We start from the raw sequence: 229,825 nt of genomic DNA, 5'->3' as shown, positions 1-229,825 counted from the left end.
CGGCGTCGAAGTGGTACCGGGCCGGGTCCTTGACGTAGACGAGCACGTTGTCGTGCTTCGTGGGCCACCGGCGCTTGGTCCGGGCGCCGTAGTCGTAGGCCCAGATGATCTCGTTGAGGAAGCAGTCCCGGCCGAAGATCGCATCCAGCATGACCTTGGCGTAGTGCGCCTCGCGGTAGTCGAGGTGCAGGTACAGCGTGCCGTCCGGCGCGAGCAGCCGCCAGGCCTCGACGAGCCGCGGCTCGAGGAACGCCCAGTAGTCGCTGAAGGCGTCGTCGTAGCGGTGCAGCGCGCCCTTGATGGTCTCGTAGCGCTGCCCCGAAAACCCGATGCGGTCCCCGGACGCGCTGCGCACCATGCTCAGTTCCTGCCGCTTCTGCGGGCGGCCAGTGTTGAACGGCGGGTCGATGTAGACCATCGTGAAGGAGCCCTCGGGCAGGCCCGGGAGCACTGCGGCGTTGTCGCCGTGGACCACGAGGTCCGGGCCGTCCGGGGACCACAGGTCCCCGGACGGCCCGGCAGGGGCGGCAGCCGCCACGGGGCCTACTCGGCCTCGGTGCGGGCGACCACCTCGCCGTTGCGGCGGCGCGTGCGGCGGCGGCGGGCTGCCGCGACGCCGCGGTCCACAGACGCGCCGTCGCCGGAGTCCGTGAGGTGGACCGCGAGGGCGGGCGACTCGCGGCGGGGCCGCGCCGACTCCGCAGACTTGGCGTTCCTGCCCTCGGCACGGCCTTCGGCGCGGGCGCCGGTGGTCGGGGCGCCGGCGGTCTGGGCGCCGGCAGCCTCGGGCGCGCCCTCGGCCACGCCGCGGCGACGGCGGCGGCCGCCCTCGCTGCCGGCGTCGCCGTTGCTGCTGGCCTCGGTGGCCTTCTCGGCCTTCTCTGCGCCGTGGCCCCTGCCGCCGCGGCGGCCGCGGCCCTCGGCGTCCTCGTGCCTGTCCTTGCCGCCGCGGGAGCGCTTCTTCCCGCCCGGCTCGCCCAGGTCCTCGAGCTTCTCGGCCGCGAGGCCCTCGAGCACGCGCTTGTTGCGCGGGAGGCGGCCCTTGGTCCCCGCGGGGATGTCCAGGTCCGTGTAGAGGTGCGGCGAGGACGAGTACGTCTCCACCGGTTCCGGCACATCGAGGCCGAGCGCCTTGTTGATGAGCGTCCAGCGGGGGACGTCGTCCCAGTCGACGAACGTGACGGCGGTGCCCTTGTGGCCGGCGCGGCCGGTGCGGCCCACGCGGTGGAGGTAGGCCTTCTCGTCCTCGGGGCACTGGAAGTTGATCACGTGCGTGACGTCCTCGACGTCGATGCCGCGGGCGGCGACGTCGGTCGCGACGAGGACGTCCACCTTGCCGTGGCGGAAGGCCCGCAGGGCCTGCTCGCGGGCGCCCTGGCCGAGGTCACCGTGGATTGCCGCGGCCGCGAAGCCGCGGTCGATGAGCTCCTCGGAGAGCTTCGCGGCGGTGCGCTTGGTCTTCGTGAAGATGATGGTCCGCCCGCGGCCCTGGGCCTGCAGGATCCGGGCCACGACCTCGTCCTTGTCCAGCTGGTGCGCGCGGTAGATGACCTGGCGGATGTCCTTCTTGGTCACCGAGTCGTCGTTCGGGTCGGAGGCGCGGATGTGCGTGGGCTGGGTCATGTAGCGGCGTGCCATCGCGACGACCGGGCCGGGCATCGTGGCCGAGAACAGGAGCGTCTGGCGGACCGCGGGGACGGCGCCCATGAGCGTCTCGACGTCCGGGAGGAAGCCGAGGTCGAGCATCTCGTCGGCCTCGTCGAGGACGATCATCCGGACGTTCTTGAGGTTGAGGTGGCGCTGGCGGTGCAGGTCGATGAGGCGGCCCGGGGTGCCGACCACCACCTCGACGCCCCGCTGGAGGGCCTCGATCTGCGGCTCGTAGGCGCGGCCGCCGTAGATGACCTCGACGCGCAGCGTGGTGCGCTTGCTGGCCGTCTGGAGGTCCTTGCTCACCTGCACCGCGAGCTCACGGGTCGGGACCACCACGAGGGCCTGGGGCGCGCCCGGAACCGGGAGCTTCGCGTAGTCCGGGTGCTCGACCGGGAGCGTGCGCTGGAGCGCGGGGATGCCGAAGCCGAGCGTCTTGCCGGTGCCGGTCTTGGCCTGGCCGATGATGTCGTGGCCGGCGAGGGCCACCCCGAGGGTCATCGACTGGATCGGGAACGGGTTGAGGATGCCGGCATCCGCGAGGGACTGGGCGATCTCGGGGGCCACTCCGTAGTCGGAGAACGTCTTCTGGCTCTCCTGGCGGACGGGGGCGTCGTTGGTGATGGTCTCCTCGGTCTCGATCGTCTCGGTTCCCGAGTCGTCGGTCAGGAGTTCATGCGTGTGGACTTCGTTCATAGGGAAGGGGTCCCTCTCCATCGGGGCCCGAGCGGGTCTCGCTCAACAGAGCGCCACAGCCATGACTGCGTGGGGCATCTGGAGCAGGAGCGCGCGCCGGCCATCCTGCGGAAGCCGATCGCGGGCTATCAAGGTGCCGGCACCGGCCGGCGGGTGAAGAGAGGATCGCATCAGGACGATCGGGCATCCAATAACTGTCCAAGGGTACCGCGCCGGAGGCCCCATCCGTGAATCGGAGGCCTCGACGCGGGGTGGGCGCCGTCCCGAATGGTTGAGCGAGCGCGGCACGGGTACCGGCGGGAGCGTGAGCCGGAGAGATGCGACTCACGCTTATGTGATGTACCAGTCAATCAACTCCACCGATTTCCAGGAGCAGTAGACATGAGAACACGCATCCTTGCCCCGCTCGTCACGGCCGCCATGGCCGGCGGGCTCCTCGTCTCGGTTGCCGGGCCCGCGACAGCCGCGGCCCCCCGCCCCCAGACGCTGGCGGCCGCTCCGGCGGCCGCGGGACCGACAGCCGCGCAGGCACCGTCGGCGTCGCTGGTCACCCAGACGGTGACCGACGCGGCCGGCAACGCCGTCGGCACGCTGACGGGCACCTTCACCCCGACTCAGTTCGTGAACCAGAATGGGCAGCTGGCGGTCCAAGGTCTGGTCACGGGCACGCTGACGAATGCCGCCACAGGCGCCACCACGCCCGTGAGCACCACGGCCACGGCCCTCGTGACCAACGCTGCCCCGGGCGGAACCTGCAGCGTCCTCAGCCTGACGCTGGGGCCGCTGCACCTGGACCTGCTGGGCCTCGTGGTCGACCTCAACCAGGTCAACCTGAACATCACCGCCCAGCGCGGCCCCGGCAACCTGCTCGGCAACCTGCTCTGCAGCGTCGCCGGCCTGCTGGACAACGGCACCGGGCTCCAGGGCGTGGTGAACATCCTCAACAACCTCCTCGGGAGTGTCGGAGGCGTGTAAGCGGACTGCGCGCGCGCAAGGAAGGGACGGCCGGTACTTCTCGGGTGCCGGCCTCCCTGGTGCAGGCCCAGCGCGCTCACGCCAGCTCGAACAGCACCTTCCGCGCTCTCACGTCGGCCAGGACCAGCCGCACCCGCACGGTCGTCCCCGACTCCATCTCGCCCTCGCACCGCGCCGTCACGGGCGGGTCGGCGAGCTGGACGGTGCCGAACGGCCGGGCCTGGGCGGGCTCCTGCCCGTTCTGGGAGCTCGCGATCCGGTCGAGCGGCTGGTCGGGCCGGCCGTTGCGCGGGACGGCCGGGCTCCCGGAAGCAGGCTTGGAGCCCGAGACCACGACGGCGTCGAACTCCTGCCCCACCGCCGTGACGAGCAGGGCCGCCTCGACGAGGTCGAGCGAAGCCCGCTCCACCCGCGCCGCGAGCTGGTCCGAGGCCGCCATGAGGGCAGGCAGCCGGGGGAGGGCCGCGCGCACCCACTCCGGCACGTCGCGCCCGTTCGCGAGCGCTTCGCAGAGGACGAGCACGAACCGGTCCACGAGCCTGCGCAGCGGCGCGGTCGTGTGCGTGTAGGGCGCCGCGATGGCGGCCTGCAGGTGCTCGGCGGGCACGTCGCCGTCGAACGGGGTGTAGGTCGCGCCGCGGAAGAGGGCCGCTGCGGCGTGCAGGATCGCGAGGTGGCGGGGCTGGGCGGCGTCGAGCGTGCGCAGGTACTCGCCGTAGGGCACGGAGCCGTCCCAGGCAGCCCCGAGCGCCTGGGTCTGGCGGCGGAAGTGCCGCAGCGACTTCTCGTCCGGTCCGGGCATGGTGCGCAGGATCCCGATCCGGCCCTCGATCATCAGGCTCGCCGCGGCCATGCCGGTCATGAGGGAGATCTGGGCGTTCCAGTCCTCGACCGGCCGCGGCCCCCGCGTGTCGATCCGGTAGCCGCCGTCCTCCGCCGGGACGATCTCCTGCTCCGGCAGGTTCAGGCTTGCACCCCCGCGGCGGCGTTCGAGCTCGACCCGCTTCAGGCCCACCTCCCGCAGCAGCAGGAGCGGCTCGGCGGCGGTCCCGGCGTCGATCTGCTCCTGCACCTCCGCGTAGCTGAGCTTCGCCCGGCTGCGCACCGTGGCACGGGCGAGGCCGACGCCGGCCACGTCGCCGTCCGCGTCCAGGCTGAAGTCCCACACGAACGCGCCGCGGACCTCGTCCGCGAGGAGGCTGCCGGCGTCGTCCGAGATGTCGTGGGGATGCAGCGGCACCTTCGCGTCGGCGGCGTAGATCGTCTGGCCACGGCGGCGCGTCTCGGCGTCGAGCGGACCGTCCGGCCGGACGAACGCGGGGACATCCGCGATCGCGTAGCGCACCCGGTACCCCGCGCCGTCGCGCTCGATGTGGACGGCCTGGTCCAGGTCGGTGGACGTGGGCGGATCGATCGTGACGAACTCGATCCCGGTCGCGTCCTCGGCCGGCAGCGTGAGGGCGGCGATGGCCGCCTCGGCGTCGGCGAGCGCCTCGGCGGGATAGGCGTCGGCGAGCTTGAACTCTTCCCGCAGGGCGGCGAACGCCGCTGCGAGCGCGGTGCCACTGGCCTCTGCCTTCTCCCAGGCCGAGGGGCCGGCCGGCTTCGGGGTCAGCGAGTGGTGCGCCATGGCCGCCAGCCTAGTCCCGACTGTCCCTGCTCGTCCCGACTAGCCCTCGTGGAGCCCGAAGCGCCGCGGGTGGGCCGGGAAGACGCCGAGGATGCGCAGCTGCGTCGAGAAGAATTCGAGCTCCTCGAGCGCCCGGGCGAGCGCCGGCTCGTCGGGGTGGCCCTCGACGTCCACCATGAACATGGTCGCCGCGAACCTGCCCTCGACCATGTAGCTCTCGAGCCGGGTCATGTTGACCCCGTTGGTCGCGAACCCGCCGAGTGCCTTGTAGAGGGCCGCCGGGATGTTGCGGACCCGGAATACGAAGCTGGTCACGTACTGGGAGCCGTCGGCCTGCGGGTAGTCGCGTGGTGGGGCGAGGACCACGAAGCGCGTCGTGTTGTGCTGCTGGTCCTCGATGTCGCTCGCGAGGACGGTGAGCCCGTACCGCTCGGCCGCGAGCGGCGGGGCGATGGACAGCTTGGCCGGGTCAGCCCATTCGGCGACCTCGCGCGCCGAGCCGGCCGTGTCTCCGGCCACGACGGGTGTGAGGCCGTGCTCCCGGATGAACCCGCGGCACTGCGCCAGCGCGTGCACGTGGGAGTGCACCTCCCGGGCGCCCCCGATCGTCGCCCCGGGGATGCCCAGGAGGCTGAAGCGGATGCGGAGGAAGTGCTCGCCGACGATCTGCAGGGGGGTGTCCGGCAGGAGCAGGTGGATGTCCGCGACGCGTCCGGCGACGGTGTTGTCGATCGGGATCATCGCGAGGTCGGCCTCGCCGCCGGTGACCGCCGCAAACGCGTCCTCGAACGTCGCGCACGCCAGCGTGGCGGCGTCAGGATAGGCCTCGAGGGCTGCCATGTGGGAGTTGGCACCGGGCTCGCCCTGGTACGCGATCGTCGTCATGCGAGGGGTGCGGCGGGGGCGAGGCTGGGGAGTTCGGCGCGGAGGCGGGCCGCCGCGCCGGCGGGGTCGTCGGCGTCGGTGATCGCGCGGACGACGACGACGCGGCTCGCGCCCGCCTCGACGACCTGCGCCACGTTCTGGTGGTCGATGCCGCCGATGGCGAACCACGGCAGTGCCGTGCGGCCGGACTCGACCGCTTCGCGGGTGCGGCGCGCCGCGTGCTCGACGATCCCGAGGCCGACGGCGGCCCGGCCCGGCTTGGTGGGGGTGGCCCACAGCGGGCCCGTGCAGAAGTAGTCGAGGCGCGCCCCGGCGGACGCTTCGGGGCTCTGCGCATGGGCGAGGGCTGCGTCGACGAGTTCGGGGGAGTTGGTGGACAGGCCCACGAGCACGGACGGGTCCACGACCTGGCGGATCGCGGGGAGGGGGAGGTCCTTCTGGCCGACGTGGAACACCGGCGCTCCGGAGAGCAGGGCGATGTCCGCCCGGTCGTTCACGGCCCACAGCTTCCCGTGCCGCTCGGCGACGGCGCGCAGGACCTCGAGGTGCTCGAGCTCCTCGGCGGCCTCGATCTGCTTGTCGCGCAGCTGGATGATGTCAACGCCGCCGGAGAAGGCGGCGTCCAGGAAGGACTCGAAGTCGCCGCGGTCCCTGCGGGCGTCGGTGCACACGTACAGCTGGGCGTCGGCGAGGAGCATGGAACTAGACTAGTGCCCAGTACTGCGGGAGCCCGCCAGTGTGAACTGCGCCAGGGCTGAGAGGGCCAGAGCCGACCGCTGCACCTGATCCGGGTCATGCCGGCGGAGGGAAGGAACCATGGAGAGCACGGACGCGCCCGCGGCGGCGCGCATCCCGGGCGCGGTGGCCGACGTCATCGTCGTCGGGGCCGGGGTGGTCGGCCTGGGCATCGCCTGGGAGGCCGCGCGCTCCGGCCGGCGGGTCGTCGTCGTGGACCCCGCGCCCGGCACCGGCGCGAGCTACGCGGCCGCCGGCATGCTCGCCGCAGTCAGCGAGTACCACTACCAGGAGGAGGACCTCCTCGCCCTCACACTCGACTCCGCCCAGCGGTGGCAGCAGTTCGCCGCCTCCGCCGGCCCCGACTGCGGCTATCTGGCCACCCCCACGCTGTGCCTCGCTGCCGACGCCGCCGACCGACAGGCCTTCGCCGACCTCAGGGCCGCCCAGGAGGCGCACGGCCTGGCCGTCCAGGCGCTCACCGTCCGCGAGGCGCGGAAGGCCGAGCCGCTCCTGGCGCCCGGGGTGGCCGGAGCCTTCACGATCGAGGCCGACCACCAGGTCGATCCCCGGCGGCTCGTCGCGGCCCTGCTCCGCCGCCTCGGCGAGGACGCCCTCGTGCCGGACCGCGCGGCCTCGCTCGCGTGGGACGACGGGCGGGTGGCCGGCGTGGTGCTAGAGGACGGCCGCGAGCTGCGCGCCGCCGAGACGATCGTGGCCAACGGGCTGGGCGCGCGCGACCTCGGCGGCCTGCCGGTGCCGCTGCCGCTGCGGCCCGTCTATGGGGACATCCTGCGCCTGCGGGTGCCCGAGGCCCTCCGCCCGCTCGTCACGGCGACCGTCCGCGGGCTCGTGCGCGGGCGTCCCGTCTACGTGGTCCCGCGCGAGGATGGGACCGTGGTGGTCGGGGCGACCCAGCGCGAGGACGGCTCCGATGCCGTCTCCGCCGGCGGGGTCTACGAGCTGCTGCGCGACGCCCAGGCCCTCGTGCCCGCCGTCGCCGAGCTCGAGCTGACCGAGATCACCGCCCGCGCGCGCCCGGGCACGCCGGACAACGCGCCGTTGCTCGGGCGGGTCGGGAATGTGCCCGGACTCATCGTGGCCACCGGGTTCTTCCGCCACGGCGTGCTCCTCACGCCCGCCGCGGCCGCGGTGTGCCGCGGCCTCCTCGAGGGGCGCGCCGACCCCCGCTGGGATGCGTTCCGGCCCGACAGATTCGCCTCGCAGCCCGCGAGGATCCCGGCCGCCTCGGCGGCAGAGAGAGGAGGCAGCTGATGCAGGCGACAGACCGCATCACCGTCAACGGCGAACCGCGGGAGCTCCCGCAGCCCTCCACCGTGCTGGCCCTCGTGTCCGCCACGACGGGCCGGGCCCTGGGGGACAACGGCAGGCCGTCCGACGGCGGCCGCCTCGGCGTCGCCGTCGCCCTCAATTCCGAGGTGGTGCCCCGCGGAAGCTGGGCGACCACCGCGCTCGCGGCGGGCGACGCCGTCGAGCTCGTCACAGCGATGCAGGGAGGCTGAGATGACACAGGCACACATCGAGCAGGAGAGCACGGCGCTCGCCGACGACCCGTTCGTGGTGGACGGGGTGCCCCTGGGCTCGCGGCTCATCATGGGCACCGGCGGGGCCCCCAGCCTCGACGGGCTGGGAGAGGCGCTGGAGGCGTCCGGCACCCAGCTGACCACCGTGGCGATGCGCCGCTACTCGCCCGCCGAGCAGGGGTCCCTCTTCCAGCTGCTCGTGGAGCGGGGGATCCGCGTCCTGCCGAACACCGCTGGGTGCTTCACGGCGCGCGACGCCGTGCTCACGGCCGAGCTCGCCCGCGAGGCGCTCGAGACCGACTGGGTCAAGCTCGAGGTCATTGCGGACGAGACCACGCTCCTTCCCGATCCGATCGAGCTCGCCGATGCGACCGAGCAGCTCGTGGGCCGCGGCTTCAAGGTGTTCGCGTACACCAACGACGATCCCGTGCTCGCTCGACGGCTCGAGCAGCTGGGTGCGGTGGCCGTGATGCCGCTCGGGGCCCCGATCGGGACCGGATTGGGCATCCTCAATCCCCACAACATCGAGCTCATCGTGGCCCGTGCCGGGGTGCCCGTGGTCCTCGATGCGGGCATCGGGACCGCCTCCGACGCCGCGCTCGCCATGGAACTCGGGTGCGACGCCGTGCTCCTGGCCACCGCGGTGACCCGGGCGCAGGACCCCGTCCGCATGGCTATGGCCTTCCGCCACGCAGTGGCGGCCGGGCGCCTCGCCTCGAAGGCCGGCCGCATCCCCAGGCGGGAGCACGCCCTGGCCTCGAGCCCGATGGAGGGGCGCGCGCAGTTCCTCTGAGCAGTTCCGCCGGACGGCTGCCGGGCCTACCCTGACTTCCATGGCACGCGAGCCGTTGACCGAAGAACAGATCCGGGACGAGCTGGGGCGCCTCACCGACTGGCGCCATGTGGACGGTGCTCTGGCCACCGTGTACAGGCTGCCGAGCGCCGCGGAGGCGCTCGCGCTCATCGCCGCGGTCGGTGAGGTCGCCGAGGAACTCAACCACCACCCGGACCTGGACTGGCGCTACAACCGCGTCATCCTGCGCTTCAGCAGTCACGACGCCGGCTCGGTGGTCACCGCGCGGGACGTCGAGGCCGCGCACCGCTGCACCCTCCGCGCTGCGGCCCTCGACGCCGTCGCCCAGCCCGAACGGCTCCCACAGGACCCCGCGGGCTCGTAGGCGTAGCGCAGTTCGGCGCTCAAAACGGCGGAGGTGATTCCTCCCGCACCGCAACATCCGCGCTGTAGACCGGAGTGCCCGGTGGTTCCCCGCCCGTTGCTGGCTCGCCCCATGATCCCCGTGGTGGGTGGTCGGTGGCCCTGGGGGCAAGGACGTGGTCGCCGTCGAGGGGCTCGGCGGGGAGAGCCCGGCCGAGGAACGTGGTCCAGATTAGCGGGGGCGCGGGCGTGCCTGTGCCGTCTGTGCCATCGGCGTCCCCGGTGGTCCGCTCGCGGGTGAGACGGTGGAGGGCGAGGGATTTGAGGGCATGGTGCCGGGAACACAGGAGGGCGAGGTTGGCCGCATCGGTGGCGCCGCCGTCCTGCCACTCCGTCGTGTGGTCGGCCTCAGCGGTGCGGGCGGGGCGGGTGCAGCCGGGGACGCGGCAGGCACCGTCGCGGTATTCGAGGAAGCGCCGCAGCCCTGCTGGCGGCCGGTAGGCAGTGCGGCCGAGGGCGAGGGGTGTGCCCTCGGCGTCGGTGAAGAGGCGCTGCCACGTAGGCGCGGCGGCGGCGAGCGCGCGGGCGGTGGCCGGGTCGATCGGTCCCTGGCCGTCCAGGAACGCGGGGGCGTCCGAGGCGCCGAGGGCGACCGCGGCCGGGATGTGGACGACGATCTCAGCCTTGACCCCGGCGAGCAGCTCCTCTGGGAACGGCACGGTGGCCGGCGACTTTGCGGCCAGCCACTGCCGGTCGGTGCGGACGCCGTCCGTGAGCACGAGGTGGGCCAGTGCGTCCGCGCGGAGCTGGGCAAGGGTCCGTCCATCCTGGCGGTCGCGGTGGTCGCCGGCGCGGGCCCGGGTGGTGCGGGCGAGTGCGTCGAGGCGCCCGTACATCTCGGCGGCGGTCTCGGCGGGGAGGAGCGCGGACAAGGTGCACAGGCCGTCGTCTTCGGTCTGCAGCCAGACCCTGCGGTCCTCGCGGGCCGCGGCGCGGCGGTGGGTCATGGAGTCGGGGTGGAGGCGCTCGCGCAGGTCGCGGGCGACGGCGCGGAACTCGCCCGGGGTGCGAAGGCGGCCCTTGCGGGTGCGGACACGGGCGAGGGCCTCGAGGGCGTAGGGCTCGGCGGCGTGCTGGGGCAGGGTGGCGGCCTGGTCGATGACGGCGCGGGCGTGGGCCTCGGTGATGTCTCCGGAGGCGAGGGCCTCGTGCACGGCCGGGTGGGTGTTGACCAGCGCGGTGGAGAAGTTCAGCGCCCGCGCAGCAGTGTGCTCGGACGTGCCCTGCAGGGCTGCGAGCTCGGAGACTGCGACGGCGTGGGCGATGTTCCCGCCGAGGCGCGTGGGCTGGCCGTGGCGGCCCTCGAGGGGCTCCTCGGCGATCTCGGCGGCGAGCCGATCGACCAGCACCGCGCGGAGGGCCGCGCTGTAGGCATCGAAGTCGGCCAGTGCCTGCAGCGCCCGGGCGGTCCCTCCCGGCTGGTCCAGGGCCTTGGCGGCCAGTTCCAGGCCACCCGCGAGGACATCGGGGAACCGCGACGCGAAACCCAGCTCCACCACCGCACCCACCGCGCCACCCCCCCCGCTCGGCCGACCGCCTTCATTCGAAGATATGTTCTATTCTAGGCGACTGACTCCCTCAGGTCCATGGCCTTGCGCACGCGGCGTGGGCTGTCCTCCCGCCCGGACCCAGCATCGGCTGGCCCCGGGACAGAGAGAAGGCGCGGACGACGGCGGATGGCGACCACCCGCCGTCGTCCGCGCCTTTGCGCGGCCGGTTCAGCCCCGCCGGAGGATCTCCGTGAGGGTCACGATGTCGCGCCTCGTGCGGCGACGGCCAAGGATCAGCGGCACGCAGACCGCCGCGGCGATCCCGACCGCCATGGGAAGCACCCACGGCATCCACGTCAGGCCCGCGATGTAGCCCGTCCCCGCGAGGATGAGGATGATCCACACCAGGCAGGCAGCGGCAACAGCGGCGCCGACCGGGAGCATGATCCCGTAGGCCTCGTGGTGGCGGTCGACGGCCCAGGCGATGAAGCCCGCGGCAGCCACCACGAGGATCACGATGACGAGCGACCAGACCGTCTCCACGGGGTCAGAGGGCGCCGAAGCCCACGCGGCGCGGCTCCTGCGCGCCAAGCTCCACGTAGCCGATCACAGCGGACGGCACGATCACCTGGCGGCCCTTCTCGTCTTCGAGCCGCAGCTGCTTGCCGTCAGCGAGGGCCTCGGCGACGAGCTTTGCGACCTCGTCCGCGTCCTTGGTCGACTCGAGGACGATCTCGCGGCCGATGTTCTGGATGCCGATCTTGATTTCCACGTGACTCCTTGTGTCGGTGAAGGCTGAAACGGAACCGGACCGGCACAGCGGTCCGGCGACGGTTCCCTATGAGTACCTTAGGCCTCTTTGGGGAAGCGCGAGATCCCCTTCCACACGAGCCGCGACACGAGGTCGGCCGCCACGTCGATGTCGAGGGAGGACGACTTCTCGAGCCAGTACCTCGCGCTCACCTGGGCCAGCCCCGCGAGGCCGCGGCCGAGGAGCTGGGCCTCGAGCAGCGGGAGCTTGGTGTCCGAGGCGATGACCTCGGCGATGGCCTCCGAGAATCCCCGGTTGAACGTCTCGAGGCGTGAGGCCACGTCCGGGTCGTTGACGAGGTCCGACTGGAAGACGAGGCGGTGGGCCTGGTCGTCGGCGGCGATGAAGTCGAAGTAGGCGCGGATCACCGCGTTGACGCGTTCGCGGTTGTCGGTGGTGGAATCCAGCGCGGCCCGCATGAGCTCGGTGAGCGTGCCCAGATGGCTGTCCAGCAGGGCGATGTACAGGTCCCGCTTCGACGGGAAGTGCTGGTACAGGACGGGCTTGCTGACCTGCGCGGTCTCGGCGATCTCGTCCATGGCGGCTCCGTGGTAGCCGTTGGCCGCGAAGACCTCGAGGGCGGCTGACAGGAGCTGGGCACGCCGCTCGTCGCGTGGCATTCGGGGCGAGCGCGGGGTCGTGGCTCGCGGTTCGGTACTCACTTCAGACGCCTTTCCGGGGGCTCGGGCCTGTGGAGCGTGGCCCAAACGGTAGTCCCACTCTACCCGGCGGTCATCACCCAGCGCCGAATCCATGGCCGTTCCACCGCCCGGGCGCGGCTGGGTGCGCACCCGGGATCGGGCCTAGATTGGAGCCATGGCCATCTCGCAGTCACCGATCCTTCCACCGCTCGTCGAGCCGGCCGCGGAGCTCACCCCCGAGGAAGTGCAGCGCTACTCGCGCCACGTCATCATCCCGGAGATCGGCGAGATCGGGCAGCGGCGCCTCAAGAACGCCAAGGTCCTCGTGATGGGGGCCGGGGGCCTGGGCTCGCCCGCGCTGCTCTACCTCGCCGCCGCCGGTGTGGGGACCCTCGGGATCGTCGACGACGACACCGTCGAGCTGTCCAACCTGCAGCGCCAGGTCATCCACGGCGTCTCCGGGGTGGGCCGTCCGAAGGCCGAGTCGGCGCGGGACGCCATCCTCGAGCTAAACCCCCACGTGGACGTGCGCCTCCACGAGGTCCACCTCGACTCCTCGAACGCCCTCGAGGTCTTCGCCGATTATGACCTCATCCTCGACGGCACCGACAACTTCGCGACGCGCTACCTCGTGAACGACGCCGCCGCGATCCTCGGCAAGCCCTATGTCTGGGGCTCGATCTTCCGCTTCGACGGACAGGTGAGCGTGTTCTGGGCCGAGTACGGGCCGACCTACCGCGACGTCTTCCCCGAGCCTCCGCCTGCCGGCTCGGTGCCCTCCTGCGGCGAGGGCGGCGTGTTCGGCATGCTGTGCGCCGCGATCGGCGCCTCCATGGTCACCGAGGCCGTCAAGCTCATCACCGGGGTCGGCACGACGCTCCTCGGGCGCGTCCAGCTCTACGACGCGCTCACCGCGACATGGCGCGAGATCCGGGTCGCGAAGGATCCTGACGCCGCACCGGTCACCGAGCTGACGGACTATGAGGCCTTCTGCGGGGTCGCCCCCGCCGCCGACCCCGGAACTGAGCGCACCGTGACCGCGGGGCAGCTGGCGACGATGCTGGCGGCCCGCGAGGCGGGGCTGCGGGACTTCGAGCTCATCGACGTCCGCGAGCCGGGCGAGGCGTCCATCGTGTCCATTCCCGGCGCCCGGCTCATCCCGCAGGGGCGGCTGCTCTCCGGCGAGGCCTGGGGCGAGGTGCCGCGGGACCGTGAGGTCGTCTTCCACTGCAAGGGCGGGGTGCGGTCGGCGAGCGTTCTGGCCGCCGCCGTCGACGCGGGATTCTCCCAGGTCCGCCATCTCGACGGCGGAGTGCTCGCCTGGGTGCGCGAGATCGAGCCGGAGAAGCCGGTCTACTGAGGGAGGGGGCTGGCCCGCTGGGGGCGCGGGCCGGTGTCCCGGGGGAGGCGGATCAGACGGCGCGCGTGTGGTCCACGGGGCAGTCGGCGTCGGCGGACACGCCACCCGCAGTCCGGCCGGCCCCCTGGGCCGGGGCCACCATGCCCGGGATGGCCACGCTGATGCCGTAGAGCGCCTCGAGCGCCGCGAGGTACTCGCTCTCGCGGCCCTCGGCGGCGAGCTGCTTGGCCCGGACGGTCGGGGTATGGAGGAGCTGCTTGACCATGCGGCGCATCGCGAACTCGACTTCCTCTGCGGCCGCCGTGCAGCCGTGGCGCGCGCGCACCTTCTCGATCTCGGCGTCGAGCACCGCCATCGTGTGACGGCGCAGGGCCACGATCGCTGCGTCGGCCTGCCGGGCTTGGCGCTCGGCCTCGAAGTCCGAGGCTGCAGCGGAGACGATCGCGCTGGCCTGGGCCAGGGACTCGGCCTGCTCCTCGGGTGCCGCGAGACGGACGGACTCGAGCGTGATCAGCTCCACGCTGTCGAGCGTGCCCACGCCCGGGTCGAAGTCGTGGGTGAGCGCGAGGTCGATCACGATGAGCTGCTGCGGCGAGTCGTCGCGGATGGCAGCGAGCTCGACCGCTTCCATGGGGTTGTCCGAGCCGCTGCAGCCGATGAGCACATCCGCCTCCGCAATGGCCTGCGGGAGGCCGCTCGCGCTCACGGCGACGCCGCCGCGGGCCGCCGCGAACTCGCGGGCGCGGCCCGACGAGGAGTAGACCGACACCTGGGCGACGCCGCGCTCCTTCAGCAGGGCCATGGTGGCCCCGGCGTAGGCGCCGGTGCCGAAGAGCACCGCCTTCTTTCCGTCCCAGGCGCGCTCCTCGGCGAGGTCCTCGGCGAGGTCGAGCGCGACGGAGACGATGGACAGGCCACGGCTGCCGAGGGCCGTCTGGGTGCCGACCTCCTTGGCCGTCTTGGAGGCATTCTGGAACAGGCGCACGAGGGCCGGGCTGGCGGTTCCCTGCTCCTGGGCCGAGATGAGGGCCCGGCGGACCTGGCCGGCGATCTCGCGCTCGCCCACCACCGCGGAATCGAGGCCGGAGCTGACGGAGAAGAGGTGGCGGGTCACGTCCCGCCCCTGGGCGAGGGCGAACGCCCGGGACACGCGGTCCTCGGCGATGCCGCTGCGCGCGCTGATCTCGGAGATGATCGCCGAGCGCGCGGCCTCGACGTCGTCATGGCTCGCCGCCTCCGCGTAGATCTCGTAGCGGTTGCAGGTGGCCAGCACCACGGCGCCCTCGAGGGCGGGGGAGGAGGCAGCGCCTGCGGCCACGGCGGTAGCGCCGGTGCTCAATTGGGCAACGGTCTCAAGGTCGGTGTCGGCGTGAGTCGCCGTGAGGGAGAAAACAACCACAGCCCTGCCATCATAGCTTTTCGCTCGGATGTAGAAAACGTAGCCTGCAGCACACTCCTGTGACAGCGTGTCGCCAAGGGGCTTGGAGGCGTTTGAGAGAATCGGCCCATGACACTCAGCCCAGACCACCCGCTCAAGGACGGACGGACGGCGCAGTCGCCGCTCATCACGGCATACCGCGGGGGCCGGCCGAGCCGGAAGCCCGTCTGGTTCATGCGCCAGGCCGGCCGCTCGCTGCCCGAGTACCGCAAGGCCCGCGAGGGCGTGGGCATGCTCGAGTCCTGCCTGCGGCCCGAGCTCGCTGCCGAGATCACGCTCCAGCCCGTGCGCCGGCACGACGTCGACGCCGGGATCTTCTTCTCGGACATCGTCATCCCGCTCAAGCTCGCCGGCGTGGACGTGGACATCGTCCCCGGTGTGGGCCCCGTCCTGGCACACCCCGTCCGCACCGAGGCGGACGTCGCCGCCCTCCCGCGGCTCACCGACGCGGCGCTCGAGCCGATCCGCGAGGCCGTCCGCCTCACCGTGGACGAGCTCGGGACCACGCCGCTCATCGGCTTCGCGGGTGCACCGTTCACCGTCGCGGCCTACATGGTCGAGGGGCGCCCGTCGCGGGACCACCTCGGGCCCCGCACCATGATGCACGGCGATCCGGGAACGTGGGCCGCGCTCATGGCGTGGACCGCGGACGCTTCCGGACGCTTCCTGCGGGCCCAGATCGAGGCCGGCGCCTCGGCGGGGCAGCTGTTCGACTCCTGGGCGGGCTCGCTCGGACTCGAGGACTACCGCCGCTTCGTCGCGCCGTACTCCTCCCAGGCGCTCGACCAGGTGCGCGACCTCGGTGCGCCCCTGGTCCACTTCGGCACCGGCACGTCCGAGCTGCTGGGCGCGATGTACGAGGTGGGCGTCGACGTGGTCGGCGTCGACTACCGGCTGCCGCTGCACGAGGCCAACCGCCGGCTCGGCGGCCGCGTGGTGCTCCAGGGCAACATCGACCCCGCGCTGCTGGCCGCGCCCTGGAACACCCTCGAGGCACACGTGCGCGAGGTCGTGAAGGGAGGGGCCTCGGCCCCCGGCCACGTGGTCAACCTCGGCCACGGCGTCCCCCCGGAGACGGACCCCGACGTCCTGACCCGCGTGGTCGAGCTCGTCCACTCGATCACCTACTGATGTCCGGCAGCGGCGGTCCCGGCGGCAGCACCACACCCTGGGCCCGGGCCCTCGTGGCCGGGGGCGGCATCTCCGGCCTCGTGGCCGCGCTCGAGCTGCGGCGCGCGGGGCTCGAGGTGACCGTGCTCGAGGCGAGCGGCCGCTGGGGAGGCTGCATCGGGGCGCACGAGGTGGCCGGCCTGACGCTGGACAGCGGGGCGGAGTCCTTCGCCACGCGCACCGATGCGGTCCGCACCCTCGTCCAGGAGATCGGGCTCGGCGACGACATCGTGCCGCCGCACCCTGCCGGCGCATGGGTCCTGCTGCCGGACGGTCCGAGCGAACTGCCCAAGACCGGGGTCCTCGGCATCCCCGCGAACCCCTGGGACCCGGAGGTCCGCCGGGCGCTGGGGCTTCCGGGGTCCGTGCGTGCCTCGCTGGACCGCTGGCTGCCTGTAGGCGGGCAGGCCCGGCAGGTGAGCGTGGCCGACCTCGTGCGGGCCAGAATGGGCCGTCGCGTCCTCGACCGGCTCGTGGCCCCCGTCGTGGGCGGCGTCCACTCCGCGGATCCGGCGATGCTCGACGCCGACATGGTCGCCCCGGGCCTCCGCCGACTCATGGCCGAGAAGGGTTCCCTCGCCGCGGCCGTCGCGGCCCAGCGCGGGGCATCGCGCGGGCAGAAGGCCGGCTCCGCGGTCGCGGGGGTCAGCGGAGGCCTCCACCGGGTGGTCCAGGCACTGGTGCAGAGGCTCGAGGCCGACGGCGTGCGCCTCGTCCTCGGCCAGCGCGTGGACCGGCTGGAGCGCTCCGCGGGCGACGACGGCGCGCCGCGGTGGCGCGTGGGCGCTGTCGCCCCGGCGTCCGAGGGCCCGGAGGACGTCCCCGCACGTCCCGAGCAGCTCTACGAGGCGGACGTCGTGGTGGTCGCGCTCGGTGGCCCCGCCGCCGTCGAGCTCCTCTCCGACGCCGTCCCGGCGCTCGCGGGGCACGAGCCGGTGCCCGGGCCCGAGGTCAAGCTCGTGACGCTCGTCCTCGACTGCCCGGCGCTCGACGCTCGGCCGCGCGGCACCGGGGTGCTCGTGGCGCCGCAGGTGCCGGGCATCGGAGCCAAGGCCCTGACCCACGCGACCGCCAAGTGGGACTGGCTGTCGGCGCGGGCGGGGGAGGGGACGCACGTGGTGCGCCTCTCCTACGGCCGCGCCGGGGACCCGCCGGCGCAGATCGCCGAGGCGGGGGCCGATCCCGAGACCGACGACGAGCTGTTCGCCGCGGCCGTGCAGGACGCATCGGCGCTCCTGGGCGTAGCGATCTCCCCGGACGACGTCCTCGGCTGGGACGTGGTGCGGTGGGAGGGTGCGCTCCCGTTCGCCACGGTCGGCCACCGGGACCGGGTGGCGGCCATCCGGAGCCTCGTCGCCGCCCAGCCCGGGCTCGCGGTGGTGGGCGGATGGGCCGCGGGGAACGGCCTCGCCGCGGTCGTCCCCGACGCGCGGGCCCAGGCCACCGCGATCGCGGCCGCCGTGGGATCCCCTGATCCGGAACAACGCCCGTCCGCGTGACGTTCATCACTTCTACACCCTGTAGAACATCTGAATTCGATTTGGTCCGCCCGAAGGAGCACACTGGTCACCATGAGCCACACATCCGTCGAATCTGTCACCAAAGCCGCCGGCGAGGGTGACGCTGCAGTGCAGCAGTTCTTCACCCTCTGGACCGTGTTCCGCCGCGTCCCGGGCGCTGCCGCGCCCGCCGGAAGCGCCGTGACCGAGTTCGAGTCGCTCGTGGCGCGCCTCGCGTCCGCCGGCGTGACCGTCCGCGGCACCTACGACGTGTCCGCGATGCGCGCCGACGCCGACATCATGGTGTGGCTCCACGGCCCCCAGCCCGAGGCGCTCCAGCAGGGCGTCCGCGACATCCGCCGCAGCGAGCTCTTCGACGGCACAGAGATCGCATGGTCCGCGATGGGCGTGCACCGCGAGGCCGAGTTCGCCAAGGGGCACACCCCCGCGTTCTCCCGCGGGGTCGAGCCGAGCACGTGGCTGACCGTGTACCCGTTCGTCCGCTCCTACGAGTGGTACCTGCTCCCCGCCGACGAGCGCGCCCGCATGCTCCGCGACCACGGCATGCTCGGCCGCGACTTCCCGCAGGTCCTGTCCAACACCGTCTCCGCCTTCGCGCTCGGCGACTGGGAGTGGCTGCTCGCCCTCGAGGCCCCCGAGCTCGTGGACCTCGTCGACATGATGCGCCACCTGCGCTACACCGACGCCCGCAACCACGTCCGCGAAGAGGTCCCGTTCTACACGGGCCGCCGCATTTCCGCGGCCGAGATCGCGGAGGTGCTCGCGTGAGCACCGAGCCCGCCGCGACGCTCGAGATCGCGGTCGACGGCGCCGCCGCACCGCTCGTTGCCAGCACCGCTGTCAACCCCGTCACCGAGGCCGGCCGCGCCGCCCCGGCCGAGTACGACGCCATCCTGCTGGCCTCCTTCGGCGGCCCCGAGGGCCAGGACGACGTCATCCCGTTCCTGCGCAACGTCACGCGCGGGCGCGGGATCCCTGACGAGCGCCTCGAGGAGGTCAGCCACCACTACCGCGCCTTCGGCGGCATCAGCCCGATCAACGCCCAGAACCGCGAGCTCAAGGCCGCGCTCGAGGCTGAGCTGGCCGCCCAGGGGATCGGCGTGCCGGTGTACTGGGGCAACCGCAACTGGGACCCGTACATTCCGCAGACGCTCCAGGAGATCTACGACGCCGGGCACCGCAAGGTCCTCATGCTCACCACGAGCGTCTACTCGTGCTACTCGAGCTGCCGGCAGTACCGCGAGGACATCGGCGTGGCGCTGACCGAGACCGGCCTCGCCGGCCGCCTCCGGGTCGACAAGATCCGCCAGTACTTCGACCACCCCGGCTTCGTGGCCCCGTTCGTCGAGGGCACCGCGGCCGGGCTCCAGCAGGTGCGCGAGGCCCTCGGCGCCCCCGACGGCTCGCGCGACGGCGAGATCCGCGTCCTGTTCTCCACGCATTCCATTCCGACCCGCGACGCCGAGGCGGCCGGCCGGTCCGGGGGCGAGCCGCGCACGTTCGAGGGGGGCTCGGCGTACGTGGCCCAGCACCTCGCCAACGCCCGGGCGGTCATGGCCGCCGTCGGTGCCGCGGACGTGAAGTGGGACCTCGTCTACCAGTCCCGCTCGGGAGCGCCGCACATCCCGTGGCTCGAGCCGGACATCAACGACCACATCAACGCGATCGCCGGCGGCGAGGACGGCGCGGCCGGGGTCAAGGGCATCGTGATCGTCCCCCTCGGGTTCGTGAGCGACCACATGGAGGTGGCCTGGGACCTCGACACCGAGGCCCTCGAGACCTGCACCGAGCTCGGCATCGAGGCCGTCCGCGTCCCGACCCCGGGCGTGCACCGGGACTTCGTGGCCGGGCTCGTGGAACTCCTCCGCGAGCGGATGGCCCAGGGAACCGTGGCCGACCGTCCGCACGTGAGCGACCTCGGCCCCTGGTACGACGTCTGCCGGCCCGGCTGCTGCGCGAACTTCCGCGCGGACAAGCCGGTCATCGCCGAAGAGGGCGCGGGAATCTGACATGCCAGTCCGCATCGGAACCCGCGGGAGCGCGCTGGCCCTGACCCAGTCGCAGCAGACCGCGGACCTGCTCGCTGCGGTGGGCGGCTTCTCCACCGAGCTCGTGCGCATCCGCACCGAGGGCGACGTCAAGACCGGCTCGCTCGCCTCGCTCGGCGGGACGGGAGTGTTCGTGACGGCCCTGCGCGAGGCGCTCCTGGGTGACCGCTGCGACGTGGCCATCCACTCGCTCAAGGACCTGCCGACCACGGGCGAGCCCGGGCTCTCCGTCGCAGCGATCCCCGTCCGCGCCGACGTACGCGACGTGCTGTGCGCGCGCGACGGCCTCACCCTCGACCGGCTCCCGGCCGGGTCGAAGGTCGGCACCGGGTCGCCGCGGCGCGCCGCCCAGCTGCGCGCGCTGCGCCCGGACCTCGAGGTCCTCGACATCCGCGGCAACGTGGACACGCGCCTCGGCCGCGTCCCGGGCCTCCCCGGGAATGCGCCCGATGCGCCGGGCGACCTCGACGCGGTCGTCCTCGCCGCGGCCGGCCTCGCACGGCTCGGCCGCACGGAGGTGGTGACGGAGTACTTCGAGCCCGACACCATGCTCCCCGCGCCCGGCCAGGGCGCCCTCGCGGTCGAGTGCCGGACCACGGATGCTCCCGAGAGACCCGCCCACGGGGGCGCCGCGACCGCCCAAGGGGTGCTCGCCCAGGCGCTCGCCGCGATCGACGACGCCGACACCCGCCTCGCCGTGACCGCGGAACGCGCGCTCCTGGCCCGCCTCGAGGCCGGCTGCGCGGCCCCGGTCGGGGCGTTCGCGCGCCGCAAGGGCAGCATGCTGCACCTCGAGGCGATCGTCTGCGCGGTGGACGGCACCAAGTCCCTGCGGCTGGCCCGCGCCACGGACGGACTCACCGAGGTCGGGGCGACGCTGCTCGGAGTCGAGCTCGCGGAACAGCTGCTCGAGCAGGGCGCCGCGGAGTTCGCGGACCTGGGCGCCTGATGGCGCCGGAGGGAGCGGCCGGCCCGGCGCTCGCCGGCCGGCGGGTGCTGCTGACCCGCAGCCCCGACCGGGCCGGGGCCATGGCGCGCGCGCTGGCCCGGGCCGGCGCCGAGCCGCTCCTGCTCCCCGTCATCGACTTCGAGCGCGCCGACGATCCAGCGGCCCTCGCCTCGGCCCTCGACCGGCTCGGGGCGGGGGAGTACGGCTGGCTCGCCATCTCGAGCATCACCACGGTGCGGGCGCTCAAGGAGGCCGCGGCCCTCCGCGGCACCACGCTCGCGCAGCTCGTCCCGGGCGCGGTGCGGGTCGCGACCATCGGGCCCAGCTCCCGCCGCGTCCTCGAGGCCGAGGGGCTCCGCGTGGACCTCGCTCCCACCGGGAAGCAGTCCGCCGAAGGGCTCGTGGAGCTCTGGCCACCGCACGGCGACGGCGCAGGCGCCGGGCGGGTCCTCATTCCGCAGAGCAACCTCGCCGCGCCCACGCTCGCCGAGGGCGTCGCCGCGCGGGGCTGGCCGGTGGAGACCGTCATCGCCTACCGGACCGTCGACTATCCCGCCGACCCGGCCCGGCGCCTCACCGCGGTGCTGGCGGCGGCCGCCAGCGAAGGCGACGGGCCCGCCGAGGAGGCGCCCGGCGTCGTCCTCACCCCCCACGAAGCCAACGGCGAGCTCGCCGCGGGCCGGATCGACGCCGTCGTCGCCGCCTCGCCGAGCGCCGCCAGGAGGATCCACGAGACGCTGCGCCCGCTCGATGCGGTCCAGCTCATCGCGATCGGCGAGCCGACCGCCGCAGAACTGCGCGCCCTCGGCCTCGCCGTCGGCGCAACCGCCGCGACCCCCACCCCGGAGGGGATCGCGGAGGCGGTGGCGCGCTCGCTGTACCGCTGACCCACGAAGGAGACACCATGGGCTTCCCGACCCACCGCCCGCGCCGACTGCGCCAGACCCCGGCCCTGCGCCGGCTCGTCGCGGAGACGCGCCTGCACCCCGCCGAGCTCATCCTCCCCGCCTTCGTCCGCGAGGGGCTCTCCGAACCGTCGCCGATCCAGGCGATGCCCGGCGTCGTCCAGCACACCATGGACTCGCTGCGGCGCGCCGCCGCCGAGGCGGCCGAGCTCGGCCTCGGCGGCATCATGCTCTTCGGCGTGCCCGAGGAGCGCGACGCCGAGGGCTCCGCGTCCCTCGACCCCGACGGCGTGCTCAACGCCGGGATCCGCGCCGTCCGCGAGGAGGTGGGCGACTCGCTCGTGGTGATGAGCGACGTCTGCCTCGACGAGTTCACCGACCACGGCCACTGCGGCGTCCTCGACTCCGAGGGCCGGGTGGACAACGACGCGACGCTCGAGATCTACGGCCGCATGGCCGTGGCCCAGGCCGAGGCCGGAGCCCACGTCCTCGGCCCCTCCGGCATGATGGACGGCCAGGTCGGCGTGATCCGGCAGGCGCTCGACGCCGCCGGCCGGCAGGACGTGGCGATCCTCGCCTACGCCGCCAAGTACGCCTCCCCGTTCTACGGACCCTTCCGCGAGGCTGTGGACTCCCAGCTCAAGGGCGACCGCCGCACCTACCAGATGGACGCCGCGAACCGCCGCGAGGCGCTCCTCGAGGTCGAACTGGACCTCGAGGAGGGCGCCGACATGCTCATGGTCAAGCCCGCCATGAGCTACCTCGACATCCTGGCCGATGTCGCGGCCATGAGCCCCGTGCCCGTGGCCGCGTACCAGATCTCGGGGGAGTACTCCATGATCGAGGCGGCCGCCGCCAACGGGTGGATCGACCGGCGCTCCTCGATCCTCGAGTCCGTCCTCGGCATCCGCCGCGCCGGCGCGAACATGGTCCTCACCTACTGGGCCCCCGAGATCGCCGGCTGGCTCAAGGACTCCTGAGCCGGGAATGGACGGGGCACCCGCGGAGTTTGAATGCATATGCATGGAACCAGTGAGAAGCCTCCTGTCCTCCTCGGCCTGAACACCTTCGGCGACGTGGGCCTCGGGCCCGACGGCGCCCCGAAGTCCGAGGCCCAGGTGATCCGGGAGGTCGTCGAGGAGGGAGTCCTCGCCGACCAGGTCGGCCTGCACTCCTTCGACGTCGGCGAGCACCACCGCAAGGACTTCGCAGTCTCCGCGCCCGAGGTGGTCCTCTCCGCGATCGCGGCGAAGACCGAGAACGTGCGCCTCGGCTCCGCCGTCACGGTGCTCTCCTCCGACGACCCCGTCCGTGTCTTCCAGCGCTTCGCCACACTCGACGCCGTCTCCTCAGGCCGCGCCGAGGCGATCCTCGGCCGCGGCTCCTTCATCGAGTCCTTCCCGCTTTTCGGGTTCGACCTCGAGGACTACGAGACGCTCTTCGAGGAGAAGCTCGAGCTCTTCGACCGGGTCCGCTCGCAGAAGCCCGTCCGGTGGGAGGGCCGCCACCGCGGGCCCATCAACGGGCTCACGGCCTACCCGCACGTCGAGGAGGGCCTCCTGCCCGTGTGGATCGGGGTGGGCGGCACCCCGCAGTCCGTGGTGCGCGCCGCGCACTACGGCTACCCCGTGAGCTTCGCGATCATCGGCGGCGAGCCGGCACGGTTCGCCCCGTACGTGGAGCTCTACAAGCGATCCCTCGAGAAGTTCGGCAAGCCGTACACGATGCTCGCCACCCATTCGCCGGGCCACATCGCGGACACCGACGAGCAGGCCCGCGAGGAGCTCTTCCCCCACTGGCTCGCGATGCGCAACCGGCTGGGTGAGGAGCGCGGCTGGGGCCCCGGGAGCCGCACCGAGTTCAATGCCCAGGCCTCCCGCCCCGGCGCGCTCTACGTCGGCTCTCCCGAGACGGTGGCCCGCAAGATCGCCGACACCCACCGCGCCCTCGGCACCGAGCGCTTCGACCTCAAGTACTCCAACGGCACCCTCCCGCACGCCGCCATGATGAAGAGCATCGAGCTCTACGGCACCAAGGTGGCCCCCCTCGTGGCCGACATGCTCGCCTAGGTGCCGCACCCCACTCCGGCGGGCGGCCGGCGTCGGGCGGGACGGGGTCCGCGGATGGAAGAATAGGGGCATGACCACCTCCGAGGACCTCTTCGCCCGTGCCCGCTCGCTCATGCCCGGAGGGGTGAACTCGCCCGTGCGCGCGTTCGGCTCCGTGGGCGGCACGCCCCGGTTCCTCGTCTCCGCCCAGGGCGCGTACGTGCACGACGCCGAGGGGCGCGACTACGTGGACCTCGTGTGCTCATGGGGTCCCGCGCTCCTCGGCCACGCCGTGCCCGAGGTCCTCGCGGCGGTGCACGCCGCCGTCGACCGCGGCCTGTCCTTCGGCGCCTCGACGCCGGACGAGGCCGCGCTCGCCGAGCTCGTGATCGGGCGCGTCCCGGCGGTCGAGCGCCTGCGCATGGTCTCGACCGGCACCGAGGCGACGATGACCGCCATCCGCCTCGCCCGCGGCTTCACGCACCGGGACCTCATCGTGAAGTTCGCCGGCTGCTACCACGGCCACGTCGACTCGCTGCTCGCCGCCGCCGGGTCGGGCCTGGCCACGCTCGCCCTTCCCGGCTCCGCCGGCGTCACCGCCGCGACCGCTGCCGAGACGCTCGTCCTGCCGTACAACGACCTCGCCGCCGTGGAGGCCGCGTTCGCCGAGCACGGGCCCCGGATCGCCGCCGTCATCACCGAGTCCGCCCCGGCCAACATGGGCGTCGTCACGCCCGGGGAGGGCTTCAACGAGGGCCTGCGCCGCATCACTGCCGAGCACGGCGCCCTGCTCATCGTGGACGAGGTGCTCACCGGGTTCCGCGTCGGGCCCGCCGGCTACTGGGGCCTCACGGGGCAGCGCGAGGGCTGGGCGCCGGACCTCTTCACGTTCGGCAAGGTGATCGGCGGCGGCATGCCGGTCGCGGCCCTCGGCGGCCGCGCCGAGATCATGGAGTACCTCGCACCGCTCGGTCCCGTCTACCAGGCAGGGACCCTGTCCGGGAACCCGGTGGCCATGGCCGCCGGCGTGGCGACGCTCTCCCTGGCCACCGACGCCGTCTACGCCCACGTCGACGCCCGTTCGGCCGAGCTGTCCGCGGCCCTCACCTCGGCCCTGTCCGCCGAGGGCGTGGACCACTCGATCCAGCGGGCGGGCAGCCTGTTCTCGGTCGCCTTCGGGACGTCCGAGCGGGGCGTGCGCAACTACGCCGACGCCCAGACGCAGGAGGCGTTCCGCTACGGGCCGTTCTTCCACTCGATGCTGGACTCCGGGGTGTACCTGCCCCCGAGCGTCTTCGAGGCGTGGTTCCTCTCCGCCGCCCACGACGACGCCGCGATGAACCGCATCTACGACGCCCTCCCGGCCGCCGCCAAGGCAGCGGCGGCCGCCCTGCCCGGCGCGTAGCCACGCGCCGGGCGCTAGGCGAGCGCGGGGCGCTAGGCGAGCGCCGGGCCCACGAGTGCCATAGCCTGCTCCGCCAGCAGGACGCCGCCGATGCCGAGCATGAGCACCCCGCTGACGAGGGTGACGGCCTGGGCACGGCGCGGCTTGGCCGCGAGGAGGCGCCGCGCCGCCACGGCGACGAGGCTGTAGACCACCACCGTGAACGCGAGGTGGGTCAGCCCCATCGCCGTGGTCTGCGCGACCACCGGCAGGGCCGAATCCGTCCGGATGAACTGGGGCATGATCGCCGCGAACAGCAGCAGGGCCTTGGGGTTGATCCCGCTCGTCCCCAGCCCCTTGAGGAAGTCGAGTGCGGGCCGGCCCGGCTGCACGGCCCCCTCGAGGCTCTCCCCGGAGGGCAGGACCGTCCCGGCGGCCGCGGTGAAGCCGGCACGGCGCCATCCGCGCGCGGTGGCTGCGCCGAGCCACAGGAGGTAGACGGCACCCGCCGCGGAGAGCCAGGCGACCAGGTCGGGCCGTGCGGCGAGCAGCACGCCGAGGCCGGTCGCGACGAGGGCCGTGTGCACCACGTAGCCCGCGCAGAGCCCGGCGATCGAGGGCACCGCCGAGCGCGCGCGGAGGCCGGCCGCGATCGTGTAGGCCCAGTCGGCGCCGGGCGTGAGGGCCAGCGTGAGGGAGATGCCGGCGAAGCCGAGGAGGGGGCTCAAGTCCATGGCGCAAGACTACGGAGATCCCTGCGCGAAGTGCTCACCGCTTCGTGGCCTCCGAGGGGCCTTTCGGGATAGATTCTTACGGTGATCGACGCACTCGACAGAAGTATTTTGCGCACGCTCCAGCGAGACGGGCGCATGACCGCCACGGCGCTCGCCGCCGAGGTAGGCCTCACGGTCGCTCCGTGCCATCGCCGCCTCAAGGACCTCGAGCAGTCCGGCGTGATCCGCGGGTACCGCGCGGAGGTGGATCCGGCCAAGGTCGGGCTCGGATTCGGCGCCATGGTGTTCGTGACGCTGCGGGAGACCTCGCGGGAAGCGATCCGGGCGTTCGAGGATGCCGTGGTCGCCGAACCGCAGATCATCGAGGGCTACCGCCTCTTCGGGGACCCCGACTTCCTCCTCCGGTGCGTCGCCGAGGACCTCCCGGCGTACCAGCGACTCTACGACGAGCATCTGGCCGCGCTGCCGGGGGTCGCGAAGCTCACCTCGACCATCGTGATGCGCGACCTCAAGGGCGCCGGCGGCCTGCCGCTCTAGGCCCGCCGCGGCTGGCAGGCTGCCGCCACCACGCGCGACGGCGGGGTCCCCACCCGAGTGGGGACCCCGCCGTCGTGCGCGGTGCTGCTGTACCCAGCCGTCAGAGGACGTCGCTGAGGAAGCGCTTGAGCCGGTCGGTCTGCGGATCGTCGAAGATCTTCTCCGGTGCGCCGGACTCGACCGCGACGCCGCCGTCCATGAACATCACGGTGTCCGAGACGTTGCGCGAGAAGCCCATCTCGTGGGTCACCACGACCATGGTCATCCCGCCTTGGGCGAGGTCGGCCATGAGGGCGAGGATGCCCTTGACGAGCTCCGGGTCGAGGGCCGAGGTCGCCTCGTCGAAGAACATGACCTCGGGCTTCATCGCGAGCGCGCGGGCGATCGCGACGCGCTGCTGCTGGCCGCCCGAGAGCGTCCCCGGCCGGACATCGGCCTTGTGCCTGAGCCCGACGAGGTCGAGCTGCGTCAGCGCCTCCTCGCGGGCCTGGTCCTTCGGCAGCCCGCGGAGCTTCCGCAGGGCGAAGGCCACGTTCTCGCCCACGCTCTTGTGCGGGAAGAGATTGAACTGCTGGAAGACCATGCCGATGCGGCGGCGGAGCTCGTCCGGGTTGTCCTTCAGGACGGAGCGGCCGTCGAGGAGGATGTCCCCGGCGTCCGGCTCAATGAGCCGGTTCATGACCCGCAGGAGGGTCGACTTGCCGGATCCGGAGGGGCCGATGACCGACGCCGTGGTCCCGGCCGGGACGTCGAGGTCGATGCCGCGGAGCACCCGGTTGCTGCCGAAGGCGAGGTGGATGCCCTTCGCCTCGAGCGATCCTGAGGAGAACGTGCTCATGCCTGGGCTCCCTTCCCGACGACGGCGGCGGCCTCGTCCGGCTCGGCGCGCTCGGCGCGGCTCTTCGCCCGGCCCGTGCGCAGGCGGGCATCGATCCAGTTCACGAGGTGCGTGAGGGGGATCGTCATGACGAGGTAGAAGATTCCGGCCGCGACGTAGCCGGAGAGGTTGCCCGTGCGGGCCGCCTCGTCCTGGCCGATCTGGAACAGCTCGCGCTCGGAGGAGAGCAGCCCGAGGGTGAACACGAGCGAGGAGTCCTTGATGAGCGCGATGAACTGGTTCACGAGGGCAGGCAGCACCCGGCGCACGCCCTGCGGGACGACGATGAGGCGCATCGACGGCCCGTACGCGAAGCCGAGCGCCCGGGCCGCCTCGAGCTGGCCCTTCTCGACGCTCTGGATGCCCGAGCGGAAGATCTCGCCGATGTAGGCGGCGGAGATGAGCGACAGCGCCGCGACGCCCATGGGATACGGGCTCGTGATGCCCGTGAGCTCGCGGACGATCGGGCCGAACCCGAGGCCGATCGCAAGGATGGTGAGGATCGCCGGGAGTCCACGGAACACGTCCGTGTACACCCGGGCGATCCACCGCGCCACCGGATTGCGGGCGATGCCCATCAGGGCGAGCAGCATCCCGAGAACTGTGCCGATGATCCCCGACGAGAGGGCCAGCACGAGCGTGTTCGGCAGGCCCACAGTGAAGAGCGAGGGCAGGACCTCGCCGATGACTGTCCAGTTGAAGAAGGTGTCGCCGAGATTGGCCAGGTAATCCATGTGGCTCCTGTCTGCGCGCTAGGTGGCGCTACTTGGCCGCGCCGACCTGGACGGCCTTGCTGCCCGGCTTCCAGCCCTCGGGGGTCTGGTCCTTGAGCGTCTTGCGGTCCGGGTACCACTGGGCCGTGAGCTTCGACCACGTGCCATCGGCGACCACGGCATCGAGGGCCGAGTTGAGCGCGTCGGTGAGCGGCTGGTTGTCCTTCGCCACGGCGTACGCGGTGAAGTTCTGGGTGTTGACCTTCTTCTGCGCGATCGTGGTGCCGTCGCCGGGCTTGACCTGGCCCTCCGCCTGCTGGGACGGCGCGACCCACGCGTCGACCTGGCCGCTCTTCACGCTCGCGTAGACCGTGTTGTAGTCCGGGAAGCGGACCGGGTCGAGCTTGAGTGTGTTGGTGACGAAGTCGTCCTGGACGGTGCCCTGGACCACGCCGATGCGCACGCCCTGCTTGAGGTCATCGAAGGACTTCACCTTCGCGCCGTCCTTCGTGACGATCGCCATGTAGCCGAAGTCGTACCCGTTGGTGAATCCGACCGTCTGGCGGCGGGAATCGGTGGTCGAGATCGAGGACGAGCCCATGTCGAACTGCTTCGTCTTGACCTGGGCCAGCAGGCTCTGGAACTTCGTGGAGACGAACTCGACCTTCAGCCCCAGCTTGGCCGCCATGGCCTTGAGGAGCTCGTTGTCGTAGCCGGTGAAGTTGCCGCTCTTGTCGATGAAGATGTTCGGCGGCGCGTCGGAGAGCGTGCCCACCTTGATCGTGCCGGGGGTGATGAGCCCGAGCTTGGACTTGTCGATCTTGTCCAGCGGGGTGACCGAGGCGGTGGTGTACTTGTCCGTCGACTGCTGGTCGCTGCCCTTGAGCGCGTCCGACGGCGTGCCGGAGGCGGAGCTTCCGCCGCCGCCGCACGCGGCGAGCGAGAGGGCGAGGACTGCCGCGACGGGCGCGGCGGCAAGCCACTTGGGTGCCTTGAGCTTCATGGAGCCTTCGCTTTCTGAGGTGAACGCAGGACGCGCAGCATCGACGTGCGGTCGGCACGTCGAGGCGTCTGGGCTGCATACCATTATGAACCACGGCCCTTCCCGGCCCGGTTCCAGAACACATTCCGAAATATTCGGCTGCCGGTCGAAGGATGTTCGGTCCGGCGTGGTAGCGGGCGTCGCGGCGGCGGCGCAGCCAGCGTGCCGCGTGAATTACGCGCGGCGGTACAGTTCCGCTCCGGGGAGCGTGGGGAGCTGTGACTTCCCTCTCAGGAGGCGCTAGAAGCCGGCCTGCCCGGCATCGTGCGGTGTGAGCACCGGCCAGTCGCCCTCGACCACGGCAGCGGGCTTGGTCCGGCGCAGGTAGGCCTGGAAGTCGGCGGCCTGGGCTGCGGACCAGTCCACCTGGCTGCGGTGGAGGTGGGCCGCGGGGCGGTCCAGCTCCGGGAAGCGCCCGGCCATGGCGTCGAGCAGCTGGGCCGCGGCGAGGGCGTCTGCGGCCGAGCTGTGGGCGTCGGTGAGGATGACTCCATACTGCTCACAGAGTGCCCCGAGGGTTCGCTTGCCCTTGCGGTACCGCTCCACCTGCTTGTTGATGACGTAGGGGTCCAGGACGGGGAACCGGCTGAGCTGGGGGAGGCCATGGCGCGCGCACTCGGCCGCCATGACCGTGAAGTCGTACGCCGCGTTGAAGGCGACGACCGGCACGCCGCGGTCGAAGAGCGCCTGGAGCGTCGTCGCGACCTCCGCCACGACCTCCCGGGCGGGGCGGCCGTCCGCGCGGGCCTTCTCCGTCGTGACCCCGTGCACCTCGGCCGCCTCAGCCGGGATCTCGACCCCCGGGTCCGCAAGCCACTCGTGCTCGGCCTCGATGCTCCCGTCCGGCCCGAGCACCACGATGCTGGCGGTGACGATGCGCGCGGCACGTGAGTTGCGTCCGGTCGTCTCGAGATCGAACGCTGCCCTGGTCTGCGTGCTCCACGTCATGGGGAACACGCTATGCGGCGGGTCCGACACTTCTCGTGCAGGCACGCCGGACGCGCGGGGGAGCGGGAGCCGGCGCCCGCCGGCCGCTAGGGTGGGACCATGCGGGAGGAGTTCGTCGAGGCGGTTCTGGCCGTCGTCGAACTCGTGCCGCCGGGAACGGTGCTGGCCTATGGCGATGTCGCAGAGCTCCTCGGCGCCGGTGGTCCCCGGCAGGTCGGCTCGGTCATGGCGCGCTACAGCGGCGACGTGGGCTGGTGGCGGATCCTCAGGGCCAGCGGCGCTGCCCCCGAATGCCACGAGCAGCGGGCACTGGGGCACTACCTCGCCGAAGGCACGCCCCTGAGGGGCGACCCGCACCGAGGCCCGTGGCGGGTCGACATCGCCCGGGCACGCTGGGCGCCCACGGACGACGAGCTCGACGCGGTCGAGGAGATCGCCGACGCGCTCCAGCAGCGCCTGCACCGTCCCGCCGCCCCAGAACTGTCGGACCCCGACGGTGGAATGGAACCATGACAGCGATCGCCACCTCGGCTGCATCTCCCGCTGCCCGGCCCGCACCGGCAGGACCCGCGCCGCAGCTGACGCTCCTCGCCCCGAAGGGCCGCGCGGACGCCGCTCCCTTCTCACCCTCGGCCGACCAGGAGGCCGTGCTCGCCCTGCGCCCCGGAAGCGGTCCAGTGCTCGTATGGGGGGGCCCGGGCACCGGCAAGAGCCGCCTCCTCGTGGAGGCGGCCGCGATCCGGGTGGAGCGCGACGGCCTCGACCCGGCAGGCGTCCTCCTCCTGGCCCCTGCACGCGCAGCCTCGGCACGGCTGCGCGACGCCTTCACCGCACGCCTCGGCCGCAGCCTGAGTGCCCCGCCGGCCCGCACATGGCAGTCCTACGCGTTCGACCTCATCCGTCGGGCGCGGGCCGAGGGCCGGCTCGACTGGCTCAGCCGGCCGCCCCGGCTGCTGTCCGGGGCGGAGCAGGACCTCATCGTCAAGGAGCTCCTCGAAGGACACCGGACCTCTGGCCGCGGGCCGTCGTGGCCCGAGGGGTTCGAGGCGGCGCTGCCCACGCGGGGATTCCGCCACGAAGTCCGCGAGCTGTTCGACCGGGTCACCGAGTACGGGACGACGGCGGACGAGCTCGCCGAGCTCGGCACGCGCGCCGGGCGCCCCGAGTGGGTCGCCGCCGCCCAGCTGTACACGGAGTACCGCGACGTCCTCGAGCTGCGGATGCCGGAGGCCTTCGACCCCGCGGGCATCATCACCGCCGCCCGCACGATCCTGCTCGAGGACCCCGAGCTGCTCGCCCAGGAGCGGGCCCGGCTCGGGCTGATCTGCGTCGACGACGTCCAGGAGTCCAGCCCCTCGGTCCTCGAACTCCTCGCCGTCCTCGCCCAGGGCCGCGACCTCCTTGCGACGGCGGCCCCCGACGTCGTGGTGCAGGGCTTCCGTGGAGCGAGGCCCGGCCTCGTACCGAGCCTGCGTGCCCTCCTCGACCCGATCACCGAGCTGTCGCTGAGCGCCTCCCACCGGCTGCCGGCCGGAATCGCCGAAGCGTGGCAGGGAGTCGCCCAACGGATCTCCGCGGTGCCCGGAGGCCAGGCCGCCCGCAGGCTCGTTCCGGCGCCCACGGGCGGCCGGGAGCAGCCTGCGCCCCCCGCCGCCGAGGCGCATGTCCTGCACTCCGGCCTCCACGAGCTGCGCTACCTCGCCCATCGGATCCAGGACGCCCGCCTGCTCGGCGGAATCGAGTATGGGCAGATGGCCGTGATCGTCAGGTCCGGTGGCCGGCTCGAGCAGATCCAGCGCTTCCTCTCCGGCCAGGGCATCCCGGTCAAGGTCCCTGTGGCAGAGACTGCCGTGCGCGACGAAGCGGCAGTGCGGCCGCTGCTCACGGCCTTCCGCGTCGCGCTGCGCCCCGACGAGCTCACCGCCCAGACGGCGGTCGAGCTGCTGACCTCGCGCGTCGGCGGCGCGACCGCGCTCGAGCTGCGGCGCCTGCGCCAGTCGCTCCGCCAGGTCGAGCTCGCCGCCGGCGGGGGACGCGCCAGCGACGCACTCCTCGTCGAGGCACTCGAGGTGCCGGGGGCGCTCAGCGCGCTGGGCGTCGAGGCCAGTGCAGCACGCCGGATCGCCCGCATGATCGCGAAGGGCCGGGCGGCGGCAGAGGAGCCCGGCGCGACCGCCGAGACCGTCCTGTGGGCGCTCTGGGACTCGGCCGCCCTCTCCAAGAGGTGGTACGGCCTCGCGGTCTCGGGCGGCCCCCTCGGCCTGCGCGCGGACCGGGACCTCGATGCCCTCATGGCCCTGTTCCACACGGCCGAGCGGTACGTCGACAGGCTCCCCGGAGCATCCCCCGCGCAGTTCCTCGACTACCTGACGGAGCAGGAGCTGCCCATGGACACCCTCGCGCCGCGCGCCCAGGCGGAGGACGCCGTCGAACTGCTCACCCCGGCGAGCGCGGCCGGCCGCGAATGGAGGCTGGTCTTCGTGGCGGGCCTGCAGGACGGGGTCTGGCCCAACACGCGCCTGCGGGGGGAGCTCCTGGGCAGCACGCTCTTCGCGGACTGCCTCGACCTCGGGGTGGTCTCGGCCCTGCTCGTGCCCACGCGCTCGAGGCTCCAGGACATCCGCTACGACGAGCTGCGCTCCTTCTCCGCCGCGATCTCGCGCGCCTCCGAGCGGCTCGTCTGCACTGCGGCATCCACGGAGGACGAGATCCCGTCCCCCTTCCTGGACTACGTCGACCCGCTCCCCGACGGCGTCACGGTGCGCCCCTATACCGAGGTGCCCCGCACCCTGGGACTGAGGCCACTGGTCGCCGAGCTCCGGCAGTCCGTCGAGGCCGACGACGCGGACGCGTCCTACGCCGCAGCGCTCCTCGCCGCACTGGCCGCGGCCGGCGCCCCCGGTGCCCACCCCGCCCAGTGGTACGGGCTCGCGCCCCTGAGCAGCAGCGGCCCCGTGGTGCCTGAGGACGGCACCGTCTACGTCTCCCCCTCCAAGGTCGAGACCGCCACGAAGAATCCCCTGGACTGGTTCGTCTCCGCGGCAGGGGGCGAAGCTGCCACCGACTTCGCCAGGAGCCTCGGGACGCTCGTGCACGCGATCGCCCAGGACCTTCCCGACGGGACGTCGGCCGATTACCTCGCTGAGCTGAAGCTGCGCTGGGCCAGCCTCGGCCTCGCCGACACCTGGGAGGGCGAGCTCGACTTCGAGCGCGCGCAGGCGATGGTCCGCAAGCTCGCCGAATACGTCCGGGTGAACGGGCGTGAGCTCCTCGGCGTCGAAGTCGACTTCGAGGCGCCCCTCGGGAACGTCGGCACCGCCGAGATCACGGCCCGCACCGTCCTGCGGGGCCAGGTGGACCGGCTCGAGCTCGACGAGACGGGCCGGCTGGTCGTCGTCGACCTCAAGACGGGACGCCGCAAGCCGAAGGCCGCGGAGCTCGAACAGCATGCCCAGTTGGCCGCCTACCAGGTCGCCGTGGCCGCCGGCGCGTTCGGCGCGGACGCGGCCCTCGCGCGGGAGCCCGTCCCCGGCGGGGCCGAGCTCGTCCAGCTGGGGGACGGGACCGTCAAGCTCACCGTCCAGCAGCAGACCGCGCTCAAGGATGCCGCGTGGGCCGTCCAGCTGGTCGAGCGGGCCGCGGAGGTCATGGCCGGGGACCACTTCGAGGCCCGGCACGAGCCCGGCGCAGGGTTCACGGGCGGCTGCCGGCTGCCCGACATCTGTCCCCTGTGCGCCCGGGGGCGGCAGGTGACCGAATGAGCGAGACGACGCACGCGCAGAGCCCCGTCGAGCTGCCCGAGCCACGGTTCACCCCGGAGGAGCTCGCGGACCTGCTGGGCCAGCATCGCCCCACGGCCCAGCAGTCGGAGATCATCTCCTCGCCCCTCGCACCGCGCCTCGTCGTGGCCGGGGCAGGGTCGGGCAAGACCGCGACCATGGCCGACCGCGTGGTCTGGCTCGTCGCGAATGGGTGGGTCCGCCCCGACGAGGTCCTCGGGGTGACCTTCACCCGGAAGGCGGCCGGAGAGCTCTCCGCGCGGATCCGGGCCCAGCTCGCCCGGCTCGCGAGGCTGGCACGCCGCGGCGCCGAAGGGGTCGCGCCGGGGGCGGCCGACCAGCAGGCTCTCGACCCGACGGTGTCGACCTACCACTCGTTCGCCAATACCGTCGTGCAGGACCACGGGCTCCGGCTGGGGGTCGAGCGCGACGCGGTGCTGCTCGGACCCGCCCAGTCCTTCCAGCTGGCCGCCCGCGTGGTCGAGGCGTACGACGGCGGCACCTGGGACGGGTTCCCCGCCAAGAGCAGCCTCATCGCCGCGGTGCTGCAGCTGGCCGGCGACTGCGCCGAACACCTGCGCGAGCCCGGCGACGTCGCCGCGTGGCTCGAGGAGGACGCCGCCCGGCTCCAGGGGCTCCCTCCGGGCGGCCGGGGAGGCAGGCAGCCCGCCGGCGCCGCGGCGCTCCTGACCACGCTGCGCACCCGAGCCATGGTCGCGGGGCTCGTTGAACGCTACGCCGCCGCGAAGCGCGAGCGCGGCGTCCTGGACTACGGCGATCTCGTGGCCCTCGCCGCCCGCATCGCGGCCACGGTGCCCGAGGCGGGCAGGCTCCTGCGCAGCCAGTACCGCACCGTCCTCCTCGACGAATTCCAGGACACGTCCCACGCGCAGCTCGTGCTGTTCTCCTCGCTCTTCGGCGACGGCCACTCGGTCACCGCCGTCGGCGATCCCAACCAGTCGATCTACGGCTTCCGGGGCGCCTCCGCGGGACAGCTCGAGAGCTTCCCGCGCGTGTTCCCGCGGCGGGAGGGAACCGGCCTCGCCCCGGCCTGGACCAGCCACCTGACCACGGCCTGGCGCAACTCGACCACGGTCCTCGCGACCGCGAACACGGTGGCCGCCCCGCTCGCGGCGCCCCCGGCGTACCTCGCCGGAACCGCGCCCATCGAGGTCCAGCCGCTCGAGCCCCGCCCCGGGGCAGGGCCCGGCCGCGTCCGGCTCGGCCGTTTCGTCGACGAACTGGACGAGGCCAAGGCCGTCGCCGGCGAGCTGCAGGACTTCGCGCGCGCCTGGGCCGCCCAGGCGGGGCCCGCATCCGGCGCAGGCCCGACGATGGCGGTCCTGTGCCGGAAGCGCTCCCAGTTCGCGGCCCTCCGCGGCGAGTTCGAGCGCCGCGGGATGCCGTTCGAGATCGTCGGCCTCGGCGGCCTGCTCGACACCCCGGAAGTCATCGACATTGTCTCGACACTGCGGGTCATCGCGGATCCGGGCCGCTCCGACGCCCTCATGCGGCTCCTCGCCGGGGCACGCTGGCGGATCGGACCAGCCGACCTCATGGCGCTCGCCGACTGGTCCCGCCACCTTGCGGCCCTCCGCACCGCCGCCGCCCGCCCCGAGGAGCAGGACCTCGATGCCCCGGGCACGGCGGAGGAGGTCCTCGTCGAGGGGGACCTCGCCGAGGCCTCGAGCCTCGTCGAGGCCGTCGACCGCTTGCCCCGGCCCGGCTGGACCTCCGGCGCAGGCCGGCAGCTGAGCCCCGAGGCCCTGTCGCGCCTGACGCGGCTGCGCGACGAGCTGCGGATGCTGCGCACCGTCTCGGGGGACGACCTCGGCACCGTCATCTCCCACGTCGAGCGCGCGCTCCTGCTGGACATCGAGCTGGCCGCCAGACCGGGTTCCTCGGTGCACAGCGCCCGCCGCAACCTCGATGCCTTCGCCGAAGCAGCGGCATCGTTCCTCGCCCAGTCGTCCGAGCCCGGGCTGCTCGCGTTCCTCGCCTGGCTCGAAGTCGCAGCCCGGGAGGAGTCCGGGCTCGACATGGCCCCCAGCGAGCCCTCTCCCGGCGCAGTCCAGCTGCTCACGGTCCACGCCTCCAAGGGGCTCGAGTGGGATGCGGTCGCCGTGACGGGGCTCAACCGCGGAATGTTCCCCTCGGGCGGCAACGACCGGTGGACGGTGGGGCAGTCCGCCCTGCCCTGGCCGCTGCGCGGCGACCGGGCAGACCTCCCCGCCTGGGACACCGACCAGCCCCACCAGAAGGGCTGGGTCGAGGCCGAGAAGCAGCTCGCGGAGGATGCGACCGAGCACGCCGAGCGCGAGGACCGGAGGCTGGCTTACGTCGCCTTCACCCGCGCCCGGTCCCTGCTCGTGGCCACCGGGTTCGCCTGGAGCAGCACCCGCTCCAAGCCGATGGCGGCGTCACCGTTCCTCGAGGAGCTGCGCGGCGCGGACGGCCACGGCTTCGAGGTCGTCGCGTGGGCCGAGGACGCCGACCTGCCCGAGGAGAACCCCCTCCAGGCGCAGGCCCAGCGCTCGCTGTGGCCGTACGACCCGCTCGAGGGGCCCGTCGACGCCGCCACGGGGGCGCGCCGCAGCCTCTCTCCCGGCCGCCGCGAGGCCGTCGAGGCGGCGGCGCAGCGCGTCCTCGAGGAGATCCACGACGTCGGTGCGGGGCCCCACCTCCCGCCCCCGGCTGCGCCCCGGCAGGCCGAGTGGGCGCGCGAGGCCGAGCTGCTCCTCGCCGAGCAGGCGCGGGCCCAGGAGACCTCGGGCGTGCGCCTGCCCGAGCACGTCTCGGCATCCACGCTGGTGGCGCTCGGCGAAGACCGCGATGCGGTGGTGCGCCAGCTGCGCCGGCCCGTTCCGCGCCGGCCGGGGATGGCGGCGCGCCGCGGGACGGCGTTCCACGCCTGGGTCGAGGAGCACTTCGGCACGAGCGCCATGCTGGACCTCGAGGGCTTCGACAGCTCGGACGAGTACGTCGACGAGGCCTACGAGCTCGGAACGCTCGTCGAGGCGTTCAAGCGCACCGAGTGGGCGAACCGGAGCCCGGCCCACGTCGAGGTGCCGATCGAGACCAGGGTGGGCCCCGTCGTCGTGCGCGGCCGCATCGACGCCGTCTTCCGCGACGCGGACGGCCGCTGGGACCTCGTGGACTGGAAGACCGGGAGGGCGCTGAGGGGTGCCGAGGCGAGGGCGCGGTCCGTCCAGCTGGCCGTGTACCGCCTCGCCTGGTCGCGCCTCACGGACACACCGGTGGAGGAGATCAGGGCGGCGTTCTGCTATCTGGCCGACGGCGAGGTCGTGCGCCCGGAGGGGTTGGCCACCGAGGCGGAGCTGGAGGCCATCGTCGCCGCCGCGCTCCGGTGAGCCGCGCTGGGGTGACCGGCCTGCCATCCCATCGGGGCGGAGTCAGCCCTCGCCGCGGCCGTCCGTGATGAGCGGGATCGCATCGGTCGCCGGGGCCGGGTCCACCGCGCGGGCGCCCTCGGCTGCCGGCCGCCGCTCCTCCGGGGCCCGGCCCTCCGGGGCCCGGCCCTCCGGGGCCCGGCCGTCCGAGTCCTGACCGGTCGGGGCCGGGGCCCTCGGGGCCGGGACGTCCGAGTCTGGGGCCGTGAGGGCGTCGCCGCTCCCGCCGTCTCGGAGCGGCACGGCGGCCGACTCGGCGGCATCTGCCGCCTCGCTGGCCTCGATGTCGGCAGCCAGTTCGGCGAGCATCGCCTCGGCGTCCCGCGCGACCTCCCGGTCGTCGAGGGCGAGGGCCTTCACTAGGTACTGGGCGAGCGCGAATTCGGCCGCCAAGGCCGCGCGGCGTGCGAGCTGCGGATCCACAGGCTCCTTGCGGGCCTCGTGGTAGGCGGCGAGCACCGCGTCGATGAACCGCGGCTCGTTCGATCCGACGAGCCAGGCGATGTCATCGGCCGGATCGCCGATCCGGAGGTCGGTCCAGCCGGTCACGGCCGTGACGCGGTCATCGTCGATGAGGAGGTTGTCCTCGTGGAGGTCGCCGTGGACCACCGTCGGGTTGAACCGCCACAGGGTCACGTCCTCCATGGCCTGCTCCCACCGGCGCAGGAGCACCGCGGGGATCTTGCCCGTCGTGGCCGCCTGGTCGAGCTCGTTGAGGCGCCGCTGCCGGAACCCATTGGCGGTGTAGGAGGGCAGGTCGGCGCTGTCGACGAGTTCCTGCGGCAGGCCGTGGATGGCGGCAAGCGTCGTCCCGATCTCGCGTGCGAGCCGGTCGCTGCCCGAGGCGAGGGAGTCGAGGTCCCGGACCGCCCCGGTGAGGTTGGTGTAGACGCACGTCGTGAGCCCGTCCATGCGCACCGTGCCGGCGACCGCCGGCATCTGGAATGGCAGCTCGGCGCGCACGGCAGGGTCGAAGGCGCGCAGCACCGTCATCTCGGTCTCGAGCCGCGCACTGGCCTCCGTGCCCCGCGGGCAGCGGATGCGCCAGGCACGCCCGTCGGCGGTCTCCAGGAGCGCCGCGTCGAAGTCGGTGGCGTCGTCCGGGGACGCCGCCACGGCGGTCGGCTGCAGTCCGGGGACGGCAGCGGTAGCGATGGCAGCCAGCTCGAGCGGAGTGCGTTTCACCCTTTCCACGCTAGCCCGCTGCGCCCCCGCGGGCGCGGACCCACGCCGAACCGGCGCCCCGCCGGTTGTGCGAGTGTCGGAACGGCTCAGTACCGTAGTGGATATGACTTCCGGCCCGTTCCCCCTTCCCCAGCCTCCTGGCACCGCCGGCGCCGCGCTCTCGGCGTTCGACGAGCCGGGGCCGGCCGCCGGACTGCTCGCCGACCGACTCCTGCCCGCAGCCGCAGAAGCCCTCGACCGCAGGTCCGCGGACCGCGCCGACCCCGAGTTCCTCGGCCAGCTCGTGCGCCAGCCGGGCACCCTTGCGGTGCTCTACTCGCAGCGGCGGGCTGCGCACGACGGCGGGCACCTCGCCTTCGTTCCGGCGCGGTCCCTGCCCGCAGATTGGCTCGAAGGCCTGGTCGTCTACCTCGGCCGGCTGCCGCAGGAGCGGACCACCGCGCACGTGGCCCCGGGCTCCGACATCGTCCTCGTGGTCCTCGACGAGCCGGTCGAGCCGGTCTCCGCAGTCATGTCCGAGCCGGCGCAGGAGGGGGCAGGGCTGCTGCCGGAGGAGACGAACTGGGCCGGCTTCCGCGAGTCCGGGCCCGGGCTGGACATCGTGGAGGCGGGCATCCTGCTCGAGGCGACGGCCATCGCCAACTGGCATGCCTCCCACCCGCGGTGCCCGCGCTGCGGCGCACACACCCAAGTCATCCAGAGCGGCTGGGTGCGCCAGTGCCCCGAGGACGGTTCGGAGCACTTCCCCCGCACCGACCCCGCGATCATCGTCACCGTGGTCGGCCCGGGCGACCGTGTACTCCTGGCCACCGGGGCGCGCATGCGCTCGAGCATGTTCTCGACCCTCGCGGGCTTCGTCGAACCCGGCGAATCCCTCGAGCAGGCCGTGGCCCGCGAGGTCCTCGAGGAAGTCGGTGTCCGGGTGACCGAGTGCCAGTACCTCGGGTCCCAGCCCTGGCCGTTCCCCGCCTCCCTGATGCTCGGCTTCACCGCCCGCACGCTCGACGAGGTCGCCGAGCCGGACGGCGTCGAGGTGCTCCGCGCCCGCTGGTTCAGCCGCGACGCGCTGGCCGCCGCGGCAGGCTCAGGGGAGATCGATCTGCCGAGCAGGCTGTCCATCTCGCGGGCCCTCATCGAGCGGTGGTTCGGCGGTCCCATCACCGAACCGGAGGCGGCGGCCCAGTGAGCGCGGCCGAGACCGCCCAGGCCGCGGGCGGGACCCTCGAGGAGCGGCTCCTCGGCGGCCTCGACGAGGAGCAGCGCGAGGTCGCGACCACCCTGCAGGGGCCGGTCTGCGTCCTCGCCGGGGCGGGCACGGGCAAGACGCGCGCGATCACCCACCGCATCGCCTACGGCGTCCACTCGGGCGTCTACTCGCCCCAGCGCCTCCTCGCCGTCACCTTCACCGCGCGGGCCGCCGCCGAGATGCGCAGCCGCCTGCGCGACCTCGGCGTGGGGGGCGTCCAGGCCCGCACGTTCCACGCCGCCGCCCTGCGCCAGCTGCAGTACTTCTGGCCGCAGGCCGTCGGGGGCTCGCTCCCGAGCCTCCTCGAGCACAAGGCCCAGGCCATCGCCGAGGGCGCACGCCGCCTGCGACTCACCGTGGACAGGGCCGCGATCCGGGACCTGGCCTCGGAGATCGAGTGGGCCAAGGTCTCGATGCTCACCCCGTCGACCTACCTCGAGGGCGCCGCGGGCCGCGGCGAGCCCGGCGGCCTCCAGCCGGCCACCGTGGCGAGGCTCTTCGAGGCGTACGAGGACGTCAAGGTGGACCGGAACCTCATCGACTTCGAGGACGTCCTCCTGATCACGGTCGGCATCCTGCAGGAGGACCCCAAGGTCGCCGCGACGGTGCGCGAGCAGTACCGCCACTTCGTCGTCGACGAGTACCAGGACGTCTCCCCGCTGCAGCAGCGACTCCTCGAGCTGTGGCTGGGCGGCCGCGAGGAACTCTGCGTGGTGGGCGACGCGAGCCAGACGATCTACTCGTTCACCGGTGCCACGAGCACCCACCTGCTCGAATTCGGCAAGCGCCACCCGGACGCCGCCATGATCCGCCTCGTGCGGGACTACCGGTCCACGCCCCAGGTCGTGCGCCTGGCCAACGACCTGCTCGCGTCCCGTCGCCCCGCGGGACCCGCCGCGGACGCCCGGTGGGCGAAGCCGCTGAACCTCATCGCGCAGCGGCCCAGCGGGCCCGAGCCCGAATTCGCCGAGTGTGCCGACGACGAGGCAGAGGCGAGTGCCGTCGCCCGACGGATCGCCGCCCTCGTCGAGGCCGGGACCGAGCCCAAGGACATCGCGGTGCTGTTCCGCACCAACGGCCAGTCCGAGGCGTTCGAGCAGGCCCTCGCCGCGGCCGGGATCGGCTACCAGCTGCGCGGCGGCGAGCGGTTCTTCAACCGTCGCGAGGTCCGCGACGGGCTCCTGCAGCTCCGCGGCGCCGCCCGCGCCCAGGCGGACGACGGCGTGCCGATGGCGCAGCGGGTGCGCGACGTGCTCTCCTCGCTGGGCTACTCCGAACAGGCGCCCACGGGCGGAGGCGCCACGCGCGAGAGGTGGGAGTCGCTCGCCGCGCTCGTGGCCCTCGCCGACGAGCTTGCGGCCGCGCGGGGGGAGGGGTTCGGGCTGCCCGAGTTCGTGGCCGAGCTGCAGGAGCGGGCCACGGCCCAGCATGCGCCGGCCGTCCAGGGCGTGACGCTCGCGTCGCTGCACGCCGCGAAGGGCCTCGAGTGGGACGCCGTGTTCCTCGTGGGGCTGAGCGAGGGCCTCGTGCCGATCTCCTTCGCCGACACGCCCGTGACCGTGGACGAGGAGCGGCGCCTGCTCTACGTCGGGATCACCCGGGCCCGGGAGTTCCTGCACTTGTCCTGGTCGCTGTCCCGCACCCCCGGCGGCCGGGCCCACCGGCGCCCCTCGCGCTTCCTCGACGGGCTGCGGCCCGCGGGCTCGACGTCCTCGCACGCCGAGCGCAGCCCCCGCAGGCGCCGCGAGCTCAAGGGGCCCACCACCTGCCGCGTCTGCGGCACGATCCTCTCCACGGGGGCAGAGCGGAAGGTCGGCCGCTGCTCCGGCTGCCCGCCCACCTACGAGGAGGCGACCTTCGAGGCGCTCCGCGCGTGGCGCCTCGAGCAGGCCCGCGAGGCGGATGTGCCGGCCTTCGTCGTGTTCACCGACGCGACCCTGACCGCCATCGCGGAGGCGAAGCCCTCGAGCCTGGACGAGCTGTCCCAGGTGGCCGGCGTGGGCCGGGCCAAGCTCGAGCGCTACGGCGAGGCGGTCCTGGAGCTGATCCGTGGCGCGTGAGGCACGGCGTGCCCCCGGCCAGGGGGCGCTGCCGCTGACCGAGGACGGGCCGCCGGTCGAGGTGCGCCGCTCGGGGCGGCGCCGGAAGACCGTCTCCGCGTTCTGGGAGGGCAGCACGGCCGTCGTGGCGATCCCTGCCAGCTTCACCCGCGCGCAGGAGGCGCACTGGGTCGAGCGCATGGTCGAGCGGCTCCAGCAGGACACCGCGCGCCGCCGCGGGGCGCACTCGGACGAGGCGCTCATGGAGCGCGCCGCCGCGCTGTCCCAGCAGTACTTCGGCGGCCGGACCGAGCCCGCGTCGATCCGCTGGGTCACCAACCAGCGCCGGCGCTGGGGCTCGTGCACCCCGAGCCAGCGGACCATCCGCCTCTCCCACGAGCTCCAGGGCATGCCGGAGTGGGTGGTGGACTACGTGATCGTCCACGAGCTCGCGCATCTGCTCGTCTCCGGCCACGGGCCCCAGTTCTGGGAGCTTGTCGGGGCCTACCCGAGGCTCGCCGAGGCGAAGGCGTTCCTGGCCGGGGTGGCCTTCGCCGGTTCCGGACGCGGAGACGCCGGGGACGGCGGAGCTGGCGACGGCGGGGGCTGGGACCTTATCGACGACGACGAAGACGCCTAGAATCGCGCCATGAGCCAGCTTCCAGCCAGCTACGTCAAGTACCTCGAGGGCCGCAGCGCCGAGTTCATCGACACGGTGCGCCCCGTGCTGCTCCAGTCGGCCGCCGACGCCGCGTGCGGGGTCCACGTGGTCCTCAACGAGCCGCACGAGCTCCAGGCCCATCTGGACGAGTCCGTCCCCTTCGGCCAGATCACCGAAGGCGTGGACTGATACGCCGGGAGCCGGCCGCGTGGTGCGGCCGGCTCCCGGCGTGTGCCTGCGGCACGTCCGTCCCGGCCCCCCGTCGGCGCATCCGGTCCGGGCGTCGGGCACAGCGCTAGGCGCGCGGCGCGCCCGGGGGAGCGCCGCCGTCGTCCGTCCCATCCTCGGGACCGTCGCCCGGCTCCGGCTCCTGCTCTCCGGCGCCCGCGGTGTCGGGAGACTCCGAGGGTGCGTCGAAGCCGCCGGCGAGGAGCTTCTCGAGGGCCTCGTCGACCTCCGAGTCCTGGGCCTCCGCCCGGGAGCGCCGCGCGGAGAAGCCCTGCGGGTCGTCGAGGTCCTCGGGAGTGGGGAGCAGGTCCGGGTGCTTCCAGATGGCGTCCCGGCCGGCGATCCCGCGTTCGTCGCCGACCGACTTCCACAGCGTGGCGGCATCGCGCAGCCGGCGCGGCCGCAGCTCGAGGCCCACGAGCGAGGCGAAGGCGTGCTCGGCCGGGCCGCCCGTGGCGCGGCGGCGCCGCACGGCCTCGCGGAGCGCCGCCGCGGACGGCAGCACGCCCTCGGTCGCGGTGGCCGTGAGCTCGTCCACCCAGCCCTCGACGAGGGCGAGTGCCGTCTCGAGCTTGACCAGGGCAGCGTCCTGCTGGGGCGTGCGCTGCGGCATGAACACTCCGCCCTGGAGGGCCTCCTGGACCGACTCCGGGTTGCTCGGGTCGATGCTGTGGGCGAGCTCCTCGATCTTGGAGACGTCGATGTGGACGCCGCGCGCGTAGTCCTCGATGGCGCCGAGCAGATGGGCCCGCAGCCACGGCACGTGCATGAACAGGCGCGCGTGGGCGGCCTCGCGGACGGCGAGGTAGAGCCGGACGTCGCCCTCCGGCAGGCCCAGCCCCTCGCCGAACTTGGCGACATTGGCGGGCAGGAGCGCCATCTCGAGGTCGACGAGCGGGACGCCGATGTCGGAGGAGCTCACGACCTCGCCCGAGAGCGCGCCGATCGCCGCGCCGAGCTGCATGCCGAAGATGGCCCCGCCCATGTTGGTGAGCATGGAGGACGCGCCGCCGAGCATGCCCTTCATCTCCTCGGGCATCTGCTCGTTCAGCGCGGTCGAGAGCGCGGTGGCGATGCTGTTAGCCACGGGCTCGGTCAGCCGCCGCCACGTGCCCATAGTGGCCTCGATCCACTCGGCCCTCGACCAGCCGCGGCCGATGATGCCCGTGCCGGGAAGGTCGGTGGCCTTGTCCAGCCAGAGCTCGGCGAGGCGCAGGGCCTCGTCCACGTCCCGGTTCTGGGCCGCGGAGACGGAGGGATCCGACGTTGCGGCCGCGGTCCGGCGCGCGTGGTCGTGGGCGAGCTGCCAGTTGACGGGGCCCTCGCCGCCGGGGGCCGACATCATGGCCTGCACCTGCTCGAACATCTGGCGCAGGAGGTTGGGGTCGCTCGGGAGGCCTGCCGCCTTGGCGATCTCCGTGGGGTCGAACCCCTCGGCGCCCGCACCGCCCATGAGCCGTCCGAAGAGCTCGGACAGCGGGTCCTGGGGCTCGTCGTCGTGGCCCGAGGGCTTCTCTGGTGTGGTCATCGTGCCGCCGATCAATGCTGGTGGAAGGGGACATCCTCACGGTACCGCGGCGCTCGCGGACGTGTCTTCGGCGCGGGGGTCCCTTTCGCTGTCGGCACACCGGTCCCTGCGCCGCCCGCGCGCGGGAGCGTCGTAGGCTGGGGCGTGCCGCCGCGGACGCCCGCGGCGGCCGCGGCGTCCGGTCCCGGGCGGCGCGAGGCGGTGCGAGCATCCGGAAGGCGGCGCGAGACGTGGTCACTCCTCCCGCAGTTCCCGACGAGGACGGCGGGCAGCCGGACGGGGGCCCCTCGGACGACGGCGGGGGAGCGCCCCCCGCGGGCCGCCCACCGAAGGCCGCGGGCAGCGGCCGCACCTTCGCAGCGGTGACCTCTGGCCTCGCCGCGCTCATCCTGGGCGCCACGGTGGTCTCCGTCCCCGTCCCCTACGTCGTGGAGTCGCCGGGGCCCGCCTACAACACACTGGGCCAGACGGGCGGCAAGGACGTCATCTCGATCAGCGGCCATCCTTCCTACCCTGCCCGCGGCTCCCTCGACCTCACCACGGTGTACGTCAACGGGGGCCCCAACAGCGACGTCGGCCTGATCGACCTCGCGCGCTCGTGGTTCGACCACTCGCAGGGCATCCTGCCGGAACGGGTCGTCTACCCGCCGGGGACTACCCGCCAGCAGGTCTCGGACGAGAACGCCTCCCTCATGCAGGACTCGGAGCAGACCTCGGTCGCCGCCGCCCTGGGCGCGCTCGGCATCCACTACGAGCAGCAGCTCAACGTCGCCTCGATCGCCGACGGGTCGCCCTCGTCCGGGAAGCTGAAGGTGGGCGACCGGCTCGTCAGCGTCGGCGGCCAGAAGGCATCGTCCCTCGCGACGGTGCAGCAGACCCTCGCCGCGGGCAAAGGTGCCCCCGTGGAGGTCGCAGTAGACCGGGGCGGCTCGCCCGTGACCGCCACGGTGACGCCCACGCAGAACCAAGGCCGGTGGATCCTGGGCGTGGGCATCCGCTACACCTACAGCTTCCCCTTCGAGGTGCAGATCGAGCTGGACCGGGTGGGCGGCCCCAGCGCGGGCATGATGTTCGCGCTCGGGATCATCGACAAGCTGACCCCCGGAGACCTGACCGGCGGCAAGGACATCGCCGGGACCGGCACGATCGATCCCGACGGCACGGTCGGGGCGATCGGCGGGATCGACCAGAAGCTGTTCGGCGCCCGCGCCGCCGGCGCCACCCTCTTCCTGGCGCCCGCCTCCAACTGCGGCGACGTGGTCGGGCACATCCCCGACGGCCTCGCGGTCGTGAAGGTCTCCACCCTCGCCGAGGCCCGCTCTGCGGTGGAGGCCTATGCCCAGGGCAAGGACCCTGCCTCCCTGCCCCAGTGCACGGCCGGCTGACGGAGCCCGCAGCGGGGCGGCCGAGGCCGAATCGTTATCGCGGATCCGCGCGGCACGGGGAACTGTGGCCAGGCGCCGCGCGTGCTTGACTAGGAGCAGCGCTGTGCTCCGCATGCGTGTCCGCGGAGCCGAGCGCCGACGAATCGAGCCCAGAGCAACGAGGTACGCCGTGACATCCCGCCCCGAAGGCAGACCGACCGCACTCCGCCGCCGTCGGGGGGCCCTGATCCCGACGATCGTGATCGTGGTCGTCCTCGCGATCGGGTTCGTCATCTTCTCCGGGGTGTACACGGACGTCCTGTGGTACCAGCAGCTGGGCTACCTGCAGGTCTTCCTGCGGCAGAACGCCATCCGGGCCGCTGTCTTCCTCGTCGCCGGGCTCGTGATGGCCGGGGCGGTCTACGGCGTGATGCGCGCCGCGTACCGGGCGCGCCCCGTGTACGCCCCCGACCCCTCGAGCCACGACACGATGGCCCGGTACCAGGAGCAGCTCGAGCCCGTCCGGCGCATCGTCATGGCTGCGGTGCCGATCGTGTTCGGCCTCTTTGCCGGGGCCGCCGCGGGAAGCCAGTGGCAGAAGGCCGCGCTCTTCTTCAACCAGGTGCCGTTCGGCGTCCAGGACCCCCAGTTCCACCTCGACATCAGCTTCTACACGATGACCCTGCCCTTCCTCGGCACGGTGGTGGGCTTCCTCCTCGGCGTCGTCGTGATCGCCGGGATCGCGGGCGTCCTGACCCACTACCTCTACGGGTCGATCCGCATCAGCGAGAGCGGCGTCTACATGGCCCGTGCGGCGCAGCTGCACCTCGCGATCTCCGGGGCGGCGCTGCTGCTGCTCATCGCGGTCAACTTCTGGCTCGACCGCTACAGCGCGGTCTTCGACTCCTCCGGCCGCGTCTCCGGCGCGCTCTTCACCGATGTCAACGCCGTCATCCCGACCAAGGCCATCCTCGCGGTGGCCGCGGCCATCGTCGCGGTCCTGTTCATCGTCGCCGCGGTCATCGGGCGGTGGCGCCTGCCGCTCATCGGCACCGCCATGCTCGTGATCACCGGCATCCTCGCCGGCGGCGTGTACCCCTGGGTGATCCAGCAGGTCCAGGTCCGCCCGTCGGAGCAGAGCGCCGAGGCGCCCTACCTCGAGCGGAACATCAACTCGACGCGGTCCGCCTACGGCCTCGACAAGGTGCAGGTGCAGGACTACAAGGCCACGACCGATGCGACTCCCGGGGCGCTGCGCCAGGACGCCCAGACGACCGCCAGCATCCGTCTCCTCGATCCGACCCTCGTGTCCCCGACGTTCCAGCAGCTCGAGCAGTACCGGCCGTACTACCAGTTCGCGCCCTCGCTCAACGTGGACCGCTACTCGGTGAACGGCAAGACCCAGGACACCGTGATCGCCGTGCGCGAGCTCAACTCGCAGGGCCTCTCGCCCAGCCAGCAGTCCTGGTACAACAACCACATCGTCTACACGCATGGCTACGGGGTCGTGGCGGCCTACGGCAATACGGCCACCGTGGACGGCAAACCGGTGTTCATGGAGTCGAGCATCCCCTCGACCGGGGTGCTGGGGAATGACTCGACGTACCAGCCGCGCATCTACTTCGGCGAGTACTCGCCCGACTACTCGATCGTGGGCGGCCCGGCCGGCACGCAGCCGCGGGAGCAGGACAAGCCGCAGGGCAGCGCGGGGAACACGCAGTACACGTTCTCGGGCAACGGCGGCCCGAACGTGGGCAACGTCTTCAACAAGCTCATGTACGCCATGAAGTTCCAGAGCACCGACCTGCTCTTCTCGGACGGCGTGAACCAGGATTCCCAGATCCTCTACGACCGGAACCCGCGCGACCGCGTCCAGAAGGTCGCCCCGTACCTGACCATCGACGGGAACGCCTACCCGGCCGTGATCGACGGGCGCGTGAAGTGGATCGTGGACGGGTACACGACGAGCCAGTACTACCCCTACTCCCAGCAGCAGCAGCTCCAGCAGATCACTGCCGACTCCCAGACGGCGGCGGGGCGGGCAAGCCAGCTGCCCCAGGCCACGGTGAACTACATCCGCAACTCGGTCAAGGCCACCGTGGACGCCTACGACGGCTCGGTGACGCTGTACGCCTGGGACAACCAGGACCCGATGCTCAAGGCCTGGCAGAAGGTCTTCCCGAGCACGGTCAAGCCGATCTCCGACATGTCCGCCGGCCTCATCAGCCACGTGCGCTACCCGGAGGACCTCTTCAAGGTCCAGCGCGAGCTCCTGACCCGCTACCACGTGACCGACCCGGGCGACTTCTACAAGAACAACGACGTCTGGAGCGTGCCGAACGATCCGACCGTGAAGTCCGGCGGGGTCAAGCAGCCGCCGTACTACATGACGCTGCAGATGCCCGGCCAGCAGACGCCGTCCTTCCAGTTGACCTCGAGCTTCATCCCGCAGACCGTCGAAGGCGGATCCTCGCGGGAAGTCATGTACGGCTACCTCGCCGCGGATTCGAATGCCGGAGGCAAGGCCGGTGTGAAGGGCAACGACTACGGGAAGCTGACGCTGCTCAAGCTGCCGACCGACACCTCGGTTCCCGGACCCGGGCAGGTGCAGAACACCTTCAACTCGGATACGAACGTTTCCCAGGCGCTGAACCTCCTGCGCCAGGGCGCCTCCGAGGTGCTCAACGGCAACCTCCTGACCCTCCCCGTGGGCGGCGGCCTGCTCTACGTCCAGCCCGTGTACGTGAAGTCCACCGGCTCGACCTCGTACCCGACCCTCCAGCGGGTGCTCGTGGCCTTCGGCGACAAGATCGGCTTTGCGCCGACACTGGACAAGGCGCTGGACGACCTCTTCGGCGGCAACTCGGGCGCCAAGGCCGGCGATTCGGGCAACAACGGCCAGGCCGGCGCCACCCCGAGCCCGCAGCCCTCCGGGGGGACGGGGACGTCCCAGACGGCCAAGGCAGACCTCCAGGCAGCCCTGCAGGACGCCAGCCAGGCCATCAAGGACGGCCAGGCCGCGCTCGCCGCGGGCAACTTCGCCGCCTACGGCGACGCGCAGCAGAAGCTGAGCGCGGCGGTGCAGCGGGCCATGGACGCAGAGGCCAGGCTCGCCGGGCCGGGGGGCGGGACGTCCGGCTCGTCGACGGCCAGCCCGGCGCCGAGTCCGACGCCGAGCAAGTAGGCCCCCGGGGCGGCAGCCCCGGGCCGGATTTGGCCACCGTCCGCCCCACTGCTAGAGTTGAAGGCACGCCGCGGGGTGGAGCAGTTCGGTAGCTCGCTGGGCTCATAACCCAGAGGTCGTAGGTTCAAATCCTGCCCCCGCAACCACGAAGAGAGGCCCCGGACCATCAGGTCCGGGGCCTCTCTGCATGTCCTCGAAGCCGGTACGCCCGGCGCCGCCAGTCGTCAGAGCTTGTCGAAGTCCGACTCCTCGACGGCGGGTGCCGCGGCAGGCTGGCCTGCACCGGTCCCCAGGGCTGCGGGGGAACCGCCCTGCTTGAGGGCGGCGAGGCGGGCCTCGATCTCCGTCTGCTCGCCCAGGTCCTCGAGCTGGTTGAACTGGGCGTCGAGGCTAGAGGCTGCGAGCTCCTGCTGGCCGCGCACCCTCGCCTCTTCACGCCGGACCTTCTCCTCGAAGCGCGAGACCTCGCTCGTCGGGTCCATGATGTCGATGCTCTTGAGCGCATCGTTGACCTGGGTCTGGGCCTGCGCCGTCTTGGCCCTGGCCACGAGCTCGTTGCGCTTGGCGGTGAGCTCGTTGAGCTTGCCCTTCATCTGGTCGAGGCCGGTCTTGAGGCGGTCGACCACCTCGTTCTGGGTCGCGATGGTCGGCTCTGCCGCCTTCGCCTCGTTCTCCGAGGACATCTGGCGCTGGATGGCGACTTTGGCGAGGTTGTCGAACTTCTGGGCGTCGGCCGTGTTCCCGGCCGCGCGGAACTCGTCGGCCTTCCGGGACGCGGCGAGCGCCTTGCTGCCCCAGTCCTGAGCGGCCTTGATGTCCTCGGCGTGGTCGTCCTCGAGCATCCGGAGGTTCCCGATAGTCTGGGCGATGGCCGCCTCGGCCTCCGCAATGTTGTTCGTGTAGTCCCGGACCATCTGGTCCAGCATCTTCTGCGGGTCCTCCGCCTGGTCCAGCAGCGCGTTGATGTTCGCCTTGGCCAGCTGTGCGATGCGCCCGAAGATGGACTGCTTTGCCATGGTGTTCCCTCTCGTCTCGTTGAAAGTCACGGGTGGAAGGCATCTGCGTTCCCCCGTGCGGCCTAGAAGCTGCCGCCGTCGCCGCCGAAGTCGCCTCCGCCGCCGAATCCTCCACCTCCTCCGCCGCCGCCCCAGCCGCCGCCGAAGTCGCCGCCGCCCCAGCCACCGCCGCCGTGGTGGCCGGCGTTGAGGATCGAGTTGATGATGATGCCCCCCAGGATCGCGCCCCCGATGCCGCCGCCGTCACGGCGACCCCCAGGACCGCCGCCCCAGCCGGAGAACTGGTCGACGTCCTGCTCGGCTATCTGGGCTGCCTGGGAGGCGAGCAGGCTGGCCTGCTGGGCATACGCGAGGGCCGTCGTCGGATCGCTCGCCGTGATCGAGAGGGCGTAGTCGAGATTGCGCTGTGCCTCGGCGAGCCGCGTCCGTGCCTGCGTGCCGACCCCGCCTCGCCGCGCCGCGATGTAGTCGCCCGCGGCGCTGATCTGTGCCTGGGCGGACTGGATCGCCTGCTGGAGTGCCGCCGCAGCCCGCTGCGCCTGCTGCTGCCGGTCGCGGACTCCCGTGAGCGCCGTGTCGAGCTGCGTGTGGGCCGCCTCGATGCGCTGCAGGAGGGCGAGCGGGTCCGGCTTCTCCGCCGCAGCCTCGCGCTCGGCCGTGTCGAGCGCGGCCCCGACGGCGGCGATCGGACCGGCGAGCTCGGGGTGCTGTCCCTGCCCGGCCACGGCGCGCGCCTGGGCCAGGTCGCCCCGGGTGTCCGCGAGGGCGGCCTCGACCTTGGCCCGCGCATCATCGAGCGCCGTGGCAGCCTTGCCGATCGCCTCGAGCAGGACCCGCGCCTGGTGGAGGGCCTCTTCCGCGGCCCGTACGGCAACGGCCGCTGGGCTCGTCTGCCCTGCGCCGAGCTTCTCCCGCGCCGTGGCGGACGCGTTCTCGACGAAGGCGAGGCGCTCCTGCGCCTGCGTGACGTTGTCGGCCACGTGCTTGACCGCGGACTCCGCATAGGCGCCCTGCAGCCTCGCGAGCGTCTCCTTCTCGGCCGCGAGGCGCGCCTCGGCCTCGGCGGCCCCCCTGGCCACCCCTTCGAGGGCCGCCGGTGCGTTCCGCTCGAGCTCGCGGAGGGCGTCGAAGTCCGCCTTCTGCTCCGCCAACGAGGCGATGGCGGCCTCCGAGCGGTGGATGATGTCGCCGAGCCACTGCCGCTGCTGCGCCTCCGTGTCGGGCACATGGTCGTCGAGCTGCTGCTGGAGCTTGAAGGACTCGGCCAGATGGGCCTTGGCCTCCGCGAGGGCCCGGGTGAAGTTGCCCACGGCATCTGTGCCGTAGGAGGCCTCGGCGAAGCCGAGCTCCTGTTCGCTCGAGCGGACCGCGTCGTCCGCCCGGACGAGGAGCCCGGCTGCCCGGGTGCGCAGCTCGCCCACACTGAGCGAGGCCAGCGGATCGGGCTCGCCCCGGCCGGACTCCTGCTGGCCCTGCGCCTGCGCCCACGGGCGCTTGCGCCGGCGCGAGACCAGATAGGCCGCACCGGCCCCGACGAGCACCACCCCGCCGCCGACGAGCCACGGGGCCGCCGCGCCGGAGGAGACGATCCCACTGCCTCCGCCGGCGGCGTCCCCGGTGGCCTTGGCGGTGTCGATGGCCGCCTGGGCGTAGTCCTTCTTGCCGCCGGCCAGGTTCGGGGTGACGGCATTCTGGGCGATGGCCGAGACCTTCGGGTACACGGCGGCGTTCTGGGTGTTGGCGAGAAGCTGGTACTGGCCGGATGTGGCGATGGCCAGGAGCACATCCGAGCCGCCCATGCCGGTGTTCTTCGCCACCGCCTGGGCCCAGGCCGTCCGGTCGCTCGGGTTCGTGAAGGAGTCCACGATGACCACGTACAGGTTCACGCGGTGCTGCGAGAGCAAGTCGGAGATGGCCTTCTGGACCTCGCCCTTCCGTGGCCCGAGCGCACCCTGGGGGTCCACGATGTTCGTGCCCGACGGGATCGTCACCGGATCGGTGGCCCACGCCGGCGCCGTGGCCGGAACCAGCAGGAGGAAGGCCGCCACGAGGCCAGCAAGGAGGGTCTTCGCCGTCGAGCGCATGCGCTGTTCCTTCGCCACATTCGGGGGCGCGGGCCCCGGTCCGGCAGCCTCCCGCAGCACCTCGCGCCGCCAGCGGCTGTCTCACGTACCTCGATTCTAGGGGCGCCCGCAGTGGGCCGCACGGGCGGCCTCGAGCCCCGGCGTTGCGCCCGGAGTGAAACGGATGACTTTCGGCGGCCTCCCAGCAAGCTTCCAGAGAACAGAAGCGTCCAGCACAGCTTGGGGGACCATAGTGGTAAGGAGTTCAGGGAAAGGACATCAGTGATGAACGAGAGCGATCCCCGTCCGGCGCAGTCCGGTTCGGGAGCCCCCGACCCCCGCGAGCCCGCCGGCGCTCCCGGGCAGCAGCCGGCAGTGCCCCCGGCGGCCGGTCCCGGGGCGGAGCGAGGCGGACAGCCCGCGGAGGGCCCGACGGCCCAGCAGCCGTCGCAGCAGCGCCCGCAGCATCAGGATCAGCCGACCCAGCCCATTCCCCCGTACGGCCAGCAGGGCCAGCAGGCGCCGCAGTACGGCCAGCAGGCACCCCAGTACGGCCAGCGCGGGCCGCAGCAGGGGCCGCAGTACGGCCAGCAGGGACCGCAGCAGGGGCCGCAGTACGGCCAGCAGGGCCAGCAGTCGCCGCAGTACGGCCAGCAGGCACCGCAGTACGGCCAGCGCGCGCCGCTCTACGGGCCTCCGCAGGGGCCGGCCCCCTACGGCCAGTCCCAGTACGGCCAGTCCCAGTACGGCCAGCAGGGCCACCCCGGGAACACAGGGAACTCGTTCTTCCGTCCCGCGAATCAGCGTCAGGGGCAGAAGGCCCGCTGGGGGACCGGAGTGCTGGTGGGCGGCATGCTCGTGGCGGGCCTGGTCGGCGGCGGAGTCGCGGCCGGAACGGCCGGCCTCTGGGCCCCGCGCCTCACCAGCTCCGCGTCCCAGCAGCAGGGCTCGAGCCCGGTGATCGTGAACAACCAGGACAGCGTGAACGCGGTGACCGCCGCTGCCGCGAAGGCGTCCCCGAGCGTCGTGACCATCGGCGTCTCCTCGGGCAACTCCTCGGGCACCGGGTCCGGCGTGGTGCTGGACAACCAGGGCCACATCCTCACGAACACGCACGTTGTGACCCTCGACGGACAGGTCTCCAATCCCACCATCGAGGTCCGCGCGAACAACGGCTCGGTCTACAGGGCCTCGGTGGTCGGGACGGATCCGCTCAGCGACCTCGCCGTCGTGAAGGTCGACGGCGCGAACCTCACCCCGGTGACCTTCGGCGACTCGGGCAAGCTCAACGTCGGCGACATCGCCGTAGCCATCGGCGCCCCGCTGGGCCTCGACAGCACCGTCACCGACGGCATCGTCTCGAACCTCAACCGGACGATCTCCGTCCAGTCCTCGGCCGCGCCCAACGGCGGCGACAACTCGCAGGACAACGGCGGCCAGGGCTTCCAGTTCGCACCTCCCGGCGGTGGCCAGACCCAGCGCCAGTCGCCCCAGAGCACCGTGAGCCTGAACGTCATCCAGACCGACGCGGCCATCAACCCGGGCAACTCCGGCGGCGCGCTCGTCAACAGCCAGGGCCAGCTGATCGGCATCAACGTGGCGATCGCTTCCACGGGGTCGAGCTCCGGGTCCGGCTCGGAGTCGGGCAACATCGGGGTCGGCTTCAGCATCCCGGCGAACTACGCGCACCGCATCGCCAATGAGCTGATCGCCAACGGCAAGGCGACCCACGGCCAGCTCGGCGTCTCGGTCCAGTCCCAGTCCGCCAGCGGCACCAGCTCGGCCTTCTCGACCGGGGCGCAGGTGGTGTCGGTGACCTCCGGCTCCGCGGCCGACAAGGCGGGCATCCACCAGGGCGACGTGATCACGAAGTTCGCCGGCCGCGCCATCGGCGACGCCTCGGAGCTCACGGCGGCGGTCCACGAGCAGGCGCCCGGTTCGACCGCAAAGGTGACGGTCCTCCGCAACGGCCAGTCCCAGGACCTCGACGTCACGGTGGGCGCGGCCCAGTAGCTCCATCCCCGGCGTCCCTTTCCCGAACCCCCACGACGGCGCGTCCCGGCACTGAGCCGGGACGCGCCGTCGGCCGTCGGGGGAGGACGGTTCCCCCGGCTGCGGGGGGACACAGACCCGGGCGGGGGCAGCGGATTCGGCGGCGCGTGTGATTAGCTAGGGCGTGCCCGGCATGCACGCCGCGCGCGGCGCGCTCGCGCCCGCGGGCGCTCCGGGCGCACCTGCCGCGGACGGTCCCCGCCCGCGGCACGTACGCGAGCATGGAAGGCCTTGGACCGTGGGAGACACCCTCAAGATCGTCGTGCTGGTCAAGCACGTCCCTGATGCGCAATTCGACCGTCACATCGGCCCTGGGCGCACCCTCGACCGCTCCGAGAGCATCCTCTCCGAGCTGGACGAGTACGCCCTCGAGGCCGCGCTGCAGCTCACGGACGCCCGCGGCGGCGACAAGGGCGGCAACGAGGTTGTCGCGCTGACCATGGGCGGCCCGGATGCCGCCAACGCGCTCAAGAAGGCCCTGCAGATCGGCGCCAGCTCGGGGGTGCACCTCAGCGACGAGGCGCTCGCGGGCTCGGACGCGTGGGCCACCTCCCTCGCCCTGGCTGCCGCGGTCCGCACCCTCGGTGACGTGGACCTCGTCATCACGGGCATGGCCTCGACCGACGGCGAGACGTCCCTCGTGCCCGCCCAGCTCGCCGAGCGCCTGGGCCTGCCCCAGCTGACCTTCGCGTCCTCGCTCGAGGTCTCGGGGAGCACCGTGACGATCCAGCGCGACGGCGACGGCGTGACTGAGACCGTCGAGGCCGAGCTGCCAGCCCTCGTCTCCGTCACCGACCAGGCCAACGAGCCGCGCTACCCCAACTTCAAGGGGATCCTCGCGGCCAAGAAGAAGAAGATCGCCACGCTCTCGCTCGCCGAGGTCGGGCTCGACGCCGGCCAGGTCGGCGCCGCGGGGTCCCTCACCGCCGTGGAGTCGGCCCAGCCGCGCCCGCCGCGCGCCGCCGGCACGATCATCACGGACGAGGGCGACGCGGGCGTCAAGCTCGTCGACTTCCTGGCCGCGCAGAAGCTCATCTGAGGGAGAACGCACATGACTGAATCGAATGTCCTGGTGGTCCTCGACGGCGTCGGGGAGTCCCTGAAGAAGTCCCAGCTCGAGCTCCTCTCCGCCGGGCGCCTCCTCGGCACGGTGTCCGTGGCCGCGACCGCCGCCGCCGGGGAGGCCCTCCTCGCCGAGCTGCGCGAGAACGGTGCGGCCGCCGCGTACGTCCCCGAGGGGGCCGACCTGTCCGGGTACCTCGTCGGGCCCACCGCCGCGTGGCTCTCCGAGGTCGTCTCGGCCTCGGAGGCGCAGGGCCGGCCGGTGGGCACCGTGCTGCTCGACAACTCGCCGGCCGGCCGGGAGACCGCGGCCCGGCTGGGCGTCCGGCTCGGCGCCGGCGTGATCACCGACGTCGTGGGCCTCGAGCCCGACGGCACGGCCCACAAGTCCGTCCTCGCGGGCTCCTACGAGGACCGCGCCCGGGCCACCAGCCCCGTCTCGGTCCTGACGCTCAAGGCCAACCTCGACCTCGGGGCCCCCGGCACGCCGTCCCCCGGTGAGGCCGCCGTCACCCCGGTGGCCGTGCCCGCGGACGCGCTCGCGCGCTCCGCGCGCGTCACGGCCCGGGCCGCGAAGGCCAGCTCGGGCCGCCCGGACCTCACCGAGGCCCGCGTCGTCGTGGCCGGCGGCCGCGGGACCGACGGCGACTTCGGGCCCGTGGAGGAGCTGGCCGACGCCCTCGGCGGCGCGGTCGGCGCCTCGCGTGCCGCCGCCGACGCAGGGTGGGTGAGCCACGACCTGCAGGTCGGCCAGACGGGCAAGACCGTCTCGCCGCAGCTGTACATCTCCGCAGGCATCTCCGGGGCCGTGCAGCAGAAGGCGGGCATGCAGACCGCCAAGGTCATCGTGGCCGTCAACTCCGACCCCGAGTCGCCCGTCTTCGAGATCGCCGACTTCGGCGTGGTCGGCGACCTGTTCGAGGTGCTGCCGCAGGCGACCGCCGAGATCAAGCGGCGCCGCGGCTGATGGCCCCTGTCGAGACGACCGGGGCCGCGCGCGGCGGCGCAGGGAAGGCGGGGCCGTTCGACCCGTCGCGCCACCGGGTGCGCCGGGTCGTCGCGTTCGGCGCCCACCCGGACGACCTCGACTTCGGCGTCTCCGGCACCGTCGCGGCCTGGACGGCGGCGGGGGTCGAGGTGCACTACTGCATCATGACCGACGGCGACGCGGGCGGCTTCGAGCCCGAGCACCGCGCGGGCATCGTGGCGATGCGCCACGAGGAGCAGCGCGGCGCGGCCGCCCTCGTCGGCGTCACCGACGTGCACTTCCTCGGCTACCGGGACGGCTACCTCGAGCCCACGCACGAGGTGATGCGGGACGTCGTCGAGCTCGTGCGGCGGGTGCGCCCCGACGTCGTGCTCGCGATGCATCCCGAGCGGAACTGGGACCGGATCCAGAAGTCCCACCCGGACCACCTGGCGTGCGGCGAGGCGGTCACGCGCGCGGTGTACCCGGCGCTCGAGAACCCCTACGCGTACCCCGAGCTCGCCGAGGCGGGACTTGACGCCTACCGGCTGCCCTGGCTGTGGCTGTACGCGGGGCCCGCGGAGCGCACCAACCACTGCACGGACGTGAGCGGCTTCGTGGACACGAAGATCGCCGCCCTCCAGATCCACATCAGCCAGCATCCCGACGTGGCGGCGATGGAGGAGTCGGTCCGCTCGCGCATGCGCGCGTCGGCGCTCGAGGCCGGCCTGCCCGCGGGCGCGTCGGCCGAGGAGTTCCACGTGGTCTCCGTCAACAACCCGGAGACGATCGCGGGCTTCTGAGGCTCAGAGCTGGGCGCCCGCGAACCCGTTCTGCCGCCACGCCTCGTAGACGGCGATCGACGCGGAGTTGGCGAGGTTGAGCGAGCGCCGCGACGGGAGCATCGGCAGCCGGACGCGGGCCGTCACCCGGGGATCGTCGAGCACCTCCTGGGGCAGGCCCACGGACTCGGGGCCGAAGAAGAGCACGTCGCCCGGAGCGTAGGCCACGTCCGCGAATGGGGTGTCCCCGTGCGAGGTGAACGCGAAGACCCGCGCGGGCAGCACCGCCGCGAACGCGTCCTCGAGCGTCGCATGGACGGTGACGTGGGCGAGGTCGTGGTAGTCGAGGCCCGCGCGGCGCAGGTTCGCGTCCTCGAAGTTGAACCCGAGCGGCTCGACGAGGTGCAGGTGCGAGCCGGTCACGGCGGAGAGCCGGATGGCGTTGCCGGTGTTGCCCGGGATCTCGGGGGTGTAGAAGAGGATGCGGAACACGCCCTCCATCCTAGGCGCGCCCGGGGCGCGGCCCGTCCAGGGACGGTCAGTGCAGGCCCGTGAGCAGCCGGGCGAGGGCCGGGACGAGGACCACGTTGGGCTGCGGGCCGGATGAGAGGAAGAACGTGAGCTCGCGGACGAACTTGGAGGCATTCAGCGGCTCGACGAGCCCGCCGGCGCCGCGGCGGACGTCGATGACGGGCTCGTGGGGGTTCTCGTCGGGGGTCTGGACGAGGATGAAGCCCTGGACGTTGAGCTCGCCGAACACCTCCTGGAAGTCGCGCACCTGCTCGGCGAGCCGCGGCGGGGCGACGGCCCTGGCGCCGTGGACCAGGTGCGCGCCGTCCCATGCGTAGTTCCCCCGCGGCACGAGCATCGAGTCGACGAGGGCGAGCCGGTAGCCGGCGAGGACGGCGTGCGCCACGTGGGAGGCGTCCCGGGGGGAGCGCAGCCCGTTGAGCAGCCGTGCCGAGGGGATCGTTCCCAGCATGCGGCGGCGGATGAGGGCCGCCGTGCGCTCCTCGCGCTGGATCCGCGCCTCAGCGCCGAACAGGCCGCGCCGGCGCGGCGCGCCGTGCTCCGGCCGCGCGGCGACCGCCGCCGGAAGGAGCGGTGCCGTGCCCGGCTCGAACGGCGGGACGTAGACCGCCGGCTCGGCGGCGGGGTTGCGCTGGCCCGACGTCCTCGGCGCGGGCCGCGCAGTGAAGCCGCTGGCAGGGGACCCGGCCGGGGCGGACGACGCCGTGCCGGCACCTGCCGCTGCGCGGCCGGCCTCGCGCTGGGGCGAGGACGTGAAGTAGCTGCGGTCGTAGGCCTCGCGGGCGCGGGGGTCCGAGAGGACCTCGAAGGCGAGGGTGACCCGGCGGAACTCGCCGACGTCGCCGCCGTGGTCGGGGTGGTGGGCGCGCGCGGCGCGGCGGTAGGCGCGCCGGATCTCGGCTTCGCCCGCGGTGACCGGCACGCCGAGTACCTCGTAGTGGGACGGCACGTGCGCGGGCATGGGTCCATCGTAGGGGCGCGGGCTGCGCACGCCGTCCCGGCCCGCGCCGGGAGCCCTGCGATAATCGCGCACATGCCCCTCCCCGAGGACTCTCCCGCCAGGATCACCCTCGCCGTGAACCCGGCGGCGCACGCCGGGCTGGGGGACCGCCGCGGCCGCGAGGCGGCGGCCGCCCTGCGCTCCCGCGGGGTGGCGGTGACCGAACTGCGCCGGGGGAGCGCCTCCGAGCTCGCGGCGGCCGTCGCGGAGGCGCTGCCGGACTCCGACGCGGTAGTTGCGGTGGGCGGCGACGGTGTGGTCAACCTCGTCGCGAATGTGCTCGCGGGCACGGGTGTGCCCCTCGGGGTGGTCCCGGCGGGGACCGGGAACGACGTCGCGCGCCTGCTGGGAGTGCCGCTCGACTCGGTGGCAGGCGCCGTCGAGGCGCTGCTCGCGGCCCTCGAGGCGGGCCCGCGCCACCTCGACCTCGGGCGCATCGAGTGGCCGGGCGGCCAGCGGCACTATGTCGCGGTGGCCTCGGCGGGCTTCGACGCGCGGGTCAACGAGCGCGCCAATGCCTGGCGCTGGCCGCGCGGCCGGGCCAGGTACGTCCTTGCCGTGCTGCGCGAACTCGTCTCGTTCCGGCCCATCCTGTTCGAGCTGGCCGCCGACGGCGCGGCCGGCAGCCGGCGGGCCATGCTCGTCTCGGTGGCCAACGGGCCCTCGCTCGGCGGCGGGATGCTCGTGGCCCCGGCGGCCCGGGCGGACGACGGCGCGCTCGACCTCCTGGTGGTCGGTCCCCTGTCCGTGCCCGCCTTCCTCGAGGTCTTTCCGAAGGTCTTCCGGGGAGCACACGTGGGGCACCCGGCGGTCGAGCTGAGCACGGTGCGGAACGTGCGGCTGGGCGCGCCGGGGATGGTGGTGTACGCGGACGGGGAGCGGGTCGCCGCCGGGGCCGTGGACATCAGTGTGGTCCCACGGGCACTGGCTGTCCTCGCGGCCCCGACGGCGGACCCGGCGGTCAGGCCCGGCGGGCGAGCCGGCTGAGGGCCAGCGCCCCGACGAGCAGTCCGAAGTCCCGCAGGGCCACGTCGAAGCCGTGCCCGAGCAGGAGGAGGTTGACGATGATGCCGGCGAGCCAGAGGGCGACGACCAGCGAACCCCAGCGCGGGGACCAGGCCACGAGCAGGCCCGCGACGATCTCGACCACGCCCACGATGTGCATGAAGGTCTGGGCGCTGAGGGGGACGATCGCGGTGGCGGCCGGGGCGAGATAGCCCGGCCAGTAGGTGAGGACGTTGAAGAACTTGTCGAGCCCGAACAGGATCGGGGCGACGACGTAGAGGGTGCGGAGCATGAGGTACGCCTGGTCCGCGCGGGCGAGCGATCGCACGCGGCTCCTGCTGCCGAATCCGCGCAGGTGGCCGTGGTGCGGGGCTGAGGTGGCTGACATGGCCTTCTCCTTCGTTATAAATGGTGATTCGAATTTTAGAACCGGGCGCGTTCTAAAACAATGGATCTCCTTTTTGGATGTAGGATGGCCGTATGGCAGGACCCACGTGGCGCCAGCGGCTCGGCGCCCTGGCAGCGCTCGGCGAGGACCGGCGTCGTGCGCTCTACCTCTACGTGCGCGGTGCGGGCCGCCCCGTGGGCCGGGACGAGGCCGCCGACGCCCTGGGCCTCTCCCGCGCGGCGGCGGCGGCGCACCTGGACCGGCTCGTGGACGACGGCGTCCTGTCCGCCACGTTCGCCAAGCCGTCCGAGCGCCGCGGCCCCGGGTCCGGACGTCCCTCCAAGTTCTACGTGGCGACCCTCACCGAGATCGTCGCCGCGGTGCCCGAGCGCTCGTACGAGCTGGCCGGTGACCTCCTCGCCGCGGCGGCCGAGAGGTCGATGGCCGCCGGCACCCCGATGGCCCAGGCGCTCGCGGCCGTGGGGCGGGAGGCAGGGGAGGCGCTCGGGGCCGAGCACGGCAGCATCGGTGCCGTCCTCGATGCCACGGGCTACGACCCCGTTCCGGGCGCTGCGGGATCCATCGAGCTGGGCAACTGCCCCTTCCACCGGCTCTCCCGCGGCCACCGCGACGTGGTGTGCAGCCTCAATGGCGCGCTGCTCTCCGGTGCGCTCGACGGGTGCGGGGACGCCGACCACTCGGTCGAGGCGGTCGAGCCGGCAGAGCCCGGAGCGGGCGGGCACGCGTGCTGCGCCCGGATCGTCCCCCGCACCCCATGACGCCGCGCTGACGCCCGGCGCCGGCTGGCGTGGGAAGGCCCCTGCTCAGGCGGCGCACCGCGCAGGCGGCGCCTACAGTGGAGAGGTGCCTGTCTACCTCGACCACGCGGCCACCACGCCCGTGACTCCCGCAGCGCTGGCGGCCTACACGGGCCAGATCGCCCGCGGCGGCAACCCATCCTCCCTCCACGCCGTGGGGCAGGCCGCCCGCCGCGTGCTCGAGGACGCCCGCGAGTCGCTGGCCGGCTCCCTCGGGGCCCACCCGACCGAGATCGTCTTCACCTCCGGAGGGACCGAGTCGGACAACCTCGCGCTCAAGGGCCTGTACTGGGCCCGGCGCGCCGAGGACCCGCGGCGTCGGCGGATCCTGTGTTCGAGCGTGGAGCACCACGCCGTGGCGGACACCGTCGAATGGCTCGAGGCGCATGAGGGCGCGGAGGCCGTGTGGCTGCCGTGCGACCGGGACGGCGTCACGAGCCTCGACGCGCTCCGCACCGAGCTCGAGAGGGATCCCGGGTCCGTGGCGCTCGTGGCGCTCATGTGGGCCAACAACGAGGTGGGCACCGTCCAGCCGGTCCAGGAGGCCGCCCGCCTCGCCGCGGCCCACGGCGTGCCCGTCCACTCCGACGCCGTCCAGGCGTTCGGGCACCTGCCCGTGGACTTCGCTGCCTCCGGGCTGGCCACCGTCGCGGTGAGCGGCCACAAGCTCGGCGCCCCCGTGGGGATCGGAGCGCTCGCGGTCCGCCGTGACGCCGCTCCCACGCCGCTCCTGCACGGCGGCGGCCAGCAGCGCGGCCTCCGCTCGGGCACGCTTGACGCCGCCGGCGCCGCCGCATTCGCGGTTGCCGCGCACGAGGCCGTCGCCCGCCTCCCCGAGGAGGCCCGCCGCCTCGCGGGGCTGCGCGACAGGCTGCTGGCGGGAATCGCGCGCGAGGTGCCCGGCGCCGTCGTGAGCGGGCCCCCGACCGGGAGCCGCCCCGACGGAGACGGCCTCCGCACGAGGCTCCCCGGAATCGCGCACCTGACCTTCCCCGGGTGCGAGGGCGACTCGCTGCTGTTCCTGCTCGACATGGCGGGGATCGCCACGTCCACGGGCTCTGCCTGCACGGCCGGGGTCCCGCGGCCCTCCCACGTCCTGCTCGCCATGGGGCGCCCGGAGGAGGAGGCCCGCGGATCGCAGCGGTTCAGCCTCGGCTGGAACTCGACAGAGGCCGATGTCGACGCCCTCCTCAAGGCCATCGGTCCCGCCGTGGAGCAGGCCCGGGCCGCGGGCATGGCCGGGCACGAGAGCCGCATCGAGACGGCAAGCACCCGCGCCCGCCGCTGACCCTCCTTCTGGGAGTCACCTCCTGAAAACCACCTTCTGGGGGTCACCTCCTGAAGGTCATCCTCTGGGGGTCATCTTCTGGGGGTCATCTTCTGGGGGTCACCTCCGGCGAGCGCTCGCCGTGGCGAGCCGGGCGGCCGACGGCGAGTGGCGGCGTCGTGCGCGTTCCCCACCGTCCGCTGGCCCGCCACCGCCGGCAACGATCGCCCTCGGGGGCCGGAACTGCCCTGCCTTCAGGCCCCCGCGGGCCGACACGCCGTCAGCAGAGCCGACACGCCGGACCGGGCGGCAGAAAGCCGGTCGGATTCGTCCGACCCGCAAGAGGCGACTCCCAGGAGGTGACCCCCAGGAGGTGACCCCCAGAGCGAAGGGGGCTAGGTCGCGGCGAGTTCGGCGAGCGGGACGGACGGGTCCGCGAGGCGGCGCGGATCGAGGCGGGCCCGCGAGGCGATGAGGGCCTTGATGGCCTTCTGCTGCCGCGGGACGTTGACGTTCATCCCGCCCACGAGGGCCCCGTCGCGCACCCACAGGGCCACGAAGCCCTCCTTGGCCGCCTCCGCGGTCGCGATCGAGCCCCGCAGCACAAGCTGGGCGCCGTGCACGAGCTGCCAGTAGCCCGAGTACTCCATGCTGAGCCCCGCCTGGTCCGTGTAGAAGTACGGGGCGAGGTCCAGCGCGGCCTCCTGGCCCAGCATCGCCCGCGCCGCGACCTTCCCGCCGTTGAGCGCATTGGACCAGTGCTCGCTGCGCACATGCTCGCCCGTGAACGGCTGGAGCGAGCTCGCCACGTCGCCCGCGGCGTAGACGTCCGGTGTTCGGGTGCGCAGCGACGCGTCGGTGAGGATGCCGTTGCGCACCGGGATGCGGGCCTCCTCGGCCAAATGGGTTTCCGGCTCCACGCCGACGGCCACCACCACTGTCTCCGCCGCGATCCGCTCGCCGGTGTTCAGCACCACCGCGGCCACCCCCTCGCCGTGGGGGGAGCGGATGAACTCCACCGGATGGCAGCCGAGCCGGAAGGCCACGCCCTCGGCCTCGAGGGCACGCCGGAACACGTCCCCGAGGGCCGGCTCGAGCTGCCGGAGCACGGTGGTGTGGCGGCCCAGCACGGTGACCTCGTTCCCGTACTCCCGCGCCGCCGCCGCGACCTCGAGGCCGATCCACCCCGTGCCGACCACGGCCACGCGCCGGTCCCCGCCGGAGAGGGCGCTGCGCAGCGCGAGCGAGTCCTCGAACCGGCGCAGGCTGTGGACGCCCTCGAGCTCAGCCCCCGGGACGTCGAGCCGGCGCGGCTGGGCGCCGGTGGCGATGAGCAGCTTCGAATACGGCAGGAGGGCGTCGCTCTCGAGCCGGACCATGCGGGCTGCCGGGATGATCTGGACGGCCCGTTCACCCAGCAGCAGCTCGACGTCGTTCTCGTCGTACCACTGCCGCGGATTGACCTCGAGCTCTGCCTCGGTCCCGCTGCCCTTGAGGAACTCCTTCGACAGCGGGGGACGCAGGTAGGGGGCGCGCCGCTCCCCGGCCACAATCCGCACGGGGCCGCCGTAGCCTTCCTGGCGCAGCGTCTTCGCCGCGCTCCCCGCCGCGAGGCCCCCGCCGGCGATGACGATCGGATGCTCCATGTGCCCTCCCTGCCGCCGAGGATCGGGGCGGCCGGGCCGCCCCCGACGCTAGAATAGACCGGTGCGAGTTCTGGCAGCCATGAGCGGGGGAGTGGATTCGGCCGTCGCCGCCGCCCGCGCCGTCGAGGCGGGGCACGACGTCGTCGGGGTCCATCTGGCCCTCAACCGCATGCCGGGGACCCTGCGCACCGGCTCCCGCGGCTGCTGCACGATCGAGGACTCCAACGACGCGTGGCGGGCCTGCGACAGGCTCGGCATCCCGTTCTACGTCTGGGACTTCTCCGAGCGGTTCAAGGCAGACGTCGTGGACGACTTCGTGGCCGAGTACGCCGCGGGCCGCACCCCGAATCCCTGCATGCGCTGCAACGAGCGGATCAAGTTCGCCGCCCTGCTCGAGAAGGCCCTGGCCCTCGGCTTCGACGCCGTCTGCACGGGCCACTACGCCAAGGTCGTCCGGACCGCGGACGGCAGCCCGGAGCTGCATCGGGCCGCCGACTGGGCCAAGGACCAGTCCTACGTGCTCGGGGTCCTCACCGCCGAGCAGCTGGAGCACTGCCTCTTCCCGCTCGCGGACACCCCGAGCAAGGCCGAGGTCCGCGAGGAGGCGGCCCGGCGCGGCCTCTCCGTCGCGAAGAAGCCGGACAGCCACGACATCTGCTTCATCTCCGACGGCGACACGCGCGGCTGGCTCGCGGAGCAGATCGAGATGGAGCCCGGCGACATCGTCGACGAGACTGGCGCCAAGGTCGGCGAGCACACCGGTGCGAACGCCTTCACCGTGGGGCAGCGCCGGGGACTGCGGCTGGGCCGCCCGGCACCGGACGGGAAGCCGCGCTTCGTCCTCGAGATCCGGCCCAAGGACGCCACGGTCGTGGTGGGGCCCGAGAAGCTCCTCGCGGTCGAGCGGATCCGCGGGATCCGCCTCTCGTGGGCGGGCCTGCCGCCGGCCGGCGCCGAGGCCGGCGAGGAGTTCGTCTGCGAGGCCCAGGTCCGGGCGCACGGCGATCCGGTGCCGGCCCGCGCCCGGCTCGAACCGGCCGATGCGGCCGGGGAGGCGGCCGACGGCATGCCGGGCCCGGTCCTCCAGGTCACCCTCGACGCACCCCTCCGCGGGGTGGCACCCGGGCAGACGGTGGTCCTGTACCAGGGCACCCGCGTCCTCGGCCAGGCCACCATCGACACCGCGTGCGCGCTGGACCGCGTGGGCTGACGCCCCTCGGCGGCGCCCTGCGCTGCCTCGGCGGCGTCTGGGCCGAGGTGCCGGCGCTGTTCGCCCGCCGTACACCTGCGCGACGCCCCTCCTGCACCTGGGCCGGCTAGCCTGCCGCTGTCCGGCCACCCCGCAGAGGAAGAAGCGCCATGCCCGCCCAGAATGACCGTCCGCGCGCTGCCCAGCCCCACGCTGCCCGTCCTGAGGCTGCCCGTCCGCAGACCCGCCGGCGCGGCCGCCTCGCAGGAGCAGCGGCAGCCGTCGCCCTGGCAGCCGTCGCCGCGGCGGCCCTGCCCTCGGCAGCCCTCGCCGCACCGGGCCTCGCCCCCGTGGCCTCGGCCGTCCCGACGTCCGCCCCCGTGGCCTCGGCCGCCTCGGCCGGCGACGCCACGCCGATCGCCGGAACCAAGCCCGCGTTCAGCTTCGCCGTCATCGGCGACACCCCCTACGGCGCGGCCGCGGCAGCGCACTTCCCCTCCCAGGTCGCCCAGCTGAACGCCGACACCTCGCTCGACTTCGTGATCCACGTCGGCGACATCAAGAACGGCTCCACGGTGTGCTCGGACGAGTACTTCGCCCAGATCCGGGCTGACTTCGACGCGTTCACGCATCCGCTCGTGTACACGCCCGGCGACAACGAGTGGACCGACTGCCACCGGGCCAACAACGGCGCCTACAACCCGTTCGAGCGACTCGCGAAGATCCGCGAGGTGTTCTTCAGCACCCCGGGCAAGACCCTCGGCGCGACCATGCCGGTGACGAGCCAGGCCGCCCTCGGCGTGCCCGAGAACGTGTCCTTCACGAAGAACCGGGTGTCCTTCGCGGCGATCAACGTCCCCGGCAGCAACAACTCCTCCCAGCCGTGGACCGGCCTCGGCAAGACCGCCGAGACTCCGGAGCAGGCCGCGGAGGTGCGCTCCCGCACGGCGGCGGACATCGCCGAGGTCAGGCAGACCTTCGCCCAGGCGAAGCAGCGCCACGACCGCACGGTGGTGATCTCCCAGCAGGCGGACATGTTCGACCCGACCTACACGCCGACGCCCCAGGACATCAGCGCCTTCACGCCGCTCGTGCAGGCCCTCGTGGACGAGGCCTCGGCCTTCGACGGCGAGGTGTATCTGTTCAACGGCGACAGCCACGTCTACAACAGCGACCGACCGCTCGCCTCCGGCTCCACCTGGCTTGCGCGCTACGGGGTCAAGGGCTCGGCCGACAACCTGACCCGCATCACGGTCGACGGCTCCTCGCACGCGACCGACTACCTCAAGGTGGACGTCGCCGCCGACGGCGACGCCGGGAAGGGCCGCCCCGTGCTCAGCTGGCAGCGCGTCCCCTTCACGCAGTAGGGGGAGGCACCCGACCGCGGACGACGGCGCGCGGCGAGTTCCGCCGTCGTCCGCGGCGCGCCGGAGGAGCCACGGGCGGCAAAGGTCACTGTTAGGTCTCGATTGATTCAAACAAGTCCTTCACTTCACGGAATTAGTGATTGAATCGATGGCATCAGGACTGTGCCTTGGGTCACGCCCGCGCGTGCCCGCGTGGGGAGGGCACGGCCACTTTCGACAAGAAAAGGTCATTGATGTCTCAGACCAGATTTGCCGTGCGGAGCGCGATCGCGCTCGCCGGCGTCACCCTGCTCACGCTCACGGCGTGCACCGGGCCTTCCGGAGGATCCTCCTCGAACAGCTCAGCCTCGAGTGGGCCCATCACGGTCGGCACCACCGACAAGGTCACCTTCCTCGATCCGGCAGGGTCCTACGACAACGGGTCGTTCATGGTCATGAACCAGATCTACCCCTTCCTGCTCAACTCCAAGCCGGGCAGCGCCGAGCCGCAGCCGGACATCGCGGAGTCGGCCTCGTTCACCTCGCCGACCGAGTACACGGTCAAGCTCAAGAGCGGGCTCAAGTGGGCCAATGGCGACACGCTTGATTCCGCCGACGTGAAGTTCTCCTTCGACCGGCAGGTCAAGATCAACGACCCCAACGGCCCCGCCTCGCTCCTCGACAACCTCGCGAGCGTGGACGCCAAGGACGCCACGACGGTCGTGTTCCACCTCAAGAAGGGCAACGACCAGACCTTCCCGCAGGTGCTCACCGGCCCCGTCGGGCCGATCGTCGACCACAACGTCTTCCCGGCCGACAAGGTCATGAACGACGAGGACATCATCTCGAAGAAGGCCTTCGCCGGCCCGTACACGATCTCCTCGTACCAGAAGAACCAGCTTGTGTCCTTCAAGGCGAACCCTGACTACAAGGGCCTCCTCGGCAAGCCGGCCACGGACACGGTCAACCTCAAGTACTACTCGGACTCGAACAACCTCAAGCTCGATGTCCAGCAGGGCAACATCGACGTGGCCTGGCGCTCCCTCGCCGCGACGGACGTCGACAGCCTCGCCAAGGACAACAAGGTCGCCATCCACAAGGGCCCCGGCGGCGAGATCCGCTACATCGTGTTCAACTTCGACACGATGCCCTTCGGCGCCAAGACTCCCCAGGCCGACCCCGCCAAGTCCCTGGCCGTCCGCCAGGCCATGGCGGACCTCGTGGACCGCGACGCGATCGCGTCCCAGGTCTACAAGGGCACCTACAGCCCGCTGTACTCCTACGTCCCGGACGGCTTCCTCGGGGCCACGACCCCGCTCAAGTCGATGTACGGCGACGGCAACGGCAAGCCCAGCGCGGACAAGGCCAAGAAGGCCCTCACCGACGCCGGCATCACGAGCCCGGTGACGCTGAACCTGCAGTACAACCCGGACCACTACGGCAAGTCCTCGGGCGACGAGTACGCGTTGGTCAAGCAGCAGCTCGAGGCCGGCGGCCTGTTCAAGGTCAACCTCCAGTCCACCGAGTGGGTCACCTACTCCAAGGACCGCACCAAGGACGTGTACCCGATGTACCAGCTCGGGTGGTTCCCGGACTTCTCCGACCCGGACAACTACCTCACGCCGTTCTTCACCGAGAACAACTTCCTGAAGAACCACTACAGCAACACGACCGTCCAGGACCTCATCTCCAAGGAGGCCACCAACCCGGACAAGAGCTCGCGCTCGCAGCAGCTCGGGCAGATCCAGGACGACGTCGCCAAGGACCTCTCGACCCTGCCGCTGCTGCAGGGCTCGCAGGTCGCCGTGTCCGGGACGAGCGTCAAGGGCGTCGACTCGACGCTCGACCCGTCCTTCAAGTTCCGCCTCGGCGTCCTGAGCAAGTAGCCGGCACGGACCACAGCTAGACCAACGCGGCGGCGGGATGCACAACCGGCATCCCGCCGCCGCGGTGCGGAGGAACCCCCACCATGACTGCATTCACCGAGGCGCCCCCAGAAGCCGCGGGTGTCCCAGAGCCCGTCGCCAAAACCAAGGGCGGCGGCCTCCTGACCTACCTGATGATCCGCTTCCTGCTGATCATCCCGACCATCCTCATCCTCGTGACCATGGTCTTCTTCCTCATGAGGATCACAGGAGACCCCATCACCGCCGCGCTCGGCGGCCGCCTCCCGGCGGACCAGCTCCAGCAGCGCATCCACGAGGCCGGCTACGACCGGCCGATCATGGTCCAGTACTTCGAGTACCTGGGCCAGATCTTCACCGGCAACTTCGGCCGCACGATCTCCGACAACCGCGCCGTGACGGACATGCTCGCGACGTTCGGCTCCGCGACGCTCGAGCTGGCGATCAACGCCGTCGTCGTCGCCCTCATCGTCGGCATCCCCCTGGGCATGGTTGCCGCGCACCGGCGGGACAAGGGCTCCGACGCCGTGCTCCGGGTCCTCGCGATCCTGTTCTACGCCACGCCGGTCTTCTTCGCCGGGCTCCTGCTCAAGCTCGTCTTCGGCGTCTGGCTCGGCTGGACGCCCATCGCCGGGCGGGCGACGACGACGACCGAGCTCGCGCTCACCCAGCTGTCGGCCCCCACCGGCATCTACTGGCTCGACGCGCTCCGGAGCGGCAACATGGCCGCCTTCTGGGACGTCGAGCAGCACGCGATCCTCCCGGGCCTCGCCCTCGGGCTCCTCACGGCCGGCGTGTTCCTGCGGCTCGTGCGGACCAACCTCATCGGCACCCTCGGCAAGGACTACGTCGAGGCCGGCCGCTCGCGGGGCGTGAGCGAGTTCCGGCTCGTCACCAAGCACGCCTACAAGCCGGCGCTCATCCCCATCATCACCGTGATGGGCCTGCAGATCGCCCTCCTGCTCGGCGGCGCGGTCCTCACCGAGACGACCTTCGAGTGGAAGGGCCTCGGCTTCCAGCTGGCGCAGTACCTGACCGCCCGTGACTTCGTCGCGGTGCAGGGCATCGTCGTGCTCCTGGCGGTGATCGTCGCGGTGACCAACTTCATCGTGGACGTCATCGCTGCCCTCATCGACCCGAGAGTGAGGTACTGATGACGGCCCCCACCCCGACCCCTTCCTCCGCCGCAGAGGCACCGCAGATCGAGCGCAAGGACCCGCTCTGGACCAGGATCCCCGTTCTGGCCCAGGTGCGGATGAGCGTGGGCGTCCAGCGCACCATGCTCATCGCGGGCCTGGTCCTCACCGGCATCTTCCTCCTCTGCGCGGCCTTCGCGCCGCTCATCGCCCCCTACGGCTACTCGCAGCTGGCCGATGCCGGCGGCAACTTCCCCACCCAGGACCCGCCCAGTGCCAAGCACCTCTGGGGCACCACGGTCGGCGGCTTCGACGTGTTCTCGCGCGTGGTGTGGGGCACCCAGACCGCGATCCTCGTGATCATCGTCGCCGTCATCCTCTCGATCTTCCTCGGCGTCGCCCTCGGCCTCGTGTCCGGGTACATCGGCGGGTGGCTCGACAGGATCCTCGTGGTCGTCGCCGACGCCGTGTACGCGTTCCCCTCGCTGCTCGTGGCGATCGTCATGTCGATCGTCATCAGCCACGGCCAGTCCAGCCTGTGGGGCGGCATCATGGCAGCCGCGATCTCGATCACGGTCGTGTTCATCCCGCAGTACTTCCGCGTGGTGCGCGCCGAGGCGATCCGCCTCAAGGCCGAGCCGTTCGTGGAGTCCGCCAAGGTGATCGGCGCCTCGAGCACGAGGATCATGGCGCGGCATGTGTTCCGGAACGCGACCCGCAGCATCCCGCTGATCTTCACGCTCAACGCCTCGGAGGCCATCCTGACCCTCGCGGGCCTGGGCTTCCTCGGGTTCGGCATCGAGCCCACGAGCGCCGCCGAGTGGGGCTACGACCTGAGCAAGGCGACGTCCGACGTGACGGCGGGGATCTGGTGGACCGGAGTCTTCCCCGGCCTCGCCATCGTCCTGACGGTCCTCGGCCTGACCCTCGTCGGCGAGAGCATGAACGACCTCGCCGACGCGCGGATCCGCACCCGCGGAAAGAAGAAGAGCGCGGCCAAGGGCGCCAAGAGCGCCGCTCCCGCCGTCTCGGAAGGAAGCCCAGCATGAGTGAGCAGCTCGACGTGGCACCCGCGGCCACGGTCCTGGACATCGACGACCTCGAGGTGACGTTCGCCACCGACGCAGGGGCCGTCAACGCGGTGCGCGGCGTCAGCCTCGACGTCCGCGCCGGCGAGGTCGTCGCCGTCGTCGGCGAATCCGGCTCGGGCAAGACCGTCACGGCCAAGACCATCCTCGGCCTCCTCCCCGAGACCGCGACGAGCTCCGGCGCGGTCGTGATCAACGGGCACAACGTGGTCAGCCTCAGCGCGGGCAAGCTCCGCGAACTGCGGGGCCGCGACGTGGCGATGGTGTTCCAGGAGCCCTCCACGGCGCTCAACCCCGTCTTCACGGTCGGCTGGCAGATCGCCGAGGGCATCCGCGCGCACCACGGCCGCGACGGGAAGAAGGTCACGAGGAAGGAGGCCAAGGAGCGGGCGGTCGAGGCCCTGCGCAAGGTCGGCATCCCCGACCCGGAGAAGCGGGTCGACTACTACCCGCACCAGTTCTCGGGCGGCCAGAAGCAGCGGGTGGTCATCGCGGCAGCGCTCGCGCTCGACCCCGAGCTCATCGTGGCCGACGAGCCGACGACGGCGCTCGACGTCACCGTCCAGGCCGAGATCCTCGAGCTCCTGCGCGACCTGCGGGACCTCTACGGGACCTCGATCGTGCTCATCACCCACAATATGGGCGTCGTGGCCGACCTGGCGGACCGCGTCGTGGTGATGTACCAGGGCGAGGTGGTCGAGGAGGCGCCGGTGCGCACGCTCTTCGCCAGCCCGCGCGAGGACTACACGCGCCGCCTGCTCGACGCCGTGCCGCACCTCGGGCGGGAATCGGCCTCCGAGGGCGCGACCGAGCGCCTGCGGCAGGACGGAGAGGTCCTCGTCGAGGCCAAGGGGCTCGACATCACCTATCCCGGCCGCCTCGGCACCCCGCCGTTCCGCGCCGTCCAGGACGTGTCCTTCACGGTGCGCGCCGGCGAGGTGTTCGGGCTCGTCGGGGAGTCCGGGTCGGGCAAGACGACGATCGGCCGGGCGATCGCCGGGCTCAACCGGGCCACGGGCGGGAGCCTGAAGGTCCTCGGGCACGAGATGGTCGGGTTCAAGGAGCGGGCCTTCAAGCCCGTCCGCAAGGACATCGGCTTCGTGTTCCAGGACCCGGCGGCCTCCTTCAACCCGCAGCTCACCATCGGCGAGTGCATCGCGGAACCGCTGATCGTCCATCTGGACCTCGATTCCGCGCAGGTGCGGCGCCGCGTGGGCGAGCTGCTCGAGTCAGTGCAGCTGCCGGCGGCCTACGCCGCCCGCTACCCGCACGAGCTCTCCGGCGGCCAGCGCCAGCGGGCCTCCCTCGCCCGAGCCCTCGCCCTCGAGCCGAAGCTGCTGGTCGCGGACGAGCCCACCTCGGCCCTCGACGTGTCGGTGCAGGCGAAGGTCCTCGAGCTGTTCCGCGAGATCCAGGCCGAACTGGGCTTCGCGGCGCTGTTCATCAGCCACGACCTCGCCGTGGTGGACCAGCTCAGCCACTGGGTCGGCGTGCTGTACAAGGGGCGCATGGTCGAGCAGGGGATCGGCAGCCAGGTCATGGGTGCCCCCCAGCACGACTACACGAAGCGGCTCATCGCCTCGCTCCCGGTTCCGGACCCCGTGGAGCAGGCCGAGCGGCGCCGCGTGCACCGGGCCCTCCTCGAGAGCTGAACCGGCCGGAGCGACCTCCGGCACGGCCTGCGGCCCCCCACCCGGACACGGGCGGGGGGCCGCTCCCGTCACGGGAACGGGCCGTCGGCGCCGCCCCATAGACTGGGCAGCATGACCGAGCAGCGACCTGACACCGACGTCGAGATGACAGCGACCCCGCCGAAGTACGACCCGAGCGCCAGTTCGCTGACGGGCCACGTCGACCCCGCCGTGATGGCAGAGCTCCTCTCGATCCGGTCGAGCATCGACAACTTCGATGCGACCCTCGTGTACCTGCTGGCCGAGCGCTTCAAGGTGACCCAGCGGGTCGGGTTCCTCAAGGCCCAGCACCACCTGCCGCCGGCAGACCCGGACCGCGAGGCCGCCCAGATCGCCCGCCTCCGCCGCCTGGCCGAGGAGGCACAGCTCGACCCGGCCTTCGCCGAGAAGTTCCTGAACTTCATCATCAGCGAGGTCATCCGGCACCATCAGGCGATCGCCGAGGACCACGGCCAGGGCACCCCGGGCCAGGCGCCCGCGGACGCGTGACCGGCCAGGTCACCGCCACGGCCCTCGGCGACTGGCCGGGCACCGATCCGCTCGAGGCAGCGAAAGCGATCCGCGGCGAACTCGGTGCGCCCCACCTGCCCGTCCTGGCCGAACTTCCGGACCGCGGCGTCGGCTCCGACCCGGTCGGCCGGACGGCGTCGATCCTCGCCGACCTGCACGCCGACGTCCAGCCCCACGGCTGGCGCCTCGTGCCCCAGCCCGGGCTCGATGCGGCCCGCGCGGCCTCCGCCCTGTCCACGGACCTGAACGTCCTCGCGGACGTGGCGGGGGACGAGGAGAGCAGCGCGGATGCACTCCACGTGCGCGTGCTGGGCCCGCTGAGCCTCATGGCGGGCCTCTACCTGCCCTCCGGCGAACGCGTCCTCGTCGACCACGGCGCCCGGCGGGACGTCGCGCAGTCCCTCGCCGCAGGGCTCGCCCCGTTCCTCGACCGCGTCGGACGCGCGGTTCCCGGGGCGCGCCTCACCGTGCAGCTGGACGAGCCGGACGCAGCCCGCGTCCTGGCTGGGCTCCTGCCGACGGCCAGCGGCTACCGGACACTGCGGTCGGTGCCCGCGGAGGAGGCCCGCCTCGCCTGGGGCTGGGCCGCCGAGGCGCTGCACGCGGCGGGCGCGGAGGCCGTCGTCGTGAATCTCGCGGCGTGGGAGGCGCCGATCGGGCGGGTGCTGGACGCCGGCGCCGACGCCGTGTCGCTGCCGGTCGCGGACCTGACGGTGCCGCAGTGGGAGGAGCTGGCCGGCGCCGTCGAGGCGGGCGCGGGAGTGTGGCTCGGAGCCGTCCCGCACGACGCCGCGGCCCGGCCCCGCACCCGCGAGCTCGCCGAGCGCGTCCTGCGGCCGTGGCGCCAGCTCGGCCTCCCGCTCTCCGCGCTCGACGCGGTCCGGCTCACCCCCGTGGCCGGCCTCGCAGCCCTCAGGCCCGCCGAGGCGACCGCGCTCCTGACCGCCACGGTCAAGGCCGCCGACGCGGTGAACCAGATCGCCCTCGGCTGAGCCCTCCGGGAGCCGCTCAGCCGTTCCCGCGGCGCAGGTGCTCCTCGGCGAGGGCGTCCATCTCCTCGTCGGTGAGCTGGTCGAAGGACCTCGCCTCCCGGCGGTCGCTGCGCGAGAAGCGCACGAACATGAGGATGATGACCGGGATGTCGACCGCCTCGGCGATGAACCACAGGAGGTCGCCGGCGAGCTGCTGGTCCCGCAGCGGGGTCGGGAACCAGGCGGGCGCGCCGGCCGGCCACGCCGAGACGCCGTCGAGCACGGCGGGTGCCAGGCGGAGGAAGATCCCCGGGATCGCGTCCGCGAGGAGCTCGATGAAGACGTAGACGAACTCCAGGACGATGAACGCGCTGGAGCGCTCGAACGACTCGGCCTCGGTCAGCGGCAGCGCGAGGACGAGGCCGACGAGGGGCACGAGGACGCTCAGGGCCCCGCTCACCACCGGCTGCGAACGGTAGATCGCCAGCAGCGGGGTGAGGAACGTGCCGAAGAGCACCATCCCGATGATCGGGGCGACGAAGGCGTTGCCGAGGATCCTCACGGCCCGGCTCTGCATGAGGCTGCCGAGCCGTGCCCGCCCCGACTCGCCGAGCGCAGCCTGTGCGAGGCCCACGGGGCGTCCGAGCCCCGCGAAGAGCGGGACGACGAAGAACATGAGCGCGATCTTCAGCGTGAACGCCCAGCGCAGCGAGGACCCGTACGCGCCGGTGAACCCGCACGCGAGCACGAGGTACGCCCCGAGGCCGAGCACGTAGAAGCACAGTGCGCGCCACAGCGGCCACGCGATCCCGCGGCGCCGTGCCCTGGCCATGCCGACCCCGTACAGCGCCCCGGCTGCGAGCGCCAGGAGGGCCGCCGCGGGATCGAGCACGAACGAGGCGAGCACAGTGGTCAGGGGAGGCACAGGGCGCAGCCTAGTGGGCTTCGCTGGGACGGCGCTGGAAACGCCGGTGCCGCCCCGGCGACGGGCGCGGCGGCCGCGCCGCCTAGAATGGACCAAACGCATGCCCGGGCCCTGAACGGCCCGGAGGGAACGCGAGATCGCGCAGTTGGGGGAGAGTGGAAGGCATGAAGGCACGCATTCTGGTCGTCGACGACGACGAGGCCCTGGCCGAGATGATCGGCATCGTCCTGCGCAACGACGGGTTCGATCCCGTCTTCTGCGCGGACGGCGCCCAGGCCCCCGACGTGTTCCGGGCCCAGAAGCCGGACCTCATCCTCCTCGACCTCATGCTGCCGGGGCTCGACGGGATCGAGGTGTGCCGGCAGATCCGCTCGGAGTCGGACGTGCCGATCGTCATGCTCACGGCGAAGTCGGACACCTCGGACGTGGTGCGGGGCCTCGAGTCGGGCGCGGACGACTACGTGCCCAAGCCCTTCAAGCCGGCCGAACTCGTGGCCCGGGTCCGCGCGCGGCTGCGCCCGGGCGAGACCAAGGCGCCCGAGACGCTGCGCATCGGCGAAGTCACGATCGACGTCGCCGGGCACACCGTCCGGCGCGGCGACGAGTACATCTCCCTGACCCCGCTCGAGTTCGACCTCCTTGTGGCGCTCGCGCGCAAGCCCTGGCAGGTCTTCACCCGCGAGCTGCTGCTCGAGCAGGTGTGGGGCTACCGCCACGCCGCGGACACGAGGCTCGTCAACGTCCACGTCCAGCGCCTGCGCTCGAAGATCGAGCGCGACCCCGAGGCCCCCGAGGTGATCCTCACCGTGCGCGGCGTCGGGTACAAGGCCGGGAGCTAGCACAGGGCACGCACCGCGCGCCGGATCGAGACCGATGGACATCGAGCAGGACCACCGCACACCGCCCGGGACGCAGCAGACGCCCGGCGCGGAGCGTGGTGCTGCCCAGGGCCCGGCCGCGGGCGGGACCGATTCCCCGGCCGGGGAAGCACCCCGGGACCGCACGCCCGCCGGGGAACCGGCTCAGGCCGGCGCGGCCCGGTCCGGCTCGCGGCTGCGCCTGGCCCGCGGACTCGCCCGCCGCTGGGCGACGCGGCGCAAGGTGGGGGACAGGGCGCGGATCACGGCCAAGCGCGCCCGCGTCCTCGGCATCCGCGCGTTCCGCGCCGGGGTCCGGGGGCTGCGCAACATCGGGCCAGCCATCCTCGCGGCGAGGGGAGGGTTCGCCCGCCGCTGGCGGCGGTCCCTCCAGTTCCGCACGGTGCTCGTCACGCTCCTGCTGACGTTCGTCTCCTTCCTGGCGGTCGGCGCCTACCTGTCGAACCAGATCGCCAACAACCTCTTCCAGGAGCGCCTCGCACAGGCGGAGGTGCAGACCCGCCAGTCGGTCCAGCAGGTCCAGGAGACGTTCGACGGCGCCCAGGTCACCGACCAGCAGGGCGTGCTCAAGCTGGTCAACGACACTCTCAACCAGCTCGAGAACCGGGAATCCGGCACGCCGCGGCAGTACGTGTTCCTGGCCGTGCCGAACCAGGACCAGCCGCGCAACCGTTGGGTCGACTCGCGCGCCTCCTACCTGCGGACGGAGAACGACATCCCGCAGACCCTGCGGGACGCCGTCCAGCACTCCCAGCAGGAGCAGTACTGGCAGTCCATCCCGCTGACCGTGGACAACCGCGTCCACCCGGCCATCGCGGTGGGCAACAAGGTCAGCTTCGGCGGGACCGTGTACGAGCTGTACCTCATCTACGACATCGAGACCGCCCAGCAGACCCTCGACGACATGCAGAACGTGCTGTGGTTCGGCGGCATCTTCCTGCTCCTGCTCATCGGCGCGATCACGTGGATCGTGACCCGGGGCGTCGTGTCCCCGGTGAGCCATGCCGCGGCCGTGTCGGAGAAGCTCGCCTCCGGCCAGCTCGAGGAGCGCATGGCCGTCGAGGGCGAGGACGAGGTGGCGCGCCTCGGCGCGTCGTTCAACCACATGGCCGCGAACCTGCAGGAGCAGATCACGGCCCTCGCGAACCTCTCCCGCATGCAGCAGCGGTTCGTCTCCGACGTCAGCCACGAGCTCCGTACCCCGCTGACCACGGTGCGGATGGCCGCCGAGGTGCTCTACGACGCGCGGGACACGTTCAACCCGGTCACGAAGCGCTCCGCCGAGCTGCTCTACAACCAGGTGGAGCGGTTCCAGGCCCTGCTGAACGACCTGCTCGAGATCTCCCGGTTCGATGCGGGCGCCGCGGTGCTCGACGCCGAGCCGCAGGACCTGGTCCTGGTGGTCCGCACCGTCATCGAGACCGCGGCGCCGATCGCCGCGGCCTGCGGCTCCGAGGTGCGCCTCTATACGCGCTCTCCCAGCATCGTCGTCGAGATGGACGGCCGGCGGATCGAGCGCGTCCTGCGCAACCTGCTGCTCAACGCCCTCGAGCACGGCGAGGGACGCCCCGTGGAGATCTTCGTCGCCGCGAACGCCGATTCCGTCGGGGTGTCCGTGCGGGACCACGGCATCGGCATGTCCCCGTCGGAGGCTGCCCGCGTCTTCGACCGCTTCTGGCGCGCGGACCCGGCCCGCGCCCGCACCACCGGCGGCTCCGGGCTGGGCCTCTCCATCGCCACCGAGGACGTCAAGCTGCACAACGGCTGGCTGCAGGCGTGGGGAAAGCCCGGTCAGGGCTCGTGCTTCCGCCTGACGCTTCCGCTGCGCGCGGGCCAGGAGATCGCCGAGTCCCCGGTCGCGCTCCAGCCTGCCGACGGCGACGTGGTGCTGGTCGAGGAGCAGTCGACGCGCGGCGTCGTGCTCGGCTCGTTCCGCGCCTCGGGCGGCGCGGCCGCGGACGACGGCGGGACCCAGCCGTCGTCCGACGCGCCGCCACCGGGCGGGGCCGCCACGGAAGGGGAACAGCGGTGATGCGCCGTTCGATTCCGGCCGCGGTCCTCGCGGCCCTGCTCGCGCTTGCCACGCTGGCGGGGTGTGCCCAGATCCCCACGACCGGCACGGTCGGCAAGAGCCGCGACAGTGCCGTGACCCTCGGCAATGCGCCCCAGATCATCCCGCCCGGCCCCCGCGACGGGGCCAGCCCGCAGGCCATGATCGACGGGTTCTTCAACGCCGGCAGCGGCTACCAGAACGACTTCACGGTGGCGCGGCAGTTCCTCGCCCCCGCGCAGGCGGTGTCGTGGAAGCCCAGCGACCGGACCCTCGTCTACCGCGGCAGCGCGACCGTGGTGGCGACGGGGAAGGAGAACCAGTACCGCTACGAATTCGACCTCGCGTACTCGGTGGACTCGCAGGGCATCACGACCCCGTTCCCGCCGGGCACCAAGGAGCACATCGACGTCACCCTCTCGCAGGTGGACGGCCAGTGGCGCCTGTCCAACCTGCCGGACGGCACGGCCATCCCCGAGGAGACGTTCAAGGCGCTCTACAGGCCCTTCTCCCTGTACTTCTACGACCCCTCCTTCACGACCCTCGTGCCCGACGTGCGCTGGTTCATCGACAATTCCGGGGTCGCGAAGTCGCTCGTGAGCGCCCTCATCGCGGGACCGGCGCCCTATCTGCGCTCCGCGGTCGCGAGCGCGTTCCCGCAGGGGATCCGGCTCGAACGCGAGTCGGTGCCGATCGTGGACAACACCGCCCAGGTCGACCTGACGCCGGAGCTCCGGGATGCCTCGTTCACGGACCGGCAGCGCATGCGCTACCAGCTGGTGCGGACCTTCTCGGGGATCAGCTCCGTCGTGGATGTGACACTGCGGTCGAACCAGGCCGATGTGACCCTCGAGGACCCGACCACGGGCAAATCGGTCCCCGAGCCCATCGTGGACCCCAAGGTCCCCGCTTGGCAGGTGGGCATTGCCGGCGGCGAGCTCGTCCAGTACGCCAGCCGCCAGGCCACCAGGATCGACGGGCTGCGCAGCGTCGCCCCGCTCGCGCCCCACGATCCCGCCGCGTCCGCCTCGCAGCATGTCTACGCCTTCCTCAGCGAGAAGGGCCTCTATTCCATCGTGCAGAACCAGGCGCCCCGGCTCCTCGACTCGCGGACCCGCTTCAGCCCGCCCTCGATCGACCCCTTCGACTGGGTGTGGACGGCCGGCCCGGGCAGCGGCGGGGCGACCGAGGCGGTCGCCTACAAGCCAGCCGGGGTCGCCGAGGGAGCGCCCGTGCCCAAGGCGGCGCTGACGGCACCATGGCTCGCGGGCCGCACGGTCGAGGACCTGCGCGTCTCGCGGGACGGCACCCGCGCCCTCGTCCTCTCGAGCCAGGGAGACTCCACGGCGCTCCAGGTCGCCGGCGTGCAGCGGGCCGCCGACGGCACGCCGCGCGAGCTCTCCACGCCCATCACGCTGTCGACGACCGAGAAGAGCCCCCGCCGGGCCGTCTGGGTCGACGACACCACGATCCTCGTCTCCGGGGTGTCCGCGAACGATCCGGTGGCCCCCGAGCTGGTCTCCCTCAAGGGCGGAGACCCCCGGCAGCTCCCGCAGCTGCCGGGGATCGAGGCGATCTCGGCCGGCAACGGCGACCAGGAGATCTACGCCCAGACGCCGGCCGGGGTCTTCGCCCTCGTCCGGACCACGTGGACGGAACTGGGCAAGGGCGTCGAGGGCCTCTCCTTCGCCGGATAGCGGGGGCCGCCGCCGGATGGCGCAGCGCACCGCCGTCCACATGCAGGCCCCGACGCTGGCTCCCGGACACGCCGCCGGGCAAAGCTGGGGGCATGCATCCTGCCGATCGAGCATCCGCACGCCCGCGTGCTACGGGAGCGGCCCGTGGGTCGGGGCCCGGGCCGGCCGCGGCCGGACGGCACACGGGCCGTCCGGCACACCCGGCGCTGCGACTGCTCGAAGGCGCTGCGGGCGCGGCGAGGGACCTGCTCGGACTCCTCGTCCCCGTGGACTGTGCCGCCTGCGGCGCCCCCGACAGGGAACTCTGCGGCGCCTGCGCCAGGCAGGTCCGCCGCCTCACCGCCAGGCCGGCCCGCGTCGAGGAGCAGGCCCCGGCGCTCATCGAGGCGGGCGGCGGGGTCCTCCTCCCCGCCGTGTCCGCCGGGGCCTACCGCAACGAGCTCTCGCTCACGCTCCTGGCCTTCAAGCGGCACGGCAGCGCGGTCCTCGCCGCTGAGCTCGCCGCCGCCCTCGGACGGGCCCTGGCCGCAGCGGCGGGGACCGCTCGGCCGGGCACCGACGGCGGCCTGCTCCTCGTGCCCGTCCCCACCAGCGGCGCGGCGTTCCTCCGCCGGGGCTTCGACCCACTGCAGGTGCTGCTCGCCCGCGTCCGGCGTGCCGGGCGCCTCCCGCCCGGGACCCTGTGGGTCGAGGCGCTCGCACCCCGCCGCCGCAGGGCCCGCGAGCGGATCTCGCACGCCCTGCACGCGGCGGCCTCCGCCGGCGGAGGATCCCAGAAGGGGCTGGGCCGCTCCCAGCGCCGCGCCCGCGTCTCCGGGTCGCTCGCCGCCCGGCGGCGGCTGCCTGTCCGGGGACGCGGCGCCCGGGTCCCGGCCGGCGGCCGCACGGTCGGTTCGCTGCGCGGGCGCCGCTGCCTCGTCGTCGACGACGTCCTGACCACCGGTGCGACCGCCCGGGAGGCGGCCCGCGCGCTCGAGGCCGCCGGGGCCGTCGTCGTCGGGCTCGTGGCCATCGCCCACGTGCCGCTGCGGGAGGCCGGCCCCCGCCCGAACGCGGGTACGCTCCCAGCGGACACACAGCGGGAGGATGCCAACGGGGGATGAATAAACCGTGACGATCCACTAACGTCGGTGATGGGTCCTTTAGCCAGAAGGACCTGTCGATAGCGGCTCAGGAAAGGGGCTCGACTGTCTGACGACGGAGCCTCTGGACGCCGGTATACGACTGAACTCAGAAGTATCTGGAGGGCACCATGGAGTTCAACATCAGCGGTCGCAACCTGACTGTGTCGGATCGCTTCCGCGAGTACGCAGGCGAGAAGCTCGAGAAGATCGGTGCGCTGGCTGACAAGGTCCAGCGCGTCGACGCGAAGTGCTCCAAGCAGAGCAGCGCCAAGACCGGGGGAGACCAGCTCACCGTCGAGCTCACGGTCACCGGGCGCGGACCGGTGATCCGGGCCGAGGCCACCGCTCCGGACAAGTTCGCGGCCTTCGACCTCGCCTACGGGAAACTCCTCGAACGCCTCCGGCGGGCCAAGGACCGCCGCAAGGTCCACCACGGCAAGCACAACCCCGTCGGAGTCAACGCCGCCACCGCCGCCCTCCCGGTGGTGAGCGGGAGTACGCCGATCTACGCCGAGCACGCCCTCGAGGTCGCCTCGGAGGGCGAGACCCCGTCGCCCTACGAGGTCGAGAACGACATCCCCGCCGGCGATTCGCCCGTCCTGATCCGCCGCAAGGTCTTCCCCGCCGCCACGCTCACCCTCGACGACGCGGTGGACAACATGGAGCTCGTGGGCCACGACTTCTACCTGTTCATCGACGCGGACACGAACACCCCCTCCGTGGTCTACCGCCGCCGTGGATGGACCTACGGCGTGATCAGCCTCGACCAGGCCTGCGAGCCCGGGGCCGCCAAGGTCGAGGAGAAGATCCTCGCGTACCGCTCCGACGACGCGGGTGCCGTTGTCCCCTGAGCCAGCGCGCACGGCCGCGGTCCCGGCCGCGGCATCCCCGGCAGCGGCGGTCCTCCTGAGGGCCGCCGCTGCGGCGCGCCGGGCCGGATCGGCCGGCGGCCCGGACGCATGACGGCGCGGCTCACCCTCGCGCAGGCACGCCGGGTTGCGCTCTCCGCCCAGGGCCTCCACCGTGCGCGTCCCTCCGCCCCCGCCTCCACCCGCGCGCTCGTGCGCGTCTTCGAGGCCCTCCAGCTGGTCCAGATCGACTCGGTCAACGTGCTGGTCCGGAGCCATTACCTGCCGTTCTTCTCGCGCCTGGGACCGTATGACCGGGAGGCGCTCGACCGGCTTTCGGCCCGGAGCCCCCGCCGCATGCTCGAGTACTGGGCCCACGAGGCAAGCTTCGTCCGGCCCGAGCACTTCGACGCGCTGCGCCTCTGGCAGCGGCGGGCCTGGGTGGGCGCCGGCGACATGGACGCCGTGGCCCGCGAGGACCTCACCGCCCGCATCCTCTCCGTCCTCGCCTCGAGCAGGCCGCTCACCGCCGGGCAGCTCGCGGACCGGCTGGGCCACGTCGAGGAGCGCCGCCGCGACCAGTGGGGATGGAACTGGAGTGCGGTCCAGCGCGTCGTCAGCCACCTCTTCGAACTCGGCACGGTCGCCTCCGCGGGCCGGTCGAGCGCGTTCGAGCGCCGGTACGCCCTGACCGAGGACGTGCTGCCCCGCGGCCTCGCGCGCCCGGACGGCCAGGACCGGGAGGCAGCGATCCTCGAGCTCGTCCGCAGCGCCGTCCAGGCGCACGGCATCGGCACCGCGCGCTGCTTCGCGGACTACTTCCGCCTCCCCGTCCGCGCTACGGAATCGGCGCTCGCCACCCTGGCCGCCGAGGGGAGCCTCGACGAGGTCCGCGTCGAGGGATGGGAGGGCAGGATCTTCCTGGCCGCCGGGCGCCCCATTCCCCGTGCCGCGACGGGCAGGGCACTGCTCAGCCCCTTCGACTCGCTCGTGTTCGAGCGGCGCCGCCTCGAGCGCCTGTTCGGCTTCCGCTACCGCCTCGAGATCTACACGCCTGCCGAGCGCCGCGAGTACGGCTACTACGTGCTGCCCTTCCTCCTGCGCGATGCGATGGCCGCCCGCGTCGACCTGAAGGCGGACCGGAGCGCCGGTGTCCTGCTCGTCCAGGCGGCGCACGCCGAGCCGGGAGCCCCGGCGGACACCGCCGCCGAGCTCGCGGACGAACTGCGGCTGATGGCAGACTGGCTTGGTCTCGACGATGTGCGTGTGGTGGACCGGGGCAGCCTCGCGCCGGCGCTCGCGCGCGCTGTGGGGCCCGTCCGCGGAGGGCGGAACCTGCACGGGGTTCCGCGCGTGTCTCCCGTAGACTGAATCCCGCCGCAGCGCACGATCACTGCTGCACACGCCATTGACAAGGGAGCGAACGCCACGTGGCAAACCTTCTCGAGAAACTCCTGCGCACCGGCGACCGCCGGACGCTCAAGCAGCTGCGCGTCTACGCGGACGCCATCAATGCGCTCGAGGACGAGTTCAAGGCCTTCACCGACGCGGAGCTGCGCGCGGAGACGGACCGGCTGCGCGAGCGCCACACCGATGGCGAGAAGCTCGACGATCTGCTGCCGGAGGCCTTCGCCGCCGTGCGCGAAGCCGCCGGCCGCACCCTGGGCATGCGCCACTTCGACGTCCAGCTCATGGGCGGCGCCGCGCTCCACCTCGGCAACATCGCCGAGATGAAGACCGGTGAGGGCAAGACCCTCGTCGCGACCGCCCCCGCGTACCTCAACGCGCTGTCGGGCAAGGGCGTCCACGTCATCACCGTGAACGACTACCTCGCCGAGTACCAGTCCGAGCTCATGGGGCGCGTCTACCGCTTCCTGGGCGTCTCGAGCGGCTGCATCCTGGCCAACATGGATCCGGCCGAGCGCAAGAAGCAGTACGACGCCGGCATCACCTACGGCACGAACAACGAGTTCGGCTTCGACTACCTCCGCGACAACATGGCGTGGGACAAGGGCGAGCTCGTCCAGCGCGGACACCACTTCGCGATCGTGGATGAGGTGGACTCCATCCTCATCGACGAGGCCCGCACCCCGCTCATCATCTCGGGCCCGGCGCAGGGGGATGCGAACCGCTGGTACTCGGAGTTCGCCAAGCTCGTCCTGCGGCTCGGCGAGGACGACTACGAGGTCGACGAGAAGAAGCGCACCGTCGGCGTTCTCGAGCCCGGCATCGAGAAGGTGGAGGACTACCTCGGCATCCACAACCTGTACGAGTCCGCGAACACCCCGCTCATCGGCTTCCTGAACAACGCCATCAAGGCCAAGGAGCTCTTCAAGCGGGACAAGGACTACGTGGTCCTCGACGGCGAGGTCCTCATCGTCGACGAGCACACCGGCCGCATCCTGCCCGGACGCCGCTACAACGAGGGCATGCACCAGGCCATCGAGGCCAAGGAGGGGGTGGAGATCAAGGCCGAGAACCAGACCCTCGCCACGATCACCCTCCAGAACTACTTCCGGCTCTACGAGAAGCTCTCGGGCATGACGGGCACCGCCGAGACCGAGGCCGCCGAGTTCATGAGCACGTACAAGCTCGGCGTCGTGCCGATCCCGACGAACAAGCCCATGGCGCGCATCGACCAGTCCGACCTGGTGTACAAGAACGAGGTCGTCAAGTTCGACGCCGTCGTCAAGGACATCTCGCGCAGGAATGCCAAGGGACAGCCCGTCCTCGTCGGTACGACGAGCGTCGAGAAGAGCGAGTACCTCTCGAAGGCGCTCGCGAAGGCCGGCGTCCGCCACGAGGTGCTCAACGCCAAGAACCACGCCCGCGAGGCCGCGATCGTGGCCCAGGCCGGCCGCAAGGGAGCCGTCACCGTGGCGACCAACATGGCCGGTCGCGGCACCGACATCATGCTCGGCGGCAACGCCGAGTTCATGGCGGTCGCCGATCTCGCCGCGCGGGGGCTTGATCCCGAGGAGAACTCGGCCGAGTACGAGGCCGCCTGGCCAGCCGCGCTGCAGGCCGCCCACGAGGCCGTCAAGGCGGAGCACGAGGAGGTCCTCGCCCTCGGAGGCCTCTACGTGCTGGGCACCGAGCGCCACGAGTCCCGCCGCATCGACAACCAGCTCCGTGGTCGTTCCGGCCGCCAGGGCGACCCCGGCGAGTCGCGGTTCTACCTTTCCCTCACGGACGACCTCATGCGCCTCTTCGGCACGGGCGGCGCCGAGCGGCTCATGGCCTCGAGCCTTCCGGACGACACGGCCCTCGAGTCGAAGATGGTCTCCCGGGCGATCCAGTCCGCCCAGGCGCAGGTCGAGGGGCGCAACGCCGAGCAGCGCAAGAACGTCCTCAAGTACGACGACGTCCTCAACCGCCAGCGTGAGGCCATCTACGGCGACCGGCGCCGGATCCTCGAGGGGGACGACCTGCACGAGAAGGTGCAGTTCTTCCTCGAGGACACGCTCACCGCCATGATCGAGTCGGCCACCGCCGAGGGCAACGGCGACGACTGGGACTTCCACGCCCTGTGGTCCAACCTCCGCACGATCTTCCCCATCTCGATCACGCCCCAGGACGTCATCGACGAGGCCGGCGGCAAGCCCCGCGTCACGGTGGAGATGCTCAAGGACGAGGTCATCTCGGACGCGAAGCTCATCTACGCCGAGCGCGAGGCGCAACTCGGCCCGGAGGCCATGCGCGACGTCGAGCGCCGAGTGGTCCTGTCCGTGATCGGGCGGAAGTGGCAGGAGCACCTCTACGAGATGGACTACCTCAAGGAGGGCATCGGCCTGCGTGCGATGGCCCAGCGGGACCCTCTGGTGGAGTACCAGCGCGAGGGCTTCGCAATGTTCCAGACGATGATGGAGGGCATCCGCGAGGAGTCCGTCGCCTTCCTGTTCAACCTCGAGATCGAGCAGACGGAGCAGGCCGAGGCCCCAGCGCAGCCCGCCCGGCTCGAGTACACGGCCCCGGCGGAGGACGGAACGACCGAGACGCACGTCGAGCAGGCGCGGGCGCGGGCAGCGGAGAACGGCGGCGGCTCCGGCCCGGCCGGGCAGAAGCCCGCACAGAAGAAGGGCGGCTCGCGGCCGTCGTCCAAGAATGCGCCGGGGCGCCGCTCCAAGCGCTGAGACGCCGCGGCCTGACGCGAGAGGCCGGCGGCCCATCCCTGGGGATGGGCCGCCGGCCTCTTCCGTGCGCGCTGGGCTCAGCCGATCTCCAGCGCGGTGACCTGCCAGCGCGAGCGGCCCGCGGCCTCGAGGCGCAGCGCGACGGCCCGGCACCGCACCGCATCTGCGACGACGACGGCGGCCTCGTAGAGGCCCGGCCCGACGGGGCGCGCGTGGGAGGACCTGATGGAGGCGGCCCGGTGCGCGCGAGCCGAGGGACCCGACGCCCCCTGCCGTGCCGCGCGGCTGAGGTCGGCCCGCAGCTGCACAGAGGCCAGCAGGTCGCGGTGCAGCCAGGGGGCGAGCTGCTGGACGGGCCGCGTCCCGGCGAGGACCTCCATCGTGGCGCGGGTGATGGCGGCGGCGACCTTGCGCGCTTCCTCACCCTCGTGCGTTCCCGGGACGGCATGCAGCCGCCTGGGGGGGGACTGCGCGGGCTCGGCGGCGAGCGCAGATGTGCCCGCAGTCCGCGGCCGTCCCGCGGCGGCATCGGGGCGGGCGCGATGGAGGCGCAGCAGGTCCGCGGTGCGCGGCCCGGTCGGGACGATCTGGGGCAGGGTGCGTTGAGCCATGGCGAGTGGAGTCCTTCGGTCGGGGCCGGCGCTGGGAGCGCACGGCCAAAGAGGCTCGCCCCGTACGGCCAGGGGCATGGATGCGGCGGCGGATGGCCGTCGCGCGCAGTGCAGGGTGTCAGCGAGGGGGAACGAGGATCTGGCCCGGGCGGATCAGGTCGGGGTTGCCGCCGATGGTTCCGGCGTTCGCCTGGTACCACGAGGGCCACGCGGCCGCGACGTCGAGGTCGCTTGCCCCGGGCCCGAGCTGGCGTGCAACGATGGTCCAGAGGCTGTCGCCGGGGCGGACCTCCACCTCCGAGGCCAGCACGGGCGACCTCCGGGGCTGAGGCACAAGGGTGCCGGGATCCGTGGGCGGCGCGGCGGGGACCCAGCCTGCCTCCGGGACCGGCACGGGCGCCGCGGCCGATGGCGCAGCCACCCGTGACGACCCGGCGGGTGGGGCGGCCCCCGGTGACGCCTCAGGCGACGTCGACGGGCCCGGCGAGGCGGGGGCGGGCAGCGCCGCCGTGGGCGATGCGGCGGGTGCGGGAGGCGCGGATGCAGGCGTCGAGCGTCCCGGGACCGCTGCGGACGCCGCGTTGGTGTTCCCGGGCTGCCAGGCCGGGTCCGGGAGGCCGTCGGCGTGGGCGGCGGGGACCGCGACGAGGCCCAGTCCCAGCATCGCGAGCGCCAGCCGCCGCATGAACGCGGGGGCGAAGCTCCCTGCCCGCCGGGAGGCCGTCCCCGCCCCGGCCGCACCCAGCAGGGCCGATGCGATGGCCAGGCTCATGGACAGGAGCCACCAGGCCACGACCGCCAGGCCGACCAGGCTCGCGATGAGGCCGAGGAGGACGTCCACCGTGGGGAGGGCACCGACTGGGCGGGGAGTGATCCGGAGCCAGGGGCCGGAGGCGCCGGGCGCGAGATCCCGGGCCAGCGAACTGCCCGCAGTGACCAGCACCGCCCCCAGCGCCAGCACGGCTCCGGCCACGAGGCCGTCCGCCGCGAGCTGCTGCCGTCGTGTGTTCTCCATGAGACCCCCTCGGTCCGTCTGGTCTTGAACCTCTTTGGTGCATTTTGATGCTGTTTGATGTGCTTGGAGAAAGTTTGACTGCAGATTCCGGCATTTGTCCAGTGGTCGTCCGGGCAAAGTCGACGGGCCGGAGGAGAGGTAGGGTGAGCGCCATGCGCTGGGAGAACCTGTTTTCGGACCTCGAGGGCCAGCTTGCGTCGGCGGGAGAGCTGGAGCTCGAGTCGCAGGTGGCCGATCTGGCGCGGGCCGAGGCGGCCGGGGTGGGCCTCGCCGAACGGCTGCGGGGCCAGGGCGCGGCTCCCGTCGCGCTCCTGCTCAGAGGCGGTCTCCGGTTCAGGGGGCGCCTCGCGCAGGTCGCCGCCACCTGGCTCGTCCTGGACTCCGGTCCCCATTCCGTGCTCGTGCCGCACGAGGGCATCGTGACCGTCGAGGGGCTCGGCCGCGGCGCCGTCGAGGAGCGCTCAGCGGTGCGGAGGACTCTGTCCCTCGGCTCGGGCCTCCGGGCCATTGCCCGGGACCGATCCCCGGTTGCCTGCTTCGTGGATGCGGGGACCGGCGAGTCCCTCACGGTCACGGGCACGCTGGACACCGTCGGCGCCGACTATGTCGAGGTCGCACCCCTGCGGGCCCCGGATCGGGGAGAGTCCCGCGGGCTGCGGGCGGTGCCCTTCGGGCGGCTCATCGCCATCCGCTCGGGCGGCTAGTGCGGCGTCTGCGGATCCGCCAGTCCCGCGCGATGCCCACCGCGGCCGCGGGCGGCGGCCGACGGCCCACCGCCCATCGACGCGGTCAGGCGCCCGGGTTGCCCCGCCGATTCTCCGCGAGCATCCTCTCCGCCTTGGCGTAGCTCTCCTGGATGTACTCCTCGAGCTTGACGTCCTCGACGCGCCACTGCCCGCGGCCGCCGACCTGGATGGCCTTGAGCTCGCCGCTGCGCACGAGGGCATACGCCTGGGCTGCGCTGATCTGGAGCTGCTCGCAGACATCTGCGAGCGTCAGGAAGCGGGGCATGGACCCATTCTGCCACCCGGAGACCTCCCTGGCAGCGGGGACAGGCACTTATCCACAGTTTGATGCGAGGTGATGCGCTGTGACTTGGACCCGGGGCGGGTCGCGGCGAGAATGGCGCCGGGGGGCCGGCGAGCGGCCTGCGATCCGGAGGGGGACAGCAATGCCTGCAGCCGAGGGTGCGCCGGGGGCCCGGCTGGCGAAGCCGTCATGGAGGGACCCGCGGCTGCTGGTCGGGCTCCTGCTCGTGGTGGCCTCGGTCGCCGGGGTGGTGGCGCTGGTCGACTCGGCCCAGAGCACGGTCGGAGCCTACGCCGCGAAGGAGGACATCGCCGTCGGACAGACCGTCGACCCGAGCCGGCTCGTCCGCGTGGACGTCCGGCTGGGGGACGCCGAGGGGCAGTACCTCACGCCGGAGCGGCTGCCGGAGGGCAAGGTGGCGCTCCAGCGGGTCGCCAAGGGCGACCTCGTGCCCGCCTCGAGCCTCGGCGAGCCGCACGCGGTCGACCGCAAGCCCGTCTCCATCAGCGTGGCCCAGCCGCTGCCTGCTGAGGCGGCCGCGGGATCGCGGGTCGACGTCTGGGTGGCGCTGCCGGACGGCAGGAACGGCTTCTCCGAGCCCAAGCGCCTCGTGGCCGGCGCCGAGATCGCCCACCTCGAGACGGCCTCCTCGGCCCTCGGCGCAAGCCGCGAGACGAACGTCCTCGTGCTCGTCGAGGACGCGAAACTCGCCCAGGTCCTCGGTGCGCAGGCGAATAGCGCGAAGGTCTCGCTCGTGTGGAACCCGGCGGGCGGCACCCGATGAGCATCCCCGTCGTCACCGTCGGGGCGGGCCAGGCCGAACTCGTGGGATCCCTCGAGCGCCTGCACGGGCCGGTGACGGTGGTGCGCCGCTGCTCCGAGCTGGCCGAGCTCGTCGCCGCCTGCCAGACGGGCCTGGCCCGGGCGGCGGTGGTCACTGGCGGGACCCAGGAGGTCACCGCAACGCTCGTCGACCGGCTCGGGACGGTCGGGGTAGCCCTCGTGGGCCTCACGGACGACGACGCTGAGCGCGCCCGGCTCGCGGGACTCGGGGTGCTCGCGGCCTCCGAGTCCGTTCCGCCCCAGGAACTCGCGCGCCTGATCGGCGAGGCGGTCGATGCCGCCGCCGCGCTCTCGGCCGACCGGCCCTCCTCCTCCTTCGGCCTAGCGGGGGCGCGGCCCACCGTCGAGGCCGAGGCCGAACCGCCGGAGGACGGGCCCGAGCCGGGGGAGCTCGGCACTGTCATCGCCGTCTGGGGCCCGATCGGCTCGCCCGGGCGGACCACAATCGCCGTCAACTGCGCGGCCGAGCTCGCTGCGGACGGCCGCAGCGTGGTCCTCGTCGACGCCGACACGTACGGCCCGTCGGTGGCGGGCGTGCTGGGCCTCCTCGACGATTCCGCCGGCCTCGCCCAGGCCTGCAGGCTCGCTGACCAGGGCCTGCTCGAGCGCGGTCCGCTCGAGCGCGTCGCGAGTCCCGTCGTCACGGGCGCAGGGGTGCTCCGCGTGCTCACGGGGCTCACCCGGGCCGACCGCTGGCCCGAGCTGCGTGCCGCAGCCTTCGGGTCCGTGCTCGAGCGCTGCCGGGAGCTCGCCGAGTTCGTCGTCGTCGACACCGGGTTCTGCCTCGAGGCCGATGAGGAGCTCAGCTTCGACACGATGGCGCCGCGCCGCAACGGGACAACCCTGCGCGCGCTCGAACTGGCCGACCGGGTCCTCGCGGTCGGAGCGGCCGACTCCATCGGCATGCCGCGCCTGGTGCGCGCGCTGGCCGAGCTGGAGCAGGCCGTGCCGGGCGTGGCGCCGACGGTGGTGTTCAACCGGCTCCGGGCCTCCGCGGTGGGGCGGTCGCCGGACCGCGCGCTGCGCGAGGCCTGGGAGCGCTTCGGCCCCGGCATCCCCATCGGAGCCATGGTGCCGCACGAAGCGGAGGCCGCGGACGCGGCGCTGCTCGCGGGGCAGGTGCTCCTGGAGGCCGCGCCCGAGTCTGCGATGCGGCACAGCATCGCCGAAATCGTGTGTGCACCTCGACAGCGAAAACGGAGATTCGCTGTACCGGGTGCCAAAGCTCGGGTGCCCGTGCCGCGCTAGGCTCGAGTCAGAGGGCTGCGAGGTGGCAGCCACATGCACCGGAGGCGAGCCAGAGTGTCGACAGGTACTGCCCAGCAGACCCCGTTCCCGTCAGCGGACCAGGAAACGAAGTTCCTCGCGGACTACTACGAGCACCTCGCCGAAGAAGACAGGCAGGCGTACCCGGGCGAAGCCCTCGCGGACCGGGCCCGCGAGCACTGGGCCGTCGCCGAGGGCCGAGAGACGGGCACCGCCAACATCGCCGTCGTCGACGAGGGCGGCCGCAGCGTGGTCTACATCGTCACCGACGACATGCCCTTCCTGGTCGACTCGGTCAGCGCGGAGCTCGTGCGCCAGGGCGCGCCCATCCACCTCGTCGTGCACCCCATGTTCGTCGTGACCCGCCGCAAGAGCGACGGCGGCCTCGTCGCCGTCCAGCGCGTGCCCGCGCAGTGGGGCATGACGAGCGGCGACACGGCGACCATGCCCCTGCTGAGCGCGCTCGTCGCCGACGGCGACAATGCGACCCACATCGAGTCGTGGATCGCCATCGAGACGAACCGGGCCTCCGCGGCCACCAAGACCGAGCTCGTCGACGGGGTCCGCCGCGTCCTCGGCGACGTGCGCGCGGCGGTGGAGGACTGGCAGGCCATGCGGTCCAAGGCGCTCGAGATCGCCGAGGGCCTGGGCTCCGTCGTCGGCGCCGAGGACATCCCGGACCTCGTCCCCACCCAGGATCTCCTCCGCTGGCTCGACGCCGGCAACTTCACCTTCCTCGGCTACCGCGAGTACGACCTCACGACGGTCGACGGCGAGGACGTCCTCGAGCTGGTCGAGGGCAGCGGGCTCGGGCTGCTTCGGGGCGACGCGGGGCACGCCCTCCAGCACCTCACGGCCGAGGGACAGGAGCACGCCCGCGAGCGCAAGGCGCTCGTGATCACCAAGGCGAACTCCCGCAGCACCGTCCACCGTCCGGCCTACCTCGACTACATCGGCATCAAGCGTTTCGACGCGGCCGGGAAGGTCGACGGCGAGCGCCGGTTCATCGGGCTCTTCGCCTCGAGCGCGTACACGCAGTCGGCGCGGACCGTCCCGATTGTGAAGGACAAGATCGAGAAGGTCATGCGGAGCTCGGGCTTCCCCGCCGACTCACACTCGGGCAAGGACCTCCTCGCCATCCTAGAGACGTACCCGCGCGACGAGCTCATGCAGATCGACACGCAGACCCTGCTGGACACCGTCACGAGGATCCACCGGCTGCAGGAGCGCCGCAGGACCCGGCTGTTCCTCCGCCCGGACATCTACGGCCGGTTCATGAACGCAGTCGTGTACCTGCCCAAGGACCGCTACAACACCGCGGTGCGCCGCCGCATCGAGCAGGAGCTCGGGAAGGAGTTCCACTCCAACTCGATCGACTACGACTCGCACATGAGCGATTCGGCGCTCGCGCGGCTGTACTTCCGCATCCGCCTGCCGAAGGAGACCAGCGGGGCGGACCTGCGCGCCGTCGACCGGGACGCGCTCGAGCAGCGCCTCGTCACCGCGACCCGATCCTGGAGCGAGGGCATCGCCCAGGTCCTGCACGAGAACCGGCCCCTCGAAGCGGCCGAGCACCTCGCGGCGGTCTGGGGCGAGGCGTTCCCGGCCTCCTACCGGGTGGACTTCACCATCGAGGACGCGCTCGAGGACATCACGCGCTTCGAGGACTACGCGGCGGCACGAGGCGCAGTGTCCGCCGAGCCCGGGGCTGCCACCGGCGAGCGCCCGGCCGTCCACGTGTACCTGCCGCAGGGCGACGGCGAGGCCCTCGAGGAGGATGCCCGGGTCAAGCTCTACCTCTTCGAGCCCAGGAGCCTCAGCCAGATCCTGCCGTACTTCCACAACCTCGGCCTCGAGGTCCTCGACGAGCGCCCGTTCGAGATCGAGACCGGTGACAGCCGCGAATTCTTCCTCTACGACCTCGGGCTGAAGTATCCCGCCGGGATCGACCCGGTCTCCACCGGCGCCCTCCTGGCCGAGTCGTTCGGCCAGGCGCTCGCGGGCGAGACCGAGTCGGACAGCCTCGACCGCCTCGTGCTGAGGGAGGGCCTCCGCTCCCGCCAGACGCAGATGCTGCGCGCCTACGCGAAGTACATGCGCCAGATCGGGAACTCGAACTCGTTCGGCTTCATCGGGGACACCCTGCTGGGCAACGCCGAGGTCACCCGGCGCCTCGTGGGGCTCTTCGAGGCCCGCTTCGACCCGGAGCTCGCCGACGAGGAGCGCGAGCGGCGCAGCGCCCAGGTGAAGGAGGAGCTCGCGGCCGCCCTCGAGCAGGTCCCGACGCTGGACGCGGACCGACTCCTGCGCGCGTTCATCAACCTCATCGAGTCCACGCTGCGCACCAACTACTATCTGGACCGCCCGTACCTGAGCTTCAAGTTCAGCCCGGGCCTGATCGAGGGGCTCCCCTCGCCCCGGCCGGCCTACGAGATCTGGGTGTACTCCCCGCGCGTCGAGGGCGTCCACCTCCGCTTCGGCAAGGTGGCCCGCGGCGGCCTGCGCTGGTCGGACCGGCGCGAGGACTTCCGCACCGAGATCCTCGGCCTCGTCAAGGCCCAGGTGGTCAAGAACGCAGTCATCGTGCCCACGGGCGCCAAGGGCGGCTTCTACGCGAAGCGGCTCCCGGACCCGGCCCAGGACAGGGCGGCCTGGCTCGCCGAGGGCGTGGAGAGCTACAAGACCTTCATCCGCGGCCTGCTCGACATCACGGACAACCGGGTCAGCGAGGCCGCCCCGGGCACCGCCGGGGACGGAGCGGCGGTGACCGAGAAGGTCGTGCCGCCGGCCGGCGTCGTGCGCCACGACGATGACGACTCCTACCTCGTCGTCGCGGCCGACAAGGGCACCGCGAGCTTCTCCGACATCGCCAACGGCCTCTCCCAGGAGTACGGGTTCTGGCTCGGCGACGCCTTCGCCTCCGGCGGCTCGGTCGGCTACGACCACAAGGCCATGGGCATCACGGCCCGGGGCGCGTGGGAGTCCGTCAAGCGGCACTTCAGCGAGATCGACGTGGACACCCAGACCGAGGACTTCACCGTGGTCGGCGTCGGCGACATGTCGGGTGACGTCTTCGGCAACGGCATGCTCCTCTCGGAGCACATCCGTCTCGTGGCGGCCTTCGACCACCGCCACATCTTCCTCGATCCGACGCCCGACGCCGCGGCCTCCTACGCGGAGAGGCGGCGCCTCTTCGACCTTCCGCGCTCGTCCTGGGACGACTACGACCGCGAGCTGATCAGCGCCGGCGGCGGGGTGTACCCGCGCACGGCCAAGTGGATCCCCGTCTCCGAGGAGGTGCGCCAGGCGCTGGGTCTGCCGGAGGGGACCACGCAGCTGAGCGTCGCCGAGATCCTCCGGGCGGTCCTGCTCGCCCCGGTGGACCTGTTCTACAACGGCGGGATCGGCACGTACGTCAAGTCCAGCGCCGAGACGAATGCCGAGGTGGGCGACAAGGCCAACGACGCGATCCGGGTGGACGGGCGCGACCTGCGGGTCAAGGTCGTCGGCGAGGGCGGCAACCTGGGCTTCACGCAGCAGGGTCGGATCGAGGCGGCGCTGCAGGGCGTCATCATCAACACCGACGCGATCGACAACTCGGCCGGCGTCGACACGTCCGACCACGAGGTCAACATCAAGATCTTCGTGGACCGCATGGTCGCCGCCGGGAAGCTGGCCGCCGAGGAGCGGGCCGCGTTCCTCGCCACGATGACGGACGAGGTGGCCCGCCTGGTCCTCGCCGACAACATCGACCAGAACATCCTGCTCGTCAACGACCGCGCACGGGTCGTCGAGTGGAGCCCGAGCTTCGAGCGCCTCATGGACTGGCTCGAGGAGGAGGCCGACCTCAACCGCTCGCTCGAGTCGCTGCCGAGCACCGCGCAGCTGCACAAGCGGCTCGAGCAGGGGCAGGGGCTCACCGCCCCCGAACTGTCGGTCCTCGTCGCCTACGCCAAGATCGAGCTGACCGAGGCGCTGCGCGACAGCGACCTCGCCGACGACCCCTGGTTCCGCGGCACCCTGCGCGAGTACTTCCCGGTCGAGCTGGCCGAGCGCTTCGACACGGACCTCGACAGCCACCCGCTGCGCCGCGAGATCATCGCCACCGTGGTGGCGAACGACATGATTAACCTCGGCGGCATCACGTTCGCGTTCCGCACCATCGAGGAGACGAGCGCGACGCCGGCCGCCGTCGCCAAGGCGTTCGTCGCCCTGCGCGAGGTGTACCGGCTCGACGAGATGACCGAGGCGCTCAACGCGCTCCCGGCCTCGTTCCCCACCGAGCACTGGACCGCCATCCACCTGGACATCCGCCGGCTCCTGGACCGGGCCGTCCGCTGGCTCATCCATCAGGGCGCCACCGGGGCGCCCATCGCCCAGGTGGTCCAGGACTACGGCGCGCCGCTCGCGACGCTGCGCGCCCGGCTGCTCGACTACCTGCGGGGACAGGACGCCGAGCGGGTCGCCGCGTGGCTGGACCGGGCGCGCTCGTGGGGGCTGCCCGAAGATCTCGCCCACCGGTGGGCGGAGCTGTTCGAGAGCTACGCGCTGCTGGACGTGGCCCGCATCGCCCAGACCAGCGGCGCCTCGATCGAGCAGGTCGCAGGCGTGTACTACACGGTCTTCGACCGGTTCCGGGTCGACGGGCTGCTCGAGCGCATCACGGCGCTGCCGCGCCGGGACCGCTGGGAGGCGCTCGCCCGGGCCGCGCTGCGCGACGACCTCTACAGCACGGTGGCCGACTTCACACGCTCGATCATGGACGCCGCGCCGGACACGCTCGCGCCCGAGGCCCGGCTGGCGGTGTGGGAAGGGGAGAACCGCGAGCAGCTCAACCGGGCCGCGGCGATGTTCGCCGAGGTCAACTCCCTCGAGCGCGACGACATCGCCTCGCTCTCGGTAGCATTGAGGCTGCTGCGGTCGATCGTGCGCTCCTAGGGCGCTGACGCCGGAGGCCGCGAGGGCACCGCCCTCGCGGCCCTCTCGTCCCCGCAGCTGGCGGGAGCCCGGCAGGCGGGCGTCCCGGGCGCTGACGAAGGCGGGAAACGAGGCAGTGCGAGTGGCCATCTTCACGGACCCGATCAGGGAGCACGCCGACCTCGGTCCGGGGGACGCCGAGTGGCTGCACCTGCTCGTGGGGGACTGGCAGCTCGTGGCCGACCTCGCCTTCGCCGACCTCGCACTCTGGTTCCCCCACCCCGAGGACGGCTACATCGCCCTCGCCCACGTGCGGCCCTCGACCACGCATACGGTCTTCCACAGCGACTTCGTGGGGGAGCGCATCCGCTCTGACCTCAAGCCGCTGGTCGACCGCGCGTGGAACAGCCAGACGATCGAGCGCCACCACGAGACCAACTTCAACTCCGAGATGGCCCTGCGCGTCGAGGCCGTGCCGTTCGTGCGCAACGGCCGGACCCTGGCCGTGGTGACCTCCCACCTCGACCTCTCGAGCTCGCGCATGCCGAGCCGGCTCGAGCTCACGTACCGCCAGTGCGCCTACGACCTGCTGCGCATGGGGACCCTGGGCCTCTGGCCGGACTTCGCCTCGCCGACCGGTTCCCGGCGCGGCGCCCCGCGCGTGGGCGACGGACTCATCCGGCTCGACGCCGACGGCATCGTCCAGTACGCGAGCCCCAACGGGGTCTCCGCGTTCCGACGCCTCGGCGGCGTCGATTCACTCGAGGGACGCTCGCTCGCCGAGGTCGCGACGGGGCTGCTCAAGGACCGCCGGCTCGTCGACGAGACGCTCCCGCTCGTCGTCACCGGGCGCATGCCGTGGCGCAGCGAGATCGAGTCGCGCGGGGTGAGCCTGTCCCTGCGGGCCATCCCGCTGCGCGACGAGCACGAGCGCTTCGGGGCGCTCGTCCTGTGCCGGGACGTGTCCGAGCTGCGCCGCCGGGAGATGGAACTCGTCACGAAGGACGCCACCATCCGAGAGATCCACCACCGGGTGAAGAACAACCTGCAGACCGTGGCCGCCCTCCTGCGCATGCAGTCGCGCCGAATGAAGAGCGAGGAGGCCAAGCAGGGACTCGAGCAGGCCATGCGTCGCGTCGCGACCATCGCGCTCGTCCACGAGACGCTGTCGCAGGGGCTGACCCAGACCGTTGACTTCGATGAGCTGATCGGCCGGCAGTTCCGCCTCTCGGCCGAGGTCGCCACCGAAGGCCAGCACGTGGCCACCGAGCGGAAGGGCGACTTCGGGGACCTGCCCAGCGACTTCGCGACCCCGCTGGCCCTCGTGATCAACGAGCTGGTGACCAACGCGGTGGAGCACGGGCTCGCGGACCGTTCCGGCACGGTGTGGCTCACCGCCGACCGCCGCCGAGACGAGGCCGGCGTCGAGGAGCTCGAGGTCACGGTGGAGGACGACGGCATCGGGCTCCCGCCCGGCCAGACCCGGCACGAGGGGCTGGGACTGCAGATCGTGCGCACCCTCGTCACGAGTGAGCTCGCCGGGACGATCTCCTGGCACGAGCGCGCCGGCGGCGGAACCGTGGTGCAGATCGTCCTGAGGCTCGATCAGGCCTGACCGGATCGGCTCCCAGAACGCCGGACGGCGGCAGGGCATAGAAATGCCGCCCGCCGCGTCCCCGTGGAGGGGAGCGCTGCGGGCGGCGGAAAATCGGCCTCGAAAGCCTGCGTCTTCTCGGTCAGGGCCTGCTCGGTCTGGGCCTGCTCGGTCAGGAGGCCCGGCGGGCGCGCGCCGCGCGCCGCTTGAGTGCGCGGCGCTCGTCTTCGCTCATGCCGCCCCAGACCCCGGCATCCTGGCCGGACTCGAGGGCCCACTGGAGGCAGGTGTCCACGACGGGGCAGCGACGGCAGACGCTCTTGGCTTCTTCGATCTGCAGGAGGGCAGGCCCGGTGTTCCCGACTGGAAAGAAGAGTTCGGGATCCTTGTCGAGGCAGGCCGCGCGGTCACGCCAGTCCATGGTGGTAGAGCAACTCCGTTCTTGGGGGGACGAGAAGGCTTGTGAAAACATTCACGAGGTCGTCCAAAGCAAAGGGGCCTGTGGGGCCCCGCGGTCAACTTCATTAAGGTTGTCACGTTAACTGGGTGTAAACAAGGGGTCCGGGGCAGGATTCGGGCCCCGGGGGAGAGGGATGCGTCACACCCTTTCCGGTCCTGGGGAGCCGCGGCGGGGCGGGACTGGAGGAGGCGGGCCACGGGGGCTCCAGCCTCGGGTATCGTGCGGATGTGCCTACGCCAGAAGTCCCGCCGCTGCAGAGCCCCTGGACCCTCGCCGTGCTCGTGGCCATCGTGCTGCTCGAGTCGGCGGTCCTCGTCGGATTCGCGATCTTCTACGCCGTAGAGCTCCTGGCGGGCAACGCCGAGACGTCCCCCGGCGGGGCGGCGTTCACCCTCGTGCTCCTCGCTGCGTTCGGGGCCTGGCTGGCCTCCGCGGGGGTCTTCCTGTGGCGGGGGCGTCGCTGGCCCCGGTCGGCCGCACTCGTGGCGCAGCTGTTCGCGCTGGTCATCGGTGTGCCGACGCTCACCGGCGGCGTCGTCGTCCTCGGACTGGCCATCGTGGTGCCGGCCGTCGCGGCGCTCTTCCTCCTCTTCGACAAGCGCGTCCTCGCCCTCACGCAGGGGAGCGGCCGCCGCCCGGGCGGTGCGGGCAGGGCGGACGGCCCGGAAGCCGACACGCCCGACGCGGGCGGCACAGGCGCCGGGAGGGGCTGAGGGCCCGGGGACGGCCTGCCCCGCGCCGGGCTACGGGGCGGCGGCCTCGGAACGCGGTCCGTCCACCCCGAGCTGCACGTCCGTCAGCCGACCGCCGATGAGGGCCACCCCGCGGCCGGGCGGGACATGTCCCGGAGCGTCGACCCGGACCCCGAGGACTTCCCCGTCGCCCGCGGTGCGCGGCGCGATGAGGATGCCGGTCCCGGACCCGCGCACCGTGAGCGCCAGGGGGCACCGGGCGTAGAGGCTGGCGCTGTAGCCCGCGGTGGCCACGATCCGTGCACCGGTCTCGAGCAGCCGCGAGAGCAGCCGGTTCTCCGCCGCGTCCAGCTGGTCCGCGTCGTCGACGAGGAGCACGGTCCGCTCCGCCAGGGCGGCCCCGGGACCGGTCTCGATGCGTCGGTCGAGCGCGGCCTGCCAGTCCCTGGCCCGGGACTGCGGATCCGTGGCGACGAAGTCGACCGTCGGGTTCATCGTCGGCAGGGCGGCGAGCAGGGTGCTCTTGCCGGAGCCCGGCGCACCGAGCACGAGGAGGACCTCGCCGACCGCGAGGCGGATTGACAGCGGCGCCGGCTCGTCGCCGGCCAGCCCCACGACGAGGGGCAGGCGGCCTGCAGCTGCCGCAGTCCCCGCCGCGGCTGGGGGACCGGCCAGCTCGGCGACCAGGGCCGCCGGCGCGAGCGCGGGCAGCGGGTCGATGCGGAAGGGGGCCGGCTCGCCGCGGCCGCGCCGCCGCGACGGTGCTGGGGCCACGGGGTCCTCGGCCCCCGCGGCCGCAGCGCCAGTCGTGCAGCACTGCGTCGTGCAGCACTGCGCTGCCAGGGGCGCGCCTCCGGCTATGAGGGTGCCCGCAGCGGCGGCCCGGCCCGCGAGTGCCGGCATCGCGGGAAGGCGCGGCCATGACAGGCGGGCCTCCTCGGTGGCCCCGCTCGGAAAGAAGAGCCGCGCGGCCATGCCCGCGAACGGCCGTGAGCCGACCAGCTCGCGCTCGCCGGCCGCGACGACGCTCAGGCCGGCCGCGGGCCCGTTCCTGACGAGGTCGCCCAGTCCTTCCTCCGCCCAGGCCTGCGGGCTCTGCCGCAGGGCCGAGATCCAGGCACCCCACGCCGAGACGACGACGGCGAGCGGGACCGGCGTGTGCGCGCCGGTCCCGGGGAGGAGGCGGCGGGCACACTCCTCGTCCAGCCTCGCGATGACGCGCGCCGCCCGCCGCAGGTCGCCGAGGCTGACGTGCGCCCCTACCCGCGGATGGCCGCGCCAGGGGCCGAGGGAGCCGTCCCCGTCGAGGAGGTACAGGTGGCGGACGGCGTCCCCGTCGGCAAGCTGTGAGACGACTGCCGCGAGGGCGTCCGCCGTTCCGGCCGTCGCCGGCCCCACGAGCGCGAGGTGCCCGTCCGGCCCGGGATTCCAGTCCAGCCTGGCGACCCGCTGCTCGTGCGGGACATCGACGAGGCCGAGGTGGATGAGGTCGGGGACAGCGTGGCGTCCGGCGCCCGGCGGCGGCATCGTGTCCGGGGACACCGGTGCGAGGCTCGCGGAGCACGCGGCCGCTTCGTCGACTGTGAGCCGCGGCGGCAGGGGAGGGGCCACCGGCTTCCTGACGGGGGTACGGCCCGCCGCAGCCCACGCGCGACGCGCGGCCTCGACGAGGGGCACCGCGGCCTCGGCCGGTGCCGGTCGGCCCTCCCGGGCGGCGCCGTGCCCGGCGTCGGGCCATCGGCGGGCATCGGTCACGCGCACGGCGGCGGGGCGCCCCGTGGAAGGCCCGAGCGAGGCGGACTGGAACTCCAGGGGACCATCGCCCCCGATGGCCAGGTAGGCCCTGCCCGGGAGTCCGATGGGGATGTGGGCGGCCAGCGGGGACCCCAGGACGTCCGAGGACTCGGCCTCGTGCTGCATCCGCAGGGCAATGCTCGTGGTCACGTTCGCGCGGATGTCCGCGGAGAGGGCACCCTGCGGGCGCTGTGTGGCCATGACGAGGTGCATGCCCAGTGACCGGCCCACCGTCGCGATGCGCATGAGCTCTGCGAGCGCGGCCGGCGCCTCGTCCATGAGCACCCTGAACTCGTCGACGACCAGGACGAGCCGGGGCAGGTCGCCGCCGAGCCGCACGTAGTCGACCACGTCCGCCGCGCCCACGCTGCCCAGCAGCCGCTCACGCCGTGTGAGCTCTGCCCGCAGCGACGCGAGCGTGCGGTCCATGCCGCCCTCGGCGAGATCGGTGACCAGCCCCACGCAGTGCGGGAGCCCGGCGAGCGGAGCGAGGCCTGAGCCGCCCTTGAAGTCCACGAGCAGGAAGGTGAGGCGAGCCGGCGAGTGCGTTGCGGCCGCTGCGGCGACGAGGGTGCGCAGGAACTCCGACTTGCCCGATCCGGTGGTGCCCGCCACGAGCAGGTGCGGGCCGTGGGCCACGAGATCGAGCGTGACCGTGCCCGCCGCGGAGCATCCGACGGGGAACCTGACGCCGGGCTCCTGCGCGCTCCTGTCCCACGCCGCTGCGACCCCGGCCGAGCCGAGCGGCACGAGCGCATCGAGCCCGCACCGGTCCGGGATCCCGGCCGGCCCCGCTTCCTGGGCCGACCGGCCGGCGCGCCGCGCGGCGTTCTCGAAGGCCTCGGCCGTCATGAGGTCCGGGAGGAAGCAGGACGTGGTGCCGTCGCGGATGAGGGCCGAGCGCCTGCCATCGAGGCGGACGGTGGCGTGCGGGAGCACGGCCAGGCTGTCCACGGGGGCGACCACGGGCCAGCCCCGTCCATGTGCCGCCTCGACGGCCGCCGCGCAGGATTCCGCGCGGGTGCCCGGAAGGACGAGGAGGATGCCGCGGAGGCAGCCCGGAAGGGCGGCGTCGGGGCAGCCCCGCGGGAGGCCCGCGGGGAGGAACCTGAGCCGCGGAAGGAACCGTGCCGCCAGCCGTAGCCTGTCCGCGCCGCCGACCACGGCGATGCCCAGGCCTGCCGCTGCCGGCAGCCGGGCGAGCTGGAGGAGGAGCGAGCGCATGAGACCATCGACGGACTCCGCGCCGCCGTCGAGCCCGAGGACTCCCCGGAGCGGGGCCGTGAAGGGGGCAGCGGCCAGCCGGGGCGGAGCGGCACGCGCTGCTTCGGGTTCGATCACGACGTCCGCCGGCTGGTCTGCCGTGCCGAGGCGCGCGTGGACCGGCGAGCCCGCGGGGTCCGCGTCGCTGCCGTCGCGGAGGCCCGCGGAGCCGGAGGACCTCGCGAGGAGCCCCAGATCGGGTGCCCTCGCGCGCCGGCGTGCGCCGTCGTCGTCGGCCGCTGCCGCGAGCCGCCGCTCGAAGTCGCGGCGCGCCGACCGCCCCTCGATGAGCGGGACGAGGACCGAGACGGCGGAGACGGCCGTGAACGCCAGGAACATCCACAGGCCGGTGGCCAGCGCCAGCGCCACTCCCACGGCCAGGGGGAGCGCGGCCATCGTGATGATCGCCGCCCGACGCGGCGGCGGCATGTGGCGGACCACCCGCAGGGGAGCGCCCGGGCCGGAGCCGGCGGCAGCATCGAGGAGGGCCTCCTCGGCCCCGAACACGAGGGTGCACGTGCACGATCCCAGCCGGAAGGCCTGGCCCGCGCAGAGCTCCGCGCGCTGGACCCGCCGGCCGCCGACCCAGACGCCGTTGGCGCTGCCGAGGTCGGTGACGGCGGCCGCGGCGTCCGTCACCTCGATCAGGGCGTGCTCGCGGGAGAGCTCGGGATCGGGCAGGGCCAGGCGGGGGCCTTCGCCGCCCGGGGCGCGGCCGAGCCTGAGCGTGCCCCGCCCGATCGGCACCACCGTGCCTGCCGCGGGCCCCGTGTGCACCACGAGCGAGAGCGGGGGAGGCACTGCCCGGCTGCGGCTGCGGTCAGCGCCGGAGGCAATGAGGACCGCACCGCTGGTCAGCGGAGCCCTGCCTACCACGAGCATGGCCAGCGGGACGCCCTCCACGGTACAGTCGCCGCTGCCGTAGGCGGCCTCCAGGGCCGCGGCGACCTCGCCGCCGGCGGAACCGTCGGCGGCGTGGACCACCAGTTCCCGCCGCATGCACCCCGCCCGGGCGCTGCCGGCGTCCGGCGAGACGAGTGTGCAGTGCAGTTCCATGGCCCTCCCTCCGTCGGCACCGCCGTCCGTCAACGCTAGGCAGCCGGCCGGCGGCGTAACCACGGGCAGGATGGCCGTTGTGGACAACCCCGGCCGGGAGCGATTCAGGGAAGCCGGAGCCGCTCGGGTAATCTGAACCCCGGACATCTCGGGTCGCTGCCCCTCGCGCGGCGGCGCTCGGCTTTTCTCACAGGGAGACACCTTGACTGCAGACCTCGTCGTTGTCGGATCCGGATTCTTCGGGCTCACCGTGGCCGAGAGGGCAGCCAGCGAGCTGGGCCTCAAGGTCACCGTGATCGACCGGCGGCACCACATCGGCGGCAACGCGTACAGCGAGACCGAGGAGCAGACGGGGATCGAGGTCCACCGCTACGGCGCCCACCTCTTCCACACCTCCAACGAGAAGGTCTGGGAGTACGTCAACCGCTTCACGACCTTCACCGACTACGTGCACCGCGTGTACGGGGTCCACAAGGGCGAGGTCTTCCCGCTGCCGATCAACCTCGGCACGATCAACCAGTTCTTCCGGGCCAACTACACCCCCGCCGAGGCACGGGCACTCATCGCGGAGCAGGCGGGCGAGCTCGCGGGCACCGACCCGCAGAACCTCAACGACAAGGGCATCCAGCTCATCGGGCGCCCGCTGTACGAGGCCTTCATCAAGCACTACACGGGCAAGCAGTGGCAGACCGACCCGAAGGATCTGCCCGCCGGGATCATCTCCCGCCTGCCGGTGCGCTACACCTACGACAACCGCTACTTCAACGACACCTACGAGGGGCTCCCGACCCAGGGCTACACCGCGTGGATCGAGCGGATGGCGGACCACCCCAACATCGACGTGCGGCTCAGCACGGACTTCTTCGACGAGTCGCAGCCCGTCAGCAAGGGCAGCGTGGTCGGCAGCGTCCCGGTCGTCTACACCGGCCCCGTGGACCGCTACTTCGACTACGCCGAGGGCGACCTGTCCTGGCGCACGATCGATTTCGAGGAGGAAGTCCTCCCCACGGGTGACTTCCAGGGGACGTCGGTGGTGAACTACAACGACGCCGAGGTGCCGTACACCCGGATCATCGAGCCCCGCCACTTCCACCCCGAGCGGAACTACCAGACCGAGAAGACGGTCATCATGCGCGAGTTCTCCCGCTTCGCGGAGAAGGGCGACGAGCCCTACTACCCGATCAACACCGAGGCCGACCGCGCGAAGCTGCTCGCCTACCGCGATCTGGCCAAGGCCGAGGACAACGTCCTCTTCGGCGGCCGGCTCGGCACCTACAAGTACCTCGACATGCACATGGCCATCGGCTCGGCGCTGTCGATGTACGAGAACAGGATCAAGCCGCACTTCGAGGGCGGCCAGGCCCTCGTGAGCGGGGGAGTGGACGAGTGACGACGGCGGAGACCGCTGTCGCTGCCGGTTCGCCCGACGCCGCGTCCGCGTGGCAGGAGATCCAGCGGGTCGTCCTGCCCGCCACCGGGCAGGAGGACGTGGTCCCCCTCTACGTGGACGCCGGCTCGTCGCACGGCGTCCGGCTCGTGGAGGACGACACCCTGTACCGGAAGCCGCGGAAGCCGGACGAGAAGCTCAACCTCGTCTCCTCCCAGGCCACCGAGGCGCACTACGAGGACTTCCTCTCCCGGGAGTCGATGGCGGTGCGGCCCGGCCAGCACGTCTCGTTCGGCACCTACTTCAACGCCTTCCCGGCGAGCTACTGGCGCAGGTGGACCGCGGTCCGCCGCGTGCGCCTCGTGGTCGAGACCGAGGGGCGCGGCACCGTCGTCGTGTACCGCTCCAACGCGAGGGGCCACCTGCAGCGGGTGGCCTCCCGCGCGGTCGACGGCCGCCAGCGGGCGGAGTTCGAGCTCGACCTCTCCCCGTTCGGCGACGGAGGCTGGTACTGGTTCGACCTGAACGCGAGCCGCGACGGCATCGAACTCGTCCGTGCCCACTGGGACGCCCGCCCCGGGCAGGCCCACACCGGGGACACCGCCCGGCGCGGGTCCGTGATGGTCGAGATCACGACCCTGAACAAGCCCGGGTACTGCATCGAGAACGCGAAGCAGTTCGCCGCCCACCCCGAGGTGCTCGAGCGGATCAGCGAGATCCTCATCGTCGACCAGGGCACCGACCAGGTGCGCGACCATCCCGAGTTCGCCGCCGTCGAGGCTGCGCTGGGCGGCCGTCTGCGCGTGATCGAGCAGTCCAACCTCGGCGGGTCCGGCGGGTTCGCCCGCGGCATGTTCGAAGCGGTCGAGGGCGGCTACGACTACGTCCTCCTGCTGGACGACGACGTCGTCGTGGAGCCCGAGAGCATTGTGCGGCTCGTGACCTTCGCCGACCACTGCAAGAAGCCCACGCTGGTCGGCGGCCACATGTTCGACCTCCACGCGCGCACCATCCTGCACGCCTACGCCGAAGTCGTCGATCCGTACCGCATCACGCCGGAGATCCCCCGGATCGACATGCGCCTGCGGCACGACTTCGTCGACTCGAACCTCCGCCAGACGCCCTGGCTGCACCGCCGGGCGGACGCGGACTACAACGGCTGGTGGATGTGCCTCATTCCGACCGCCGTGATCCGCGAGGTCGGCCTCTCGCTGCCGCTGTTCATCAAGTGGGACGACATCGAGTACGGGCTGCGGGCCAAGAAGGCCGGGTTCCCCACGGTCTCCCTCCCCGGAGCGGGCCTCTGGCACGTCTCGTGGGAGGACAAGCAGGACGACATCGGCTGGCAGGCCTACTTCTACGCGCGCAACAGGCTGGTCGCCGCGCTGCTGCACAGCCCCTTCGCCCACGGCGGCCGCGTCCTGCGGGAGTCGTTCCAGGTCGACGTCAAGCACCTGTTCTCCATGCAGTACTACGCCGAGGCACTGCGGTCGATCGCCCTTGCCGACGTCCAGCGCGGGCCCGACGTGCTCCACGCCGACCTGCCCTCGAAGCTGCCCGACGCCGTCGCGCTCCGCTCCCAGTACAGCGAGGCGCAGTTCCGCGACGACGTCGACGAGTTCCCCGCTCCGCACAGCGCGGAGGCGCCGCGCGGGATCGATGCGGCCGGCTCGCCCACCAAGAAGGAGCTGATCCCGTGGGCCGCCAAGGCCTTCGCCCGGCAGCTGACCCGCGCGGTGGCGCCCGAGGCGGCCGAGCACCCGCAGGCCCACCTCGCCCACAAGGACAACAAATGGTGGCGGCTGACGAACTACGACTCCGTGGTCATCACCAACGCGGAGGGCACCGCCTCGTCCTGGTACCGCCGGCGCCCGGAGCTGCTCAAGCCCGGGATCGCGAAGTCCGCCGCGGTGCACGCCGGGCTGTGGCGCGACTGGGACGCCCTCGCCGCCCGCTACCGCGAGGCGGCGGCACGCGTGACCAGCATGGAGGCCTGGCGCGCCACGTTCGCCGAGCACACCCGCAGCGATGGAGGAAGGAACCGTGGCAAGCACTGACGTCGAAGCGGGCCTGACCCAGCCCGGGCGCAGTGGCGGCCTCAAGGACGTCTACCGGAACCGCTTCCTGCTCAAGCTCCTGGTCCGCAAGGAGATCAAGGTCCGCTACCGCGGGTCGGTCCTCGGCATCGTCTGGTCCTACATGCGCCCGGGCATGCAGTTCCTGGTGTTCTACATCGCCCTGGGGCTCTTCCTCAACGCACAGGGCTCCACGCCGAACTACCCGATCTACCTGTTCGCCGGCATCGTCCTCGTGAACTTCTTCACAGAGGCACTGGGCAATGCCACGCGGTCGATCGTGAACAACCGGGACCTCATCCGGAAGATCTACCTGCCCCGCGAACTGTTCCCGGTCGCGAGCGTGTGGGTGTCCGCGGCGCACTTCCTGCCCCAGGTCCTCATCCTCCTGGTGGTCTGCCTGTTCTTCGGCTGGCTGCCGACCCTGTGGTCGGTGCTCGCCCTGATCGCGGCCTTCGTCATGCTGGCAGTGCTCGCCATCGGCCTCGGGCTGTTCTTCGGCGCCATCAACGTCTACTTCCGCGATTCGGAGAACCTCGTCGACCTGCTGATCATGATGGTCACCTGGGCCTCTCCCGTCCTCTATCTCTGGAGCCAGGTCGAGCGGGTGCTCGGGCCGTTCTTCCCGCTCTACCAGCTCAATCCCATGACCGTCGCCGTCGAGGTGTTCCACTGGGCGTTCTGGCGCCCGACGCTCGACGGCGCGCAGCTCGCCGCGCCGTCGACCGCCACCGTGCCGGGACTGTTCGAGCTGTGGTTCCCCCTCGCGGGCGTCGTGACGGTGGCCATCCTCCTCGTGGGGCAGTTCACGTTCTCGCGCCTGTCGGTCAAGTTCGCGCAGGAGCTGTGAATGGCTGAGCACACCGTCACGATGCAGACCGCCATCACCGTCCAGGGGGTGCGCAAGGAGTTCGTGCTCCGCCACACCCGGTCCCTCAAGGAAGCGGTCATGTGGATCCTCCGCGGCCGTCGCGGGGACATCTCGAAGAAGTTCGACGCGCTCAAGGACGTCTCCCTCCACGTGGAGGAGGGCGAGACCGTCGCCCTGATGGGCCTGAACGGCTCGGGCAAGTCGACCCTCCTCAAGCTCATCTCCGGGGTGCTCCAGCCGGATGCCGGCTCGGTGCGCACGCGCGGCCGCGTCGCCGGACTCATCGAGGTGGGCGCGGGCTTCCACCACGACCTCAGCGGGCGCGACAACGTCTACCTCAACGGCGCGATCCTGGGCATGTCGGAGCAGCAGATCGACGCGATGTTCGACTCGATCGTCGAGTTCTCCGAGATCGGCGAGTTCATCGACACCGAGGTCAAGTTCTACTCCTCCGGCATGTACCTGCGCCTCGCCTTCAGCATCGCGGTCCACACGGATCCCGAGGTCTTCCTCATCGACGAGATCCTCGCCGTGGGCGACGAGCCCTTCCAGCGCAAGTGCATCTCCAAGATCAAGGAGCTCGCCGCGGCGGGCAAGACCCTGTTCGTGGTGAGCCACGACCTCGACCTCGTCTCGACCATCTGCGAGCGCGGAGTGCTGCTCGAGCATGGCAGGGTGATCATGGACGGCGAGGTGCACGAGGTCGTCAAGGAGCTCCGCCGCCGCAGCTCGGAGTCCGCAGGCACGGAGGCGTGAGCCACGCAGGCCCCCTGCGGGGGACCCACGCCCGCGCCGTCGAAGCGACCCACGGCTCCCCGCGCGGACGCCTGCTCCTTCCGCTGGCGGCCGCAGCCCTCGCCCTCGTCACCCTCGTGCCGGCCTCCTGGGTCCCCAGCCTGTGGACCGACGAGGCGGCGACCGCCAGCGCCGTCCGCCGCTCCTGGCCCGAGCTGTTCTTCATGCTCGGCAAGGTCGACGTCGTCCACGGCCTCTACTACATGCTCGTCAAGTCGCTGACCGACGCGGTGGGCGTGAGCGAGCTGACCCTGCGGGCGCCGAGCATCGCTGCGGGCGCCGCGGCGGCCGCCGCCCTGGCAGTCGCGGCCCGGCGGCTCGGTGGCCCGCGGACGGGGCTCGCCGCGGCCGTCGTGCTGGTCCTGCTGCCGAGGTTCCAGTTCGCGGCGACGGACGCGCGCTCGTACGCGCTCACGGTCCTCGGCACATCCCTCTGCATCGCGGCCCTGGCCGCCCTCCGGGAGAGCGGACGGTGGCGCGCCGCCGCGGGCCTCGGGGCCGCGCTCCTGGTGTCCACCGGCCTGTCGTTCTACTGCATCCTGCTCGCCCCGGTCGCGGTGCTCGCGGCCCTCGCCGACCGGCGCCTCCGCCCCCACTGGTGGAAGGTGGCCCTGGCGAGCGTCCCGGCCGCCGGCGTGGCGGCCTGGGTCGCCGCGGCCGCCTCGCGCCAGACGTTCCAGGTCGCGTGGATCCCGCCCCTCGACTGGCATGTGGGCCGCGAGATCGTCTTCCTGCAGTACTTCTCGCACGCTGCGATGTGGACCGACACCGGCATCGTCCCGGCGGCCTCGGCGCCGCTCGTCGTCGGCATGGTGATGACCGCCGTCGCCGTCCTGGCGCTGGCGGTCTGGGGCGTGGTCCGCCGCCCGCGCTCGTTCTCGACCGTGCTCGGCCTGGCGCTCATCACCGTCCCGCTCGCCGTCCTCCTGGTCGGCTCGGCCCTGATGGGCAGCTCCTACTACCTTCCGCGCTACCTCACCTTCACTGCGCCCGGGCTGTGCCTGCTCGCCGCCAACGGAGCAGTGTCCCTCACACGGCCCGCGGCCGCCCGCTGGGTTGCCGGGGCTGCCGCGCTGACGCTCGCCGGCGGCGCACTCCTGGCCATCGCCGGACAGCGGACGGAGTTCGCCCGGAGCCCTTCCGACGACTTCCGCTTCGTCGCGGACACGATCCGGGACCACGCCCGGCCGGGGGAGTCCTTCGCGGTCGCGGCGGGCGAGGACCTGTTCATCGCCGCCTACCCGCGGCCCTTCGAGGGACTCGTGGACCTCACGCGCGGCATCAGCGCCGCACAGTGGGGCCTGATCTTCAACCAGAGGTTCCCGCTCGAGAGCCGATCGGCGCTCGTGGACCGGCAGAAGGTCGTCTTCGCGATCCGGCCCGTGGAGAAGCCCCAGGAGGAGGAGTTCCTCCGCAGCCGCGGGTTCGCGGAGCAGGGGCGCTGGAGCGGCCCGGGCCACGTGATCGTCAAATTCGTCAAGTACTGACCGGTACCATTGATTGGGTGTGTGCCGGCCCTTCCGGCGCTCGAGGAATGAAGGATGAGGAAGCGGATGCCGAAGCCCCAGACGACGTCGACCAGCTCTTGGAGCCGACGGGCGTTCTTGGCGGGCGGCGTGTCGCTGCCCTTCCTCCTGACCGGGTGCCTCGACAAGAAGAGCGCCGACCGGACCGCCGTCGAGGACAACTCCTTCCCCACGACCATCAGGCACGCCCTCGGGTCCACCACGATCGACAAGGAACCGCGCATCGTCGCCACCCTCGGGTGGTCGAGCGCGGACGTCTGCGTCGAACTCGGCGTGCTGCCCGCCGGCTACCCGGTGGAGGCGCTGCGCGGCTACGGGACGCCGCCCTGGTTCTCCAAGGCCGTGAGCCAGCTCGACGCCCTCCTGCCCCGCAACTACCACGACGACGCGGGCGTTCCGTGGGGCGACCTGCAGGACATCAAGCCCGACCTGATCCTCGCGGTCAACGCGGCCTTCGGCAAGGACGCCGCCGAGACGGCAGACATCTACACCCAGCTGACCAAGATCGCGCCCACCGTCGCGTGGCCCGGCCGCCCGAAGGACACGGACTGGCGGACGACGACGACGACGGTCGCCCAGGCGCTGGGCCGCAAGGACGCCGGCCGGTCCCTCGTGACCGAGACCGAGGGCGCCATCCGCGACGCCGCGGGAGCGTACAAGGACCTCGCGGGCGCGACGGTGCTCTGCCTGGAGGCGCGCTCCGTGCCCGGGGCCTCCTTCGAGGTCCACACCCAGGACTCCAACGCCATGCGCGTGCTCGCCGACTTCGGCCTCAAGCCCGCGCCCGCCCTCGCGAAGATCGTCGCCGACGGCCAGCCGAACGGGCAGCCCGCCGGGCCCAAGACGGTCTACCTCGACGCCAACCGGGCCGCCGAGCTCGTGGCCGACGTCGTCGTCGTCGGCGTCCGCCCGGACGAGCACAAGGACATCGCCGACGGGAAGGTGCTGTCCGGCATCCCCGCCCAGCGGCGCGGGTCGACCCTCCTGCTCAACACGGACCAGGACTTCCTCGCGCTCGTCGCCGCGTCGCCCACCTCCATCAAGTGGGCCATCCAGACGGTCATGCCCGGACTCGCCCGCTGCGCGTACCTCGCGCGCACCGGCAGGTAGCGCCGCCGTGACCCAGACCGAGCCGGGGGAGCGGCGCTCCGCAGAGCCGGCAGCCCCGGCCCCCGCCGCCCCGCGCACGGTCCGGAAGGACATCCAGGCCCTCCGGGCCCTGGCGGTGGCGGCCGTCGTCGTGAACCATGTGTGGCCGCGGCACCTCCCCGGCGGCTACGTCGGCGTCGACATCTTCTTCGTCATTTCCGGCTACCTCATCAGCAACCACCTCCTGGCGGAGGTCCGCCGGACGGGAACGGTCCGACTGGGCTCGTTCTACGCGCGCCGGGCCAAGAGGCTGCTCCCTGCGGCGCTGCTGGTCGGGCTCGTGGCCCTGGCGGCGGCCTACGTCTGGCTGCCGTTCAACCGCTGGGCGGTCATCGCCCAGGAGACGATCGCGGCGGCCTTCTACGCGGAGAACTGGGTGCTGGCGGCGAAGTCGGTCGACTACTCGGCCCACAGCGAGGGTGCCTCGACGGTCCAGCACTACTGGTCGCTGTCGGTGGAGGAACAGTTCTACCTGCTGTGGCCCCTCCTCCTCCTCGCGGCGTGGGCCCTGGCGACGAGGTTCCGCATCCGCCACCACCGCAGCCTCACGCTGGCGTTCTCCCTCGTGGGGGCCGCCTCCTTCGCCTTCTGCGTCTGGTACACCATGACCGACCGCAGCCCCGCGTACTTCGTGACCCCGGGCCGCGCCTGGGAGTTCGCGGCCGGCGGCCTCATCGCCGTCGTCGGCCATCGCCTCCGGGAGCGCGGCGCGGCACCGCTGCCGATGTCGGTCAGGGGAATCCTCCAGACGGCGGGGCTCGGCCTCCTCGTGGTCTCGGCGCTCGCGTTCAACGAGACGACCCTCTTCCCCGGCTATCTGGCCGCGGTCCCGGTGGCCGGGACGGCGCTCATCATCGCGTCCGGGCCCCAACGGCCGGGATGGTCGCCCGTGCGGCTGCTCGAGAACCGGCCGGTCCAGTACGTGGGGGACATCTCCTACTCGCTCTACCTCTGGCACTGGCCGCTCATCATCCTCGCCCCGTCGGCCCTGGCACGGGACCTCGGCACCGCCGATCGGCTGGGGATCGTCGTCCTCTCGCTCCTGCTCGCGGCGGTCACCAAGCGCTTCGTCGAGGACCCGGGCAGGACCCGGCCGCTGCGCTCCTCGTCGCCGCGGAAGGTCCTGCTCGCGACCGTCGCCGCGATGAGCGCCGTGGCCATCGCCGGGCTGTCCCTGACCGGTGCGGCCGCTGCCGAGCAGACCGCCCAGGAGCACCGCGCAGCCCTGCTGGCGAGCGGAGCCTGCTTCGGTGCGGCGAGCCTCGCCGATCCCCAGGGGTGTGCCGACCCGTTCGGCCCCGCGGAGGTCGCCAACGTGGGCGACAGCGAGGCGCCCTGGTTCAACGCCCCGGAATGCAGCCCGGCGCCCAATCCCGTGATGGCCGGCCAGCAGCGGGCCCTCCTGCGCTGCGACTTCACTCAGGGGAGGCCCGCCTCCGAGACCGTCTGGCTGATCGGCGACTCCCATGCCGAACAGTGGAAGGCGGCGATCCACGAACTCGCCCGGCAGCGGCACTGGGTCCTCTACGAGAGCCTCGTCGGTGGGTGTCCCCTCGTCGACGCCAAGCGCGTGGCGTTCATGGGCGTTTCCTCGGACAATCCTGGACTGCAGCAGAAGTGCCTGACGTGGAGCCGCGACCTCGCCGCGCGGATCACCGCGGAACGGCCCAACCTGGTCATCGCCTCCACCTTCGGCAGCGGCGAGACCATCGACGACGGCACCGGCCGGCCGCAGCTGGACCAGTACCGCTCCGCCGTCAGCCGCCGCTTCATGCCCTGGGCCGCCGCCGGATCCCGGGTGCTCGTGATCCGCGATACCCCGCTCACCCTCGACCACGCCACCCCGGACTGCGTCGCCCAGAGCCCCGACGACCCGCGCAGGTGCTCGAACCCGCGCTCGGCGGCGCTCCCTCCGGACCCGCTGGCCGAGGGCGTCCGTGCCCTGCACGACCGGCGCCTCGGTGTCCTGGACCTCTCCGACCAGTTCTGTCCCGGGGCCACGTGCTATGCGGTGATCGGCGGCGCGCACGTCTACTTCGACAGGGACCACGTCTCGCGGACCTACATCAAGTCCCTCGTCCCGCTTGTCAGCCGGAGGTTCGATGCTGCGGTCCACGGCTGAGCCGCAGGAGGCGGCGGCGCCGGAGGGCGAGCGCAGGCCGCGGGGAGCCGTCGCCGTCGCCGCGGTCCTGTCCGCGCTGGTCCTGCTCGTCCTCGTCAACGTGGTGGCGGACTCCCCGCCCACCCTCGTCCCCTACAGCACGCCGCTCGTCGTTGCCGCCGCCGCCGGCCTCCTCGCGCTCACCCCGCTGCTCCACCGCGCCGCCGCCTGGTGCGCCGCAGTGCTCGACCGGGTGCCCGACCGGGGCCGGTGGGCGCTGGCGGCCGTCGGCCTGCTGGTCCTCACGCTCGTCCCCGCGGTCATCGGGCTGGCTGTCCGCGTGCCCCCCGGCTGGGACGCCGGCGCGGTGCTCGACACCGCGACGGCCTTCGCGCAGGGGACCCACTACGACTTCGCCGAGCAGTACTTCGCGTGGTACCCGAACAACCTCTTCCTCGCGTTCGCCCTCGGATGCTACTTCAAGGCCGTCGGCGCGTTCGGGGTGACCGACACCCTCGCGGCGGCGATCTGGCTGCACGCCCTCTTCATGGCCGTGAGCTCGGTCCTGGCCGTCAGGCTCGCCCGGCGGCTGGCAGGTCCCGCGGCAGGGGTGGGCACCCTGCTCGTCACGGTGCCGTTCGTGGCGCTCGGACCGTGGAGCGGCGTCCCCTACTCCGACACGCTCTCGATGCCGTTCCCGATTGCCATCCTCCTCCTCGCCGACATCGCCCGCACCGCGCCCCGCGGGCGCTCGATCGCCCTGTGGGGCGCAGTCGGCGTCCTCACAGCGGTCGGGGTGCAGATCAAGCCGACGGTGGTCTTCGCCCTCGCCGCGGCCGGGCTCACGATGATGCTCTCGTCGCGGGGAGCCCGCGCGTGGGGCAGGACCGCACTGGCCGCCGCCGTGGCCCTCTCCGTCGCGGGCGTCGCCTACCTGGGCAGCGGCGCCGCCGTCAGGGCCGCCCACGTCGTCCAGTTCAACCTCGATGCCAACACGCAGGCCGTGCCGTTCACGCACTTCCTCAAGATGGGGGCGACGGGCCGGGGCGGCTTCAACGCCGACGACATCCGGAACACCCTGAGCACCCCGTCGGCCGATCGGTTCGCCAACGGGCTCAACGGCTACCTCGATCGGGTCGAGGCGATGGGGCCCACGGGATACCCCGGCTTCCTCCTGGACAAGCTCGGGTGGTCGCTCGGCGATGGGTCGTTCTACGCCTGGGCTGAGGGGGTCACGCGGGAGAACCACAGCTTCCCCGCCCGCGATCCGCTCAGCCAGGAGATCCGCCGCTTCTACACGTTCGACGGCGACGGGGCACCTTTCGTGCGCAGCGCCTGGCAGGCAGCGTGGTTCGCCGTGCTCGTCGTCCTGGTCCTCTCGGCGCTCGTCGGCGGCCGCGGCCGGGACGCGTGGGCCGGCGCCGCGGCACGGCTCGCGTTCCTGGCGCTCCTGGTCTTCCTGGCGTTCTTCGAGAACAGGGCCCGCTACATCTACCTCTACGTCCCGGTGGTCGCGGTCCTCGTCTCCGCCGCGGTCGCGGACGGACACGCCGCACTCGCGCGCCGGCGCGGGCGGAGGAGCCCGCGACCCGATCCGGACCGTTCCGGCTCCACCGCCGTCTCGTAGAATCATGAGCGTGCTTGAGAACATGGGGGACGCCGACCGACCGTCCGCCGGACTGATGAGTTTTGTCCTCCCTGTCCACAATGAAGCGGCGAACGTGCACCCCCTGCACTCACGCCTCACCGCGATCGTGGAGCGGCTGGGCTGCGACGCCGAGTTCATCTACATCAACGACGGCAGCCGGGACGAGTCCCTCGGGGTGCTCCGCGGCCTGGCCGGACGGGACCCCCGCGTGGTGGTGATCGACTTCTCGCGGAACTTCGGCCATCAGATCGCCGTGACGGCCGGCCTCGACGAGGCCCGGGGCGACGCCGTGGTCATCATGGACACCGACCTGCAGGACCCGCCCGAGGTCGTGTTCGACCTCGTGGCCGCCTGGCGGCGCGGTGCCGACGTCGCGTATGCCCAGCGGCGCACCAGGAAGGACTCCTGGTTCAAGCGCACCACCGCCGCCGCGTACTACCGCCTCCTGCGCAGGCTCTCCGACATCGACATCCCCGCCAACACGGGCGACTTCCGGCTGATCGACCGCCGGGTCGTCGACGAGCTCAAGAAGTACCGCGAAGTGGACCGTTACCTGCGCGGGATGGTCAGCCACGTCGGCTTCACGCAGGTCGCGGTCCCGTTCGACCGCGACCAGCGGCTGCACGGCGAGACCGGGTACCCCATGGCCAAGATGCTCAAGCTCGCGGCAGACGGCATCCTCGGCTTCTCCACGTTTCCCCTCATGGTCATCTCCAGGATCGGCTTCCTCGCCTCCGGCCTCGCCGTCCTGGGCGCGCTGTACGCGCTCGCCATGAAGCTGTTCGCCCCCCAGAACGTCGTGGACGGATGGACCTTCATCGTCATGAGCGTGCTCTTCGTGGGAGGACTCCAGATCAGCATGCTCGGGATCCTCGGGCAGTACATCGGCCGCATCTACCGCGAGGTGCAGGACCGGCCGCTGTACACCGTGCGCTCGGTGTACCGGCACGGCGAGGGGCGGCCGCCCGCGCCGGCGCCCCGCGGTGCGGCGCGCGTGGGCGACGCGTGAGGCCGGACGTTCCGCGCCCGGGGACCGCGGCGCTGGCCAGGGTCTTCCGCTTCGTGGTGGTCGGCCTCGTGAACAACGCGGTCGGCTACGGGCTCTTCGTCGTGCAGTCCCTGGCCGGCGTGGGGCACACGGAGGCCATGACCGTGAGCTACGTGGTCGGCATGGCGGTGAGCTTCTGGGGGAACCGTGCCTGGACGTTCGGCCACGAGGGGCCGCTGTGGCCCACCGTCTTCAGGTTCCTCGGCGCCAACGCGGCGGGGTACGCGGTCAACTACGGTCTGCTCAACACGTTCGTCGAGGGCTGGGGCTGGCCCCAGATCCCCGCCCAGCTGGCCGCCACGGCGGTCGTGGCGGCCGGCACGTTCACCCTCATGCGCCTCTGGGTCTTCCCCGCGGCCCGGGCCGGGCGCCGTGCGGCCGCGACCGAGGATGCCGAGGAGCCCGCTAGGGACAGGTGACCCTGAACAGCCGGGCATGTCCCACCTCGGCCACGAGCTTGACGCCCGGGGCCGAGTCGGTGGCCAGATCGTTGAGCCCGACGAACGGGTCGTCGGACGGGATGACCGTCTTGTCGCCGAAATCGAGCGCCCAGTAGGCGTGGAGTTCCTTGATCGCGGGGCACACGCGCGAGTTGTAGGCCGCCTCGTCCCAGTGGTTGAGGACCATCGCCTCGGTGGGGCTCCGGTCGCCGAAGACGTGCGGGGCCACCGTGCGCCGGTCCTCGAGCGCGTACACGAGGGAGCCTCCCATGAGCGGGTTGGCCACGATGGTGTCGCCCGCCGGGACGATGCCGGGGACCTGGTCGAGCAGCGCGCGCTCGTCCGAGTCGACGAGCATCGAGTTGCCGTCGAGGGTGAAGACCTGGTGGATGCGGTCCTGGACGCTCGAGAGCGTCCCTCCCTGGGAGCCGATGCCCATTGCGAGGATCACGAGGGATACCACGATGGCGGTGATGCCCTGCCACCGCGGTGCGGCGGAGTCGGCGAACCTGCGCAGGCGCGTGGTCCCTGCCGCCCACTCCCGCGCGAGTTCCAGCCCGGCGCGGATGCGCCACAGGAGCCACTCGGCGCCGAGGATGGCGACCGGCAGGGCCACGACCGGCAGGATGGCCGCGAGCCGGAAGCTGTCGTTGTACCAGACACCGGTGAGGAAGGTGCGCAGGGACCCCGGGTTCCAGCTCGAGACGACGACGTAGAGGGCGCCCCCGATCGCGTACATGGCCAGGACCCACCAGAGGCGGCGCAGCTGCCGCGCGAGCACGTACAGGCCGATGAAGGTCAGGGGCGTGAGGATCCAGGCGACCGTGGTGCCCATCGGCGCATTGGCGAGGACCTCGCCGATGGCGCGCGCGTTGGACTGGAAGGGGGCCCACGGGGCGGCGCTCAGGCTCGGCCGCAGGAGGTACCAGATGCCGGCCACGCCGACGGAGTAGACGAGCGCGAAGGCGCCCCAGAGGCGCAGGGCGCGGCGCGACGTCGTCCGCCTCCGCCAGGCGCCCCACGTGGCGAGGAAGCGCGCCCAGACCACAGGGAGTGCGAAGCCGAGGAGGCCGATCGCCGTCGAGGGGTGGGTCAGCGCGAGGCCGGGGAACGTCGCCACGAGGGCGAGGATGGGCGCCAGGGGCGACGACGGCTGGCTGCGCGCCATGCCGAGGGCCTCGATCGCGAGCCCGAGCACCGCAGGCATCAGCGCGATGGCGGCGTGGTTCGGATAGAGGACCCCGAACGCCACCATGAGGTAGGGGAAGGCACTGAAGCCTGCCGAGAGGACTCCCGCCGCCATGAGCGGGACCGGGCGGTACCCGACGATGCGGCTGATCAGGAACAGGCACGAGAGCGGCCAGACGAGGGCGCCGATCACGATCGTGGCGACATTGACCACGACCGGCACGGGGCCGCCGGCCAGCTGGAGGATGAGTGCCATGGAGTCGTGCATCGCGGCCGGGTAGAACGAGTGGGACGAGTCCGTGAGGTTGCCGAGCGTGAGCGACGAGCCGTTGGCGTGGTCCTCGATGTAGCGGATCGCGTTGAGATGGTAGATGTTGTCGAACGTCTGCGAGAAGTCCTCGGGGGCACCGAAGCCGAGGATGTACCGGCGGCCGATGATGAAGGCGGCGAACGCCACCGACAGGGGCACTCCCACCCAGACGATCCACCGGCCGAGGTCGAGGTGCGTGAGCGGACCGTTGGAGGCCAGCACCCCGGCGCCGTCCCGCCCGGGGGAGCGGCGGCGCCACAGGACGCGCCCGGCGAGCGCCGCGAGGGCCAGAACGGCCGAGACCACGAAGTAGACCACCGGGTTGAAGGGGAGCCGCACGAACGGCGCCACCACGGCCGTGCAGCCCGCGACGGATGCGGAGACCGGGGCGGCCAGCGCGACAAGGTTCAGCCGCCTGACTCCGGCTGCCGCGAGCACCGCCAGACCGGGCCCGAACATCACCACCAATGCTGCCGCGAAGGTCGGGATGGTCTGGATCCAGGTCATCTGGTGAGGCTCCTCGCGTCGGTCAACCCCCCTAGTATGCCCTGTCGCACTGGGTCCGACGTGCAGGGGAAGGGCCGGGCGCACTTGGTATAGTTGCCAATCATGGGTACACCGAGGCGATCAGGCGCGCTCATCATCATGCCCGCCTGGAACGAGGCAGAAGCCATCGGGGGCACCATCCAGACTGTGAGGGCCATCGTCCCGCACCACGACATCCTGGTCGTGGACGACGGCTCGAAGGACGCGACGGCACGGATCGCCGCCGAGGCCGGAGCGGCAGTCCTGAGGCTGCCGTTCAACCTCGGCGTCGGCGGGGCGATGCGCGCGGGATTCAAGTACGCGCTGCGGAACGGCTACACCCGCGCCATCCAGGTCGACTCCGACGGCCAGCACGACCCCCACGACATTGACCGAGTGCTCGCCGGGCTCGAGCACGCGGACATCTCCATCGGAGCCCGCTTCGCCGGTCGCGGATCGTACGACGCGAAGGGCCCACGCCGCTGGGCCATGGTCGTCCTCGCGAAGGTCATCTCCGCCGTGGCCGGGGCGCGCCTCACGGACGTCACCTCCGGATTCCGGGCCGCAAACCTCAAGGCACTCCACCAGTACATGGAGCACTTCCCGGCCGAGTACCTCGGCGACACCATCGACTCCCTGGTGGTGGCCGTGAAGTCCGGGTGCAAGGTCATCCAGGTCCCCGTGGAGATGAAGGCCCGGCAGGCCGGCACCCCGAGTCACAGCCCGTGGAAGGCGACGATCTACTTGGCCAGATCAGGTCTCGTGCTCTGCTTCGCGCTCGCACGTCCCCGCACCAAGATGCCCGCCGAGATCACCGCGCCCGCTGCCGGTGACATCGCCGGCGAGACGGGGGCCTCCGCGTGAGCGTCGCCTTCTCCCTCGTGATCGCCATCTGCATGGTGCTGGCCGTACTGGCCATGCTCCGTTCCGGCAAGCTGCGCGAGAAGTACGCCGTCCTGTGGCTCGTCGTCGGCGGCCTGACGATCATCCTCGGCATCTTCCCGAGCCTGCTGGACTGGGCGGCGTCCCTCGTCGGCATCAAGGTTCCGGCGAACCTCCTCTTCGCCCTCTCGATCGTGCTCCTCGTCGGCGTCGGGCTCCACGTCTCGCGCGAGCTCACGGTCCTCGAGGAGGAGACCAGGATCCTCGCCGAAGAGGTCGCCATCCTGCGCCAGTCCGTCGACGTGCTCCGCAAGGGCGGCACGGCGTCGGGCGAGGCTCCCCAAGACCCGACCGCAGTGCACCATCCCGCACGTCCGATCGCATCAGAAGAGGTTGACAGTGACCATTGACGTGATGTTCCCCTACTACGGGGACGTTGCCATGATGAAGGCCGCCGTGGCCTCCGTGCTCAGCCAGGAGGACGAGGACTTCCGTCTGACCATCGTCGACGACGGGTACCCGGACGAGACCCTGCCGGAGTACTTCGCCAACCTCGTCGACGGCGACCCGCGGGTGCGCTACTTCCGCAACGAGAAGAATCTCGGCGCCAACGGGAACTACAAGAAGTGCCTGTCCCTCGTCGAGCACGACGTCGTCGTGGTCATGGGCGCGGACGACATCATGCTGCCCAATTACATCGGCACGGTCCGCAAGGCGTTCCAGAACCCGGACGTGGCGATCGTCCAGCCCGGCGTCGAGGTGATCGATGAGAACGGCAGCGTCTACGAGCCCCTCGGCGACCGCGTCAAGGCCTTCCTGCGGCGCCTGGCCGTCGGCGGCTCGTCCGAGGCCATCATCGAGGGCGAGGCCATCGCCGAGAGCCTCATCACCGGTGACTGGCTCTACTTCCCGTCGGTGGCCTGGCGCGCCGAGGCGATCCTCAAGCACGACTTCCGCGAGCAGTACAACGTGGTCCAGGACCTCGCCCTCGCGATGGACATCATCATGGACGGCGGGAAGATGCTCGTCACGGACACGGTGTGCTTCCAGTACCGGCGCCACCGCGAGTCGGACTCCTCCGTGCGTGCCCTCGACGGGCGCCGGTTTGCCGAGGAGCGGGCCTTCTTCGACGAGTGCGCCGCCGACTTCGCGCGGCTGGGCTGGACGAGGGCGGCCCGTGCGGCCCGCGTCCACCTGACCTCGCGGCTGAACGCGGTCTCGCTGACCCCCAAGGTCGTCCAGAAGCGCATGTGGCCGGGGCTGAAGAGGCTGACCGCCCACGCGCTGCGGCCGTAGCCGGCCCCCAAGCACAGACACCGGCGGCGCCGGACCCTCCTCGGGTCCGGCGCCGCCGGTGTGTCTGTGGTGGCCGAGCCGGGCGACGCCGGATCAGCCGATGACGGCCTTCAGGCGCCCGGAGCGCCACAGCCAGAGGGCGGCGGCGGCGAACGCGACCAGCGCGGCGGCGAAGGTCCCGACGCCGAACCAGAAGTCGGTGGGCAGCAGGAGCATGAGGGCGCAGACGGCGACGCTCGCCACGAGGCCGACCACCATGATCTTCGCGTCCATCAGGTGGCGGCCGTGGCGGTGTGCGGCGGCCATGTAGGCCAGCCCCAGCAGCACGAAGGCCAGCACCTTGGTGGCCCCCACCCAGAAAAGGCTGCCAGTGGAGGCCGGGACGAGCATGACCGCGAGGTCCACGACGGCGACGGCCGGGGTGACCAGCGCCATGAGCCGGGTCCGCCCGATGGCCACGAGCTGGGTCGTGCCCAGCAGGAAGACGATGTATCCCATGGCCATCGCCGGCATGATCCGGGCGAGCTGGAGCTGCTCGACGGTCGGATCGTGCGCCAGGATGTTCGCGGCCAGCACGGCCGACGCGCTCGCGGCGACCGCGAGGGCCACGCCGACCGCGACCCCCTCGACCATGATGCGGCGGACCGCGCCCTTCGCGTCCTCGCCGCGGTGCGCGAGGATCGCCGTCTCCCACACATTCGCGAGGGCCATGATTACGGCGAGGGGGCCGAGGGCCATGGGCAGCATGGCGCCGTACCTGCCGTAGAAGGCGGGCCCATGCAGGGCGGTGAGGATGAACGATTCGCCCTGGAGCATGAGAACGAGCGCGACGCTGTGGGGGAGCATCGGCGCCGAGGTCCGCAGCGCGGCGCCCACCAGTCCGGGGAAGGCGAAGGGCCTGCCGGGCTTCGAGGCGATGAGGCTGGCCACCGAGGTCAGTGCGACGACGATGGCGAAGGCACCCATGTAGGCGGCGGCGCTGCGCGAGACGAGGAGCACGGCGGCGAGGCCCGCGAGGTGGCCGAGCGTCTGCGCGCCGATCGTGATCCCGACGAAGGCCAGGGCGCGGTGCTGCGCCCTCAGGACGGAGAGGCACATCTGGATTCCCCCCAGCAGCCCCACCACCGCGAGCGCGATCACCGTGGAGAGGTCGTCGGCGAGCCGTCCTGCCGCGGCGGCCAGCCCGACGGCGACCCCGACGCCCAGAATCCCCAGACCGGCGCTCTGCAGGATGCCGAAGCCCGACAGGGACGCCGCCTTGCGCGGGCCCTCGGGTCCGTCGAAGTAGGCGCGGGTGATGATGAGCGGGAGGCCGACGAGGATGACGATCAGGGCGACCGACACGAGGGAGATCGAGAACGAGACCCGTCCCCACTGCTCCGGGTCGAGGGTCCGCTGGACGAACGGCTGGGTGATCAGGGGGCCGGCACCCTGGGCGACGGCGGCCAGCAGGTAGAGGAACCGGTGGCTGGCCGGCGCAGCCGTGACGGCCACCGCCTGCCCTGAGTCTCGGCTCATGCCCCGAGCTCGTACTGGCGCCGGATGTAGGACCGGTACGCCGAGGCGTAGAGGGCCGGCGCGAACCGCGCTGCGACGGCCGAGGCCGCGATGAGCGGTGCGCAGGCGAAGACGTCGGGCAGGTCCCTCAGCCGGACCTTGTCCCTCAGGACGGACGAGAGGGACGCGACGGTCGTCTCGTCGGCGCCGCCGGCGAGGGCGCCGGAGAGCACGACGACGGCGAGCGTGGTGCGCATGGTGCGCCAGGACCGCTGCGAGACGAGGGGGGCGACGGCGGGGTTGAGGCCCTCGCGGAGGAACGTCTCCGTGTCCGTGACGAAGTCGGCTGTGAGCTTCTGCGACCACGTGGTCGAGGCTGCGTCGACGTAGTAGGCGTAGACCGGGGTGGCGCTGAACCGCACCTTGGTGCTGTAGGAGTAGGCGGCGGCGTTGAAGATGATGTCCTCGTAGCGCCGGATGTCCTCCCGGTGCTGCACCGCGTCGAAGAGGCGCCGGCGGTAGAGCTTGCCGTGGTTGTAGTTCCAGATGCGCTCCTGGAGCAGCGCCTCGACGGCCTCGAGGCCGGTGAGCGTGCCGGCCACACGGTCGGGGCGGACGCTCTCGCGCCCGCTGGCGAGCTTGGCCACGTGGGCTCCGGCGGCGACGTCGACCGTGGGGTCCGCGGCGAGCGCGAGGAGGTGGTCCAGCGCGGCGGGGAGCAGCTCGTCGTCGCTGTCGAGGAAGCCCACGAAGTCGCCCGACGACGCGGCGACGCCGGCGTTCCGGGCCGCGCTCGGGCCGGAGTTCGCGTCGAGCGAGATCAGCCGGATGCGCTGGTCGCCGGTGGCCGCGATGTAGTTCCGGACCGCGTCCGCGCTGGCGTCGGTGGAGCAGTCGTCGACCACCACGGCCTCCCAGGCGCCGACGGTCTGCGCGCGGAGGCTGTCGAGGGCCCGGCCGATCACGGCGGCCCCGTTGTACAGCGGGATGACGAGGCTCACTCGGGGCGTGGGCGCTGGGCTGGTCACGGTGCTCCCATGATCGGAACGGACATCGGCTGGTCGGCGCGCGAATCGTGCACCGACCAGCCTACCCGCTCAGGAATAGGAGACGACGGCCCCGCCGGTCGCGGTCCACGAGATCGTGCCGCCCTGGTAGTTCTGGTAGCACGAGCTCGAGGACGAGCAGATCTCGGAGGTCGTGGGGTACCCGAGCCGGCTGTTCTCGAAGCCGAGGTTCGCCCACGCGTTCCGGATCGCCCCCCACGTGCTCAGCTGGGCGCCGGTGGCCGGGCTCCAGACGATGCCGCCGCCCTGGAACATCTGGTAGCAGCCGCCCCTGACGAGGCCGCACGTCTCGCCGCTGGAGGTGGGATAGCCCATGCGGCCGTCCTGGAAGCCGGTTGCGGCCCAGGCGTTGCGGATCGCCCCCCACGTGCTCAGCTGCGCGCCCGTGGCGGGGCTGTAGTTGATGCCGCCGCCCTGGAACATCTGGTAGCAGCCGCCGTTGACCTGGCCGCAGATCTTGCCGGTGGTGGGGTAGCCGAGCTTGCCGTTCTCGAAGCCGTTGGCTCCCCAGGCGTTGCGGATCGGCCCGTACAGGCTCAGCTGGGCCCCGGTGGCGGGGCTGTAGTTGATGCCGCCGCCCTGGAACATCTGGTAGCAGCCGCCGTTGACCTGGCCGCAGACCTTGCCCGTGGTGGGGTAGCCGAGCGAGCCGTTCTCGAAGCCGCTGGCACCCCACGCGTCCCGGATGGGTCCGTAGATGCTCAGCTGGGCGCCCGTCGCCGAGGTCCAGTTGATGCCGCCGCCCTGGAACATCTGGTAGCAGCCGCCGTTGACCTGGCCGCAGACCTTGCCCGTGGTGGGGTAGCCGAGGATGCCCCGTTCGAAGCCGTTCGCGCCCCACGCGTCACGGATCGGTCCGTACAGGCTCAGCTGGGCGCCCGTGCCCGGGCTGTAGCTGATAGCTCCGCCCTGGAACATCTGGTAGCAGCCGCCGTTGAGCTGCCCGCAGATCTGGTCAGTGGTGGGGTAGCCGAGCGCGCCGTTCTCGTAGCCGCTGTTGGCCCACGCCGTCCGGACTGCCCCGTAGTAGGTGGGCCGTGCCCCCGTGGCGGAGCTCCAGTTGAGGGCCCCGTTCTGGAAGAACTGGTAGCAGCCGCCGTTCTTCAGCCCGCATGCGATCCCGGATGTCTGGCCGCCCAGGCCGGTATAGGCGCTGGCGGCGGCGCCCATGGAGGCGCTCGGATCGGCGTCGCCGTAGGTGGCGAAGCGCTTGAGCCCCGAGTAGTCGCCATTCCAGACGTTGGAGTCGCCGGGGAACGGGCCGCTCGAGCTGTACTGCCAGACACTGAAGTTGCCCCAGCTGGCGGGCAGCGTGCCCGGGCCCGAGGTGTTGTACGCCGCGATCCAGAGCGGGTTGTTCGAGAAGGCGGCGGAGTTGCCGGTGCACGAGCCCCACCAGTCGCTCGTGGAGTAGACCATCGGCCGGCGGCCGGTGAGGCTGAGGACGGTGTTCGAGAAGTCGTTGATCCAGCCGACCATCTGGGCGGGGCTCATGCTGTAGCACGTGTTGCCCATGTAGACGCCGTTGATGGTCTGTCCCGCGTAGGGGTTGTACTCGATGTCGAGCACCGGCGGGAGCGTGATGCCGTCCGGGGTCCAGCCGCCGCCGTTGCTGACGAAGTACCTGGCCTGGTCGGCGCCCGAAGACCAGTTCGGGATGGCGAAGTGGTAGGCCCCGCGGATCATGCCCGCGCTCTGGGAGCCGAAGTACTGCGAGGAGAACAGGCTGTTGGTGTAGTAGTTGCCCTCCGAGGCCTTCACGTAGGCGAACCGGACGCCTTGGCCGTACATGCTGCCCCAGTCGAGGCTCGTCTGGTAGGCGCTCACGTCGACGCCGGAGATGCCCCAGGCGGGCTGCCACGCTCCGGGGAGCAGGCTCGGGACGCCCATCCCGCGCGCGTTGTTCCCGCCTTTGTTCTTCGACTGCGGGTTCGCCTGGCCCATCTTGGCCCCCGGGCCGATGAGGCTGCGCATCGCGGCGCGCGCCGAGGGATCCTTGCCAGCGTCCTCTGGGTCGCGGGTGCCGGGTTTGACCGGCGGCGCGGACGACGGCGGCGGCCCGGGGACGACTGGTGGGGTCGCCGACGGGCTCGTGGCCGGCCCGGGCACCGGTGCGCCGGGCTTCGGCGCGGGGGAGGTCGGGCTCGGGGTGGCAGGCGAGGTTGGCTGCGCGGTGTCGGCGCTGGCCGGCAGGAGTGGGCCGAGGAGGAATCCTACGGCGAGGACCGCGCTGATCGCCGTGGCGGGAAGGACCCGGTTTCGGCGGCTGGTCCAGAACGTGTGCAGCATGGCGTATCTCCAAGAGCTTCAGGAGCCAAAGACTCCGGGGCGCTCGGCGAGCGTAGCACACATGTTGTTGAAGTGAATTGCGTGGCCAGTGTGAATAATGATAGTGCAGATAATTCTGCCCGCTGCGGTGCCCCGGGTCAGCCGCCCAGGAGGCCGAGGAGGTAGCTGCCGTAGCCGCTCTTGGCGAGTTTGGTGGCGCGGGCGCGGAGTTCGTCGTCGGTGAGGAAGCCCTGGCGCCAGGCGATCTCTTCGGGGGCGCCGATCTTGAGGCCTTGGCGGTTCTCGATGGTGCGGATGAAGTTGGAGGCGTCGTTGAGGTCGGCGAAGGTCCCGGTGTCCAGCCATGCGGTGCCGCGGGGGAGGACCTCGACCTGGAGGGTTCCGGCCTCGAGGTAGGTGCGGTTGACGTCGGTGATCTCGAGCTCGCCGCGTGCGGAGGGTTTGAGGGACTTGGCGATGGCGACGACGTCGTTGTCGTAGAAGTAGAGCCCGGGGACGGCGTAGTTGCTCTTGGGGCTGGCGGGCTTCTCCTCGAGCGAGACGGCGCGGCCGTCCTGGTCGAATTCGACGACGCCGTAGGCGCTGGGGTCCTTGACCCAGTAGCCGAAGACGGCGGCGCCGTCGATGTCCTGGTGGCGGCGCAGCTGGGTGCCCATGCCGGGGCCGTAGAAGATGTTGTCGCCGAGGACGAGGGCGACGGTGTCGTTGCCGATGTGGTCCTCGCCGAGGAGGAAAGCCTGGGCGAGGCCGTCGGGGGAGGGCTGCTGGACGTAGCTGATGGAGATCCCGAAGTCGGCCCCGTCGCCGAGGAGGCGGCGGAAGTGCGCGGCGTCGTCGGGGGTGGTGATGACGAGGATGTCCCGGATCCCTGCCAGCAGGAGCGTGGAGAGCGGGTAGTAGACCATGGGCTTGTCGTAGACGGGGACAAGCTGCTTGCTGACGCCGAGCGTGATGGGGTGGAGTCTGGACCCTGTTCCCCCGGCCAGGATGATTCCCTTCATAACGGTCATCATGTCGGTTCCGGAGGGACTTTCCCAACCGTTAGATTCATTTCATGCGATTGCTCGTCACTGGGGGGGCCGGTTTCATCGGCTCGAACTTCGTCCACTTTGTTCTGCGGCACACGGATTATGACGTGACGGTGCTGGACAAGCTCACGTATGCGGGGAACCTCGATTCCCTCCGGGGGCTGCCGGGGGCGCGGTTCCACTTCGTCAAGGGCGACATCGCCGACGCCGCACTGGTTGACGGGCTCGTCGCGGGCGCCGACGCGGTGGTGCACTACGCGGCGGAGAGCCACAACGACAATTCGCTCCACGATCCGAGGCCGTTCCTCGACACCAACATCATCGGCACGTACACGCTGATCGAGGCCGCCCGCCGGCATGGGACGCGGTTCCACCACATCTCCACGGACGAGGTCTACGGCGACCTCGAGCTGGAGGACCCGGAGAGGTTCACCGAGCAGACCCCGTACAACCCCTCGAGCCCGTACTCGTCCACGAAGGCCGGCTCGGACCTGCTCGTGCGGGCGTGGGTGCGCTCCTTCGGCCTGCAGGCCACGATCAGCAACTGCTCGAACAACTACGGCCCCTACCAGCACGTGGAGAAGTTCATCCCGCGCCAGATCACCAATGTCCTCGACGGGGTGCGGCCCAAGCTCTACGGCGAGGGCCGGAACGTGCGGGACTGGATCCACGCGGACGACCATTCCTCCGCCGTCCTGACGATCCTGGAGAAGGGCCGGATCGGGCAGACCTACCTCATCGGCGCCGACGGGGAGAAGGACAACAGGAGCGTCGTCGAGCTGATCCTGAAGGAGATGGGGCACTCCCCGGACGCGTACGACCACGTCGTCGACCGGCCGGGGCACGACCTGCGGTACGCGATCGACTCCACCAAGCTGCGCACCGAGCTGGGCTGGGAGCCCCGCTTCGGCGACTTCGAGGCGGGCCTGGCGGCCACGGTCCAGTGGTACCGCGACCACGAGGCCTGGTGGCGGCCGCAGAAGGCCGCGACCGAGGCCCGCTATCAGGAGCAGGAACAGAAGAAGGAGCAGGGCCAGTGAGCGCGGTGGACGGCCAGCTCGGATTCTCCAAGCCCCTCGCCGCGCACGGGACGCCCATTCCCGGCGTCGTCCTCTACGACCTCCCCGTCCACGGGGACAGCCGCGGCTGGTTCAAGGAGAACTGGCAGCGGGAGAAGATGGCCACCCTCGGGCTGCCCGACTTCGGGCCGGTGCAGAACAACATCTCCTTCAACGCCACGGCCGGCACCACCCGCGGCATCCACGCCGAGCCGTGGGACAAGTTCATCTCCGTCGCCACCGGGCGGGTCTTCGGCGCATGGGTGGACCTGCGCGAGGGGCCCTCGTTCGGGGCCGTGTTCACCGCCGAGCTCGACCCGTCGACGGCGATCTTCGTCCCGCGCGGGGTCGGCAACGCGTTCCAGACGCTCGAGGACGGCACCGCCTACACGTACCTCGTCAACGACCACTGGTCCGCCGCCGCGCAGGGGGAGTACACCTTCCTCAACCTCGCCGACGAGACCGCCGCCATCGCCTGGCCCATTCCCCTCGACCGCGCCGAGCTCTCGGAGAAGGACCGCGCCCACCCGCGCCTGGCCGACGTCACCCCGATGCAGCCGAAGAAGATCCTCGTGCTCGGCGCGGACGGCCAGCTCGGCAAGGCCCTCCGCGCGGAGTACGACGGCGCCGCGCACCTCGAGTTCGCCGCGCGCGGCGAGTTCGACCTCGCCGACCCGGCCTCGTACGCGGACCGGAACTGGAAGGACTACTCGGCGGTCGTCAACGCCGCCGCCTACACCGCCGTCGACGCGGCCGAGACGCCGCAGGGGCGCCGGACGGCGTGGGCCGTCAACGTCGCCGCCGTCGCGCAGCTCGCCCGGATCGCGGTCGAGCACCGGCTCACCCTCGTCCACGTCTCCAGCGACTACGTCTTCGACGGCGCCGAGGCCCTCCACACCGAGGACGAGCCGTTCTCCCCCCTCGGCGTCTACGGGCAGACCAAGGCCGCCGGCGACGCCGTGGCCTCCGTCGCGCCCCGGCACTACATCGTGCGGACCTCGTGGGTCATCGGCGAGGGCACGAACTTCGTGGCCACCATGGCAGACCTCGCCCGCCGCGGCATCGAGCCCTCCGTGGTCGAGGACCAGATCGGCCGCCCGACGTTCACCGCGGACCTCGCCGCCGGCATCCGCCACCTGCTCGAGGGCAACGCCCCCTACGGGACCTACAACCTCACCGGCGCGGGCCCAGAGGCCAGCTGGGCCGACATCGCCGCCGACGTCTTCGCCGCTGCTGGCACCGACCCCGCCCGCGTCCACCGCGTCTCCACCGCCGAGTACTTCGCCGGCAGGGCCGCCGCCCCACGCCCCCTCCGCTCGACCCTGGACCTGGCCAAGATCACAGCCACCGGCTTCCACCCCACCCCCTGGACCGACCGCCTCCACGACCGCCCACTGGCCGAGGAGGAGGGGGACGCCGCGGGGTGACCGCAGAGTTGTCCACAGGGCTCGCGCAGGCCGGGACGGCGGTTTACAGAATCCGTTAGGCTGAGGCTGCTGCCGGGTAGGGGCCCGGCGCGAAGGGCGCACCCGGGGGGGAAGTCTGTGGATGCTCTGCGCATGGTCGAGGGCGAGGTCAGAGAGCTCATCAGGCTCCGTGGCGTCGATCCCCTGCGGGAGGGCGGCGAGGTCCGGCGCCTCGTCGACGCGGCAGTGGTGGACTACGACGAGCGTGCGCTCCGGGGGGCCGTGCCGCCGCTCGGCCCGCTCGATGCCGCGCGGAGGGCGGTCTTCGACGCGGTCGCCGGTTTCGGCCCGCTCCAGCCGTTCCTGGACGACCCCACCATCGAGGAGATCTGGCTCAACGCCCCGCACGAGGTCTACGTGGCCAGGGAGGGGGAATCCGAGCTGACGGGCCTCACCCTCACTGAGCAGGAGGTGCGCGACCTCGTCGAACGGATGCTCAAATCCTCGGGCCGGCGCCTCGACCTCTCGAGCCCCTTCGTCGACGCGGCGCTCCCCGACGGCTCGCGCCTGCACGTCGTCATCCCGGATGTGACCCGACGCCACTGGGCCGTAAACATCCGGAAATTCGTCGTGAAGGCGAGCCGCCTCGAGCACCTCGTCGAGCTCGGCTCCCTGAGCCATCAGGCGGCGAGGTTCCTCTCGGCCGCAGTCGCCGGGGGCCTGAACATCCTGGTCTCGGGCGCTACCCAGGCGGGCAAGACAACCCTGCTCAATTGCCTCGGTGCTGCGATCGGCTCACGGGAGCGGGTCGTGACGGTCGAGGAGATCTTCGAGCTGCAGTTTCCTCTGCGCGACGTCGTCGGCCTCCAATGCCGCCAGCCCAACCTCGAGGGCAGTGGCGAGATCCCGCTCCGGCGGCTCGTGAAAGAGGCACTGCGGATGCGGCCGGACCGACTCGTCGTCGGCGAGGTCCGCGAGGCCGAGAGCCTCGACATGCTGATCGCACTCAACTCCGGGCTGCCGGGGATGTGCACCGTCCACGCGAATTCGGCGAGCGCCGCGGTCACGAAGCTGTGCACCCTTCCGCTCCTTGCCGGGGCGAACATCTCCTCGTCGTTCGTCGTGCCGACCGTCGCCGCCTGCATCGACGTCGTGGTGCACTGCAGCCGCCACACCAGTGGGCGGCGCCAGGTCACCGAGATCCTGGCGGTCGGGCAGCGCGTCGAGGACGGCATCATCGAGACTTCCTCAGTCTTCGCGCTCGACGCGGACGGCGCGCTGCGGGCCCGGCCCACGGGAATGCCGGCCACCGAGAAGTTCGAGCGCGCGGGCATCGACGTGCTCCAGCTCCTGGAGGCCGCCTGATGGCGGCGGCGGTGGGGCTCGCGGGCGGGATCGGTCTCTTCCTCGTCTGGTGGTCCTTCTGGCCGCTGCCGGTGCGGTCGTCCGAGGCCCGGGCGCCCGGCAGGCTCCGGCGGCTCATCGCGCAGGCGGGGCTCGAGCGGGTCTCGCCCGCGGGACTCGTCTTCTCGAGCGCGGGGCTCGGCTGTTTCGTGGCCCTGGCGTTCTTCGTGGTGACCGCTGCCGCCCCCGTGGCGCTGTGCTTCGGGCTCTTCGCGGCGGGGCTGCCGGCGGCCCTCGTCCGCTGGCAGGCGAAGCGCCGCTCCGCTGTCCTGCGGGAGCTCTGGCCCGACGTCGTGGACCACCTCCGCTCCGCAATCCGGGCAGGCCTCTCGCTCCCCGAAGCGCTCATGCAGCTCGGCTACAAGGGGCCCGAACCGCTGCGCGGCGTCTTCCTCGACTTCGCCGCGGACTACCGCTCCGGCGGAAGCTTCGGGCTCGCGCTCGACCGGCTCAAGGACAGGCTCGGAGACCCGGTCGCCGACCGGATCGTCGAGGCCCTGCGGCTCACGCGCGAGGTCGGCGGCTCTGACCTCGGCCGGCTGCTGGGCACCTTGTCAGAGTTCCTCAGGGAGAGCGCGCGGACCCGCAGCGAGCTCGAGGCGCGCCAGTCCTGGACCGTCAATGCCGCCCGCCTCGCCGTGGCGGCGCCGTGGATCGTGCTCCTGCTGATGTCCGCGAGGCCGGAGGCCATGGTCGCCTACGCCCGGGCCACCGGCCTCGCCGTGCTCCTGGTCGGACTCGGGGTCTCTGCGTTCTGCTACCGGCTCATGCTCCGCATCGCGGCGCTCCCCGAGGAAGAGCGGGTGCTCCGATGAGCGGCACGATGGCGCTGGCCGTGCTCGCGGGCGCCGCCGGCGGGGTTGGCCTCTGGCTGGCGTTCGTACGGCTGCCCGTGATGCGGCGGACCACCTTCACTGAGCGGGTCGCTCCCCAGCTGCGATCGGCAGACCGGCGTTCGCGCCTTCTGCAGGATGCCGAAGCGAACATCACTCCGTTCGGACCGCTCGAACAGATCCTCCGCCCGCTCCTGCGCGACGCCGCGGGATCGCTCGGCCGGCTGAACCTCGGGAACGCCGCGCTGGCCCGACGCCTCGCGCAGGCCGGTTCAGGGAAGAGCGCGGTGGACTTCAGGGCCGAGCAGCTCCTCTGGGCGGGGGCCGCCTTCGCGCTCGCAGCGCTCGGTTCGGTGACGGCGGCGTTCGCCGGGAGACTCAATGCACTCTTCGCGGTCCTGATGGTCCTTGTGGCCACGGGAGTCGGATTCATGGCGCGTGATTACGTGCTCGGCCTGGCCATCAGCAGGCGAAAGCAGCGCATCCTCGCGGAGTTCCCCTCGATCGCCGACATGATGGCCCTGGCCGTCGGCGCGGGGGAGACGGCGGCGGGGGCACTGGACCGCACGGCGCGGGTCTCCCGTGGGGAGCTGGCCCGCGAGTTCAGGGCAGTCCTCGCGGATACCCGCTCCGGGACTCCGCTCGTGGAGGCCCTGCAGGCGATGGGCGATCGCCTCGGCCTCGCGCCGATCTCGCGCTTCGTCGACGGCCTGGTGATCGCCATCGAACGTGGCACGCCGCTCGCCGACGTCCTCCGGGCCCAGGCCCAGGACGTCCGCGATGTGGCCAAACGAGAGCTCATGGAAGCCGCCGGAAAGAAGGAGATCGGCATGATGGTGCCCCTTGTCTTCGGCGTCCTTCCCCTGACCGTCGTCTTCGCGGTCTATCCCGGCGTCGCCGCCATCACCCTGGGCTTCTGACCATCGACTCACCGCACTCACGCAGCACCCGATCGGGGGAAAGGGAACCGACATGAAACCGACCATCCGCAGGACCGCCCTGACGCGCGCCGGCATCGCGCTCTCGATGCTCGCCGCCACGCTGACGCAGCGCCTGGCCCAGGGCCCCAGAGAGCGGGGCGACGTGCCCGGCTGGGTCATGATCACGCTCATGTCGGCAGTCCTCGTCATGGGGCTCCTCGCCGTGGCAGGACCTGCCCTCGAGGGCCTCTTCAACCAAGCCATCAGCCGGGTCAGCAAGTAGCGATGGGCCCGCGTCTGCGCGGCGGCGCGACGGACGAGCGCGGTTCCGCCGTGGCCGACTTCGTCATGGTCGGGGGACTGCTGACGGCGCTGGCGCTCGCCGTCGTCCAGCTTGCCCTCGTCCTGCACGTGCGGAACGTGCTCATCGACGCCGCAGCCTCCGGCGCCCGGTACGGGACGCTCGCCGACCGGACGCCAGCCGACGCCCGGCAGCGCACCGCCGACCTCATCACCGGGGCGGTCGGGGCCCAGTACGCGGCGCGCATCGCGGTCGGACGGTCCGAGACCTCCGGCGTGCGGACCCTCGAGGTGCGCGTGGTCGCCCCGATCCCCGTCGTCGGCCTCATCGGGCCCGTCGGGACGATGGAGGTCGCGGGCCATGCGCCGCTGCTGTGACTGGGTCCGGAGGATTCGGGGAGATGCCCGGGGGGAGGGCGGGAGCGCCGTCGTCGAGTTCGTCTTCCTCGGCGTGCTCCTGCTCGTCCCGGTGGTCTACTTCGTCCTCACCGTCGCGGCGCTCCAGGGAGCCTCGTTCGCGGCGGCTGCGGCGGCCGACCACGCCGCCAAGACCTTCGCCCGGGCAGCGGATGAGTCATCGGCCCACGCAGCGGCTGCGGTGTCAGTGCGGGTGGCACTGGCGGACTTCGGGCTCGCCGAGCAGTCCAGCCGCCTCGAGGTCGCCTGCGACCGGGAGCCGTGCCTCCAGGCGGGCGCGGCGGTCCGCGCGTCCGTGCACGTCGAGGTCCCGCTGCCGTTCAGCCCGGTGACCTCCGCGTTCGGACTGACCGTCGGCCGGATCGATGCCTCGGCCACGCAGATCGTGGGGAGGTTCCGATGACCGGCCGGGCGCGCGCCGTCCTGCGCTTGGCACAGCGCGGCCGTGCCGCGGACGAATCCGGCCAGCTGACGGTGCTGGCGATCGGGTTCACCGTGCTGTGCCTCCTCGTGGCCACCACCGTGATGGCCGTCTCCGCGGTGCACATCGAGTTCAAGAAGCTGCTCTCCGCGGCCGACGGCGCCGCGGTGGCCGCCGCTGACAGCTTCACCCTGGCGGAGACCGCCACCGGCGACGGACCGCCCGCCGCGGTCCTCGCGCCGGAGCGCGTGCGGGGCGTCGTGGCGACGTACCTCGCGCGCGACGGCTCCGCGGCCCGGTTCGAAGGCCTGTCCGTGGCGGCCGCGACGGGGAGCCCGGACGGGCGCACCGCCACCGTGACCCTGACCGCCGTCGCCCGGATCCCGGTGGTCAACTTCATCCTTCCGGACGGCGTGCCCATCGAGGCGACCTCCAGCGCGAGGGCGAGGCTCCTGAAGTGACGCGGAGAAGGCCGGTGGTCCCTTGTAGGCCACCAGGGCCAGCCCTAGGATGCGGAAAGATGACGAGCGGACGGCGCCAGCCGGCCCGAGATCAGGGGACGTCATGACCACCTTGCTCCGCAGATGCGCGGCGATCCTCGCCGCGGTGCTCCTCGCCGGTGGGATGGGGGCCTCGCCGGCAAGCGCACTCGACGACGGCGGAGCGATCAACGCCGCCTACCAGCGGCTCGGCGGGAGCGCAGGGCGCCTGGGCAGCCCCACCGACGCCGGACGCTGTGGGCTCAGGGACGACGGGTGCGTCCGGCACTACCAGGGCGGCAGCATCCACTACTCGCGCCCGAGCGGAGCCCACGCGACCTGGGGAGGCATCGAGGCCAGATGGGCGGGGCTGGGCTGGGAGGCCGGCCAGCTCGGGTACCCGCTGGGCGAGGAGCACTGCGGCCTGCGCGGCGGGGGCTGCTACCAGGACTTCCAGGGCGGGAAGGTCTACTGGTCTCCCGCGTCCGGGGCCAACCCGGTGTGGGGCGCGATCCTGCAGCGCTATGCGTCGCTGGGGTGGGAGACCGGGCGCCTCGGCTATGCCCTCGGGAGCGAGCACTGCGGCCTGCGCGGCGGGGGCTGCTACCAGGACTTCCAGGGCGGGAAGGTCTACTGGTCGCCGGCCTTCGGAACGAACCCGATGTGGGGCGCGATCGGGGCGTACTGGGCGTCGTACGGGTGGGAGAACGGGCCCTTCGGCTATCCGACCTCGGCCGAGGCGTGCGCGGGCACGTGCACGCAGAGCTTCTGGGGCGGCCAGATCACGTGGAATCCCACGGCGCCGATGTCCTACCGCCTCTGGGACTGGAATCCGCTCGTCGCCGTGAACAAGAGGCGGTCGCTGAGCCCGCTCGCGTACGCGCCGCCCTCCCTCGTCTGGGTCGGCACCCAGCAGATGCGCGCGGACGCGGCAGGCGCGCTCCGCCGGATGATCGGCGACGCAGCCGCGGCAGGGGTTTCCATCACCACCGTCAGCGGGTACCGCTCCTACAGCGACCAGGCGGCGCTCTACGCCTCCTACGTGGCCCGCTACGGCCAGGCCTACGCCGACACGATCTCCGCCCGCCCCGGGTTCAGCGAGCACCAGACCGGGCTCGCCATGGACATCGGGAACCCGGGCGCCCCCTGCGGCCTCCAGGCGTGCTTCCGTGACACCCCCGCCGGGAGGTTCGCGGCTGCCAACGCCTGGAAGTACGGGTTCATCGTGCGCTATCCCGACGGCTTCCAGGGGATCACCGGGTACACCTTCGAGCCCTGGCACCTGAGGTACGTGGGAACCAACGCCGCCGCCCAGATGCGCTCCTGGGGCGTGCCGACCCTCGAGCAGTACTTCCTGATGCCCGCCGCCCCCGGCTACTGAGCGGGCGCGCGGCCGTGCCGCGGCCATGGCGTAATCTTGGATGGATATGGCTGACATCGACTTCCCCGCAGAGATCCGCGCCCTCCGCGCCACCCACTCCTCCATCGAGCAGGTCACGGACGTCGCCTCGCTGCGGGCCGAGATCGCCGAGCTGAGCGAGGCCGCCGGCGTCCCGGACCTGTGGGACGACCCCTCGAAGGCCCAGCAGGTCACGTCCCGGCTGTCCCACCGGCAGTCGGAGCTCGAGCGGGTCGAGAAGCTCGGGGAGCGGATCGACGACCTCGAGGTCCTCGTGGAGCTCGCCAAGGAAGAGGGCGACGACGACGCGCTCGCCGAGGCGTCGAAGGAACTCGGCTCGATCAGCAAGGCCCTCGAGGAACTCGAGGTCGTCACGCTCCTCAACGGCGAGTACGACGAGCGCGAGGCCGTCGTGACGATCCGCGCCGGAGCGGGCGGCGTCGACGCCGCCGACTTCGCAGAGATGCTCATGCGCATGTACCTCCGCTGGGCCGAGCGGCGCGGCTACTCGACCAAGGTCATGGACACCTCCTACGCGGAGGAGGCGGGCCTGAAGTCCGCGACCTTCGAGGTCAACGCCCCGTACGCCTACGGCACGCTCTCCGTCGAGGCCGGCACGCACCGCCTCGTGAGGATCAGCCCGTTCGACAACCAGGGGCGCCGCCAGACGTCCTTCGCGGCCGTCGAGGTGATCCCGCTCATCGAGCAGACCGACCACATCGACATCCCCGACAACGAGATCCGCGTCGACGTCTTCAGGTCCTCGGGCCCGGGCGGCCAGTCGGTCAACACCACCGACTCGGCCGTGCGCCTCACGCACATCCCGACCGGTCTGGTCGTCTCGATGCAGAACGAGAAGTCCCAGATCCAGAACCGTGCCGCCGCCATGCGCGTCCTGCAGTCCCGGCTCCTGCTGCTGAAGAAGGAGCAGGAGGACGCCGAGAAGAAGGCGCTCGCGGGCGACGTCAAGGCGTCCTGGGGCGACCAGATGCGCTCCTACGTGCTCAATCCGTACCAGATGGTCAAGGACCTGCGCACCGACCACGAGGTCGGGAACACGGCTGCAGTCCTCGACGGCGACATCGACGACTTCATCGACGCCGGCATCCGCTGGCGCGCCGGCCAGCGGCAGCACGCCGAGAGCTAGAGCGGCGCCGAGTTCCCCGGGCCCGGAGCCTCCTCGCGGAGGCTCCGGGCCTTTTTGGTGCGCGCGCGGGGTGACCTCGCGCTCCCACGGGGCGACCCCGGCGGAAGGGGAGGGGCCCTGGACGGCGTCCCCTCGCCGTCGTACGTTTTCCGTAACCTGAATCACCTTTCATGTTGAACCGGCCAGTCCGCCGGAACCCTCCGAACCACCCGCACGAAAGGCACCCGCGTGAAGGCAACGACGAAGTTCCTCCTCACCGCCTCCCTGGCCACAGGCCTCGCCGCGACCGGCTGCGCCCCGAGCACCTCCAGCGCCTCCACGGGCGGCACGGACTCGGCCCGCACGGTCAACGTCGGCATCGTCTACTCCAAGACGGGCCCGCTCGCCGCCTACGGCGCGGCGTACTACCAGGGACTCCAGGCCGGGATCAAGTACGCGACCGGGGGCACCGGCAAGGTCGGCAACGCGACCCTCAACCTGACCTACCAGGACGACGGGGGCGATCCGGACAAGGCCGTCGCCGAGGCCAAGGACCTCATCGGCAAGGACTACAAGATCCTCGCCGGCACGGTCGTCTCGGGCGTCGCCCTCAAGCTGGCCCAGCAGGCCGAGCAGAACAAGGTCCTCTACATCTCGGGGCCCGCCGCCACCGACGCGCTCCAGGGCGTCAACAAGTACACGTTCCGCTCCGGGCGGCAGTCGCTCCAGGACGTGGCGACGGCCGGCACCTTCGTGGACAACCTCCAGGGCAAGAAGATCGTGGTGTTCGCCCAGAACAACGCCTTCGGCCAGGGCAACGTCGCGGCCGTCAAGGCGGTCCTGGGCGCCAAGGGCGCCACCGTGCAGCAGGTCCTCGTGCCCGAGGACGCCACCGAGTTCACCCCGTTCGCGCGCCAGATCATCGATGCCAAGCCCGCGATGACCTTCGTCGCGTGGGCCGGCGCCACGAGCGGGGCGATGTGGCAGTCGCTCACGCAGCAGGGCGTGTTCGACGCCGCCCCCGTGGTCACCGGTCTGGGCGACGCCTCGACCTTCTCGGCCTACGGCGCCGCGAGCGGCAAGATCAGCTTCCTCAGCCACTACTTCCCGGGCGCCGGCGGCAACAACGCCGTCGAGGAGGAGATGGTCAAGGACGTCGAGGCCGCCGGGGCCAAGCCGGACCTCTTCACCCCGGACGGCTTCGTGGCCGGCCAGATGATCGTCCAGGCCGTCAAGTCCGGCGCGTCGGTGGATGACATGGTCAAGGGCCTCGAGGGCTACTCGTTCGACGGGCCCAAGGGCAAGGAGAGCGTGCGGGCCTCGGACCACGTGCTCGTCCAGCCGATGTACCAGGCCAAGCTCGTCCAGAAGGACGGCGCCTGGACCCCGCAGCTGGTCAAGGCGGTCCCGGCCGACGCCGTGGCCCCGGCCGAGAAGAAGGGCTGAGAGGCGTGGCAGCGGGCCCGGGGCGTCCCGCCCTCGCGGTGGAGGGCCTCGGGCTCGCGATCGGCGGCGCGAGCATCCTCGCCGAGGTCGGCTTCGCCGTCGCCCGGGGGGAGATGCTCGGGGTGATCGGTCCCAACGGCGCAGGCAAGACCACCCTCTTCAACGTCCTCTCGGGCCTCGCCCGGCCCACTGCGGGCCGCGTGCTCCTGGAGGGCCGGGACGTCACCGGCCTGACGGTGCACCGGCGGGCCAAGGCGGGGCTGGGACGGACGTTCCAGACCTCCAGCCTGTTCGGTGCCCTCACCGTGCTCGAGAACGTCCGCCTCGCCGCCCAGGCGCGGCTCGGCGGCTCGCTCTCGGTCCTCGCCTTCCCGCGGACGCACGACGCCGCCACCCGCCGCGCGCGCGAACGGCTCGCCGAGGTGGGGCTCGCCGACAAGGAGGGGCTGCGGGCGCAGGACCTCTCCCACGGAGACAAGAGGAAGGTGGAGATCGCGATGATGCTCGCGACCGACCCGAGCGTGGTCCTGCTCGACGAGCCCATGGCGGGCGTCGGCTCGGGCGACGTGGGCGCGCTGACCGAGGTGATCCGCGGCCTCCACCGGGACCGCGGGACCACCGTGCTCATGGTCGAGCACCACATGGAGGTGGTCCTCGGGCTCGTGGACCGCGTCGCCGTCATGCACCACGGGCGGCTGCTGGCCATCGGCACCCCGGAGGCCGTCATGGCCGACGACACCGTGCAGGCCGCGTACCTGGGGGAGCCCGTATGACCGCGGTCCTGGCGATCGAGGGGCTCTCGGCGCACGTGGGCGGCCAGCAGGTGGTCGAGGACGTCGCGTTCGACGTGCCCGACCGCGGCGTGACCGCCCTGCTCGGCCGCAACGGCGTGGGCAAGACGAGCACCATCAAGGCGGTCCTCGGCCTGATCGGGCGCCGCGGGCGGGTCACCCTGGCCGGCGAGCGGATCGACGGGGAGCCGACCCACCGGATCGTCCAGCGGGGCGTGGGCTATGTGCCGGAGGACCGCGAGGTCTTCTCCAAGCTCACCGTGCAGGAGAACCTGCAGCTCTCGGTCCGCGGGCGCGGCTCGAAGGAGCGCCGGGACCTGGTCGCGGACCTGTTCCCCGACCTCGTCCGCCGGGCCCATCAGGCGGCCGGGACGCTCTCGGGCGGCCAGCAGCAGATGGTCTCCCTCGCCCGGGCGCTGCTGAACGAGAACCGGATCCTGCTCGTGGACGAGCCGACCAAGGGCCTCGCGCCGAAGGTCGTCCAGGAGGTGGCCGTGGCGCTCGAGGCCGCCGCCCGGGTGGTCCCGATCCTGCTCGTCGAGCAGAACCTGGCGGTGGTCCGCAGGCTGGCCGCCGGGGCGATCGTGCTCTCGGGAGGGCGCGTCGTGCACCGCAGCGACGATGCCCGGGACCTGCTCGACGACGAGCCGCTCACGCGCCGCCTGCTCGGCGTCGGCGGGGACGCCAAGGAGACCGCCCGATGAGCACCGTCATCCTCCTGCTCGTCACCGGCCTGGGTCTGGGGGCGCTCTACTTCCTCGTGGCCTCGGGCCTGTCCCTCATCTACGGGCTCATGGGCGTCCTGAACTTCGCGCACGGGTCCTTCCTCACGCTCGGGGCCTTCCTCGGCTGGGAGACCGCGCGCCGGCTCGGCGCGGACTCGTGGTGGTCCTTCCTGCTCTCGCTCGTGGTGGGCGCGGCCGCGGGGGCGGTCGTCGCCGCGGTCACCGAGCTCGCGCTCATCCGCCCGCTCTACCTGCGGCATATCGAGCAGGTGCTCGTCACCGTGGGGCTCTCGCTGGCAACGGTGGCGCTGTTCGACGGGATCTGGGGCACCGACGCCGTCTACATCGGCGGCCCGGCCTGGTTCAAGGACACGACCGACATCCTCGGCGCCAAGGTTCCCAACGACAGGTTCGTGGCGATCGCCTGCGCCGCCCTCGTCCTCGCGGGCCTCGTGGTCTTCCTCCGCCGCACCCGGTACGGCCTCATCATCCGCGCCGGCGTGGAGAACCGGGCCATGGTGACGGCGCTCGGCATCGACGTGCGGAAGGCGTTCACGCTCGTCTTCGCGATCGGGGGCGCCGCCGCCGGCCTGGGCGGCGTGCTCGCGAGCCACTACTTCGGCTACGTCTCGCCCCTGCTGGGCGGTTCGCTGCTCATCTTCGCGTTCATCGTCACCGTGATCGGGGGGCTGGGCTCCCTCACCGGCGCGGCGATCGCCTCGGTCGGGGTCGCTGTGCTCCAGCAGTTCGCCAACTTCTACTTCGGGATCGGTGATTTCGTGGTCGTCCTCGCCCTCGCCGTGGTGCTGCTCGTCCGCCCCCGCGGCCTCCTCGGGGCGGCGGCATGACCGCCCGGGCAGAACGTCGTCGGCCCCGCGTCCGCCGCGGCGCCGCGCCGTGGGGACGGGTCGCCGGCGGCGCCGCCACGGTCGCGGCCCTGGCCCTGCTGCCGCTCCTCGCGATCGACCTCCCGGGCGTCCTGCCCGGCCCCACCTACACGCCGGGGTCGCTGCAGCTGCTCGCCCTGTGCTTCGCGATGGCGGCGGCGGCCCTGAGCTACCACCTCCTGCTGGGCGCGGCGGGGCTGCTCTCGTTCGGCCACGCCCTCTCCTTCGGCGCCGGGGTGTACGGCCTCGCCGTGATCCTCGGCCACCTCGGGCTGCCCCTGGCCCCCGCCGTGCTGCTGGCCCTCGTGCTGGCCATCGCCCTCGCCCTCGCCGTGGGGAGCATCAGCCTGCGGGTCGGGGGCATTCCGTTCGCGATGGTGACGCTCGCCTTCGCTCAGGCAGGCTCGGTGCTCGTGCGCCGCAACCCGGGCGGGGCGACCGGCGGCGACGAGGGGCTGAGCCTGTCCGCCGAGCACCTGCCGGACGCCCTCGTCGGCGTGGTCAACACGCGCAACCTCTACTGGCTCGCGCTCGCGGCACTCGTGGCGGTCTACGCGGTGGTGCTGTGGATCCAGTCCAGCCGGGCCGGCCACGTGGCCGAGGCCGTCCGGGAGAACGAGCTCAGGGCCCGGGTGCTGGGGCTGGCCCCCTTCGCTCCGAAGCTGATCGTGTTCACTGTCGGCGGGGCGCTGGCCGCGGTGGCCGGCATGGTCTTCCTGCTCCTGCAGTCGGGCGCCGTGCCGAGCTCGGTCTCCTCGGACTTCACCATCACCCTCCTGGTCATGGTGGTGCTCGGCGGCGTCGGGTCGCGCTGGGGCGCGGTGGTCGGGGGCGTGCTCTACACGCTGCTCGACCAGCGGCTCGCCGCGCTCGCGGCGTCGCCGGCCATCAAGGAGCTGCCCCCCGTGCTGCGGATCCCGCTGTCCGAGCCCCTGTTCATCCTCGGTACGCTGTTCATCCTCGTGGTGGTGTTCCTTCCAGGCGGCCTCGCCGGCGCTGCCGCGAGGCTGCGGCCGCGCCGCCGCGGCGCCGCACGCGCGCCCGAGCCGGAGGAACGGCTCGACCGAGTACTGGAGGACGCATGAGAGCACAGGGCGCCGACGGGCTGCACACCCTCGGACGGTGGACGGCCGACCGCGCACGGAGCACCCCTGAGCGCATCGCAGTGGACGACCGCGGCGTGACCCTCACCTACCGCGAGCTCGAGCAGCGCTCCGCCGCGCTCGCCGACGCCCTCGCGGACGCCGGGTACGCCCCGGGGCAGCGGATCGCGACCCTCACGGGCAACAGCGCCGACCATGTGGTGGTCTTCTTCGCCTGCGCGAAGGCGGGGCTCACGCTCGTCCCGCTGTCCTGGCGGCTCGCCCCGGCCGAGCTCGCCGAGCAGCTCGCCGTGTGCGCACCCGCGCTCCTGGTCATCGAGGCGGAGCATGCGGCACTCGGCGCCGCCGCGACCGCGCTCCTCGCCGAGCCGCCGCGGACTGCGCGGCCCGGCCGCGAGGGGATCGAGCGCGGCCTCCCGCGGGCGGGGGACGCGGTCCCGCGGCGCGGGGTGGACGACGACGATCCGCTGCTCGCGGTGTTCACCTCCGGGACCTCCGGGGGGCGCGCCAAGGCCGCCGTCCTGACCCACGCGAACTGCTTCTGGACCAACCTCTCGTTCTCGCGCACCGTGGAGGTCGGCCGCGACGACGTGGTGCTGTGCATCATGCCGCAGTTCCACGTGGGCGGCTGGAACATCCACGCCCTCCTGGCCTGGTGGACCGGGGCGACGGTGGTCCTCGAGCGCGGCTTCGACGCCGGCCGCGTCCTGCAGCTCATCGCCCAGCGCAGGGTCACCACCATGATGGGCGTCCCGGCCCACTACCTCATGCTGTCCCAGCACCCCGGCTTCGCCCGCGCCGACCTGACGAGCCTGGACCGCGCCGTGGTCGGCGGCGCGCCCATGCCGGCGCCGCTGCTGCGCACGTGGCACGCCCGCGGCGTCGCCCTCACGCAGGGCTACGGGCTCACCGAGGCCGGCCCCAACGTGCTGTGCCTGGCTCCCGAGGAGGCGCTGCGCCGCGTCGGGTCCGCGGGGACGCCGTACCCGCACGTCGAGATCGCGGTCGCGGACCCCGCCACCGGCCAGGAGCTCGAGGGCGAGGGACGCGGCGAGCTGTGGGTCCGCGGCCCCGGCGTGTTCGCCGGCTACCTCGACGACCCCGGCGCGACCGCCGAGGTCCTCGTGGACGGCTGGCTGCGCACTGGAGACGTCGTCGAGCGGGACGCCGACGGGTTCCTCCGCGTCGTCGACCGGCTCAAGGACATCTACATCTCGGGCGGGGAGAACGTCTCGCCCTCCGAGGTCGAACAGGCCCTGCTCGCGCACCCCGCGGTGGCCGACGCCGCGGTCGTCGGCACCCCGGACGAACGCTGGGGAGAGACGGGCCTGGCCTTCGTCGTCGCCCGCCACGGCGCGGCCACCGACGCCCAGGAGCTCACGGAGCACCTCCGCGGCGTCCTCGCGCACTTCAAGGTCCCCCGCACCATCGAATTCGTCGACGAGGTGCCGCGCACGGGCCTGCACAAGGTCGCGAGGGCCAGGCTGCGGGCCGGGGCAGAGCGCGGCGCAGGGTCCGCGACGGGGGAGCGGGCGTGAGCGCCCAGCCCCGCACCGCCCGCGGCACGAGGACCCGGGCGAGGCTGCTCGCCGCCGCTGAGGACGTCTTCGCCTCCGCCGGCTACCACGACGCCTCGATCGTGAAGATCACCGAGCAGGCGGGGATCGGCCTCGGGACCTTCTACCTCTACTTCGCGGGCAAGCAGGAGATCTTCGACGAAGTCGTGGACGACCTCAACGCCCGCGTCCGGCACGCGATGACCGAGGCGGCCCGCGCGGCGGGGACGCGACTGGAGGCGGAACGGGCGGGGTTCCGGGCGTTCTTCCGCTTCACCGCGGAGCACCCTGCGCTGTACCGGATCATCCGGCAGGCCGAGTTCGTCTCGCCCGCGGCCCAGCGGCGCCACTACGAGAAGATCGTGCGCAGCTACGTCCACGGCCTCGCCGCCGCCCAGGAGGCGGGCGAGGTCCGGCCCATGGACCCCGAGGTGGCGGCCTGGGCCCTCATGGGCATGGGCGAGCTCTTCGGGATGCGCTACATCCTGTGGGAGGCCGAGGACCGCGGGGCCGACGGTTCCCGCGTGGAGATCCCGGACCGGGTGCTCGACGAGCTCATGGGCATCATCCAGCGCGGCCTGGCCCCCGCGCCGGCACCAGCAGACAGACCGAGAGAGGACGGCTCGCATGAGTGAGACCCTGGACTACCGCACCTTCGACGTCGCGGTGCGCGGCGGTGCGCTGCGCGCCGGAGAGTGGTCCCGGAGGGGCCGCGAGGGGGGACAGACGGTCCTCGCCGTCCACGGGGTCACGTCCTCCCACCTCGCCTGGCCGTTCGTGGCCAGCACGCTGCTCGCGCCCCCGGCGGAGTGGCCGGGGGGCTCCGCGGACGACGCCGGGGGGCCGGGTTCCGCCCCCGGCGTCGCCCGGGTGGTGGCCCCGGACCTGCGCGGCCGGGGGCGCAGCAACGCGCTGCCGGGGCCCTACGGCATGACGCAGCACGCCGACGACCTCGCCGCCGTGCTGCGTGCGGCGGGCGCGGACGCGGACCGGCCCGCCGTCGTCGTGGGCCACTCGATGGGCGCGTTCGCGTCCCTCGTCCTCGCGGACCGGCATGCCGAGCTCGTCGAGCGGCTCGTCCTCGTGGACGGCGGCATCCCGCTCGCGCCGCCGCCCGGCATGAGCCCGGAAGAGGCGCTCCAGGCCCTGCTCGGACCCGCCGCCGAGCGCCTGCGGATGGAGTTCACGAGCCCCGAGGCGTACCTCGACTACTGGGGGCCGCATCCGGCGTTCACGGGGGCCTGGACGCCCGAGTTCGAGGACTACATCCGCTACGACCTCGACGGCGCCGCGCCCCGCCTGCGCCCCGCCACCGCCCTGGCCGCCCTCGCTGACGACAATGCCGACCTGTACGGCGGAGAGTCGCTCTTGGGCGCCCTCGACCGGCTCCGCGTGCCCACGCTCCTGCTGCGGGCCGAGCGCGGGCTCCTCGGCCAGCTCCCGCCCCTCTACCCGGCCGAGGTGATGGACCGCGTCCGGCAGGAGCACCCCGCGATCGACGTGCACGACGTGCCGGGGACGAACCACTACACGATCGTCATGACCGAGGACGGCGCGTCCGCCGTGGCGCGGGCCGTGCTGGCCGGGGCGCCGCTCGCCGCAGACGCGTCCGCGCCCCGGGACTCCGACACGCCGGGGTGAGAACCCCGGGACGTCCCGCCCTTGTGCTTATAGTCGAGCAGCCGGCGCCCCCTGCCTCCGAGCCTCGCCCGAGCGCCGGGCTCAGGACGCGTGCGTCCCGACGGGTTTGAGAGCAATGATCCGCTTCGACAATGTCACGAAGGTCTACGACCGGAAGGCCCGCCCGGCGCTCGACTCCGTCAGCCTCGAGATCGAGCGGGGCGAGTTCGCCTTCCTCGTCGGCGCCTCGGGATCCGGCAAGTCCACCTTCCTCCGCCTCGTCATGCGCGAGGAACGGGCAACGAGCGGCGCGGCGCTCGTGGCCGGGCAGAACGTGGCCTCGCTGCCGAGCTGGCGCGTGCCCCGCCTGCGGCGCGGCATCGGCGTCGTCTTCCAGGACTTCCGGCTCCTGCCGCAGAAGACCGTGTTCGCCAACGTCGCCTTCGCCATGCAGGTGATCGGGCGCAGCCGCGCGATCATCCGCGACGCCGTCCCCGAGGTCCTCAAGACGGTGGGCCTGGAGGGCAAGGGCCACCGCATGCCGCACGAGCTCTCCGGCGGCGAGCAGCAGCGCGTGGCGATCGCCCGTGCGGTCGTGAACCGCCCCGGGATCCTCCTCGCGGACGAGCCCACCGGAAACCTCGACCCGACCACGTCCCAGGGGATCATGTCCGTCCTCGACCGCATCAACCAGAACGGCACCACCGTGGTGATGGCCACCCATGACACCGACATCGTCAACTCGATGCGCAAGCGCGTGATCGAGCTCGTGGACGGACGCGTGATCCGCGACGAGGCCAAGGCGCTGTACACGTCGATGATCCCCGCGGTGGCCCCGGCCGGGGGAGAGCGCGCATGAGGGCCGCCTTCATCCTCGGCGAGATCGCGAGCGGCCTGCGCCGGAACCTGACCATGGTCGTCTCTGTGGTGCTCGTGACCTTCGTGTCGCTGACGTTCGTGGGCGCCGCCGGCATGCTGCAGCTGCAGATCAACCAGATGAAGGGCTACTGGTACGACCGCGTGCAGGTGGCCATCTTCCTGTGCAACGGCACCTCGAAGGCCCCCGGCTGCGTCTCCGGCGCGGTGACCGACGACCAGCGCAAGTCCCTCGAGGCCCTGCTGTCGTCCCCGGCCGTCGCCCAGTACGTGTCCGACTACCACTTCGAGTCCCAGAACGAGGCCTACCAGCACTACCGCGAGCAGTTCGCGAACTCCCCGATCGTGGACTCCGTGACACCGGACCAGCTCCCGGCCTCCTTCAGGGTCAACCTCAAGGACCCCCAGAAGTACCAGATCATCTCCGAGACCTTCTCCTCGCGGCCGGGCGTCCGGCTCGTCAGCGACCAGCGGGAGGTCCTCGAACGGCTCTTCTCGGTCATGAACGCCGCCTCGCTCGTCGCAATCGTCATCGCGGGGGTCATGATCGTCTGCGCGATCCTCCTCATCGCCACGACGATCAGGCTCTCGGCCTTCAGCCGGCGCCGTGAGACCGGGATCATGCGCCTCGTCGGGGCGTCCAAGCTCATGATCCAGCTCCCGTTCGTGCTGGAGGGCACCATCGCGGCCGTGATCGGCGCGGTGCTCGCCTCGGGCACCCTCTGGGCCGTGGCCAAGTTCTTCCTCGGTGACGTCCTGACGTCCCAGTACCCCGGGACGGCGTTCATCTCGCCCTCCCAGACCCTCATGCTCGCGCCCCTGCTCGTCGGAACGGGCGTGGTCCTCGCGGGCGTCTCATCGATGCTGACCCTGCGTCGGTATCTCAAGGTTTAGACGGACAGGAGCGCAGACCGATGCAGGTGGTCCCCACACGAGCCGGCTTCGTGCCCGGGAGAGGCCGTACGGCGTTCCGCCGGGCCACCGGGCTCACGGCGGCGGCGATGCTTGTGGTCACCCTCACGCTCGCCGGCTCGGTGGCGAGGGCGGACAACCTCGACGACCAGAAGGCCCAGCTGGACCAGCGCGCCCAGGAGGTGAAGGACTCCCTCGAGTTCCTCGACGGGCGGATCCAGCAGACGGCCGCGGACCTCGCGACGTACCAGGCCCGGCTCCCCGGGGCCCAGCAGGCGCTGCTCGACGCCCAGGGCCGCGTCGCCGCCGCGAGCAACGAGGTCGACGCGCTGGCCGTCCGGGTCGACGCGGCGCAGCAGAGCAAGGCCAAGATCACGGCCCAGCTCCAGAGCGACCGCGGCAAGATGGACAGCACCAAGAAGCTCATCGGCGAGATCGCGAGTGAGTCCTACATGTCCGGCGGGGTGCCCTCGAACGTCGGGCTCATGCTCGGATCGGGGGAGACAGGCTCGCTGACCGGTTCGCTCGACCTCGCGGACACCGTGATGGAGAGCCAGAACACGGCGCTGGACCAGCTCGCGCAGCAGAACGCGGCGAACGTGAACTCGCAGGCGCGCCTCGCGGCCGTGGAGGCCGAGATCAAGGACCTCAAGGGCAAGGCGGACGAGGCTCTCAAGAAGGAGCAGGCCGCCCGCGACGACGCCGCGGCGAAGAAGGCCGCGGTGGACAAGCTGGTCGACGACACTGGCCGGCTGAGCAAGGAACTCGAGGCGCAGAAACCGGCCATCCAGAAGCAGATCGCCGACGTCAAGGCGCAGCAGGACCAGGTCGCTGCCCAGATCCAGGACCGCGACCGCAGGCTCCGCGAGGCATGGGAGGCCGAGCAGCGGCGCATCGCCGCCCAGCGGGCCGAGGAGGCCCGGCAGGCCGCCATCCGCGCCGGCCAGGCCCGGGCGGCCGCCGAGGCCGCAGCCCAGGCCGCTGCCAACCAGGCCGCGGAGGAGACGCGCCAGGCGCAGTCGGCGGCGGTGACGCCCTCGGCGTTCGGGCTCATCCACCCGTTCGACGGCAACATCCCCATCACCTCGGGCTTCGGCTGGCGCGCGACGCCGCCGGGCACGATCGACTTCTACGGGACCGGCGGCTACATGCACACCGGCATCGACTTCGGCGCCGCGTGCGGCACCCCGGTCCATGCCGCCGCAGCAGGCACTGTGACCGTCGGCGGATGGACCACCGGCGGCGGTGGGTGGACGGTGATGATCTCCCACGGCGTGGTGAACGGGAACTCCCTGACGACCGTCTACTACCACAACACGAACGTCGTGGTCTCGCCGGGCCAGCAGGTGAGCCAGGGGCAGCTGATCGCCTACTCGGGCAACACCGGCAACTCGACCGGCTGCCACGCACACTTCGAGACCTGGCTCAACGGCCAGCCCGTCAATCCCATGGGGCTGCTGTAGACTGGTAGGTCCCGTGCCGCCACCCGCGGCAGCGAACGTCCGCCCTGATCGCAGACCGATCACGAATCCGCAAGGAGTGCCGCCGTGCCCAGAGAGAGTGGCCGGAAGGTCGTGGCCACCAACCGCAAGGCCCGGCACGACTACGAGGTCCTGGACACCTGGGAGGCCGGGCTCGTCCTCATGGGCACCGAGGTGAAGTCGCTCCGCGAGGGCCACATCTCCCTCGCCGAGGGCTTCTGCCACTTCGACCGGGGCGAGCTGTGGCTCGAGGCGGTCAACATCCCGGAGTACACCCAGGGGTCCTGGACCAACCACCCGTCCAAGCGGAAGCGCAAGCTCCTGCTGCACCGGGAGGAGCTCGCGAAGATCGAGCACAAGGTGAACGAGTCGGGGTTGACCGTGGTGCCGCTGCAGGTGTACTTCAGCGACGGCCGCGCCAAGGTCGAGATCGCGCTTGCGCGCGGCAAGAAGGACTACGACAAGCGCCACGCCCTCCGCGAGGCGCAGGACAAGCGGGAGGCCCTGCGCGCCATGCGGGCCCGGAACCGCCGCTGACGGAACGGCGCCGGAGACAGGACATGCCCCACAGGAACTGGAAGGCCTGGGCCGCGGTCGCGGTGGGCATCGTTGCCGTGCTCGCGGTGGCGGGCGCGCTGATCCTGCCGCGCCTGCTTGCAGGCCCCACGGCCGCGCCGGGACCGACCCCGTCCGCGGCGGGCACCAGTCCAGCCACCGCCTCGCCCTCGGGGGCCAGCACCCGGCCGACGCCGACCGTGACCCCGAGCGCCGCCGGTGCGCCGCCGACGTCGTCCGCCCCCGCCCGGGGTCCGAGCACGACGGCGAGCCCCCCCGCAGGCCGCCCGGCCCAGATCCTGGCCTCGATGAGTCTCGAGCAGCGGGTGGGGCAGATCATCATGGTCAGCTCCCCGGCGGCCGGTCCCGACGCCGCGGCCCTCGACGCCATGCGCCGGCTCCACATCGGCAACGTCTTCCTCAAGGGCCGCTCGACCGCCGGCGTGGGGGCCGTGGCCGCCGTCGTCCGCGGCATCAGGGCCGAGGCCACGGACGCCGGGACCCGGCGGGTGGGACAGTTCATCGCCACCGACCAGGAGGGCGGCCAGGTCCAGGTCCTGCGCGGCCCGGGGTTCTCCGACATGCCCACGGCCCTCGCGCAGGGGGGCATGGCACCCGCAGCGCTGCGGGCCGCTGCCGCGGGGTGGGGCCGCGAGCTGGCCGCCGCGGGCGTCAATGTGAACTTCGCCCCCGTCATGGACACCGTGCCGTCCGCGGCATTCGCACCGCAGAACACGCCCATCGGGCACTTCCAGCGCGAGTTCGGCTACACCCCGGCGGCGGTCTCCGCCCACGGCATCGCCTTCGCCCAGGGGATGGCCGACGCCGGCCTCATCGCGGTGCCCAAGCACTTCCCGGGCCTCGGGCGCGTCACGGCGAACACCGACACGGCCTCCGGCGTCACGGACACCGTGACCGGCCGGCACGATCCCTTCGTCGCGCCCTTCGCGGACGCGGTGGAGGCCGGGACGCCGTGGATGATGCTCTCCAACGCCTCCTACCCGGCCATCGACCCGCGGCACGACGCAGTCTTCTCCCCGACAGTGATCGGGGGCATGCTGCGCGGCGACCTCGGCTTCCGCGGCATCGTGGTCTCGGACGACCTGTGCGACGCGGTCCAGCTCTCCGGCGTGGCCCCCGAGCAGCGCGGGGCGGACTTCCTCGCCGCCGGCGGCACGCTGGCGCTGTGCACGGACCAGCAGCTGGCTCCGCGGATCTGGGCCGGGATCGTGGCCCGCGCGAAGGCAGACCCGGCGTTCGCCTCGACGGTGGACGCCGCCGCGCTGGCCGTCCTCGGGGCGAAGGACCGTGCAGGCCTCCTTCCGCGGTGACGCTGGCACTGGCGCTGCTGGCGGGCGGTGCGGCCGGGAATGCGGCCGGGAATATCTGCGCCGCCCCACGCGCTATACTGGCTGTTCCGACGGTTCGCCGGAGGAGTCCCGGTTCAGGCCGGGGCGGTTTGACAACCACATACGGGGATGATCGGTTTCGACGGTGTAGGTCGAGACAGGGGAAGCGGGCCGAGGATGCAGAGTCATCTCGTCAACGCTCTCTGTAAACCAATAAGTGCCAACTCTAAGCGCACTGACTTCGCCCTCGCTGCCTAAGTAGCGAGCAAGTCCGTCAGCCCGGGAATGCTATCGTCCCGGATCCTGGCGTCGATTAGATAGCCACTGCTGGCAGCTCTCGTCGTCGGAGCTGCTGGGACTTTTAGACGACTGGGCCCGGGTCAGCCACTGGTGTGCATGATGGCTGGGGCCGAGAAATCCCGACGCACACTGCGCCCGGAGAATACCTGGCAAAACCGCACCGGACGGGGGTTCAATTCCCCCCATCTCCACCCTGGACTGCAGCGGTCCCTCCGTACGGAGGGACCGCTGCAGTGTCTTAATGCACGGTTCGAGCCGCCTTAGGCGGCCGCCCCCCCTGCGCTCAGTCCCGGACGAGCACGGACCGCAGCACGGGCCCGAGCAGCCGCGAATACGCTCCCGCGAGGTGGCCGCCGCTGCTGCGGTCCTGGAGGCGACGACAGGCCCAGTCCGCGGACGGCAGCCACTGGGCGGTGGTGAAAGCGGCGGCCGTTTCCCGAGGCACTCAACCGTCCGCCGACGGGCGCGGTGGTGCGCTGCTGCGCTGCTCGGCGCCCCCGGCGCTGCCGCACGACATGGCGGTTGCGGGGGCTGACCGCGTCGGTCGATCCGCCGTCGCGAGTCTAACGCTGCGGAGTAGCGGGCCGCGAACCGGCGGCCGGGGCCGGTGGCACCGCCCTCGGCCCAGGGGAGGCCGGCGCCGGCGCATCGCCCCAGATCTCGTACCGGACGGGGATAGCGGGGAGGATGGCCCTGTGAACCCTCCGGATGCGGCCGGTCTGCGCCGCGTACTGCTCGCGGCCGTCACCTCGAGCTGCCTCGTGATCATCGACTCCTCAGGGGTGAGCCTCGCGCTCCCGGCGATCCAGCGCGAGCTGGGCGGCGGCCTCCTCCTCCAACAGTGGGTGGTGGACGGCTACCTCCTCACCCTCGGCTCGCTGCTCCTGGCGGCCGGGGCAGTCGCTGACCGCTGGGGCACCGAGCGGGTGCTCGCCGTGGGCACGGCCGCGTTCACGCTCATGTCCGTGGCCTGCGGCCTCGCACCGGCCGGCTGGGTCCTCGTCGCTGCCCGGGTCCTCCAGGGCGCGGCGGGAGCGCTCATCACGCCCAGCGCCCTCGCCCTCATCACGGCCTCCGCGGAGGGGCCGGTCCGACTCCGGCTGATCGCCCGGTGGACGGCGTGGACGGCGGCGGCCTCCGTTGCTGCGCCGTTCATCGGCGGCGCCCTCGTGACGCTGGGCAGCTGGCGGCTCGTGTTCCTGGTCAACCTCGTCCCCGCGGCCGTCCTGGCCCGCCCGCTCGCGGTGCTGCGGCGCGGCGCAGCCCCGCGGCCGCCGCAGACGGAGCCGTTCGACCTGGCGAGCGCGGCGCTGGGAGTCGTGGGCCTCGGCGGGATCGTGCTGGGGCTGATCTGGCAGACGACGCTGGGATGGGCGAGTGCCTGGGTGCTCGGCCCGCTCGCGGTCGGGGCCGCGGCGGTGGCGGCCTACGCCGCGCAGCAGCGCCGGGCCGCCGCGCCGCAGCTCCCGCTGGCACTCTTCCGAAACCGCACGTTCGCGGCCGGCAACGTGGCCACGGTCTGGGCCTACGGCGCCCTCGGGCTCGGTGCCTTCCTCGTGGGCCTGTACCTCCAGCAGCGGATGGGGCTGACGGCGTTCGCGGCCGGCGTGGGGATGCTTCCCGCCACCCTGCCGATGCTCTTCCTCTCCGGCACGGTGGCGCGGCTCACGGCCCGCACGGGGCCGCGGCTGCCGATGGCGGCCGGCCCGGCCATCGCCGCCGCCGGCTTCGCCTGGCTCGCCCTGTCCGCTCCGCCGCTGGGGTACTGGCGGGACGTCTTCGGCCCCATGGTGCTGCTGGGGCTGGGCCTTGCCATCATGGTGGCGCCGCTGACCTCGACGGTCCTCGGGGCGGTGCCGGCCGGGTCAGAGGGCGTGGGCTCGGCGGTGAACAACGCCGCCGCGCGCATCGCGTCCCTCGTGGCGATCGCGGCCTCGGGGGCGATCGTCGGAGGGGTGCTCGACGACGTCGGCTTCCGGCGCGGGACGGCGGCGACGGCGCTCCTGCTCGCCGCCGCCGCGGCAACCTCCGCCGTGGGCATCCCGGCCGCTAGGATCAGGGCACGGGGGCACCGCACGAGTTCTGGGAGGGACCACCATGACCTCTGACGCCACGCGGCGCCGGGCGGACCGGAGGCCCGCCGCACGGGGACGCGAGGCCACAGGCGGGCCGTGGGGCACGCTGCATGCCGCGCTCGCGTTCCTCCTCGAGGTGGCGACCCTGGGGGCCTGCTGGCATCTGGGCAGCAGGCTCGCGCCCGGGGCCGGCGGCGCGGTCGGGGGCCTGCTCCTGGCCGCCGCGTTCGCCGTCGCCTGGGGCGTGTTCATGGCGCCCCGGGCGCCCAGGAGAGTCCCCTGGCCCTGGCGGCCCCTCGTGGCCCTGGGCGCGTTCGGAGCGGCCGGGTTCGCCGCTGCGGCCGCCGGACAGCCACTGGGCCTCGCGCTGGCGGTAGCCGCCCTGGCGGACACGGTGCTCGCCTTCTGGCTCCAGCGGAAGTACTAGGCCCCGGGCTCGAGCGTGCAGCCCTGGTGCGGCTGGCCGCTGCGGACCCACACGGCGTCGGCCACCTCGTCCGCGACGTCGAAATCGCGCGAGGCGCCGCCCTCGTCGATGCGCACCACGAGCGGACCGCCGAACGGCTTGCGCCGCACCACGGTCACCTCCGTGTCGAGGGAGATCCTCTCGTGTGCCAGGTAGCGGAGCAGCTCGGGGTTCTCGTCGCTGATGCGCGTGATGCGTCCCGCGTGCCCGGGATCCAGCTCGCGCAGACGGTGGGCGTCGATGCGGGGCACAGTTCCCTCCGCCGTCGGGATCGGGTCCCCGTGCGGGTCGCGGGCGGGGTTCCCCAGCTTGGCCGCGAGCCGCTCGACGAAGAGATCGGAGACCGCGTGCTCGAGCAGCTCCGCCTCGACGTGCACCTCGTCCCAGCTGTACCCGAGCTCGTTGACCAGGAAGGTCTCGAGCAGGCGGTGCCTGCGGACCATGGTGAGCGCCACGCGGCGCCCCTCCTCGGTGAGCCGCACGGCGCCGTACGGGCGGTGGTCCACGAGCCCGAGGTCCTTGAGCTTGCGGACCATCTCCGACACCGACGAGTTCGCCACCCCGAGCCGTGCCGCGAGCTGCGAAGACGTGATGGGAGCGTCCTGCCACTCGGTGAAGGCGTAGATCGTCTTCACGTAGTCCTCTGTGGACGAGGAGAGCTGGCTTTTCACGCCACTTACCCTACCGTCCGAGCAGGGGGCCGACCGTGAACCAGAGCAGGGCGAGGTTGAGCACGATGACCAGGGCCGCGCTGAGCCAGGCGGCGACCGCGAGCGGCGGCCGCAGGGTGTGGTCCCCGACCACGGCGGCCGAGGTGCTGAGCCGGATGAGCGGGACGAGGGCGAACGGGATGCCGAAGCTCAGCACCGCCTGGCTCACGACGAGGGCCCACGTGGGGTCCACGCCGAGGGCGAGGACCAGGACCGAGGGGACGAGGGTGATGGCCCGGCGGAGCACGAGCGGGATGCGCCGCTGGAGCAGGCCCTGCATGATCGTCGCACCGGCGTAGGAGCCCACGGCGGTGGAGGCGAGGCCGCTGGCGAGGAGCCCCACGGCGAAGACGATGCCCACCGCGGGGCCGAGCGCCCTCTCGATCGCCGCGTGCGCTCCCTCGATCGAGTCCGTGCCCTCGGTGCCGCCGAGGGTGGAGGCGGCGAGGAGGAGCATGCCGACGTTCACGACGCCGGCCGCACCGAGCGCGACGACCACGTCCACCCGGGTCCCCCGCAGGAGCCGCCGGATGGCGGGGGCGCCCGGGTGGCCGTCGGCGTCGCCGCGGTGGCGGTCGCGCGAGAGTGCGGAGTGGACGTAGATCGCGTGGGGCATCACGGTGGCGCCGAGCATCGAGGCGGCGAGCAGGACCGAGTCGGGGCCGTCGAACCGGGGCACGAGCCCGCCGGCCATGCCGGCCGGGGACGGCGGCCTGAGGGCGAGTCCGGCGAGGAAGCCGAGCGCGATGACGGCGAGGAGCGCGACGACCGCCAGCTCGAACCGCTGCTGGGTGCGGAAGTCCTGGATCGCGAGGATCCCCATCGAGACGACGCCGACGATCACGGCGCCCACGGGGAGCGGGACCCTGAACAGGAGCTGCAGTGCGAGCGCCCCGCCCACGACCTCGGCGAGGTCCGTGGCGAGCGCGACGATCTCCGCCTGCGCCCAGTAGAGCCGGCGCGGGCCGGGCCGGAGGCGGCGACCCAGGAGTTCTGGGAGCGTGCGGCCGGTGACGACCCCGAGCTTCGCCGAGAGGTACTGGACGAGCATCGCCATGAGGTTCGCGAGGACGAGGACCCACATGAGCAGGTAGCCGTAGCGTGCGCCGGCGGTCAGGTTCGCCGCGACGTTGCCCGGATCCACGTACGCCACCGAGGCGACGAAGGCGGGGCCGAGAGTCCCCAGGAGCATGGGCCAGCGGGAGCGGCCCGCGCCCGTTCGCTCCGCGGCCCTCAGCGTCCTGTCCACCGTCGACCGGCCTCCTCGCCAGCACCCGCTGGCGCTTAGACGCGCCAAACACATTTTTTCGGTACACCTAAATACTAGGGAGCGGAGCTGCGCCCGGCAAGGCTGCCCCGGGAAGCCGCGCTGCGAGGCGCCTCAGCCGGGGGCCTCCGTGGCGCGCCACGCCTGCGTGATGTACGGCAGGGCAAGGGCCTCGCCGGGGGAGTGGCCGAGGTGCTCGAAGAGGTACCACGCCAGGTTGTCCTCGACCCTGCGCCGGTGCTTCTCCGAGGCCCGCAGGTAGTAGCTGCGGGACTTCGTCAGCTCCACGATGCCCTCGGGGGTGATCGGATCCTCCCACGCGATCACGAGGGGCTCCCAGCCGTGGAGCTCGGGGCCGGACGGCGGCTGGTAGTCGGGCTTGTGGACGTCGCCGGCATGCATGATCCGGGAGAGCCGGTGGACCCAGGGGATGCGCGTGTCGAGCTGGTTCCACACGAGCCCGGCCCGGCCGCCCGGACGGAGCAGGCGGGCCGCCTCGCGGGTCGCCGCAGCCGTGTCGAACCAGTGCCAGGCCTGCGCCGCGACGACCACGTCCGTCGAGGCGGGCGGCAGCCCCGTCCTCTCGGCGGCCGCGGCGACGCACGTGACGGAGGGCAGCCGGGCGGCGAGCTGGGCCAGCATGTCCGCGGACGGGTCCACGGCCGTCACGGCGAGGCCCCGGGCGACGAGGAGCTCGGTGAACTTGCCGGTGCCGGCGCCGAGGTCCACGGCGGTGCGCGCCCCGTCCGGGACGATCCAGTCGGCCGCCTGCACCGGGTAGCCCGGGCGGACCCGTTCGTAGTGCTCGCCGCCTGCGGCGAAGGCCCCGGCGAGCTCACGCCGCCGGGCATCGTCGAACTTCGGCCCGCCCCGTCCCATAGTCCCTCCTGCGCCATAGTCCTCCCTGAGGATTCCGGCTCACCACTCTACGGCCCGCGGACGATGCCGTTCAGTTCCCGGGGGTGCACGGCGCCGCCCCCGCGGTGCCCGGCGTGTTCGGCGCCCAGAGGGGGAACGGGCGGGTGTCCCGGGCTGGCACCCAGCGCCCGGCGTCGATCGCGTAGTCGATGCCCAGCCCCGCCTCCACGAGCTGCCGGACCGCCGCGACGAGCCGCTCGACGTCCTCGAGCCTCGACCCGACCCCGAAGCTGGCCCGCAGCGACCCCGCGGGCAGGCCCAGCCGGGTCAGGGCAGGGTGGGCGCAGAATCTCCCGTCGCGCACGCCGATGCCGTGCTCGGCAGAGAGGTAGGCGGCCGCGAGGCCCGCGTCGTAGCCGGCGACCGAGAAGTTCACCACGCCGATCGCCGACGGTGCGTCGGCGAAGAGCCTGTGGACGCCGACGCCGTCGATGGTCTCGAGCCCCTCCACGAGCGCGGCGCGCAGCTGCTCCTCGTGCCGCGCCCACGCAGCGGGGTCGAGAGAGCCGAGGATCTGGGCGGCATGGGCGAGCGTCGCGGCGCCGAGGACGTTGGGGGAGCCGGCCTCGTGGCGGGCGGGGCCGGCCGCCCAGGCCACGGATTCGAGCCGCACCTCGCTGACCGCGCCCCCGCCGGCGAGGTGCGGGCGGCCGGCGTCGAGCCAGTCGGGACGGCCCACGAGCACGCCGCTGCCGAAGGGGGCGTAGAGCTTGTGGCCCGAGAAGGCGAGGTAGTCGATGTCCGTCCCGGCGGCGTCGCCGCCGGCCATGCGGATCCGGCGGTGCGGGGCGAGCTGCGCCGCGTCGACGAGGATCCTCGCGCCGTGCCGGTGGGCGAGGGAGGCGAGCTCGGCGAGGGGCAGGACCTCGCCGGTGACGTTGGAAGCGCCGGTGACGGCGAGCAGGCCCACCCCGCCCCGGGCGAGCTCGGCACCGAGGCGCCCGAGCGTCTCGGCGACCGTGTCCGCGGCGACGACGCTGCGGTGCGGGCGGCCCTGCCAGGGCAGGAGGTTCGCGTGGTGCTCGATGTCGAGGTAGAGGACGTCGAGGCCGGGCGGGACGCAGCCGGCGAGCAGGTTGAGGGAGTCGGTGGTGTTGCGCGTGAACACGACCGCGTCGTCGGGCCTCGCCCCGACGAAGCCGCGCACGATCCCGCGGGCGTTCTCGTACACGCTCGTGCTGATCTGCGAGGCGTAGCCGGCGCCGCGGTGCACGCTGGCGTAGAAGGGCAGCACCTCGTTCAGGTAGTCGGCGACCTCGGCCAGCGCGGGGGCCGACGCGGCGTAGTCGAGGTTCGCGTACCGCACGCTCCCGCCGCCCACGAGGGGAGCGGCGAGATCGGCGCCGACGACGGCGGCGAGCGGCTCGAGCGCGTCGGGGTACCGGGCGCCCAGCCCGGCAGCGGCGGCGGTGGGGGACAGGACAGTGCTCATCGGCGTTCCTCACGAACGAGGGACCCTCGGGTCCGCGCTTGCCGTGTCCGCTCCGGACCGGCCCGGTCGTCACCCGGGGCACCCCGCCGCGTCAGGGAGGGTTGCCGGCCAGCAAACCGGGGTTTCGCGCTGGCACTCGTGACCTTGGGAAAGACCCTAGGGCACCGCCGCCGCAGGGCGCACGCCGACCGGGCCGAGTGCGGCCAGTGTGACGAACGGTGACCGGCGCGCGCCCGGGGCGCCGGCCCGCGTCAGCTCTGCAGGAGGTCGTCGCGGCCCGGGGTGAGCTTCGCGAGCACCTCGGAGTGCAGGATGCCGTTCGTCGCGAGCGCGTTGCCGCCCCACGGGCCGTCCTGCCCGTCGAGGGAGGTGAAGCGACCACCGGCCTCGGTGACGATCGGCACGAGCGCTGCCATGTCGTAGAGCGCGAGCTCGGGCTCGGTGGCGATGTCCACGGCGCCCTCGGCGACGAGGCAGTAGGACCAGAAGTCCCCGTAGGCCCGGGTGCGCCACACCTCGTCGGTCAGGCCGATGAAGTCCTCGAGGCTGCCGCGCTCCCTCCAGCCGGACAGCGAGGAGTAGGACAGGGAGGCGTCCTGCAGCTTCGACACGTCGGAGACCTTCAGCCGCGTCGCCGAGGCCAGGGACCGCCCGGTGTAGGCGCCGGTGCCCCTGGCCGCCCACCACCGCCGCCCGAGGGCCGGGGCGCTCACCACACCGACCACGATCTCATCGCCGTCGGCCAGGGCAATCAGGGTGGCCCACACGGGCACGCCCCGCACGAAGTTCTTGGTGCCGTCGATCGGGTCGATGATCCAGCGCCGCGACCCGTGCCCGGTGGTGCCGAACTCCTCGCCCACCACCGCGTCGCGCGGCCGCGAGCGGGAGAGCTGGCCGCGGATCGCCTCCTCGGCGGCGCGGTCGGCGTCGGTGACCGGGGTGAGGTCCGGCTTGGTCTCCACCTTCAGGTCGAGGGCCTTGAACCGCTCCATCGTCTGGGCGTCGACCGAGTCCGCCAGGACATGGGCGAGGCGGAGGTCGTCGTTGTAGGAGGTCTCGGTCGCTGAGGTCATGGACCCCACGCTATCCCGTGGGGCGCGCCACAGCCGCGAGGCGCAGCGCAGACGGGGCAGCGCCTAGACCCCGAGTTCCTTCTCCTCCGCCGCCTCCTCGCGCGGTCCTGCCCCGAGGAGGCGGCGCAGCGACGCGAGGCGGGCGGGTCCGGCGCCGCCCGCGTGGCCGGCCGCCACCCAGGCGTCGAGGCCGCAGTGCACGGCCGCCGCGTCGTGCCGGCAGCCGCGCTCGCACGCCTCGATCCCCGGCTCGAGGTCGCCGAAGGCGTGCAGGATCCGGTCCGGGTCCACGTGGGCGAGCCCGAAGGAGCGGATGCCGGGCGTGTCGATGATCCAGCTGCCGGGCGGGGCATCCGCGAGGCGCAGGGCGAGCGCCGAGGAGGAGGTGTGCCGGCCGCGCCCGGTCACCGCGTTGACGCCTCCCGTGGCGCGGCCGGCGCCGGTGAGCGCGTTGACCATGGTCGACTTGCCCACGCCCGAGTGGCCCAGGAGCACGGTGACATGGCCCTCGAGCTGTGCGCGGAGCCGTTCGACGGCCTCCTCGTCGAGCGTGGCCGAGGCGCCCTCTTCGGGCTGTGTGCCCGCTGCGGTCTCCTCGGCGGTGCGGCTTACCACGACGGTGAGGGGCAGGAGCCGGTAGTTGGCCAGGAGCGCGGCGGGATCCTTCAGGTCCGCCTTCGTCACGAGCAGGAGCGGCTCGATCCCTGCGTCATAGGCCGCGACGAGGGCGCGGTCGATGAATCCGGTGCGGGGCTCCGGATTGGCGGCGGCGACCACGATCACGAGCTGGTCCGCATTCGCGACGACGACGCGCTCGACAGGGTCGGTGTCATCGGCACTGCGCCGCAGGACGGTAGAGCGCTCCTCGATCCGGACGAGCCGCGCGAGCGTATCGGGGCGGCCGCTGACGTCGCCGACGAGGCCGACGAAGTCGCCGGGCACCACCGGCGTGCGGCGCAGCTCCCGGGCACGCGCGGCGATCACCACGCGCTCCTGGGGCGTGTCCTCGTCGAGGACCGCCGTGTAGCGCCCGCGGTCGACCGTGACGATGCGGCCCACGACCGCGTCATCGTGGCTCGGCCGGTCCTTGGTGCGCGGCCGGCTCCCGCGCTTGTTCGGGCGGACGCGGACATCGCTCTCGTCCCACTCGCGCTGCCCCATGCTACGAGGAGGCCCCAGCCTGCGCATGCTGGCCCAGCATGCGCGCCCACATCTCGGGGAACTCCGGCATGGTCTTGGCGGTCGTGGCGATGTCCTCGACCTCGACCCCGGGCACGGCGAGGCCCAGGATGGCCCCGGCCGTGGCCATACGGTGGTCCGCGTACGAGTGCACCACGCCGCCGTGCAGCGGGGCAGGCCTGATGACCAGTCCGTCCTCGGTCTCCTCGGCATCCCCGCCCAGCCTCGTGATCTCCGCGACGAGGGCCGCGAGCCGGTCGGTCTCGTGCCCCCGCAGGTGCGCGATGCCGGTGAGGCGCGAGGGCGAGTCCGCGAGGGCGCACAGCGCAGCCACGGTCGGGGCGAGCTCGCTGGTGTCGGCCAGGTCCGCGCCCGTGATGCGCTCCCCGCCGCGGACGGTGAGGGTGCCGGCGTCGAGGCTCACGCGGGCGCCGAGGCGCGGGAGGATCTCGCGCCAGGCGTCGCCGACCTGGGTCGTGTGCTCGGGCCAGTTGGGCACGCGGACGGTGCCACGGGTGGCGAGCGCCGCGGCGAGGAACGGGCCGGCGTTGGAGAGGTCCTGCTCGATCCGGACGTCGAAGGCCCGGATCGGCCCGGGCGCGACGACCCAGTGGTGGGGGACCGTGTCGTCGACCTCCACACCCACGCCCCGGAGGACCTCGACGGTCATCGAGATGTGGTCCAGGCTCGGCACCGGGCCGCCCACGTGCTCGAGGTGGAGCCCGTCGGCGAAGCGCGCGCCCGCCAGCAGCAGTGCGGAGACGAACTGGCTCGAGCCGCTCGCATCGACGGCGATGTGGCCCCCGCGCACCGCACCGGTGCCGTGCACCGTGAACGGCAGCGAGCGCGGTGCGCCGCCGTCGGGCGACGTGAGCTCGACGCCGAGCGCGCGGAGGGCATCGATGACGGGCCCCATGGGGCGCACCCGCGCGTGCGGATCGCCGTCGAACGCGATGTCCCCGCGGGCGAGCGCCGCGAGCGGCGGCACGAAGCGCATCACCGTGCCGGCCAGCCCACAGTCCACGGACGTGCGGCCGAGATCGGGGGCGGGCCCGTGGGCGGCCGGGGTGATCTCGAGGTCGGGGCCGTACTCGCCGTCGCCCTCGACCTCCGTCACGGTGGCGCCGAGCGCGCGCAGGGCCCCGACCATGAGGGCGGAGTCGCGCGAGTGGAGCGGCGCCCGCAGGCGCGAGGGGCCGTCGGCGAGGGCCGCCAGCACCAGGTAGCGGTTGGTCAGCGACTTCGAGCCGGGCACGGTGACGGTGGCGTCGACCGGCACGTCGGCGAAGGGCGCCGGCCAGTGGCTCACGAGAGGACGTCCGAGGCGGCGCTGGCCGCTTCCTTCGCCGCAGAGCGCACGGTGTGCTGCGCCCGCCGGGCCGTGTGCTCGGCTCGGCGCGCCGCGCGCTGGACCGCCTTGCCCGTGCGCTTCTCGGCGGCGGCGAACTGGCGCCGGCCGGCCTTGCCTGCGTCCGCGGCGAGGTGCTGCGTGCGCCAGGCGAGGGAGGGGCGCCCGTTGGTGTCGACGCTCGCGAGCAGCACACCGCCCAGGAGCGAGAGGTTCTTCAGCAGGCCGCTCCGGCGCGCCTCGCGGCCCGCCGGAGTGCTGATGTCGGCGCTGCGCCACTCGACGAAGGTGTTCAGCGCGCTCGTGATCGCGAGCACGGAGGCGGACAGCCGGGGGGCCTTGCCGAGGGCGAACAGGATGCCGGCGCCGAGCTGGCTTGCTCCCACAGCCCGGGCGAGGACCTTCTCGTCCACCTGGATCGGGAGGGCGTCGGCTGCCTGGCGCAGCACGGGCGAGAGCTGCTCGGCCGTGTCATCCGCGTTCTTCAGCTTTCCCGCGCCGGCGACGATGAATGACGAGCCAAGAAGCGGTCGGGCGAGGAATCGGACTGCGGACATCGGGCCTCCTGAGGCTTGGTTCGGGCGTGTTCCGACGCGACCCAGTCTGGCACCTTTGGGGAATATTTTCCTTCTCCCGCCGCGTTCTCCCTCGTGTCCGGCGGGCACAGCGCCCCCGCAGCAGCCCCGCGGAGCCCCCTCTGCGGCGCCGTCGGGCACCGTGACGATGCGCCGAGTGGCGCCGCTGGAAGGAAGGAGCGCAGTGCTGGTCCTTGAACGCCCTGATGTGCGCACAGCAGTCCGTGCGGCACCGACAGTAGACTGGGCGGCGATGAGTGCCCCCGAGTCCCACGAGCCAGAGCCCCCCGTCCACGGTCCGGGTGGCGGGGCGGACGCACGCGCTGCGGAGACCGACGACCAGCGCCGCGAGCGCTTCGAGCGCGACGCCATGCAGTACGTCGACCAGCTCTACTCGGCTGCGATGCGCATGGCACGCAACCCTGCCGACGCCGAGGACCTGGTGCAGGAGGCGTACGCGAAGGCGTTCGCCGCCTTCCACCAGTACAAGCCGGGCACCAACCTGAAGGCCTGGCTGTACAGGATCCTCACGAACACGTACATCAACCTGTACCGCAAGCGGCAGCGCGAGCCCCAGCAGGCCCAGACGGACAGCGTCGAGGACTGGCAGCTCGCGCGGGCCGAATCGCACACCTCGACCGGGCTGCGCTCCGCCGAGGCGGAGGCGCTGGACCACCTGCCGGACTCCGACGTCAAGGAGGCCCTGCAGTCGATCCCGGAGGAGTTCCGCCTCGCGGTCTACTTCGCGGACGTCGAGGGCTTCGCGTACAAGGAGATCTCGGAGATCATGAACACCCCCATCGGCACGGTCATGAGCCGCCTGCACCGCGGCCGCAAGATGCTCAGGGACCGTCTCGCGGACTACGCCGCCGAGCGCGGGTTCGCCGGAGCCCGGGCCGTGGCGGCATCCCAGGAGAAGGAACAATGAGCGATTGCCAAGGCCTGGGCGACTGTGACGACAGCCGCCTCCACCGGCTCTACGAGTACCTCGACGGAGCGCTCCCGGCGCACGAGGTCGCCGAGATCCGCGACCACCTCGAGTCGTGCCCCGAGTGCCTCGGGGAGCATGACCTGGAGTGCATGATCCGGTCTGCCATGAAGCGCAGCTGCCACGAACAGGCGCCGGCTGCGCTCAAGGACTCGATCCTGACCAAGATCCACTCCCTGCGCGCCGAGGCCTGAGCGGGCCGGCGGAGGCGAGCACAGACAGCGCGCCGAGCGCAGGCCGACAGCTCAGACAGATGATGCCCCGGACCCATGGGTCCGGGGCATCATCTGTGTCCGCGTCGCGGACCGTGGCTGCGCTCAGGTGTTGGGGCGCTTGCCGTGGTTCGCGCCTCCGCGCTTACGGTCACGACGCTTGCGTGCACGCTTGCTCATGGGCTGGCCTCCTTCTTTCGACTACAGGGGTTGGCGCCGTTGCCGGCACCGGTGGCCCAGAAGGCCATCGTTCAGTCTAGCCGATCGGGGCCAGCGGTGCGGCCGGGCCGCGGCCGCGTCGTCCCGGACGGTGCGCGGCCGGCGTCGGCGGGGTGGGCGCCCTACTGCGGCTGCGGGAGCCGCAGCCAGGGGAACCACCCGCGGTGCAGCACGAGCCACGCGATGAGGCCATAGCCGGCCTGCCCGGGCGCGCCGGCGTTGCCGGCGAGGTCAGTGCGCCACTGCTCGTGGTTCAGCAGCGGCGAGAACGTGTCGACGTAGTAGTAGTTGCGCCGGGTCGTGACGTCGGCGAAGGCCGTGTTGAGCTCCGCGAGCCGGCGGTTCTGGGCGGGATCGAGGGTGGGCGGCGGTCCGACCACGAAGACTTCGGCGCTGTTCTGCTGTGCGGTGTCGAGGATGTTCGCGACGTTCAGGCGGCTGCGCGCGGGGGAGACGCCGAAGGCGATGTCCCGTCCCGAGAGCCCGATGACGAGGCGGTTCTCGTAGCCGGCGGCGAAGCGCCGCATCGTCTCGACCTCCCAGCGGGCCGCGAGTCCCTCGGTGCCCTCCTCGGGCGTGGCGAGCACGTACGACTCGAGGGTCACCTCCTCGCGGGGCGTCCGCGCGAGCACCCGGCCGAACCAGCCCAGCGCCCGCGGGTCTCCGTTGCCGGCCAGGAGCTCGTCCCCGACCGCGGCGATCCGAAGCTTCCTCTCGTGGGCCATCCACACTCCCATCTCACGTCGGGGACCGAGCGGCCCCTGTCCTCGGCTTCCGAGTCTAGCCGCCGACGGGGAGCCGCCTCCGCTGCGTCGCGGGCCAGCCTCCACCGTGTTGGGGAGCCGCCTCCGTCGCAGGGGGCGCGACCACCGGGGGAGGGGCGCGGACGACGGCGGCGGCCGGCCCCCGCTGGGGAGCCGGCCGCCGCCGTGGCCACCTGGGCTCAGTGCTCAGTTCAGCGCGCGAACACCTCGCGGACGAGGACGTCGCCCTCGGCCGAGTGCCGCTTCATGGAGCCTGCGCTCGTCGCGGCCGAGGCTGCGCGCGAGACGAGCCGCAGCTCGCGCCGCAGCGACGGGATGAGGCGCACGGCCATGTACATCCACGGGCCCTGGTTGGACGGCTCGTCCTGCGCCCAGATGAGCTCGGCGTTCGGGTACTTCTCGAGCTCCGCCTTGATCTCCTCCTCGGGCAGCGGGTAGAGCTGCTCGACCCGGATGATCGCCGTCCGCGTGTCCTTGGCCTTGGTCCGGGCGGACAGCAGGTCGTAGTACAGGCGGCCGGAGACGAGGACCACCCGGTCCACGGCGCTCGCGTCCAGCTGCTCGTGCTCGCCGATGACCGGACGGAACGTGCCCGAGGTGAAGTCCTCGACGGTCGAGGCCGCGGCCTTGAGGCGCAGCAGCTGCTTCGGCGTGAAGACGATCAGCGGCTTGCGCGGGCGGCTGAAGGCCTGGCGGCGCAGCAGGTGGAAGTGCGACGCCGGGGTGCTCGGCTGGGCGACGATCATGTTCTGCTCGGCGCACAGCTGCAGGAAGCGCTCGATGCGGGCGGAGGAGTGGTCCGGCCCCTGGCCCTCGTAGCCGTGGGGCAGGAGCATGACGAGCGAGCTGCGCTGGCCCCACTTCTGCTCGGCCGAGGAGATGAACTCGTCGATGATCGTCTGGGCGCCGTTGACGAAGTCGCCGAACTGCGCCTCCCAGGCCACGAGCGTGTCCGGGCGCTCCACCGAGTACCCGTACTCGAAGCCGAGGGCCGCGTACTCCGACAGGGAGGAGTCGTAGATCGCGAGCCTGGCCTGCTCGTCCGAGAGGTGGGCGAGCGGGGTCCACTCGTCGCCGTTGCTGCGGTCGTGGAACACCGCGTGGCGCTGCACGAACGTGCCGCGGCGGGAGTCCTGGCCGGCGAGCCGGACCGGGACGCCCTCGGCGATGAGCGAGCCGAACGCGGCGATCTCGCCGAAGCCCCAGTCGATGCCGCCCTCGCGGGACATCTGCTCGCGCCGCTCGAGGAGCTGCTTGAGCTTGGGGTGGACGGCGAAGCCCTCGGGGATCGCGACGTGGGCCTGGCCGATCCGGGCCAGCGTCTCGGCGCTGATCGCGGTCGCGCGCTGCGAGGCGCCCGCGGCGTCGTCCTCCTGCTGGGCGAGGGGGCGCTCGAGGTCCGAGACCGCCTTCGCGTCGCCCGTGACGATCGGGATCGGCGAGGTCTGCGCCGCGTGCGTCTCGGCGAAGACGCGCTCGAGGCGCTCCTGGTAGTCGCGCAGGAGCTGCTCGGCTTCCTCCTGCGTGATGTCCCCGCGGCCGATCAGGCTCTCGGTGTAGAGCTTGCGGACCGAGCGCTTCGCCTCGATGAGGTTGTACATCATCGGCTGGGTCATCGACGGGTCGTCGCCCTCGTTGTGGCCGCGGCGGCGGTAGCACACGAGGTCGATGACGACGTCCTTGTGGAAGCGCTGCCGGAACCGGTAGGCCATCTGCGCCACGCGGACCACGGCCTCGGGGTCGTCGCCGTTGACGTGGAACACCGGCGCCTGGACCATCTTCGCCACGTCGGTGGAGTACACCGACGAGCGGGAAGCCGAGGGCGAGGTCGTGAAGCCGACCTGGTTGTTGACCACGATGTGGATCGTGCCGCCCGTGCGGTAGCCGCGCAGCTGGGAGAGGTTCAGCGTCTCCGCCACGACGCCCTGGCCGGCGAAGGCCGCGTCACCGTGGACGAGGATCGGCAGGACCGGGAACGCCTCGCCCCGGTCGAGGCGGTCCTGCTTGGCGCGGACGATGCCCTCGAGGACGGGGTCCACCGCCTCGAGGTGCGACGGGTTCGCGGCGAGGTAGACCTTGGTCTGCTTGCCGTTCTCCGCGGTGAAGGTCCCCTCGGTGCCGAGGTGGTACTTCACGTCGCCGGAGCCCTGCACGCTCCTGGGGTCCTGGGTGCCCTCGAACTCGCGGAACACCTGCGCGTAGGTCTTCCCGGCGATGTTCGTCAGCACGTTGAGGCGGCCGCGGTGGGCCATGCCGATCGCGACCTCGTCGAGCCCGTCCTCCGCCGCCTCCGACAGCGTCGCGTCGAGCATCGGGATGAGGGACTCGCCGCCCTCGAGGGAGAAGCGCTTCTGGCCGACGAACTTGGTCTGCAGGAACGTCTCGAACGCCTCGGCCGCGTTGAGGCGGGACACGATGCGCAGCTGCTCCTCGCGGCTGGGCTTCTTGTACGGGTGCTCGAGCTCGTCCTGGAACCACTTGCGCTCGGCCGGCTCCTGCAGGTGCATGTACTCGATGCCCGTGGTGCGGCAGTACGCGTCGCGCAGCACGCCCAGGATGTCGCGGAACTTCATCTTCGGCTTGCCGCCGAAGCCGCCCGTGGGCCACTCGCGGTCGAGGTCCCACAGCGTCAGGCCGTAGGTCAGCACGTCCAGGTCCGGGTGGCGTCGCTGGACGTACTCGAGCGGGTTCGTGTCCGCCATGAGGTGCCCGCGCACGCGGAACGCGTGGATGAGCTGCTGGATGCGCGCCACCTTGTTGATGGCGTCCTCCGGGTTGACCTGGAGGTCGGGGCTCCAGCGCACCGGCTCATAGGGGATGCGCAGCGACTCGAAGATCTCGTCGTAGAAGCCCTGCTCGCCCAGGAGGAGCTGGTGCACGATCCGGAGGAACTCGCCCGAGCCCGCGCCCTGGATGACGCGGTGGTCGTAGGTGGAGGTCAGCGTGATGATCTTGCCGACGGCCTGGAGCGCGAGGATCTTCTCGGACGCCCCCTGGAACTCGGCCGGGTACTCGAGGGCGCCCACGCCGATGATGGCGGCCTGGCCCTTGGAGAGGCGCGGAACCGAGTGGACCGTGCCGATGCCGCCCGGGTTGGTCAGCGAGACGGTGGTGCCGGCGTAGTCGTCGGCCGTGAGCTTGCCGTCGCGGGCGCGCTTGATGAGGTCCTCGTAGGTGTGCCAGAAGTCCGAGAAGTTCAGCGTCTCGGCCTTCTTGATGTTCGGCACGACGAGCAGGCGGCTGCCGTCCGGCTTGGGCAGGTCGATCGCGATGCCGAAGTTCACGTGCGCGTGCTGGATCGCGACGGGCTTGCCGTCCACGACGTCGTAGGAGACGTTCATCGACGGCATGAGCTTGAGCGCGCGGATCACGGCGTAGCCGATGAGGTGTGTGAAGGAGACCTTGCCGCCGCGCACCCGGGTGAGGTGGTTGTTGATGACGATGCGCTGGTCCATGAGGAGCTTCGCGGGCACGGCGCGCACGGTGGTCGCGGTCGGGACCTCGAGGCTCTGGACCATGTTGGTGGCGATGGCCTTGGCGGGGCCACGCAGCGTCGAGACGACGTCTTCCTCGATCGTCTCGTCCTTGGCCGTCTTGGGCAGCTGGGCGGGGATCAGGCCGGTGGTGGACGGGCGGGCACCGTCGCGCACGACGGCGGCGGCGCCCTTCTTCGGGGCCGCTTCCGGCTGCTTCGGGGCGGCTGCAGCGGCCGGCTTCGGCGCGGCCTGGGCCGCAGGCGCGCTCTGGGCTGCCGGCGCGGCCGGCGCGGCCGGGGCCTGGGACGCCGGGGCAGGAGCCTGCGCGGGCGCCGCGGGAGCCTGGACGGCCGGAATCTGCCGGGTCAGCGTGTCAACGGCAGGCCCCTTCGCCGTGCCGTTGGACGTGTGGCCGCTGTCCGAGTCGAAGGACTCGAACAGCGGCCACCACTTGGCGTCCACGGAATTCTTGTTCTGCTGGTACTGCTCGTAGAGCTCGTCCACAAGCCACTCGTTGCCTCCGAATTCCTCGGGCAGGCGGTGGGTTGGCAGTTCTGGCACTGGAGATACGCCTCTTCCATCGATACTTAGGCCCGCGTGTCAGCGGCTCCGCGCCTCGGCCCCGTACCGCGCGCCCGCGTGCTCCACCGGGCGATATTCGGGGGCTGGCCGTATCCGCCGACCGCCGTGGGCGCCGTCAGGAGCCCACACTCAAGGGTCCAGTCTAGTAAAGACCGGAGCGATTCGGGCGATTGTGAGTCCGCCGTCACACGTGGGTCGTGCCCCTCCGTACCCTCACGCGGCGCTGATAGGCTGGATCCACTATGGACGGCACCTCTAGATGCCGGCCTGGTCGCGGGGGCCCCACGGGCACCCGCCGCCCCAGAGCCGGCATGCACCGTGTACTTGCCCACCCGGTTTCCGCGCGAGCGGCCATGTCATGGCGCGGGGAGCTCGAGCACTGACGTGGAATGGCTCCTGCTGGCCGCCGGCCTGCTCCTCATCCTCGGCACGGGCTTCTTCGTGGCCGTCGAATTCTCCCTCGTGGCGCTCGACCGCGCCACCGTCCAGCGCAGCGTCGACGCGGGCGAGCCCGGGGCGGAGGCGCTCCTGCGCTGCCTCACGACCCTCTCGACCCAGCTCTCGAGCTGCCAGCTCGGCATCACCCTCACCACGCTCCTGACGGGCTACGTCATGGAGCCCTCGGTCGGCAGGCTCCTCGAGGGGCCCCTGCGCGCCGTCGGGGTGCCGGGGGCCACGGCGGTCTCCCTCACTGTGGCGATGGTCTTCGCGACCCTGCTGTCGATGCTCCTCGGCGAGCTCGTGCCGAAGAACCTCGCCATCGCCCGGGCGCTCGCGGTGGGCCGCGCCGTCGCCCGCCCCCAGCTGGTCTTCACCGCGGCCTTCAAGCCGGCGGTGATCCTCTTCAACGGCTTCGCCAACCGGGTGCTCGGGCTCGTGGGGATCGAGGCGAAGGAGGAGATCTCCGGCGCGCGCTCGCCGGCCGAGCTCTCCTCCCTGGTGCGGCGCTCCGCCGAGCTCGGCACGCTCGACGCCGGAACTGCGCGGTTCGTCTCGAGGACGCTGCGCTTCTCCGAGAAGACGGCGGCCGACGTCATGACCCCCCGCATCCGGGTGACGACCATCGACGCGGACGAACCCGTCGATGCCATCGTCGAGGCGGCCCGGGCGACCGGACACTCGCGCTTCCCGGTGATCGGCGAGTCGCCGGACGACGTGCGCGGCGTGGTCCATGTGAAGAAGGCCGTCGCGGTGCCGGCCAGGAAGCGCCGCGGGGTCCCGGCCGCCGCCATCATGACCGACATCCTCCAGGTGCCCGAGACGATCCACCTCGACGCGCTCATCTCCCAGCTGCGGGACGGGAACCTCCAGCTCGCCGCCGTCCTCGACGAGTACGGCGGCACCGCGGGCATCGTCACGCTCGAGGACCTCGTGGAGGAGATCGTCGGCGAGGTGGCCGACGAGCACGACCGGCGCGCGCCCGGGGTCCTGCAGAGCTCGGCGGGGGACTGGTACTTCCCCGGGCTCATGCGGCCCGACGAGGTCTCGGAGCAGGTCCCCGGGCTCCGGGTCGTGGACAGCCCCGCCTACGAGACCGTCGGCGGCTACGTCATGAGCGCACTGGGCCGCGTCGCCCAGACCGGCGACGCCCTCGAGGTCGGGGGCGGGACGCTCACGGTCGTGCGCATGGACGGCCGCAGGGTGGACCGCCTCCGGTTCACCCCGCCACCGCCCGAGGCGGGCGACGCCGAGGAGGCCGGCGCCCGGCACGCCGCCGGACGCGGTTCGGGGAGGGCCGCCTGATGGGGGACTGGGCCGGGATCCTCTGGCTCGCGGTGCTGCTGCTCGGCAACGCCTTCTTCGTCGCGAGCGAGTTCGCGATCATGAGTGCGCGGCGCAGCCAGATCGAGCCGCTCGCGGACGCCGGGTCGGGGAGGGCGAGGACCACCCTCCACGCGATGGAGAACGTCTCGCTCATGCTTGCCGCCGCACAGCTGGGCATCACCGTGTGCTCGCTGCTGATCCTCCAGGTCGCCGAGCCTGCGATCCACCACCTCATCGGCGGCCCGCTGCACGCGGTCGGCCTGCCCGTCGAGCTCGCGGACACCGCCGGATTCGTGGTCGCGCTCGCCGCGGTGACCTTCCTGCACGTCACGATCGGCGAGATGGTGCCGAAGAACATCTCGGTCTCCGCGGCCGACCGGGCCGCCGTGCTCCTCGCCCCGCTGCTGCTGGGCATGGCCCGCCTCGTCCGGCCCGTGATCTTCTTCCTCAACGGCAGCGCCAACGCCGTGCTCCACCTGCTGCGCGTCGAGCCGAAGGACGAGGTGACCTCGAGCTTCACCCTCGAGGAAGTCGCCTCGATCGTCGAGGAGTCGACCCGCAGCGGGCTCCTCGACGACGAGTCGGGCCTGCTCTCGGGAGCGCTCGAGTTCTCCGACCAGACCGCGGAGTCGATCATGGTCCCGGTCGAAGAGCTCGTCTCGCTCCCGACCAGCGCCACGCCGGCGGACTTCGAGAAGGCAGTCTCGCACACGGGCTTCTCCCGCTTCCCCATGGTCGACGACGACGGCGAGCTCGTGGGGTACCTCCACCTCAAGGACGTCCTGGCCATCGGGCCGGACGGGCGCGGGAAGCCGATCGGCGAGAGCCGCGTGCGCTCGCTGGCGAACCTCGGGCTCGACGACGAGATCGAGGATGCCCTCTCCGCGATGCAGAAGTCGGGCTTCCACCTGGCCCGCGTGATCGGGCCCGAGGGGTCCACGCGCGGGGTGGTGTTCCTCGAGGACGTCATCGAGAAGCTCGTGGGCGAGATCCGGGACGCGACCCAGAGCCAGGCGTTCCGCCGCCAGCGGGGCTAAGCGCGGTGGCTGAGGACAGCCAGGGAAGGCAGCCCACGGGCACGGTCGGTGAGCCCACCCTGCGCGCGGCCCTGATGGGAATTGTTCGCAAGAGGCGCTAGAGTGGTCCTATTGCGACCGGTTCTCACCGGGCGCCCGTGATGACCCACCCGCAGAACTGAGGCCCCCTTGCGCTCGATCCCCCTCCGCCCCGCGTGGGCCCGGACCGCAGTCCGGGGCGCCGTCGCCGTGGCGGCGGCGGCCGCCCTGGCCGCCTGCTCGCCGGGCGGCCAGGGATCGCCCGCGTCGCCGGGGCAGGGGGGGACGGTCCGCATCGTCGCCTCGACGAACGTCTACGGCGACCTTGCCAGGGCCGTGGGCGGGGACCGCGTCACGGTGACGTCGATCGTCTCCGCAACGACCCAGGACCCGCACTCCTACGAGGCGACGACGCACGACCGGCTCGCCGTCTCCAAGGCCAGCCTCGTCATCGAGAACGGCGGCGGCTACGACCCGTACATGGACCCCCTCGTGCGCGAGGCCGCCCTCGGGGCGGACAGCGTCATCACCGCGGTCGAGACCGCCGGACTCGCGTCCGCCGGCCGTCCGGCGTCCAACGAGCACGTCTGGTACAACGTCGGCGCCATGAAGAAGGTCGCCGACGCGATCGCGGCCCGGCTCGGCGCCCTGGACCCGGCCGGCAGGGACGCCTACGCGGGGCGCGCCCGGGACGTCGACGCCCGCCTGGCCGGGCTCGAGGCGACGCTCGCGGCCCTGAAGTCCACGTCGGCGGGGAAGGCGGCCGTCATGACCGAGCCGGTGCCGCTCTACCTCCTCGAGGCCGCCGGGCTCCGGGACGCCACTCCGACGGCCTACTCGTCCGCCGTCGAGGAGGAGCAGGACGTGCCCCCCGCGGCGCTCAGGGCGACCCTCGGCCTCCTTTCCTCGCGGTCGGTCGCACTCCTGGCCTACAATCCGCAGACCGAGAGCCCGCAGACCCAGCAGCTGCGGGCTGCCGCCGAGGCGGCGAAGGTGCCGGTCGTCGACTTCACCGAGACGGTCCCCGAGGGCAAGGACTACCTCGGGTGGATGCAGGAGAACGTCGCCGCACTGAAGGAGGCCCTCGCATGACCCCGCCCGCTGTGCGGCTGCGCTCGGCTGCGCTCGCGTTCGGCCCCCGGACCCTCTGGTCCGGGCTCGACCTCGACATCCGCCCCGGCGAGTTCTTCGCCGTGCTCGGCCCCAACGGAAGCGGCAAGACCTCTTTCCTCAAGGCCCTGCTCGGCCTCGTCCCCCTGAGCGGCGGGACGGCGGAGGTCGCGGGGCGGCCGCCGGGCCGTGCCGGAGAGGGCATCGGCTACATCCCGCAGCAGAAGTCGTTCTCCCCGGAGACGCCCCTGCGCGCGCGGGACCTCGTCTCCCTCGGCGTCGACGGGCACCGGTGGGGCGTGCGCCTCCACCGGCGCGGGGTCGACGCCCGGGTCGACGACCTCCTGGCCACCGTCGGTGCCACCGACTATGCCAAGGTCCCCGTGGGGCAGCTCTCGGGCGGGGAGCAGCAGCGCCTCCGCGTCGCCCAGGCGATCGCCGGCCACCCGAAGGTCCTCCTGTGCGACGAGCCCCTGCTCTCGCTCGACCTGGGCCACCAGCAGGCCGTCAGCGGGCTCATCGACCGACAGCGGCGCGAGGAGGGGACCGCAGTCGTCTTCGTCACGCACGAGATCAACCCGATCCTCGACTACGTCGACAGGGTCCTCTACCTCGCCGACGGCCGGTTCCGCGTCGGCACCCCCGAGGAGGTCATGACCACGTCCGTGCTCTCCGAGCTGTACGGCTCGCCCGTGGAGGTCTCCCAGGTCCATGGCCGGATCGTCGTCGTCGGCCTCCCCGACGCCACCACGCACGCCCACCGCGGCGCGCACCACCACGAGGAGGACACGCCGTGACCATCGATGACTTCTGGGGCACGGTCTTCTCGTTCCAGGACTACGGGGAGATCCTCGCGCTCGTCCAGAACTCCGTGTGGGCCGGCGCCGTGCTGGGCCTGCTCGGCGGCGTGGTCGGCACCTTCGTCATGAAGCGCGACCTCGCCTTCGCCGTCCACGGCATCTCGGAGCTGTCCTTCGCCGGGGCCGCGTTCGCCCTGCTCGTCGGCGCGGACATCGTCACCGGCTCGCTCGTCGGCTCGGTCGCCGCGGCGCTCCTGATCGGCCTCATGGGCGGGCGCGCGCGCGAGAAGAACTCCGTGATCGGCGTGCTCATGCCCTTCGGGCTGGGGCTCGGCATCCTGTTCCTCGCGCTGTACCAGGGCCGGGCGGCGAACAAGTTCGGCCTGCTCACCGGGCAGATCGTCGCGGTCGACACGGTCCAGCTCCAGGTCCTCGGCGTCACCGCGGCGGCGGTCATCGCCGTCCTGGTCGCCGTGTGGCGGCCCCTCACATTCGCGAGCGTCGACCCCGAGATGGCGCACGCCCGAGGCGTGCCGGTCCGGGCGCTCTCCCTCGTGTTCATGGTGGTGCTCGGGGTCAGCGTGGCCCTGTCGCTGCAGGTGGTGGGCGCCCTCCTGGTCCTCGCCCTGCTCATCACGCCGGCGGCCGCCGCGCTGAAGGTGACCTCCGCCCCGCGCCTCGTGCTCCTGCTCAGCGTGCTCTTCGCCATGGCGGCCACCGTGGGCGGGATCATGCTCGCGCTCGGGGGACGGCTGCCGATCAGCCCCTACATCACCACGCTCTCGTTCCTCATCTACGCGGTGTGCGCGACCATCGGGTGGGTCCGGCGCCGCCGCGGGGCCAACGGGCGCGTGCTCCCGGCCGCGTCCGCGCAGGCCAGCCCGCGCACGACGTCGGCCGCCGCCTGAGGCGCGGCCCTCACCGGCGGGCTCAGCCTTCCTCGGCGGACCCGCCGTCCGCCTCCGCCGCGCCCGCGCCGAGGGCGGTGCACTCGGGGCACAGCCCGAAGACCTCGACAGTGTGCTCGACGGCCGTGTAGCCGTGCTCCCTGGCCACCCGGCTGGCCCAGGTCTCCACCGCGGGCGCCTCGATGTCCACGGCCTTGCCGCACCGGCGGCACACGAGATGGTGGTGGTGGCCGGTGGCCTCGCAGCGCCGGTACACGGCCTCGCCGTCGTCGCTGCGCAGCACGTCCACGAGCCCGTCCTCGGCCATGGACTGCAGGATCCGGTACGTCGTGGCGAGCGAGACGGACGCGCCCCCGCCCTGCAGGAGGCGGTGCAGCTCCTGGGTGCTCACGAAGTCCTCGAGGCTGTCCAGGGCTGCCGAGACAGCGACCCGCTGCTTCGTCACGCGCTGCTCGCGCGGCTTCTCGGCCAACGACTCCTCCTGCACCTGCCTATCGGGTCTTCTAGCCTAGCAAGAGGCGGTCCTAGACTGGCGCCATGCGCCTGACCAAGTTCACGCACGCCTGCGTCCGCCTCGAGAAGCCCGCCGACTCCGGGACGGGGCAGCGCGTCCTGACCATCGACCCGGGCAACTTCTCCGAAGTCGAGCAGGCCCTGGACGGCGCCGAGGCGTTCCTCGTCACCCACGAGCACCCGGACCACATCGACCTGCCCCGCGCCGCCGCGGTCCTCGAGGCCAGCCAGGGGCTCGAGGCGTGGGCCCCCTCATCCGTGGCCGCCGCACTCGCGGAGGCCGCGCCGTCTGCCGCGAAGCGGATCCACGCCGCCGAGACGGGCACCGAGTTCGACGCCGCGGGGTTCCGCATCCGCACCTTCGGGAGCCAGCACGCCCTGATCCACCCCAGCGTCCCGATGGTCGCCAACATCGGCTACCTCGTCGACGGAGAGGTGTTCCACCCCGGCGACTCGTTCACCGTCCCGCCCGGAGTGGAGGTGCCGACCCTCCTGGTCCCGATCCACGCGCCGTGGAGCAAGGTCGGCGAGGTGCTCGACTTCATCATCGCCGTCGGGGCCGAGCGGGCCTACCCGATCCACAACGCCCTCCTGAACGAGTGGGGCACGGGGATCGTGGAGAAGCACGCCCAGCGCATCGGGGACCTCTACGGCACCCGCTACGAGCACCTCGAGCCCGGCGACGCGGTGGACCTCTGAGGCCGTCTCACCCGTCCCAGCTCCCGGTCGCGAAGAACCGTTCGAGCACCCGGGCGTGCGGGGCGGGGTCGAGACCCTGTCCGGCGAGCCACCCCTCGTCGCCGTAGGACCCGCGGTAGCGCGAGCCGGCGTCGCACATGAGCGTGACGATGCTGCCGCGCTCCCCGGCGGCGGCCATCTCCGCCACGAGCTGCCAGACGCCCCACAGGTTGGTACCGGTCGACGGGCCCGCGTCGAAGCCGAAGCGCGCGGTGAGGTCGCGCATCGCGGCGACCGAGGCGGCGTCGGGCACGCGGAACATGCGGTCCACGATCCGGGGATTGAAGCTCGGCTCGAGCCGCGGCCGGCCGATGCCCTCGATCCGCGACGCCCCGCCCTCGGCGGGGGCGCCGCCCGCCCAGCTCGGGTAGAACGCCGAGTTCTCGGGGTCGACGACCGCGAGCCGGGTCGCGAGCCGCCGGTACCTCACGAAGCGGCCGATCGTGGTACTCGTCCCCCCGGTCCCGGCGCCGACCACGATCCACCGCGGCACCGGGTGCGGCTCGAGCTCGAGCTGGTCGAAGATCGTCTCGGCGATGTTGTTGTTCCCGCGCCAGTCCGTGGCCCGCTCGGCGAACGTGAACTGGTCCAGGTAGTGGCCGCCGCAGGCCTCCGCAAGCCGCGCGGCCTCGCCGTACACCTCCCCGGGCGAGTCGACGAAGTGGCACGCCCCGCCGTACTGCTCGATGAGGGCGATCTTCTCCCGGCTCGTCCCGCGGGTCATCACGGCGGTGAACGGGACCCCGATGAGCCGTGCGAAGTAGGCCTCGGACACGGCCGTGCTCCCACTCGAGGCCTCGACAACGCGGGTCCCCTCGCGGATCCAGCCGTTGACCAGGGCGAAGAGGAACAGCGACCGCGCGAGCCGGTGCTTGAGGCTGCCCGTGCGGTGCGTCGACTCATCCTTGAGGTACACGTCGACGCCCCACTCCTCCGGGAGTGGAACGCGGTGCAGATGGGTGTCCGCGCTGCGGTGGGCGTCCGACTCCAGCCGGCGGATGGCCTCGTCTGCCCAGGCCCGGGACCCGGCGCCGCGCCCGGGCGCGGCCTCAGTGGTGCGTGCGTCCATCCGGACAGAGTACGCGCCGCTAAGGTGTGGCCATGAACGCTGATCAGGTCCTCATCACGGCGGCGGAGCTCGCCGAGCGCCTTGCCCGGGGCGAGCACCCCGTCCTGCTCGACGTCCGCTGGTCCCTCGGCGGACCTGACGGCCGGGAGGAGTACGCAAAGGGGCACCTGCCCGGCGCAGTGTTCGCCGACCTCGAGGGCGAGCTCGCCGTCCCCGTCGCGCCCGGCAGCGCCGAGGAGGCCGCCGGCGGGCGCCATCCCCTCCCGTCCCGAGAGGCATTCGAGCAGGCGGCGCGGTCCTGGGGGATCTCCGACGGCGACGCGGTGGTCGTCTACGACGCGACCTCGGGCCAGGCCGCCGCCCGGGCCTGGTGGATGCTCCGCGACGCCGGCCTGGAGTCGGTGCGCCTCCTCGACGGCGGCCTCGGCGCCTGGACGGCGGCCGGAGGGCCCCTCGAGCAGGGCGCCCGCACGCCGGACCGCGGGAACGTCACGCTGGGTGAGGGACGCCTGCCGCGCATCGGCGCGGACGAGGCCGCCTCGTTCACCCAGCCCCGGCCGGGCGCGCCGGCCGGCGGCGTCCTGCTGGATGCCCGTGCGGGCGAGCGGTACCGCGGCGAGGCGGAGCCCGTGGACCCGCGCGCCGGCCACATCCCCGGAGCCCTGAGCGCACCCACCGCCGAGAACCTCGCTCCGGACGGGACCTTCCAGCCCGCGGCCGCCCTGCGCGAGCGCTTCGCCGCGCTCGGCGTCGACGGCCGCCGCCCGGTGGCCGTCTACTGCGGGTCCGGCGTCACGGCAGCCCACGACGTGCTCGCGCTCGCCGTCGCCGGCATCGACGCCGCCCTGTACCCGGGATCGTTCTCACAGTGGTCCCGCGATCCGGCGCGCCCCGTCGCGGTGGGCAGCGAGCCGGGCCCGGCCAGCATGCGATAGCGTCGGTGGCATGACCCCCGGACGCCCCGTCATGCCCAGTGCGGACACGATCCGCGAGAACCTCGCCGAGGAGCTGGGCCGCGGCACCCCGGGCTCCGGTGGATCCGACGTGCACGCCTACGGTGCCACCTCGGCCTCGAGCGGCCTCGTGCCCCTGACCATCGCCCGGCGCGAGCCGGGCACCCGCGATGTCGAGATCGACATCGAGTTCTGCGGCCTGTGCCACTCGGACGTGCACGCGACGCGCGGCGAGTGGGGGGAGCGGCCCTGGCCGCTCGTCCCCGGCCACGAGATCGTGGGGCGGGTGCGCCGCACCGGCTCCGCGGTGCAGGGGTTCGCCGTCGGGGACCGGGTGGGCGTCGGCTGCATGGTCGACTCGTGCCGGGAGTGCGCGCACTGCCGGGCCGGGCTCGAGCAGTACTGCGAACGCGGCATGGTCGGCACCTACGGCGCCCCGGACCCCCGCCACGGCGGAGAGGCCACCCAGGGCGGCTACTCCGAGCGGATCGTGGTCGACGCGGCATACGTGCTGCGGATCCCCGACGCCCTCGACCCTGCCGCGGCCGCCCCGATCCTGTGCGCCGGCATCACGACCTACTCGCCCCTGCGGCGCTTCGGCGTGGGGCCCGGACGCCGGGTGGGCGTCGTGGGCCTCGGCGGCCTCGGCCACCTGGCCGTCAAGCTCGCCGCCGCGCTGGGGGCGGAGGTCACCGTCTTCACGCGCACCGCCGCCAAGGCCGCCGACGCCGCCCAGCTCGGCGCCCACCGGGTCGTGGTGACCACCGACCCGGCCCAGCTCGAGGCAGCGGAGGGGACGCTCGACGTCGTCCTCGACACCGTCGCCGCACCGCACGATGTGAACGTCTACCTCTCGGTGCTGCGCTTCGACGGCGTCCTCGTGGCCCTCAGCCTGCCCTCCGGGGACCTGCCGCCCGTGCAGCCCGGGGCGCTCATCCGGCGGCGCCTGGCCTACACGGGCTCGCTCATCGGCGGCATCGCCGAGACCCAGGAGGTCCTCGACTTCTGTGCCGAGCACGGCGTGGCGCCGCAGATCGAGGTGGTCACCGCAGAGTCGCTGAACGAGGCCTACGACCGCATGGTCGCCTCCGACGTCAAGTACCGGTTCGTCCTCGACGCCGCGAGCCTGCGCGGCGCGGGGGCCCCATCGAGGAGAGAACAATGAGCACGCTGTTCACACGCATCATCGAGGGCGAGCTGCCCGGCCGCTTCGTGTGGAAGGACGACGACGTCGTCGCGTTCCTGAGCATCGGCCCCCTCGCCGAGGGCCACACGCTCGTGGTGCCCCGCGAAGAGGTGGACCGGTGGACGGACGCCTCGCCGGAACTCATGGCCAAGCTCACGCTCGTGGCCCAGACGATCGGGCAGGCGCAGGTGGAGGCCTTCGGGGCGCCGCGCGCCGGGATGATCATCGCCGGCTTCGAGATCGACCATCTGCACCTGCACGTGTGGCCCTCCCGCAGCGAGGCCGAGTACGACTTCAAGCGCGCACAGCAGAACCCGGACCCTGCCGTGCTCGACGCCGCAGCCGAGCGGATCCGTGAGGCACTCCGCGCGGCCGGCCACGGCGAGCACGTCCCCGCCGCCTGACGCCGAAGTCACCCCGGCGGTGCGTGTCACCCCGTGGACGGGTGAGGTCCGCCCGCGGGCGGGCTACGCGGGCGCGAGGGCCTCGTTGAGCGCCTGCCGCACCCGCTTCTCGGACACCTTGCCGGCGGTGCCGAGCTCGACGGCGAAGAGGCTCACCCGCAGCTCCTCGATCATCCACCGCACCGTGGCCAGCCTGGCCTGGTTCCGGCCGGTCGGTGCCAGCGCGGCCACCGCGTCGTCGTAGTCGTCCTCGAGCCCCTGGACGGTCGCCATGGCGACGGCGTCGCGCTGGACGTTGGTCGGGAGCTTCTCGAGGCGGCGCTCGATCGCCCGGAGGTAGCGGGGGAGATGCTCGAGCTGCGCGTAGCCGGTCCTGCCGACGAAGCCCGGGTAGACGAGCTGCTCGAGCTGCGCCTTGACGTCATTGAGCGCACTCACCAGTGCGAGGCTCGTGGAGCCCCTGAGCGCCTTGCCGATCCTCAGCGAGGACGCCAGGACCTGCTCGACGATGGCCGTGACCTTGAAGACCGTGTCGATGAGCTCGGCACGGACCTCGTCGTAGAGCGCGTCGAAGGCCGCTCGGTCCCAGGGCAGCTCCGCGGGGACGAGCCTGTCGATGGCGGCGATCGAGCAGTCGGCGATCAGGTCGGCCACGGAGCCGTGCGGGTTCTGGCTGAACGTGAGCTTCTCGCGGTTGTTCAGGTGCTCGAGCACGTACCGGTCCGGCGGCGGGATCCGCAGCGCCAGCAGGCGGATGACGCCGCCCCGGTGGGCGCGCAGCTGGTCCTCCTCGGTCTGGAACACGCGCAGCCCGGCCGTGCCGCGCGGCGCCGCCTTGGTCCGGCCCTCGTCGACGAGGGCGGGATAGCCGGTCACGGTGTGGCCCCCGACGACGGTGCTCGCCGTCCGCGGGATCGTCCCGATGCTCCACTCCGTCAGTCCGGTGCGCTCGGCCAGCCCGGAGCCGCCGGCGGGCGAGACGCCCGAGCCGGCCTCCGGCGTCGTGCCTCCACGGGGCGACGTCGCGGCCCCACGGGGCGACTTCGAGCCTCCACGGGGTGACCTCGGCGTGGTGGTGGCGGGGGTGGCGCCGAGGGACTCCGCGATCGCGCGCCGCGTGGCCGGGGCGAGCTGCTCCTGCAGGGCCGCGAGGTCCTTCCCGGCGCCGAGCACCGTGCCCTTGGGGTCCACGACGCTGAAGGACATGAGCAGGTGGGGCGGGACGGCGTCCCAGTTCCACGAGCCCGGAGGGATGATCTGCCCCTTGAGCCGGCGCAGCACGAGCTCGAGCGACTCCTCGAGCGCGTCCGCGGCCGGGTCGAAGTCGGCTCCGAGGGCCGCGACGGCCTGCCGCGCGACGTCGGGGGCGGGCACGAACGCCTTGCGCACCTGCTTGGGCAGGGACCTGATGAGCGCGGTGACCAGCTCGGTGCGCAGGCCGGGGATCTGCCACCGGAAGGGCTCGGGGTCGAGCTGGTTGAGGAACAGCACGGGCACCTCGGCGGTCACGCCGTCGGTGGGGTCCGGGGTCCCGCCGGGGGCCACGGGGTGGAACTCGTAGGCGAGCGGCAGGTCGAAGCCGCCCTGCCGCCACACCGTGGGGTAGTCGGCGTCGGCGGCCTGGGCCGAGCCCTCGGCGTCCTCGCCCAGCAGCAGGGCGCGGTCGAAGTCGAGGAGGCGCTCGTCCTCGTGCCGGGCCTTCTTCCACCAGGCGTCGAAGTGCCGCTCGGAGACCACGGAGGCAGGCACCCGCGCGTCGTAGAACCCGAACAGCGCCTCGTCGTCCGCGCGCAGCCCGGGGCGGCGCATGCGCGTCTCGAGCTCCTCGACCTCCTCCAGGAGTGCCTGGTTGCGCTTGAAGAAGTGGTGGCGCGTGTGCCAGTCGCCCTCGACGAGCGCGTGCCGGATGAACAGCTCGCGCGCGAGCTGTGGGTCGATGCGGGCGTAGTTGACGCGGCGCTGCGCGACGAGGGTGACGCCGTAGAGCGTGACCTTCTCGTACGCCATGACCGAGCCGGAGCGCTTGGACCAGTGCGGCTCGGAGTACGTGCGCTTGACGAGGTGCGGGGCAACGAGCTCGGCCCAGGCCGGGTCCATCTTCGCCGCGGTGCGGGCCCACAGCCGGCTCGTCTCGACGAGCTCGGCGGCCATGACGTACGTCGGGCTCTTCTTGAACAGGGCCGAGCCCGGGAAGATCGCGAACCGGGTGCCGCGCGCCCCGAGGTACTCGCGCTTGCGTTCGTCGAGGAACCCGATGTGGCTCAGGAGGCCGGCGAGGAGCGACTGGTGGACGGCGTCGTGCTTGCCCACCGGGTCCGTGTCGCGCCCCTGCCCCAGGGAGATCCCGAGCGGGCGGGCGAGCTGGCGCAGCTGCTGGAACAGCTCCTGCCACTCCCGCACCCGCAGGTAGTTGATGAACTCGGCCTTGCACAGGCGCCGGAACGCGGAGGAGGACAGCTCGCGCTGCTGCTCCTGGAGGTAGTTCCACAGGTTCAGGTAGCCCGTGAAGTCCGAGTTCTCGTCCTTGAACCGCGCGTGCTTCTCGTCGGCGGCCTGCCGCTTGCCGGTCTCCTGCGAGGGGCGCTCGCGGGGGTCCTGGATGGTCAGGGCCGCGGCGAGGACCATGACCTCGCGGGCGCAGTCGCGCCGCGCGGCCTCGACGATCATGCGGCCCAGCCGGGGGTCCACCGGCAGCTGCGCGAGCTGGTGGCCGACGGCGGTCAGCCCGCCCCGCGCAGTGCCCCCGCCTGCCGCACCCGCGCCCGGGGTGCGGTGCCCGCGGCGGCCGCGACCGCCGTCGTGCGCAGGATCCGCGGAGGGCGTACCGCCGGCCCCCTGGTCCTTGCCATCGGTGAGCGCGCCGAGTTCGCGCAGGAGGGTCACGCCGTCGTTGATCGCGCGGGACTCGGGCGGTTCGACGAACGGGAAGGCCGCGACATCCTTGGGCCCGCGGGCGATCCCCATGGCGGTCATCTGCAGGATCACCGCGGCGAGGTTGGTCCGGAGGATCTCGGGGTCGGTGAACTCGGGCCGCGAGAGGAAGTCCTCCTCGGAGTACAGCCGGATGCAGATGCCGTCCGAGACGCGCCCGCAGCGGCCCGCGCGCTGGTTCGCCGAGGCCTGCGAGACACGCTCGATCGGCAGGCGCTGGACCTTGGTGCGGTGCGAGTAGCGCGAGATGCGCGCCGTCCCGGTGTCGATGACGTACTTGATGCCGGGGACGGTCAGCGAGGTCTCCGCCACGTTCGTCGCGAGCACGATCCGCCGCTTGCCGCCCGGGGTGAAGACGCGGTGCTGCTCGGCGAGCGAGAGCCGGGCGAACAGGGGCAGGATCTCCGCCCCGGCCATGCGGGGGTTCTTCTGGATCGAGCCGGCGAGGGCCTCGGCCGCGTCGCGGATCTCCCGCTCGCCCGAGAAGAAGATCAGGATGTCGCCGGGCGCCTCGCGGGAGAGCTCGTCCACGGCGTCGCACACGGCGTCGACCGGGTCGCGGTCCTCCTCGAGGGCGTCGTCGCTGCGGGCCACGGAGTCGTCCTCGTCCTCGGAGCCGGCCGGTTCGGCGACGAGGGGGCGGTAGCGGATCTCGACCGGGTAGGTGCGGCCCGAGACCTCGACGATGGGGGCGGGCACGGGCTCGGCCCCGGCCGCCTCGCGCGCGAAGTGCCGGGCGAAGCGCTCGGGGTCGATGGTCGCCGAGGTGATGATGACCTTCAGGTCCGGCCGCTGGGGGAGCACGCGCTTGAGGTAGCCGAGGATGAAGTCGATGTTGAGGCTGCGCTCGTGGGCCTCGTCGATGATGATCACCGAGTAGCGCCTCAGGAGCCTGTCGCGCTGGATCTCGGCGAGCAGGATGCCGTCGGTCATGAGCTTGACCTGGGTCTGCGGCCCGACCTCGCCCGTGAAGCGGACCTGGAAGCCGACCTCGGCGCCGAGTTCGACGTCCAGCTCCTCGGCGATGCGCTCGGCGACGGTGCGCGCGGCGAGCCGGCGTGGCTGCGTGTGGCCGATCAGGCCCTTCTCGCCGAGGCCGAGCTCGAGGCACATCTTCGGGATCTGGGTGGTCTTCCCCGAGCCCGTCTCACCGGCGATGATCGTGACCTGGTTCGCGGCGATGGCCTCCATGAGCTCGTCGCGGCGCTCGGAGACCGGGAGGGCGGCGGGGTACGTGATCGTCAGGGCCATGGCTGACCCAGTCTAGTGCCGCCCCTCATGGGGGCCGGAAGCGGACAGCAGAGCACCCCCGGTCCATAGGACCGGGGGTGCAGGGGTGCCCTCGATAGGATTCGAACCTACGGCCTTCTGCTCCGGAGGCAGACGCTCTATCCACTGAGCTACGAGGGCAGCTCGTGTTTCCCTCGCGGGAACTCACCGAGCTTATCAGGTGCTGACCGGCGCCATGCAAACCGGCGCCGCCGGCGCTACTCCTTGTAGTTCTCCACCACGTCGGCGGGGCGCACGCTGGCCTCGTCGGGGTCCTCGCCGAACTCGCGCTTGGCGCGGCGCTGGCGCAGGAGGTCCCAGCACTGGTCGAGCTGCGCCTCCAGCTCGCCGAGGCGCCCCGTGCCCTTCTCGGCGCTTCCTGCCCCCGGCGTGCCGCGGAGCGAGTGCTCCTCGTCGATGAGCTGGCGGATACGGTCCTGGATGTCGTTGTCCATGACCAGCACGATAGCGTCAGGGGGTGGCAGAAGAACATGGGGGCACCCGCGGGCGCAGGCCCTGGCGCGGCCGCATCCTCGTCCTTGTCGGGCTGCTGGCCGTGGCCTTCACCCTCCGCATCGCGGTGACGAGCGTTCCGGCGCTCACCGACCGGATCGCGGGGGAGATGTTCCTGCCGTCCTGGCTCGTGGGCATCCTCGGCATGCTCCCCACGGCGCTTTTCGGCGTCGCCGGCCTGCTCACACCCCTCCTCATGCGTGCCTGGACCGTCGAGGCCATCGCGGTGGCCGCGATGGGGGCCGCTGCCGCCGGCCAGGTCGTCAGGGCCGCGGCGCCGGAGACCGGACTCTTCCTCGCGGGCTCCGCCCTCGCGCTCGCCGGCATGGGCGCGGGCAACGTGGTCCTGCCGCCCATGGTGCGCAAGTACTTCCCCGACCGCGTCGGGCTCCTGACGGCCCTCTACGTGACCGTCATCAACGTCGGGACCACCGTGCCGCCGCTGCTCGCCGTGCCCGTGGCCGACGCCGCCGGCTGGCGGACCTCCCTCGGCTGGTGGGCGGCCGTCAATGTCCTCGCGGTCGTGCCCTGGCTGACCGTCTGGCCCGCCCGCCGCCGGCGCCGCGCGAAGGCCCACCCCGCCCCGGCCGGCGCAGAGCCGGACCCGACGCAGGCCGCGGACGACGGCGCGAGGTCGCCGCGCGCCGTCGTCCGCCCCTGGCATTCTCCGGCCGCCTGGGCGCTCGCCCTGCTGTTCGGCTGCACGTCGCTGAACACCTACACGATGTTCGCGTGGCTGCCCTCGATCGTGGGAGGCGCCGGACTGGGCGCCGCGGCCGCCGGCTTCCAGCTCTCGCTCTTCGCCGGTCTGGGCCTGCCGCTCAGCCTCGCGGTGCCCGTCCTCGCGGCCAGGCTGCGCAACCCGTTCCCGGTCGTCGCCTTCGGCGTGGCGACCTTCGCCGCCGGCTATCTTGGCCTGGCCCTCGCCCCCGGGACGGCCACGTGGCTGTGGTCCACACTCGCCGGGCTCGGGCCGGCGACCTTCCCGCTCGCGCTCGTCCTCGTGAACCTGCGCACCCGGTCCCACCAGGCGGCCGGCGCCGTCTCGGGCTTCGCCCAGGGAGTCGGCTACGTCGTGGCCTGTGCTGGGCCGCTCGCCGCGGGCCTCCTCCACGACGCGACCGGGGCCTGGACGGCCTCGTTCGCGTTCCTGGGCCTCACCCTCGCGGTCCTCGGCGTCTCCGGCTGGGTCATCAGCCGGCCGCACTTCATCGACGAGCACCCCGGCGTGGTCGTCCGGCGTGGAACGGCGCCCGCTGAGCCGGCCGCACGGCCGGGACCATGACGGGCGCGGTTTCAGCGCGGACACGCCGCGCCGGTAGGCTAGGGGGGTGACTCCCGAAGAACTTTCCTCCGCCATTTCTGCCTGCCTCGCCGACGCCGTGCGCGCCGGCGAGATCTCCGTGGACGTGCCGGAGGAGATCCGCGTGGAGCGGCCCAAGAACCGCGACCACGGGGACTGGGCCACGAACATCGCCCTCCAGCTCGGCAAGCGGGCCGGCATGGCGCCGCGGCAGCTCGCCGAGCTCATCGCCGGGCGCCTCGCCGCCGTGGAAGGCGTCGCGTCCGTGGACATCGCGGGCCCGGGCTTCCTCAACGTCACCCTCGACGCCGCCGCGGCCGGCGCGCTCGCCAAGGCGATCGTGGAGGCAGGGACCGCCTACGGCACGAACGACGCGCTCTCGGGCCACGTCATCAACATGGAGTTCGTCTCCGCCAACCCGACCGGGCCCCTGCACATCGGGCACACCCGCTGGGCGGCCCTCGGCGACTCGATCGCGCGCGTGCTGCGGGCCTCGGGCGCGGACGTCACCCGCGAGTACTACATCAACGACGCGGGCAACCAGATGAACGTCTTCGCGAACTCCGTGCTCTCCCGGCTGCACGGCCGCGACGTCCCCGAGGGCGGCTACCCGGGCCAGTACATCGTCGACCTCGGCCACGAGGTGCTCTCCGCCCACCCCGACCTGCGCGAGCTGACCGACGAGGCCGCACTGCCGATCGTGCGCGAGGCCGCCTACGCCGCGCAGATGAAGGACATCAGGGCCACGCTCGCCGAGTTCGACGTCGAGTTCGACGTCTACTTCTCCGAGCGGGAGGGGCTCCACGAGTCCGGCGCGATCGAGACCGCCGTCAAGCGGCTGCGCGAGCAGGGCCACGTCTTCGACGCCGACGGCGCCGTGTGGCTGCGCACCACCGACTTCGGCGACGACAAGGACCGCGTGCTCATCCGGGCCAACGGCGAGCCCACCTACTTCGCCGCCGACGCCGCCTACTACCTGTCGAAGAAGGACCGCGGCTTCGCCGAGAAGGTCTACCTCCTCGGCGCCGACCACCACGGCTACGTCAACCGGCTCAAGGCCATCGCGGCCTGCGCCGGCGACGACCCCGAGGCGGCCATCGAGGTGCTCATCGGCCAGCTGGTCTCCGTCAACGGGGCCAAGCTGTCCAAGCGCGCGGGCAACATCATCGAGCTCAAGGACCTCATCGAGTGGCTCGGCAAGGACGCCGTGCGCTACTCCCTCGCCCGCTACCCCGCGGACTCGCCCCTCACGCTCGACCCCGAGCTGCTGAAGAAGAACTCGAACGAGAACCCCGTGTTCTACGTCCAGTACGCGCATGCCCGCTCCCGCGGGGCCGCGCGCAACGCCGAGGCCGCCGGCGTGGCCCGCAGCGTGGACGGGGCGGACGTGTTCGACGCGGCCCTGCTGACGCACCCGAGCGAGAACGACCTCCTGGCGCGCCTCGCGGCCTACCCGTCGATCGTGGCCAAGGCCGCCGAGTTCCGCGAGCCGCACCGCGTGGCACGCCACCTCGAGGCAGTCGCGAGCGCCTACCACTCGTGGTACGACAACTGCCGTATCGCGCCCCAGGGCGACGAGGAGGTCACCGACCTGAACCGGACGCGCCTGTGGCTCAACGACGCCACGAGCCAGGTCCTCGCCAACGGGCTCGGCCTGCTCGGCGTCTCCGCCCCGGAGAGGATGTAGGCCCGTGGCCGAGATGACGGCGGCCGGCGCCGCCTCCCCGCTCGCCCCCGCCTGGCTCGGGGTCCCCGAGGACCCCAACCGGCTGGTCCCCGCGCTGTGGGCGCACGACGTCGGGCGCGGCCCGGGCGGCCAGCTCACCGTCGCCGGCCTGCCGGTGGCGGAGATCAAGGGCGCCTACGGCTCCCCGGTCTTCGTCCTGAGCGAGGCCGACTTCCGCGCCCGGGCGCGCGCCTTCAAGACAGCGTTCGACGCCGCCTTCGCCGACCTCTGCGGGGGAGTGGACGTCTACTACGCGGGCAAGTCCTTCCTCTGCACTGCCGTGGCCACGTGGGTGCGTGAGGAGGGCCTGCGCCTCGACACCGCCTCGGGCGGCGAGCTCGCCGTCGCCGCCCGCGCCGGCACGCCGGGAGAGCTCGTCGGGCTGCACGGCAACAACAAGTCGGATGCCGAGATCGCCCGTGCCCTCGAGCTGGGGGTGGGCCGCATCATCGTCGACAGCCTCGACGAGCTCGAGCGCGTCGCGGCGATCGCGGCGGCCCGCGGCACCGACACCCCCGGCAGCGAGGCGCCGCGGGCCAAGGTGATGCTCCGGCTCACCCCGGGGGTGCACGCGCACACGCACGAGTTCATCGCCACCGCCCACGAGGACCAGAAGTTCGGCCTGTCGATGGCGCCGGGAACGGCCAGCGCGGGCTTCGCCGGTGCGGCGACCGAGGCGCCCGCGAGCATGGCCGAGGAAGCCGTCGCGGCCGCGGCCGGCCACGACAGCATCGAGCTCCTCGGCGTCCACTGCCACATCGGCTCGCAGATCTTCGAGCCCGAGGGCTTCGAGGCCGCGGCCGTGCGGCTGCTCGAGTTCGTCGCCGCGATGCGGTCGGCGTACGGCGTCGCCCTGCCCGAACTCGACCTCGGCGGCGGGTACGGCATCGCCTACCTCCCCGGAGACGCGCCGCGTCCGCCGGCCGAGATCGCCCGGGCGCTGGCCGGCGTCGTGCGTGCCACGTGCGACCGGCTCGGCATCGCCGTCCCGCGGATCTCGATCGAACCGGGCCGCGCGATCGTCGGGTCCACGACGTTCACCCTCTACGAGGTCGGGACCATCAAGGACGTCGTCGTCGATCTCCCCGAGGGCGGCGGCACGGCCGTGCGCCGGTACATCTCGGTGGACGGCGGCATGAGCGACAACGCGCGCCCCGTCCTGTACGACGCGGACTACTCCGTGGCCCTGGCCAATCGGACCTCCGACGCCGCGCCGCAGCTGGTCCGCGTGGTGGGCAAGCACTGCGAGAGCGGCGACATCGTGGTCCGAGACGCCTACCTGCCCGGGGACGTGCGCGCCGGCGATCTGCTGGCCGTCCCGGGGACCGGGGCCTACTGCTGGGCGCTGTCGAGCAACTACAACTACCTCGCGCGCCCCGGCGTGCTGGCCGTCCGCGACGGCGCGGCCCGCTGGATCGTGCGCGGCGAGACCGAAGAGGACCTGCTCTCCCGCGACATGGGCGCATGACCGCCCGAGGCGGGACAGCGAGGCGAGAGACCGTGGGACAGACGACGATGGGAGCGACCATGACGGAGACCAGCGAGGCCCCCCAGCCGCAGGCCGGCCTTGAGCCCGGGGCCGAGGCGGGGCGCGTGCTCAAGGTGGCGCTGCTGGGCGGCGGCACCGTGGGCTCCCAGGTGGCCCGGATCCTCCTGGACGACGCCGAGGCGCTCGCCGCCCGGGCCGGGGCGAGGCTCGAACTCGTCGGCATCGCCGTGCGCAACGTGGACGCCCCGCGCGACGTCGAGCTCCCGCGCGGGCTCTACACGACCGACGCGGAGGGCCTCGTGGACTCCGCGGACCTCGTCATCGAGCTCATGGGCGGCATGGAGCCGGCACGCACCCACATCCTCGCTGCCCTGCGCCGCGGCGCCTCCGTGGTCACCGGCAACAAGGCCTTGCTCGCCCAGGACGGCGCGACGCTGTTCGACGAGGCCGACGCCAACGGGGCCGAGCTCAACTTCGAGGCGGCCGTGGCCGGGGCCATCCCGATCATCCGCCCGATCCGCGAGAGCCTCTCGGGCGACCGCATCACCCGCGTGCTCGGGATCGTCAACGGCACCACGAACTTCATCCTCGATGCGATGGACACGACCGGCGCGCAGTTCGCCGACGTCCTGGCCGAGGCCCAGCGGCTCGGCTACGCCGAGGCGGACCCCACCGCCGACGTCGAGGGGCTCGACGCCGCAGCGAAGGCAGCCATCCTCGCCTCCCTCGCCTTCCACACGCGGGTCTCGCTCGACGACGTGCGCTGCGAGGGCATCACCAAGGTGAGCGCCGCGGACATCGCCGCCGCCCAGGACGCCGGGCTGACGATCAAGCTCCTCGCGATCGCCGAGCTCGTCCCGCTCGAGGCGGCGGGCGGGCCCGGGGGCGACCTCGACGGCGCGGCCGCCGTGCCCCGCGAGGGCGTGAGCGTCCGCGTCCACCCGACCCTGCTGCCGCGCACGCACCCGCTGGCAGCCGTCCGCGGGGCATACAACGCAGTGTTCATCGAGGCCGAGAACGCCGGCTCGCTCATGTTCTACGGCGCCGGGGCCGGCGGCGCCCCCACCGCGTCGGCGATCATGGGCGACGTCGTCACGACGGCCCGCCGTCTCCTGGCCGGCTCGCCCGGCCGCACCGGCACGGCGACCCGCACGCTCCCGCTCGTGGGCCCCGAGGCCGTGACGACCAGCTACAGCATCGGCCTCGAGGTCGCCGACCAGCCGGGCGTCCTGGCGCGCGTCGCCGCCGTCTTCGCCGAGCATGGCGTCTCCATCGAGACGATGCGCCAGCGGATCGACGGGGCAGAGCCTGCAGTGGAGGGTGCCGGACGGCCCGAGGGCCGCCGAGCCGAACTGCGCTTCGTGACCCACCGCGCCTCGGAGGCCGCCCTCGCGGCCACCGTCGCCGACATCAAGAACCTGGACGTCGTCGAATCCGTGACGAGCGTCCTGCGAGCCGAAGGAGTCTAGTGGCCCACCAGTGGCGCGGAGTCATCCGCGAGTATGCAGACCGCCTGCCCGTCACCGCCTCGACGCGCGTGATCACGCTCGGCGAGGGCGGCACCCCGCTGGTGCACGCCCAGAAGCTCTCCGAGCTGACCGGCTCGACGGTCTACCTCAAGGTCGAGGGCATGAACCCGACCGGCTCGTTCAAGGACCGTGGCATGACCATGGCGATGACGGCCGCCGTCCAGGCCGGGGCCCAGGCCGTGGTGTGCGCGTCGACCGGCAACACGTCGGCGTCCGCCGCGGCCTACGCCACCTCCGCGGGGCTCACCTGCGCGGTCCTCGTGCCCGAGGGCAAGATCGCGATGGGCAAGCTCAGCCAGGCGATCGCCCACGGCGCGACCCTGCTCCAGGTCGACGGCAACTTCGACGACTGCCTTGAGATCGCCCGCAAGCTCGCCGACGCGTACCCGGTCTTCCTCGTGAACTCGGTGAACCCGGCGCGCATCCAGGGGCAGAAGACCGCGGCGTTCGAGATTGTCGACGCGCTCGGCGACGCGCCGGACATCCACGTGCTCCCGGTGGGCAACGCGGGCAACATCTCGGCGTACTGGAAGGGCTACAAGGAGTACGCCACGGCCACGGAGTACGCGTTCGACGGTGCGCCCGCGCGCACGCTCGAGGCCGTCTCCACGAGACTGCCCGTCATGTGGGGCTTCCAGGCCGCCGGCGCCGCGCCCTTCGTGGCCGGGCACCCCATCACCCACCCCGAGACGATCGCCACCGCGATCCGGATCGGCAACCCTGCCTCGTGGGAGACCGCCGTCGCCGCCCGCGACGAGTCCGGCGGCCTCATCGACGCCGTGACCGACGAGGAGATCCTCTCGGCGCACCGCTGGCTCTCCGCCCGCGAGGGCGTCTTCGTCGAGCCCGGCTCCGCCGCGAGCGTGGCCGGCCTGATCAAGATGCACGAGGCCGGCCGCGTCCCGACCGGGAAGACCATCGTGTGCACGGTGACGGGCCACGGCCTCAAGGACCCGCAGTGGGCCCTCCGCACCGCCGACGGCGGCGAGGTCGAGCCCGTCAAGGTGGGCAACGACGTCGTGAGCGTCGCCGCCGCGCTGGGCCTCGAGTAGGGCCGCCGATGACGGCACCGACGACGGCGGCCGCCGAGTCGCTGCGCACCGTCGCCGCCGGGCAGCGCGTCACCGTGCGCGTCCCGGCGACGAGCGCGAACCTCGGCCCGGGATACGACAGCCTGGGGCTGGCCCTGGCGATGTACGACACCGTGACCGTCGAGACGACCGACGGCGGCGGCCTCGCCTTCGAGCTGCGCGGCGAGGGCGCCGACACCCTCCCTCGCGACGAGAGCCACCTCGTGGTCCGCACCCTCGAGGCCGCGCTCGCACGCCTCGGCTACCGGCACGCCGGCCTGGCCCTGACGGCCGAGAACGTGAGCCCGCACGGCCGCGGCCTGGGCTCGTCTGCCTCGGCGACGGTGGCTGCGGTCCTTGCGGCCGCGGCGCTCGTGGCCCCGGGGGACCGCCCGGACCGGGCGTGGGCGCTCCAGCTCTGCAGCGAGATCGAGGGGCACCCGGACAACGTGGCGCCCGCGATCTTTGGCTCCCTCGCCCTCTCGTGGCAGGACGGGGAGGCGTTCCGGACCGCCATCGCCGAGGTCGCGCCCAGCGTCGTGCCCATCGTGGCGATCCCCGACTACGAGCTCTCGACCGAGCTGGCACGCTCGCTCCTGCCCTCGTCGGTGCCGCACCACGCGGCCGCGGCGAACGCCGGCCGCGCGGCCCTGCTCGTGCACGCGCTCACGAAGGACCCGTCGCTGCTCCTTCCGGCCACGGAGGACTACCTCCACCAGGGCTACCGCTCGAGCGCGATGGAGCCCAGCGCGCGGCTGATCGCGGCCCTGCGGGCCGAGGGCCACGCGGCCGTCGTCTCCGGCGCGGGACCCACCGTGCTCGCCCTCGCCGACGGCGAGGAGGAGGCGCGCGAGGTGCAGGCCGCCGTCGAGCGCTTCACCCACGGGGTGTTCGACGCGGAGCAGGGCGCGGTGGCCGTGACACGCTGGCGTGTTGCGCGTCTGGCCGTGGACCGCGAAGGTGCTAGAGTGGACGTGCACCCACGGTAAATCTGTTCAGCGGTAAAATTTCCATCGGTGAAATTTCCAGTGGTGAATCTGCCCTCGGCGACTAGGCCCGGGCACTGCGCGCCGCCTCCGTGATCCAGCTCCGTGCCATGGGTGCCGCCCCTCCAGCTCTGTGCCTCGGTCCGGCTGCCTGCGCCTTCTCCGCGCGGCAGCAGCGGCACCGAAGGCCACTCAGGCTCGGGGCGGGCTGAATGACTACGGTGCTGCCCGGCCATCTGGCCTCGCAGCGCCACAGCCTGGCCGCCGCTCTCGTCGGCGGCCACGACCACGATGCGCCGGACCATGAGAAGCCGGCGTCTCGACTCCGGAAGGACCATCCGTGACACAGACCACTGAGCTGAACCCAGCAGTGGAAGCCTCCTCCGCGTCCGAGTCCAAGGGGATCGCCGGCCTCAAGCTCGCGCAGTTGCAGGCCTTGGCGTCCCAGCTGGGCATCACCGGTGGGTCCCGCATGCGCAAGGGCGACCTTGTCGCCGCGATCACCGCCCACCAGAAGGGCGAGCCGCCGGCCCGTCCCGCCGAGCGCCGCCGCCCGGCCGCGAAGGCCGAGGCCACCGCCGAGCTTCCCCTGCCCGAGACGCAGCCCGCCGCCCCGGCGGCCGAGGCCGAGGCCGAGGCTGCCGCCCCGGCCCGCGGCCGTGGCCGCACCCGCCGCCGTGCGGGCAGCGACGGCGTGGTGACCCCCACCGCCGGGGAGCAGGCCGCCCCGGCCGAGGCCGCGCCGTCGGCCGCCCCGGAGGCCGCTGCCTCCGCCCCCGAGGCCGCCCCTGCAGCGCAGGAGGCCCCTGAGGCCGGGACGCGCCCGAGCCGCACCCGCAACCGCAACCGCCGCGCAGAGGCCGGGCAGGGGGCCGCCGAGGCCACCCAGCCCGCCCGCGAGGAGGGCGCCGCCGAAGCGGCTGCCCCCGAGCGCGCAGAGGCCGGCCAGGCTGCTCCGTCGGAGGCCGAGGGCCGCCACGAGGAGGCCGGCGAGGGCCGCGGCCGCCGCGATCGCGGCCAGCAGGACCGGTCCGAGCGCCAGGAGCGCCGCCGCGACGAGGGCGAGCGCCAGGACCGTTCCGAGCGCCAGGACCGCCGCCGCGACGGCGGCGAGGGCCAGGACCGTTCCGAGCGCCAGGACCGCCGCCGCGACGAGGGCGAAGGCGATGAGGGCGGCTCGCGCCGCTCCCGCCGCAACCGCCGCGGCCGTGACCGCGACGAGGCCCAGCAGGGCGGCCGCAACGACCGCTTCCGCGACCGCAACGAGCGCCGCCGCGGCCGCAACGCCGGCCCCGAGGTCGACGAGACCGAGGTGACCGAGGACGATGTCCTCCTGCCCGTCGCCGGCATCCTCGACGTCCTCGAGAACTACGCCTTCATCCGCACCTCCGGCTACCTCCCGGGCCCGAACGACGTCTACGTCCCCCTCACCCAGGTCAAGAAGTACGGCCTGCGCAAGGGCGACGCGGTCGTGGGCGCCATCCGCGCCCCGCGCGACGGCGAGGAGAACCAGGGCGGCGGCGCCCAGGGCGGCGGCCGGCACGGCAGCAACCGCCAGAAGTTCAACGCCCTCGTGCGCGTCACGAGCGTCAACGGCAAGAGCCCCGAGGAGATGAAGAACCGGGTCGAGTTCACCAAGCTCGTCCCGCTCTACCCCTCGGAGCGCCTCCGCCTCGAGACGGACCCCAAGAAGATCGGCCCGCGCGTCATCGACCTGGTCGCGCCGATCGGCAAGGGCCAGCGCGGCCTCATCGTCTCCCCGCCCAAGGCCGGCAAGACGCTGATCCTGCAGTCCATCGCGAACGCGATCACCATCAACAACCCTGAGGTCCACCTCATGATGGTGCTCGTGGACGAGCGGCCCGAAGAGGTCACGGACATGCAGCGCTCGGTCAAGGGCGAGGTCATCGCCTCGACCTTCGACCGTCCGGCGGACGACCACACGACGGTCGCCGAGCTCGCGATCGAGCGTGCCAAGCGCCTCGTCGAGATGGGCATGGACGTCGTGGTGCTCCTCGACTCGATGACCCGGCTCGGCCGCGCCTACAACCTCGCCGCGCCGGCCTCGGGCCGCATCCTCTCCGGCGGCGTCGACTCGGCCGCGCTCTACCCGCCGAAGCGCTTCTTCGGGGCGGCGCGCAACATCGAGAACGGCGGCTCGCTGACGATCCTGGCCACCGCGCTCGTGGAGACCGGCTCCAAGATGGACGAGGTCATCTTCGAGGAGTTCAAGGGCACCGGCAACATGGAGCTCCGCCTGTCCCGCGCCCTCGCGGACAAGCGCATCTTCCCGGCTGTGGACGTCAACGCGTCCGGCACGCGCCGCGAGGAGAACCTGCTCTCGCCGGAAGAGGTCAAGATCATGTGGCGCCTGCGCCGCGTGCTCTCGGGCCTCGACACGCAGCAGGCCCTCGAGCTGCTCACCACGAAGATCCGCGAGACCGGGTCGAACGTCGAGTTCCTCCTGCAGGTGCAGAAGACGACGCTCGCCGGCAAGGGCGAGAGCGACAGGCACTAGCGCCCCCCACGGCGGCCGGGCCCGGGAGAACCCGGGCCCGGCCGCCGTCGTCGTCCTCTGCGAGCCGGTACCGGCTCACCCCTTCCTCCTGCACCCCCCAGAAAGGCCCTCACATGTTCGAGTCCGTGCAAGGACTGCTGGACGAGCACGCCGAGATCCAGAAGCAGCTCAGCGACCCCGCGGTCTACCAGGACCAGGCGCAGGCGCGGAAGCTCGGGCGGCGGTCCGCCCAGCTCAACGGCATCGTCGAGGCCTACAACCGCTGGAAGCAGCTCGGCGACGACCTCGAGGCGGCCGAGGAGATGGCCGAGGAGGATCCCGAGTTCGCGGCCGAGGTCCCGGTCCTCAAGGAAGGGCACGAGAACGCCCAGGAGAAGCTGCGCCGGCTCCTCATCCCGCGGGACCCCAACGACGCCCGCAACGTGATCCTCGAGATCAAGGGTGGCGAGGGCGGCGACGAGGCGGCGCTCTTCGCTGCCGACCTCACCCGCATGTACACGCGCTACGCCGAGTCGAAGGGCTGGAAGACCGAGGTGCTCTCCTCGACCGAGTCGGACCTCGGCGGGTACAAGGACATCCAGATCGCGGTCAAGGGCAGCTCGAATGACCCGGCCGAGGGCGTGTTCGCCCACCTCAAGTACGAGGGCGGCGTGCACCGCGTCCAGCGCGTGCCAGTCACCGAGTCGCAGGGCCGCATCCACACCTCCGCCGCCGGCGTCCTCGTCTTCCCCGAGGTGGACGAGCCCGAGGAGATCGAGATCAGCGCCAACGACCTCAAGATCGACGTCTACCGTTCCTCGGGTCCCGGCGGGCAGAGCGTCAACACGACGGACTCAGCCGTGCGCATCACCCACCTGCCCACGGGCATCGTGGTGGCGATGCAGAACGAGAAGTCCCAGCTGCAGAACCGCGAGGCCGCCATGCGCGTGCTCCGCTCCCGCCTGCTCGCGCACCAGCAGGAGCAGATCGACGCCGAGAACGCCGAGGCGCGCAAATCCCAGGTGCGCACCATGGACCGCTCCGAGCGCATCCGCACCTACAACTACCCCGAGAACCGGATCGCGGACCACCGCACCGGGTACAAGGCGTACAACCTCGACGCGGTCATGGACGGAGACATCGGCCCGGTCATCCAGTCCTGCATCGACATGGACGAGCAGCACCGGCTCGAGGCGCTCGGCGAATGACCGACGGGGTCGGCCGCGGGCCCGGCGGGGGAGCGCTGCCGGAGGCCGAGGGCGACCTCGGCGCCGCGCTGCGGCGCGCAGCCGCGATCCTGGCCGAGGCGGGCGTGCCGAGCCCGCGCGTCGACGCGGAGCTCCTCGCAGAGCACCTGCTCGCCCATGCGCCCGCGGGGGACCTGCTGGGCGGCGGGGGCCTGGGGCGCCTGCGGGCGCTTGCGATCGCCGGCCATCCCGTCCCGGACGGGTTCTGGGACCTGGTCGCGGAGCGCGCCCGGCGCGTGCCGCTGCAGCACCTCACGGGCAGGGCGCCCTTCCGCCACCTCACCCTCGCGGTCGGGCCGGGCGTGTTCGTCCCCAGGCCCGAGACCGAGTGCGTGGTCCAGGTGGCCCTGGACTGGATCGCGGAGCACTTCCCGCCCGCGCTCGCTCCCGCCCCGGAGGACGCGGCCGACGCCGCGGGGCCGGCCCGCGCGGGCCGGCGCCCCGTCGTCGTCGACCTCGGCACGGGGTCGGGGGCAATCGCCGCGTCCGTGGCGCACGAGGTGCCCGGCGCCGTCGTCCACGCGGTCGAGCTGTCGGAGCTCGCGCACGCGTGGGCGGCGCGGAACCTCGCGCTGCCCGAGGTGGGCGGCCGTGTCCGGCTCGTGCGCGGCGACCTGCGCACGGCGCTGCCGGAGCTGGACGGCACCGTGGACGTGGTGGTGACGAACCCGCCGTACATCCCGCCGGACATGGTCCCGCGGGACCCGGAAGCGGCCCTGCACGATCCCGAGATGGCGCTCTACGGGGGCGCCGACGGCGGCCTCGAGCTTCCGCTCGCCGCCGCGGCCACGGCTGCGCGGCTCCTCGTCCCCGGCGGGTTCCTGGTCATGGAGCACGCCGAGGTGCAGGCCGGGCGCATCGCCGGACGGCTGGCGTCGAGCCCGCACTGGACTGAGGTGCGCTCGCACACCGACCTCAACGGCCTGCCGCGCGCCACGAGCGCCGTGCGCCGGTGAGGCCCGGACGGGGCACGGCAGAGCCCGTGGAAGAATGGTCGCCGTGACGACCGCGACCTACAACTGCACCGATCCCCAGCAGCGCGCCGAGGGCCTCGCCCATGCCCAGCGCGCGATCGCCCAGAAGCAGTGCATCGTGATGCCGACGGACACGGTCTACGGCATCGCCGCCGACGCCTTCTCGGCCCAGGCCGTCGCCACGCTCCTGGCCGCCAAGGGCCGCGGCCGCTCGATGCCCCCGCCCGTGCTGATCCCGAGGCTGCAGACCATGGACGGCCTCGCCACGGACGTCCCGGCTGCCGGCCGCGCCCTCGCCGAGAAGTTCTGGCCCGGGCCCCTCACGCTCATCTTCCACGCGCAGCCCTCGCTGACCTGGGACCTGGGGGAGACCAAGGGCACGGTGGCCCTGCGCATCCCCGACGACGAGCTCGCCCAGGCGCTGCTGACCATCACGGGCCCGCTCGCCGTCTCGAGCGCGAACCGCACCGGCCACGCGGCGGCCCAGACGGCCGCGGAGGCCCGGGAGCAGCTCGCCGAGAGCGTGGAGGTCTACCTCGAGGAGGGCTTCCGCCCGGCCGACGGGGACGAGGCCGGGCCCGCGGGGCTGCCTTCGACCATCATCGACTGCACGGGGGAGCACCTGCGCATCGTGCGCCAGGGCGCGCTCAGCCTCGAGGCGATCCGCGAGGTCGCCCCCGACGTGCTCGGTCTGGGCGAGGAGCCTCCGGCCGTGGACGCCCCGGCCGCGGAGCCCCCTCATGACGCCCCTGCGGGAGAGGCGCCCGCCGAGGACGCCCCGGCGGGGGAAACCCCTGCCAAGACCCCGGGGACCGGCGAGCAGGCAGACCTCCCGCCCGCATGAGCGCCACGGAATCCGCCCCTGCACCCCTCGAGGCCGAGACCGCGGAGGCGCCTCCGCGGGTCGTCGCCGTCGTCGTGAGCTTCAACCGCCGCGACCTGCTCGCACGCACCCTCGCTGGCCTCGCATCCGGGACCATGCTGCCCGCAGCGGTGGTGGTCGTGGACAACGCCTCGACGGACGGCTCGGCCGAGTTCGTCCGCACGCTTGAGACGCCCCTGTCGATCGATCTCGTGGAGCTCGGCGCCAACGTGGGCGGCGCCGGCGGCTTCACCGTCGGAATCGAGCGGGCGGTGCTCGACCACGGCGCGGACCTCGTCTGGGTCATGGACGACGACACCGAGCCGCACGCCGACACCCTCGCCGCGGCCGTCGACGCGTGGAGGCGGTACGCGCAGGCGCCCGAGCACCGCCCCACCGTGCTCGCCAGCCACGTGGTCTGGTCCGACGGGCGCGAGCATCCCATGAACTCGATGCGCGAGCGGCTCGGCGTGACCGCCGCCCAGCGCCGCCGCGCCGCCGCCGTCGGGGCCCGCCCGATCCGCAGCGCCTCCTTCGTCTCGTGCTTCCTCGCCGGCGACGCGGTGCGGGCGCTCGGCCTGCCCGTCGCGGACTACTTCCTCTGGGGGGACGACTTCGAGTACACGACGCGGCTCGCCCGCTTCCACGACGCGATCCAGGTCCCGGGCTCCGTGGTCACCCACCACACCAAGAAGTTCGGCACCACCGACGTTGACCCCGGCCCCCGGTTCTACTACGAGGTCCGCAACCGGTTCTGGCTCTACGGCCGCACGCATTCGCTCGCTCCCTGGGAGCGGCTCGCGTACACGTACGCGACCGCGCGGATCTGGGCCAGGACCTTCGCCAAGTCCTCCGACCGCCGGCTCCTCGCGGGCTGCCTCGCCCGGGGCATGCGGGACGCCCTCCGCGCGCCGCGCAGCAACGCCGAGGTCCTCGCGGGCATCTACCCGCTCCGCCCCGTGCCGGAGCTCCCGCCCGCGGCGCCGCTGCCGGCAGGGGAGCCCTTCAGCCTCCTGCTGCCGGTGTACGACGGCGACACCGCCGGCCGCTTCCGCCGTGCCCTCGCGTCGAGCACAGCCGAGCAGGAGCGGCCGCCGGCGGAGGCTGTCATCGTCCGCGACGGGCCGGTGCACGCCGACCTCCAGGCCGCGCTCGACGACGCGCAGGCCATCGCGGGGCCGGCGACCGCCGTCAGGGTGCTGGCCCTGCCGGCCAACGTCGGCATCACCGCCGCCCTCGACCTCGGCCTGGGCGCCTGCAGCCACGCGGTCGTCGCCCGGGCCGACGCGGACGACATCTCGCTGCCGCGGCGGTTCGCCGCCCAGCTTCCCGTCATCGAGGCCGGCGCAGACCTGGTGGGCAGCGCCATGGAGGAGATCGGCGACGACGAGGCGGCAGTCCTCGCCACGCGCTCGGTCCCGACCTCCCCGCCGCAGATCCGCGCGGCCGCCCGCGCCCGCAACCCGATCTCGCACCCGACGGTGGTCTTCAGGCGGGCCGCCGCCGAGGCAGTGGGCGGGTACCAGTCGGTGCCGGCCGCCGAGGACTACTGGCTGTGGGCGCGGATGATCGCGGCCGGGGCGGCGGTGCGCAACCTCGCCGAACCGCTCGTGCGCTACCGCGTCTCGGGGGGAGCCTACGAGCGGCGCGGCGGCCTGCGGGTGCTCGCGAACGACGTCGCCACCCAGGACCAGCTCCTCGCGGGGGGCTTCATCACGCGGGCCGACTGGCTGCGCAACGTGGGCATCCGGGCGGTGTACCGCTTCCTGCCAACGTCAGTGCGCGCAGGGCGGTACCGCCGCATGGTCGCGCCGCGCAGCTGAGCCTGAACGCGCCGCCCGGCACGGCAGAGTATCTTGGACACGCACGCGGGGCACACGCCGGACGCCCCCACGGAAGAGAGTCACTGAAACGCGCATGAGCTTCTCCGCACCAACGCCGGAGGCCCCGAGGCCGGTGCTGTGGCGCTGGATCCAGTTCGTCCTGGATGCCGGAGCATGGACGCTGGCCATCCTCGTCGCCGTCGTCCTCCGCTACGAGCTCACTGAGCAGACCCTCACCCCCAACGGAGTCGCGGCCTTCAGCCTGCTCGCGATCCTGTGCCAGGCGGTCGTGGGCTTCAGCATGGCCCTGTACCAGGGCCGCTACAGCTTCGGCTCGTTCGAGGAGGCCAGGCTCCTGGTCTCGGTCACGCTCATCGTGGCGACGATCCTGGTGCTCCTGAGCACGTTCCTCGGCTTCAGCCTCCAGATTCCGCGCAGCACCGGCGTCATCGCGTTCCCGTTCGCCGCACTGTTCATGGCGGCGAGCCGCTACGCGAAGCGCATGTGGGTCGAGAGCCGGCAGAAGCCCGGCGAGAACGCCCAGCAGGCCCTCGTCTACGGTGCGGGCTTCCTGGGCTCGAACCTCGTCACCCGCATGATGCAGGACCCGAAGTCGCCGTACTACCCGGCCGGCTTCGTGGACGACGATCCCGCGAAGAAGCACCTGCGGGTCTCCTCGGTCCAGGTGCTCGGCACGGGCGAGGACCTGCCGGACCTCATCCGCCGCACGCGGTCGACGGCGCTCATCCTCGCCTTCGCCGCCGCCGATGCCGCGTTCATCCGCGGGGTCTCGGACCGCGTGGCGGGGCTCGGGGTGAAGGTGCTCGTGCTCCCGCCGCTGAAGGACATGCTCGGCGGCGGCGCGCACAGCGTCACCGACTTCCGCGAGGTCGCCGTCGAGGACCTCATCGGCCGCCGGCCCGTCGACATCAAGGTCGAGGAGATCGCCGGGTACATCACGGGCAAGCGCGTCCTCGTCACCGGCGCGGGCGGCTCGATCGGCTCCGAGCTGTGCCGCCAGATCCACCCCTTCGCCCCGGCCGAGCTCATCATGGTCGACCACGACGAGACCGCCCTCCAGGCCACCCAGATCTCCCTCACCGGCCGGGGGCTGCTCGACGGCCGGGACACCGTGCTCGTGAGCATCCGCGACGCCGACGGGCTCACCCGCGTCTTCCGCGACCGGCGCCCCGAGGTGGTCTTCCACGCCGCCGCGCTCAAGCACGCGCCCCTGCTCCAGCAGTACCCCGCCGAGGCCTGGAAGACCAACGTCGTCGGCACCCTCAACGTCCTGCGGGCGGCCGAGGCCGTCGGGGTGGAGGCCTTCGTGAACGTCTCCACCGACAAGGCCGCGGCGCCCACCACCGTCCTGGGGCACTCCAAGCGGATGGCGGAGCGCCTCACGGCGTGGATGGCGGGGCGCACCGGGCGGCGCTACGTCTCGGTCCGCTTCGGCAACGTCATGGGCTCGCGCGGCTCGATGCTGCCGCTCTTCTCCGAGCAGATCCGCACCGGCGGCCCCGTCACCGTCACCCACCCCGAGGTCACCCGGTTCTTCATGACGATCCCCGAGGCCTGCCAGCTCGTCATCCAGGCCGGCGCGATCGGCAGCGGGGGAGAGGTGCTCATCCTGGACATGGGCGAGCCGGTCCGCATCCTCGACGTCGCCGAGCGCATGATCGCGATGTCCGGCAAGGACATCGACGTCGTGTTCACCGGACTGCGTCCTGCCGAGAAGCTGCACGAGGACCTCGTGGACCCGGACGTCGCCGACGTGCGCCCCCTCCACCCCAAGATCTCCCACGCGACCTCGTCCGGCATCGCCCCGGACCGGCTCGACTACGACCGCTGGCTCGCCGAGTGCGCCCGCACCGAGGAGGCGATGATCGAGGCCCAGGTGCAGGAGGAGACCGAGCTCTCGCACGAGGCCGTTCCGGGGTCGGGGGCGGCGTGATCGCGGTCGCCGCGGCGCTGGCGTTCGCTGTCAGCGCGGCGCTGCCCGTCCTCGCCCGGCCGGTGCTGACCCGCCTCGGCGTCATCGACGTCCCGGGGGAGCGCTCCTCCCACACCCGCCCCACCGTGCGCGGGCTGGGGCTGACCGTCGGCATCGGCCTCCTCGCCGGCTGGGCCGTCGCCTTCGGCGCGGGCCTCGCGGACGACGGCGCCGGGCTGGCCGCGTGCGTCGTGGCGGGCACCGTCGCGGCCGCTGCCGTGGGGTGGGCGGAGGACCTGCGGGGCCTGCGCATCGCGAGCCGGGCCGGCCTCCAGCTCGCGGTCGGCTTCGCCGGCACCCTGGCCATCATCCTCGTCACGGGCAAGGGCCTGTGGTGGCTCCCGCTCGGCATGGTCGCCGTGGCGGCCTACATCAACGTGGCCAACTTCATGGACGGCATCAACGGGATCTCGGGGCTGCACGCCGTCGCCGTGGGCATCCTCTACGCCGCGGCGGGCGCGGCCACCGGCCACGGCTGGCTCGTCGTCGCGGGCGTGCTGCTCGCGGCCGCCTTCGCCGGCTTCCTGCCGTGGAACGTCCTGCGCGGGTCGATGTTCATGGGCGACGTCGGCAGCTACCTCCTCGGCGCCGGCATCTCGCTCACCGCGGTGGCCGCGTTCCTGGCCCAGCTGCCGCTCGAGTACGTCTTCTCGCCCGTGCTCGTCTACCTCGCGGACACCTTCGCGACCCTCGTGCGGCGCACGCTGCAGGGCAAGCGCTGGTACGCCTCGCACCGGGAACACGTTTACCAGCGGCTCACGGACAACGGGCTGGGGCACCTCGAGGTCGCGCTCCTGGTCACGGCGGCCTCCGTGCTGACGGGCCTCGCCGGCTTCTACGCGGCCACCGCGCCCCCCGGCGGGGTGTTCGCGGCGCAGGTCGTGACCGCCGCCGTCCTCGTGGCCTACCTGACCTCCCCGTCCTGGCTGCGCGCCCGCCGCGCCCGCCGGACGCCCTGACGGCACGCCCCCGTCCCGCCGGCGGCGGCGCGAGCCTCTTCTATCCTGTGTAGAATAGTGGAGCACCCACCCCCGCCGGCCTCCTGGCAGCAGGCCGCCGACGAATTGGCATGAAATGGACCCCATGACGCACCGGCACGGCTTCTTCGGCCGTTCCCGCGTCGGCCGATCCGATCCAGGACGCACCCCGTGGCTCGGCCTTGCCGGCACCTGCACGGCGGCGTCCGCGGCGGCGGCGGTCCTGCTCGCGGCGGCGGCCCTGGCCTTCACCGGCCCCGCGGCCGCTGCCAGTGTGGCCTTCGCGGCCGTGATCGTGATCGCCTTCTTCGCCCTCAGCCTCCTCGCGGGACATCTCGTGGGGCGGCGGAACCCCTCGGGGGCCATCGGGGTCTTCGCCGTGGTCTACGTGCTCAAGATCGTCGGCTTCGCCGGCATCCTGCTCTGGATCGGCACCCCGGCCTGGATCGCGCGACCCTGGTTCGGCGCTGCCGGAATCGCCAGCGTCGTCGTCTGGCAGGCCGCCGAGCTCTACGGCTTCAGCAGGCTCCGCCTGCAGATCTTCAACGACGCCCCGGCCCCCGGCGACGCGGGCGGCGACGCCGCGCCGTCGTCCGGGAAGGAGGGTCCCCATGCGTGAGGACACCCCCGGGCGGCCGGTCCCCTCGGAGCCCGAGGGCGACGGCGGCTACAACTCCGGAATGGCCGTCTTCAGCTACGTGATTGGCGGGATCGTTGTCTGGAGTTTGATAGGGTGGGGGCTGGACAATCTCCTGAAAACGCGCTGGCTCGTGCTCGCTGGCGCTCTGGTGGGGATTGCCGGCGGCATCTACCTGACCATGAAGCATGGGCTCTTCACGCACCGAACGGGCCCCGCTGAGCCTCGGGACCCAGGCGATGACGCCGAGGCGGACCGTCGCTGATGGAGCACCCGAAAAATTTCACATGTGGGGGTCGAAGCCACTCGCCCCAGCATCTGCCCGACGATGGACACTGCAGAGAGGAATCGCGTTGACCCCGCTCACGCTTCCGGCCGAAGACTCCGGCGCCTTCACCCCGCCCACCCTCGAGGACATGCACCTCCCGGCCATCTTCCCCTGGGGCGCGCACGAGGGCTTCTCGAAGCAGATGCTCATGGTCCTGCTTTCCGTCGTCTTCATCGCCTGGTTCTTCATCGCGGCCTCCCGCAAGGGCCAGCTGGTCCCCGGCAAGCTCCAGTTCGCCGGTGAGTACCTCTACGGGTTCGTGCGCAACTCGATCGGCAAGGACATCATCGGCGGCAAGGACTTCATGAAGTTCGTGCCCCTGCTCTTCTCGCTGTTCTTCTTCATCCTGGTGAACAACATCTACGGCGCCATCCCGTTCTTCCAGCTGCCGACGATGTCCCACGTCGGCGGCGCGTACTTCCTCGCGGCGCTCGTCTACGTGACGTGGATCGGCGTCGGCCTGAAGAAGTTCGGCCCGCGGTTCATCAAGCTCACCGTGGTCCCGGCAGGCGTGCCGTGGTACATCCTCCCGATCGTCGTCCCGATCGAGATCATCTCGAACTTCATCGTCCGCCCGATGACGCACAGCCTCCGTCTCTTCGCGACCATGCTCGCCGGCCACCTCGTGGTCGCGCTCGCGGGGTCCGGCATCGCGTTCCTCATCGCACAGGAGAGCGTCCTGCTCAAGGGCACCTCGCTCCTCGTCCTCGTCGGCGCGACCGCGATGTACATGCTCGAGGCGCTGATCATGGTGCTGCAGGCGTACGTCTTCACACTTCTGACCGCCATCTACATCCAGGGCGCGCTCCACGCGGACGCCCACTGAGACTTCCCCTCCACAGGGGATGAACCGATCACTCAACCCGCCCTCCAGGGCAGCCTGAAAGGAACACAATGACCGGCAACCTCAACCTCGTCGGCTACGGTCTCTCCGCCATCGGCGGTGCCATCGGCGTGGGTCTCGTCTTTGCGGCCTACATCAACGGCGTGGCCCGCCAGCCGGAGGCGCAGCGCGTGCTCCAGCCGATCGCCTTCCTCGGCCTTGCGCTCACCGAGGCGCTCGCGATCCTCGGCCTCGTGTTCGCCTTCGTTCTCTGACCCAGAACACGGCACACACAGCCAGAACCGAGTAGATAGGAGGGGTGCAACACATGCATCAGTTCATTGTTAGCGCCGCCACCGAGGGCGCCCAGAGCCCGCTCATGCCGAGCTGGTGGGAGATCCTGGTCGTTGCCGTCGGCTTCGCCGTCCTGCTCTTCATCGTGGTCAAGTTCGTCGTCCCGGCGTTCGAGAAGACGTTCGCGGAGCGGGCCGAGGCCATCGAGGGGGGCATCGCCAAGGCAGAGAAGGCCCAGGCGGAGGCGTCCGCAGCCCTCGAGGAGTACAAGCAGCAGCTCACCGACGCCCGCACCGAGGCCAACCGCATCCGCGAGGAGGCCCGCGCCGAGGGCGCCCAGATCCTCGCCGAGCTCAAGGAGAAGGCTGCCGCCGAGGCCGCCCGCATCACTGAGCAGGCGCACGTCCAGATCGAGGCCGAGCGCCAGCAGGCTGTTGCGTCGCTCCGCTCCGAGGTGGGCACCCTGGCCACGACCCTGGCCGGCCGGATCGTCGGCGAGTCCCTCGACGACGATGCGCGCGCCGCCCGTGTGGTGGACCGCTTCCTCGACGAGCTGGAGTCCCAGAACGCAGGTGCGGCGAAGTAATGGCAGGAGCATCGAGCGAATCGCTGGCCGCCGCGCTGGCGGACCTGGAGACCACGCTGCCCACGGCCTCGCTGTCGCTGGCGCGGGAGCTCTTCGGCATCCTCGCCGTCCTCGACGGCTCCGCCGGGCTTCGCCGCGCCCTGACCGACCCGTCCCGTGAGGGTGCGGAGAAGTCGGCCCTCGTGCACAGCCTGCTGGACGGCAAGGCCTCGGGCGAGGCCGTCGAGATCACGGCCAAGCTCGCCGCCTCGCGGTGGGCCGGAGCGCGCGACATCAGCGATGCGCTCGAGACCGTCGCCTCGACCGTGGCGTGCGCCGTGGCCGAGCAGGGCGCGGGGACGGCGAGCGGACTCAGCGGACTGGAGAAGCTCCAGAACGACCTGTTCGCGTTCAACAACACCGTCGAGGGCAGCCACGAGCTCCAGGCTGCCCTGACCGAGCAGCAGGCCTCCCCGGAGGCGCGGCGCACCCTCGCCCTGCGGCTCGCTCCCGACGCGTCCGAGGAGGCCCGGCTGCTCATCGGCCAGGCGGTGACCGCCCCGCGCGGCGCCAAGCCGACGGCGCTCGTGGAGAAGTTCGCATCCCTCGCCGCGGGCCGCCAGAAGCGCTGGATCGCCGACGTCGCCGTCGCGCGTCCTCTCAGCCAGGCGCAGCTGCAGCGGCTCCAGGACGGGCTCAACTCCCTCTACGGGCGCGAGCTGAAGATCAACACGACCGTGGAACCGTCGCTGGTCGGCGGCCTCCGCGTGACGGTCGGCGACGAGGTGCTCGATGCCTCGACGGTGACGCGGCTCGGCGAGCTGCGCCGTCAGCTGGCCGCCCAGGCACGCTGAGGCCTCAGCACACTCCGTACAAGACAATCCGGTCATCGCAGCAGTACCGCTTTCGATGACCACGAGATCAAGAGAGCAGGACTGAAGATGGCCGAATTGACCATCAATGCCGACGACGTCCGCAGCGCGCTGAACGACTTCGCGGCTTCCTACCAGCCCGGCACGGCTGAGCGCGTCGAGGTCGGCCGCGTCACGACTGCCGGCGACGGCATCGCCCGGGTCGAGGGCCTTCCCTCGGTCATGGCGAACGAGCTCCTCCGGTTCGAGGACGGCACCCTGGGCCTGGCCCAGAACCTCGACGTCCGCGAGATCGGCGTCATCGTCCTCGGCGACTTCGGCGGCATCGAGGAGGGCCAGGAGGTGCACCGCACCGGCCAGATCCTCTCCGTGCCGGTCGGCGATGCCTTCCTCGGCCGCGTGGTGGACCCGCTCGGCGCGCCCATCGACGACCTGGGCCCGATCGCCGCGGAGGGTACCCGCGCGCTCGAGCTCCAGGCGCCCGGCGTGACCCAGCGCAAGTCGGTCCACGAGCCGATGCAGACCGGCCTCAAGGCCATCGACGCGATGATCCCGATCGGGCGCGGCCAGCGCCAGCTCATCATCGGCGACCGCCAGACCGGCAAGACCGCCATCGCGGTGGACACGATCATCAACCAGAAGGCCAACTGGGCCTCGGGCGATGCCACCAAGCAGGTCCGCTGCATCTACGTCGCGATCGGCCAGAAGGCCTCCACCATCGCGGCCGTGCGCCAGACCCTCGAGGACCACGGCGCCCTCGAGTACACGACCATCGTGGCCTCCCCGGCGTCCGACCCGGCGGGCTTCAAGTACCTCGCCCCCTACGCCGGCTCGGCCATCGGCCAGCACTGGATGTACGGCGGCAAGCACGTCCTCATCATCTTCGATGACCTCTCGAAGCAGGCCGAGGCGTACCGCGCCGTCTCCCTCCTCCTGCGCCGCCCGCCGGGCCGCGAGGCCTACCCGGGCGACGTGTTCTACCTGCACTCCCGCCTGCTCGAGCGCTGCGCGAAGCTCTCGGACGAGCTCGGCGCGGGCTCGATGACCGGCCTGCCGATCATCGAGACCAAGGCGAACGACGTCTCGGCGTACATCCCGACCAACGTCATCTCCATCACCGACGGGCAGATCTTCCTGCAGTCCGACCTCTTCAACGCCAACCAGCGCCCCGCGGTCGACGTCGGCATCTCGGTCTCCCGCGTCGGCGGCGCCGCGCAGGTGAAGTCGATGAAGTCGGTCTCCGGCACGCTCAAGCTGGACCTCGCCCAGTACCGCGACATGCAGGCGTTCGCGATGTTCGCCTCCGACCTCGACGCGGCGTCCCGCCAGCAGCTGACCCGTGGCGCCCGCCTCATGGAGCTGCTCAAGCAGGGCCAGTACTCGCCGTTCCCGGTCGAGGAGCAGGTCGTGTCCATCTGGGCCGGCACGCGCGGCTACCTGGACGACGTCCCCGTCGAGGACGTGCGCCGCTTCGAGGCGGACTTCCTCGACTACCTCAAGCGCAAGACGTCGATCCTGACGACGCTGGCCCAGACGGGCAAGCTCGAGGACGACACCGTCGAGGCTCTCAAGACCGCTGTCACGGAGTTCAAGAAGGGCTTCTTCGGCGAGGGCGACAGCCTGCTGGTCGGCGCCGGGCACGAGGAGCACGATGCTCTTGCCGAGGGCGACGTCAACCAGGAAAAGATCGTCAAGCAGAAGCGCTGATTCCCTGCAGCTGATCGGCCGGGCCGGGGCCCACGGCTCCGGCCCGGCCGGTCGGCGAGGGTGAGGAAAGGACAAGAATGGGAGCCCAGATCCGGGTCTACCGCCAGAAGATTGCCTCGACGTCGTCGATGCGCAAGATGTTCAAGGCGATGGAGCTGATTGCTACCTCCCGCATCGGCAAGGCGCGCGCCCGTGTGGCCGCATCCCTGCCGTACGCGAATGCCATTACCCGCGCCGTTTCTGCTGTCTCCTCTTCGTCCGAGATCGACCACCCGCTGACCACCGAGCCCACCCAGGTGCGGCGCGCGGCAGTGCTGGTCCTCACGGCAGACCGAGGCCAGGCCGGCGCCTACTCGGCCAGCATCATGAAGCGGGCCGAGTCCCTCGCCGAGCTCCTCCGCTCCGAGGGCAAGGAGATCGCCACCTATCTGGTGGGCCGCAAGGGCCAGGCCTACTTCGACTTCCGCAACCGCCCCTACGAGCGGGTGTGGACCGGCAACACGGACAACCCCGAGTTCGCGACGGCCAAGGAGATCAGCCGCGTGCTGCTCGACGCCTTCGCGACCGCCTACGAGGACGGCGGGGTCGACGAGATCCACGTCGTCTACACCCAGTTCAAGTCGATGGTGGTGCAGGAGCCCACGGTGATCCGGTTGCTTCCCCTCGAGGTCGTCGAGGAGGAGGCGAAGGACGCGAAGGAGATCCTGCCCCTCTACGAGTACGAGCCCGAGCCCGAGCAGGTGCTCGACGCGCTGCTGCCGCGGTACATCGAGTCGCGGATCTTCGCGGCGATGCTCCAGGCCGCGGCGAGCGAGCTCGCCTCGCGCCAGCGGGCCATGAAGAACGCCGGCGACAACGCGACCGAGCTCATCAAGAAGTACACGCGCCTGCGCAACACCGCCCGCCAGGCGGAGATCACGCAGGAGCTGACGGAGATCATCGCCGGCGCCGACGCCCTCAACGCGTGAGCCCCCGGGCGCGCTCGTACACACCACCTAGACTGAATACACGCCATCTACTGAAGAAGTGAGAGAGATGACTGCCACTGCCTCTGAAGCGGTTGCGACCGCTGGCGCGACGGGCCGCATTGCCCGCGTGATCGGGCCGGTTGTCGACGTCGAGTTCCCGGCCGACGCGATCCCGGAGATCTACAACGCGCTGACGACCACGATCACCCTCGGCGACCACACCCGCGAGATCACGTTCGAGACTGCCCAGCACCTCGGCGACAACCTCGTCCGCGCGATCTCCCTGCAGGCCACCGACGGCCTCGTGCGCGGCACCAAGGTCGTCGACACCGGCGCCCCGATCTCGGTCCCCGTCGGCGACGGCGTCAAGGGCCACATCTTCAACGTGCTCGGCAAGCCGCTCGACGTCGCCGAGTCGGAGATCCAGGCGGCCGACCACTGGCCCATCCACCGCAAGGCGCCCTCGTTCGCCCAGCTCGAGGGCTCGACCGAGATGCTCGAGACCGGCATCAAGGTCATCGACCTGCTCACCCCGTACATCAAGGGCGGCAAGATCGGCCTGTTCGGCGGCGCCGGCGTGGGCAAGACGGTGCTCATCCAGGAGATGATCACCCGTGTGGCCCGCAACTTCGGCGGCACCTCCGTGTTCGCCGGCGTGGGCGAGCGCACCCGCGAGGGCAACGACCTCTGGGTCGAGATGGACGAGGCGGGGGTCCTCAAGGACACCGCCCTCGTGTTCGGCCAGATGGACGAGCCGCCGGGCACGCGCCTGCGCGTCGCGCTCTCGGCCCTGACCATGGCGGAGTACTTCCGCGATGTCCAGAACCAGGACGTGCTGCTCTTCATCGACAACATCTTCCGCTTCACCCAGGCCGGCTCGGAGGTGTCGACCCTGCTGGGCCGCATGCCGTCCGCCGTGGGCTACCAGCCGAACCTGGCCGACGAGATGGGCCTCCTCCAGGAGCGCATCACCTCGACGCGCGGCCACTCGATCACGTCGATGCAGGCCATCTACGTCCCGGCCGACGACTACACCGACCCGGCCCCGGCGACCACGTTCGCGCACCTCGACGCCACGACCGAGCTCTCGCGTGAGATCGCCTCGCGCGGCCTCTACCCGGCCGTCGACCCGCTCACGTCGACCTCGCGCATCCTCGACCCGCAGTACATCGGGAAGGACCACTACGACACCGCGGTGCGGGTCAAGCAGATCCTCCAGAAGAACAAGGAGCTGCAGGACATCATCGCGATCCTCGGTGTCGACGAGCTGTCCGAGGAGGACAAGATCGTCGTGGCCCGCGCGCGCCGCATCCAGCAGTTCCTCTCGCAGAACACCTACACCGCGAAGCAGTTCACCGGTGTCGAGGGCTCGACCGTCTCCATCAAGGACACGATCGAGGGCTTCAAGGCCATCTGCGACGGCGAGCTGGACCACATCGCCGAGCAGGCGTTCTTCAACGTCGGCGGCCTCGACGACGTCGAGCGCAACTGGGCGAAGATCCAGGATCAGACCAAGTAGCATGGCTGAGCTCGAGGTCGAGATCGTCGCGGCGGACCACTTCGTGTGGTCCGGCCCGGCGAAGATGGTCAAGGCCCGCACGGCGGACGGCGAGATCGGGATCCTTCCCGGCCACACGCCCGTCCTGGCGATCATGCACGCGGGCGACATTGTGATCGAGCCGGTCTCCGGCTCGCGGATCACGGCGACGGTGGACGGCGGGTTCTTCTCCGTCGATTCCGACCGGGTCGTGATCGTCGCCGACAACGCCCAGATCGGCGAATCGGCCGCGGGGACTCGTTAGCCAGACCTCGATGGACGACTCCGCCATTCCGTTCATCGTCCTGGCAGTGGTCTTCGTTCTCCTCGCAGCCCTGCTCTGTGCCCTCGGGGTGCGCCGCGTCGTCCTGCGGCGCACCCTGGGCACGGTTGATGCCTCCATCTCCATGGCCTCAGGGCCATGGCGGATGGGGGTATGCCGTTATCAGGACACCGAGCTCGAATGGTTCAACCTCCTCTCCCTCAGCCCCCGCGCGCGGCACCGGTTCACCCGCAGCTCGCTGGAGCTGCTCGGACGCCGCTCGCCCACCGAGGCCGAGCGGACCAGGGTGCAGGCCGACGTCGTGATCGTCGAGCTGCAGTACCGGGGCGCGAGCGTGCGCTTCGCCATGGACTTCAACGCCTACGCCGGCCTCGCCTCGTGGCTCGAGGCCGGGCCCGTCATCGGCATCGGGACGTGGCGCTGAGCTGCGGGGCCTGCTCCCGCGAGATGATGGCACCATCGATGCCCGTCGGGCTCGAGCTGTCCGTGTCCCGATGGAGGCTGCGGTGAACGGAGTCGGCAGGGCCGCGCGCGCCGCGCGCGCCGCCGTCCGCGGCGCCCGCCGCATCCCCTTCACCCTCTCGGTCATCGCGGTCCTGTGGATCGCGGGGATTGCCACCGGCAGCATCCTCTCCGGGCCGCCCCCGGCGGTGCTCGACGTGGTGGGCGGCGACCTCGGATCCCTGCGCTCGGGCCAGTGGTGGGGCGCGGTGACCTCGATTTTCTTCGTCACCAACCCCGTGGCCTATCTGGCCGCCACCGCCGTGGTGGGCACCCTCGTCGCCGTGGCCGAGACGGCCTACGGCTCCCTCCGGGCCGCGGCCCTGTTCTTCCTCGGCGACTTCGCCTCGGTCACCGTGTTCTTCGCGGTCACCCAGCTGGCCCGGATCGGCGGCGACGGGTGGCTCGGGTCCATGGTCGGCGACCCTGTGCTCGGGCCCTACCCCGCGGCCGTCTTCACCGCCATGGCGGCCGCGCCGGCGCTCGGCGTGCTCTGGCGCCGCCGCCTCCGCACCGCCGTGGTCGGCATCGCCGCCATGCTCACCCTCTACGTGGGCCACTCCGAGACCGTGCTCGGCCTCATCGGCGCCCTCCTCGGCATCGCCGCCTCGTGGTGGTCCTCCGGATGGCGCCACGACTCGCACCTCGCCCTGCCGTCGGTGCGCGAGCGGCGCAACATCGTGGTCGTCGTCGTCACCCTTGCCGCGGTGGGGCCGGTCCTCACCGCCCTGACCCGGAGCCCCTCCGGGCCCCTCGCCCTCGTCCGGGACATGGTCCTGAACCCCATGCCGGTCTTCGCCCAGCTCGAGCAGGACTGCGGCGGGATGGTCGACACGGCCTGCCTCCAGGCTGCACAGCCGGCCTTCCTCTCGCCCGAGGGCTACGTGACCTCCCTCGTTCCGATGGCCATCCTCCTCATCTGCGCGGAGGGCCTGCGGCGCGGCCGGAAGGTCGCGCTGCGCCTCGCGATCGCCGTCCAGCTGGCCGTCGGGACGCTTGCGGTGGGCTACCTCGCCCTGTTCCTCAGGATGCCGCCGGCGTCCCGCGGGCCGCGGTTCACCGTGCTGGCCTCCGGGTTCGTGCACCTGCTCCCCATCGCCCTGACCGCAGTTGCCCTCGTGGCGATCCTGTGGATCAACCGCGGCCTCTTCCCGGTAGAGACGGAGCGGGGTATGCGCAGGCGCCTAGGCGCCGTCGGCGGGGCGGTCGCCGGCGGCCTCCTCGCCGCCTACACGGTCCTGTGGTGGCAGAGCGGGGGACTGGGGCGGCGGGAGTCGGTCTGGGGGCTCCTCGTCGAACTCGTCCGCCAGTACCTGCCCTCGCCCATCCCGAGCAGCTACGCGGCCCTGTTCCGGAACCGGAGCGGCGCGGAGCTGTGGCTCTTCACACACAGCGGCCTGATCCTGTGGCTCGTCGCGCTCGTCCTGGCTGCCGTCGTCGTGCTCCGCGGGCGGCAGTCGGTGGGGGCCAGGGACGACAGCCTCCAGCTCGCCCGCAGCCTCGTGCGGCGGGGCGGCGGATCCCTGTCGTGGATGACCCTGTGGCCGCCCAACCGCTTCTGGTTCGACGAGCACGAGACTGCGGGGCTGGCCTTCCAGCTGCACGGCAGGGTCGCGCTCTCGGTGGGCGGGCCCATCGGGGTTCCGGGCCGCGGCGCCGCGGCCGTCACGGAGTTCATCGCGCACTGCGCGCGGACGGCCCTCGTGCCGTGCTTCTACTCCCTGTCCGCCGACCTGTGGCCGGTGCTCCAGGCTCGCGGGTTCCACCGGGTCGAGGTCGCCCAGGAGACCCGGCTGAAGGTCCGGGAGCTCGAGTTCGTCGGCAAGGAGTGGCAGAACGTCCGGACCGCGGTGAACCGCGCCGCGAAGCTGGGCGTGGGCGCCGTCTGGACGAGGTACCACCTCCTCAGCCCCACCCAGCGCCAGCAGCTCAGCGCGCTCTCCGAGGAATGGTCGGCGCAGAAGGCGCTGCCGGCCATGGGCTTCACTCTGGGGGGCCTCGACGAGCTCGACGACCCGGAGGTGCTCGTGTGCCTCGCGGTCGACGCCGAGGGCAGGATCCACGGCGTGACGAGCTGGCTTCCCGTGTACGAGGCGTCGCGGATCGTCGGATGGACGCTCGACTTCATGCGCCGCGGACCGGGGGCGTTCCCCGGCGTCATGGAGTTCCTCATCGCCTCGGCCGTGACAGAGCTGAGGAGCAGCGTCGAGTGGATCTCGCTGTCCGGGTCTCCTCTGGCCGCTGACCCCGCGGGGGAGCGCGCCGAAGTCGACGAGGGGGACGAGCTCCTCTCGAGGCTGCTCAACGCCGTGGGCCAGGCGCTCGAGCCGGTCTACGGCTTCCGCTCGCTCGCGAAGTTCAAGTCGAGGTTCCAGCCCGAGTACCACGCCCTGTACATGTACTACCAGGACCCGCTGCAGCTTCCCGCCATCGGCCAGGCGCTCGCCCAGGCCTACCTTCCCGGCCTCACCATGCGCCACCGCATGCGCATCCTGCGGCAGATGGTCGCCTAATCAGGCATGTCTGATGAATATTAACAGCTGCGGTCAGTAATCGGTCAAGAAAAAGGAGGGGCTCCGTGTCCGGAACCCCTCCCGCGCGTCACGCGCCGGTGCGCAGCTGCTCAGATGGCGCTGACACCGGTGGCCTGCGGGCCTTTGGCCCCCTGGCCGATCTCGAACTCGACGCGCTGATTCTCCTCCAGCGTGCGGAAGCCATTCGCCTTGATCTCCGAATAGTGGACGAAGACGTCCGATTCGGCGTTATCCGGGGTAATGAAGCCGAACCCCTTCTCGGCGTTGAACCACTTGACGGTCCCCTGTGCCATGTCCTGCGTTCTCCTGTGTATTGCAACGAGACGCCGGCACTTGTGTGCCGGCCGGGTTACTCCGCGGGGAGCCCGGTGTAGGCCGGGAAACTCCACGCTCGCAACGGTCTTGCGAGCCTGCATTGCATGGAAAACACTGCTATCTACATCAAGACTGGCTCTAGCCAATCATGCCGCGCATTCACGGTCAACGGCATACGCCGATTCGGGCGCGACGGCGGGGAGAAATTCAGGGGAACGGACGGAAAACGCACTGCACTCGGCCTGTGGCGGGCTGTGAATGGCGAATTCGCAGGGCTGGCCTCAGCGCGGGGAGGTGAGCAGGGTTCCTGCGCGGACCACGGCGGCCAGGCCGAGGTCGGCGTCAGTGGCCACGATGTCCGCCCGCAGGCCGCGGCGCAGGCTGCCGAACTCGTCCGAGCGGCCGAGGACGGCGGCGGGCACCGCCGTCGCCGAGAGCACGGCGTGCGGGAGCGGCACCCCCGCGGCCGCGGTGCGCGCCACGACCTCGAGCAGGGTGGCCGTCCCCCCGGCGATCGATCCGTCCGCATCGAGGGTCGCGACGCCGCCGGCCACGGTCACGGGGGAGGGGCCGAGCATGTAGGACCCGTCGCTGAGCCCGGCGGCGGCCATGGAGTCGGTGACGAGGGCGACGTTGGCCGAGCCGACGAGGGCGAACACGGTGCGGACGGTCGCAGGGGCGAGGTGGACGCCGTCGGCCACGAGCTCCACGACCGCCGCGCCTGCGGCGGCGGCGCGGAGGCAGGCCGCGACCGGCCCCGGGGCGCGGTGGTGCAGCGGGGGCATGGCGTTGAAGAGGTGCGTGACGGTGGGCACGCCCTCGGCCCCGTCGAACCCCGCGGCGGTGAGCCCGTCCCGCGCCTGCTCGAGCGAGGCCTCGGCCGTGGCGTCGTCGCAGGCCGTGTGCCCGAGCGAGGGGGTGACGCCGTGCGCCGTGAGCAGGTCGACGACGTCGGACGCCCCCGGCAGCTCCGGCGCGTAGGTCATGGTGGCGAGCGAGCCCTCGGACGCCTCGATGAGCTCCATCGTGAAGTCGACGTCCGGCTCGAGCAGGAAGTCCGGGTTCTGGGCACCGCAGCGTGCGTGCGAGAGGAACGGCCCCTCCGCGTGGATGCCCGCCACGAGGCCCTCGTCGTCGAGCTGAGAGAAGAGCCCCACGCCGCGGAGCAGGTCCTCGCGGGAGGCTGTCACAAGGCTCGCGAGGAGCGTGGTCGTGCCGTGGCGGTGGAGGAACTCGACGGCGCGCCGGGCCTGCTCCTCGTCCGCGCTCGGGAAGTCGACGCCGCCGGCGCCGTGGCAGTGCAGGTCGACGAGCCCGGGGAGCAGCAGCGCGCCGTCCGGGAGGGGCACGGGCTCCCCGCCGAACTCGGCCGCATCGAAGTCTGCGGCCGGGCCGGCGTACTCGATGCGGTCGTCCTCGACGGCGACCAGGCCGTCCTCGAGGACTGCGCCGTCGCTCACGATCCGCCCCCGGAGGGTGAGCCGGGTCGGGGCGGTGGGATCCGGGGCAGCGGACTCGGCGGTCGTCATGCCACTACCTTAGGCGAGTGCCGGTGCGGCGCGCCCGCCCCGGCGCGGCCGCGCCGGGGCGCCCGGGGGCCGGCGCTCGGCGCGGCGGGGCTCAGAACAGGCGCGACTCGACGTCGTCCACGCCGCGCATCGCGTCGTAGTCGAGCGTCACGCAGTCGATCCCGCGGTCGGCCGCCAGGACCCTCGCCTGCGGCTTGATCTGCTGCGCGGCGAAGATGCCCCGCACCGGCGCGAGCAGCGGGTCGCGGTTGAGGAGCTCGAGGTAGCGCGTGAGCTGCTCGACGCCGTCGATGTCGCCGCGGCGCTTGAGCTCGACGGCGACCGTGGCGCCCGTCGCGTCGCGGGCGAGGATGTCGACCGGGCCGATCGCGGTGAAGTACTCGCGGCGGATCAGGCTGTAGCCCGGCCCGAGGGTCTCGATCTGCTCCGCGAGCAGCCGCTGGAGGTCCGACTCGACGCCGTCCTTGATGAGGCCGGGGTCCACGCCGAGCTCGTGCGAGGAGTCGTGCAGGACCTCGTGGACGTTGACGATCAGCCGGTCGTCCGTCTTGGCCGACTGCACGGCCCACTGCTCGAGGACGCCCTCCTCGAGCTCGGCGTCGGCCGGGGAGAGGACACGCAGCGTGGCCGGCGGGCTCATCCAGTTCAGCGGCTTGTACGACCCACCGTCCGAGTGGACGAGCACCGAGCCGTCGGCCTTGACGACGAGGAGACGGGTCGCGAGGGGCAGGTGGGCCTTCAGGCGGCCCACGTAGTCGACGGAGCACCGGGCAATGACGAGTCGCACCCGAGCACTCTACCGTGGCGGCCGCGGCCGCCCGGGCGCGGGCGTGGGGAGGCCCCAGGGCGGCGGGAGGAGAGGGCCGGCGGCGCCCGACGGAGCGGGGGCGCGGCACGGGGCACGGCAGAATGGAGCCATGCCGCGCTCGAACCGTCCCCGACGCCGCCCTGCCGCCCCCCGCAGCGACAGGGACGCCGCGGAGGCGCGCGAGGGCCGGGACGACTTCAATCCCGAACGCGTCCTCGCCGGCTTCGCCCGCCTCGAATCGGCCCCGGACGGCGACTGGCGGGTCCGGCAGGTGACCACGCGCAGCGCGGCGAAGGTGTACACGTGCCCCGGCTGCTCGCGCAGCATCCCGCCGGGGACGGCCCATCTGGTGGTGTGGGCAGACGACCACCTCTTCGGCGAGGAGGCCGGCATCGCCGAACGCCGTCACTGGCACACGCACTGCTGGCGCACCCGCACGTACCGCTACCGGTAGGCCCCTTCGATACTGTGGGGGCCATGAGCTTCGACCCCTCCTCGTACGTGTTCACGGCGCCCGACGGCCCCGCGGCCATCCGCGCCAACACGGTCCTGCCCGCCCGCCGCGAGAATATCGAGCTGCGCACCGAGGACGGGCTCACGCTCGTCGGCGAGCTGGCCCTGCCGCAGGACACAGAGCCGGTGGCGACGCTCGTCACGCTCCACCCGCTCCCCACCCACGGGGGCTTCATGGACTCGCACGTCTACCGGAAGGCGTCCTTCCGGCTCCCCGCGCTCGCCGGCATCGCCGTCCTGAGGTTCAACACCCGCGGGACCTCGAGCCCGCGCGGGACCAGCGGCGGCCGGTTTGAGGAGGGCATCGGCGAGCGGGCCGACGTCGAGGCCGCCGTGCGCTTCGCGGCCGACCGCGGGCTCCCGCGCCGATGGCTCGTGGGCTGGTCCTTCGGCACCGAGCTCGCGCTCAAGTACGGGGCGGTCGCCCCGGTCGTGGACCAGATCGAGGGCGCAGTCCTGCTCTCGCCGCCGCTGCACCGCGCGGGCGACGCCGACCTCGACGCGTGGGCGGCGTGCGGCAAGCCGATGACGGTGCTCGTCCCGGAGTTCGACGACTACCTGCGCCCCGTGGAGGCGGCCCAGCGGTTCGCACGCGTGCCCCAGGCGCGGGTGGTCGGCGTCGAGGGCGCCAAGCACCTCTGGGTGGGGGAGAAGTTCGTGCAGCGGGTCCTCGGCGAGGTGGTCGACGACGTGCTCGGCGCCTCCGGCGAGCTTCCCGCCGTGTGGGAGGGGCCGACGGCGACGGCCCCCTAGGCCGGGCGGCGCGCCGGACGCTCGGGCTAGTGCTGGTCCTGCCGCGTGATGAAGACCTCCCGCATGAGCAGCATCACCGAGGCCGCGGTGGGGATCGCGATGAGGGCCCCGAGCACGCCGAGGAGGCTGCCGCCGGCGATCACCGAGATCACCGCGACCGGGCCGGGGACCGCCACGGCGCGCTGCATGATGCGCGGGGAGATGAAGTACGCCTCGAACTGGAGGTAGGCGAAGTACGCGGCGGCCATGATGACCGCCGTCTGCCAGCCGGACGTGAGCGCGACGAGGGAGATGATCGTCCCGGCGACGACCCCGCCCACGAGCGGGATGAATGCCAGGAAGCCGACCATGAAGGCCAGCAGCGCGGCGAAGGGCACGTTGAGGACGGTCATGACGATGAAGGCGAAGGCGGCGTTCAGGGCGGCGACGCAGACCTGCCCGATCACGTAGTTGCCCACCGACCGGGTGATCTCCTCGCTGAGCGCCTGCACCCGCACCCGGCGGGAGCGGGGCGCGAGCCGGTAGGCCCACTGCTTCATCGCCGGCATGGCCGAGAGGAAGTACAGGCTGAGCACGACGACGATGAGCACCCCGAACAGAGAGTTCGCCACGGTCGTCCCGAAGCCCAGGACCCCGCCGAACAGGTTCGTGACGGCGGTCGAGTCCTGGCCGAACTTCTGCAGTTCCTCGGTCACCCGGGTCTTGATGCCGAACTGCTCGTCGATGCTCTTGTAGAAGTCCGAGGCCAGGAAGTCGTTGATCCACGTGGGCACGTTGTTCACGAGCTGCGTGATCTGGTCGACCATCGCGGGGATGAGCGTGCCGAAGAACGCGCCCAGCACGGCCAGGAGCACGAGGATCGTCGCGGCGATCCCGAGCGCCCGCGGGACGCGGTGCGACTCGAGCCACCGCACCACGGGGTCGAGCCCGAGGGAGATGAACAGGGCCGCGAGGATCCACAGCAGCAGCTGGGTGGTGTGCGCCGCGATGTAGTACAGCGCGAGCGCGATCCCCACGCCGACCGTCGCCATGAAGCCCATGTAGACGGGGTTCCGGGTCGAGACCCGCGGGCCCGGCTCGCCGAGGCCCCGGTCCCTCGACAGGGGCGCGAGGGGGCTGCCCTCCTCCGCCTCCGCCAGGGGCGGCATCTCGAACCGCACCCGCGGCTGGGCGCCCGGGAGGGGAGTCCGCAGGCGCTGGGCCACGCTGCGCATGAAGTCCCTGCCGCCATGGTGCTCGGCCGCGTCCCCGCCACCGATCACCGGATGCTTCACCGGGGGGTTCGTCCCCGCAGCGGAGGGAGACTCCGGCTCGACTGGTTCGGGCTGGTGGTTCTCTCCCACGCCTCTGCCTTCTTCTAGGGTCCGGACGGGCCGGAGGACGACCGGCGCCGAGGGTTCGGCTGCGGTGGGCTGCAGCCCCCCGGGCCCACTGCGCAAACCCTACCAGCCGGCCCGATCTGACCCGATGGTCACGATTTGGTTACCATGGACAGGTTCCCTTCCCCCGACGTGAGGTATTTCCTGTGCGATTGAAGACCGCAGCCGCGCTCCTGCTGCTCGGCCTTGTAGCCCTCGTGGCCGGCATCGGCCAGCTCACCTGGTGGGCGCCCGCCGACCAGGTGACCGCGACGGTCCCAGCCGGCACCCCGGCCTCCCCACTGACCGTGATCGATGCGAAGCTCAAGGACCTCCGAGGGGGAGAGGCGACGCTGACCGTACACGGCAACGGCAACTTCGTGCTGGCCGCCGCGCGGCCGGACGACATGGCCGCCTGGGTCGGCAAGGCGGCGCACACGACGATCGACGGCGCCTCCGACGACGGCAAGGTCCTCAAGGCCACCCACACCGACGGCGAGGCCACCTCGCCGAACCCTGCCGGCGCCGACCTGTTCGCCACGACCCAGAACGCGAACGGCACCCTCGACTACCACTGGGACCTCCCGGACTCCGGCGACTGGCAGCTCCTCCTGGCGAGCGACGGCAAGGCCCCGGCGCCCCAGGATGTGACGATCACGTGGCCGAGCCACGCGACCATGCCGTGGGCCGTCCCGCTCATCGTCATCGGCGCCCTCCTCATCCTCGCGGCCGCGGCCCTGGTGCTGCTGCCGCGGCTGCGGGGCGGCCCCCGCCGCCCGGGCCCCGGCGCGGGCGGGCCGGACGCGGAGGGCGGCGACCGGCGTCGTGCGCCCGCGGACGGCGGGCCCGCGACGACCGCGATCCCCCCGGTGCCCGGCCAGGCGCCCGGCGCCGCCCCGGGCGCCGCACCCGGCACGGCTCCCGGCACCGCGCAGCGCACCGCGGCGTCGGCCGCACGCCGTCGCCCGCGGGCTGCCCGCACCTCGGCGGCCCTCGCCGCCCTGCTCGGCCTGGGCGGGCTTGCCGCAGTCCCGGCCCAGGCTGCGACCGCGCCCGCCCCCAGCCCGGCCGAGGCCGGGACCCGCGTGGTGGTCGAGGACCAGCTCACGCGCATCCTCGACCAGACCGCGAACGCGGTCCAGGCCGGCGACGACGCCAAGGACGCCGGCAAGCTCGGCGCCCGGGTCGACGGCTCAGCGCTGCTCGCCCGCCAGCAGAACTACAAGGTGCGCGCGGCCGTCTCCAGCGCCCCGGCGATCGCCCCGGTGCGCTCGTCCAAGCTGCTCACCACCGTGGTGACCACCCAGAGGTCCTGGCCGCGCACCGTCATCGCGGTCACCCAGGGCCAGGGCAACACCACCCCGCAGCTCCTGACGCTGCGCCAGGCGTCCGCCCGTGAGAACTACAAGCTCATCGAGGCCGCGCCGCTCCTGCCGGGCGCGACCTTCCCCGGCACCCCCAAGTCCGGCGCCGAGCAGCTCTCGCTGGACGACAAGGCGGGACTCGCGGTGAGCCCCAAGGACGCGATCGCGGGCATCGCGGACCGGCTCTCCAACGCCAACAGCGCCTGGAAGGGCAGGATCCCGGACAACGCCTACATCAAGGACACCTTCGGCTACCAGGCCGACATCGCCAAGGCCGCGGACGCGACGTTCACCTTCAAGCACACGCCCGTGGGCAACGAGGCCGCCGCCTTCCGCGCGGCCGACGGCGGCGCGATCGTGATCGCCCCCCTCGACTTCACGGTCGAGGGCACGCCGAAGGCCTCCGGCGACAAGGTCACGCTGCAGGACGACGCCGCGGCACTCGCCGGCGGCAAGGAGGCCACGAAGAAGGCGACCCTCACGTTCCGCGAGTCGGTCATGCTCTACCTCCCCAAGGACGGAGGCCCGCAGCAGGTGACCCTGATCGGGGCGACCCGGAACCTCTCCGGAGCCAGCGTGAGCTGACGCCGGACGTCCAGCGCCGAACCGGCCGGGGCGGGGCAGCACCCATTCGGTGCGGCCCCGCCCTCGCCGTTCCGGCGCTTCGCTAAGCTGGACCCATGAGCGTTCCCGGTTCCCGCCAGCCCCAGCCGCAGCTGAACTTCCGCGGCGCCGTCGACCTCTCGGCCCTCAAGGCGCGCGCGACGGCGGCCCCGCCCGCCTCCGCCTCCCACCCGGCGCCGGCCCCCTCGGGGGAGCCGTCGGCCCCGGCCGCGCCGGCTCCCGGTGTGCAGGGGTGGATCGAGCTGGACGAGCGGACGTTCGGCGAGGTCGTCCAGCGCTCGGCGACCGTGCCCGTCGTCGTGCTCCTGTGGGCCTCCTATTCGCCCGAGTCCCAGCGGCTGCGCGACGAGCTCGGCACCATCGTCTCCTCGTACTCCGGGCGGCTGCTCTATTCCGCGGCGGACGTCGAGGCCTTCCCACAGCTCGCCCAGGCGTTCCAGGCCCAGGCCGTCCCGACCGCCGTCGCGATCCTCAAGGGCCAGCCCATCCCGCTGTTCCAGGGCGCGGCCTCCGAGCCGCAGGTGCGCCAGCTCCTCGACGAGCTGCTGCGTGTCGCCGCGGCCAACGGCGTCACCGGAACCGCGGACGGCATCCCCGCGGCCGAGGCGGAGCCGGAGCTGCCGCCGCTGCACCAGGAGGCCTTCGACGCGATCGACCGGGGCGACTTCGCCGCTGCCGAGGCCGCGTACCGCAAGGCGCTCGCCGAGCAGCCCGCGGACCGCGAGGCCAAGGCGGGCCTGGCCCAGGTCCAGCTCATGGCCAGAGTGGCGGACGTGGACCAGCCGGCGGCAGACGCCGCCCGGGCCGCCGCCGCGGCATCGCCAGACGACCTCGCCGCCCAGCTCCAGGTCGCGGACCTCGACGTGGCCGGCGGCCATGTGGACGATGCCTTCTCGCGCCTCGTGGGCTTCATCTCCCGCACGGGCGGCGAGGACCGTGAGGCCGCGCGCGTCCGGCTGCTCGAGCTCTTCGAGGTGATCGGTGCCGCCGATCCGCGGGTGGCCGCGGCGCGGCAGCAGCTCGCCCGCGCGCTCTTCTGAGCCTGTTGCTTTGCGCCTGTTCCCCTGAGCGTGTTACGCCGCTGGGGACCGAGCTCTCCTGGAGCTGATCCTCTTCCGAAGCCATCCACTTCTGGAGCCAGTGCGCGGGGTCATCCTCAAGGCTGAGCCGATCCTCATCCTCGGGGCTCATCCCCAGCGTGACCGGCCTTGCTAGCGTGGTGGCATGGAAGCTCCCAGCCCGGCCGCGCCCGCCGCGCTCTCCCTCCGGGGCCTCGTGAAGACCTTCGGCGGCAAGCCAGCCGTCAACGGGATCAGCCTCGACGTGCCCGCCGGCTCGTTCTACGGCCTGGTCGGGCCGAACGGGGCGGGGAAGACGACCACGCTCTCCATGGCCACGGGACTGCTCCGGCCGGACGTCGGCACGGCCGCCGTGCTGGGCGTGGACGTCTGGGCCGACCCGCTCGGCGCGAAGCGCCTGCTCGGGGTGCTCCCGGACGGCGTGCGGCTCTTCGACCGGCTCAGCGGGGAGCAGCTGCTGACCTACGCGGGGCTCCTGCGGGGCATGGACCGAGCCACCGTTGCCGGGCGAGCCCGCGACCTGCTCGAGGCCTTCGACCTCGCCGATGCCGCCCGCACGCTCGTGGTGGACTACTCGGCCGGCATGACCAAGAAGATCGCCCTCGCCGCGGCCCTCGTCCACGCGCCGAGAGTCCTCGTGCTGGACGAGCCCTTCGAGTCGGTGGACCCCATCTCTGCCTCCGGGATCCGCACCATCCTGGCCGACTTCGTGAGCTCGGGCGGCACCGTCGTCGTCTCGAGCCACGTCATGGACCTCGTGCAGCGCATGTGCGACCACGTCGCCGTCGTGGCCCAGGGCCGGATCCTCGCAGCCGGGACCGTGGACGAGGTCCGCGCGGGGGCCTCCCTCGAGGACCGGTTCGTCCAGCTCGTGGGCGGACCCGGGCGGACGGGGGACTGTCGTGGTTGCACACCTGATCCGGCTCAAGCTGACCCTGCTGCGCAACGGCCTCCGACGCAGCCCCTGGCAGCTGGTGGGCGTGATCGTCGGCGCCCTGTACGGGCTCTGGATCCTCGCGCTCGCGCTCGTGGGGCTCGTGGCCCTCAGGGCGGTCCCGACCGCCTTGGCTGAGACCGTGCTGGTGCTCGCCGGCTCCCTGCTCGTGGTGGGCTGGGCGCTGACCCCCATCCTGCTCTCGGGAATCGACCTCACGCTGGACCCGGCCCGGTTCGCTCTGTACCCCATCCCGCTGCGGCAGCTCCTCGTCGGGCAGGCCGCCGCCGGGCTCATCGGCGTGCCGGGCGTGTGCACCGCGCTCGCGCTCGCCGGGACGATCGTGACGTGGGCCCGCGGCGGCCTCGTCGTCGCGGTGGCCGTACTGGGGGCGCTGCTCGCGCTCGCGCTGTGCGTGGTGGCCAGCCGCCTCGTGGCGAGCGTCGCGGCGGAGCTGGCGTCCTCGCGCCGGTTCCGCGATGTGAGCCGCATCCTCTTCATCGTGCCGATCATGTTCCTCGGCCCCGGCATCTCGCTGCTCGCGCGCGGCATCGGCGAGGGCGGCAGCACCGCCGTCGCCCGGGCCGCTGCCGTACTCGGCTGGACCCCGCTCGGCTCGGCCTTCTCGGCGCCGGCCGCCGCGGCCGAGGGCCGGCTGGGGGAGGCGGCCGCGAAGCTGCTGATCACCGCCGCAGCGCTCCTCCTCGCGGCCTGGGGGTGGTCCTGGGCGCTCGCACGCGCCCTCGAGAACCCCGGAAGCCGCGCCTCCGGGCGCGCGCCGGCACCGCGCCGCGGCCTCGGGGCCTTCGGCTGGATGCCCGCGTCGCCGGCGGGCGCCGTCGCGGCCCGCGCGCTCACCTACTGGATCCGCGACCCGAGGTACACGACCGGGCTCATCGTGGTGCCGCTGCTGCCCGTGGTGCTCTACGTCGCCTCCGTGGCCGGCCGGCACAGCTCCGGCTCGGTGCTCGAGGGGCCGTTCCCGCTCGCCGGGCCCATTTCCGCCTTCGTCCTGGCCTGGTCCATCTCCGCCGACGTCTCCTACGACTCGACAGCCTTCTCGATGCACCTGGCCGCGGGGGTGCGCGGCTGGGCCGACCGGCTCGGGCGCGCCGGGGCGCTGCTGCTGTTCGCCCTCCCGGCCGTGGCGCTCATCAGCGCGGTCCCCTTCGCCCTGGCGCGGGACTGGGGCCTCTTCCCCGCGCTCCTCGGGCTCGCGCTCGGGGTGCTGCTCAGCGGCGTCGGACTGTCCTCCGTGGTCTCGGCGCGGTACACGGTGGCCGTGCCGCTGCCCGGGGAGAGCCCGTTCAAGAAGCCCGCCGGCAACAGCGCCCAGACCTTCCTCGTCCAGTTCGGCGGCATCGCCGCACTCGGGGTCCTCGCGGCACCCGAGGTCATCCTCACGGTGCTCGCGGCGGCGACCGGCGCCGCGGGCTTCGCCTGGGCGGCCCTCGGCGCGGGCGTGCTGCTCGGCGGCGCGCTGCTCGCCGCAGGGGTGGTCCTCGGCGGCCGCCTCATGGACGCCCGCGGGCCCGAGCTGTACGCGAGCCTCGTCCGGGTGCGGTGATCGGCGGCGCACCGCCGGATGCAACGCCAGCGAGCGACGGGAGAGCCCACCATGGAAGTCGTCATCGTCAAGGACGCACGCGAGGCCGGCAGGACGGCGGCGTCCGCCGTCGCGGCCCTGCTGCGGCGCCGGCCCGAGGCCGTGCTCGGCCTCGCGACCGGGTCCTCGCCCCTGCCCGTCTACGACGAGCTCGCCCGCCTCCACGCCCAGGAGGGGCTCGACTTCTCCCGCGCGCGGGCCTTCGCGCTCGACGAGTACGTAGGCCTGCCGGCGGACCACCCCGAGTCCTACCGTTCCGTGATCCGCCGCGACTTCGCCGGCCGGGTCAACATCGACCCCGCGCGCGTCCACAGCCCCGACGGGGCCGCGGCCGACCTCGAGGCCTCGTGCGCCGGCTACGAGCAGGCCATCGTCGATGCCGGGGGAGTGGACCTCCAGATCCTCGGCATCGGAACCGACGGCCACATCGGCTTCAACGAGCCGGGGTCCTCGCTGGCCTCCCGAACGCGCATCAAGACCCTCACCGAGCAGACCCGACGCGACAACGCGCGGTTCTTCTCCTCCCACGACGAGGTGCCGCACCATGTGGTGACCCAGGGCGTCGGGACCATCATGGCCGCCCGCCACGTGGTGCTCGTGGCGACCGGTGCCCTCAAGGCCGAGGCCGTGCACGGGCTCGTGGAGGGGCCGGTCACCGCGATGTGCGTGGCGTCCGTCCTGCAGTTCCACCCGCACACCACGGTGGTCGTGGACGAGGCCGCCGCCTCCGCGCTGGACCTCGCCGACTACTACCGCCACATCTACGACAACAAGCCCTCGTGGCAGGGGGGCTGTGACTGGGGCGGCCCTGCCCGCCGGGGCTAGCATGGACCCATGAGCACCATGCCCCCGGACCCGTTCGCCGACGACCCCCGCGACCCCGGCCTCGGCGGCTCCACCGCCACGATCGAGCGCGAGGAGCTGCGCGAGGAGCTCGAGCCGGGCGACCGCGAGCGCTTCTCCCACTACGTGCGCAAGGAGAAGATCATGGAGTCCGCCCTCACCGGCGAGCCCGTGATCGCCCTGTGCGGCAAGGTCTGGACGCCCGGCCGGGACCCCAAGAAGTTCCCCGTGTGCCCCACGTGCAAGGAGATCTACGAGGGCCTGCGCCCGAGCAACGACGACAACCAGCCATGATCCCGTGACGGCGCCTGTGGGGGAGGGGCCCCACGGGCCTGACGCGTCCTCGCCGCGCCCGCGGGGGCTCCTGTCCGCCGCGTACCGGGGCCTCGTGGTGGGCCTCCTGGCGATCGTCACGTGCAGCGCCTTCGAGGCGATGGCCGTGACGACCGCAATGCCCGTGGTCGCCGCCGACCTCGGCGGGCAGCGGGCCTACGGCCTCGCCTTCTCCCTCTTCCTCACCGCGTCCCTGGCCGCCACCGCCGCCGCGGGCCCGTGGTGCGACCGGGCCGGCCCGCGGCCCTCGCTCCTGGTCGGGCTCGTCCTCATGACCGGCGGCCTCCTGCTGGCTGGCGGGGCGTGGGACTTCGGCGTCTTCACGCTCGGGCGCATGGTCTCCGGCGCGGGCACCGGCTTCATGATCGTCCCGCTCTACGTGATCATCGGGCAGGCGCTGCCCTCGGCCCTCCAGCCCGTCCTGTTCAGCTGGTTCTCCGCTGCCTGGGTCCTCCCGTCCCTCGTGGGGCCCTACATCTCCGGACTGCTCGCCCAGCATGCGAGCTGGCGGTGGGTGTTCTTCGGCGTCGCCCCCATCGTCATCGTGGCCGTCGTGCTCGTCTGGCCGCGCGTCCGCGGGCTCGGGGCGCCGGAGGAGACCTCCCTCGCAGCGGGCGAGGGACGACGCCGCGCCCTCCTGGGCGTGGTCCTCGCCGCGGGCGTCGCGGCGGCCCAGTGGGCCGCCCAGTCCTGGACCGACCCCGGCGCGAGGGCCACCGTCCCGCCGGCGCTGCTCGCCGCCGTCGTGCTCTGCGGGGTGGCCGCGGTCGCAGCGGCGGCGCCCCGGCTCATGCCGCGCGGGGTGGCCCGCGTGGCCAGGGGACTGCCCGCCGTCATGGTGGTGCGCGGCCTCCTGACGCTCGCGTTCTTCGGCGCCGAGGCGTTCATCCCCCTCATGCTGGTCGACGCCTACGGGCTCGAGCCCTCGGTCGCCGGGCTCGCGCTCACCGGCGGGGCGCTCGGCTGGACGGTCGGCTCGTTCGTGCAGGCGCGCGGCTGGCTCGGCAAGCCGACCTTCCTCGTGCTCGGCTCCGTGGTCCTGACCGTGGGGCTCGGCTCGATCGCGGGCGTGGTCGCCGCCACCGCCGCGCCGTGGCTCCTGGCCGTCGCCTGGTTCCTCGCGGGGTGCGGGATGGGGCTCGCCACGACCACGACCTCCGTGCTCGTCCTCGACCTGAGCGAGGCCGCGGACCGGGGGCGCAATTCGGCCTCGCTGCAGATGGCCGATATGCTCGGTGGAGTGATGGGAACCGCCGGAGCTGGAACGCTGTACTCGCTGCTGCTGACGCCGGAGGCCGTTCCCGGGCCCGGCGTCTTCGCCCTCCTGGCCGCCGCCCTGACCCTCTCCGCGTTCCTGTCGGCCTTCGCCGGCGCGAGATCCGCCGTGCCCTCGGCCGTGGCGTCGGCGGCCGACGAGGACCTCGCGTGAGGGAAACGCTCTTCGGTGGACCGTCGTCGTCGAACGCCGGATCCTCCGCGGCCGACGGCGGCGCCCCGCTCCCGCAGGCCTCTCCCGCGGCGCTTCCCCCCGCCTACCCCGAGCGCGCAGCCTGGGGCACCGCTCCCAAGCTGCGTGCCTGGCAGCAGGACGCGCTCGAGAAGTACCTCGAGCGCGCGCCCAAGGACTACCTCGCGGTCGCGACGCCCGGCGCCGGCAAGACGACGTTCGCGCTGCGTGTCGCCTCGACGCTGATCGAGCGCGGTCAGATCAACCGGGTGACGATCGTCGCCCCCACCGACCACCTCAAGCGCCAGTGGGCGGACGCCGCGGCCCGCGTCGGGATCGCCATCGACCCCAACTTCAAGAATGCCGACGGCCAGCACGGGCGCGGATTCATGGGCGTCGCCGTCACCTACGCCCAGGTCGCGAGCAAGCCGCTCCTGCACCGGGCCAAGACGGAGGCGGCGCGCACCCTGGTGATCCTCGACGAGATCCACCACGGCGGCGAATCCCTCTCGTGGGGCGACGGACTGCGCGAGGCGTTCGACCCCGCCGTGCGGCGCCTGGCGCTGACCGGCACGCCCTTCCGGTCCGACACCTCGCCCATCCCCTTCGTCGAGTACGCCGAGGACAAGGACGGCATCCGCCGTTCGAAGGCGGACTACACGTACGGCTACGGGCAGGCCCTGCGCGACCACGTGGTGCGGCCGGTCATCTTCATGGCGTACTCGGGCCAGATGCGCTGGCGCACGAGCGCCGGCGAGGAGATGGCGGCCTCCCTCGGCGAGGCCGCCGTCACGAAGGACGTCACCGCCCAGGCGTGGCGGACCGCGCTGAACCCGCAGGGGGAGTGGATCCCCGCCGTCCTCGCCGGCGCGGACCGCCGCCTCACCGAGGTGCGGCGCACGGTGCCCGACGCCGGCGGCCTGGTCATCGCGACCGACCACGAGGACGCCCGCGCCTACGCCGGGCTCCTGAAGAAGATCACGGGCGAGTCGCCGTCGGTCATCCTCTCGGACGACGCCAAGGCCTCGGGGAAGATCGAGGAGTTCTCCGCCGGGGCGCAGCGCTGGATGGTGGCCGTGCGCATGGTGTCCGAGGGCGTGGACGTCCCGCGCCTCGCGGTCGGCGTGTACGCGACCTCCACCTCGACCCCGCTCTTCTTCGCCCAGGCCGTGGGCCGTTTCGTCCGCGCGCGGCGGCGGGGGGAGACGGCGTCGGTCTTCCTCCCCTCCGTGCCCCAGCTCATGGCGCTCGCCAACTCGATGGAGGCCGAGCGGGACCACGCCCTCGACCGCCCCTCGAGCGGCGAGGACGGGCTCATGGACCTCGAGGAGTCCCTCATGGACGAGGCCAACCGCGAGGAGAAGGCCTCCGACACCCTCGTCAAGGGCAAGTACGAGGCGCTCGAGTCCCAGGCCGCGTTCGACCGCGTCCTCTTCGACGGCGGCGAGTTCGGGATGGGCGGCGACGTCGGCTCCGACGACGAGCTCGACTTCCTCGGCATCCCCGGCCTGCTCGACGCCGACCAGGTCGCCACCCTGCTGCGGCAGCGGCAGCAGGAGCAGGTGTCCCGGCGGGGCTCCAGGCCCACGTCCTCTCCCGCCGGCGTGCCGGACCACCGCCGGCTCATGGACCTGCGCAACGAGCTGGCCAAGAACGTCTCGGCGTGGAGCGCACGGACGGGCACCCCGCACGGCGTGGTGCACAACAAGCTGCGCGAGCTGTGCGGCGGGCCAGCCGTGGCCCAGGCGGACGAGGCGCAGCTCAAGGCGAGGCTCTCCAAGCTGGCCGACTGGTTCGTGGGCCGCGCCTGACCCCGGGCCCCCAGGCCCAGCCCGAGGCCGCCCTCTGGTCTGGAAGTCACCTCCTGCGGGTCATCTCCTGCGGGTCACCTCCTGCGGGTCACGTTCTGGGAGTCACCTCCTGTGGGTCTCCGGCGGTGGTGAAGGGTCACAATAGTGCCATGGGCACCTCCCGCGCACTCGTGATCGTCGACGTCCAGAACGACTTCTGTGAAGGAGGATCCCTCGCGGTGGACGGCGGAGCGGCCGTCGCCGCACGGATCACCTCGTTCCTCGCCGAGCACGCGTCGGATTACGACGCCGTGGTCACCACCCAGGACTGGCACGTCGATCCGGGGCACCACTTCTCCGACCACCCGGACTTCGTCGACTCGTGGCCCCCGCACTGTGTGGCGGGTAGCCGCGGAGCCGAGTTCCACCCGGACCTCGACATTGCAGGTGCCGACGCGATGTTCCGGAAGGGGCAGTACGCCGCCGCCTACTCCGGCTTCGAGGGACACCTCGCCCAGTACGGCGACGCAGCCGGAGATTCGGATGACTCGGCGACCCTCGACGAATGGCTGCGCGACCACGGCATCGCTGCAGTCGACGTTGCCGGGATCGCCACGGACTACTGTGTAAGGGCCACGGCGCTCGACGCCGCGCGGTCCGGATATGCGACCCGGGTGCTCACCGGCTTGTGTGCCGGAATCGCCGAGGACCTCGCTCCCACGTACGAGGAGCTCGAGGCCTCCGGCATCGCCCTGGCCTGACCTCACCCCCTGCTGCGGCCACCTTCTGGGAGCCACCTTCTGGAGGTCACCTCCTGCGGGTTCCTGTGGATAACTTTGGCAGCTCCGAGGGAGCCTGCAGCAGACTGAACGCGTGAGCATACGCGAGGACCTGCCAGCCGATTTTCGGGATCGGGCCTTCACCTACCATGATGCCCTCGCTGCGGGCGTCAGCCTGAGCAGGCTGCGCGCGCAGGACCTTGAGCGCTGGAGCCGCGGCATCTACGCAGAGGCTGGGCGACCTTCGACGCTCGGGGAACGCGCCGGGATCCTTCTCGCGGTCACTCCCGACGCGTGGATCTCGCACCGGACAGCGGCGGCGCTCCAAGGGATGTTCCTGCCACCGTGGGTCGCTGACCACGCGCTGATCCACGTGAGCAAGCCCGCACACCTGCCCCGGGTCAGGCGCGTCGGCGTGGCAGGTCACCACACGCGGGTGCAGCCGGGTGAGCTGCATCACGTCGGCGGCATACTCATGACCACACCGGCGCGGACCTGGCTGGACCTCGCCGTCGAGCTCGGGGAGGAGTTCCGGATCGCGCTCGGCGACCAGCTCATCCGTCGTCCCCGCCCAGAGCTCGAGGGCGGCCGCGACCAGCCCATGACGACTGTGGCCGAACTGCGGGAAATGCTGGACTCCCACGTGTGGATGAAGGGTGTCGGTCTGGCGCGGTCGGCGCTCGAGCACATCCGCATCGGGGCCGATTCGGTCCCCGAGTCGCTGCTCCGCCAGGCCATCATCGCGGAGGGACTGCCTGAGCCGGAGCTTCAGATCTCACTCCGGCCGCTCGACCCGTATTCGCCATCCGGCGATATGGGCTACACGCACCTCAGACTGGTCATCCAATACGAAGGCGCACACCACAACGACGAGGCGCAGCGGCTTCGTGACGCGCTGCGTCAGGATCTGACTCCCCACGGGTCAGGACTCCTCGTACACCGTCGGGATCGCCGCCTCGCCGCGGTGCATGCGCTGAACCGACGAGGGCAGCTCGGCGAGGGAGGCCGCGTGCCGCTCGCGGGCACGGGACACGCCCTCGGGCCCCGTCCAGCCTGGCTTGAGCTCGCCCCCGGCGATGAAGTGCTCGAGCAGCGGCCGGTCGTTGCCGTCGTCGTGCGGCCGGTGCCCCACGCCGATGATCTCCTGCGTCGCCCGGCCCCGGTCATCGAGCCGCCGGAGGGCGTACTTGCGGCCGCCGACGCTGGCCTTGTTCTTCGAGGCCTTGGCGACCGAGACCTCGTGCCCCGCCTCGTCGGTATGGCTCACGAGCTTGTACACCATGGACGCGGTCGGCGCCCCGGACCCGGTGACGAGCGAGGTCCCCACGCCGTAGGCATCCACGGGCGCGGACTGGAGCGCCGCGATCGCATACTCGTCCAGGTCCGAGGTGACCATGATCCGGGTGTTGACGTTGCCCAGTTCGTCGAGCAGCCGGCGGACCGAGTGCGCCTGCTCGATCAGGTCTCCCGAGTCGAGGCGCACGGCCCCGAGCCTCTCGCCGGCGATCTCGACCGCCGTGCGCACGGCCCGCTCGACGTCGTACGTGTCCACCAGCAGTGAGGTACCCGGCCCCATGGAGGCGATCTGGGCCTCGAACGCGTCGCGCTCGGTGTCATGCAGGAGGGTGAACGAGTGGGCCGCGGTGCCCACGGTCGGGATGCCGTAGCGGAGCCCGGCCTCGAGGTTGGACGTACTCGCGAATCCGGCGATCACGGCTGCCCGGGCGGCGGCGACGGCGGACTCCTCGTGCGTGCGCCGCGAGCCCATCTCGATGCAGGGGCGGCCGCCGGCCGCCGTCGTCATCCGCGAGGCCGCGGAGGCGATCGCGGAGTCATGGTTGAGCACCGAGAGGACGTAGGTCTCGAGGATGCAGGCCTCGGCGAATGTGGACTCGACGATGAGGATCGGGGAGTTGGGGAAGTACGCCTCGCCCTCGGCGTAGCCGTAGACGTCGCCGGAGAATCGGTAGCCGGCGAGGTAGTCGAGCGTCTGGCTGTTGACCACGTTCGCGCGCTCGAGGAAGCCGAGTTCCTCGTCCGTGAAGCGGAAGGCCGTGATGCCCTCGAGCAGGCGCCCGGTGCCGCCCACGACGCCGTACCGCCTCCCGTCCGGGAGACGGCGGGCGAACGCCTCGAAGACGCAGCGCCGGTGGGCGGCCCCGGAGTGGAGGGAGGCCTGGAGCATCGTGAGCTCGTAGTGGTCCGTGAACAGGGACGTGCGGGGCGGGGCCCAGGGACTCGGATCGGTCACGGTGCCACTCTATAGGGCAGGCTCCGGCAGTCCCGGCCGCGGCGGCGGCCGGGGCGTCGGAAGGCCTGCCTAGAATGGAGCGCATGAGCATCAGCGTCGCCACCGAGCCCTCCCAGGAGGTCGCCGGGCAGATCGAGGCGCGGGAGGATGCCGCACGGCTGACCCCGTGGAACCTCGTGGTCTGGAACGATCCGGTCAACCTCATGAGCTACGTCAGCTACGTGTTCCAGTCCTACTTCGGCTACTCCGAGGCCAAGGCCGACGCCCTCATGCTGCAGGTCCACACCGAGGGGCGCTCGATCGTGAGCCACGGCTCGAAGGAGGCGGTCGAGCAGCATGCCGTCGCGATGCACACCTACGGCCTGTGGGCCACGGTGGAGAGGTCCGGCGAGCATGGCTGAGCCGTTCACCTACGGACGCCGGGGCATCACCGGCCGGCTCGAGGAGCCGGAGCGTGAGCTCCTGCGCGGGCTCTTCGACGACGTCATCGGCATGCTCGATACCGGCGCCGGCGACCAGGACCCCCTCGAGGCCCTCGTGGGGCTGTCCCCCCACGCCGCCGAGCCGGAGGATCCCGCGCTCGCCCGGCTGCTGCCCAACGCCTTCAAGGACGACCCCGAGGCGGCGCTCGACTTCCGGCGCCTGACGGAGCGGTCCCTGCGCGAGGGCAAGGCCGGCGCCCTCCGCGCGGCCTCCCTCTCCCTCGAGTCCCGCCACCTCGTGCTCGACGACGCCGCCGCGCAGCACTGGTCGACGGCGCTCAACGATGTCCGCCTTGTCCTCGCCTCGCGTCTTGGGATCCGCAGCGAGGAGGACGCCGAGAAGGTCCACGCGATCACGGACTGGTCGGCGGCCGAGGACGTCGAGGCGTACCTTGCTCTCGTGTACAACTTCGTGACATGGCTCCAGACGACCCTCGTGGAGGCGATGCTCGACGCCCGCCGGGTGCGCTCCCAGGGGAGCGGCCATGAGTGAGCCGGAATCCCCGGCCGAGCACGGCCCCCTGGGCGAGCTGCCGCGCTCGGAGCGCCCCATCGGCATCTTCGACTCCGGCGTGGGCGGCCTCACCGTGGCCCGCGCCGTCATCGACCAGCTGCCCCAGGAGTCGATCGTGTACGTGGGCGACACCGCTCACGGCCCCTACGGGCCGCTGCCGATCGCGGAGGTCCGGGCGTTCGCCCTCGGGGTCATGGACGAGCTCGTCGACTCCGGCGTCAAGGCGCTGACCATCGCCTGCAACTCGGCGACCGCGGCGGTGCTGCGGGACGCGCGCGAGCGCTACACGGCGCGGTACGGGATCCCCGTCATCGAGGTGATCCAGCCGGCGGTGCGCGCCGCCGTGACCGCCACCCGGAACGGCCGGGTCGGCGTGATCGGCACGAGCGCCACGGTGGGCTCGCGTGCCTACGAGGACACGTTCGCCGCGGCCCCTGACCTGCAGATCACCTCTGCGGCGTGCCCGGACTTCGTCCCGTTCGTCGAGGCGGGCGTCACCACCGGGCCCGAGCTCCTCGAGGCAGCCGAGGGCTACCTCGCCCCGCTCAAGGCCGCCGGCGTCGACACGCTCGTGCTCGGCTGCACCCACTACCCGCTCCTGACCGGAGTCATCTCCTACGTCATGGGGGAGGGTGTGACGCTCGTCTCGAGCGCGGAGGAGACGGCCAAGGACGTCTACCGGGCGCTCATGCGGCACGGACTCGCGCGCACCGGCAGCACCCCGCCCGTGCACCGCTTCGTGGCCACCGGGGACCCCGTGCAGTTCGAGGCCCTCGCGCGCCGGTTCCTCGGGCCCGA

The 229,825-nt window shown here is 72.4% G+C and carries 197 protein-coding genes, 2 tRNA genes, 1 other RNA gene, 1 pseudogene and 1 riboswitch (2 of these 202 only partly in view); of the genes and pseudogenes, 145 read left to right on the top strand and 56 right to left on the bottom strand.

Features of this window, described 5'->3' with window-relative positions:
- Both J2W20_RS01780 and J2W20_RS01775 read right to left on the bottom strand, forming a co-directional pair.
- Positions 1–538 carry the 5' portion of a DNA-methyltransferase gene (locus J2W20_RS01780; protein WP_307004038.1) on the bottom strand. 356 nt of this gene lie to the left of the window's left edge, so only the first 538 of its 894 coding nucleotides appear in the window; the start codon lies at positions 536–538; its stop codon lies beyond the left edge, outside the window.
- Between the two features lie 5 nt (positions 539–543).
- Complete coding sequence (locus J2W20_RS01775) at positions 544–2,346, bottom strand: DEAD/DEAH box helicase (protein ID WP_307004036.1); 1,803 nt, start codon at positions 2,344–2,346, stop codon at positions 544–546.
- A gap of 381 nt (positions 2,347–2,727) precedes the next feature.
- On the opposite strand from J2W20_RS01775, the gene J2W20_RS01770 reads away from it, so the two are divergent.
- Positions 2,728–3,321 (top strand): ABC transporter substrate-binding protein, encoded by a 594-nt coding sequence (locus J2W20_RS01770; RefSeq protein ID WP_307004034.1) that lies wholly within the window; start codon positions 2,728–2,730, stop codon positions 3,319–3,321.
- A gap of 76 nt (positions 3,322–3,397) precedes the next feature.
- Here the strand turns inward: J2W20_RS01770 and J2W20_RS01765 are convergent, their stop codons facing one another.
- The 3 genes from J2W20_RS01765 to thiE are packed head-to-tail and all read right to left on the bottom strand — an operon-like array spanning position 3,398 to position 6,534.
- On the bottom strand, positions 3,398–4,951 hold the full coding sequence (locus J2W20_RS01765) for an RNB domain-containing ribonuclease (RefSeq protein ID WP_307004033.1): 1,554 nt from the start codon (positions 4,949–4,951) through the stop codon (positions 3,398–3,400).
- 39 nt (positions 4,952–4,990) lie between these two features.
- Entirely contained in the window at positions 4,991–5,836 is an 846-nt protein-coding gene (locus J2W20_RS01760; RefSeq protein ID WP_307004032.1) for a prephenate dehydratase, read from the bottom strand.
- The gene (gene thiE / locus J2W20_RS01755; protein WP_307004030.1) at positions 5,833–6,534 is read right to left on the bottom strand and encodes a thiamine phosphate synthase; all 702 of its coding nucleotides are present in this window, start codon (positions 6,532–6,534) and stop codon (positions 5,833–5,835) included. The genes J2W20_RS01760 and thiE overlap by 4 nt, the downstream gene beginning before the upstream one ends.
- A gap of 118 nt (positions 6,535–6,652) precedes the next feature.
- Between thiE and thiO the strand changes: the two genes are divergently transcribed.
- Genes thiO through J2W20_RS01735 form a run of 4 tightly spaced genes read left to right on the top strand, consistent with a single transcriptional unit; the run spans position 6,653 to position 9,293 of the window.
- Entirely contained in the window at positions 6,653–7,846 is a 1,194-nt protein-coding gene (thiO, locus tag J2W20_RS01750; RefSeq protein ID WP_307004028.1) for a glycine oxidase ThiO, read from the top strand.
- Positions 7,846–8,094, top strand: coding sequence for a sulfur carrier protein ThiS (gene thiS, locus J2W20_RS01745; protein ID WP_307004027.1), 249 nt, complete (start codon positions 7,846–7,848; stop codon positions 8,092–8,094). The genes thiO and thiS overlap by 1 nt, the downstream gene beginning before the upstream one ends.
- 1 nt (position 8,095) lies before the next feature.
- Complete coding sequence (locus J2W20_RS01740) at positions 8,096–8,908, top strand: thiazole synthase (protein WP_307004025.1); 813 nt, start codon at positions 8,096–8,098, stop codon at positions 8,906–8,908.
- A 40-nt stretch (positions 8,909–8,948) separates the two neighbouring features.
- Positions 8,949–9,293 (top strand): 4a-hydroxytetrahydrobiopterin dehydratase, encoded by a 345-nt coding sequence (locus J2W20_RS01735; RefSeq protein WP_307004022.1) that lies wholly within the window; start codon positions 8,949–8,951, stop codon positions 9,291–9,293.
- A 19-nt stretch (positions 9,294–9,312) separates the two neighbouring features.
- On the opposite strand, the gene J2W20_RS01730 is transcribed toward J2W20_RS01735, so the two are convergent.
- The 4 genes from J2W20_RS01730 to J2W20_RS01715 all read right to left on the bottom strand — a co-directional run bounded on the left by J2W20_RS01730 (position 9,313) and on the right by J2W20_RS01715 (position 12,387).
- The gene (locus J2W20_RS01730; RefSeq protein ID WP_307004021.1) at positions 9,313–10,827 is read right to left on the bottom strand and encodes an HNH endonuclease signature motif containing protein; all 1,515 of its coding nucleotides are present in this window, start codon (positions 10,825–10,827) and stop codon (positions 9,313–9,315) included.
- 222 nt (positions 10,828–11,049) lie between these two features.
- A complete protein-coding gene (locus J2W20_RS01725) occupies positions 11,050–11,364 on the bottom strand; it encodes a hypothetical protein (protein ID WP_307004020.1) in 315 nt (104 codons plus the stop codon).
- Positions 11,365–11,368: 4 nt separating this feature from the next.
- Positions 11,369–11,593, bottom strand: a complete 225-nt coding sequence (locus tag J2W20_RS01720) for a DUF3107 domain-containing protein (protein ID WP_307004018.1) — start codon at positions 11,591–11,593, stop codon at positions 11,369–11,371.
- A gap of 77 nt (positions 11,594–11,670) precedes the next feature.
- On the bottom strand, positions 11,671–12,387 hold the full coding sequence (locus J2W20_RS01715; protein WP_373457944.1) for a TetR/AcrR family transcriptional regulator: 717 nt from the start codon (positions 12,385–12,387) through the stop codon (positions 11,671–11,673).
- Between the two features lie 61 nt (positions 12,388–12,448).
- Here J2W20_RS01715 and moeB point away from each other — a divergent pair, with 61 nt between their 5' ends.
- Positions 12,449–13,633 (top strand): molybdopterin-synthase adenylyltransferase MoeB, encoded by a 1,185-nt coding sequence (gene moeB / locus J2W20_RS01710; protein ID WP_307004015.1) that lies wholly within the window; start codon positions 12,449–12,451, stop codon positions 13,631–13,633.
- A gap of 52 nt (positions 13,634–13,685) precedes the next feature.
- On the opposite strand, the gene J2W20_RS01705 is transcribed toward moeB, so the two are convergent.
- Positions 13,686–15,032, bottom strand: coding sequence for a glutamyl-tRNA reductase (locus J2W20_RS01705; RefSeq protein WP_307004014.1), 1,347 nt, complete (start codon positions 15,030–15,032; stop codon positions 13,686–13,688).
- Between the two features lie 108 nt (positions 15,033–15,140).
- Here J2W20_RS01705 and hemE point away from each other — a divergent pair, with 108 nt between their 5' ends.
- The 9 genes from hemE (at position 15,141) to hemL (ending at position 25,116) form a co-directional block, all read left to right on the top strand.
- Positions 15,141–16,202: a uroporphyrinogen decarboxylase gene (hemE, locus tag J2W20_RS01700; RefSeq protein ID WP_307004012.1), complete on the top strand. Its 1,062-nt coding sequence runs from the start codon at positions 15,141–15,143 to the stop codon at positions 16,200–16,202.
- A complete protein-coding gene (gene hemG / locus J2W20_RS01695) occupies positions 16,202–17,740 on the top strand; it encodes a protoporphyrinogen oxidase (protein ID WP_307004010.1) in 1,539 nt (512 codons plus the stop codon). The genes hemE and hemG overlap by 1 nt, the downstream gene beginning before the upstream one ends.
- A gap of 72 nt (positions 17,741–17,812) precedes the next feature.
- Positions 17,813–18,529, top strand: a complete 717-nt coding sequence (gene hemQ, locus J2W20_RS01690) for a hydrogen peroxide-dependent heme synthase (RefSeq protein WP_307004009.1) — start codon at positions 17,813–17,815, stop codon at positions 18,527–18,529.
- Between the two features lie 26 nt (positions 18,530–18,555).
- Positions 18,556–19,770, top strand: a complete 1,215-nt coding sequence (locus J2W20_RS01685; RefSeq protein WP_307004701.1) for a ferrochelatase — start codon at positions 18,556–18,558, stop codon at positions 19,768–19,770.
- Between the two features lies 1 nt (position 19,771).
- Positions 19,772–20,758, top strand: a complete 987-nt coding sequence (gene hemC, locus J2W20_RS01680) for a hydroxymethylbilane synthase (RefSeq protein WP_307004007.1) — start codon at positions 19,772–19,774, stop codon at positions 20,756–20,758.
- Positions 20,758–21,645 carry a uroporphyrinogen-III synthase gene (locus tag J2W20_RS01675; protein WP_307004004.1) on the top strand — a complete coding sequence of 296 codons (888 nt, stop codon included), beginning with the start codon at positions 20,758–20,760 and terminating at the stop codon, positions 21,643–21,645. Before hemC ends, J2W20_RS01675 begins: the two co-directional genes overlap by 1 nt.
- Positions 21,646–21,662: 17 nt before the next feature.
- The gene (hemB, locus tag J2W20_RS01670; RefSeq protein ID WP_307004003.1) at positions 21,663–22,643 is read left to right on the top strand and encodes a porphobilinogen synthase; all 981 of its coding nucleotides are present in this window, start codon (positions 21,663–21,665) and stop codon (positions 22,641–22,643) included.
- A 39-nt stretch (positions 22,644–22,682) separates the two neighbouring features.
- Positions 22,683–23,732: an LLM class flavin-dependent oxidoreductase gene (locus tag J2W20_RS01665; protein WP_307004001.1), complete on the top strand. Its 1,050-nt coding sequence runs from the start codon at positions 22,683–22,685 to the stop codon at positions 23,730–23,732.
- 70 nt (positions 23,733–23,802) lie between these two features.
- On the top strand, positions 23,803–25,116 hold the full coding sequence (hemL, locus tag J2W20_RS01660; protein ID WP_307003999.1) for a glutamate-1-semialdehyde 2,1-aminomutase: 1,314 nt from the start codon (positions 23,803–23,805) through the stop codon (positions 25,114–25,116).
- Between the two features lie 32 nt (positions 25,117–25,148).
- On the opposite strand, the gene J2W20_RS01655 is transcribed toward hemL, so the two are convergent.
- Positions 25,149–25,829, bottom strand: a complete 681-nt coding sequence (locus J2W20_RS01655; protein WP_307003997.1) for a LysE family translocator — start codon at positions 25,827–25,829, stop codon at positions 25,149–25,151.
- A gap of 81 nt (positions 25,830–25,910) precedes the next feature.
- Here J2W20_RS01655 and J2W20_RS01650 point away from each other — a divergent pair, with 81 nt between their 5' ends.
- On the top strand, positions 25,911–26,366 hold the full coding sequence (locus tag J2W20_RS01650; protein ID WP_307003995.1) for an Lrp/AsnC family transcriptional regulator: 456 nt from the start codon (positions 25,911–25,913) through the stop codon (positions 26,364–26,366).
- A gap of 100 nt (positions 26,367–26,466) precedes the next feature.
- Here J2W20_RS01650 and J2W20_RS01645 read toward each other — a convergent pair whose 3' ends face one another.
- The 4 genes from J2W20_RS01645 to J2W20_RS01630 form a co-directional block, all read right to left on the bottom strand.
- A complete protein-coding gene (locus J2W20_RS01645) occupies positions 26,467–27,204 on the bottom strand; it encodes an amino acid ABC transporter ATP-binding protein (protein WP_307003994.1) in 738 nt (245 codons plus the stop codon).
- The gene (locus J2W20_RS01640) at positions 27,201–27,977 is read right to left on the bottom strand and encodes an amino acid ABC transporter permease (RefSeq protein ID WP_307003992.1); all 777 of its coding nucleotides are present in this window, start codon (positions 27,975–27,977) and stop codon (positions 27,201–27,203) included. Before J2W20_RS01640 ends, J2W20_RS01645 begins: the two co-directional genes overlap by 4 nt.
- A 28-nt stretch (positions 27,978–28,005) precedes the next feature.
- Positions 28,006–28,959 (bottom strand): substrate-binding periplasmic protein, encoded by a 954-nt coding sequence (locus J2W20_RS01635; protein WP_307003991.1) that lies wholly within the window; start codon positions 28,957–28,959, stop codon positions 28,006–28,008.
- Positions 28,960–29,238: 279 nt separating this feature from the next.
- Entirely contained in the window at positions 29,239–29,946 is a 708-nt protein-coding gene (locus tag J2W20_RS01630; RefSeq protein ID WP_307003990.1) for a 3'-5' exonuclease, read from the bottom strand.
- A gap of 99 nt (positions 29,947–30,045) precedes the next feature.
- Between J2W20_RS01630 and J2W20_RS01625 the strand changes: the two genes are divergently transcribed.
- The 3 genes from J2W20_RS01625 to J2W20_RS01615 are packed head-to-tail and all read left to right on the top strand — an operon-like array spanning position 30,046 to position 37,096.
- Positions 30,046–30,459 (top strand): MGMT family protein, encoded by a 414-nt coding sequence (locus tag J2W20_RS01625; protein ID WP_307003989.1) that lies wholly within the window; start codon positions 30,046–30,048, stop codon positions 30,457–30,459.
- Entirely contained in the window at positions 30,456–33,707 is a 3,252-nt protein-coding gene (locus J2W20_RS01620) for an ATP-dependent helicase (RefSeq protein ID WP_307003988.1), read from the top strand. Before J2W20_RS01625 ends, J2W20_RS01620 begins: the two co-directional genes overlap by 4 nt.
- Positions 33,704–37,096 carry an ATP-dependent helicase gene (locus J2W20_RS01615; RefSeq protein WP_307003987.1) on the top strand — a complete coding sequence of 1,131 codons (3,393 nt, stop codon included), beginning with the start codon at positions 33,704–33,706 and terminating at the stop codon, positions 37,094–37,096. The genes J2W20_RS01620 and J2W20_RS01615 overlap by 4 nt, the downstream gene beginning before the upstream one ends.
- A 42-nt stretch (positions 37,097–37,138) precedes the next feature.
- Here the strand turns inward: J2W20_RS01615 and J2W20_RS01610 are convergent, their stop codons facing one another.
- Positions 37,139–38,320 (bottom strand): phosphotransferase, encoded by a 1,182-nt coding sequence (locus tag J2W20_RS01610; protein ID WP_307003986.1) that lies wholly within the window; start codon positions 38,318–38,320, stop codon positions 37,139–37,141.
- Between the two features lie 103 nt (positions 38,321–38,423).
- Between J2W20_RS01610 and nudC the strand changes: the two genes are divergently transcribed.
- From nudC to J2W20_RS01590, 4 genes are read left to right on the top strand one after another with little or no spacing between them, the layout of a single operon-like run.
- Entirely contained in the window at positions 38,424–39,506 is a 1,083-nt protein-coding gene (nudC, locus tag J2W20_RS01605) for an NAD(+) diphosphatase (RefSeq protein WP_307003985.1), read from the top strand.
- Positions 39,503–41,626 (top strand): ATP-dependent DNA helicase UvrD2, encoded by a 2,124-nt coding sequence (locus tag J2W20_RS01600; RefSeq protein ID WP_307003984.1) that lies wholly within the window; start codon positions 39,503–39,505, stop codon positions 41,624–41,626. Before nudC ends, J2W20_RS01600 begins: the two co-directional genes overlap by 4 nt.
- Positions 41,616–42,245 (top strand): M48 metallopeptidase family protein, encoded by a 630-nt coding sequence (locus J2W20_RS01595; protein ID WP_307003983.1) that lies wholly within the window; start codon positions 41,616–41,618, stop codon positions 42,243–42,245. The genes J2W20_RS01600 and J2W20_RS01595 overlap by 11 nt, the downstream gene beginning before the upstream one ends.
- Positions 42,246–42,254: 9 nt before the next feature.
- Positions 42,255–42,455, top strand: coding sequence for a hypothetical protein (locus J2W20_RS01590; protein WP_307003982.1), 201 nt, complete (start codon positions 42,255–42,257; stop codon positions 42,453–42,455).
- Positions 42,456–42,561: 106 nt separating this feature from the next.
- Here J2W20_RS01590 and J2W20_RS01585 read toward each other — a convergent pair whose 3' ends face one another.
- Positions 42,562–44,022, bottom strand: a complete 1,461-nt coding sequence (locus J2W20_RS01585) for a zinc-dependent metalloprotease (RefSeq protein WP_307003981.1) — start codon at positions 44,020–44,022, stop codon at positions 42,562–42,564.
- Positions 44,023–44,252: 230 nt separating this feature from the next.
- Here J2W20_RS01585 and J2W20_RS01580 point away from each other — a divergent pair, with 230 nt between their 5' ends.
- The 3 genes from J2W20_RS01580 (at position 44,253) to J2W20_RS01570 (ending at position 48,716) form a co-directional block, all read left to right on the top strand.
- Positions 44,253–45,407 (top strand): YlbL family protein, encoded by a 1,155-nt coding sequence (locus J2W20_RS01580; RefSeq protein ID WP_307003980.1) that lies wholly within the window; start codon positions 44,253–44,255, stop codon positions 45,405–45,407.
- Positions 45,408–45,519: 112 nt separating this feature from the next.
- Positions 45,520–48,570 (top strand): UPF0182 family membrane protein, encoded by a 3,051-nt coding sequence (locus J2W20_RS01575; protein ID WP_373457953.1) that lies wholly within the window; start codon positions 45,520–45,522, stop codon positions 48,568–48,570.
- A gap of 69 nt (positions 48,571–48,639) precedes the next feature.
- Positions 48,640–48,716, top strand: a tRNA-Met gene (locus J2W20_RS01570).
- Positions 48,717–48,794: 78 nt separating this feature from the next.
- Here J2W20_RS01570 and J2W20_RS01565 read toward each other — a convergent pair.
- The gene (locus J2W20_RS01565) at positions 48,795–49,586 is read right to left on the bottom strand and encodes a PspA/IM30 family protein (protein ID WP_307003978.1); all 792 of its coding nucleotides are present in this window, start codon (positions 49,584–49,586) and stop codon (positions 48,795–48,797) included.
- Between the two features lie 62 nt (positions 49,587–49,648).
- Positions 49,649–51,670 (bottom strand): TPM domain-containing protein, encoded by a 2,022-nt coding sequence (locus J2W20_RS01560; RefSeq protein ID WP_307003977.1) that lies wholly within the window; start codon positions 51,668–51,670, stop codon positions 49,649–49,651.
- A 264-nt stretch (positions 51,671–51,934) separates the two neighbouring features.
- Between J2W20_RS01560 and J2W20_RS01555 the strand changes: the two genes are divergently transcribed.
- The 4 genes from J2W20_RS01555 (at position 51,935) to J2W20_RS01540 (ending at position 56,533) form a co-directional block, all read left to right on the top strand.
- Positions 51,935–53,662, top strand: a complete 1,728-nt coding sequence (locus J2W20_RS01555) for a S1C family serine protease (RefSeq protein WP_307003976.1) — start codon at positions 51,935–51,937, stop codon at positions 53,660–53,662.
- A gap of 277 nt (positions 53,663–53,939) precedes the next feature.
- Positions 53,940–54,740, top strand: coding sequence for an electron transfer flavoprotein subunit beta/FixA family protein (locus J2W20_RS01550; protein ID WP_307003975.1), 801 nt, complete (start codon positions 53,940–53,942; stop codon positions 54,738–54,740).
- 12 nt (positions 54,741–54,752) lie between these two features.
- Positions 54,753–55,730: an electron transfer flavoprotein subunit alpha/FixB family protein gene (locus J2W20_RS01545; RefSeq protein WP_307003974.1), complete on the top strand. Its 978-nt coding sequence runs from the start codon at positions 54,753–54,755 to the stop codon at positions 55,728–55,730.
- Positions 55,730–56,533 (top strand): PIG-L deacetylase family protein, encoded by an 804-nt coding sequence (locus J2W20_RS01540; protein WP_307003973.1) that lies wholly within the window; start codon positions 55,730–55,732, stop codon positions 56,531–56,533. Before J2W20_RS01545 ends, J2W20_RS01540 begins: the two co-directional genes overlap by 1 nt.
- A 3-nt stretch (positions 56,534–56,536) precedes the next feature.
- Here the strand turns inward: J2W20_RS01540 and J2W20_RS01535 are convergent, their stop codons facing one another.
- Positions 56,537–57,004, bottom strand: a complete 468-nt coding sequence (locus J2W20_RS01535) for a tRNA (cytidine(34)-2'-O)-methyltransferase (RefSeq protein ID WP_307003972.1) — start codon at positions 57,002–57,004, stop codon at positions 56,537–56,539.
- A 46-nt stretch (positions 57,005–57,050) separates the two neighbouring features.
- Positions 57,051–58,004 carry a J domain-containing protein gene (locus J2W20_RS01530; protein ID WP_307003971.1) on the bottom strand — a complete coding sequence of 318 codons (954 nt, stop codon included), beginning with the start codon at positions 58,002–58,004 and terminating at the stop codon, positions 57,051–57,053.
- 72 nt (positions 58,005–58,076) lie between these two features.
- Between J2W20_RS01530 and J2W20_RS01525 the strand changes: the two genes are divergently transcribed.
- A complete protein-coding gene (locus J2W20_RS01525) occupies positions 58,077–59,030 on the top strand; it encodes a diacylglycerol/lipid kinase family protein (RefSeq protein ID WP_307003970.1) in 954 nt (317 codons plus the stop codon).
- Here J2W20_RS01525 and J2W20_RS01520 read toward each other — a convergent pair.
- Positions 59,005–59,436 (bottom strand): hypothetical protein, encoded by a 432-nt coding sequence (locus J2W20_RS01520; RefSeq protein ID WP_307003969.1) that lies wholly within the window; start codon positions 59,434–59,436, stop codon positions 59,005–59,007. The genes J2W20_RS01525 and J2W20_RS01520 overlap by 26 nt on opposite strands.
- Positions 59,437–59,528: 92 nt before the next feature.
- Between J2W20_RS01520 and J2W20_RS01515 the strand changes: the two genes are divergently transcribed.
- A complete protein-coding gene (locus tag J2W20_RS01515; protein WP_307003967.1) occupies positions 59,529–60,215 on the top strand; it encodes a helix-turn-helix transcriptional regulator in 687 nt (228 codons plus the stop codon).
- Positions 60,216–60,300: 85 nt separating this feature from the next.
- Positions 60,301–61,542, top strand: a complete 1,242-nt coding sequence (locus J2W20_RS01510; RefSeq protein ID WP_307003965.1) for a cysteine desulfurase family protein — start codon at positions 60,301–60,303, stop codon at positions 61,540–61,542.
- A 374-nt stretch (positions 61,543–61,916) separates the two neighbouring features.
- Here J2W20_RS01510 and J2W20_RS01505 read toward each other — a convergent pair whose 3' ends face one another.
- On the bottom strand, positions 61,917–63,167 hold the full coding sequence (locus J2W20_RS01505) for an NAD(P)/FAD-dependent oxidoreductase (protein WP_307003963.1): 1,251 nt from the start codon (positions 63,165–63,167) through the stop codon (positions 61,917–61,919).
- 61 nt (positions 63,168–63,228) lie between these two features.
- Between J2W20_RS01505 and mnmA the strand changes: the two genes are divergently transcribed.
- The 8 genes from mnmA to J2W20_RS01465 all read left to right on the top strand — a co-directional run bounded on the left by mnmA (position 63,229) and on the right by J2W20_RS01465 (position 73,023).
- Complete coding sequence (mnmA, locus tag J2W20_RS01500; RefSeq protein WP_307003962.1) at positions 63,229–64,377, top strand: tRNA 2-thiouridine(34) synthase MnmA; 1,149 nt, start codon at positions 63,229–63,231, stop codon at positions 64,375–64,377.
- Positions 64,378–64,526: 149 nt separating this feature from the next.
- Entirely contained in the window at positions 64,527–65,723 is a 1,197-nt protein-coding gene (locus tag J2W20_RS01495; protein ID WP_307003960.1) for a hypothetical protein, read from the top strand.
- A 233-nt stretch (positions 65,724–65,956) separates the two neighbouring features.
- Positions 65,957–67,588: an ABC transporter substrate-binding protein gene (locus J2W20_RS01490; protein ID WP_307003958.1), complete on the top strand. Its 1,632-nt coding sequence runs from the start codon at positions 65,957–65,959 to the stop codon at positions 67,586–67,588.
- Positions 67,589–67,671: 83 nt separating this feature from the next.
- On the top strand, positions 67,672–68,760 hold the full coding sequence (locus J2W20_RS01485; protein ID WP_307003957.1) for an ABC transporter permease: 1,089 nt from the start codon (positions 67,672–67,674) through the stop codon (positions 68,758–68,760).
- The gene (locus J2W20_RS01480; protein WP_307003955.1) at positions 68,760–69,791 is read left to right on the top strand and encodes an ABC transporter permease; all 1,032 of its coding nucleotides are present in this window, start codon (positions 68,760–68,762) and stop codon (positions 69,789–69,791) included. Before J2W20_RS01485 ends, J2W20_RS01480 begins: the two co-directional genes overlap by 1 nt.
- Positions 69,788–71,482, top strand: a complete 1,695-nt coding sequence (locus J2W20_RS01475) for a dipeptide ABC transporter ATP-binding protein (RefSeq protein WP_307003954.1) — start codon at positions 69,788–69,790, stop codon at positions 71,480–71,482. Before J2W20_RS01480 ends, J2W20_RS01475 begins: the two co-directional genes overlap by 4 nt.
- A gap of 111 nt (positions 71,483–71,593) precedes the next feature.
- Entirely contained in the window at positions 71,594–72,010 is a 417-nt protein-coding gene (locus J2W20_RS01470) for a chorismate mutase (protein ID WP_307003953.1), read from the top strand.
- Complete coding sequence (locus J2W20_RS01465) at positions 72,007–73,023, top strand: hypothetical protein (protein WP_307003952.1); 1,017 nt, start codon at positions 72,007–72,009, stop codon at positions 73,021–73,023. The genes J2W20_RS01470 and J2W20_RS01465 overlap by 4 nt, the downstream gene beginning before the upstream one ends.
- A 16-nt stretch (positions 73,024–73,039) precedes the next feature.
- On the opposite strand, the gene J2W20_RS01460 is transcribed toward J2W20_RS01465, so the two are convergent.
- Complete coding sequence (locus J2W20_RS01460) at positions 73,040–73,927, bottom strand: cytochrome c oxidase assembly protein (RefSeq protein ID WP_307003950.1); 888 nt, start codon at positions 73,925–73,927, stop codon at positions 73,040–73,042.
- A 164-nt stretch (positions 73,928–74,091) separates the two neighbouring features.
- Between J2W20_RS01460 and mtrA the strand changes: the two genes are divergently transcribed.
- From mtrA to secA, 7 genes are all read left to right on the top strand, one after another.
- Complete coding sequence (mtrA, locus tag J2W20_RS01455; protein ID WP_307003949.1) at positions 74,092–74,766, top strand: MtrAB system response regulator MtrA; 675 nt, start codon at positions 74,092–74,094, stop codon at positions 74,764–74,766.
- A gap of 34 nt (positions 74,767–74,800) precedes the next feature.
- The gene (mtrB, locus tag J2W20_RS01450; RefSeq protein WP_307003948.1) at positions 74,801–76,837 is read left to right on the top strand and encodes an MtrAB system histidine kinase MtrB; all 2,037 of its coding nucleotides are present in this window, start codon (positions 74,801–74,803) and stop codon (positions 76,835–76,837) included.
- Positions 76,837–78,552 carry an LpqB family beta-propeller domain-containing protein gene (locus tag J2W20_RS01445; RefSeq protein ID WP_307003947.1) on the top strand — a complete coding sequence of 572 codons (1,716 nt, stop codon included), beginning with the start codon at positions 76,837–76,839 and terminating at the stop codon, positions 78,550–78,552. The genes mtrB and J2W20_RS01445 overlap by 1 nt, the downstream gene beginning before the upstream one ends.
- 266 nt (positions 78,553–78,818) lie before the next feature.
- Positions 78,819–79,655 carry a ComF family protein gene (locus J2W20_RS01440; RefSeq protein ID WP_307003945.1) on the top strand — a complete coding sequence of 279 codons (837 nt, stop codon included), beginning with the start codon at positions 78,819–78,821 and terminating at the stop codon, positions 79,653–79,655.
- A 149-nt stretch (positions 79,656–79,804) separates the two neighbouring features.
- The gene (gene hpf, locus J2W20_RS01435) at positions 79,805–80,527 is read left to right on the top strand and encodes a ribosome hibernation-promoting factor, HPF/YfiA family (protein WP_307003943.1); all 723 of its coding nucleotides are present in this window, start codon (positions 79,805–79,807) and stop codon (positions 80,525–80,527) included.
- Between the two features lie 108 nt (positions 80,528–80,635).
- Positions 80,636–81,895, top strand: a complete 1,260-nt coding sequence (locus J2W20_RS01430) for a winged helix-turn-helix domain-containing protein (protein WP_307003942.1) — start codon at positions 80,636–80,638, stop codon at positions 81,893–81,895.
- A gap of 59 nt (positions 81,896–81,954) precedes the next feature.
- Positions 81,955–84,657, top strand: a complete 2,703-nt coding sequence (gene secA, locus J2W20_RS01425) for a preprotein translocase subunit SecA (protein ID WP_307003940.1) — start codon at positions 81,955–81,957, stop codon at positions 84,655–84,657.
- A gap of 77 nt (positions 84,658–84,734) precedes the next feature.
- Here secA and J2W20_RS01420 read toward each other — a convergent pair whose 3' ends face one another.
- Together J2W20_RS01420 and J2W20_RS01415 are read right to left on the bottom strand one after the other, a co-directional pair.
- Entirely contained in the window at positions 84,735–85,268 is a 534-nt protein-coding gene (locus J2W20_RS01420) for an Rv3235 family protein (RefSeq protein WP_307003939.1), read from the bottom strand.
- A gap of 118 nt (positions 85,269–85,386) precedes the next feature.
- Complete coding sequence (locus J2W20_RS01415) at positions 85,387–86,283, bottom strand: LysM peptidoglycan-binding domain-containing protein (protein ID WP_307003937.1); 897 nt, start codon at positions 86,281–86,283, stop codon at positions 85,387–85,389.
- Positions 86,284–86,426: 143 nt separating this feature from the next.
- Here J2W20_RS01415 and J2W20_RS01410 point away from each other — a divergent pair, with 143 nt between their 5' ends.
- Complete coding sequence (locus J2W20_RS01410) at positions 86,427–86,987, top strand: hypothetical protein (RefSeq protein ID WP_307003936.1); 561 nt, start codon at positions 86,427–86,429, stop codon at positions 86,985–86,987.
- Positions 86,988–87,072: 85 nt separating this feature from the next.
- Here J2W20_RS01410 and J2W20_RS01405 read toward each other — a convergent pair whose 3' ends face one another.
- Entirely contained in the window at positions 87,073–87,294 is a 222-nt protein-coding gene (locus tag J2W20_RS01405) for a helix-turn-helix domain-containing protein (protein ID WP_307003935.1), read from the bottom strand.
- A 160-nt stretch (positions 87,295–87,454) separates the two neighbouring features.
- On the opposite strand from J2W20_RS01405, the gene J2W20_RS01400 reads away from it, so the two are divergent.
- From J2W20_RS01400 to J2W20_RS01385, 4 genes are all read left to right on the top strand, one after another.
- Positions 87,455–88,096 carry a hypothetical protein gene (locus J2W20_RS01400; RefSeq protein ID WP_307003934.1) on the top strand — a complete coding sequence of 214 codons (642 nt, stop codon included), beginning with the start codon at positions 87,455–87,457 and terminating at the stop codon, positions 88,094–88,096.
- Positions 88,093–89,403 carry an AAA family ATPase gene (locus J2W20_RS01395; RefSeq protein ID WP_307003933.1) on the top strand — a complete coding sequence of 437 codons (1,311 nt, stop codon included), beginning with the start codon at positions 88,093–88,095 and terminating at the stop codon, positions 89,401–89,403. Before J2W20_RS01400 ends, J2W20_RS01395 begins: the two co-directional genes overlap by 4 nt.
- Before the next feature lie 54 nt (positions 89,404–89,457).
- On the top strand, positions 89,458–94,359 hold the full coding sequence (locus J2W20_RS01390) for an NAD-glutamate dehydrogenase (RefSeq protein WP_307003932.1): 4,902 nt from the start codon (positions 89,458–89,460) through the stop codon (positions 94,357–94,359).
- 121 nt (positions 94,360–94,480) lie between these two features.
- Positions 94,481–95,953, top strand: a complete 1,473-nt coding sequence (locus tag J2W20_RS01385; RefSeq protein ID WP_307003931.1) for a sensor histidine kinase — start codon at positions 94,481–94,483, stop codon at positions 95,951–95,953.
- Positions 95,954–96,104: 151 nt separating this feature from the next.
- Here J2W20_RS01385 and J2W20_RS01380 read toward each other — a convergent pair whose 3' ends face one another.
- Entirely contained in the window at positions 96,105–96,353 is a 249-nt protein-coding gene (locus J2W20_RS01380; RefSeq protein ID WP_066498767.1) for a WhiB family transcriptional regulator, read from the bottom strand.
- A 266-nt stretch (positions 96,354–96,619) separates the two neighbouring features.
- On the opposite strand from J2W20_RS01380, the gene J2W20_RS01375 reads away from it, so the two are divergent.
- A complete protein-coding gene (locus J2W20_RS01375; RefSeq protein ID WP_307003930.1) occupies positions 96,620–97,105 on the top strand; it encodes a hypothetical protein in 486 nt (161 codons plus the stop codon).
- Positions 97,106–97,135: 30 nt separating this feature from the next.
- Here the strand turns inward: J2W20_RS01375 and J2W20_RS01370 are convergent, their stop codons facing one another.
- Entirely contained in the window at positions 97,136–101,197 is a 4,062-nt protein-coding gene (locus J2W20_RS01370; RefSeq protein ID WP_307003928.1) for an FtsK/SpoIIIE domain-containing protein, read from the bottom strand.
- A gap of 202 nt (positions 101,198–101,399) precedes the next feature.
- Between J2W20_RS01370 and glf the strand changes: the two genes are divergently transcribed.
- From glf to J2W20_RS01320, 10 genes are all read left to right on the top strand, one after another.
- Positions 101,400–102,587 (top strand): UDP-galactopyranose mutase, encoded by a 1,188-nt coding sequence (gene glf, locus J2W20_RS01365; protein ID WP_307003926.1) that lies wholly within the window; start codon positions 101,400–101,402, stop codon positions 102,585–102,587.
- A complete protein-coding gene (locus tag J2W20_RS01360; RefSeq protein WP_307003924.1) occupies positions 102,584–104,641 on the top strand; it encodes a glycosyltransferase in 2,058 nt (685 codons plus the stop codon). The genes glf and J2W20_RS01360 overlap by 4 nt, the downstream gene beginning before the upstream one ends.
- Positions 104,613–105,509, top strand: a complete 897-nt coding sequence (locus J2W20_RS01355; RefSeq protein WP_373457943.1) for an ABC transporter permease — start codon at positions 104,613–104,615, stop codon at positions 105,507–105,509. The genes J2W20_RS01360 and J2W20_RS01355 overlap by 29 nt, the downstream gene beginning before the upstream one ends.
- 21 nt (positions 105,510–105,530) lie before the next feature.
- Positions 105,531–106,286 carry an ABC transporter ATP-binding protein gene (locus tag J2W20_RS01350; protein WP_307004699.1) on the top strand — a complete coding sequence of 252 codons (756 nt, stop codon included), beginning with the start codon at positions 105,531–105,533 and terminating at the stop codon, positions 106,284–106,286.
- Positions 106,283–107,812, top strand: coding sequence for a glycosyltransferase family 39 protein (locus tag J2W20_RS01345; protein WP_307003921.1), 1,530 nt, complete (start codon positions 106,283–106,285; stop codon positions 107,810–107,812). Before J2W20_RS01350 ends, J2W20_RS01345 begins: the two co-directional genes overlap by 4 nt.
- Positions 107,813–107,941: 129 nt before the next feature.
- Complete coding sequence (locus tag J2W20_RS01340) at positions 107,942–108,961, top strand: ABC transporter substrate-binding protein (protein WP_307003920.1); 1,020 nt, start codon at positions 107,942–107,944, stop codon at positions 108,959–108,961.
- Positions 108,962–108,968: 7 nt separating this feature from the next.
- On the top strand, positions 108,969–111,122 hold the full coding sequence (locus tag J2W20_RS01335; protein ID WP_307003918.1) for an acyltransferase family protein: 2,154 nt from the start codon (positions 108,969–108,971) through the stop codon (positions 111,120–111,122).
- Positions 111,103–112,728, top strand: coding sequence for a glycosyltransferase family 39 protein (locus tag J2W20_RS01330; RefSeq protein ID WP_307003916.1), 1,626 nt, complete (start codon positions 111,103–111,105; stop codon positions 112,726–112,728). The genes J2W20_RS01335 and J2W20_RS01330 overlap by 20 nt, the downstream gene beginning before the upstream one ends.
- Positions 112,729–112,738: 10 nt before the next feature.
- Positions 112,739–113,758, top strand: coding sequence for a glycosyltransferase family 2 protein (locus J2W20_RS01325; RefSeq protein ID WP_307003915.1), 1,020 nt, complete (start codon positions 112,739–112,741; stop codon positions 113,756–113,758).
- A complete protein-coding gene (locus J2W20_RS01320) occupies positions 113,755–114,216 on the top strand; it encodes a GtrA family protein (RefSeq protein ID WP_307003913.1) in 462 nt (153 codons plus the stop codon). Before J2W20_RS01325 ends, J2W20_RS01320 begins: the two co-directional genes overlap by 4 nt.
- On the opposite strand, the gene J2W20_RS01315 is transcribed toward J2W20_RS01320, so the two are convergent.
- Entirely contained in the window at positions 114,203–116,242 is a 2,040-nt protein-coding gene (locus tag J2W20_RS01315; protein ID WP_307003911.1) for a DUF6541 family protein, read from the bottom strand. The genes J2W20_RS01320 and J2W20_RS01315 overlap by 14 nt on opposite strands.
- 102 nt (positions 116,243–116,344) lie before the next feature.
- Here J2W20_RS01315 and J2W20_RS01310 point away from each other — a divergent pair, with 102 nt between their 5' ends.
- Genes J2W20_RS01310 through J2W20_RS01300 form a run of 3 tightly spaced genes read left to right on the top strand, consistent with a single transcriptional unit; the run spans position 116,345 to position 118,438 of the window.
- Positions 116,345–117,124, top strand: a complete 780-nt coding sequence (locus J2W20_RS01310; protein WP_307003909.1) for a glycosyltransferase family 2 protein — start codon at positions 116,345–116,347, stop codon at positions 117,122–117,124.
- Positions 117,121–117,552: a DUF2304 domain-containing protein gene (locus J2W20_RS01305; protein WP_307003907.1), complete on the top strand. Its 432-nt coding sequence runs from the start codon at positions 117,121–117,123 to the stop codon at positions 117,550–117,552. The genes J2W20_RS01310 and J2W20_RS01305 overlap by 4 nt, the downstream gene beginning before the upstream one ends.
- Entirely contained in the window at positions 117,542–118,438 is an 897-nt protein-coding gene (locus J2W20_RS01300) for a glycosyltransferase family 2 protein (protein WP_307003904.1), read from the top strand. Before J2W20_RS01305 ends, J2W20_RS01300 begins: the two co-directional genes overlap by 11 nt.
- A 93-nt stretch (positions 118,439–118,531) precedes the next feature.
- Here the strand turns inward: J2W20_RS01300 and J2W20_RS01295 are convergent, their stop codons facing one another.
- The 4 genes from J2W20_RS01295 to rfbA form a co-directional block, all read right to left on the bottom strand.
- On the bottom strand, positions 118,532–119,956 hold the full coding sequence (locus tag J2W20_RS01295; protein ID WP_307003902.1) for a lipopolysaccharide biosynthesis protein: 1,425 nt from the start codon (positions 119,954–119,956) through the stop codon (positions 118,532–118,534).
- Positions 119,953–120,963 (bottom strand): glycosyltransferase family 2 protein, encoded by a 1,011-nt coding sequence (locus tag J2W20_RS01290; protein WP_307003901.1) that lies wholly within the window; start codon positions 120,961–120,963, stop codon positions 119,953–119,955. The genes J2W20_RS01295 and J2W20_RS01290 overlap by 4 nt, the downstream gene beginning before the upstream one ends.
- 69 nt (positions 120,964–121,032) lie before the next feature.
- Positions 121,033–123,291, bottom strand: coding sequence for a GH25 family lysozyme (locus tag J2W20_RS01285; protein ID WP_307003899.1), 2,259 nt, complete (start codon positions 123,289–123,291; stop codon positions 121,033–121,035).
- Positions 123,292–123,428: 137 nt separating this feature from the next.
- Positions 123,429–124,292 (bottom strand): glucose-1-phosphate thymidylyltransferase RfbA, encoded by an 864-nt coding sequence (gene rfbA / locus J2W20_RS01280; protein WP_307003897.1) that lies wholly within the window; start codon positions 124,290–124,292, stop codon positions 123,429–123,431.
- 53 nt (positions 124,293–124,345) lie between these two features.
- Here rfbA and rfbB point away from each other — a divergent pair, with 53 nt between their 5' ends.
- From rfbB to J2W20_RS01145, 27 genes are all read left to right on the top strand, one after another.
- A complete protein-coding gene (gene rfbB, locus J2W20_RS01275; protein ID WP_307003895.1) occupies positions 124,346–125,359 on the top strand; it encodes a dTDP-glucose 4,6-dehydratase in 1,014 nt (337 codons plus the stop codon).
- Entirely contained in the window at positions 125,356–126,804 is a 1,449-nt protein-coding gene (locus tag J2W20_RS01270) for a bifunctional dTDP-4-dehydrorhamnose 3,5-epimerase family protein/NAD(P)-dependent oxidoreductase (RefSeq protein WP_307003893.1), read from the top strand. The genes rfbB and J2W20_RS01270 overlap by 4 nt, the downstream gene beginning before the upstream one ends.
- A 117-nt stretch (positions 126,805–126,921) precedes the next feature.
- Complete coding sequence (locus J2W20_RS01265; protein WP_307003891.1) at positions 126,922–128,148, top strand: CpaF family protein; 1,227 nt, start codon at positions 126,922–126,924, stop codon at positions 128,146–128,148.
- Positions 128,148–129,002, top strand: coding sequence for a type II secretion system F family protein (locus J2W20_RS01260; protein ID WP_307003889.1), 855 nt, complete (start codon positions 128,148–128,150; stop codon positions 129,000–129,002). Before J2W20_RS01265 ends, J2W20_RS01260 begins: the two co-directional genes overlap by 1 nt.
- Entirely contained in the window at positions 128,999–129,940 is a 942-nt protein-coding gene (locus J2W20_RS01255) for a type II secretion system F family protein (RefSeq protein ID WP_307003887.1), read from the top strand. The genes J2W20_RS01260 and J2W20_RS01255 overlap by 4 nt, the downstream gene beginning before the upstream one ends.
- A gap of 52 nt (positions 129,941–129,992) precedes the next feature.
- Positions 129,993–130,223 carry a hypothetical protein gene (locus J2W20_RS01250; RefSeq protein WP_307004733.1) on the top strand — a complete coding sequence of 77 codons (231 nt, stop codon included), beginning with the start codon at positions 129,993–129,995 and terminating at the stop codon, positions 130,221–130,223.
- A 2-nt stretch (positions 130,224–130,225) separates the two neighbouring features.
- Positions 130,226–130,618: a TadE/TadG family type IV pilus assembly protein gene (locus J2W20_RS01245; protein ID WP_307003885.1), complete on the top strand. Its 393-nt coding sequence runs from the start codon at positions 130,226–130,228 to the stop codon at positions 130,616–130,618.
- A complete protein-coding gene (locus tag J2W20_RS01240; RefSeq protein ID WP_307003883.1) occupies positions 130,602–131,060 on the top strand; it encodes a hypothetical protein in 459 nt (152 codons plus the stop codon). Before J2W20_RS01245 ends, J2W20_RS01240 begins: the two co-directional genes overlap by 17 nt.
- Complete coding sequence (locus tag J2W20_RS01235) at positions 131,057–131,539, top strand: pilus assembly protein TadG-related protein (RefSeq protein ID WP_307003881.1); 483 nt, start codon at positions 131,057–131,059, stop codon at positions 131,537–131,539. The genes J2W20_RS01240 and J2W20_RS01235 overlap by 4 nt, the downstream gene beginning before the upstream one ends.
- Positions 131,540–131,642: 103 nt before the next feature.
- Entirely contained in the window at positions 131,643–132,938 is a 1,296-nt protein-coding gene (locus J2W20_RS01230) for a D-alanyl-D-alanine carboxypeptidase family protein (protein ID WP_307003880.1), read from the top strand.
- A 46-nt stretch (positions 132,939–132,984) separates the two neighbouring features.
- Positions 132,985–134,103 (top strand): peptide chain release factor 2, encoded by a 1,119-nt coding sequence (gene prfB / locus J2W20_RS01225; RefSeq protein ID WP_307003879.1) that lies wholly within the window; start codon positions 132,985–132,987, stop codon positions 134,101–134,103.
- A 228-nt stretch (positions 134,104–134,331) separates the two neighbouring features.
- Positions 134,332–135,528, top strand: coding sequence for a substrate-binding domain-containing protein (locus J2W20_RS01220; protein WP_307003877.1), 1,197 nt, complete (start codon positions 134,332–134,334; stop codon positions 135,526–135,528).
- Positions 135,529–135,533: 5 nt separating this feature from the next.
- Positions 135,534–136,301, top strand: a complete 768-nt coding sequence (locus tag J2W20_RS01215) for an ABC transporter ATP-binding protein (protein ID WP_307003875.1) — start codon at positions 135,534–135,536, stop codon at positions 136,299–136,301.
- Positions 136,298–137,023 (top strand): ABC transporter ATP-binding protein, encoded by a 726-nt coding sequence (locus J2W20_RS01210; RefSeq protein ID WP_307003873.1) that lies wholly within the window; start codon positions 136,298–136,300, stop codon positions 137,021–137,023. Before J2W20_RS01215 ends, J2W20_RS01210 begins: the two co-directional genes overlap by 4 nt.
- Entirely contained in the window at positions 137,020–137,892 is an 873-nt protein-coding gene (locus tag J2W20_RS01205; protein ID WP_307003871.1) for a branched-chain amino acid ABC transporter permease, read from the top strand. The genes J2W20_RS01210 and J2W20_RS01205 overlap by 4 nt, the downstream gene beginning before the upstream one ends.
- Entirely contained in the window at positions 137,889–139,016 is a 1,128-nt protein-coding gene (locus tag J2W20_RS01200) for a branched-chain amino acid ABC transporter permease (protein ID WP_307003869.1), read from the top strand. The genes J2W20_RS01205 and J2W20_RS01200 overlap by 4 nt, the downstream gene beginning before the upstream one ends.
- Positions 139,013–140,572: an AMP-binding protein gene (locus J2W20_RS01195; protein WP_307003867.1), complete on the top strand. Its 1,560-nt coding sequence runs from the start codon at positions 139,013–139,015 to the stop codon at positions 140,570–140,572. The genes J2W20_RS01200 and J2W20_RS01195 overlap by 4 nt, the downstream gene beginning before the upstream one ends.
- On the top strand, positions 140,569–141,225 hold the full coding sequence (locus J2W20_RS01190) for a TetR/AcrR family transcriptional regulator (RefSeq protein ID WP_307003864.1): 657 nt from the start codon (positions 140,569–140,571) through the stop codon (positions 141,223–141,225). Before J2W20_RS01195 ends, J2W20_RS01190 begins: the two co-directional genes overlap by 4 nt.
- Positions 141,218–142,231, top strand: coding sequence for an alpha/beta fold hydrolase (locus J2W20_RS01185; protein WP_307003863.1), 1,014 nt, complete (start codon positions 141,218–141,220; stop codon positions 142,229–142,231). Before J2W20_RS01190 ends, J2W20_RS01185 begins: the two co-directional genes overlap by 8 nt.
- Before the next feature lie 115 nt (positions 142,232–142,346).
- Complete coding sequence (gene ftsE / locus J2W20_RS01180) at positions 142,347–143,069, top strand: cell division ATP-binding protein FtsE (protein WP_307003860.1); 723 nt, start codon at positions 142,347–142,349, stop codon at positions 143,067–143,069.
- Positions 143,066–143,980 carry a permease-like cell division protein FtsX gene (gene ftsX, locus J2W20_RS01175; RefSeq protein ID WP_307003858.1) on the top strand — a complete coding sequence of 305 codons (915 nt, stop codon included), beginning with the start codon at positions 143,066–143,068 and terminating at the stop codon, positions 143,978–143,980. Before ftsE ends, ftsX begins: the two co-directional genes overlap by 4 nt.
- Positions 143,981–144,000: 20 nt before the next feature.
- Positions 144,001–145,461 carry a M23 family metallopeptidase gene (locus J2W20_RS01170; RefSeq protein WP_307003856.1) on the top strand — a complete coding sequence of 487 codons (1,461 nt, stop codon included), beginning with the start codon at positions 144,001–144,003 and terminating at the stop codon, positions 145,459–145,461.
- A gap of 84 nt (positions 145,462–145,545) precedes the next feature.
- On the top strand, positions 145,546–146,016 hold the full coding sequence (gene smpB, locus J2W20_RS01165; RefSeq protein ID WP_307003855.1) for an SsrA-binding protein SmpB: 471 nt from the start codon (positions 145,546–145,548) through the stop codon (positions 146,014–146,016).
- A gap of 23 nt (positions 146,017–146,039) precedes the next feature.
- Positions 146,040–147,365: a glycoside hydrolase family 3 N-terminal domain-containing protein gene (locus tag J2W20_RS01160; RefSeq protein ID WP_307003853.1), complete on the top strand. Its 1,326-nt coding sequence runs from the start codon at positions 146,040–146,042 to the stop codon at positions 147,363–147,365.
- A 143-nt stretch (positions 147,366–147,508) separates the two neighbouring features.
- Positions 147,509–147,877, top strand: a transfer-messenger RNA (tmRNA) gene (ssrA, locus tag J2W20_RS01155).
- 501 nt (positions 147,878–148,378) lie between these two features.
- On the top strand, positions 148,379–149,791 hold the full coding sequence (locus J2W20_RS01150; protein WP_307003852.1) for an MFS transporter: 1,413 nt from the start codon (positions 148,379–148,381) through the stop codon (positions 149,789–149,791).
- A complete protein-coding gene (locus J2W20_RS01145) occupies positions 149,781–150,185 on the top strand; it encodes a DUF2568 domain-containing protein (RefSeq protein WP_307003851.1) in 405 nt (134 codons plus the stop codon). Before J2W20_RS01150 ends, J2W20_RS01145 begins: the two co-directional genes overlap by 11 nt.
- Here the strand turns inward: J2W20_RS01145 and J2W20_RS01140 are convergent.
- The 8 genes from J2W20_RS01140 to J2W20_RS01105 form a co-directional block, all read right to left on the bottom strand.
- Positions 150,182–150,895 carry a metal-dependent transcriptional regulator gene (locus J2W20_RS01140; RefSeq protein ID WP_307003850.1) on the bottom strand — a complete coding sequence of 238 codons (714 nt, stop codon included), beginning with the start codon at positions 150,893–150,895 and terminating at the stop codon, positions 150,182–150,184. The two genes, J2W20_RS01145 and J2W20_RS01140, sit on opposite strands and share 4 nt — an antisense overlap.
- 10 nt (positions 150,896–150,905) lie before the next feature.
- Positions 150,906–152,126 (bottom strand): Nramp family divalent metal transporter, encoded by a 1,221-nt coding sequence (locus J2W20_RS01135; protein ID WP_373457942.1) that lies wholly within the window; start codon positions 152,124–152,126, stop codon positions 150,906–150,908.
- A gap of 189 nt (positions 152,127–152,315) precedes the next feature.
- Entirely contained in the window at positions 152,316–153,080 is a 765-nt protein-coding gene (locus J2W20_RS01130) for a class I SAM-dependent methyltransferase (protein WP_307003847.1), read from the bottom strand.
- Between the two features lie 70 nt (positions 153,081–153,150).
- A complete protein-coding gene (locus J2W20_RS01125; RefSeq protein ID WP_307003845.1) occupies positions 153,151–154,551 on the bottom strand; it encodes an aminotransferase class V-fold PLP-dependent enzyme in 1,401 nt (466 codons plus the stop codon).
- Positions 154,552–154,580: 29 nt separating this feature from the next.
- Positions 154,581–154,695, bottom strand: a riboswitch (SAM riboswitch).
- Positions 154,696–154,802: 107 nt separating this feature from the next.
- On the bottom strand, positions 154,803–155,624 hold the full coding sequence (gene hisN, locus J2W20_RS01120; RefSeq protein WP_307003843.1) for a histidinol-phosphatase: 822 nt from the start codon (positions 155,622–155,624) through the stop codon (positions 154,803–154,805).
- Positions 155,625–155,687: 63 nt separating this feature from the next.
- Positions 155,688–156,785 (bottom strand): ribosome small subunit-dependent GTPase A, encoded by a 1,098-nt coding sequence (gene rsgA, locus J2W20_RS01115; RefSeq protein WP_307003841.1) that lies wholly within the window; start codon positions 156,783–156,785, stop codon positions 155,688–155,690.
- Between the two features lies 1 nt (position 156,786).
- On the bottom strand, positions 156,787–158,112 hold the full coding sequence (gene aroA / locus J2W20_RS01110; RefSeq protein ID WP_307003839.1) for a 3-phosphoshikimate 1-carboxyvinyltransferase: 1,326 nt from the start codon (positions 158,110–158,112) through the stop codon (positions 156,787–156,789).
- Positions 158,109–158,708, bottom strand: a complete 600-nt coding sequence (locus tag J2W20_RS01105; protein WP_307003837.1) for a DoxX family protein — start codon at positions 158,706–158,708, stop codon at positions 158,109–158,111. The genes aroA and J2W20_RS01105 overlap by 4 nt, the downstream gene beginning before the upstream one ends.
- A 271-nt stretch (positions 158,709–158,979) precedes the next feature.
- Between J2W20_RS01105 and J2W20_RS01100 the strand changes: the two genes are divergently transcribed.
- Both J2W20_RS01100 and rsrA read left to right on the top strand, forming a co-directional pair.
- Complete coding sequence (locus J2W20_RS01100) at positions 158,980–159,654, top strand: sigma-70 family RNA polymerase sigma factor (RefSeq protein WP_373457941.1); 675 nt, start codon at positions 158,980–158,982, stop codon at positions 159,652–159,654.
- Positions 159,651–159,908 (top strand): mycothiol system anti-sigma-R factor, encoded by a 258-nt coding sequence (gene rsrA / locus J2W20_RS01095; protein ID WP_307003835.1) that lies wholly within the window; start codon positions 159,651–159,653, stop codon positions 159,906–159,908. Before J2W20_RS01100 ends, rsrA begins: the two co-directional genes overlap by 4 nt.
- A 123-nt stretch (positions 159,909–160,031) precedes the next feature.
- Here rsrA and J2W20_RS19175 read toward each other — a convergent pair whose 3' ends face one another.
- The 3 genes from J2W20_RS19175 to J2W20_RS01085 form a co-directional block, all read right to left on the bottom strand.
- The gene (locus J2W20_RS19175) at positions 160,032–160,106 is read right to left on the bottom strand and encodes a 50S ribosomal protein bL37 (RefSeq protein WP_369299106.1); all 75 of its coding nucleotides are present in this window, start codon (positions 160,104–160,106) and stop codon (positions 160,032–160,034) included.
- Positions 160,107–160,267: 161 nt separating this feature from the next.
- The gene (locus J2W20_RS01090; protein WP_307003833.1) at positions 160,268–160,870 is read right to left on the bottom strand and encodes a GDSL-type esterase/lipase family protein; all 603 of its coding nucleotides are present in this window, start codon (positions 160,868–160,870) and stop codon (positions 160,268–160,270) included.
- Between the two features lie 230 nt (positions 160,871–161,100).
- Positions 161,101–164,946 carry a multifunctional oxoglutarate decarboxylase/oxoglutarate dehydrogenase thiamine pyrophosphate-binding subunit/dihydrolipoyllysine-residue succinyltransferase subunit gene (locus J2W20_RS01085; RefSeq protein ID WP_307003832.1) on the bottom strand — a complete coding sequence of 1,282 codons (3,846 nt, stop codon included), beginning with the start codon at positions 164,944–164,946 and terminating at the stop codon, positions 161,101–161,103.
- Between the two features lie 405 nt (positions 164,947–165,351).
- On the opposite strand from J2W20_RS01085, the gene J2W20_RS01080 reads away from it, so the two are divergent.
- The 5 genes from J2W20_RS01080 to J2W20_RS01060 all read left to right on the top strand — a co-directional run bounded on the left by J2W20_RS01080 (position 165,352) and on the right by J2W20_RS01060 (position 170,604).
- On the top strand, positions 165,352–166,710 hold the full coding sequence (locus J2W20_RS01080; RefSeq protein ID WP_307003829.1) for a hemolysin family protein: 1,359 nt from the start codon (positions 165,352–165,354) through the stop codon (positions 166,708–166,710).
- Entirely contained in the window at positions 166,710–167,768 is a 1,059-nt protein-coding gene (locus tag J2W20_RS01075) for a hemolysin family protein (RefSeq protein ID WP_307003827.1), read from the top strand. Before J2W20_RS01080 ends, J2W20_RS01075 begins: the two co-directional genes overlap by 1 nt.
- A gap of 168 nt (positions 167,769–167,936) precedes the next feature.
- Positions 167,937–168,878 carry a metal ABC transporter solute-binding protein, Zn/Mn family gene (locus tag J2W20_RS01070; protein WP_307003825.1) on the top strand — a complete coding sequence of 314 codons (942 nt, stop codon included), beginning with the start codon at positions 167,937–167,939 and terminating at the stop codon, positions 168,876–168,878.
- Positions 168,875–169,693 carry a metal ABC transporter ATP-binding protein gene (locus J2W20_RS01065; protein WP_307003824.1) on the top strand — a complete coding sequence of 273 codons (819 nt, stop codon included), beginning with the start codon at positions 168,875–168,877 and terminating at the stop codon, positions 169,691–169,693. Before J2W20_RS01070 ends, J2W20_RS01065 begins: the two co-directional genes overlap by 4 nt.
- Positions 169,690–170,604: a metal ABC transporter permease gene (locus J2W20_RS01060; RefSeq protein ID WP_307003822.1), complete on the top strand. Its 915-nt coding sequence runs from the start codon at positions 169,690–169,692 to the stop codon at positions 170,602–170,604. Before J2W20_RS01065 ends, J2W20_RS01060 begins: the two co-directional genes overlap by 4 nt.
- 22 nt (positions 170,605–170,626) lie before the next feature.
- Here J2W20_RS01060 and J2W20_RS01055 read toward each other — a convergent pair whose 3' ends face one another.
- Complete coding sequence (locus tag J2W20_RS01055; protein ID WP_307003821.1) at positions 170,627–171,076, bottom strand: Fur family transcriptional regulator; 450 nt, start codon at positions 171,074–171,076, stop codon at positions 170,627–170,629.
- A gap of 65 nt (positions 171,077–171,141) precedes the next feature.
- On the opposite strand from J2W20_RS01055, the gene J2W20_RS01050 reads away from it, so the two are divergent.
- Positions 171,142–171,816, top strand: a complete 675-nt coding sequence (locus tag J2W20_RS01050; RefSeq protein WP_307003819.1) for an MBL fold metallo-hydrolase — start codon at positions 171,142–171,144, stop codon at positions 171,814–171,816.
- Positions 171,817–171,823: 7 nt separating this feature from the next.
- On the opposite strand, the gene J2W20_RS01045 is transcribed toward J2W20_RS01050, so the two are convergent.
- On the bottom strand, positions 171,824–172,924 hold the full coding sequence (locus J2W20_RS01045; RefSeq protein WP_307003818.1) for a PLP-dependent cysteine synthase family protein: 1,101 nt from the start codon (positions 172,922–172,924) through the stop codon (positions 171,824–171,826).
- Between the two features lie 32 nt (positions 172,925–172,956).
- On the opposite strand from J2W20_RS01045, the gene J2W20_RS01040 reads away from it, so the two are divergent.
- From J2W20_RS01040 to J2W20_RS01030, 3 genes are read left to right on the top strand one after another with little or no spacing between them, the layout of a single operon-like run.
- A complete protein-coding gene (locus J2W20_RS01040) occupies positions 172,957–173,859 on the top strand; it encodes a sulfurtransferase (RefSeq protein ID WP_307003817.1) in 903 nt (300 codons plus the stop codon).
- 10 nt (positions 173,860–173,869) lie between these two features.
- Entirely contained in the window at positions 173,870–175,042 is a 1,173-nt protein-coding gene (locus tag J2W20_RS01035; protein WP_307003815.1) for an NAD(P)-dependent alcohol dehydrogenase, read from the top strand.
- Positions 175,039–175,467 carry an HIT family protein gene (locus tag J2W20_RS01030; RefSeq protein ID WP_307003812.1) on the top strand — a complete coding sequence of 143 codons (429 nt, stop codon included), beginning with the start codon at positions 175,039–175,041 and terminating at the stop codon, positions 175,465–175,467. Before J2W20_RS01035 ends, J2W20_RS01030 begins: the two co-directional genes overlap by 4 nt.
- A gap of 63 nt (positions 175,468–175,530) precedes the next feature.
- On the opposite strand, the gene hrpA is transcribed toward J2W20_RS01030, so the two are convergent.
- From hrpA to J2W20_RS01015, 3 genes are all read right to left on the bottom strand, one after another.
- The gene (hrpA, locus tag J2W20_RS01025; RefSeq protein ID WP_307003810.1) at positions 175,531–179,649 is read right to left on the bottom strand and encodes an ATP-dependent RNA helicase HrpA; all 4,119 of its coding nucleotides are present in this window, start codon (positions 179,647–179,649) and stop codon (positions 175,531–175,533) included.
- An 86-nt stretch (positions 179,650–179,735) separates the two neighbouring features.
- Positions 179,736–179,808: transfer RNA gene (locus J2W20_RS01020), tRNA-Arg, on the bottom strand.
- A 77-nt stretch (positions 179,809–179,885) separates the two neighbouring features.
- Positions 179,886–180,122: a DUF2630 family protein gene (locus J2W20_RS01015; RefSeq protein ID WP_307003809.1), complete on the bottom strand. Its 237-nt coding sequence runs from the start codon at positions 180,120–180,122 to the stop codon at positions 179,886–179,888.
- Between the two features lie 23 nt (positions 180,123–180,145).
- Between J2W20_RS01015 and J2W20_RS01010 the strand changes: the two genes are divergently transcribed.
- The 26 genes from J2W20_RS01010 (at position 180,146) to J2W20_RS00885 (ending at position 209,684) form a co-directional block, all read left to right on the top strand.
- Positions 180,146–181,465 carry an MFS transporter gene (locus J2W20_RS01010; protein ID WP_307003808.1) on the top strand — a complete coding sequence of 440 codons (1,320 nt, stop codon included), beginning with the start codon at positions 180,146–180,148 and terminating at the stop codon, positions 181,463–181,465.
- Between the two features lie 46 nt (positions 181,466–181,511).
- Positions 181,512–183,170, top strand: a complete 1,659-nt coding sequence (gene argS / locus J2W20_RS01005) for an arginine--tRNA ligase (RefSeq protein ID WP_307003806.1) — start codon at positions 181,512–181,514, stop codon at positions 183,168–183,170.
- Positions 183,171–183,183: 13 nt separating this feature from the next.
- On the top strand, positions 183,184–184,677 hold the full coding sequence (lysA, locus tag J2W20_RS01000; RefSeq protein WP_307004695.1) for a diaminopimelate decarboxylase: 1,494 nt from the start codon (positions 183,184–183,186) through the stop codon (positions 184,675–184,677).
- 59 nt (positions 184,678–184,736) lie between these two features.
- Positions 184,737–186,167, top strand: a complete 1,431-nt coding sequence (locus tag J2W20_RS00995; protein WP_307003804.1) for a homoserine dehydrogenase — start codon at positions 184,737–184,739, stop codon at positions 186,165–186,167.
- Complete coding sequence (thrC, locus tag J2W20_RS00990) at positions 186,167–187,279, top strand: threonine synthase (protein ID WP_307003801.1); 1,113 nt, start codon at positions 186,167–186,169, stop codon at positions 187,277–187,279. The genes J2W20_RS00995 and thrC overlap by 1 nt, the downstream gene beginning before the upstream one ends.
- An 8-nt stretch (positions 187,280–187,287) precedes the next feature.
- Complete coding sequence (gene thrB, locus J2W20_RS00985) at positions 187,288–188,286, top strand: homoserine kinase (RefSeq protein ID WP_307003799.1); 999 nt, start codon at positions 187,288–187,290, stop codon at positions 188,284–188,286.
- A gap of 209 nt (positions 188,287–188,495) precedes the next feature.
- Positions 188,496–188,627: a hypothetical protein gene (locus J2W20_RS00980; RefSeq protein WP_307003797.1), complete on the top strand. Its 132-nt coding sequence runs from the start codon at positions 188,496–188,498 to the stop codon at positions 188,625–188,627.
- Positions 188,624–190,801 carry a transcription termination factor Rho gene (rho, locus tag J2W20_RS00975; protein WP_307003795.1) on the top strand — a complete coding sequence of 726 codons (2,178 nt, stop codon included), beginning with the start codon at positions 188,624–188,626 and terminating at the stop codon, positions 190,799–190,801. The genes J2W20_RS00980 and rho overlap by 4 nt, the downstream gene beginning before the upstream one ends.
- A 113-nt stretch (positions 190,802–190,914) precedes the next feature.
- Entirely contained in the window at positions 190,915–191,988 is a 1,074-nt protein-coding gene (gene prfA, locus J2W20_RS00970) for a peptide chain release factor 1 (protein WP_307003793.1), read from the top strand.
- Positions 191,985–192,983 (top strand): N5-glutamine methyltransferase family protein, encoded by a 999-nt coding sequence (locus J2W20_RS00965; protein ID WP_307003792.1) that lies wholly within the window; start codon positions 191,985–191,987, stop codon positions 192,981–192,983. Before prfA ends, J2W20_RS00965 begins: the two co-directional genes overlap by 4 nt.
- A 43-nt stretch (positions 192,984–193,026) precedes the next feature.
- On the top strand, positions 193,027–193,845 hold the full coding sequence (locus J2W20_RS00960; protein WP_373457940.1) for an L-threonylcarbamoyladenylate synthase: 819 nt from the start codon (positions 193,027–193,029) through the stop codon (positions 193,843–193,845).
- Complete coding sequence (locus J2W20_RS00955; protein ID WP_307003788.1) at positions 193,842–195,686, top strand: glycosyltransferase; 1,845 nt, start codon at positions 193,842–193,844, stop codon at positions 195,684–195,686. The genes J2W20_RS00960 and J2W20_RS00955 overlap by 4 nt, the downstream gene beginning before the upstream one ends.
- A gap of 94 nt (positions 195,687–195,780) precedes the next feature.
- Positions 195,781–197,640: a polysaccharide biosynthesis protein gene (locus tag J2W20_RS00950; RefSeq protein ID WP_307003786.1), complete on the top strand. Its 1,860-nt coding sequence runs from the start codon at positions 195,781–195,783 to the stop codon at positions 197,638–197,640.
- A complete protein-coding gene (locus J2W20_RS00945) occupies positions 197,637–198,638 on the top strand; it encodes an MraY family glycosyltransferase (RefSeq protein WP_307003785.1) in 1,002 nt (333 codons plus the stop codon). Before J2W20_RS00950 ends, J2W20_RS00945 begins: the two co-directional genes overlap by 4 nt.
- A gap of 115 nt (positions 198,639–198,753) precedes the next feature.
- Positions 198,754–199,275, top strand: a complete 522-nt coding sequence (locus J2W20_RS00940) for a hypothetical protein (protein ID WP_307003783.1) — start codon at positions 198,754–198,756, stop codon at positions 199,273–199,275.
- Positions 199,268–199,558: an AtpZ/AtpI family protein gene (locus tag J2W20_RS00935; RefSeq protein ID WP_307003781.1), complete on the top strand. Its 291-nt coding sequence runs from the start codon at positions 199,268–199,270 to the stop codon at positions 199,556–199,558. The genes J2W20_RS00940 and J2W20_RS00935 overlap by 8 nt, the downstream gene beginning before the upstream one ends.
- An 88-nt stretch (positions 199,559–199,646) precedes the next feature.
- Positions 199,647–200,447, top strand: a complete 801-nt coding sequence (gene atpB, locus J2W20_RS00930; RefSeq protein ID WP_307003779.1) for a F0F1 ATP synthase subunit A — start codon at positions 199,647–199,649, stop codon at positions 200,445–200,447.
- A 68-nt stretch (positions 200,448–200,515) separates the two neighbouring features.
- Positions 200,516–200,719 (top strand): ATP synthase F0 subunit C, encoded by a 204-nt coding sequence (gene atpE / locus J2W20_RS00925; protein WP_066498570.1) that lies wholly within the window; start codon positions 200,516–200,518, stop codon positions 200,717–200,719.
- A 53-nt stretch (positions 200,720–200,772) separates the two neighbouring features.
- Positions 200,773–201,324, top strand: a complete 552-nt coding sequence (locus J2W20_RS00920; RefSeq protein WP_066498562.1) for a F0F1 ATP synthase subunit B — start codon at positions 200,773–200,775, stop codon at positions 201,322–201,324.
- Complete coding sequence (locus J2W20_RS00915) at positions 201,324–202,157, top strand: F0F1 ATP synthase subunit delta (RefSeq protein WP_307003775.1); 834 nt, start codon at positions 201,324–201,326, stop codon at positions 202,155–202,157. The genes J2W20_RS00920 and J2W20_RS00915 overlap by 1 nt, the downstream gene beginning before the upstream one ends.
- Before the next feature lie 87 nt (positions 202,158–202,244).
- Entirely contained in the window at positions 202,245–203,882 is a 1,638-nt protein-coding gene (gene atpA / locus J2W20_RS00910) for a F0F1 ATP synthase subunit alpha (protein WP_307003773.1), read from the top strand.
- Positions 203,883–203,959: 77 nt separating this feature from the next.
- Entirely contained in the window at positions 203,960–204,850 is an 891-nt protein-coding gene (locus J2W20_RS00905) for a F0F1 ATP synthase subunit gamma (RefSeq protein WP_307003771.1), read from the top strand.
- Positions 204,851–204,917: 67 nt separating this feature from the next.
- A complete protein-coding gene (atpD, locus tag J2W20_RS00900; RefSeq protein ID WP_307003769.1) occupies positions 204,918–206,369 on the top strand; it encodes a F0F1 ATP synthase subunit beta in 1,452 nt (483 codons plus the stop codon).
- 1 nt (position 206,370) lies between these two features.
- A complete protein-coding gene (locus tag J2W20_RS00895; protein ID WP_066498545.1) occupies positions 206,371–206,652 on the top strand; it encodes a F0F1 ATP synthase subunit epsilon in 282 nt (93 codons plus the stop codon).
- Positions 206,653–206,662: 10 nt separating this feature from the next.
- Positions 206,663–207,094, top strand: a complete 432-nt coding sequence (locus tag J2W20_RS00890) for a DUF2550 domain-containing protein (protein ID WP_307003766.1) — start codon at positions 206,663–206,665, stop codon at positions 207,092–207,094.
- An 82-nt stretch (positions 207,095–207,176) separates the two neighbouring features.
- On the top strand, positions 207,177–209,684 hold the full coding sequence (locus tag J2W20_RS00885; RefSeq protein WP_307003764.1) for a bifunctional lysylphosphatidylglycerol flippase/synthetase MprF: 2,508 nt from the start codon (positions 207,177–207,179) through the stop codon (positions 209,682–209,684).
- Positions 209,685–209,794: 110 nt separating this feature from the next.
- On the opposite strand, the gene J2W20_RS00880 is transcribed toward J2W20_RS00885, so the two are convergent.
- From J2W20_RS00880 to nucS, 3 genes are all read right to left on the bottom strand, one after another.
- Entirely contained in the window at positions 209,795–209,998 is a 204-nt protein-coding gene (locus J2W20_RS00880; RefSeq protein WP_066498529.1) for a cold-shock protein, read from the bottom strand.
- A gap of 303 nt (positions 209,999–210,301) precedes the next feature.
- Positions 210,302–211,549, bottom strand: coding sequence for an N-acetylglucosamine-6-phosphate deacetylase (locus tag J2W20_RS00875; RefSeq protein WP_307003762.1), 1,248 nt, complete (start codon positions 211,547–211,549; stop codon positions 210,302–210,304).
- A 91-nt stretch (positions 211,550–211,640) separates the two neighbouring features.
- The gene (gene nucS, locus J2W20_RS00870; protein ID WP_307003761.1) at positions 211,641–212,336 is read right to left on the bottom strand and encodes an endonuclease NucS; all 696 of its coding nucleotides are present in this window, start codon (positions 212,334–212,336) and stop codon (positions 211,641–211,643) included.
- A gap of 130 nt (positions 212,337–212,466) precedes the next feature.
- On the opposite strand from nucS, the gene J2W20_RS00865 reads away from it, so the two are divergent.
- Both J2W20_RS00865 and J2W20_RS00860 read left to right on the top strand, forming a co-directional pair.
- Positions 212,467–212,811: an ATP/GTP-binding protein gene (locus J2W20_RS00865; protein ID WP_307003758.1), complete on the top strand. Its 345-nt coding sequence runs from the start codon at positions 212,467–212,469 to the stop codon at positions 212,809–212,811.
- 23 nt (positions 212,812–212,834) lie between these two features.
- The gene (locus tag J2W20_RS00860; protein ID WP_307003756.1) at positions 212,835–213,623 is read left to right on the top strand and encodes an alpha/beta hydrolase; all 789 of its coding nucleotides are present in this window, start codon (positions 212,835–212,837) and stop codon (positions 213,621–213,623) included.
- 26 nt (positions 213,624–213,649) lie between these two features.
- Here the strand turns inward: J2W20_RS00860 and J2W20_RS00855 are convergent, their stop codons facing one another.
- Positions 213,650–214,966 carry an AI-2E family transporter gene (locus J2W20_RS00855; RefSeq protein ID WP_373457939.1) on the bottom strand — a complete coding sequence of 439 codons (1,317 nt, stop codon included), beginning with the start codon at positions 214,964–214,966 and terminating at the stop codon, positions 213,650–213,652.
- A gap of 182 nt (positions 214,967–215,148) precedes the next feature.
- On the opposite strand from J2W20_RS00855, the gene J2W20_RS00850 reads away from it, so the two are divergent.
- The 9 genes and pseudogenes from J2W20_RS00850 to J2W20_RS00810 all read left to right on the top strand — a co-directional run bounded on the left by J2W20_RS00850 (position 215,149) and on the right by J2W20_RS00810 (position 225,762).
- Positions 215,149–216,930, top strand: coding sequence for a hypothetical protein (locus tag J2W20_RS00850; RefSeq protein WP_307003755.1), 1,782 nt, complete (start codon positions 215,149–215,151; stop codon positions 216,928–216,930).
- Positions 216,931–217,025: 95 nt separating this feature from the next.
- A complete protein-coding gene (locus J2W20_RS00845) occupies positions 217,026–218,009 on the top strand; it encodes a co-chaperone YbbN (protein WP_307003753.1) in 984 nt (327 codons plus the stop codon).
- A gap of 184 nt (positions 218,010–218,193) precedes the next feature.
- A pseudogene (locus J2W20_RS00840) lies at positions 218,194–218,966 on the top strand (ABC transporter ATP-binding protein).
- A complete protein-coding gene (locus J2W20_RS00835; protein WP_307003751.1) occupies positions 218,951–220,549 on the top strand; it encodes a transporter in 1,599 nt (532 codons plus the stop codon). The pseudogene J2W20_RS00840 and the gene J2W20_RS00835 overlap by 16 nt, the downstream one beginning before the upstream one ends.
- 51 nt (positions 220,550–220,600) lie before the next feature.
- Positions 220,601–221,413, top strand: coding sequence for a glucosamine-6-phosphate deaminase (gene nagB, locus J2W20_RS00830; RefSeq protein WP_307003749.1), 813 nt, complete (start codon positions 220,601–220,603; stop codon positions 221,411–221,413).
- Between the two features lie 9 nt (positions 221,414–221,422).
- Entirely contained in the window at positions 221,423–221,725 is a 303-nt protein-coding gene (locus J2W20_RS00825) for a DUF3039 domain-containing protein (protein ID WP_307003748.1), read from the top strand.
- A 4-nt stretch (positions 221,726–221,729) separates the two neighbouring features.
- Complete coding sequence (locus J2W20_RS00820) at positions 221,730–223,193, top strand: MFS transporter (RefSeq protein WP_307003746.1); 1,464 nt, start codon at positions 221,730–221,732, stop codon at positions 223,191–223,193.
- Entirely contained in the window at positions 223,190–225,022 is a 1,833-nt protein-coding gene (locus J2W20_RS00815) for a DEAD/DEAH box helicase (RefSeq protein WP_307003744.1), read from the top strand. Before J2W20_RS00820 ends, J2W20_RS00815 begins: the two co-directional genes overlap by 4 nt.
- A 149-nt stretch (positions 225,023–225,171) precedes the next feature.
- Positions 225,172–225,762: an isochorismatase family protein gene (locus J2W20_RS00810; protein ID WP_307003742.1), complete on the top strand. Its 591-nt coding sequence runs from the start codon at positions 225,172–225,174 to the stop codon at positions 225,760–225,762.
- 46 nt (positions 225,763–225,808) lie between these two features.
- On the opposite strand, the gene J2W20_RS00805 is transcribed toward J2W20_RS00810, so the two are convergent.
- Positions 225,809–226,423 carry a hypothetical protein gene (locus J2W20_RS00805; protein WP_307003741.1) on the bottom strand — a complete coding sequence of 205 codons (615 nt, stop codon included), beginning with the start codon at positions 226,421–226,423 and terminating at the stop codon, positions 225,809–225,811.
- A gap of 279 nt (positions 226,424–226,702) precedes the next feature.
- Positions 226,703–227,992: a nicotinate phosphoribosyltransferase gene (locus tag J2W20_RS00800; protein WP_307004691.1), complete on the bottom strand. Its 1,290-nt coding sequence runs from the start codon at positions 227,990–227,992 to the stop codon at positions 226,703–226,705.
- Between the two features lie 122 nt (positions 227,993–228,114).
- Here J2W20_RS00800 and clpS point away from each other — a divergent pair, with 122 nt between their 5' ends.
- The 3 genes in view from clpS to murI are tightly spaced (each overlapping or abutting the next) and all read left to right on the top strand, a layout consistent with a single transcriptional unit that may run on beyond the window.
- Entirely contained in the window at positions 228,115–228,432 is a 318-nt protein-coding gene (gene clpS, locus J2W20_RS00795; RefSeq protein WP_307003739.1) for an ATP-dependent Clp protease adapter ClpS, read from the top strand.
- A complete protein-coding gene (locus tag J2W20_RS00790) occupies positions 228,425–229,006 on the top strand; it encodes a DUF2017 domain-containing protein (protein ID WP_307003737.1) in 582 nt (193 codons plus the stop codon). The genes clpS and J2W20_RS00790 overlap by 8 nt, the downstream gene beginning before the upstream one ends.
- Positions 228,999–229,825, top strand: the 5' portion of a protein-coding gene (gene murI, locus J2W20_RS00785) for a glutamate racemase (protein WP_307003736.1). Its footprint extends 160 nt past the window's final position; the window shows 827 of its 987 coding nt (coding positions 1–827); it begins with the start codon at positions 228,999–229,001; its stop codon lies off the right edge, out of view. Before J2W20_RS00790 ends, murI begins: the two co-directional genes overlap by 8 nt.

Origin of the sequence: Sinomonas atrocyanea (genome assembly GCF_030812675.1) — a bacterium.
GTDB lineage: Bacteria > Actinomycetota > Actinomycetes > Actinomycetales > Micrococcaceae > Sinomonas > Sinomonas atrocyanea_B.
This window is presented reverse-complemented; position numbering and strand designations above follow the sequence as displayed.

Excerpts from the sequence above, each read along its gene's own strand:
- J2W20_RS01775 (WP_307004036.1), bottom strand. The coding sequence starts at position 2,346 with ATGAACGAAGTCCACACGCATGAACTCCTGACCGACGACTCGGGAACC.
- J2W20_RS01770 (WP_307004034.1), top strand. The coding sequence starts at position 2,728 with ATGAGAACACGCATCCTTGCCCCGCTCGTCACGGCCGCCATGGCCGGC.
- J2W20_RS01765 (WP_307004033.1), bottom strand. The coding sequence starts at position 4,951 with ATGGCGCACCACTCGCTGACCCCGAAGCCGGCCGGCCCCTCGGCCTGG.
- J2W20_RS01760 (WP_307004032.1), bottom strand. The coding sequence starts at position 5,836 with ATGACGACGATCGCGTACCAGGGCGAGCCCGGTGCCAACTCCCACATG.
- thiE (WP_307004030.1), bottom strand. The coding sequence starts at position 6,534 with ATGCTCCTCGCCGACGCCCAGCTGTACGTGTGCACCGACGCCCGCAGG.
- thiO (WP_307004028.1), top strand. The coding sequence starts at position 6,653 with ATGGAGAGCACGGACGCGCCCGCGGCGGCGCGCATCCCGGGCGCGGTG.
- thiS (WP_307004027.1), top strand. The coding sequence starts at position 7,846 with ATGCAGGCGACAGACCGCATCACCGTCAACGGCGAACCGCGGGAGCTC.
- J2W20_RS01740 (WP_307004025.1), top strand. The coding sequence starts at position 8,096 with ATGACACAGGCACACATCGAGCAGGAGAGCACGGCGCTCGCCGACGAC.
- J2W20_RS01735 (WP_307004022.1), top strand. The coding sequence starts at position 8,949 with ATGGCACGCGAGCCGTTGACCGAAGAACAGATCCGGGACGAGCTGGGG.
- J2W20_RS01715 (WP_373457944.1), bottom strand. The coding sequence starts at position 12,387 with ATGGATTCGGCGCTGGGTGATGACCGCCGGGTAGAGTGGGACTACCGT.
- moeB (WP_307004015.1), top strand. The coding sequence starts at position 12,449 with ATGGCCATCTCGCAGTCACCGATCCTTCCACCGCTCGTCGAGCCGGCC.
- hemE (WP_307004012.1), top strand. The coding sequence starts at position 15,141 with ATGACACTCAGCCCAGACCACCCGCTCAAGGACGGACGGACGGCGCAG.
- hemG (WP_307004010.1), top strand. The coding sequence starts at position 16,202 with ATGTCCGGCAGCGGCGGTCCCGGCGGCAGCACCACACCCTGGGCCCGG.
- hemQ (WP_307004009.1), top strand. The coding sequence starts at position 17,813 with ATGAGCCACACATCCGTCGAATCTGTCACCAAAGCCGCCGGCGAGGGT.
- hemC (WP_307004007.1), top strand. The coding sequence starts at position 19,772 with ATGCCAGTCCGCATCGGAACCCGCGGGAGCGCGCTGGCCCTGACCCAG.
- J2W20_RS01675 (WP_307004004.1), top strand. The coding sequence starts at position 20,758 with ATGGCGCCGGAGGGAGCGGCCGGCCCGGCGCTCGCCGGCCGGCGGGTG.
- hemB (WP_307004003.1), top strand. The coding sequence starts at position 21,663 with ATGGGCTTCCCGACCCACCGCCCGCGCCGACTGCGCCAGACCCCGGCC.
- J2W20_RS01665 (WP_307004001.1), top strand. The coding sequence starts at position 22,683 with ATGCATGGAACCAGTGAGAAGCCTCCTGTCCTCCTCGGCCTGAACACC.
- hemL (WP_307003999.1), top strand. The coding sequence starts at position 23,803 with ATGACCACCTCCGAGGACCTCTTCGCCCGTGCCCGCTCGCTCATGCCC.
- J2W20_RS01655 (WP_307003997.1), bottom strand. The coding sequence starts at position 25,829 with ATGGACTTGAGCCCCCTCCTCGGCTTCGCCGGCATCTCCCTCACGCTG.
- J2W20_RS01645 (WP_307003994.1), bottom strand. The coding sequence starts at position 27,204 with ATGAGCACGTTCTCCTCAGGATCGCTCGAGGCGAAGGGCATCCACCTC.
- J2W20_RS01640 (WP_307003992.1), bottom strand. The coding sequence starts at position 27,977 with ATGGATTACCTGGCCAATCTCGGCGACACCTTCTTCAACTGGACAGTC.
- J2W20_RS01635 (WP_307003991.1), bottom strand. The coding sequence starts at position 28,959 with ATGAAGCTCAAGGCACCCAAGTGGCTTGCCGCCGCGCCCGTCGCGGCA.
- J2W20_RS01630 (WP_307003990.1), bottom strand. The coding sequence starts at position 29,946 with ATGACGTGGAGCACGCAGACCAGGGCAGCGTTCGATCTCGAGACGACC.
- J2W20_RS01625 (WP_307003989.1), top strand. The coding sequence starts at position 30,046 with ATGCGGGAGGAGTTCGTCGAGGCGGTTCTGGCCGTCGTCGAACTCGTG.
- J2W20_RS01620 (WP_307003988.1), top strand. The coding sequence starts at position 30,456 with ATGACAGCGATCGCCACCTCGGCTGCATCTCCCGCTGCCCGGCCCGCA.
- J2W20_RS01615 (WP_307003987.1), top strand. The coding sequence starts at position 33,704 with ATGAGCGAGACGACGCACGCGCAGAGCCCCGTCGAGCTGCCCGAGCCA.
- nudC (WP_307003985.1), top strand. The coding sequence starts at position 38,424 with ATGACTTCCGGCCCGTTCCCCCTTCCCCAGCCTCCTGGCACCGCCGGC.
- J2W20_RS01590 (WP_307003982.1), top strand. The coding sequence starts at position 42,255 with ATGAGCCAGCTTCCAGCCAGCTACGTCAAGTACCTCGAGGGCCGCAGC.
- J2W20_RS01585 (WP_307003981.1), bottom strand. The coding sequence starts at position 44,022 with ATGACCACACCAGAGAAGCCCTCGGGCCACGACGACGAGCCCCAGGAC.
- J2W20_RS01575 (WP_373457953.1), top strand. The coding sequence starts at position 45,520 with ATGCGTGTCCGCGGAGCCGAGCGCCGACGAATCGAGCCCAGAGCAACG.
- J2W20_RS01565 (WP_307003978.1), bottom strand. The coding sequence starts at position 49,586 with ATGGCAAAGCAGTCCATCTTCGGGCGCATCGCACAGCTGGCCAAGGCG.
- J2W20_RS01560 (WP_307003977.1), bottom strand. The coding sequence starts at position 51,670 with ATGCGCTCGACGGCGAAGACCCTCCTTGCTGGCCTCGTGGCGGCCTTC.
- J2W20_RS01555 (WP_307003976.1), top strand. The coding sequence starts at position 51,935 with ATGAACGAGAGCGATCCCCGTCCGGCGCAGTCCGGTTCGGGAGCCCCC.
- J2W20_RS01545 (WP_307003974.1), top strand. The coding sequence starts at position 54,753 with ATGACTGAATCGAATGTCCTGGTGGTCCTCGACGGCGTCGGGGAGTCC.
- J2W20_RS01540 (WP_307003973.1), top strand. The coding sequence starts at position 55,730 with ATGGCCCCTGTCGAGACGACCGGGGCCGCGCGCGGCGGCGCAGGGAAG.
- J2W20_RS01530 (WP_307003971.1), bottom strand. The coding sequence starts at position 58,004 with ATGCCCGCGCACGTGCCGTCCCACTACGAGGTACTCGGCGTGCCGGTC.
- J2W20_RS01525 (WP_307003970.1), top strand. The coding sequence starts at position 58,077 with ATGCCCCTCCCCGAGGACTCTCCCGCCAGGATCACCCTCGCCGTGAAC.
- J2W20_RS01520 (WP_307003969.1), bottom strand. The coding sequence starts at position 59,436 with ATGTCAGCCACCTCAGCCCCGCACCACGGCCACCTGCGCGGATTCGGC.
- J2W20_RS01515 (WP_307003967.1), top strand. The coding sequence starts at position 59,529 with ATGGCAGGACCCACGTGGCGCCAGCGGCTCGGCGCCCTGGCAGCGCTC.
- J2W20_RS01505 (WP_307003963.1), bottom strand. The coding sequence starts at position 63,167 with ATGGAGCATCCGATCGTCATCGCCGGCGGGGGCCTCGCGGCGGGGAGC.
- J2W20_RS01495 (WP_307003960.1), top strand. The coding sequence starts at position 64,527 with ATGCCCGCCCAGAATGACCGTCCGCGCGCTGCCCAGCCCCACGCTGCC.
- J2W20_RS01490 (WP_307003958.1), top strand. The coding sequence starts at position 65,957 with ATGTCTCAGACCAGATTTGCCGTGCGGAGCGCGATCGCGCTCGCCGGC.
- J2W20_RS01485 (WP_307003957.1), top strand. The coding sequence starts at position 67,672 with ATGACTGCATTCACCGAGGCGCCCCCAGAAGCCGCGGGTGTCCCAGAG.
- J2W20_RS01480 (WP_307003955.1), top strand. The coding sequence starts at position 68,760 with ATGACGGCCCCCACCCCGACCCCTTCCTCCGCCGCAGAGGCACCGCAG.
- J2W20_RS01475 (WP_307003954.1), top strand. The coding sequence starts at position 69,788 with ATGAGTGAGCAGCTCGACGTGGCACCCGCGGCCACGGTCCTGGACATC.
- J2W20_RS01470 (WP_307003953.1), top strand. The coding sequence starts at position 71,594 with ATGACCGAGCAGCGACCTGACACCGACGTCGAGATGACAGCGACCCCG.
- mtrA (WP_307003949.1), top strand. The coding sequence starts at position 74,092 with ATGAAGGCACGCATTCTGGTCGTCGACGACGACGAGGCCCTGGCCGAG.
- mtrB (WP_307003948.1), top strand. The coding sequence starts at position 74,801 with ATGGACATCGAGCAGGACCACCGCACACCGCCCGGGACGCAGCAGACG.
- J2W20_RS01445 (WP_307003947.1), top strand. The coding sequence starts at position 76,837 with ATGCGCCGTTCGATTCCGGCCGCGGTCCTCGCGGCCCTGCTCGCGCTT.
- hpf (WP_307003943.1), top strand. The coding sequence starts at position 79,805 with ATGGAGTTCAACATCAGCGGTCGCAACCTGACTGTGTCGGATCGCTTC.
- J2W20_RS01430 (WP_307003942.1), top strand. The coding sequence starts at position 80,636 with ATGACGGCGCGGCTCACCCTCGCGCAGGCACGCCGGGTTGCGCTCTCC.
- J2W20_RS01420 (WP_307003939.1), bottom strand. The coding sequence starts at position 85,268 with ATGGCTCAACGCACCCTGCCCCAGATCGTCCCGACCGGGCCGCGCACC.
- J2W20_RS01415 (WP_307003937.1), bottom strand. The coding sequence starts at position 86,283 with ATGGAGAACACACGACGGCAGCAGCTCGCGGCGGACGGCCTCGTGGCC.
- J2W20_RS01405 (WP_307003935.1), bottom strand. The coding sequence starts at position 87,294 with ATGCCCCGCTTCCTGACGCTCGCAGATGTCTGCGAGCAGCTCCAGATC.
- J2W20_RS01400 (WP_307003934.1), top strand. The coding sequence starts at position 87,455 with ATGCCTGCAGCCGAGGGTGCGCCGGGGGCCCGGCTGGCGAAGCCGTCA.
- J2W20_RS01395 (WP_307003933.1), top strand. The coding sequence starts at position 88,093 with ATGAGCATCCCCGTCGTCACCGTCGGGGCGGGCCAGGCCGAACTCGTG.
- J2W20_RS01380 (WP_066498767.1), bottom strand. The coding sequence starts at position 96,353 with ATGGACTGGCGTGACCGCGCGGCCTGCCTCGACAAGGATCCCGAACTC.
- J2W20_RS01370 (WP_307003928.1), bottom strand. The coding sequence starts at position 101,197 with ATGGAACTGCACTGCACACTCGTCTCGCCGGACGCCGGCAGCGCCCGG.
- J2W20_RS01355 (WP_373457943.1), top strand. The coding sequence starts at position 104,613 with ATGGAGGAAGGAACCGTGGCAAGCACTGACGTCGAAGCGGGCCTGACC.
- J2W20_RS01350 (WP_307004699.1), top strand. The coding sequence starts at position 105,531 with ATGCAGACCGCCATCACCGTCCAGGGGGTGCGCAAGGAGTTCGTGCTC.
- J2W20_RS01330 (WP_307003916.1), top strand. The coding sequence starts at position 111,103 with ATGCTGCGGTCCACGGCTGAGCCGCAGGAGGCGGCGGCGCCGGAGGGC.
- J2W20_RS01315 (WP_307003911.1), bottom strand. The coding sequence starts at position 116,242 with ATGACCTGGATCCAGACCATCCCGACCTTCGCGGCAGCATTGGTGGTG.
- J2W20_RS01310 (WP_307003909.1), top strand. The coding sequence starts at position 116,345 with ATGGGTACACCGAGGCGATCAGGCGCGCTCATCATCATGCCCGCCTGG.
- J2W20_RS01295 (WP_307003902.1), bottom strand. The coding sequence starts at position 119,956 with ATGAGCCGAGACTCAGGGCAGGCGGTGGCCGTCACGGCTGCGCCGGCC.
- J2W20_RS01285 (WP_307003899.1), bottom strand. The coding sequence starts at position 123,291 with ATGCTGCACACGTTCTGGACCAGCCGCCGAAACCGGGTCCTTCCCGCC.
- rfbA (WP_307003897.1), bottom strand. The coding sequence starts at position 124,292 with ATGAAGGGAATCATCCTGGCCGGGGGAACAGGGTCCAGACTCCACCCC.
- rfbB (WP_307003895.1), top strand. The coding sequence starts at position 124,346 with ATGCGATTGCTCGTCACTGGGGGGGCCGGTTTCATCGGCTCGAACTTC.
- J2W20_RS01260 (WP_307003889.1), top strand. The coding sequence starts at position 128,148 with ATGGCGGCGGCGGTGGGGCTCGCGGGCGGGATCGGTCTCTTCCTCGTC.
- J2W20_RS01255 (WP_307003887.1), top strand. The coding sequence starts at position 128,999 with ATGAGCGGCACGATGGCGCTGGCCGTGCTCGCGGGCGCCGCCGGCGGG.
- J2W20_RS01250 (WP_307004733.1), top strand. The coding sequence starts at position 129,993 with ATGAAACCGACCATCCGCAGGACCGCCCTGACGCGCGCCGGCATCGCG.
- J2W20_RS01245 (WP_307003885.1), top strand. The coding sequence starts at position 130,226 with ATGGGCCCGCGTCTGCGCGGCGGCGCGACGGACGAGCGCGGTTCCGCC.
- J2W20_RS01240 (WP_307003883.1), top strand. The coding sequence starts at position 130,602 with ATGCGCCGCTGCTGTGACTGGGTCCGGAGGATTCGGGGAGATGCCCGG.
- J2W20_RS01235 (WP_307003881.1), top strand. The coding sequence starts at position 131,057 with ATGACCGGCCGGGCGCGCGCCGTCCTGCGCTTGGCACAGCGCGGCCGT.
- J2W20_RS01230 (WP_307003880.1), top strand. The coding sequence starts at position 131,643 with ATGACCACCTTGCTCCGCAGATGCGCGGCGATCCTCGCCGCGGTGCTC.
- prfB (WP_307003879.1), top strand. The coding sequence starts at position 132,985 with ATGGCTGACATCGACTTCCCCGCAGAGATCCGCGCCCTCCGCGCCACC.
- J2W20_RS01210 (WP_307003873.1), top strand. The coding sequence starts at position 136,298 with ATGACCGCGGTCCTGGCGATCGAGGGGCTCTCGGCGCACGTGGGCGGC.
- J2W20_RS01205 (WP_307003871.1), top strand. The coding sequence starts at position 137,020 with ATGAGCACCGTCATCCTCCTGCTCGTCACCGGCCTGGGTCTGGGGGCG.
- J2W20_RS01200 (WP_307003869.1), top strand. The coding sequence starts at position 137,889 with ATGACCGCCCGGGCAGAACGTCGTCGGCCCCGCGTCCGCCGCGGCGCC.
- J2W20_RS01195 (WP_307003867.1), top strand. The coding sequence starts at position 139,013 with ATGAGAGCACAGGGCGCCGACGGGCTGCACACCCTCGGACGGTGGACG.
- J2W20_RS01185 (WP_307003863.1), top strand. The coding sequence starts at position 141,218 with ATGAGTGAGACCCTGGACTACCGCACCTTCGACGTCGCGGTGCGCGGC.
- ftsE (WP_307003860.1), top strand. The coding sequence starts at position 142,347 with ATGATCCGCTTCGACAATGTCACGAAGGTCTACGACCGGAAGGCCCGC.
- ftsX (WP_307003858.1), top strand. The coding sequence starts at position 143,066 with ATGAGGGCCGCCTTCATCCTCGGCGAGATCGCGAGCGGCCTGCGCCGG.
- J2W20_RS01170 (WP_307003856.1), top strand. The coding sequence starts at position 144,001 with ATGCAGGTGGTCCCCACACGAGCCGGCTTCGTGCCCGGGAGAGGCCGT.
- J2W20_RS01160 (WP_307003853.1), top strand. The coding sequence starts at position 146,040 with ATGCCCCACAGGAACTGGAAGGCCTGGGCCGCGGTCGCGGTGGGCATC.
- J2W20_RS01145 (WP_307003851.1), top strand. The coding sequence starts at position 149,781 with ATGACCTCTGACGCCACGCGGCGCCGGGCGGACCGGAGGCCCGCCGCA.
- J2W20_RS01135 (WP_373457942.1), bottom strand. The coding sequence starts at position 152,126 with ATGCTCCTGGGGACTCTCGGCCCCGCCTTCGTCGCCTCGGTGGCGTAC.
- J2W20_RS01130 (WP_307003847.1), bottom strand. The coding sequence starts at position 153,080 with ATGGGACGGGGCGGGCCGAAGTTCGACGATGCCCGGCGGCGTGAGCTC.
- J2W20_RS01125 (WP_307003845.1), bottom strand. The coding sequence starts at position 154,551 with ATGAGCACTGTCCTGTCCCCCACCGCCGCCGCTGCCGGGCTGGGCGCC.
- hisN (WP_307003843.1), bottom strand. The coding sequence starts at position 155,624 with ATGACCTCAGCGACCGAGACCTCCTACAACGACGACCTCCGCCTCGCC.
- rsgA (WP_307003841.1), bottom strand. The coding sequence starts at position 156,785 with ATGGGGCAGCGCGAGTGGGACGAGAGCGATGTCCGCGTCCGCCCGAAC.
- J2W20_RS01105 (WP_307003837.1), bottom strand. The coding sequence starts at position 158,708 with ATGTCCGCAGTCCGATTCCTCGCCCGACCGCTTCTTGGCTCGTCATTC.
- J2W20_RS01100 (WP_373457941.1), top strand. The coding sequence starts at position 158,980 with ATGAGTGCCCCCGAGTCCCACGAGCCAGAGCCCCCCGTCCACGGTCCG.
- rsrA (WP_307003835.1), top strand. The coding sequence starts at position 159,651 with ATGAGCGATTGCCAAGGCCTGGGCGACTGTGACGACAGCCGCCTCCAC.
- J2W20_RS01090 (WP_307003833.1), bottom strand. The coding sequence starts at position 160,870 with ATGGCCCACGAGAGGAAGCTTCGGATCGCCGCGGTCGGGGACGAGCTC.
- J2W20_RS01075 (WP_307003827.1), top strand. The coding sequence starts at position 166,710 with ATGGGGGACTGGGCCGGGATCCTCTGGCTCGCGGTGCTGCTGCTCGGC.
- J2W20_RS01065 (WP_307003824.1), top strand. The coding sequence starts at position 168,875 with ATGACCCCGCCCGCTGTGCGGCTGCGCTCGGCTGCGCTCGCGTTCGGC.
- J2W20_RS01050 (WP_307003819.1), top strand. The coding sequence starts at position 171,142 with ATGCGCCTGACCAAGTTCACGCACGCCTGCGTCCGCCTCGAGAAGCCC.
- J2W20_RS01045 (WP_307003818.1), bottom strand. The coding sequence starts at position 172,924 with ATGGACGCACGCACCACTGAGGCCGCGCCCGGGCGCGGCGCCGGGTCC.
- J2W20_RS01040 (WP_307003817.1), top strand. The coding sequence starts at position 172,957 with ATGAACGCTGATCAGGTCCTCATCACGGCGGCGGAGCTCGCCGAGCGC.
- J2W20_RS01035 (WP_307003815.1), top strand. The coding sequence starts at position 173,870 with ATGACCCCCGGACGCCCCGTCATGCCCAGTGCGGACACGATCCGCGAG.
- J2W20_RS01030 (WP_307003812.1), top strand. The coding sequence starts at position 175,039 with ATGAGCACGCTGTTCACACGCATCATCGAGGGCGAGCTGCCCGGCCGC.
- hrpA (WP_307003810.1), bottom strand. The coding sequence starts at position 179,649 with ATGGCCCTGACGATCACGTACCCCGCCGCCCTCCCGGTCTCCGAGCGC.
- J2W20_RS01015 (WP_307003809.1), bottom strand. The coding sequence starts at position 180,122 with ATGGACAACGACATCCAGGACCGTATCCGCCAGCTCATCGACGAGGAG.
- lysA (WP_307004695.1), top strand. The coding sequence starts at position 183,184 with ATGACGGCGGCCGGCGCCGCCTCCCCGCTCGCCCCCGCCTGGCTCGGG.
- J2W20_RS00995 (WP_307003804.1), top strand. The coding sequence starts at position 184,737 with ATGACGGAGACCAGCGAGGCCCCCCAGCCGCAGGCCGGCCTTGAGCCC.
- thrB (WP_307003799.1), top strand. The coding sequence starts at position 187,288 with ATGACGGCACCGACGACGGCGGCCGCCGAGTCGCTGCGCACCGTCGCC.
- J2W20_RS00980 (WP_307003797.1), top strand. The coding sequence starts at position 188,496 with ATGACTACGGTGCTGCCCGGCCATCTGGCCTCGCAGCGCCACAGCCTG.
- prfA (WP_307003793.1), top strand. The coding sequence starts at position 190,915 with ATGTTCGAGTCCGTGCAAGGACTGCTGGACGAGCACGCCGAGATCCAG.
- J2W20_RS00965 (WP_307003792.1), top strand. The coding sequence starts at position 191,985 with ATGACCGACGGGGTCGGCCGCGGGCCCGGCGGGGGAGCGCTGCCGGAG.
- J2W20_RS00955 (WP_307003788.1), top strand. The coding sequence starts at position 193,842 with ATGAGCGCCACGGAATCCGCCCCTGCACCCCTCGAGGCCGAGACCGCG.
- J2W20_RS00950 (WP_307003786.1), top strand. The coding sequence starts at position 195,781 with ATGAGCTTCTCCGCACCAACGCCGGAGGCCCCGAGGCCGGTGCTGTGG.
- J2W20_RS00940 (WP_307003783.1), top strand. The coding sequence starts at position 198,754 with ATGGACCCCATGACGCACCGGCACGGCTTCTTCGGCCGTTCCCGCGTC.
- J2W20_RS00935 (WP_307003781.1), top strand. The coding sequence starts at position 199,268 with ATGCGTGAGGACACCCCCGGGCGGCCGGTCCCCTCGGAGCCCGAGGGC.
- atpE (WP_066498570.1), top strand. The coding sequence starts at position 200,516 with ATGACCGGCAACCTCAACCTCGTCGGCTACGGTCTCTCCGCCATCGGC.
- J2W20_RS00920 (WP_066498562.1), top strand. The coding sequence starts at position 200,773 with ATGCATCAGTTCATTGTTAGCGCCGCCACCGAGGGCGCCCAGAGCCCG.
- J2W20_RS00915 (WP_307003775.1), top strand. The coding sequence starts at position 201,324 with ATGGCAGGAGCATCGAGCGAATCGCTGGCCGCCGCGCTGGCGGACCTG.
- atpA (WP_307003773.1), top strand. The coding sequence starts at position 202,245 with ATGGCCGAATTGACCATCAATGCCGACGACGTCCGCAGCGCGCTGAAC.
- J2W20_RS00905 (WP_307003771.1), top strand. The coding sequence starts at position 203,960 with ATGGGAGCCCAGATCCGGGTCTACCGCCAGAAGATTGCCTCGACGTCG.
- atpD (WP_307003769.1), top strand. The coding sequence starts at position 204,918 with ATGACTGCCACTGCCTCTGAAGCGGTTGCGACCGCTGGCGCGACGGGC.
- J2W20_RS00895 (WP_066498545.1), top strand. The coding sequence starts at position 206,371 with ATGGCTGAGCTCGAGGTCGAGATCGTCGCGGCGGACCACTTCGTGTGG.
- J2W20_RS00890 (WP_307003766.1), top strand. The coding sequence starts at position 206,663 with ATGGACGACTCCGCCATTCCGTTCATCGTCCTGGCAGTGGTCTTCGTT.
- J2W20_RS00880 (WP_066498529.1), bottom strand. The coding sequence starts at position 209,998 with ATGGCACAGGGGACCGTCAAGTGGTTCAACGCCGAGAAGGGGTTCGGC.
- J2W20_RS00875 (WP_307003762.1), bottom strand. The coding sequence starts at position 211,549 with ATGACGACCGCCGAGTCCGCTGCCCCGGATCCCACCGCCCCGACCCGG.
- J2W20_RS00865 (WP_307003758.1), top strand. The coding sequence starts at position 212,467 with ATGCCGCGCTCGAACCGTCCCCGACGCCGCCCTGCCGCCCCCCGCAGC.
- J2W20_RS00860 (WP_307003756.1), top strand. The coding sequence starts at position 212,835 with ATGAGCTTCGACCCCTCCTCGTACGTGTTCACGGCGCCCGACGGCCCC.
- J2W20_RS00845 (WP_307003753.1), top strand. The coding sequence starts at position 217,026 with ATGAGCGTTCCCGGTTCCCGCCAGCCCCAGCCGCAGCTGAACTTCCGC.
- nagB (WP_307003749.1), top strand. The coding sequence starts at position 220,601 with ATGGAAGTCGTCATCGTCAAGGACGCACGCGAGGCCGGCAGGACGGCG.
- J2W20_RS00825 (WP_307003748.1), top strand. The coding sequence starts at position 221,423 with ATGAGCACCATGCCCCCGGACCCGTTCGCCGACGACCCCCGCGACCCC.
- J2W20_RS00810 (WP_307003742.1), top strand. The coding sequence starts at position 225,172 with ATGGGCACCTCCCGCGCACTCGTGATCGTCGACGTCCAGAACGACTTC.
- clpS (WP_307003739.1), top strand. The coding sequence starts at position 228,115 with ATGAGCATCAGCGTCGCCACCGAGCCCTCCCAGGAGGTCGCCGGGCAG.
- J2W20_RS00790 (WP_307003737.1), top strand. The coding sequence starts at position 228,425 with ATGGCTGAGCCGTTCACCTACGGACGCCGGGGCATCACCGGCCGGCTC.